At 63.7% G+C, this 225,720-nt stretch carries 213 protein-coding genes, 2 tRNA genes, 1 other RNA gene, 9 pseudogenes and 1 riboswitch (1 of these 226 cut by a window edge); of the genes and pseudogenes, 115 read left to right on the forward strand and 110 right to left on the reverse strand.

Going from position 1 to position 225,720, the window contains the following annotated elements; genetic code table 11:
* A protein-coding gene (locus tag KIO76_RS08885) for a lysylphosphatidylglycerol synthase domain-containing protein (protein ID WP_213322726.1) crosses the window boundary here: on the reverse strand, positions 1–861 show its 5' portion. It extends 219 nt beyond the left edge of the window; only the first 861 of its 1,080 coding nucleotides appear in the window; it begins with the start codon at positions 859–861; the stop codon falls past the left edge of the window.
* A gap of 276 nt (positions 862–1,137) precedes the next feature.
* On the opposite strand from KIO76_RS08885, the gene ilvD reads away from it, so the two are divergent.
* Together ilvD and KIO76_RS08895 are read left to right on the forward strand one after the other, a co-directional pair.
* Positions 1,138–2,994: a dihydroxy-acid dehydratase gene (gene ilvD, locus KIO76_RS08890; protein ID WP_213322728.1), complete on the forward strand. Its 1,857-nt coding sequence runs from the start codon at positions 1,138–1,140 to the stop codon at positions 2,992–2,994.
* 326 nt (positions 2,995–3,320) lie between these two features.
* Positions 3,321–4,394, forward strand: coding sequence for an acyltransferase family protein (locus KIO76_RS08895; RefSeq protein ID WP_249729544.1), 1,074 nt, complete (start codon positions 3,321–3,323; stop codon positions 4,392–4,394).
* A gap of 105 nt (positions 4,395–4,499) precedes the next feature.
* Here KIO76_RS08895 and KIO76_RS08900 read toward each other — a convergent pair whose 3' ends face one another.
* The 6 genes from KIO76_RS08900 to KIO76_RS08925 all read right to left on the reverse strand — a co-directional run bounded on the left by KIO76_RS08900 (position 4,500) and on the right by KIO76_RS08925 (position 13,479).
* On the reverse strand, positions 4,500–5,675 hold the full coding sequence (locus KIO76_RS08900; protein WP_213322729.1) for a M48 family metallopeptidase: 1,176 nt from the start codon (positions 5,673–5,675) through the stop codon (positions 4,500–4,502).
* Positions 5,676–5,711: 36 nt separating this feature from the next.
* A complete protein-coding gene (locus KIO76_RS08905; protein WP_213322731.1) occupies positions 5,712–6,269 on the reverse strand; it encodes a LemA family protein in 558 nt (185 codons plus the stop codon).
* Between the two features lie 108 nt (positions 6,270–6,377).
* Positions 6,378–7,559: an alginate O-acetyltransferase AlgX-related protein gene (locus KIO76_RS08910; protein ID WP_213322733.1), complete on the reverse strand. Its 1,182-nt coding sequence runs from the start codon at positions 7,557–7,559 to the stop codon at positions 6,378–6,380.
* 14 nt (positions 7,560–7,573) lie between these two features.
* The gene (locus KIO76_RS08915; protein ID WP_213322735.1) at positions 7,574–8,974 is read right to left on the reverse strand and encodes an MBOAT family O-acyltransferase; all 1,401 of its coding nucleotides are present in this window, start codon (positions 8,972–8,974) and stop codon (positions 7,574–7,576) included.
* Between the two features lie 59 nt (positions 8,975–9,033).
* The gene (polA, locus tag KIO76_RS08920; RefSeq protein WP_213322737.1) at positions 9,034–12,087 is read right to left on the reverse strand and encodes a DNA polymerase I; all 3,054 of its coding nucleotides are present in this window, start codon (positions 12,085–12,087) and stop codon (positions 9,034–9,036) included.
* Between the two features lie 168 nt (positions 12,088–12,255).
* A complete protein-coding gene (locus KIO76_RS08925; RefSeq protein ID WP_213322739.1) occupies positions 12,256–13,479 on the reverse strand; it encodes a peptide ABC transporter permease in 1,224 nt (407 codons plus the stop codon).
* A 204-nt stretch (positions 13,480–13,683) separates the two neighbouring features.
* Between KIO76_RS08925 and tal the strand changes: the two genes are divergently transcribed.
* Together tal and KIO76_RS08935 are read left to right on the forward strand one after the other, a co-directional pair.
* A complete protein-coding gene (gene tal, locus KIO76_RS08930; RefSeq protein WP_213322741.1) occupies positions 13,684–14,661 on the forward strand; it encodes a transaldolase in 978 nt (325 codons plus the stop codon).
* Between the two features lie 195 nt (positions 14,662–14,856).
* Positions 14,857–16,110 carry a multidrug effflux MFS transporter gene (locus tag KIO76_RS08935; protein WP_213322743.1) on the forward strand — a complete coding sequence of 418 codons (1,254 nt, stop codon included), beginning with the start codon at positions 14,857–14,859 and terminating at the stop codon, positions 16,108–16,110.
* Between the two features lie 21 nt (positions 16,111–16,131).
* Here the strand turns inward: KIO76_RS08935 and KIO76_RS08940 are convergent, their stop codons facing one another.
* From KIO76_RS08940 to amaB, 5 genes are all read right to left on the reverse strand, one after another.
* The gene (locus KIO76_RS08940) at positions 16,132–17,814 is read right to left on the reverse strand and encodes a thiamine pyrophosphate-binding protein (RefSeq protein ID WP_213322745.1); all 1,683 of its coding nucleotides are present in this window, start codon (positions 17,812–17,814) and stop codon (positions 16,132–16,134) included.
* A complete protein-coding gene (locus KIO76_RS08945; RefSeq protein WP_213322746.1) occupies positions 17,811–19,022 on the reverse strand; it encodes a CaiB/BaiF CoA transferase family protein in 1,212 nt (403 codons plus the stop codon). Before KIO76_RS08945 ends, KIO76_RS08940 begins: the two co-directional genes overlap by 4 nt.
* A gap of 101 nt (positions 19,023–19,123) precedes the next feature.
* Positions 19,124–19,891: an endonuclease domain-containing protein gene (locus tag KIO76_RS08950; RefSeq protein ID WP_349629371.1), complete on the reverse strand. Its 768-nt coding sequence runs from the start codon at positions 19,889–19,891 to the stop codon at positions 19,124–19,126.
* A complete protein-coding gene (locus KIO76_RS08955) occupies positions 19,821–21,011 on the reverse strand; it encodes an acyl-CoA dehydrogenase (RefSeq protein WP_213322750.1) in 1,191 nt (396 codons plus the stop codon). Before KIO76_RS08955 ends, KIO76_RS08950 begins: the two co-directional genes overlap by 71 nt.
* Before the next feature lie 51 nt (positions 21,012–21,062).
* Positions 21,063–22,592, reverse strand: a complete 1,530-nt coding sequence (amaB, locus tag KIO76_RS08960) for an L-piperidine-6-carboxylate dehydrogenase (protein WP_213322752.1) — start codon at positions 22,590–22,592, stop codon at positions 21,063–21,065.
* Positions 22,593–22,876: 284 nt separating this feature from the next.
* On the opposite strand from amaB, the gene KIO76_RS08965 reads away from it, so the two are divergent.
* Complete coding sequence (locus KIO76_RS08965; RefSeq protein ID WP_213322754.1) at positions 22,877–23,782, forward strand: LysR family transcriptional regulator; 906 nt, start codon at positions 22,877–22,879, stop codon at positions 23,780–23,782.
* A 224-nt stretch (positions 23,783–24,006) separates the two neighbouring features.
* Complete coding sequence (locus KIO76_RS08970) at positions 24,007–24,714, forward strand: hypothetical protein (protein WP_213322756.1); 708 nt, start codon at positions 24,007–24,009, stop codon at positions 24,712–24,714.
* 25 nt (positions 24,715–24,739) lie between these two features.
* Here KIO76_RS08970 and KIO76_RS08975 read toward each other — a convergent pair whose 3' ends face one another.
* Entirely contained in the window at positions 24,740–25,915 is a 1,176-nt protein-coding gene (locus tag KIO76_RS08975) for a fumarylacetoacetate hydrolase family protein (protein ID WP_213325173.1), read from the reverse strand.
* 401 nt (positions 25,916–26,316) lie between these two features.
* On the opposite strand from KIO76_RS08975, the gene KIO76_RS08980 reads away from it, so the two are divergent.
* A complete protein-coding gene (locus tag KIO76_RS08980) occupies positions 26,317–26,625 on the forward strand; it encodes a hypothetical protein (RefSeq protein ID WP_213322758.1) in 309 nt (102 codons plus the stop codon).
* A gap of 91 nt (positions 26,626–26,716) precedes the next feature.
* On the opposite strand, the gene KIO76_RS08985 is transcribed toward KIO76_RS08980, so the two are convergent.
* The 9 genes from KIO76_RS08985 to rnk form a co-directional block, all read right to left on the reverse strand.
* Positions 26,717–27,043 (reverse strand): hypothetical protein, encoded by a 327-nt coding sequence (locus KIO76_RS08985; RefSeq protein WP_213322760.1) that lies wholly within the window; start codon positions 27,041–27,043, stop codon positions 26,717–26,719.
* A 447-nt stretch (positions 27,044–27,490) separates the two neighbouring features.
* Positions 27,491–28,672, reverse strand: coding sequence for a Gfo/Idh/MocA family protein (locus tag KIO76_RS08990; protein ID WP_249729546.1), 1,182 nt, complete (start codon positions 28,670–28,672; stop codon positions 27,491–27,493).
* Positions 28,669–29,718, reverse strand: a complete 1,050-nt coding sequence (locus KIO76_RS08995) for a sugar phosphate isomerase/epimerase family protein (protein WP_213322762.1) — start codon at positions 29,716–29,718, stop codon at positions 28,669–28,671. Before KIO76_RS08995 ends, KIO76_RS08990 begins: the two co-directional genes overlap by 4 nt.
* Before the next feature lie 56 nt (positions 29,719–29,774).
* On the reverse strand, positions 29,775–30,857 hold the full coding sequence (locus KIO76_RS09000; protein ID WP_213322764.1) for a LacI family DNA-binding transcriptional regulator: 1,083 nt from the start codon (positions 30,855–30,857) through the stop codon (positions 29,775–29,777).
* Between the two features lie 6 nt (positions 30,858–30,863).
* Entirely contained in the window at positions 30,864–31,817 is a 954-nt protein-coding gene (locus KIO76_RS09005; RefSeq protein ID WP_213322765.1) for an ABC transporter permease, read from the reverse strand.
* Positions 31,814–32,755: an ABC transporter permease gene (locus KIO76_RS09010; RefSeq protein WP_213322767.1), complete on the reverse strand. Its 942-nt coding sequence runs from the start codon at positions 32,753–32,755 to the stop codon at positions 31,814–31,816. The genes KIO76_RS09005 and KIO76_RS09010 overlap by 4 nt, the downstream gene beginning before the upstream one ends.
* Positions 32,752–34,287 carry a sugar ABC transporter ATP-binding protein gene (locus tag KIO76_RS09015; RefSeq protein WP_213322769.1) on the reverse strand — a complete coding sequence of 512 codons (1,536 nt, stop codon included), beginning with the start codon at positions 34,285–34,287 and terminating at the stop codon, positions 32,752–32,754. The genes KIO76_RS09010 and KIO76_RS09015 overlap by 4 nt, the downstream gene beginning before the upstream one ends.
* 2 nt (positions 34,288–34,289) lie before the next feature.
* A complete protein-coding gene (locus tag KIO76_RS09020; protein WP_502761880.1) occupies positions 34,290–35,285 on the reverse strand; it encodes a substrate-binding domain-containing protein in 996 nt (331 codons plus the stop codon).
* Between the two features lie 202 nt (positions 35,286–35,487).
* Entirely contained in the window at positions 35,488–35,904 is a 417-nt protein-coding gene (rnk, locus tag KIO76_RS09025) for a nucleoside diphosphate kinase regulator (protein WP_213322773.1), read from the reverse strand.
* A 415-nt stretch (positions 35,905–36,319) separates the two neighbouring features.
* Here rnk and KIO76_RS09030 point away from each other — a divergent pair, with 415 nt between their 5' ends.
* The 3 genes from KIO76_RS09030 to KIO76_RS09040 are packed head-to-tail and all read left to right on the forward strand — an operon-like array spanning position 36,320 to position 38,804.
* Entirely contained in the window at positions 36,320–37,384 is a 1,065-nt protein-coding gene (locus KIO76_RS09030; protein WP_213322775.1) for a linear amide C-N hydrolase, read from the forward strand.
* A 29-nt stretch (positions 37,385–37,413) separates the two neighbouring features.
* The gene (locus KIO76_RS09035) at positions 37,414–37,911 is read left to right on the forward strand and encodes a WapI family immunity protein (RefSeq protein WP_213322777.1); all 498 of its coding nucleotides are present in this window, start codon (positions 37,414–37,416) and stop codon (positions 37,909–37,911) included.
* Positions 37,912–37,958: 47 nt separating this feature from the next.
* Positions 37,959–38,804, forward strand: coding sequence for an enhanced serine sensitivity protein SseB C-terminal domain-containing protein (locus KIO76_RS09040; protein ID WP_213322779.1), 846 nt, complete (start codon positions 37,959–37,961; stop codon positions 38,802–38,804).
* Between the two features lie 25 nt (positions 38,805–38,829).
* Here the strand turns inward: KIO76_RS09040 and KIO76_RS09045 are convergent, their stop codons facing one another.
* The gene (locus KIO76_RS09045) at positions 38,830–40,248 is read right to left on the reverse strand and encodes an FAD-dependent oxidoreductase (protein ID WP_213322781.1); all 1,419 of its coding nucleotides are present in this window, start codon (positions 40,246–40,248) and stop codon (positions 38,830–38,832) included.
* A 144-nt stretch (positions 40,249–40,392) separates the two neighbouring features.
* Here KIO76_RS09045 and leuC point away from each other — a divergent pair, with 144 nt between their 5' ends.
* The 20 genes from leuC (at position 40,393) to KIO76_RS09145 (ending at position 61,089) form a co-directional block, all read left to right on the forward strand.
* Positions 40,393–41,811, forward strand: a complete 1,419-nt coding sequence (gene leuC, locus KIO76_RS09050; protein ID WP_213322782.1) for a 3-isopropylmalate dehydratase large subunit — start codon at positions 40,393–40,395, stop codon at positions 41,809–41,811.
* Positions 41,811–42,428, forward strand: a complete 618-nt coding sequence (gene leuD, locus KIO76_RS09055; protein WP_213322783.1) for a 3-isopropylmalate dehydratase small subunit — start codon at positions 41,811–41,813, stop codon at positions 42,426–42,428. Before leuC ends, leuD begins: the two co-directional genes overlap by 1 nt.
* A gap of 1 nt (position 42,429) precedes the next feature.
* Positions 42,430–43,416 (forward strand): oxidoreductase, encoded by a 987-nt coding sequence (locus KIO76_RS09060; protein WP_213322785.1) that lies wholly within the window; start codon positions 42,430–42,432, stop codon positions 43,414–43,416.
* Between the two features lie 92 nt (positions 43,417–43,508).
* Complete coding sequence (locus KIO76_RS09065; RefSeq protein WP_213322787.1) at positions 43,509–44,369, forward strand: GntR family transcriptional regulator; 861 nt, start codon at positions 43,509–43,511, stop codon at positions 44,367–44,369.
* Positions 44,370–44,458: 89 nt separating this feature from the next.
* The gene (locus KIO76_RS09070) at positions 44,459–45,682 is read left to right on the forward strand and encodes an ABC transporter substrate-binding protein (protein WP_213322789.1); all 1,224 of its coding nucleotides are present in this window, start codon (positions 44,459–44,461) and stop codon (positions 45,680–45,682) included.
* 63 nt (positions 45,683–45,745) lie between these two features.
* Positions 45,746–46,618: a branched-chain amino acid ABC transporter permease gene (locus KIO76_RS09075; protein ID WP_213322790.1), complete on the forward strand. Its 873-nt coding sequence runs from the start codon at positions 45,746–45,748 to the stop codon at positions 46,616–46,618.
* Positions 46,615–47,598: a branched-chain amino acid ABC transporter permease gene (locus KIO76_RS09080; RefSeq protein ID WP_213322792.1), complete on the forward strand. Its 984-nt coding sequence runs from the start codon at positions 46,615–46,617 to the stop codon at positions 47,596–47,598. Before KIO76_RS09075 ends, KIO76_RS09080 begins: the two co-directional genes overlap by 4 nt.
* Positions 47,598–48,344, forward strand: a complete 747-nt coding sequence (locus KIO76_RS09085; RefSeq protein ID WP_213322794.1) for an ABC transporter ATP-binding protein — start codon at positions 47,598–47,600, stop codon at positions 48,342–48,344. The genes KIO76_RS09080 and KIO76_RS09085 overlap by 1 nt, the downstream gene beginning before the upstream one ends.
* On the forward strand, positions 48,337–49,038 hold the full coding sequence (locus tag KIO76_RS09090) for an ABC transporter ATP-binding protein (protein WP_213322796.1): 702 nt from the start codon (positions 48,337–48,339) through the stop codon (positions 49,036–49,038). Before KIO76_RS09085 ends, KIO76_RS09090 begins: the two co-directional genes overlap by 8 nt.
* 11 nt (positions 49,039–49,049) lie before the next feature.
* Positions 49,050–50,468, forward strand: a complete 1,419-nt coding sequence (locus tag KIO76_RS09095; protein ID WP_213322798.1) for an MmgE/PrpD family protein — start codon at positions 49,050–49,052, stop codon at positions 50,466–50,468.
* 1 nt (position 50,469) lies between these two features.
* Complete coding sequence (locus KIO76_RS09100) at positions 50,470–51,348, forward strand: isocitrate lyase/PEP mutase family protein (protein ID WP_213322799.1); 879 nt, start codon at positions 50,470–50,472, stop codon at positions 51,346–51,348.
* Positions 51,345–53,078 carry a hydantoinase B/oxoprolinase family protein gene (locus KIO76_RS09105; RefSeq protein ID WP_213322801.1) on the forward strand — a complete coding sequence of 578 codons (1,734 nt, stop codon included), beginning with the start codon at positions 51,345–51,347 and terminating at the stop codon, positions 53,076–53,078. Before KIO76_RS09100 ends, KIO76_RS09105 begins: the two co-directional genes overlap by 4 nt.
* Positions 53,075–55,150, forward strand: coding sequence for a hydantoinase/oxoprolinase family protein (locus KIO76_RS09110; protein ID WP_213322803.1), 2,076 nt, complete (start codon positions 53,075–53,077; stop codon positions 55,148–55,150). Before KIO76_RS09105 ends, KIO76_RS09110 begins: the two co-directional genes overlap by 4 nt.
* Complete coding sequence (locus KIO76_RS09115) at positions 55,147–55,761, forward strand: cysteine hydrolase family protein (RefSeq protein ID WP_213322805.1); 615 nt, start codon at positions 55,147–55,149, stop codon at positions 55,759–55,761. The genes KIO76_RS09110 and KIO76_RS09115 overlap by 4 nt, the downstream gene beginning before the upstream one ends.
* Positions 55,762–55,840: 79 nt before the next feature.
* Positions 55,841–56,332, forward strand: a complete 492-nt coding sequence (locus KIO76_RS09120) for a tautomerase family protein (RefSeq protein WP_213322807.1) — start codon at positions 55,841–55,843, stop codon at positions 56,330–56,332.
* Between the two features lie 4 nt (positions 56,333–56,336).
* Positions 56,337–57,731, forward strand: a complete 1,395-nt coding sequence (locus KIO76_RS09125) for an FAD-dependent oxidoreductase (RefSeq protein WP_213322809.1) — start codon at positions 56,337–56,339, stop codon at positions 57,729–57,731.
* A 21-nt stretch (positions 57,732–57,752) separates the two neighbouring features.
* Positions 57,753–58,511 (forward strand): aspartate/glutamate racemase family protein, encoded by a 759-nt coding sequence (locus KIO76_RS09130; protein ID WP_213322810.1) that lies wholly within the window; start codon positions 57,753–57,755, stop codon positions 58,509–58,511.
* Positions 58,512–58,521: 10 nt separating this feature from the next.
* The gene (locus KIO76_RS09135; RefSeq protein ID WP_213322812.1) at positions 58,522–59,202 is read left to right on the forward strand and encodes an aspartate/glutamate racemase family protein; all 681 of its coding nucleotides are present in this window, start codon (positions 58,522–58,524) and stop codon (positions 59,200–59,202) included.
* Entirely contained in the window at positions 59,199–60,557 is a 1,359-nt protein-coding gene (locus KIO76_RS31580; RefSeq protein ID WP_213322814.1) for an MmgE/PrpD family protein, read from the forward strand. Before KIO76_RS09135 ends, KIO76_RS31580 begins: the two co-directional genes overlap by 4 nt.
* 136 nt (positions 60,558–60,693) lie before the next feature.
* Positions 60,694–61,089: a (R)-mandelonitrile lyase gene (locus KIO76_RS09145; RefSeq protein WP_213322816.1), complete on the forward strand. Its 396-nt coding sequence runs from the start codon at positions 60,694–60,696 to the stop codon at positions 61,087–61,089.
* An 86-nt stretch (positions 61,090–61,175) separates the two neighbouring features.
* Here KIO76_RS09145 and KIO76_RS09150 read toward each other — a convergent pair whose 3' ends face one another.
* Positions 61,176–62,156: a LacI family DNA-binding transcriptional regulator gene (locus tag KIO76_RS09150; RefSeq protein WP_213322818.1), complete on the reverse strand. Its 981-nt coding sequence runs from the start codon at positions 62,154–62,156 to the stop codon at positions 61,176–61,178.
* 222 nt (positions 62,157–62,378) lie between these two features.
* Between KIO76_RS09150 and KIO76_RS09155 the strand changes: the two genes are divergently transcribed.
* The 6 genes from KIO76_RS09155 to KIO76_RS09180 all read left to right on the forward strand — a co-directional run bounded on the left by KIO76_RS09155 (position 62,379) and on the right by KIO76_RS09180 (position 70,018).
* Positions 62,379–63,659: an ABC transporter substrate-binding protein gene (locus KIO76_RS09155; RefSeq protein ID WP_213322820.1), complete on the forward strand. Its 1,281-nt coding sequence runs from the start codon at positions 62,379–62,381 to the stop codon at positions 63,657–63,659.
* A gap of 64 nt (positions 63,660–63,723) precedes the next feature.
* Positions 63,724–64,710 carry a carbohydrate ABC transporter permease gene (locus KIO76_RS09160; RefSeq protein ID WP_213325177.1) on the forward strand — a complete coding sequence of 329 codons (987 nt, stop codon included), beginning with the start codon at positions 63,724–63,726 and terminating at the stop codon, positions 64,708–64,710.
* 1 nt (position 64,711) lies between these two features.
* Entirely contained in the window at positions 64,712–65,776 is a 1,065-nt protein-coding gene (locus KIO76_RS09165; protein ID WP_213322822.1) for a carbohydrate ABC transporter permease, read from the forward strand.
* 18 nt (positions 65,777–65,794) lie between these two features.
* Positions 65,795–66,877, forward strand: a complete 1,083-nt coding sequence (locus KIO76_RS09170; RefSeq protein WP_213322824.1) for an ABC transporter ATP-binding protein — start codon at positions 65,795–65,797, stop codon at positions 66,875–66,877.
* Between the two features lie 19 nt (positions 66,878–66,896).
* A complete protein-coding gene (locus KIO76_RS09175) occupies positions 66,897–69,245 on the forward strand; it encodes a glycoside hydrolase family 31 protein (protein ID WP_213322826.1) in 2,349 nt (782 codons plus the stop codon).
* A 137-nt stretch (positions 69,246–69,382) separates the two neighbouring features.
* The gene (locus KIO76_RS09180; RefSeq protein ID WP_283771424.1) at positions 69,383–70,018 is read left to right on the forward strand and encodes a trimeric intracellular cation channel family protein; all 636 of its coding nucleotides are present in this window, start codon (positions 69,383–69,385) and stop codon (positions 70,016–70,018) included.
* Between the two features lie 93 nt (positions 70,019–70,111).
* On the opposite strand, the gene KIO76_RS09185 is transcribed toward KIO76_RS09180, so the two are convergent.
* From KIO76_RS09185 to KIO76_RS09195, 3 genes are all read right to left on the reverse strand, one after another.
* Entirely contained in the window at positions 70,112–71,320 is a 1,209-nt protein-coding gene (locus KIO76_RS09185) for an MFS transporter (RefSeq protein WP_213322830.1), read from the reverse strand.
* A 74-nt stretch (positions 71,321–71,394) separates the two neighbouring features.
* Positions 71,395–71,838, reverse strand: a complete 444-nt coding sequence (locus tag KIO76_RS09190) for a VOC family protein (RefSeq protein WP_213322832.1) — start codon at positions 71,836–71,838, stop codon at positions 71,395–71,397.
* 771 nt (positions 71,839–72,609) lie between these two features.
* Complete coding sequence (locus KIO76_RS09195) at positions 72,610–74,613, reverse strand: erythromycin esterase family protein (RefSeq protein ID WP_249729547.1); 2,004 nt, start codon at positions 74,611–74,613, stop codon at positions 72,610–72,612.
* Positions 74,614–75,143: 530 nt separating this feature from the next.
* Between KIO76_RS09195 and KIO76_RS09200 the strand changes: the two genes are divergently transcribed.
* A complete protein-coding gene (locus tag KIO76_RS09200) occupies positions 75,144–75,641 on the forward strand; it encodes a DUF305 domain-containing protein (RefSeq protein ID WP_213322836.1) in 498 nt (165 codons plus the stop codon).
* Positions 75,642–75,649: 8 nt separating this feature from the next.
* Here the strand turns inward: KIO76_RS09200 and KIO76_RS09205 are convergent, their stop codons facing one another.
* From KIO76_RS09205 to KIO76_RS09245, 10 genes and pseudogenes are all read right to left on the reverse strand, one after another.
* Positions 75,650–77,161: a PAS domain S-box protein gene (locus tag KIO76_RS09205; RefSeq protein WP_213322838.1), complete on the reverse strand. Its 1,512-nt coding sequence runs from the start codon at positions 77,159–77,161 to the stop codon at positions 75,650–75,652.
* Between the two features lie 281 nt (positions 77,162–77,442).
* Positions 77,443–77,834: pseudogene (locus KIO76_RS30910) on the reverse strand (transposase); the annotation flags it as partial.
* Positions 77,835–78,188: 354 nt separating this feature from the next.
* Positions 78,189–79,390 (reverse strand): annotated as a pseudogene (pcaF, locus tag KIO76_RS09210) (3-oxoadipyl-CoA thiolase).
* A 131-nt stretch (positions 79,391–79,521) separates the two neighbouring features.
* A complete protein-coding gene (locus KIO76_RS09215) occupies positions 79,522–80,565 on the reverse strand; it encodes an ABC transporter ATP-binding protein (protein WP_213322840.1) in 1,044 nt (347 codons plus the stop codon).
* A gap of 9 nt (positions 80,566–80,574) precedes the next feature.
* Positions 80,575–81,378, reverse strand: coding sequence for an ABC transporter permease (locus KIO76_RS09220; protein ID WP_213322842.1), 804 nt, complete (start codon positions 81,376–81,378; stop codon positions 80,575–80,577).
* Positions 81,371–82,204: an ABC transporter permease gene (locus KIO76_RS09225; protein ID WP_213322844.1), complete on the reverse strand. Its 834-nt coding sequence runs from the start codon at positions 82,202–82,204 to the stop codon at positions 81,371–81,373. Before KIO76_RS09225 ends, KIO76_RS09220 begins: the two co-directional genes overlap by 8 nt.
* A gap of 69 nt (positions 82,205–82,273) precedes the next feature.
* Entirely contained in the window at positions 82,274–83,326 is a 1,053-nt protein-coding gene (locus KIO76_RS09230) for an ABC transporter substrate-binding protein (protein WP_213322846.1), read from the reverse strand.
* Between the two features lie 142 nt (positions 83,327–83,468).
* Positions 83,469–84,275 carry an N-acyl homoserine lactonase family protein gene (locus KIO76_RS09235; RefSeq protein WP_213322848.1) on the reverse strand — a complete coding sequence of 269 codons (807 nt, stop codon included), beginning with the start codon at positions 84,273–84,275 and terminating at the stop codon, positions 83,469–83,471.
* A gap of 75 nt (positions 84,276–84,350) precedes the next feature.
* Complete coding sequence (locus KIO76_RS09240; protein ID WP_213322850.1) at positions 84,351–85,403, reverse strand: extracellular solute-binding protein; 1,053 nt, start codon at positions 85,401–85,403, stop codon at positions 84,351–84,353.
* A 125-nt stretch (positions 85,404–85,528) separates the two neighbouring features.
* The gene (locus KIO76_RS09245) at positions 85,529–86,311 is read right to left on the reverse strand and encodes a carboxymuconolactone decarboxylase family protein (RefSeq protein WP_213322852.1); all 783 of its coding nucleotides are present in this window, start codon (positions 86,309–86,311) and stop codon (positions 85,529–85,531) included.
* Between the two features lie 205 nt (positions 86,312–86,516).
* Here KIO76_RS09245 and KIO76_RS09250 point away from each other — a divergent pair, with 205 nt between their 5' ends.
* Both KIO76_RS09250 and KIO76_RS09255 read left to right on the forward strand, forming a co-directional pair.
* The gene (locus KIO76_RS09250; protein ID WP_213322854.1) at positions 86,517–87,317 is read left to right on the forward strand and encodes an SDR family NAD(P)-dependent oxidoreductase; all 801 of its coding nucleotides are present in this window, start codon (positions 86,517–86,519) and stop codon (positions 87,315–87,317) included.
* A 4-nt stretch (positions 87,318–87,321) separates the two neighbouring features.
* Positions 87,322–88,086 carry an SDR family NAD(P)-dependent oxidoreductase gene (locus KIO76_RS09255; protein WP_213322855.1) on the forward strand — a complete coding sequence of 255 codons (765 nt, stop codon included), beginning with the start codon at positions 87,322–87,324 and terminating at the stop codon, positions 88,084–88,086.
* Between the two features lie 136 nt (positions 88,087–88,222).
* On the opposite strand, the gene KIO76_RS09260 is transcribed toward KIO76_RS09255, so the two are convergent.
* Together KIO76_RS09260 and KIO76_RS09265 are read right to left on the reverse strand one after the other, a co-directional pair.
* A complete protein-coding gene (locus KIO76_RS09260; RefSeq protein WP_213322857.1) occupies positions 88,223–89,848 on the reverse strand; it encodes a GMC family oxidoreductase in 1,626 nt (541 codons plus the stop codon).
* Positions 89,849–89,915: 67 nt separating this feature from the next.
* Positions 89,916–91,232, reverse strand: coding sequence for an MFS transporter (locus tag KIO76_RS09265; protein WP_283771426.1), 1,317 nt, complete (start codon positions 91,230–91,232; stop codon positions 89,916–89,918).
* A gap of 375 nt (positions 91,233–91,607) precedes the next feature.
* Between KIO76_RS09265 and KIO76_RS09270 the strand changes: the two genes are divergently transcribed.
* Positions 91,608–93,053, forward strand: a complete 1,446-nt coding sequence (locus KIO76_RS09270) for an MmgE/PrpD family protein (protein WP_213322862.1) — start codon at positions 91,608–91,610, stop codon at positions 93,051–93,053.
* 77 nt (positions 93,054–93,130) lie between these two features.
* Positions 93,131–94,615, forward strand: coding sequence for an aldehyde dehydrogenase family protein (locus KIO76_RS09275; protein ID WP_213322863.1), 1,485 nt, complete (start codon positions 93,131–93,133; stop codon positions 94,613–94,615).
* Positions 94,616–94,787: 172 nt separating this feature from the next.
* Here KIO76_RS09275 and KIO76_RS09280 read toward each other — a convergent pair.
* Positions 94,788–95,531 (reverse strand): annotated as a pseudogene (locus tag KIO76_RS09280) (transposase); the annotation flags it as partial.
* A gap of 108 nt (positions 95,532–95,639) precedes the next feature.
* On the opposite strand from KIO76_RS09280, the gene istA (KIO76_RS09285) reads away from it, so the two are divergent.
* On the forward strand, positions 95,640–97,139 hold the full coding sequence (istA, locus tag KIO76_RS09285; protein ID WP_213322865.1) for an IS21 family transposase: 1,500 nt from the start codon (positions 95,640–95,642) through the stop codon (positions 97,137–97,139).
* On the forward strand, positions 97,139–97,867 hold the full coding sequence (istB, locus tag KIO76_RS09290; RefSeq protein ID WP_151612119.1) for an IS21-like element helper ATPase IstB: 729 nt from the start codon (positions 97,139–97,141) through the stop codon (positions 97,865–97,867). The genes istA (KIO76_RS09285) and istB (KIO76_RS09290) overlap by 1 nt, the downstream gene beginning before the upstream one ends.
* Before the next feature lie 142 nt (positions 97,868–98,009).
* Here istB (KIO76_RS09290) and KIO76_RS09295 read toward each other — a convergent pair.
* Positions 98,010–98,648 (reverse strand): annotated as a pseudogene (locus tag KIO76_RS09295) (transposase); the annotation flags it as partial.
* A gap of 54 nt (positions 98,649–98,702) precedes the next feature.
* Between KIO76_RS09295 and KIO76_RS30915 the strand changes: the two are divergent.
* The gene (locus tag KIO76_RS30915) at positions 98,703–99,209 is read left to right on the forward strand and encodes a reverse transcriptase domain-containing protein (protein ID WP_249729548.1); all 507 of its coding nucleotides are present in this window, start codon (positions 98,703–98,705) and stop codon (positions 99,207–99,209) included.
* Entirely contained in the window at positions 99,179–99,502 is a 324-nt protein-coding gene (locus KIO76_RS30920) for a group II intron maturase-specific domain-containing protein (protein ID WP_291977612.1), read from the forward strand. The genes KIO76_RS30915 and KIO76_RS30920 overlap by 31 nt, the downstream gene beginning before the upstream one ends.
* 397 nt (positions 99,503–99,899) lie before the next feature.
* Here the strand turns inward: KIO76_RS30920 and KIO76_RS09305 are convergent, their stop codons facing one another.
* The 10 genes from KIO76_RS09305 to KIO76_RS09350 form a co-directional block, all read right to left on the reverse strand.
* Positions 99,900–101,180, reverse strand: a complete 1,281-nt coding sequence (locus KIO76_RS09305; protein WP_213322867.1) for a TRAP transporter large permease — start codon at positions 101,178–101,180, stop codon at positions 99,900–99,902.
* An 86-nt stretch (positions 101,181–101,266) separates the two neighbouring features.
* Positions 101,267–101,869 carry a TRAP transporter small permease subunit gene (locus KIO76_RS09310; protein ID WP_213322868.1) on the reverse strand — a complete coding sequence of 201 codons (603 nt, stop codon included), beginning with the start codon at positions 101,867–101,869 and terminating at the stop codon, positions 101,267–101,269.
* A gap of 59 nt (positions 101,870–101,928) precedes the next feature.
* Positions 101,929–103,008 carry a type 2 periplasmic-binding domain-containing protein gene (locus tag KIO76_RS09315; protein ID WP_249729817.1) on the reverse strand — a complete coding sequence of 360 codons (1,080 nt, stop codon included), beginning with the start codon at positions 103,006–103,008 and terminating at the stop codon, positions 101,929–101,931.
* Between the two features lie 95 nt (positions 103,009–103,103).
* A complete protein-coding gene (locus KIO76_RS09320) occupies positions 103,104–103,646 on the reverse strand; it encodes a nuclear transport factor 2 family protein (protein ID WP_213322872.1) in 543 nt (180 codons plus the stop codon).
* A 157-nt stretch (positions 103,647–103,803) separates the two neighbouring features.
* Positions 103,804–104,727: a LysR family transcriptional regulator gene (locus KIO76_RS09325; RefSeq protein ID WP_213322874.1), complete on the reverse strand. Its 924-nt coding sequence runs from the start codon at positions 104,725–104,727 to the stop codon at positions 103,804–103,806.
* Positions 104,728–104,796: 69 nt separating this feature from the next.
* On the reverse strand, positions 104,797–105,207 hold the full coding sequence (locus KIO76_RS09330) for a VOC family protein (RefSeq protein ID WP_213322876.1): 411 nt from the start codon (positions 105,205–105,207) through the stop codon (positions 104,797–104,799).
* Entirely contained in the window at positions 105,204–106,421 is a 1,218-nt protein-coding gene (locus KIO76_RS09335; protein ID WP_213322878.1) for a CaiB/BaiF CoA transferase family protein, read from the reverse strand. The genes KIO76_RS09330 and KIO76_RS09335 overlap by 4 nt, the downstream gene beginning before the upstream one ends.
* Positions 106,418–107,161 carry a CoA-transferase subunit beta gene (locus KIO76_RS09340; protein WP_213322880.1) on the reverse strand — a complete coding sequence of 248 codons (744 nt, stop codon included), beginning with the start codon at positions 107,159–107,161 and terminating at the stop codon, positions 106,418–106,420. Before KIO76_RS09340 ends, KIO76_RS09335 begins: the two co-directional genes overlap by 4 nt.
* A complete protein-coding gene (locus KIO76_RS09345) occupies positions 107,151–108,020 on the reverse strand; it encodes a CoA transferase subunit A (protein WP_213322882.1) in 870 nt (289 codons plus the stop codon). The genes KIO76_RS09340 and KIO76_RS09345 overlap by 11 nt, the downstream gene beginning before the upstream one ends.
* A gap of 10 nt (positions 108,021–108,030) precedes the next feature.
* Positions 108,031–108,927 carry an enoyl-CoA hydratase-related protein gene (locus KIO76_RS09350; protein ID WP_213322884.1) on the reverse strand — a complete coding sequence of 299 codons (897 nt, stop codon included), beginning with the start codon at positions 108,925–108,927 and terminating at the stop codon, positions 108,031–108,033.
* Between the two features lie 210 nt (positions 108,928–109,137).
* On the opposite strand from KIO76_RS09350, the gene KIO76_RS09355 reads away from it, so the two are divergent.
* Positions 109,138–110,571: an amidohydrolase family protein gene (locus KIO76_RS09355; protein ID WP_213322886.1), complete on the forward strand. Its 1,434-nt coding sequence runs from the start codon at positions 109,138–109,140 to the stop codon at positions 110,569–110,571.
* Between the two features lie 173 nt (positions 110,572–110,744).
* On the opposite strand, the gene KIO76_RS09360 is transcribed toward KIO76_RS09355, so the two are convergent.
* A complete protein-coding gene (locus KIO76_RS09360) occupies positions 110,745–110,906 on the reverse strand; it encodes a hypothetical protein (RefSeq protein WP_213322888.1) in 162 nt (53 codons plus the stop codon).
* 138 nt (positions 110,907–111,044) lie between these two features.
* Between KIO76_RS09360 and KIO76_RS09365 the strand changes: the two are divergent.
* From KIO76_RS09365 to istB (KIO76_RS09375), 3 genes and pseudogenes are all read left to right on the forward strand, one after another.
* Positions 111,045–111,602 (forward strand): annotated as a pseudogene (locus KIO76_RS09365) (IS66 family transposase); the annotation flags it as partial.
* 617 nt (positions 111,603–112,219) lie between these two features.
* Positions 112,220–113,685 (forward strand): annotated as a pseudogene (gene istA / locus KIO76_RS09370) (IS21 family transposase).
* Positions 113,675–114,469 carry an IS21-like element helper ATPase IstB gene (gene istB / locus KIO76_RS09375; protein WP_213322890.1) on the forward strand — a complete coding sequence of 265 codons (795 nt, stop codon included), beginning with the start codon at positions 113,675–113,677 and terminating at the stop codon, positions 114,467–114,469. The pseudogene istA (KIO76_RS09370) and the gene istB (KIO76_RS09375) overlap by 11 nt, the downstream one beginning before the upstream one ends.
* Positions 114,470–114,589: 120 nt before the next feature.
* Here istB (KIO76_RS09375) and KIO76_RS09380 read toward each other — a convergent pair whose 3' ends face one another.
* The 3 genes from KIO76_RS09380 to KIO76_RS09390 form a co-directional block, all read right to left on the reverse strand.
* Entirely contained in the window at positions 114,590–115,354 is a 765-nt protein-coding gene (locus KIO76_RS09380) for an ETC complex I subunit (RefSeq protein WP_213322892.1), read from the reverse strand.
* A 75-nt stretch (positions 115,355–115,429) separates the two neighbouring features.
* Entirely contained in the window at positions 115,430–115,939 is a 510-nt protein-coding gene (locus tag KIO76_RS09385) for an Hsp20/alpha crystallin family protein (protein ID WP_213322893.1), read from the reverse strand.
* A gap of 96 nt (positions 115,940–116,035) precedes the next feature.
* Positions 116,036–116,512 carry an Hsp20 family protein gene (locus tag KIO76_RS09390; protein ID WP_192281448.1) on the reverse strand — a complete coding sequence of 159 codons (477 nt, stop codon included), beginning with the start codon at positions 116,510–116,512 and terminating at the stop codon, positions 116,036–116,038.
* 506 nt (positions 116,513–117,018) lie between these two features.
* Here KIO76_RS09390 and KIO76_RS09395 point away from each other — a divergent pair.
* The 3 genes from KIO76_RS09395 (at position 117,019) to KIO76_RS09405 (ending at position 118,570) form a co-directional block, all read left to right on the forward strand.
* Entirely contained in the window at positions 117,019–117,546 is a 528-nt protein-coding gene (locus KIO76_RS09395; RefSeq protein WP_213322894.1) for an antirestriction protein ArdA, read from the forward strand.
* Between the two features lie 240 nt (positions 117,547–117,786).
* On the forward strand, positions 117,787–118,002 hold the full coding sequence (locus KIO76_RS09400) for a transcriptional regulator domain-containing protein (RefSeq protein WP_213322895.1): 216 nt from the start codon (positions 117,787–117,789) through the stop codon (positions 118,000–118,002).
* Positions 118,003–118,093: 91 nt separating this feature from the next.
* Positions 118,094–118,570 (forward strand): DUF2285 domain-containing protein, encoded by a 477-nt coding sequence (locus KIO76_RS09405; protein ID WP_291977675.1) that lies wholly within the window; start codon positions 118,094–118,096, stop codon positions 118,568–118,570.
* Between the two features lie 14 nt (positions 118,571–118,584).
* Here KIO76_RS09405 and KIO76_RS09410 read toward each other — a convergent pair whose 3' ends face one another.
* Positions 118,585–118,872 carry a DNA -binding domain-containing protein gene (locus KIO76_RS09410; RefSeq protein ID WP_213322897.1) on the reverse strand — a complete coding sequence of 96 codons (288 nt, stop codon included), beginning with the start codon at positions 118,870–118,872 and terminating at the stop codon, positions 118,585–118,587.
* Between the two features lie 461 nt (positions 118,873–119,333).
* Between KIO76_RS09410 and KIO76_RS09415 the strand changes: the two genes are divergently transcribed.
* A complete protein-coding gene (locus KIO76_RS09415; protein ID WP_138143912.1) occupies positions 119,334–119,606 on the forward strand; it encodes a helix-turn-helix transcriptional regulator in 273 nt (90 codons plus the stop codon).
* A complete protein-coding gene (locus KIO76_RS09420; protein ID WP_213322899.1) occupies positions 119,607–120,647 on the forward strand; it encodes a replication initiator protein A in 1,041 nt (346 codons plus the stop codon).
* Between the two features lie 27 nt (positions 120,648–120,674).
* Here the strand turns inward: KIO76_RS09420 and KIO76_RS09425 are convergent, their stop codons facing one another.
* The 4 genes from KIO76_RS09425 to KIO76_RS09440 are packed head-to-tail and all read right to left on the reverse strand — an operon-like array spanning position 120,675 to position 125,380.
* Positions 120,675–122,222: a TniQ family protein gene (locus tag KIO76_RS09425; protein WP_213322900.1), complete on the reverse strand. Its 1,548-nt coding sequence runs from the start codon at positions 122,220–122,222 to the stop codon at positions 120,675–120,677.
* Entirely contained in the window at positions 122,209–123,105 is an 897-nt protein-coding gene (locus KIO76_RS09430) for a TniB family NTP-binding protein (RefSeq protein ID WP_249729550.1), read from the reverse strand. Before KIO76_RS09430 ends, KIO76_RS09425 begins: the two co-directional genes overlap by 14 nt.
* A complete protein-coding gene (locus tag KIO76_RS09435; protein ID WP_213322902.1) occupies positions 123,102–124,772 on the reverse strand; it encodes a TnsB C-terminal domain-containing protein in 1,671 nt (556 codons plus the stop codon). Before KIO76_RS09435 ends, KIO76_RS09430 begins: the two co-directional genes overlap by 4 nt.
* Entirely contained in the window at positions 124,769–125,380 is a 612-nt protein-coding gene (locus tag KIO76_RS09440) for a TnsA endonuclease N-terminal domain-containing protein (RefSeq protein WP_249729551.1), read from the reverse strand. The genes KIO76_RS09435 and KIO76_RS09440 overlap by 4 nt, the downstream gene beginning before the upstream one ends.
* A 178-nt stretch (positions 125,381–125,558) precedes the next feature.
* Between KIO76_RS09440 and KIO76_RS09445 the strand changes: the two genes are divergently transcribed.
* The 6 genes from KIO76_RS09445 (at position 125,559) to KIO76_RS09470 (ending at position 130,269) form a co-directional block, all read left to right on the forward strand.
* Positions 125,559–126,077 carry a DUF2840 domain-containing protein gene (locus tag KIO76_RS09445; RefSeq protein WP_213322904.1) on the forward strand — a complete coding sequence of 173 codons (519 nt, stop codon included), beginning with the start codon at positions 125,559–125,561 and terminating at the stop codon, positions 126,075–126,077.
* Positions 126,074–126,619, forward strand: coding sequence for a S26 family signal peptidase (locus tag KIO76_RS09450; RefSeq protein WP_213322906.1), 546 nt, complete (start codon positions 126,074–126,076; stop codon positions 126,617–126,619). The genes KIO76_RS09445 and KIO76_RS09450 overlap by 4 nt, the downstream gene beginning before the upstream one ends.
* Before the next feature lie 37 nt (positions 126,620–126,656).
* Positions 126,657–126,989 carry a DUF736 domain-containing protein gene (locus KIO76_RS09455; RefSeq protein ID WP_213322908.1) on the forward strand — a complete coding sequence of 111 codons (333 nt, stop codon included), beginning with the start codon at positions 126,657–126,659 and terminating at the stop codon, positions 126,987–126,989.
* Positions 126,990–127,013: 24 nt separating this feature from the next.
* Positions 127,014–127,895 carry a lytic transglycosylase domain-containing protein gene (locus KIO76_RS09460; RefSeq protein WP_213325179.1) on the forward strand — a complete coding sequence of 294 codons (882 nt, stop codon included), beginning with the start codon at positions 127,014–127,016 and terminating at the stop codon, positions 127,893–127,895.
* The gene (locus KIO76_RS09465; protein WP_213322910.1) at positions 127,892–128,212 is read left to right on the forward strand and encodes a hypothetical protein; all 321 of its coding nucleotides are present in this window, start codon (positions 127,892–127,894) and stop codon (positions 128,210–128,212) included. Before KIO76_RS09460 ends, KIO76_RS09465 begins: the two co-directional genes overlap by 4 nt.
* A gap of 578 nt (positions 128,213–128,790) precedes the next feature.
* Positions 128,791–130,269 carry a DUF3363 domain-containing protein gene (locus KIO76_RS09470; protein WP_502761881.1) on the forward strand — a complete coding sequence of 493 codons (1,479 nt, stop codon included), beginning with the start codon at positions 128,791–128,793 and terminating at the stop codon, positions 130,267–130,269.
* Between the two features lie 58 nt (positions 130,270–130,327).
* Here the strand turns inward: KIO76_RS09470 and KIO76_RS09475 are convergent, their stop codons facing one another.
* The 4 genes from KIO76_RS09475 to KIO76_RS09490 form a co-directional block, all read right to left on the reverse strand.
* Positions 130,328–131,089, reverse strand: coding sequence for a glucose 1-dehydrogenase (locus KIO76_RS09475; RefSeq protein ID WP_213322912.1), 762 nt, complete (start codon positions 131,087–131,089; stop codon positions 130,328–130,330).
* A gap of 153 nt (positions 131,090–131,242) precedes the next feature.
* Entirely contained in the window at positions 131,243–131,881 is a 639-nt protein-coding gene (locus KIO76_RS09480) for a glutathione S-transferase family protein (protein ID WP_213322914.1), read from the reverse strand.
* Positions 131,882–132,052: 171 nt separating this feature from the next.
* Positions 132,053–132,805 carry an SDR family NAD(P)-dependent oxidoreductase gene (locus tag KIO76_RS09485; RefSeq protein ID WP_213322916.1) on the reverse strand — a complete coding sequence of 251 codons (753 nt, stop codon included), beginning with the start codon at positions 132,803–132,805 and terminating at the stop codon, positions 132,053–132,055.
* Between the two features lie 159 nt (positions 132,806–132,964).
* Positions 132,965–133,888, reverse strand: a complete 924-nt coding sequence (locus tag KIO76_RS09490) for a LysR family transcriptional regulator (RefSeq protein ID WP_213322918.1) — start codon at positions 133,886–133,888, stop codon at positions 132,965–132,967.
* Positions 133,889–133,982: 94 nt separating this feature from the next.
* On the opposite strand from KIO76_RS09490, the gene KIO76_RS09495 reads away from it, so the two are divergent.
* The 23 genes and pseudogenes from KIO76_RS09495 to KIO76_RS31730 all read left to right on the forward strand — a co-directional run.
* A complete protein-coding gene (locus KIO76_RS09495; protein ID WP_213322920.1) occupies positions 133,983–134,357 on the forward strand; it encodes a DUF427 domain-containing protein in 375 nt (124 codons plus the stop codon).
* A 147-nt stretch (positions 134,358–134,504) separates the two neighbouring features.
* Positions 134,505–135,176 carry a glutathione S-transferase family protein gene (locus KIO76_RS09500; RefSeq protein WP_213322923.1) on the forward strand — a complete coding sequence of 224 codons (672 nt, stop codon included), beginning with the start codon at positions 134,505–134,507 and terminating at the stop codon, positions 135,174–135,176.
* A gap of 250 nt (positions 135,177–135,426) precedes the next feature.
* Positions 135,427–136,194: an SDR family NAD(P)-dependent oxidoreductase gene (locus KIO76_RS09505; protein WP_213322925.1), complete on the forward strand. Its 768-nt coding sequence runs from the start codon at positions 135,427–135,429 to the stop codon at positions 136,192–136,194.
* A gap of 37 nt (positions 136,195–136,231) precedes the next feature.
* The gene (locus KIO76_RS09510) at positions 136,232–136,921 is read left to right on the forward strand and encodes an NADPH-dependent F420 reductase (protein ID WP_213322927.1); all 690 of its coding nucleotides are present in this window, start codon (positions 136,232–136,234) and stop codon (positions 136,919–136,921) included.
* 89 nt (positions 136,922–137,010) lie between these two features.
* A pseudogene (locus KIO76_RS09515) lies at positions 137,011–137,109 on the forward strand (beta-ketoacyl-ACP reductase); the annotation flags it as partial.
* A gap of 123 nt (positions 137,110–137,232) precedes the next feature.
* A complete protein-coding gene (locus KIO76_RS09520) occupies positions 137,233–138,174 on the forward strand; it encodes a LysR family transcriptional regulator (protein WP_213322929.1) in 942 nt (313 codons plus the stop codon).
* Positions 138,175–138,303: 129 nt separating this feature from the next.
* A complete protein-coding gene (locus KIO76_RS09525; RefSeq protein ID WP_213322931.1) occupies positions 138,304–140,292 on the forward strand; it encodes a conjugal transfer protein TraG in 1,989 nt (662 codons plus the stop codon).
* Positions 140,293–140,302: 10 nt separating this feature from the next.
* A complete protein-coding gene (locus KIO76_RS09530; RefSeq protein ID WP_213322934.1) occupies positions 140,303–140,764 on the forward strand; it encodes a ribbon-helix-helix domain-containing protein in 462 nt (153 codons plus the stop codon).
* Between the two features lie 145 nt (positions 140,765–140,909).
* Positions 140,910–141,893 (forward strand): P-type conjugative transfer ATPase TrbB, encoded by a 984-nt coding sequence (gene trbB / locus KIO76_RS09535; protein ID WP_213322936.1) that lies wholly within the window; start codon positions 140,910–140,912, stop codon positions 141,891–141,893.
* A 101-nt stretch (positions 141,894–141,994) separates the two neighbouring features.
* Positions 141,995–142,273, forward strand: coding sequence for a TrbC/VirB2 family type IV secretion system protein (locus KIO76_RS09540; protein ID WP_249729824.1), 279 nt, complete (start codon positions 141,995–141,997; stop codon positions 142,271–142,273).
* Positions 142,273–142,554 (forward strand): VirB3 family type IV secretion system protein, encoded by a 282-nt coding sequence (locus tag KIO76_RS09545; protein ID WP_213322938.1) that lies wholly within the window; start codon positions 142,273–142,275, stop codon positions 142,552–142,554. Before KIO76_RS09540 ends, KIO76_RS09545 begins: the two co-directional genes overlap by 1 nt.
* 14 nt (positions 142,555–142,568) lie before the next feature.
* A pseudogene (gene trbE, locus KIO76_RS09550) lies at positions 142,569–145,024 on the forward strand (conjugal transfer protein TrbE).
* The gene (gene trbJ, locus KIO76_RS09555) at positions 145,021–145,785 is read left to right on the forward strand and encodes a P-type conjugative transfer protein TrbJ (protein ID WP_213322940.1); all 765 of its coding nucleotides are present in this window, start codon (positions 145,021–145,023) and stop codon (positions 145,783–145,785) included. Before trbE ends, trbJ begins: the two are co-directional and overlap by 4 nt.
* A 10-nt stretch (positions 145,786–145,795) precedes the next feature.
* On the forward strand, positions 145,796–146,086 hold the full coding sequence (trbK-alt, locus tag KIO76_RS09560) for a putative entry exclusion protein TrbK-alt (protein ID WP_213322942.1): 291 nt from the start codon (positions 145,796–145,798) through the stop codon (positions 146,084–146,086).
* 3 nt (positions 146,087–146,089) lie between these two features.
* Positions 146,090–147,403: a P-type conjugative transfer protein TrbL gene (gene trbL / locus KIO76_RS09565; protein ID WP_213322944.1), complete on the forward strand. Its 1,314-nt coding sequence runs from the start codon at positions 146,090–146,092 to the stop codon at positions 147,401–147,403.
* A complete protein-coding gene (gene trbF, locus KIO76_RS09570; RefSeq protein ID WP_213322946.1) occupies positions 147,400–148,089 on the forward strand; it encodes a conjugal transfer protein TrbF in 690 nt (229 codons plus the stop codon). The genes trbL and trbF overlap by 4 nt, the downstream gene beginning before the upstream one ends.
* Positions 148,086–149,039 (forward strand): P-type conjugative transfer protein TrbG, encoded by a 954-nt coding sequence (trbG, locus tag KIO76_RS09575; protein ID WP_213322948.1) that lies wholly within the window; start codon positions 148,086–148,088, stop codon positions 149,037–149,039. The genes trbF and trbG overlap by 4 nt, the downstream gene beginning before the upstream one ends.
* Positions 149,039–150,202, forward strand: a complete 1,164-nt coding sequence (locus KIO76_RS09580) for a TraB/TrbI/VirB10 family type IV secretion system protein (protein WP_213322950.1) — start codon at positions 149,039–149,041, stop codon at positions 150,200–150,202. Before trbG ends, KIO76_RS09580 begins: the two co-directional genes overlap by 1 nt.
* A 2-nt stretch (positions 150,203–150,204) precedes the next feature.
* Complete coding sequence (locus KIO76_RS09585) at positions 150,205–150,426, forward strand: DUF2274 domain-containing protein (RefSeq protein WP_213322952.1); 222 nt, start codon at positions 150,205–150,207, stop codon at positions 150,424–150,426.
* A gap of 146 nt (positions 150,427–150,572) precedes the next feature.
* Positions 150,573–150,890 carry a hypothetical protein gene (locus KIO76_RS09590; protein ID WP_213325374.1) on the forward strand — a complete coding sequence of 106 codons (318 nt, stop codon included), beginning with the start codon at positions 150,573–150,575 and terminating at the stop codon, positions 150,888–150,890.
* Positions 150,887–151,240, forward strand: a complete 354-nt coding sequence (locus KIO76_RS09595) for a toxin-antitoxin system TumE family protein (RefSeq protein WP_213322954.1) — start codon at positions 150,887–150,889, stop codon at positions 151,238–151,240. The genes KIO76_RS09590 and KIO76_RS09595 overlap by 4 nt, the downstream gene beginning before the upstream one ends.
* Positions 151,237–151,635: an HVO_A0114 family putative DNA-binding protein gene (locus KIO76_RS09600; protein ID WP_213322956.1), complete on the forward strand. Its 399-nt coding sequence runs from the start codon at positions 151,237–151,239 to the stop codon at positions 151,633–151,635. The genes KIO76_RS09595 and KIO76_RS09600 overlap by 4 nt, the downstream gene beginning before the upstream one ends.
* A pseudogene (locus KIO76_RS31730) lies at positions 151,632–153,290 on the forward strand (recombinase family protein); the annotation flags it as partial. The gene KIO76_RS09600 and the pseudogene KIO76_RS31730, both read left to right, overlap by 4 nt.
* On the opposite strand, the gene KIO76_RS09610 reads toward KIO76_RS31730, so the two are convergent.
* Positions 153,264–153,340: transfer RNA gene (locus KIO76_RS09610), tRNA-Arg, on the reverse strand. The pseudogene KIO76_RS31730 and the gene KIO76_RS09610 sit on opposite strands and share 27 nt — an antisense overlap.
* Positions 153,341–153,584: 244 nt before the next feature.
* On the opposite strand from KIO76_RS09610, the gene KIO76_RS09615 reads away from it, so the two are divergent.
* A complete protein-coding gene (locus tag KIO76_RS09615) occupies positions 153,585–154,028 on the forward strand; it encodes a PPC domain-containing DNA-binding protein (RefSeq protein ID WP_213322958.1) in 444 nt (147 codons plus the stop codon).
* A gap of 10 nt (positions 154,029–154,038) precedes the next feature.
* Here KIO76_RS09615 and KIO76_RS09620 read toward each other — a convergent pair whose 3' ends face one another.
* A complete protein-coding gene (locus KIO76_RS09620; protein WP_213322960.1) occupies positions 154,039–154,356 on the reverse strand; it encodes a plasmid stabilization protein in 318 nt (105 codons plus the stop codon).
* Positions 154,357–154,613: 257 nt separating this feature from the next.
* On the opposite strand from KIO76_RS09620, the gene dapE reads away from it, so the two are divergent.
* Positions 154,614–155,810 (forward strand): succinyl-diaminopimelate desuccinylase, encoded by a 1,197-nt coding sequence (gene dapE, locus KIO76_RS09625; RefSeq protein WP_213325182.1) that lies wholly within the window; start codon positions 154,614–154,616, stop codon positions 155,808–155,810.
* Between the two features lie 40 nt (positions 155,811–155,850).
* On the opposite strand, the gene truA is transcribed toward dapE, so the two are convergent.
* Together truA and fmt are read right to left on the reverse strand one after the other, a co-directional pair.
* Complete coding sequence (truA, locus tag KIO76_RS09630) at positions 155,851–156,591, reverse strand: tRNA pseudouridine(38-40) synthase TruA (RefSeq protein ID WP_213322962.1); 741 nt, start codon at positions 156,589–156,591, stop codon at positions 155,851–155,853.
* 1 nt (position 156,592) lies between these two features.
* On the reverse strand, positions 156,593–157,525 hold the full coding sequence (fmt, locus tag KIO76_RS09635) for a methionyl-tRNA formyltransferase (protein WP_213322964.1): 933 nt from the start codon (positions 157,523–157,525) through the stop codon (positions 156,593–156,595).
* A 415-nt stretch (positions 157,526–157,940) separates the two neighbouring features.
* Here fmt and KIO76_RS09640 point away from each other — a divergent pair, with 415 nt between their 5' ends.
* The 3 genes from KIO76_RS09640 to fghA all read left to right on the forward strand — a co-directional run bounded on the left by KIO76_RS09640 (position 157,941) and on the right by fghA (position 160,283).
* Positions 157,941–158,231, forward strand: coding sequence for a metal/formaldehyde-sensitive transcriptional repressor (locus tag KIO76_RS09640; protein ID WP_213322966.1), 291 nt, complete (start codon positions 157,941–157,943; stop codon positions 158,229–158,231).
* 81 nt (positions 158,232–158,312) lie between these two features.
* A complete protein-coding gene (locus KIO76_RS09645; RefSeq protein ID WP_213322967.1) occupies positions 158,313–159,425 on the forward strand; it encodes an S-(hydroxymethyl)glutathione dehydrogenase/class III alcohol dehydrogenase in 1,113 nt (370 codons plus the stop codon).
* A gap of 12 nt (positions 159,426–159,437) precedes the next feature.
* Positions 159,438–160,283: an S-formylglutathione hydrolase gene (fghA, locus tag KIO76_RS09650; protein WP_213322969.1), complete on the forward strand. Its 846-nt coding sequence runs from the start codon at positions 159,438–159,440 to the stop codon at positions 160,281–160,283.
* 271 nt (positions 160,284–160,554) lie between these two features.
* Here fghA and KIO76_RS09655 read toward each other — a convergent pair whose 3' ends face one another.
* Positions 160,555–161,076: a peptide deformylase gene (locus KIO76_RS09655; protein WP_213322971.1), complete on the reverse strand. Its 522-nt coding sequence runs from the start codon at positions 161,074–161,076 to the stop codon at positions 160,555–160,557.
* A gap of 155 nt (positions 161,077–161,231) precedes the next feature.
* Between KIO76_RS09655 and KIO76_RS09660 the strand changes: the two genes are divergently transcribed.
* Entirely contained in the window at positions 161,232–162,386 is a 1,155-nt protein-coding gene (locus KIO76_RS09660) for a DNA recombination protein RmuC (protein WP_213322972.1), read from the forward strand.
* 6 nt (positions 162,387–162,392) lie between these two features.
* Here KIO76_RS09660 and KIO76_RS09665 read toward each other — a convergent pair whose 3' ends face one another.
* The 3 genes from KIO76_RS09665 to KIO76_RS09675 are packed head-to-tail and all read right to left on the reverse strand — an operon-like array spanning position 162,393 to position 165,405.
* Entirely contained in the window at positions 162,393–163,349 is a 957-nt protein-coding gene (locus KIO76_RS09665) for a prephenate/arogenate dehydrogenase family protein (protein WP_213322974.1), read from the reverse strand.
* Positions 163,342–164,454, reverse strand: coding sequence for a histidinol-phosphate transaminase (hisC, locus tag KIO76_RS09670; RefSeq protein ID WP_213322976.1), 1,113 nt, complete (start codon positions 164,452–164,454; stop codon positions 163,342–163,344). The genes KIO76_RS09665 and hisC overlap by 8 nt, the downstream gene beginning before the upstream one ends.
* A gap of 48 nt (positions 164,455–164,502) precedes the next feature.
* Positions 164,503–165,405 (reverse strand): chorismate mutase, encoded by a 903-nt coding sequence (locus KIO76_RS09675; RefSeq protein ID WP_213322979.1) that lies wholly within the window; start codon positions 165,403–165,405, stop codon positions 164,503–164,505.
* Between the two features lie 277 nt (positions 165,406–165,682).
* Between KIO76_RS09675 and metX the strand changes: the two genes are divergently transcribed.
* Entirely contained in the window at positions 165,683–166,852 is a 1,170-nt protein-coding gene (metX, locus tag KIO76_RS09680; RefSeq protein ID WP_213322981.1) for a homoserine O-acetyltransferase MetX, read from the forward strand.
* Positions 166,853–166,903: 51 nt separating this feature from the next.
* The gene (gene metW / locus KIO76_RS09685) at positions 166,904–167,530 is read left to right on the forward strand and encodes a methionine biosynthesis protein MetW (RefSeq protein ID WP_249729553.1); all 627 of its coding nucleotides are present in this window, start codon (positions 166,904–166,906) and stop codon (positions 167,528–167,530) included.
* 245 nt (positions 167,531–167,775) lie between these two features.
* Here the strand turns inward: metW and KIO76_RS09690 are convergent, their stop codons facing one another.
* Together KIO76_RS09690 and KIO76_RS09695 are read right to left on the reverse strand one after the other, a co-directional pair.
* Positions 167,776–168,759, reverse strand: coding sequence for a site-specific tyrosine recombinase XerD (locus KIO76_RS09690; protein ID WP_213325183.1), 984 nt, complete (start codon positions 168,757–168,759; stop codon positions 167,776–167,778).
* A gap of 7 nt (positions 168,760–168,766) precedes the next feature.
* The gene (locus KIO76_RS09695; protein ID WP_213322985.1) at positions 168,767–168,910 is read right to left on the reverse strand and encodes a histidine kinase; all 144 of its coding nucleotides are present in this window, start codon (positions 168,908–168,910) and stop codon (positions 168,767–168,769) included.
* A 98-nt stretch (positions 168,911–169,008) separates the two neighbouring features.
* Here KIO76_RS09695 and KIO76_RS09700 point away from each other — a divergent pair, with 98 nt between their 5' ends.
* Complete coding sequence (locus KIO76_RS09700) at positions 169,009–169,611, forward strand: shikimate kinase (RefSeq protein WP_213322987.1); 603 nt, start codon at positions 169,009–169,011, stop codon at positions 169,609–169,611.
* On the forward strand, positions 169,608–170,744 hold the full coding sequence (gene aroB / locus KIO76_RS09705; RefSeq protein ID WP_213322989.1) for a 3-dehydroquinate synthase: 1,137 nt from the start codon (positions 169,608–169,610) through the stop codon (positions 170,742–170,744). Before KIO76_RS09700 ends, aroB begins: the two co-directional genes overlap by 4 nt.
* A 68-nt stretch (positions 170,745–170,812) precedes the next feature.
* On the opposite strand, the gene recR is transcribed toward aroB, so the two are convergent.
* From recR to ffs, 4 genes are all read right to left on the reverse strand, one after another.
* Positions 170,813–171,415 (reverse strand): recombination mediator RecR, encoded by a 603-nt coding sequence (gene recR, locus KIO76_RS09710; protein WP_213322991.1) that lies wholly within the window; start codon positions 171,413–171,415, stop codon positions 170,813–170,815.
* A gap of 280 nt (positions 171,416–171,695) precedes the next feature.
* On the reverse strand, positions 171,696–172,019 hold the full coding sequence (locus KIO76_RS09715; protein ID WP_213322993.1) for a YbaB/EbfC family nucleoid-associated protein: 324 nt from the start codon (positions 172,017–172,019) through the stop codon (positions 171,696–171,698).
* Positions 172,020–172,043: 24 nt separating this feature from the next.
* Positions 172,044–173,948 (reverse strand): DNA polymerase III subunit gamma/tau, encoded by a 1,905-nt coding sequence (locus KIO76_RS09720; protein ID WP_502761846.1) that lies wholly within the window; start codon positions 173,946–173,948, stop codon positions 172,044–172,046.
* A gap of 120 nt (positions 173,949–174,068) precedes the next feature.
* An RNA gene (gene ffs, locus KIO76_RS09725) (signal recognition particle sRNA small type) lies at positions 174,069–174,166 on the reverse strand.
* Between the two features lie 166 nt (positions 174,167–174,332).
* Here ffs and nudC point away from each other — a divergent pair.
* Positions 174,333–175,310, forward strand: a complete 978-nt coding sequence (gene nudC / locus KIO76_RS09730) for an NAD(+) diphosphatase (RefSeq protein WP_213322995.1) — start codon at positions 174,333–174,335, stop codon at positions 175,308–175,310.
* Between the two features lie 43 nt (positions 175,311–175,353).
* On the opposite strand, the gene KIO76_RS09735 is transcribed toward nudC, so the two are convergent.
* Both KIO76_RS09735 and KIO76_RS09740 read right to left on the reverse strand, forming a co-directional pair.
* The gene (locus KIO76_RS09735; protein WP_213322997.1) at positions 175,354–175,950 is read right to left on the reverse strand and encodes a GNAT family N-acetyltransferase; all 597 of its coding nucleotides are present in this window, start codon (positions 175,948–175,950) and stop codon (positions 175,354–175,356) included.
* A 149-nt stretch (positions 175,951–176,099) separates the two neighbouring features.
* On the reverse strand, positions 176,100–176,957 hold the full coding sequence (locus KIO76_RS09740; RefSeq protein WP_213322999.1) for a prephenate dehydratase: 858 nt from the start codon (positions 176,955–176,957) through the stop codon (positions 176,100–176,102).
* A 227-nt stretch (positions 176,958–177,184) separates the two neighbouring features.
* On the opposite strand from KIO76_RS09740, the gene KIO76_RS09745 reads away from it, so the two are divergent.
* A complete protein-coding gene (locus KIO76_RS09745; protein WP_213323001.1) occupies positions 177,185–177,742 on the forward strand; it encodes a c-type cytochrome in 558 nt (185 codons plus the stop codon).
* An 88-nt stretch (positions 177,743–177,830) separates the two neighbouring features.
* Here KIO76_RS09745 and KIO76_RS31335 read toward each other — a convergent pair whose 3' ends face one another.
* The gene (locus tag KIO76_RS31335; protein WP_283771427.1) at positions 177,831–178,742 is read right to left on the reverse strand and encodes an OmpA family protein; all 912 of its coding nucleotides are present in this window, start codon (positions 178,740–178,742) and stop codon (positions 177,831–177,833) included.
* Between the two features lie 612 nt (positions 178,743–179,354).
* Here KIO76_RS31335 and KIO76_RS09755 point away from each other — a divergent pair.
* Positions 179,355–179,675 carry a hypothetical protein gene (locus tag KIO76_RS09755; RefSeq protein WP_213323003.1) on the forward strand — a complete coding sequence of 107 codons (321 nt, stop codon included), beginning with the start codon at positions 179,355–179,357 and terminating at the stop codon, positions 179,673–179,675.
* A gap of 568 nt (positions 179,676–180,243) precedes the next feature.
* On the opposite strand, the gene thiC is transcribed toward KIO76_RS09755, so the two are convergent.
* Positions 180,244–182,139, reverse strand: coding sequence for a phosphomethylpyrimidine synthase ThiC (gene thiC / locus KIO76_RS09760; protein ID WP_213323005.1), 1,896 nt, complete (start codon positions 182,137–182,139; stop codon positions 180,244–180,246).
* Between the two features lie 227 nt (positions 182,140–182,366).
* A riboswitch (TPP riboswitch) is annotated at positions 182,367–182,486 on the reverse strand.
* Positions 182,487–182,724: 238 nt separating this feature from the next.
* On the opposite strand from thiC, the gene KIO76_RS09765 reads away from it, so the two are divergent.
* Positions 182,725–183,117: a PRC-barrel domain-containing protein gene (locus tag KIO76_RS09765; protein ID WP_213323007.1), complete on the forward strand. Its 393-nt coding sequence runs from the start codon at positions 182,725–182,727 to the stop codon at positions 183,115–183,117.
* A gap of 279 nt (positions 183,118–183,396) precedes the next feature.
* On the opposite strand, the gene KIO76_RS09770 is transcribed toward KIO76_RS09765, so the two are convergent.
* The gene (locus tag KIO76_RS09770; protein WP_249729828.1) at positions 183,397–184,086 is read right to left on the reverse strand and encodes a pyrimidine 5'-nucleotidase; all 690 of its coding nucleotides are present in this window, start codon (positions 184,084–184,086) and stop codon (positions 183,397–183,399) included.
* Between the two features lie 386 nt (positions 184,087–184,472).
* Between KIO76_RS09770 and KIO76_RS09775 the strand changes: the two genes are divergently transcribed.
* Positions 184,473–184,679 (forward strand): hypothetical protein, encoded by a 207-nt coding sequence (locus KIO76_RS09775; RefSeq protein WP_213323012.1) that lies wholly within the window; start codon positions 184,473–184,475, stop codon positions 184,677–184,679.
* A gap of 80 nt (positions 184,680–184,759) precedes the next feature.
* Here KIO76_RS09775 and argB read toward each other — a convergent pair whose 3' ends face one another.
* From argB to map, 3 genes are all read right to left on the reverse strand, one after another.
* The gene (gene argB / locus KIO76_RS09780) at positions 184,760–185,680 is read right to left on the reverse strand and encodes an acetylglutamate kinase (RefSeq protein ID WP_213323014.1); all 921 of its coding nucleotides are present in this window, start codon (positions 185,678–185,680) and stop codon (positions 184,760–184,762) included.
* A gap of 72 nt (positions 185,681–185,752) precedes the next feature.
* On the reverse strand, positions 185,753–186,130 hold the full coding sequence (locus tag KIO76_RS09785; protein WP_249729554.1) for a DUF423 domain-containing protein: 378 nt from the start codon (positions 186,128–186,130) through the stop codon (positions 185,753–185,755).
* A gap of 25 nt (positions 186,131–186,155) precedes the next feature.
* A complete protein-coding gene (map, locus tag KIO76_RS09790) occupies positions 186,156–186,980 on the reverse strand; it encodes a type I methionyl aminopeptidase (protein WP_291977226.1) in 825 nt (274 codons plus the stop codon).
* Between the two features lie 213 nt (positions 186,981–187,193).
* Here map and KIO76_RS09795 point away from each other — a divergent pair, with 213 nt between their 5' ends.
* The 11 genes from KIO76_RS09795 to KIO76_RS09845 all read left to right on the forward strand — a co-directional run bounded on the left by KIO76_RS09795 (position 187,194) and on the right by KIO76_RS09845 (position 197,354).
* Positions 187,194–188,222: a bile acid:sodium symporter family protein gene (locus KIO76_RS09795; protein WP_502761847.1), complete on the forward strand. Its 1,029-nt coding sequence runs from the start codon at positions 187,194–187,196 to the stop codon at positions 188,220–188,222.
* A gap of 217 nt (positions 188,223–188,439) precedes the next feature.
* Complete coding sequence (gene rpmH, locus KIO76_RS09800; RefSeq protein WP_099056420.1) at positions 188,440–188,574, forward strand: 50S ribosomal protein L34; 135 nt, start codon at positions 188,440–188,442, stop codon at positions 188,572–188,574.
* A gap of 16 nt (positions 188,575–188,590) precedes the next feature.
* Entirely contained in the window at positions 188,591–189,139 is a 549-nt protein-coding gene (gene rnpA, locus KIO76_RS09805; protein WP_213323016.1) for a ribonuclease P protein component, read from the forward strand.
* Positions 189,136–190,986, forward strand: a complete 1,851-nt coding sequence (yidC, locus tag KIO76_RS09810; protein ID WP_213323018.1) for a membrane protein insertase YidC — start codon at positions 189,136–189,138, stop codon at positions 190,984–190,986. Before rnpA ends, yidC begins: the two co-directional genes overlap by 4 nt.
* A 272-nt stretch (positions 190,987–191,258) precedes the next feature.
* Positions 191,259–191,819 (forward strand): YceI family protein, encoded by a 561-nt coding sequence (locus KIO76_RS09815; RefSeq protein WP_213323021.1) that lies wholly within the window; start codon positions 191,259–191,261, stop codon positions 191,817–191,819.
* The gene (locus tag KIO76_RS09820) at positions 191,816–192,367 is read left to right on the forward strand and encodes a cytochrome b (RefSeq protein WP_283771428.1); all 552 of its coding nucleotides are present in this window, start codon (positions 191,816–191,818) and stop codon (positions 192,365–192,367) included. The genes KIO76_RS09815 and KIO76_RS09820 overlap by 4 nt, the downstream gene beginning before the upstream one ends.
* A 97-nt stretch (positions 192,368–192,464) precedes the next feature.
* Entirely contained in the window at positions 192,465–193,133 is a 669-nt protein-coding gene (gene yihA / locus KIO76_RS09825; RefSeq protein WP_213323025.1) for a ribosome biogenesis GTP-binding protein YihA/YsxC, read from the forward strand.
* Complete coding sequence (locus tag KIO76_RS09830) at positions 193,126–194,559, forward strand: FAD-dependent oxidoreductase (RefSeq protein ID WP_213323028.1); 1,434 nt, start codon at positions 193,126–193,128, stop codon at positions 194,557–194,559. The genes yihA and KIO76_RS09830 overlap by 8 nt, the downstream gene beginning before the upstream one ends.
* 12 nt (positions 194,560–194,571) lie before the next feature.
* Positions 194,572–196,041 (forward strand): sensor histidine kinase, encoded by a 1,470-nt coding sequence (locus KIO76_RS09835; RefSeq protein WP_213323030.1) that lies wholly within the window; start codon positions 194,572–194,574, stop codon positions 196,039–196,041.
* 235 nt (positions 196,042–196,276) lie between these two features.
* Complete coding sequence (gene catB, locus KIO76_RS09840) at positions 196,277–196,912, forward strand: type B chloramphenicol O-acetyltransferase (protein WP_213323032.1); 636 nt, start codon at positions 196,277–196,279, stop codon at positions 196,910–196,912.
* Positions 196,913–197,277: 365 nt separating this feature from the next.
* Positions 197,278–197,354: transfer RNA gene (locus tag KIO76_RS09845), tRNA-Arg, on the forward strand.
* Between the two features lie 10 nt (positions 197,355–197,364).
* On the opposite strand, the gene KIO76_RS09850 is transcribed toward KIO76_RS09845, so the two are convergent.
* From KIO76_RS09850 to KIO76_RS09860, 3 genes are all read right to left on the reverse strand, one after another.
* On the reverse strand, positions 197,365–198,300 hold the full coding sequence (locus KIO76_RS09850; protein WP_249729555.1) for a tyrosine-type recombinase/integrase: 936 nt from the start codon (positions 198,298–198,300) through the stop codon (positions 197,365–197,367).
* A gap of 115 nt (positions 198,301–198,415) precedes the next feature.
* Positions 198,416–198,664: a helix-turn-helix transcriptional regulator gene (locus KIO76_RS09855; RefSeq protein WP_213323036.1), complete on the reverse strand. Its 249-nt coding sequence runs from the start codon at positions 198,662–198,664 to the stop codon at positions 198,416–198,418.
* A 216-nt stretch (positions 198,665–198,880) separates the two neighbouring features.
* Entirely contained in the window at positions 198,881–199,120 is a 240-nt protein-coding gene (locus KIO76_RS09860) for a hypothetical protein (protein WP_213323038.1), read from the reverse strand.
* A 648-nt stretch (positions 199,121–199,768) separates the two neighbouring features.
* Between KIO76_RS09860 and KIO76_RS09870 the strand changes: the two genes are divergently transcribed.
* Together KIO76_RS09870 and KIO76_RS09875 are read left to right on the forward strand one after the other, a co-directional pair.
* The gene (locus KIO76_RS09870) at positions 199,769–199,972 is read left to right on the forward strand and encodes a hypothetical protein (protein WP_213323042.1); all 204 of its coding nucleotides are present in this window, start codon (positions 199,769–199,771) and stop codon (positions 199,970–199,972) included.
* Positions 199,973–200,477: 505 nt separating this feature from the next.
* Positions 200,478–201,311 (forward strand): hypothetical protein, encoded by an 834-nt coding sequence (locus KIO76_RS09875; RefSeq protein ID WP_213323044.1) that lies wholly within the window; start codon positions 200,478–200,480, stop codon positions 201,309–201,311.
* 273 nt (positions 201,312–201,584) lie between these two features.
* On the opposite strand, the gene dcd is transcribed toward KIO76_RS09875, so the two are convergent.
* From dcd to KIO76_RS09905, 6 genes are all read right to left on the reverse strand, one after another.
* On the reverse strand, positions 201,585–202,232 hold the full coding sequence (gene dcd / locus KIO76_RS31735; RefSeq protein WP_213323046.1) for a dCTP deaminase: 648 nt from the start codon (positions 202,230–202,232) through the stop codon (positions 201,585–201,587).
* Entirely contained in the window at positions 202,232–203,458 is a 1,227-nt protein-coding gene (locus tag KIO76_RS09885) for a hypothetical protein (protein WP_213323048.1), read from the reverse strand. Before KIO76_RS09885 ends, dcd begins: the two co-directional genes overlap by 1 nt.
* Positions 203,455–203,874: a hypothetical protein gene (locus KIO76_RS09890; protein WP_213323050.1), complete on the reverse strand. Its 420-nt coding sequence runs from the start codon at positions 203,872–203,874 to the stop codon at positions 203,455–203,457. Before KIO76_RS09890 ends, KIO76_RS09885 begins: the two co-directional genes overlap by 4 nt.
* A gap of 261 nt (positions 203,875–204,135) precedes the next feature.
* Positions 204,136–204,372 carry a hypothetical protein gene (locus tag KIO76_RS09895; RefSeq protein ID WP_213321404.1) on the reverse strand — a complete coding sequence of 79 codons (237 nt, stop codon included), beginning with the start codon at positions 204,370–204,372 and terminating at the stop codon, positions 204,136–204,138.
* Positions 204,372–206,972 carry a phage tail tape measure protein gene (locus KIO76_RS09900; protein ID WP_213321405.1) on the reverse strand — a complete coding sequence of 867 codons (2,601 nt, stop codon included), beginning with the start codon at positions 206,970–206,972 and terminating at the stop codon, positions 204,372–204,374. Before KIO76_RS09900 ends, KIO76_RS09895 begins: the two co-directional genes overlap by 1 nt.
* Before the next feature lie 145 nt (positions 206,973–207,117).
* Positions 207,118–207,423: a hypothetical protein gene (locus KIO76_RS09905; RefSeq protein WP_213321406.1), complete on the reverse strand. Its 306-nt coding sequence runs from the start codon at positions 207,421–207,423 to the stop codon at positions 207,118–207,120.
* 60 nt (positions 207,424–207,483) lie between these two features.
* Between KIO76_RS09905 and KIO76_RS09910 the strand changes: the two genes are divergently transcribed.
* Entirely contained in the window at positions 207,484–207,996 is a 513-nt protein-coding gene (locus tag KIO76_RS09910; RefSeq protein WP_213321407.1) for a DUF6756 family protein, read from the forward strand.
* A 376-nt stretch (positions 207,997–208,372) separates the two neighbouring features.
* Here the strand turns inward: KIO76_RS09910 and KIO76_RS09915 are convergent, their stop codons facing one another.
* The 11 genes from KIO76_RS09915 to KIO76_RS09965 all read right to left on the reverse strand — a co-directional run bounded on the left by KIO76_RS09915 (position 208,373) and on the right by KIO76_RS09965 (position 218,805).
* Entirely contained in the window at positions 208,373–209,035 is a 663-nt protein-coding gene (locus KIO76_RS09915) for a hypothetical protein (RefSeq protein ID WP_213321408.1), read from the reverse strand.
* Positions 209,036–209,076: 41 nt separating this feature from the next.
* Positions 209,077–209,766, reverse strand: a complete 690-nt coding sequence (locus tag KIO76_RS09920) for a hypothetical protein (protein ID WP_213321409.1) — start codon at positions 209,764–209,766, stop codon at positions 209,077–209,079.
* Between the two features lie 8 nt (positions 209,767–209,774).
* Positions 209,775–210,260 carry a hypothetical protein gene (locus KIO76_RS09925; RefSeq protein WP_213321410.1) on the reverse strand — a complete coding sequence of 162 codons (486 nt, stop codon included), beginning with the start codon at positions 210,258–210,260 and terminating at the stop codon, positions 209,775–209,777.
* Between the two features lie 278 nt (positions 210,261–210,538).
* Positions 210,539–211,825 carry a hypothetical protein gene (locus KIO76_RS09930; protein WP_213323052.1) on the reverse strand — a complete coding sequence of 429 codons (1,287 nt, stop codon included), beginning with the start codon at positions 211,823–211,825 and terminating at the stop codon, positions 210,539–210,541.
* Positions 211,826–211,914: 89 nt separating this feature from the next.
* Positions 211,915–212,124, reverse strand: a complete 210-nt coding sequence (locus KIO76_RS09935) for a hypothetical protein (RefSeq protein ID WP_213323054.1) — start codon at positions 212,122–212,124, stop codon at positions 211,915–211,917.
* A 32-nt stretch (positions 212,125–212,156) separates the two neighbouring features.
* Entirely contained in the window at positions 212,157–212,690 is a 534-nt protein-coding gene (locus KIO76_RS09940; protein ID WP_213323056.1) for a hypothetical protein, read from the reverse strand.
* Between the two features lie 71 nt (positions 212,691–212,761).
* Positions 212,762–214,243, reverse strand: coding sequence for an AAA family ATPase (locus KIO76_RS09945; protein ID WP_213323058.1), 1,482 nt, complete (start codon positions 214,241–214,243; stop codon positions 212,762–212,764).
* Positions 214,240–214,608 (reverse strand): hypothetical protein, encoded by a 369-nt coding sequence (locus KIO76_RS09950; protein WP_213323059.1) that lies wholly within the window; start codon positions 214,606–214,608, stop codon positions 214,240–214,242. Before KIO76_RS09950 ends, KIO76_RS09945 begins: the two co-directional genes overlap by 4 nt.
* Positions 214,609–214,990: 382 nt before the next feature.
* Positions 214,991–215,692: a glutathione S-transferase family protein gene (locus tag KIO76_RS09955; protein WP_213323060.1), complete on the reverse strand. Its 702-nt coding sequence runs from the start codon at positions 215,690–215,692 to the stop codon at positions 214,991–214,993.
* A 43-nt stretch (positions 215,693–215,735) separates the two neighbouring features.
* Positions 215,736–217,292, reverse strand: a complete 1,557-nt coding sequence (locus KIO76_RS09960) for an FAD-dependent monooxygenase (RefSeq protein ID WP_213323061.1) — start codon at positions 217,290–217,292, stop codon at positions 215,736–215,738.
* Positions 217,293–217,518: 226 nt separating this feature from the next.
* Complete coding sequence (locus KIO76_RS09965; protein WP_213323062.1) at positions 217,519–218,805, reverse strand: porin; 1,287 nt, start codon at positions 218,803–218,805, stop codon at positions 217,519–217,521.
* 485 nt (positions 218,806–219,290) lie between these two features.
* On the opposite strand from KIO76_RS09965, the gene KIO76_RS09970 reads away from it, so the two are divergent.
* Positions 219,291–219,755: a MarR family winged helix-turn-helix transcriptional regulator gene (locus tag KIO76_RS09970; RefSeq protein ID WP_213323063.1), complete on the forward strand. Its 465-nt coding sequence runs from the start codon at positions 219,291–219,293 to the stop codon at positions 219,753–219,755.
* A gap of 244 nt (positions 219,756–219,999) precedes the next feature.
* On the opposite strand, the gene KIO76_RS09975 is transcribed toward KIO76_RS09970, so the two are convergent.
* Together KIO76_RS09975 and KIO76_RS09980 are read right to left on the reverse strand one after the other, a co-directional pair.
* A complete protein-coding gene (locus KIO76_RS09975; RefSeq protein ID WP_213323064.1) occupies positions 220,000–220,782 on the reverse strand; it encodes a CoA-transferase subunit beta in 783 nt (260 codons plus the stop codon).
* The gene (locus KIO76_RS09980) at positions 220,779–221,636 is read right to left on the reverse strand and encodes a CoA transferase subunit A (RefSeq protein WP_213323066.1); all 858 of its coding nucleotides are present in this window, start codon (positions 221,634–221,636) and stop codon (positions 220,779–220,781) included. Before KIO76_RS09980 ends, KIO76_RS09975 begins: the two co-directional genes overlap by 4 nt.
* A gap of 107 nt (positions 221,637–221,743) precedes the next feature.
* Between KIO76_RS09980 and KIO76_RS09985 the strand changes: the two genes are divergently transcribed.
* Entirely contained in the window at positions 221,744–222,523 is a 780-nt protein-coding gene (locus KIO76_RS09985; protein ID WP_213323068.1) for an IclR family transcriptional regulator domain-containing protein, read from the forward strand.
* Between the two features lie 47 nt (positions 222,524–222,570).
* On the opposite strand, the gene KIO76_RS09990 is transcribed toward KIO76_RS09985, so the two are convergent.
* Positions 222,571–223,689: a mandelate racemase/muconate lactonizing enzyme family protein gene (locus KIO76_RS09990; protein WP_213323070.1), complete on the reverse strand. Its 1,119-nt coding sequence runs from the start codon at positions 223,687–223,689 to the stop codon at positions 222,571–222,573.
* Between the two features lie 112 nt (positions 223,690–223,801).
* Complete coding sequence (locus KIO76_RS09995) at positions 223,802–224,575, reverse strand: amino acid ABC transporter ATP-binding protein (protein ID WP_213325191.1); 774 nt, start codon at positions 224,573–224,575, stop codon at positions 223,802–223,804.
* A 208-nt stretch (positions 224,576–224,783) separates the two neighbouring features.
* On the opposite strand from KIO76_RS09995, the gene KIO76_RS10000 reads away from it, so the two are divergent.
* On the forward strand, positions 224,784–225,467 hold the full coding sequence (locus KIO76_RS10000) for a GntR family transcriptional regulator (protein ID WP_213323072.1): 684 nt from the start codon (positions 224,784–224,786) through the stop codon (positions 225,465–225,467).
* The last annotated feature ends 253 nt before the right edge of the window (positions 225,468–225,720 follow it).

The raw sequence follows: 225,720 nt of genomic DNA on the forward strand, positions 1-225,720 counted from the left end.
GACGACATAAACGGCGAGAAAAGTCTCGTAGCTGAGGCCGTGTCCGCCCGGAAGCAGAACGAAGAGCACGCCCGCCGCGGCGCAGACATCGCCGGCGCCGATCAGCATCTGGATGAAGGAAAGCCTCGCGCGCGGCAATTCCAGCCGCCATCCGCGCACATTCACCACGGGATGCTTCAGGGTGACCCAGATGAAGTAGGCAGCAAGCGCCGCGAAGCCCGCCACGCCGGCAAGCTGGGTCAGGCTGAGACCGGTTTTCGCAAGAACGGAAACCTCCGCCGCGTGGCGCACGAGGCTCCAGGACAAGACGACGCTCATGCCGAGCCAGAACGTAATGCCAGCGATGACCGTGAGGCTTGCGATCTTTGCGGCCTTGATGCCGTGAGGCGAATAGACCCAGTAGCGGACGGTGCCCCCCGTCACCAGCGGAAAGCCGAGGGTGAACGAGATGGCGTAGCTCGTGAACGAGGCGAAGGCTGTGACGCGATAGGCGATGCGCTCGCCGAGCTGCTTCAGCGCCACGTAGTCATAGCCCGTCAGCAGGAGATAGCTCACGGCGGTCAGTGCTATCGCGATCGTGATCTGTCGCTCGCTCGCGGAGCGGAAGGCCGTCGACAACTCGTCGAGATCAATATCGCCGAGGATGCGCCACAGCACGACGAAGGAGCCCAGGAACAGCGCCGCGCTAAGAACCGTGCCAATGATGGAGAGCCGCCGCCGCCGCCGGTCCGCGGGCGTTTCCCGATCCCGAGACGCGGGAACCGCGGGCACGTTGCGATCGGCTGCGGACGCGTCTGCGGTGCGCTTCGCGGGCGATGCCTCGTCAAGGTCCGCCACAGATTCAGCGTCGTTATCTTGCATGCACCCTTGCCGCGTTCATATTACGGGTAGCCCATGGCCAGGCCGGGGTCCATGGTTCGCCCGCTCGTGCACGTTATGATGGTGGGTCGCGTGGATCGCAAGCCGGGCTGTGCATGGCTCGGTCCCGTTGGCGGCAGAGCCGCTATGCCGCTGTGGCACATCGGAAGGGATGCGCACCTTGCGGCAATGCGCTAAAGAGAAATGGAATTGCTCTATAATTTGCCCGTCACCCGGCAACTGGCTGTCGTGTGAAAGGGCGCCCAAGGACACTGCGTTATGCCAAGCTATCGTTCTCGCACTACGACCCACGGCCGCAACATGGCCGGCGCGCGTGGCCTGTGGCGCGCCACAGGCATGAAGGATTCCGATTTCGGCAAGCCGATCATTGCCGTCGTGAATTCGTTCACCCAGTTCGTGCCGGGCCATGTACACCTCAAGGATCTTGGCCAACTCGTCGCTCGCGAGATCGAGAAGGCGGGTGGTGTCGCCAAGGAGTTCAACACGATCGCCGTCGATGACGGCATCGCCATGGGTCATGACGGCATGCTTTACAGCCTGCCGTCGCGAGAAATCATCGCGGATTCCGTCGAATATATGGTCAATGCGCACTGTGCCGACGCGATGGTGTGCATTTCCAACTGTGACAAGATCACCCCCGGCATGCTGATGGCGGCCCTGCGCATTAATATCCCGGTGGTTTTCGTGTCCGGCGGGCCTATGGAGGCGGGCAAGGTTCTGCTCGGTGGCAAGAAGAAGGCGCTCGACTTGGTCGATGCCATGATCGCCGCCGCTGACGACAATGTGTCCGATGAGGATGTGAAGATCATCGAAAGGTCGGCTTGTCCGACCTGCGGCTCCTGCTCCGGCATGTTCACCGCCAATTCGATGAACTGTTTGACGGAAGCCCTCGGCCTTGCTCTGCCCGGCAACGGCTCGACGCTGGCCACCCATGCCGACCGCGAGCGTCTTTTTGTGGAAGCTGGGCATCTGATCGTCGATCTCGCCCGCCGCTACTACGAGCAGGACGACGCCGCGGTGCTGCCTCGTTCCATCGCGAGCTTCAAGGCTTTCGAGAATGCCATGACGCTCGACATCGCCATGGGCGGCTCGACGAACACGGTGCTTCACCTGCTCGCCGCAGCCCATGAGGGCGAGGTTGATTTCACGATGAACGACATCGACAGGCTGTCACGGCGCGTGCCCTGCCTGTGCAAGGTGGCCCCCGCCGTCGCCAATGTTCACATGGAAGACGTGCATCGCGCCGGCGGCATCATGGCGATCCTCGGCGAGCTCGACCGCGCGGGCCTCATTCACACCGATCTGCCGACCGTACATACGCCGACGCTGTCCGACGCGCTCGACCGTTGGGATGTGGCGCGTACTGAGAGCGAGACGGTGCGCGATTTCTACCGGGCTGCGCCAGGCGGCGTGCCGACGCAAGTCGCCTTCAGCCAGGCGAGCCGGTGGGAAGACCTTGATCTCGACCGAGAAAAAGGGGTCATTCGGAATGCCGAGCACGCCTATTCCAAGGATGGCGGCCTCGCGGTCCTCTATGGCAACCTCGCCGAGGACGGCTGCATCGTGAAGACGGCCGGTGTGGACGAGTCGATCCTGAAGTTCTCCGGCCCCGCGCGTATCTTCGAGAGCCAGGACGCTGCGGTTGAAGGCATTCTCGGCGGCAAGATCAAAGCCGGCGACATCGTTCTCATCCGCTATGAAGGCCCGCGCGGCGGTCCAGGCATGCAGGAGATGCTCTATCCGACGAGCTACCTGAAGTCGAAGGGCCTCGGCAAAGCCTGCGCTCTCGTCACCGATGGCCGCTTCTCGGGCGGCTCTTCCGGCCTGTCGATCGGCCACGTCTCGCCGGAGGCGGCGGAAGGGGGCACGATCGGCCTTGTCGAGGATGGCGACATCATCGAGATCGACATCCCCAACCGCCGCATCCATCTCGCCGTCTCGGACGAGGACTTGGCCCATCGGCGCCTTGCCATGGAGGCGAAGGGCGCTGCCGGCTGGCAGCCCGCGGCCCCGCGCAAGCGTAATGTCACCACGGCGCTCAAGGCCTATGCGGCCTTCGCCACCAGCGCCGCCCGCGGCGCCGTACGCGACGTGAATTCGTTCAAGCGCGGCTGACGCCACCCTTCACCTCTCCCTGAGGGAGAGGTCGCGCCGCAGGCGCGGGTGGGGGACTTTATCGTGCAGTTCCCCCTCATCCTGCCCTTCTCCCCGCCGGGGAGAAGGGACGCCAGCGATAGCCCACCCGCCGGGGCATTCCGATGGGGCACCCTAAGCTCTCCCACCGGGGGGAGGGCCGGTGTGAGGGGACGCGGCAGACGACGAAAAGCTTAGCCTTCCCAGCCGGCACGCCTCTTGCTCCCGTGAGTTTCAGCGGCACCATGCAGCGGTTCCCTTAACCGGCCTGTGCCAAGCTGGAACTGTCCTGTATCACGGAGGCTGCCTTGGCTGGCTTGAATGGACATAGTGGAACCGTGCCGGCGCCGGGCCGCGTTGCCTGGGTCGATATCGCCAAGGGCATCTGCATCATCCTCGTCGTGATGATGCATTCGACGCTCGGGCTCGAATATGCCGCTGGCCGCGAAGGCTTCATGAACACGATCGTCGTGTTCGCGCGACCTTTCCGCATGCCGGACTTCTTTCTGATTTCCGGCCTGTTCCTTGCGCGCGTCATCGACCGCGATTGGCGAAGCTACGGCGACAAGCGTGTGCTGCATTTCGTCTACTTCTACGTGCACTGGTACATTATCCAATTCGGCATGAAGGGCTGGGGCATGGCAGAGGGCAACCCGGTCGAATTCGCCCGGCTGTTCCTGCTCGGCTTCATCGAGCCGCTCGGGACGCTGTGGTTCGTCTACTTGCTCGCGGTTCTGTCCATCATCACGAAGCTCCTGAGGGGTGTGCCGGGCATCATCCTCGTGGCGGTCGCCGCGGCGCTCGAGATCGCACCCGTCGCGACAGGCTGGACCGTCATCGACGAATTCTGCGAGCGCTGGGTCTATTTCCTCGTCGGATATCTCTGTGCGCCGATGATCTTCCGTTTTGCGGCGCAAGTGCCGAAGCACCGTCTGGCAGCCATCGGCGGACTGGTCGTATGGGCGCTCGTGAACGGCTTTTTCGCCTTCAGCGCGAGCCCGATCGAAGGATTGCCGACTTTCGCCAGCTTGCCAGTCTTGAGCCTCGTCCTCGGCATCGCCGGCGCTGCCGCGATCATCACCGTCGCAGCACTGCTCGTCTCCGTCGGCAAGGGGGAAGCGCTGCGCTATTGCGGCGAGAATTCCATCGTCATCTATCTCGCGTTCTTCTTGCCGATGGCCGTGACGCGGGTCCTGCTGATGAAAACAGGCGCGCTCGACGTCATCGGCGTCGGCTGGGGCGCGTTCATTGTTACCACCGCTGCGGTCGTCACCCCGCTGATCTTCGCGCGCATCATCCGCGGAACTTGGCTGGACTTCCTCTTTGTGCGGCCGGCTGCCTTCCGGCTGGGGCCGAAGCCTGTGCTCTCGCCGGCCGAATAGCGGTCCTACCAGCATTCGCTCGGCAGGGGTGCGCTATCGGCTCCTGCCAGCGATTCGTGACAGGCCGATCTCTCCCCCTCAAGGGAGGGATCAAAGTCACCGCCCCTAGCGCCCGCCCGGTGGAAAGAGAGGCCCCCAGGGTCCGCGTGGGATAGAGTTCTGCGACTGGGAGGAGGCGGGCCCGGGTGAGGGCGGCTGAGAGGCATTGTCCGGCAAGGCGGTGCCCCAAGGGCCCGTAGACGGCCCTGTCTCCACTGCTGTATCGGGAGATGCGGGTGGCGCCAACTCCGGCATGCGGCCTCCTGCGAAGCGCACGAGTCGATCGACGCGCGAGGCGATCGAAGGATGCGTCGCAAAGAGATCCGTGAAACCGGAGCGCGGGTTGTCGATACACATCTCCATGACAGCCGAGGGCGCGCTTGGGAGTTCGCCCCGCCCGTCGATCTTGAGCAGGGCGGAGATCATTGCATCCGGATTCTTGGTGAGCTCGACGGCTCCGGCATCTGCGAGATACTCGCGCGAGCGTGACAACGCGAAGCGGATGACCTGGGAGAGCAGCCAGGACAGGGCGATCAGGGCAAGGGCGATGAGAATGGCGGCGAAGGCAGCGCCCCCGCCGCCCTTGCGGTCTCCATTCGAGGAACTGCGTGGCATGCGCGGGCGCGCTGAGCCGAAGGACATGCGGGTGAGGCCGCGAAACAGCAACTCACCGAAGAAGGAGATGACGCCGGCGATCACGACCGCGATCACCATCATCCGGACGTCTCCGTTGCGGATATGCGTGAGCTCGTGCGCCAGCACGGCTTCCATCTCCTGATCGTCAAGCGCTTCCATCAGGCCACGCGTCACGGTCACGGCATATTGCTTCTCGTTCATGCCCGAAGCGAAGGCATTAAGAACAGGGCTCTCCATGATATAGAGCCGCGGCATGGTGAGGCCGCGCGAGATGCAGAGGTTCTCCAGAAGCTGATAGAGCTTCGGCTCTTCCTGCCGTGTCACTGGATGCGCGCCGGTCGCAAGGGCTATGAGCCCCCGGTTGAATTGATAGGCGATGAACAGCCAGACGAGCGCCGCGATCGTCGCCCAGGGAAAGGCCGAGACGAGATCGTTGAAGGCGCGCGCCAGCATGACGTCGAGCGACGGCTCGTCATAGGCGAAGGCCTCGACGATAAGCGCCCCTGCGAAAACCATTACATAAACGAGCAGGAATAGACCGGCGAGCAGGAAGCCGGAGCGGATCCTGTTCGCGCGGATATGGGTGTAGAGGCCGAAGGCTTGCATAAGGCGCGGCCCTGGATGCGACCCGGCAGACGGGTGTCAGAACTTGACGCTGGGGGCGACATCCAGCGTCTGCCGCGCCTCCGGCCCGACATCGAAGAACTCGCGGGGCGTAAAGCCCATCTGCTGCGCGAAGAGAACGGCGGGGAAAGCCTGGATCGAGGCGTTGTATTCGCTGACGGCGTTGTTGAAGAAGCGCCGCGCCGAGGCCAGCTTGTTCTCGACGTCAGACAGATCGTTCTGGAGCTGCTGGAAGTTCGCGCTGGCCTTGAGGTCGGGATAAGCCTCGCCGAGCGCGATGAGCCGCCCGAGAGCGCCGGATAGCTGCTGCTCGGCGGCCGCCTGTTGCTGCGGGCCCTGCGCCGCGATGGCTTTGTTACGCGCCTCCACAACCGCCTCGAATGTCGCGCTTTCGTGCTGGGCGTACCCCTTTACCGTCTCGACGAGATTCGGGATGAGGTCGTGGCGTTGCTTCAGCTGAACGTCGATGTCGGCGAACGCCTGGTTGACGCGCTGCCGGAGCCCGACGAGGCCGTTGTAGGTCGTAATGCCATAGATCACCAAACCGGCGACAATGGCGAGGATCACCCAGCTCATAAGCCCGCTCCCTGTATCAAAGCTCAGCTATGTCTCGGATTCTTATGACATTTTCTAGGGCGATGCGAAAGCCGCGAAAGACACGCTCGCGCTGCGATGAAGTCTTCCTCAGGGATCCGGAAGGCGGCCGTTCGCGCCTTTACCGGTTACCGCCGCGAGCGCATTCTCGAAAGCCTCGATATGCGGGGAGCCAAGCGCTGTTTCATTGGCTTCGAGGATCACGGCGTCCGTTTTGGAGAAGCTGCCGGGCAGGTCGGGCGCCGCCTGAAACGGCACCTTGGACTCAAAGATGCCGCCATCGCGGAAATCGACGATGCGGCTGAAATAGAAGTAGAATTTGCTGTCGCCCAGGGCGCCGTTCATCGCCAGGATGCGCAGGAACTGCCACATGAAGCTCGATCCCACCACCACGAGCCGAGGCGGTGTCCCCTCCGCCGAAGTGGTAAAACGGCCGTGCGGCGAGGGATAGACCGGGAGCGTGACCGGCAGGTTGAGGAGGCGCGCGAGGTCATCCTCGTCGTCGAACGGCCAGCTGTCGACGTCCACATGGGTCAATGTGAGCTGGCGCAGCGGGTTGTCGAGCTGTTCTCCAAGCACTGCGAATGTGTCGCGGATGGCTGGATAGACGCTCAGGTCGTTCCAGTGGATGCCATCCCGGTTGAAAACAGGCAAGCTCTGCGAGGCTTTCGCTGCTTGCGCAAGTTGATGCCCATCGATCACGCCCACGTCATGGTGGGCAAGCGCGGCGCGCAGGCGATCATAGTCGCGGCTGGCCGCAGGCGTGCAGGGTTCTGGTAGCCCATCCGGATAAAGAGCCACCTTGCTCGGGCTGATGATGAAAACGAAAGCCTTGCCTGTCCGCCGGACGGCCGCCGCGATACGGGCGATGCGCGCGGCCTGCGCCTCCGCGTCGATGGGGGTGCCGCGCCCGCACCAGTCGTCGATATAGGTGGTCTCATAGAGCATCCGGTCGCGGCCGATGACGATGCTTGGCACGGTGCTGCGGCCGAGCGCATAGGCGATGCCATTGTTGATGCGGATGAATGTCTCGCGTGGCTGTCCCATGCGCTCCGTGAGGGCGGCCGCGATGCTGGCTTGCAGGGCGCCCGAGCGCAGCGTGGCGAGGCTCGGTTCGATCGGCGGCAGCTCGGGCGTGACGCCGGCCAGTTTGGCGATGGAGAAGCGCTGTGGCCCCTTCAGCGGGATCGCCCGCGCCACCATGGCCGCAGCCGGCGCCAACATGACGAGCGCGACCGCGATCAGGAACCAGTGGCGGGCAATTGACTTCAAGCGTCTCTCCGCTGTCAGAACCGAAAATAGATGAACGGCTTGAACGTCTCCGTAAAGACCCGGCCGAAAGCCCAGATGGCGAGAGAGAGCATCACGAGTTGTTGCGCGACTGGAAGAGCACGCGCCAGAACGTGTCGCCCCAGATGCCGCATGGCGCCGAGCGGCAGGAACGAGAGCACGAGGCCGGCCGCGAGACACAATGCAGTGTCCAGGTGCACGCGCGGGAGGGGCGCGGTCCCATCGGCCCAGGGGGTTGCCATCGCGGCCAGGAAGCCTCCCGCCTGCGCGAGGCTGACGGAGCGGAACAACACCCAACCGATCACGACGAGGAGGAATGTGATCGCGATGCCGGCCACACGTGGCAGCAAGGGCCATATGCGCTTCATGCCGAGATGGTCGGCCGAGACGAACAGTCCGTGGAAGGCACCCCAGAGTACGAAGGTCCAGCTCGCCCCGTGCCACAGGCCGGACGCGAGAAAGCAGATCCAAAGATTGAGATAGACGCGCCAGGGCGGCACGCGATTGCCGCCGAGCGGCACATAGAGATAGTCCCGGATGAAGGTGGACAGCGAGATGTGCCAGCGCCGCCAGAAGTCGCCGAAGCCTACAGCAAGATAGGGCTGGTTGAAATTCTCGCGCAGGCGGAAGCCGAGCATCCGGGCAAGGCCGATTGCCATGTCCGTGTAGCCGGAAAAATCGAAATAGATCTGCACCGTGAAGGCGAGCGCGCCAAGCCAGGCGGTCGCAAAGCCGAGTTCGTTGGTCGGCATGGCGAAGATATGATCGGCCAGGACCGCGACTTGATCGGCGATGAGGACTTTCTTGGCGAGACCTTGCAGGAAACGGTAGGCGCCTTCCTCCAGATCATTGAGCGTGACGCGGTGATGCTCGATCTGGCCCTTCATCTCGTGGAATTTGAGGATCGGGCCGGCCAGCAGCTTGGGAAACAGGAAGACGAACAGGAGGTAGTCGCGGATCGAGCGCGCCGTGCCGCAGACACCGCGATAGACATCCACGAGATAGGTGATCTTCTCGAACACGATGAACGAGATCCCAAGCGGCAGGATCACCTCCGGCCGGGGGAGGTCCATGGTCACCAGCAGAGCATGCAGGTTGTCGAAGAGGAACCCCGTGTATTTGCAGTAGATCAGGAGCCCGAGATTGGTCGCGACACCAAGGGTCAACCAGAGCTTACGCAGGCGCGCCGCGCGGCTGCGGACGATCGCCTCGGCGAAAACCATGTCGATGAGGCTGGAGGCGATCGCCACCAGCGCGAACACCGGCTCGCCCCAGGCGTAGAAGAAAATGCTGGCGACGACGAGGAAGCCATTTCGCCAGCCCGCCGGCAATGCGGCGTTGAGCGCAATTACCAGCGGGATGAAAAGAAAGAGGAAGACCGGTGAGTTGAAAGGCATGGTGCGCGCCGTCGACCGGCGCTGCTAGCGGTCAGGCTGAATGGGAGCGGGAAGCGCCATCAATGCGCCTCCTCCCAGTTCGCGGCCGCGCGCGCATCCACATGCAGCGGCACCTTGAGCGCGACCGCTGGCAGTGGGGCCTGTTCCATCACGCTTTGAATCAGCGGCAGCGTCGCATCGACTTCACCGTCCGGCACCTCGAATACCAGTTCGTCATGCACTTGCAGCAGCATCCGGGCGGACAGCCCCGCGTCCGAGAGCGCCTTTTCCATGCGGGCCATCGCACGGCGGATAATGTCCGAGGCTGAGCCTTGCAGCGGCGCGTTGATCGCCTGACGCTCCACGAAAGCGCGTTGCGACGGGTTCGAGGATTTGATGTCGGGGTAATGGCAGACCCGGCCGAAGATCGTCGTCACATAGCCGTTCTCGCGGCAAAATGCCTTGGTCTTGTCCATGTAGTCCCGAATGCCTGGGAAGCGCTCGAAATACTTGCGAATATAGGCGCCGGCTTCCTCGCGCGGGATGCTGAGCTGGTTTGCGAGGCCAAAGGCCGAGATGCCGTAGATGATGCCGAAATTAATGGCCTTGGCCCGGCGCCTGATCATCGGGTCCATCCCTTTGACCGGCACGCCGAACATCTCGGAGGCGGTCATCGCGTGAATGTCGATGCCATCCGAGAAGGCCTTCCGCAACTGCGGTATGTCGGCGATATGGGCGAGCAGGCGCAGCTCGATCTGGCTGTAGTCTGCCGAGATCAGCTTCATGCCCCGGGTCGCGACGAAGGCGGTGCGGATCTTGCGCCCTTCTTCCGTGCGCACGGGAATGTTCTGCAGGTTGGGCTCGGAGGACGAAAGCCGCCCCGTCGTGGTCGCCGCCAGCGAATAGGAGGTGTGCACCCGCTGCGTCTGGGGGTTCACGTAGCCGGGGAGGGCATCCGTATAGGTTGACTTCAGTTTGGCAAGTTGGCGCCATTCCAGAATTTTCACCGGCAGGGCGTGGCCCTCGGCGGCAAGATCCTCGAGGACGCTCGCGCCTGTGCTCCACTGCCCCGTCGCGGTTTTCTTGGCGCCCGGCAGGCCCATCTTGCCGAACAGAATATCGCCGAGCTGCTTCGGCGACCCAATCGTGAAACGCTCGCCAGCAAGCTCGTAGATTTCCTCTTCAAGCCGCGCGAGGGTCTGGGCGAAGCTGCCGGAGAGCCGCGACAGGATCTGTCGATCGATGGCGATGCCGCGCCCTTCCATCCGGGCGAGAACCGCGAGAAGTGGCCGCTCGAGCGTCTCGTAGACGGTCGTCTTGCCTTCCGCGACGAGACGTGCCTTGAAAACTTGCCAGAGCCTGAGCGCGACATCGGCATCCTCAGCCGCATAGGCCGTCGCCTTGTCTACCGCCACCCGGTCGAACGTAACGGCATTGCGGCCCTTGCCTGCGACGTCGCCGAAGGCGAGCGGGGTATGGCCGATGAATTTTTCGGAGAGCGCATCGAGCCCGTGGCCCGCTATGCCGGATCGTCCGGCGTCCAGCGCGTAGGACATCAGCATCGTGTCGTCATAGGCACTGATATCGATGCCGTGCCGGCTGAAGATCAGCCAGTCATACTTGAGGTTCTGCCCGATCTTGAGGACATCCCGGCTCTCGAGCAGCGGCTTCAGCCGGGCGATGGCTTCGGCGACCGCAATCTGTCCCGGCAGAGGGCCTCCGCCGAACAGCCCATCACCGCCCTCGGCCTTGTGCTGCAGGGGAATATAGCAGGCCTGCCCCGGCGCGACCGCGAGCGAGATGCCGACGAGATCCGCCTGCATGACGTCGAGCGAGGTCGTCTCCGTATCAATTGCCACGCGACCGGCTTCTCGCGCCATGGCGATCCACTGATCAAGGCGCTCGAGCGTCATGACCGTCTCGTAGGCGTCGCGATTGACGGGCGTGGCCAGCGCCTCGCCCGCCCGCTTGGCGGCAAGCTCAGCGGGCGTTCCTAGCCCGCCGTTGCCTTGGCCGGAAGCAGGAGCTGCGCCTGCCGGCGCGGGCACGGCCGCTGCCTGCGAGCCGTTCCCCGACGGTGCGGCCTCCGCGCCCGTCTCGCCGGTCGCTACTCCGGTGCTCGGTCCGCTCCAGATCGAGCCCGTTCCGACCGCGAGCCGAGGGTCCGGTTCGATCTCGGCCGCGTCGACGCCGTAAAGCTCCGAAACACGCTTCGTGATGGTGGTGAATTCGAGCGCTTTCAGGAACGAGACGAGGGGCGCGGCGTCCGGCTCCACAAGGCTGAGATCAGCGAGAGGCGTCTCGACTGCGACGTCGTCCACCAGGGACACGAGCTGTCGGGAGATGAGGATCTTCTCGACGATTTCCGGATTGGTTAGGGTCTCGCGCCGCTTCGGCTGCTTGATCTCGCCGGCGCGCGCCAGAAGCTCATCCAGCCCACCGTATTCCGCGATGAGCTGCGCGGCGGTCTTGATGCCAATGCCTGGCGCCCCGGGCACATTGTCGGTCGAGTCGCCGGCCAGCGACTGGACGTCGACGACCTTGTCCGGCGTCACACCGAAATAGTCCACCACCTCGTCGAGGCCGATGCGCCGCTCGGGACGGAAGCTGCCTTTGGATTGGGTGCCGGAGGCGGGATCATACATCGCGACGCGAGGGCCGATCAGCTGCATCAGATCCTTGTCGGCGGAAATGATCAGCACGTCGGCGCCAGCAGCGGTCGCTTGTTTGGCATAGGTCGCGATGAGGTCGTCCGCCTCATAGCGGTCCTGCTCCACCGGCTTGAGGCCGAAGGCTCGCACGGCTTCACGCATCAGCGGAAATTGCGGGACGAGGTCCTCGGGCGGCTCCGAGCGGTTCGCCTTGTAGAGCGGATAGAGCTCCTTCCTGAAGGATTGCTCCGACTTGTCGAAGATGATGGCGAGATGGGTAGGCTTTGTGCCGACGGCGCCCTCGCGCACGAACTGGAATAGCTTCGTGCAGAACAATCGCACGGCCCCGGTCGGCAAACCGTCGGAACGGTAATTGTATTTCCGGTCCTGATTCATGGACTGGAAATAGGCGCGGAACACGAAGGAGGAGCCGTCGACCAGGAAAACGTGGTCACCGGGCTTCAAAGGGGCTGCATCGCTCATGCCGAGAGGGATACCGCAATGCGGCGTTCCACACCATACGCTTCGGCGTTTTGAGCCAGAGCATCGGCCCGAAAAGGCGTACGCGGTTTTCGAGTCAATCCGGTGCTCAGACAAGGCGATGGAGCGGTGGACCTGATCCCATTGGAACGTCCGCAGCACCAGGCGCGCTCAGCGGTCGTTGGCTGCCATCCACAGCCGCGCCTTCGGCCGGCTCGTGCGGAACTGCCCCCGCTCAATGGCCACGAAGGCAATGGCGGTTATGCTCAAGGTCGTGACCCACCAGGCGATAGCGGTCCCCGCGCCGAGGCAGGCAAGCACGAAACCCGCGGTCAAGGCCGCTGTTATGCCGGGGACGAGAACCGCATGGGCGGCAGCCGCGCGTTGCGCCGCCCAGCCCAGCGCCAAAGCCAACGAAACAGCACCGACCAAACCGAGCTCGTACCAGATCTCGAAAGGCAAGCCTGTCGGCGCGTTGATGGGGATTTCTCCGGCGACGCGGCCGCGCAGGCTCGCATCGAACCCGTATCCGGTGATGAGACGCAGCGGATCAGCGCGCACGATGCTTGTCCAGGCTCGCATCGTCTCCGTCCAAGGGTGGGCTATGCCGAAGGCGAGCTTGACCAAGGGCTGCAGCACGAACGGCACGAAAGGCGCCGCCAGAACAATGCCGGCCATGCCCCACGAAACGACACGGATGCCGATTTTAGGGCGGATCGAGGTCAGCCCGAAGACGAAGGCGCTCAGCGCGAAGGCCAGGACGGCCATCGGCACCGCTCCGGCCACCATGGCGACGGCCGACACGGCGGAGAGCGCGAGGGCCAGCATGTTGCGCTGGCGCGAGACAAGCCAGGCCAGCGCCGGCCAGACCATAAGGGCAAGGCCGGCGAGGCCGCGTCCGAGGCTGGCCGCGGCATCGGGATCGTCATCGGGCTGGCCGACCAGGGTCAGGATGATAGCGAGCACCGCGGCCGTCGCGACGCCTATGCCCGTGAGATAGAGGTTCGACGCGCGCACGCGCTCAGGCAACGCTGCGGTGCCCGCGAGAGCCAGCACGATCGCGCCGAGAATATTGATAAGCTTGTTGCCGCCCGTACTCGGAAAGCGTGTCCAGATAAGCGAGAGCGCGGCCCATCCAACAAGCATCAGCATGGCCAAGCCGGCGCGTGAGGTCACGATGCGACGAACCGTCGCAAGCATGCGGGCCTGACCGTCGAGGAGCGCTGCCATGACGAGGAGGGCGACGCCGATCGGTTCCATGATCACGGCGGCACGGCGCGTCATCAGCGCAGCGACCGGCACCGCAACAACGAGCAAGGCGAAGCCTATGCGCCGCAGGAGGGCTGCCGCGTCTGCCGCTGGGTCGAGTGCCGTGGGTTGCGAACGCGTGACCATGAGTTGCCCGAGTAGAAAGGCGGACCCCCGTTGGCCGCGCCAGAAAGCACGCTAGCCTGCCCGTCGCGCAGAAGCTGTAGGTCGAATGCAACACTTCTGTATTGTTCTAACGGGGAAATTGGCGCGCCTTGAACCGGGACAAGGGCGCCGGATTGGACTATGAAGCACGGCAACACCATATCTTATGTTTGAGGGAGAAGCGTGATGGCTTCGGCGTTGGCAACATCGACGAAACTCGACGATCTGCGGAAGATGACCGTAGTGGTCGCCGATACCGGTGACATCGAGGCGGTGCGCCGGCTGAAGCCGCAGGATTGCACAACCAATCCCAGCCTCCTTCTCAAGGCCGTTGAGACGCCGGCCTATGCCGCGCTGGTCGACGAGGCGCTCGCCTGGGGTGCCAAGCAGAGTTCTCGCGGAGAGGCGCTCGCCGGTGCGGTATGCGACCGTTTGGCGGTGAATTTCGGTGCGGAGCTGGCCGGCATCGTACCGGGGCGTGTATCGACCGAGGTCGATGCGGATCTGTCCTTCGACAAGGAAGCGACGATCACCAAGGCGCATTCGCTCATCGCCGCCTATGAGGAGCGCGGCATCGGCCGTGAGCGCATCCTCATCAAGATCGCTGCCACCTGGGAGGGCATTCGCGCTGCCGAGCAGCTGCAGCGCGAGGGCATCGATTGCAATCTGACGTTGCTGTTCTCATTGACGCAAGCCGTTGCCTGCGCCGACGCCGGTGTGTTCCTGATCTCGCCCTTCGTCGGCCGGATTCTCGACTGGCATGTGAAAGCTGGCGGAGGCCCTTACACGGGCGACACGGATCCCGGCGTGGTCTCTGTCCGCAATATCTTCAATTACTACAAGGCCCACGACATCAAGACGGTGGTCATGGGTGCCTCTTTCCGCAACACGGGTGAGATCGAGGCGCTGGCGGGCTGTGATCGCCTGACAATCGGGCCAGCGCTTCTCGATCAGCTCGCCGCCGAGCCGGGACCGTTGCCCCGCAAGCTCGATCCCGCCCATGTCACGGAGAAGCCGGCGCGGATCGAACTCGACGAGAAGGCGTTCCGGTTCGGGTTCAACGAAGACGCGATGGCGACTGAGAAACTGGCCGAAGGCATTCGCGCCTTCGTCAAGGATCTGAGGACCCTGCGGGCGCTTGTGGCCAAGCGCCTCGACGCTTGAACTGACCGGTGGTGGCGCGGCAGGTGCGATTTTGCACCGCACAGTTGCGCTGGACATCATAATGTCTTGAAATTCGGGCTGTTAACGCCTGTCGGACTGTCGATCTCGCCGCCCGCACCAGCGGGCGGTATTTATTTGGGACCGGTGCGCCAGGCCAAGACCCATCAAGCCCTTCGCCTTTCCGGATTGCGTGTCATGCCTTCAACAGTGTCGCCCGCCGGCGGGCCGCGTCCGAAGTTTCTCGGTAACGCGATCATCCTCGGATTGTTGTCCGCGATCGGTCCCTTTGCGATCGATATGTATCTGCCGGCCTTGCCCGCCATCGGCGAGAACCTCCGTGCCGACAGCAACACGGTCCAGCTCAGCATCATGGCCTTCTTCGTGGCGCTGGGATTCGGGCAGCTGTTCTACGGGCCGGTGTCGGATATGGTAGGGCGCAAGCCGCCGCTCTACTTCGGTATCACTGTCTTCGCCGTCGGCAGCGTCGGCTGCGCGCTGGCGCCCGACATCGTCACGCTTATCGCCTTTCGTTTTCTGCAGGGAATCGGTGCTTGTGCCTGCTCGGCAATCCCGCGAGCGATTGTGCGCGATCTGCATCGTGGCCCCGATGCCGCCAAGCTGATGTCGCTCTTGATGCTCGTGTTCAGCGTGTCACCGATTCTGGCGCCGGTGATCGGCAGCGTCGTCATCAGCATCGCCGGCTGGCGGGCCGTATTCTGGATCGTCGCGGTCATCGCGGCCCTCGGGCTCGTCCTCATCGGCACGAGGCTCAAGGAAACGCGGCCTCCGGCTCACCGTGTCGAAAGCAGCATTGGCGGTGCCTTCCGGGCCTACGGAGCACTTCTCAAGGACCGGCATTTCCTTGGGCTCGTCTTCATCGGCGCCTTCGGCATGTCCGGCTTTTTCGTTTTTCTAGCGAATTCATCCTTTGTCCTCATCGAGCACTATGGACTTTCGCCGACGCTCTACAGCGTTGCTTTTTCGATCAATGCCGTGTCCTTCATCGGCGTCTCCCAGTTCACCAGCATGTTGGGCCGCCGCTATGGACTGCGTAACATCGTGCGGCCCGCCGTGGCGATTTACGCCGTGCTGATGGTATTGCTGTTTGTGCTATTCGCGTTGGGCTTCGACCATCTGGCGATCATGGTCGTGCTGCTGTTCGTTGCCAACGGCGCGCTCGGTCTTGTCATCCCGACCTCGGCCGTCTTGGCGCTGGAAGACCACGGTGCCTTGGCCGGCACGGCTTCCGCGCTCATGGGCACCTTGCAGTTTGCAACAGGTTCAGTGGTAATTGCCGTTGTCGGGCTTTTCGTGGACGGCTCCGCTCTTCCGATGATCGGGGGCATGGCGGCTTGCGCCATCGCCAGCTTCACCTTCGCCTTCGTCACGCTACGGCATGCCTCATCGAGCCGTGCGGCCAATGCCGCGATGAAAGCCCCCGCGGAATAGTCGCGGGGCGCCTTCACTGACTCAATGCCCTGATGCTTGCGCCTTCTCGCGGATCGCAGTCAGCGTGGTTGTCGGCGTGATGACTTCGGGATCGAGGATGAGATGCAGGATCGCCGGCTTGCCGGAGGCCATGGCCCGGGCGAGCGCCGGCGCGAACTGCTCCGTCGTCTCCACACGCTCGCCAAAGCCGCCATAAGCCACTGCAAGGGCGGCGAAATCGGGGCTCCTCATCGAGGTGGCGGAGACGCGGCCGGGATATTCTCGCTCCTGGTGCATGCGGATGGTGCCGTAGATCCCGTTATCGATCACGAGCACGATGATCGGCAAGTCGTATTGCACGGCGGTGGTGAACTCCTGGCCGTGCATCAGGAAGCAGCCGTCGCCGGCGAAGGAGACGACCGTGCGCTGCGGGTATAGCTTCTTCACCCCGACCGCCGCTGGCAGACCGTACCCCATGGAGCCGGAGGTCGGCGCTGCCTGGGTGCCGTAGCGGCGGAAGCGGTGGAAGCGGTGCAGCCAGGTGGCGTAGTTGCCTGCGCCGTTGGTCATGATGGCATCGTCCGGCAGGACCTCCGCCAGATGCTGCATGATGGCGCCCATCTGCAGGCGTCCGACCGTGGTCACCCGGCCGGGGTCGCTCCAGGCGAGATAATCCGCATGGGCTTGCGCCGTCCCGGCCGCCCACGGCGCCTCCTTAGGTAGCGCGATGCCGTCGAGCGCCGCCGCAAAAGCCGTCGGGGAGGCGTTAATGGCGAGCGCAGGCGCATAGACGCGGCCAAGCTCGCCCGCATCCGGATGGACGTGAATGAGTTCCGTTCCGGGGCCGGGGATGCCGAACAGGGTATAGCTCTGACTCGGAACCTCCGAGAGGCGACCACCGACCATCAGCACGAGATCGGCGTCCTTGATGCGGGCGAGAAGCTTCGGATTGACGCCGAGGCCGAGGTCGCCAGCGTATGAAGGATGGTCCGCCGGAAACAGCATCTGTCGCCGGAACGAGCAGGCCACCGGCAGGTTGAACCGCTCGGCAAAGCGGGCGAACCGCGCGACGGCTTCCTCCGACCAGCGGCTGCCGCCGACAATGGCGATCGGGTTCCGCGCCGCCGACAGGCGCTTTTCGAGATCGGCCATCTGCGCGGGCGCCGGATGCGTCTCCACCGCCTCCACATAGGGTGCGTCCGCGACCTCGGCGATGGTCGTCAGCATGTTCTCGGGCAGGGCGATGACCACCGGCCCCGGCCGGCCGGACATCGCCACGTGGAAGGCGCGCGAGATGATTTCCGGGATGCGGTCCGCATCGTCGATCTCGGTCGCCCATTTGGCGATGGGGCCGAAGGCCGCGCGGTAGTCGACCTCCTGGAAGGCCTCGCGCTCACGCATGCCGGTCTCGATCTGGCCGACGAACAGGATCATCGGCGTCGAATCCTGCCTGGCGATGTGGATGCCCGCCGAGGCGTTCGTGGCGCCCGGCCCGCGTGTCACGAAGCAGATGCCCGGACGGCCGGTGAGCTTGCCCTGCGCTTCCGCCATCATGGCGGCGCCGCCTTCCTGCCGGCAGACCGTGACAGGGATCGCGGCGTCATGCAGCGCGTCGAGCACTGCGAGATAGCTCTCGCCGGGCACGCAGAAGATATGCTCCACCCCCTGCGTCACGAGCTGGTCGACGAGGATCTGCCCGCCGGTGCGTGGCTTCAAAGCGGTCATGACTGGCCTCCCCAGTTCGGATCCCGCAGGATCTCTTCGGTCTGCTCTCCGACGGCGGGCGATGGCCGGCGCGCCACCTGCGGCACGCCGTCGATGACGATGGGGGAGCGTACCGAGGGAATGCTCCCACCCGCCGCCGCCGGGTTGGGCAAGTCGACCTTCATGCCCCGCGCCAGCACCTGCGGATCGGCGAAGACATCGGCCACCGTATTGATCGGCCCGGCCGGCACGCCTTGCGCTTCCAGCTGGCCGAGGAGATCGGCGCGGCTGTGCTGCGCCGTGAGCTGGGCGAGGAGCGGACAGAGCTGGTCGCGGTTGGCGACGCGCGCCTTGTTGGTCGCATAGGCTTCCGCATCAGCCAGCGCCGGCGCGCCGAGCACGGTGACGAACCGCCGGAACTGCCCGTCGTTGCCAACGGCGACGATGACGTGGCCATCCGAGACCGGGAAGACCTGATAAGGCACGATATTCGGATGGGCGTTGCCGAGCCGCTTCGGCGAGACGCCGGAGACGAGGAAATTCAGCGACTGGTTGGCGAGCACGCTGACCTGGGTGTCGAGCAGCGCCATGTCGACCATGCCGCCGAGGCCCGTCGCGTCGCGGCGCCGCAGCGCCGCCAGGATGCCGACGGTCGCATAGAGCCCGGTGAAGATATCGACATAGGCGACACCGATCTTCATCGGCTCGCCGTCCGGCTCGCCCGTGAGATCCATGCTGCCGCCCATGCCCTGGATCAAATAGTCATACCCGGCGCGGGCGGCATAGGGGCCATCCTGGCCGAAGCCGGTGACCGAGCAATAGATGAGCCGCGGGTTGACGGCCTTCAGGCTCTCGTAGTCGAGGCCATATTTCCTGAGGCCGCCGACCTTGAAATTCTCGATGAGCACATCGGCTTCCGCTGCCAGCCGGCGGATGAGCGCCTGGCCCTCGGGACTCTCGAAATCGGCCGTGATGGAACGCTTGCCGCGATTGGTGGCATGGAAATAGGCGGCCGAGAGGTCGCCGTCGCCATCCGCCTTGGCTACGAAAGGCGGGCCCCAGCTGCGCGTGTCGTCACCGGCGCCGGGCCGCTCGACCTTGACGACATCGGCGCCGAGATCGGCCAGGAGCTGGCCTGACCACGGCCCTGCCAGGATCCGCGCGAGTTCGAGCACCTTGAGGCCGTGGAGAGGCTGAATTCCGGCAGTCTTATCGTCAGTCGTACTCATTGTCTCTCTTTCGAGCCCTGCGATGTGGCCGGCGGGGCGGCCCCCACCCGACCCGTCGCTGCGCGCCGGGCCACCCTCCCCGGAGGAGAGGGATCGGCGCTCTACTGTCTAGCCTTGCGAATGGCATCCGTTTCATCACAAACGGTGCAGCCTGAGGATCCCTCCCCCTTGGGAGAGGGTGGCGGCGAAGCCGACGGGTGGGGTTCACCCGCAGTCAATGCCGCATAGATCGTGTCCATGACGGCCCGCTTGTCGCGCTCAACGTCGCCATTGGTGAAACGCAAGACGCGGAAACCAAGCGCCGCGAGCTTCGCGTCGCGTATCCGGTCGGCGATATGACCATCGAAACCATGCTGGATACCATCGATCTCGACGACAAGGCTATGCTTGAGACAGGCGAAATCGACGATGAAACGATGGATGGCCACCTGTCGACGAAAATGAAATCCCGCTGGCACGATCTCCTCGCGCAGCCAGTTCCAGACCTTGACCTCCTGCGGGATCATCTGTTGGCGCAACCTGCGCGGAAGAGCCGTGGGAAGATGCGAGCGACGTTGGCGGCGGTGGCCCCCACCCGACCCGGCGCTGTGCGCCGGGCCACCCTCCCTGCACAACGCGGGTGTTCCCGCGTTGTGCGATGAGTGCGCAAGTCGGGAACACCCGACTTGCGCAGGGGAGGGATCGGTGCCTCGCTCTACAGCTTCGCTCATGGCATTGCCCGCATCCAGGCTAGCTCGGATGATCCCTCCCCCTTGGGGGAGGGTGGCGGCGCAGCCGCCGGGTGGGGTCCGAAGGCGTTCAGAAGAACGCTTGGATACCCGTCTGGGCGCGGCCGAGGATGAGGGCATGCACGTCGTGCGTGCCCTCATAGGTGTTGACCGTCTCCAGGTTCTGGGCGTGACGCATCACGTGGAACTCTTCCTGGATGCCGTTGCCGCCATGCATGTCGCGGGCGACGCGGGCGATGTCGAGGGCCTTGCCGCAGTTGTTGCGCTTGACGATGGAGATCATCTCAGGGGCCATACGGCCCTCGTCGAACAGGCGACCGACGCGCAAGCTTCCCTGCAGGCCAAGCGAAATCTCGGTCTGCATGTCGGCGAGCTTCTTCTGGACGAGCTGGGTGGCGGCGAGGGGCCGGCCGAACTGCTTGCGATCCAGCGTGTACTGGCGGGCGCGGTGCCAGCAGTCCTCGGCGGCGCCGAGCACGCCCCAGGAGATGCCGTAGCGGGCGCGGTTGAGGCAGCCGAACGGGCCCTTCAGGCCGGAGACGTTCGGCAGGAGCGCGCTTTCCGGCACCTCGACGCCGTCCATGACGATCTCGCCGGTGATGGAGGCGCGCAGCGAAAGCTTGCCGCCGATCTTCGGTGCGGAAAGCCCCTTCAGGCCCTTCTCCAGCACGAAGCCGCGGATGGCCCCGTCGTGGGCGGCGGACTTCGCCCAGACCACGAAGACATCGGCGATCGGCGAGTTGGAGATCCACATCTTTGTGCCGATCAGGCGGTAGCCGCCGTCAATCTTTTCGGCGCGCGTGGTCATGCCGCCTGGATCGGAGCCGGCATCCGGCTCGGTCAGGCCGAAGCAGCCGACCCATTCGCCAGAGGCGAGCTTCGGCAGGTAGCGCTTGCGCTGCTCTTCGGAGCCGTAGGCATAGATCGGGTACATCACGAGCGAGGACTGCACGCTCATCATGGAGCGATAGCCGGAATCGACGCGCTCCACCTCGCGGGCGACGAGCCCGTAAGCTACGTAGGAAGCGGCCGCGCAGCCGTATTCCTCCGGCAGGGTCACGCCGAGGAGGCCGAGCTCGCCCATCTCGTTGAAGATCTCGCGGTCGGTCTTCTCATGGGCATAGGCCTCCAGCACGCGCGGCTGGAGCTTCTCTTGCGCATAGGCATGGGCCGTGTCGCGGATCATCCGCTCGTCGTCGGTCAGCTGGCTTTCGATCAGGAAAGGATCGGCCCAGTCGAAGGAGCCCTTCTTGTCGCTCATTGTTACGCCTCGTCAGATCACGATGGGTGGGGCGGTGCGGAGCTTGCCGGCTCACGCATCCACGTCGAAGGTCACGCCCTGCGCCAGCGGCAGGGTCGTGCCGTAGTTGATGGTGTTCGTCGCGCGGCGCATATATGCCTTCCAGGCATCGGAGCCTGCCTCGCGGCCGCCGCCCGTTTCCTTCTCGCCACCGAAGGCGCCGCCGATTTCCGCGCCCGAAGGTCCGATATTCACATTGGCGATGCCGCAGTCGGAGCCTGTGACGGAGACAAAGCGCTCGGCCTCGCGGATGTCGAGCGTGAAGATCGAGGACGACAACCCCGCGCCGACCGCGTTGTGCTGGGCGAGCGCGTCGTCGAAATCCGTGTAGCGCACGACATAGAGAATGGGCGCGAAGGTCTCGTGGAGCATGGGGCCTGTCTGGGCGGGCATCTCGACGAGCGCGGGCGCGGCATACCAGGCGTCAGCTCCGCCGATCTCACGGCGCCCCCCGCCATGCACGGTGGCGCCGAGCGCTTTCACCTCCGCCAGCGCCTTCTCCATGCCGTCGAAGGCAGCCTTGTCAATCAGCGGGCCGACGAGCGTGCCTGCGGTGCGCGGGTCGCCGATCGAAACGCTCGCGTAGACCTTGGCGAGGCGCGGCACGAGCGCGTCATAGACGCTGTCGTGAACGAACAGGCGGCGCAAGGTGGTGCAGCGCTGGCCGGCGGTGCCCATCGCGGCGAAGGCGATGCCGCGCAGCGCAAGGTCGAGATCGGCTGTCGGCGCGACGATGGCGGCGTTGTTGCCGCCGAGCTCGAGAATGGCGCGCGCGAAGCGCTCCGCGAGCTTCGGGCCGACCTTTCGGCCCATGGCGGTGGAGCCGGTGGCTGAGACCACGGGCACGCGCGTGTCCTCGACCAGCGCCTCGCCGGCCTCACGGCCGCCGATGACGACCTCAAGCAGGCCGGCCGGTGCGTCGCCAAAGCGCGCTTCCGCGCGCTTGAAGATGGCCTCGACGGCGAGCGCCGTCAGCGGGGTCTTTTCCGAGGGCTTCCACACCACGGAATCGCCACAGACGAAGGCAAGCGCCGCATTCCACGACCAAACCGCGACGGGGAAGTTGAACGCCGAGATGACGCCGCAGACGCCGAGCGGGTGCCACGTCTCCATCATCCGGTGATCGGGGCGCTCGGTCGCGATCGTCAATCCGTAGAGCTGGCGCGACAGGCCGACGGCGAAATCGCAGATGTCGATCATCTCCTGGACTTCGCCGAGCCCCTCGGAAGTGATCTTGCCGGCCTCGATCGTGACGAGACGGCCGAGATCGGCCTTGGCGGCACGCAGTTCCTCGCCGAGGAGGCGGACCAGTTCGCCGCGACGAGGGGCTGGTACGAGGCGCCAGGTCTTGAAGGCTTCGTCGGCGCGGCCGATGGCGGCTGCTGTGGCGGCCTTGTCGTCCTCGCGCAGCGTCGCGACCGTCTCACCGGTGATGGGCGAGCGCGCCGCGAGCCCCGCGGCGGCATAGACGCTGTCTGCAACCCCCAGCCGGCTCAGGAGGGCAAGCACTTCGTCTTTCACGGAGGGGATTGCTGAGGGCATCGTTGGTCCAATCCTGTTGGCTACACGCATAGCGGCGCCTTGGAACAAGGCGCCGTTGCGGAAGCATGGGTCACTCCGTCGCAGGCGGCCCGGAAGATCGCCCGCAGCTTGCGGATCGTGGGAGAACGACGCGCAATCTTCCAGCGAAGGGTCGGCCATACCGAGGCCACACCTCCCGCCATTCTTGCCTGGACAATGACGATCTGCGGCCGGGCTTTCAACCGATATGTTTTCACCAAGTCATGAACGCTTGGAATGATCTCTATCCGTTGTAAGGTCGTTCCATGCACAAGCATCGTCTCTCGATACCACCGCTTGCAGCCTTGACGGCGTTTGAGGCGGCGGCGCGCCATGGCAGCTTCACCAAGGCGGCCGAGGAGCTCAATCTCACCCAGGGTGCCGTCAGCCGTCAGGTCGCGCTGATCGAGGACCAACTCGGGCTGAAGCTGTTCGAGCGGATACGTCAGCGCGTGACACTGACCCCGGCCGGTGCCGCTTATGCCGCAGACATCCGCGATAGTCTTCGGCAGCTTTCGGCTGCGACCATCAACGCCATGGCCTTCCGTGGCACGGGGGGCGTGCTCAATCTCGCCATCCTGCCGACCTTCGGCACGCGCTGGCTCATTCCACGGCTACCGGGCTTCTTCCAGGCCTATCCCGGGGTCACGGTCAATTTTGCGACGCGTCTCGTGCCTTTCGACTTCAAGCCGGAGGGGCTCGACGCGGCTATCCATTTCGGTGATCCGGTCTGGCCGGGGGCGCGCCTCCACCGCCTGATGGGCGAGGTCATCGTGCCCGTCGCCAGCCCGGAGATGATCGCGCGCTTCCGCCTGCGCGAGCCGGCCGACCTCCTCACGGTGCCGCTGCTGCAGCAGGCGACGCGCCCGCATGCCTGGAAGAACTGGCTGCAGGCGCAAGGCTTGCCGACCGAAAGCGCGGTGATGGGGCCGCGCTTCGAACAGTTCGCCATGGTCGCGCAAGCTGCCTGCGCCGGCCTAGGCGCCGCCATCGTCCCGCATTTCCTGGTGGAGGACGAAATCCGCACGGGCGCGCTAGTCGTGCCCTTCGAGCGGCCGCTGATGAGCAGCGAGGCGTATTATCTGGTATATCCGGAAGAAAAGGCGGAGAGGCCGGCAGTTATAGCCTTTCGGGATTGGCTCCTGGCTCAATGCGAGCGAAATGAGTCTTAATGATATATCGTTCGAGGTGTTTTGATATTAAAGAAATACTATTGGTTTATTTTTTGAATTAAGCGAGATTCTGATTTATTTTTTTGCTAGTAGGGCCAATTATTGCGATTGGATTCGTTATGCCGAGTGGCGCTTCCCATATTCCGCTCTTATTCCAGCAAGGACGAGCCATTTCTTATGGAGCCATAGATGTCCGCCAGGGCGAGGCGGGGAGCGCACTGGCATTGCAACTGCGCCACGCGTTGGCGGAGGCCGTACCCCTCGCATTGTCCGCGGCAGCCGGCACGGCGGTGGTGGGAGGAGGTGGCAATATGGGCGCCCTGCTCGCCGGCCACGGCGGCGATGGGACGAGGTTTGTCGGTCGCGCACTGGGTAGCATGGCGATCCAGCCTCTTTGGGGCATGTCCCGAGCGGGAATCGTATCGCCGATAAGTGCCCGGATGACATCCATGATGATGCCGACAGATCGTCCCCTTCCTCGGCCCAATGTGGATGCCGACCACATCCTCTTCGGGGTCGCGCTTTTTACGGAGACTGCAAAGGCTGTCCTCGTTGCCGCATTCATTCCTGCAGGCGCGCCTATCGCAGTCTTTGTCACGATCGATCTGGGCGTGACCTTTGCCTCAACAGCGATCGCCCATTTCGCGATGGCCCGCTACGATCAAAGGGTGGAATGGCCGGAGCCGCCTCAGGGCGTCAGCGGCAGGACCATACTATGGGGCATGGCGGCCGGGGTCGTGGACGCGTTGGTCACAGCGCTGGGCGCCGGATTTACCTACCTTGTGCAATCCCCCGGAACGATGTCCCGCTGCATGGTGGCTGGAATTGTGGGCTGCGGTGCCACAGGTATCCGAGGCTATATGAAGGATGGCCTGATGCGCCTTCGCAACTGGGGGCCGAGCACGTCTACACCCGCCTACGCGGATCTTTGAAGGGGAATCCGGCTCGGCGCGGGCTCTACAGAAGACCGCGTCCTGCCAGATTGCGCATCAGATCGGCGAAGCCGAAGCTCCAGGGCTCGCAGCGATCCGTATGGCGAATGCGGTTGACGAGGCGGCCGAGCTGGGGCGTGGCGATGGTGACGATGTCGTCTTGCTTGTGCGTGAAGCCCTTGCCGGGTGCGTCGCGGTCCTCCACAGGCGCGAAAAGCGTGCCGAGGAAAAGCACCGCGCCGTCAGGGTAGTGGTGATGCTTGCCGAGCATCTGCCCGACGAGGTCGGCGGGGTCGCGGCTGATCTTCTCGATGGTCGAAAACCCATCGAGCCGGAAACCCTCCGGCCCCTCGACGGTCAGCGTCACCGCCATGCGGCGGACGTCGTCCAGCGTGAAGCTGGCATCGAAGAAGCGCAGGAATGGGCCAATTGCGCAGCTCGCGTTATTGTCCTTCGCCTTTGACAGGAGAAGCGCCGACCGGCCTTCCACGTCGCGCAGATTGACGTCGTTGCCGAGCGTCGCGCCGACGATGCGGCCGGTGGATGCGACCGCGAGCACCACCTCTGGCTCCGGGTTGTTCCAGGTGGACATAGGGTGAATGCCCGCGTCCATTCCGGTGCCGACGGCCGATAACGGTTGGGCCTTTGTGAAGATTTCCGCATCCGGACCGATGCCGACCTCCAAATACTGGCTCCAGGCGCCCTGGGCGAGCAGGACCTCCTTGAGACGCATGGCCTCGGGGGAGCCTGGCTTCAGCTTGGCAAAATCGTCGCCGACAAGGCTTACGATCTCGGAGCGGATCGCGGCGGCCGCATTGGCGTCCCCGCGGGCGCGCTCCTCAATGACACGCTCCAGCATCGACACGGCGAAGGTGACACCAGCCGCCTTGATGGCCTGCAGGTCGATGGGGGCGAGCAGCCAGGGTTCGGAGGGATCGCGCCCGTCAGGGATGGTATTCCTCAGCAGGGCGTCTAGCGGCCCGAGCGGCTCACCATCGGCCCCGCGCAGCGCGGCGGCAGGGTCGGGTGCCTCGCACAGGTCGCGCATGGTGGGGAATTCGGCCGTTATGTCGATGAGCTCACCATCTCTGATGGCGACAACAGACGGGCCGCCCACGTCCGGGCGGAAAACGCGCCCGGCAAGCGCCGCTTGACCCGCATCGTCCGGGAGGGTGGATGCAAGCGTGACACGGCTACGCATCGCCGCATCATGTGTCGAATGCCCGGGGGTCGCTGTCATCACTCATTCCATCCCATGCTGACCGGCCGGTGTGCCTGGTTGAGTTTCCGTTCCGGCTTTCGGCGCTGCTCACTGCCGCGATGCTCTGGGCATCCATGCGGGGATCGGCTGTCAGGGTCAAGCGGGAAGGATTTTGCGGTGCAGTAACGTTGGACGAAGTAGCGCGGGTTGCTCCTGCCATGCGTGAGGTGCAACCCTGCCCCCCAAAAGCCATATTCGGGCAGTTTTTGGGCCTTTTCTGCTGAATTTGAGCGCTTGGTGCTGCAACGCACTAGAAGTTTGTGCGTCGCAGCATTAAACATGAGTCGTTGTTTGCCGCATCGCTGATGAGGGCGGTGCATGAATGTTTCGGAGTAGGATCGTTGAAAGCGAGAACAGAGCAGCCCCCACGCATTTTGCGTCCTCGGCATGAGCCCCCGACCATTCGGGAAGCCTTCGAGGCTGCGATGGACCTGGCCGATCGCTTCGAAGATCGGGTCAGCATTGCCGCCGGCCTCATGGGGTGTAGCGAGGAAGAGGTTCGTGAGCAGGCCGTGGCCTTCAAGGCAACAGTGTCTCGTCCGCGGCTCTCCATCTCCGTTCCCCAGGCGCCGTCTGCGCGGTCTCGCACCATGGCACCTCGCAGGGAGGTGATCGTGGAGCGTGTCCGCCCACGTATGATCATGCGCTGAGCCGCGGATATCTGACGCCTCTGCATCCCTGTTTGCAGAGGCGTATGGTTCGGTGCTGCCCGCCCTACATCAATTGGCGGGAGGGCGGCGCCTACCAGAATTCATCCCGCCAGTCGCAGCGCCCGTCGGCGATCTTGAAGTCCGGCGGATCGCACGGGTTCGTGTCACGTGGACACCATGGACGGCATTGCTGCGGCACCGCTTGGCGGTTGCGGTAGACCTTCTTCTTCTTTTTCTTTTGTGCTTGGACCAGCATTGCCTCGCCGCCGCTCCCTTCGGCCAACGCCGGCCAGGACGGGCTCGCCGCGGCGTGCTTCCCCACGCCGAGCCCGGCTCCGATAAGCACAACGGCCGCCAGGATCATCGTGATTGCACTACCGCGCCTGACGCGGCCTCGGCCTTCGCTTGGCTTGGACATCCTGCCCCTCCTCCGGACAGCGTGTGTCACACACGAGGACCATCGTTAACCCTTAAGGCGGGGCGAACGTTCCGGCCAAGTTGGCGAGGCCGCGTTGTGAGCGGTCCTGGCGCCAGGGAGCAAGGCCGCGCAGATCCCTTCCCAAGCAGATCTGTTCCCAAGCAGAACCCTTCCCAAGAGGCGCCGCAGGCTTAGGGTGGGATCGGCTGGCGCAGACTTCGCCGGAAGAAGGCATGCCTGAATGGTCGGCGGAGCATCGCTCCGGGGTTCGTGACCCGCCCGACCGCGGTTGTGCGAGCCCACCCTTCCCCACACAACGCCGGTGTTCCCGGTTGCGCGATGAGTACGCAAGTCGCGAACACCCGACTTGCGTAAGGAGGGATCAGCGGCGGCCGGGAATGCTACACATCCGTCTGCCCGTCCTCGTTACGCTCAGAGGGGTCAGCCTCACGCCTCGATCGTGGTCCAGCCTCCGTCGTTGCGTGACGAGGCGACTGCGGCCTCGATGAAGGCCATGCCCGCAAATCCGTCCACGATAGTGGGAAACTCCACCTCGGTGGGTAGGGCGGCGCCGGCCTGCCGCGCACGGATGGCGCGCGCGACCTCTGTATAGATCGTCGCGAAAGCTTCCAGATAACCTTCCGGATGGCCAGACGGCACGCGTGTCACGCGCGCGGCCGACGCATTCGCCCCAGGCGCCCCGCGCGCGATGATGCGCGGTGGCTCGCCGAGCGGCGACCATCTGAGCTGATTGGGGTACTCTTGCGCCCATTCCAATCCGCCCTTTTCGCCGTAGATGCGGATGCGCAGGCCATTCTCGTTGCCGGGCGCGACCTGGCTTGCCCAGAGCGTGCCACGCGCGCCGCTGGCGTAGCGCAGGCTGACCTGGACATTGTCGTCGAGCCGCCGGCCGGCAACGAAACTGGTCAACTCGGCGCTCAAGGCGACGGGGGTGAGGCCGCTCATGAAATGAGCGAGCTGATAGGCGTGCGTGCCGATGTCGCCGATCGCCCCGCCTGCGCCGGACTGCGCCGGGTCCGTGCGCCAGGCGGCCTGCTTTTGGCCGCTTTGTTCGATCGGCTCGCTCAACCAATCCTGGGCATATTCCACCTGGATGACGCGAACGGCGCCAATCTCGCCGGCCGCGATCATGGCACGCGCCTGCCGCACCATGGGATAGCCGGAATAGTTGTAGGTGACGGCGAAGATCAGTCCGCTTTTTACGGCGGCGTCCCGCAGCGTCCGGGCCTCCGCGAGGCTCGTCGCCAGCGGCTTGTCGCAGATGACATGGATGCCTTGCTCGAGGAATGCCAGCGCGGCTGGCGCGTGCCGGTGATTCGGTGTGACGATGGAGACGGCGTCGATGCCATCCGGCCGCGCTGCTTCCGCTCGTGCCATCGTTGCGAAATCAGGGTACGTGCGGGCGGGGTCGAGCCCGAGCGCCGCGCCCGACCGCAGGGATCTCTCGGCCGTTGAGGAGAGGGCACCGGCCACGAAATCATAATCGCCATCGAGCCGGGCCGCTATGCGATGAACCGCGCCGATGAAGGCGCCCTCGCCGCCGCCGACCATGCCGAGACGGACGCGGCGAGGAGCGGCTGTGTGATTCGTTTGTGCCGCGTCGATCATGGCTTCAGCCCCAGGAGCTTACGGTTGGTAGCCTTGTCGCTCTGGCTCGCTGCGAAATCATCGAACATGCGCTCGGAGCGCTTGATCATGTGGCTGAGGATGAAGGGCGCGCCTTCGGATGCGCCCTGCTCGGGATCCTTCAGCGCGCATTCCCATTCGACAACGGCCCAGCCCTCGTAGTTGTACTGCGCGAGCTTCGAGAAGATCGAAGCGAAGTCCACTTGCCCGTCGCCTGGCGAGCGGAACCGGCCGGGCCGCTCCACCCAGCCCTGGTACCCGCCGTAGACACCGGAGCGGCCGGTGGGGTTGAACTCGGCGTCCTTCACATGAAAGGCGCGGATGCGGTCGTGGTAGATGTCGATGAAAGCGAGATAATCCAGCGCCTGCAGCACGAAATGCGAGGGATCGTAAAGGATCGAGGCGCGTGGGTGATTGCCGACGGCCTCCAGGAAGCGCTCGAAGGTGATGCCGTCGTGGAGATCCTCGCCCGGATGGATCTCATAGGCGAGGTCGACACCGGCATCCTCGAAGGCGTCGAGGATGGGCTTCCAGCGGCGCCCGAGCTCCGTGAAGGCTTCCTCCACGAGCCCGTTGGGGCGCTGCGGCCAAGGATACATATAGGGCCAGGCGAGCGCTCCGGAAAACGTGGCGTGGGCATTGAGCCCGAGATGCCGAGAGGCTTTGGCGGCCAGCTTGAGCTGCTCGACGGCCCACGCCTGGCGTGACTCCGGCTTGCCACGCACCTCCGGCGGGGAAAAGGCGTCGAACATCAGGTCGTAGGCCGGATGAACGGCGACGAGTTGCCCCTGCAGATGGGTCGACAGCTCGGTGACGACGAGGCCATGCTTGTCCAGCAGCGCGCGGATGTCGTCGCAGTAGGCTTGCGATTCCGCGGCCTTCTTCAGGTCGAAGATGGCGACATCCTTGGTAGGGATCTGTACGCCGGCATAGCCGTGGCCTGCCGCCCATCCGGCGAGCCCGTCGAGCGTGTTGAAGGGCGGACCGTCTCCGACAAACTGGGCAAGAAAGATGGCTGGGCCCTTCATGATGTCGTCCTCCTGCGTTGGAACGGGCGGTCAGCCCGATTATTGCCCGGCGTCCTTCACGCGGATGATATATGCCCGCGCAGGCGTTGTTGCCTCTGGGTGAGACGATTGGGGCCCGTCGAGCCCCGGATGACGAAACGCGTTTCCATCAGGATATCCGGCGTCGTCACCGGTGGCTCGTCCGACAGCATCGCGATCATCTGCGCCATGGCCTGACGACCGATCTCGAAACGCGGCTGATGAACGGTCGTGAGCGGCGGTTCGAAGGCATCCGCCAGCACGATATCATCGAAACCGACGACGGAAATATCGGCAGGTACGTGAAGGCCACGTGCTCTGAGTTCGCTGATCGCGCCGACGGCCATCTGGTCGCTGGCTGCGAAGACGGCGGTGAAGTCGGTGCCAGCCTCGAACAATCGCCGCACGGCGCGGCGTCCCGCAGCAAGGCTGAAATCGCCATTGATCACGAGCGCATCGTCGTGGGCGATGCCGTGTTCGGATAGCGCAGCCCGATAGCCCGCGAGCCTGTCGAGCGCCAGTCGCTCTGGCATTGGCCCGGTGATATGGGCGATACGCCCGTGGCCGAGGCTGATAAGATGGTTCACGGCTTCGCGGGAGGCGGCGATATTATCGATCTTGACGGTCGGCAGGGCGACGTCGGGAAAGGTCTCGAGCGCGATCACGATCGGCGGCAGGCGCGGGATTTCAGCCTTCAGCGCTTCCGGGAAGCGTCCGATCATCAGAATGAGGCCGTCGGCGTGGCGTGCGCGCACGGTGTCAACATAGTGCTGGATGCGCTGGTCGTCGTCGCGGGCGTCCCCCATCAGCACGCTGTAGCCGGCCTCGACAGCCGCTTCCTCCACGCCCTTGTAGATCTCCAGGTAGAACGGATTGGAGATGTCGCGCACCAGGAGGATGACGGTGCGGCTCGCCCGGCTGCGCAGGTTGCGCGCCTGCGAATTCGGCACGAACCCCGTTGCCGCGACGGCCTCCATGATGCGCTGGCGCGTGTCCGGCTGCACTTTGTCCGGCCGTTGCAAGGCGCGGGACACGGTCGCCGTCGAAACGCCCGCGAGCTTCGCGACGGTGGCGAGGGTCGGCGTAGCCTTTGCCGGTGTGCCCTTCGTTGATGCGGCCATGGCGGTCTATACTCTCAAGCGGCCCTGGCGTCCGTAGAGCAACATGAGCACGATGAGTGTCATGCCGAAAATGATCTGCCGGCCGTAGTTTTCGAGCTGCAAGGTGGTCAGGACGCTTTGCAGCAGGACGAGCGCCACCGCTCCGAGCACCGTGCCGATGTAGCCGCCAGCGCCGCCCGCCAGCGATGTGCCGCCGATGACCACGGCGATGATCGACGACAAGACATACTGATCGCCGACGCTGATGAAGGAATTGCCGGTGTAGCCGATAACGCAGACGCCCGTGAGGCCGGCAAAGAAGCCTGATAGTCCGTAGAGCAGGCAGCGGATGCGGTTCACCGGCAGGCCGACCAGCATTGCAGCGCGCTCGTTGGCGCCGATGGCATAGACGGCGAAGCCGAAGGCGGTGCGCCTCAACAGGAAGGTGAGGCCGATCGCGATAATCGCCCAGACGAAGAGAATGCCGGGCAGGCCCAGAACGAGCGGGCGATTGATGAAGGCCATCAGCGCCGGCGCGGCGTTGCCCGAGGGGATGCCTTGTGAATAGACGACTAGGCCGCCCTGGACGATCGCCGTCATCCCGAGCGTCATGACGAGCGGTGGAATACGCACCAGCGTGACGCCGAGGCCGTTGACTATGCCGATGAGGAAGGTCACGGCCGTTGCCGCGAGGACCGCGGGCAGGATCGCCGCGTTGGCTCCGGCCATGATGTTGCCCGCGATGACCGCGCCTAGCGAGATCATCGGCCCGACCGAAAGGTCGATGCCCTCGCGGCCGCCGAGAATGACGAGATTCTGCCCGGCCGCGACGATGCCGAGGATTGCGGCGACGGTGAGCAGCCGCACGATCTGATCGCCGCGCGCAAAGCCCGGCGACAACGTCTCGCCGATGGCGAGCAGCGCGAGGATGGCGATGGCCGCGAGCGTCAGTGGGTTGGTGAGGACGGATTTCAGTGTCATCGGCGTGTCACCAGGACGCCGCCGGCGAGCGCCGCGAGCACGATCAGCCCTTGCACCAGCGTCTGCCAAGCAAAGGGCAGGCCGGCGAAGAAGATGACATTGCCGATCATGCCCAGGACGAGCGCGCCGAGAATGGAACCCACCGGCCCGCCTGAGCCGCCGGAGAGAGCCGTGCCGCCGAGCACGACGGCTGAGATCGAGGACAGGGCCAGGCTCTGCCCAAGCAGCGGGTCGCCGCTCGCCGTCTCGCCGGTGAGGCACAATGCCGCGAAGCCCGCGAAAAGCGCGGACAGGACGAAGGCGCCAATGCGCACGCGCGACAGGCTGAGGCCGGTCTGGAAGGCGCCGACGCGGCTGCCGCCGACCGCCGTCAGATGGGCCACGAAGGGCCTGCGCCCGAGGACGAGGGCAAAGGCGAGGCCAGCAAGGAGGATCCACAGCACCACGGGCAGGCCGAGAAGCATTGCGCTGTAGCTGCGCCAGAACGCCTCGGGTACGGGCAGGCCGGCCTGCGGCATCACGAACAACGCCGTTCCCGCGAAGACGATGCCGGTCGCGAAGGTGGTGACGATGGCCTGCAGCCTGAGCACGGCAATGAGGACGCCGTTGATGACGCCGCAGACGACGGCCGTGACAAGGCCGGCGGCGAGGCCCGCGACAATGGGCGCGACCCCGTCGCCGCCAACTGCCGCGATGGTGCTGACCGTGACCACGTTCACGAGCGCCGCAATCGCGCCGACCGAGAGGTCGATATCCCCGCCGAGCACCACATAGGTCTGGCCGATGGCAACCAGCGCGAGCGGCAGGAAGGTGGTGAGGTTGGATTGCAGCACCGAGGGCTGCACGAAGCTCGGCTGCAGCGCCGTGTTGACGGCTACCAGTACGGCCAGCGCGATCAGAGTCAGGAGCCAGGGCCGAGAGCGGATCACGGCGCTCATGCCGCTTCTCCGTAGGCCGCTCGCGTAAGGTGGAAATGATCGAGCGTCGGACCGGCGAGTTCCGCGACGATGCGGCCGCTGTTGAACACGAGGACGCGGTCGCACCATTCGATGAGCTCGGCATCCTCGGAGGAATAGATGAGGATGCTGGCGCCCTCGTCCGCGAGCTTGCGCATGATGGCGAGGAGATCGCCCTTCGCGGCGAGGTCGATGCCCTTGGTCGGGTCGTCGAGCAGGAGCACACGCGGGCCGGTGGCGAGCCAGCGCGCGATGAAGATCTTCTGCTGGTTGCCCCCCGAAAGCGTGCCGATGGCGGCATCGAGCCCGGCGTATTTGGTGTTCAGGCTGTCGGCGTGCCGGGTCGCCAGCGGATCGAGCTCGGACGGCCGCACCAGCCGGCGTCGTTCGCGCACGAGAAGCGCCGCCACCAGATTCTCAAAGATGGAGCGGCCGGTGAGCGCCGCATCCCGCCCGCGATCGCCGGAGACATAGGCGAGGCCGCGCCCGATGGCGTCGGCGGTGCGGGTGATGACGACCGACTCGCCGGCGACGGTGACGCGGCCGGCCGTGAAGGGCAGGGCGCCGAAAAGGCCTTGCAGCAGGGCCGACTGGCCCTGCCCCTGCAAGCCGCCGAGACCTACGATTTCACCCGGCCGAAGCGAGAGGGACACATCATGGACGCGCGCGTTGCGCACGCCTTCCGCGGTGAGGCGCGGCGCTGCTGCCGCAGGCGGCACGCGCTGGCTGGCGGCGGGATGGATGCGCGCATCGCCAACCATGTGGCGCACCACGGCGTCGCGGTCGGTCTCGGCCGTGACGAGTTCCGCCACCGTGACGCCGCCGCGCATCACGGTGATGCGATCGCACACCGCGAAGACCTCGTCGAGGCGGTGGGAGATCATCAGCGTGGAGATGCCTTCCGCCTTACGTGCCTTCAGGATCTCGAACAGGCGCGCAGACTGACGCCCATCGAGAGCAGCAGTTGCCTCATCAAGGATGATCAGCTGGGGACGGCGGGCGAGGACCTTGAGGATCTCGACGATCTGGCGCAAATCCGGCGTCAGCTCGGCGACAACAGCCTCGGGCGTGAGCTCGGGCCCCACGACGCCGTCGAACAGCCGGATCAGTGTCTCCGCTTCGCCCTGTAGGCGACGGCGATCGACGAAGCCCAGGCCTGTGCGCGGCTCGCGGCCGAGGCCGATGTTGGCTGCGACGCTCAATTGGGGAATGAGGCTGAGTTCCTGGTAGAACAACGCGATGCCCGCCTCTTCGGCATCGCGCGGATTGCGGAACTGAACCGCCCGGCCACCGACGGCGATGGCCCCGGCATCGGGAGCGACAGTGCCAGCGACCACCTTGCAAAGCGTGGACTTGCCGCAGCCGTTGGCGCCGAGGAGGGCGTGAATCTCGCCCGCCTCGACCCGCAAACGCCCGTCCGCCAGCGCGACGACCGCGCCGAAGCGCTTGCCGACGCGCTCGGCGACAAGAAGCGCCGCGTCTCTCCCGCCTGTTGCGGCTTGGTCCGACGCCATGACTACTTGAAGTACTGCTGGGCTTCTTCGGGGGTGACGACGGCCGTCACGGACCAATATCCCGGCTTGCCTTCGGCTTGTTTCAGCGCCTCGGCGAGGTTGCTGTTGTCCACGAAGGGGATCGGGATATAGATGGCATTGCCATACTGGCCCTTGAAGACACCGTCCTTGAACTCCTTACCCATCAGGCGGTGCACAGCCACGTTGAGCGCGGAGGCCATGACGCCGGGCGGGTTGACGGAGGCGCCGGAGTTCAGCTTCTGCTCGGACCAGCGCGTGAGGAAGTCCTTGCGGATCTCTCCAGTCGCTGCAATCTGGTCCTTCTTGCCCGCGGCCTCAATGGCGCGCCAGGCGCCGTCGGCCATGCCGTCCTGCACCCAGACACCGTTGATATTGGGATAGGTGGCGAGAAGGTTCTGCATCACCTGCTGGCCCTTGGCCTGGTCCCAGTCCGCATTGGCCTGGTTCAGCACCTTGATGTCGGGGTGCTTGGCGAAGACCTCGCGATAGCCGGCGACGCGCATCTCATTGGCCGGGTGGCCGGCGATGCCGTTGATGGTGACCACGTTGCCCTTGTTGCCGAGCGTCTTCGCCAGCCATTCGGCTGACTTCACCGCCCAGTCCTTCTGGTCGATGCCGACATAGATCGCGTCCTTGGAAGACACCTCCGCATCCGTCGACACGACGAGGATGTTGCGCGCCTTGGCCTGCGCGAACACGGGGTCGAAGGCCGTTGGGCTGTTCGGGTTGATGATGATGGCGTTGACGCCTTGGTTGATGAAGTTGCGCACATGGCCGATCTGCCCCTGCACATCGACGGTCGCGCTCTGCACCACCACCTCGACATTGACGCCCTTGGCCTTCCACGCCGCCGCGGCCGCCTGCGCCTCCTCGATCATCTGGGTGCGCCACTCGCTGCCCACCCAGCCGTTGGACAGGCCGATCTTGAAAGACTGCTGAGCCTGGGCCGTGGCCCCGAGGGCCACCATGGTACCCATGGCAACGGCGCCGAGAATTGCCCGGCGCGTAGCAGAACTGCTGATCATCATCTCCTCCCGATATGTCCACTGCGGAACCTGAGAGAAGGATGTAATCGATTGCATCCGCCGTCAAGGCGGCTTGTCTACCGACTATTGGCGGAGAGCCGAGCTAGGCCCCTGAGCGCAGACGGAAAGGCCAGCACCACTCCGCGCTGGAAAATCAGGATGCCGTTGCCGGCTGCTCGACGGTGACGACCGTGAGTTCATGCTGGCGGCCATCGCGGGCGATCCAGGTGATCGACTGCCCGGGCGAAAGGCCGATGAGAGCCGTGCCGATCGGCGTCATGATCGAGATCTTGCCATCCGCGATATTGGCGTCACCGGGATAGACCAGCGTCACACGGCGCTTCTCGCCCTCGGCCGTCTGGTATTCCAGCGTTGAGCCCATGCGCACGGCGTTGCGCGGCACGGATTTGTCCGCGACGACCGAGGCGCGGTCCATTTCTGCGAGAAGTTCTTCCGCCACTTCGGGAATCCGGTCGAGCGCGGCTGTAGCCAGGCCGACGAGGCGTTCATATTCCGCCTCGCTTACGACAATCTTAGGCTTGCGCCGCTTCTTGGCTTGGGTGCTGGACATCGGTCTGAAGATCCTGTGGCTTGAGATTCTTAAGTTGAAATACGGCTCCATGCGCAACGCGCCTTGGATGACCCGTAACATCATGGACAATGAATGAGAGGGGGCCCAAATCCGGGCCGTCGCACCTGCGGTTCCGTCAAAGCGCCCCCCGGAGCTCGGGGCGCGCGGGGCCGAGCTCGGGGGCTAAAGGCCCGCGATCGGGCAAACCCGATGAACGTTGACGAAGAGAGTGGCGCCGGTGCTGATCATGGGCTTAACGTTGGCCCGTTCGCGCCGGAAGTCAAGGGAGCGCGCTCGCAGTGGCAGGGGCGACGGCAAAGGCCACGCCGGGCTGTTGGTAAGTCCGTCCGCATCCCGTGCCCTCGGCCACAATTTGCCCTATGCTTTCTCAGTGTGTGTGCCTTATGGGGTCGATATGCGACGCAGGACATTTTGTGGGCTTCTTGGCGGGGCCATCGCAAGCGTGGTGGCTCTGCGCCCCGACAGGGCCGCCGAGGCCTGCACGCGGGTACTGTGGAACGACAACGCGCAGCTGGTTGTTGTCGGCCGCACCATGGACTGGCCGGAATCCACCGAGCCCATTCTCACGGTCTTCCCGCGCGGAATGGCACGGGACGGCGGCCGGCTTGGTCCCGCGACCGTCGTGGAAGCAAACCCCGCGCGCTGGACCTCGAAATACGGCAGCCTGGTCACCACGGTCTATGGTATCGGCAGCGTCGACGGGCTCAACGAGCAGGGGCTTGCCGGGCATCTGCTGTATCTCAACGCGACCGACTTCGGTCCGCGCGATCCTGCCAAGCCAGGGCTTCAGGCGGGTTTATGGCTGCAGTTCGCACTCGACAACGCGGCGACCGTGACCGAGGCGCTGGCGCTGCTCGAAACCATCCAGCCCGTGATGGTGGAGGCCCGCGGTCGCAAGGCGACCGTGCATTTGGCGCTGGAGGACGCGACGGGCGACTCCGCGATCATTGAATATATCGATGGCAAGCCCGTCGTTCATCACGGCCGCGAATTCCGCGTGATGACCAACGACCCGACCTATGACCAGCAACTCGTGCTGCTCAAGACGATGTCGGAGAAGAGCGACTTCGCGAACCCAAGTTCCAACACGCCTCTGCCGGGCAATGTCTCGCCGACGGATCGCTTCCAGCGCGCGGCCTATTACCAGCGTGTATTGCCAGAGCCTAAGAGCGAGCGAGAGGCGGTTGCCTCGATGTTCGCGCTCATGGCCAATGTATCCGTGCCTTTCGGCGCGCCCTACAAGAATTTCGGCGTGTATAACACCGAGTATCGGACAGTCTGCAATCTCACCAACAAGGTCTATTTCTTTCAGCTGACGACAAGTCCCAGCGTCATCTGGGCAGGCCTGTCGCGCTTCGACCTGTCGCCCGGCGCGCCCGTCATGATGCTCAACCCCGACACCATCGAACTGAGCGGCAACGTGGCTGGCCAGTTCAAGCCGGAGAAGGCGCCGTTTTAGGGGCGCGGGCGGACAAGGTCGAGAGCCACATGGATGGCGATACGTGCGATGAAGAGCCTGACGTCCGGATCGGCGGGCTCTCCTTGTGGGTGCTATCCTACGAGCGGCCTGCCCTTGGCTATTATTTTGACGACAACTGGCTGAACGTGTTGATGAGGGTGGAAACGCCCCACGCTCTTGTCGAGAAGGCCGGCGCATTCCTGCGTACGGATGAATTGGCCGCATTCTACGACGAGCTGGAAGTTGTCGACCGCGAGCTTGCCGGATCCGCGGCATTGCAAACTGCGGAAGAGACGCTGGACGTTAAAATCGCGCTCTCTAACTTGGGAGATATCAAGGTTTCGGTTGAATGCGATTTTGAAAATCCCGTTCAGCGGCATCATTTTGTATTTGAGATCGACCAGAGTTATCTGCCGGGTATCCTTGCGGGATTGCGAGGTATTCTCGTGGATTTTCCTGTCATCGGGTCTCCTCCTGATGAGGCGGGCGACACGCAGCGAGACCCCGAACAGGATAAAGTAAAGTAGCGGAGGGCGGCGCCTGTTCAACGCTTTGGACTTGTGGGGAAGTATCTATGACGAATCCGTTCTCCGGCCTGCGCTTTACAAGCTTGCGCGGTGAAGCGAAGGCGACTTTCGCGGAACAGGAGGCCAATTCGGCGGCTCGTACGGAAGCACCGGCATCGACATTGCTGTTCGAACCTCGGAATGAGCTGGAGCGCTTGCTCGTCGAGGCGACGCGCGACCCGGCGCAGCGGCCGCTTTTTCTCCACGCGCTGATGCGATCGTATCTTTATGTCGAACTCCCGCCGGGGATGTCTCCTGACACGTCCACTTTGCAGCCTGGCGCCCGGTTGCAACTGCATATGGTTACAGGGCCTGATGGTAATGCCGTCCCGGCGATCTTCACGTCTGAAGAGCGCGTGGCCGACGCCAGAGGCGCGGTCACAAGTTATCTCGGCATCAAAGCGGAGGACCTGTTCAACCTGGTCGCGGCGACGGGCGCTTTCCTCAATCCAGGCACGCCTTACGGTCTCTATTGGACCGCATCGGAGTTGGCGAGGCTTCTCGGGCGCCCGGACATACGCATCGTCGAGACCGAGACGCGGGTCATGCTCGGCGCGCCTGAGGTGCGGCCGGAGCAACTGATAGCAAGTCTCACCCGGGCGTTCAAAAACGATGCGAGGATTCGTGAGGCGTGGCTGGCGCTTGCCTATTGGCCCGCGACCAATGAGCGATCATGGTTTCTCGATGTGCGGTCCGACATTTCGTGCAAGGCTTCGTATGAGGAACTGCGTCCGCTGATCGGGGAGGCAATTCAGCAAGCGGGGCCTCTCCAGTATCCGGTCGACACAGTCGTCGACCAGCCACCCGCACCTCATGGCCAGGGCATCAGGATCAAGCCGGCTCAAGTGCAGTGAAGGGCGAGCCGTGAAGGTAGCCCGCTCAACCTGCCACAGCCCCCGCCCCCGCGGCCCGGCCCGCGACGCGGCCGAGGGTGACGGCGGTGAGAAGGCCGTTGCCGGAGAGATAACCGGCGGCCTTGGAGCCCGAGACGCCGCAGGCGGCGCCGCCCACGGCAAAGAGGTTCGGCAGCGGCCGGCCCGCGCCGTCGAGCACACGCGCATCGTCGTCGACGACGAGGCCGCCCTGGGTGTGGAAGAGCGCGCCGGTCACCTTCACCGCGCAATAGGGTGCCGTGAGGGCGGGCACGCCGGTGAAGTCGCGGCCGAAGGCATCGCGGCCGGCTCCTGCCTGGGTAGCCGCCGCCTTGGCCTCCGCCGTCGCGGCCATGGTTGCGGCCAGCGCCTCGGCCGGCACGCCCATGAGCTCGGCGAGCGTGGGCCAGTCGTTGGCGGTGACGATGGCGCCCATGGCCTCGGCGCGCTTGTAGTCCTCGAACTGCCGGGTGATGTCGGCGATGCGGTGGTCGAACACCGTCCAGGCGAGGCCCTGCGGCTGCCGCAGCACCTCGGCCGCCTGTTCCGAATACCCACGGGATTCATCGCAGAAGCGCTCGCCGTTCAGATTCACCTGCACGCCGCCTTCGGTGATTGTCGCCCAACTGATGAGGATTCCGGCGGGATGCGCGACGGAGCCGTGGCCCTGGTGGCCGGAGAGATGGCGGGTGGCGGCGCCGAGCGCTTCGCCCCAGAGAAGCGCGTCGCCCTTGTTGCCCTCGTGGCCGAAGTAAAGCGCCTCCGCGAGGGAAGGGATGTGCTCCTTCACGAGATCTTTATTCCCGCCATAACCGTTGCAAGCGAGAATGAGCTGGTCGCAGCCGACTTCATCACGTGAGCCGTCAGGCCTGACGAAGGCGAGGCCCGTGACACGGTTGTTGGCGTCGGCGAAGAGCGTGGTCACGTGCGCTTCGCAGAGAATGTCGATGCCAGCACTCTCGGCGGCGCCACGCAGGGCATCGATCAGCTCCTCGCCGGAGCGGGTCGGCAGGCCGTGCATGCGCCGCGCGCTGTGGCCGGGGTAGCTGAAGTCGGCGATCACGGAGAAGGGCAGGCCATAGGTTGCGCCGAGCCATTCGACCGCAGGGCCTGCTTCCCGGGTCACCAGCGCGACGAGGCCGGGGTCCGGCTCGTTCTTGGCCTTGGCCATCACGTCGGTGGCGAAAGTCTCGGGGCTGTCGATGATGCCTGCTTCGTTCTGCCAGCGGGTGCCGGCGGCGGGAATGAGGCCCGCGGACAGTGCGGTCGAGCCACGCGGCAGGGCGTCGCGTTCGAGCACAAGCACATCGGCGCCAGCTTCCCGTGCCGCCAATGCGGCGATGAGGCCGGCGGCGCCGGCACCGATGACGACGACCGGTACCGCGAACTCGAAGGTCTTGTCGCCGTCACGGATCACATCACTCACGGAAGCCTCCCAGCATCAGCCTTGAACGGACAGGAACCTGTCACATATCTAGGATATTAATCTGTATTAGAATTAAAACAAGATTTGCCTTGGAGGGGCAATTGGGCGTAACCTTCCCGAGGAGAGGCAAGAAGGACAAGGCCGATGGCATTGGTCGCGACCCCGCGCGCACTGTTTGATAAAGTTTGGGACGCGCATGTCGTTGTTCATCGCGAGGATGGGCAGAGTCTTCTCTGGATTGACCGACATTTCCTGCATGAGGGGTCCTTTCACGCCTTCGACAAGCTGAAGGGGCGCGGTGCCGAGGTATCCCGGCCGGACCTGACCTTCGGCATCGAGGATCACTACGTTCCGACCCGTGTGCGCGATCTCGCGAAGATCGATCCGGCAATCCGCGACATGATCGAGCGGCTGCGCGGCAACGCATCCCGCCATCATCTCAAGTTGTTCGGGCTGGACGATCCCGGGCAGGGTATCGTCCATGTGGTCGGGCCGGAGCAGGGCTTGACCCTGCCGGGGCTCACCATTGTCTGCGGTGACAGCCACACCGCGACACACGGCGCGTTTGGCGCCATTGCTTTCGGCATCGGCGCCTCCGAGGTGGCGCATGTGCTCATGACGCAGACGCTCTGGCAGAAACGCCCAAAGCGCATGCGCATCAGCGTCGACGGAGAACTCGCGCCCGGCATCGTCGCCAAGGACATCGCGTTGTCGATCATCGCGGCCATCGGCGCGGACGGAGCGGCTGGGCACGCCATGGAATATGCGGGCTCATCGGTCCGCGGCCTGACGATGGAAGGGCGCCTCACGCTCTGCAACCTGTCCATCGAGGCCGGCGGGCGCTGTGGTATGGTGGCGCCTGACGAGACGACGATCTCCTATCTCAAGGGGCGCCCCTTTGCGCCTCAGGGCGCCGATTTCGACCGCGCAGCGGAGGATTGGCTCAAGCTCGCCAGCGACGCCGACGCGATCTTCGACAAGGAAGTGAGCCTCGACGGCTCGCAGATTGCGCCGATCGTCACCTGGGGTACGAGCCCCGAGGACGCGCTGCCGATCACCATGGCGGTGCCGGATCCTGACAAGGCTGGCGATCCCGGCCGCGCGGCGCATATCCGCGACGCCATCGACTATATGGGGCTGAAGCCCGGCCAGAAGCTCACAGACATCCGGGTGGATCGCATCTTCATCGGCTCCTGCACCAACAGCCGTATCGAAGACATCCGCGCCGCCGCAGCCGTATTGGCCGGCCGCAAGGCGCAGGTGCCGGGCCTCGTTTCGCCGGGTTCGGCCCAGGTGAAGCGTCAGGCGGAGGAGGAGGGCCTCGATCGCATCTTCATCGAGGCGGGTCTGGAGTGGGTCGATTCCGGCTGCTCGATGTGCGTCGGCATGAATGGCGACCTGGTGGCGCCGGGCGAGCGCTGCGCCTCGACCACCAATCGCAATTTTCGTGGCCGGCAGGGGCCAGGCTCCCGCACCCATCTCATGTCGCCCGCCATGGCCGCGGCCGCGGCTGTCACGGGCCATCTCACGGACATGCGTCCGCTTTTGAAGGGGCGCAACTGATGGAAGCCTTCACCAAGCTTAGCGGCATCGCCTGCCCGCTGCCGCTCTCGAGCGTCGACACGGACCAGCTCATCCCCGCCCGCTTCATGAAGCGGTCGCGCGCAGAGGGTTATGGCGGCTATCTCCTGCACGACCTGCGCTTCGACGAGGCTGGCGCGCCACGGCCGGACTTTCCCCTGAATGCGCTGGAGCGCCAGGGCGCGCAAGTCATCGTCGCGCGACGCAACTTCGGTAGCGGCTCCTCCCGCGAGGCGGCGGTCTATGCGCTCGTCGACTATGGCATCCGCTGCGTCATCGCGCCGAGCTTCGGTGACATCTTCGCTTCCAACTCGGTCAACAACGGGCTGCTGCCGGCCAAAGTCGCCGAGGCCGACGGCGAGAGCCTGATCGCGGCGCTGGAGGAGGGAGCGCGCGACATGCTGGTCGATCTCGAGGCCTGCCGCATCGTGGTCGGCAATCTCTCCGTGCCTTTCACCGTTGATCCTGTATGGCGCACGAAGTTGCTCAACGGCTGGGACGATATCGACCTCACGATGAGTCAATCCGACGCCATCAAGGCTTTTGTCGCGGCTGATGCGAAGAGCCGACCCTGGGCGATGCCCAGGCGGGGTGAGTGACATGGGGCAGGTCTCTCCGGGTTTGGCCTCCACACCTTTTTCCATCGGCGGGCTCACGCTCAAAAATCGCATCGTCCTGCCGCCGATGCAGCAGTACCAAGGTACGGCCGAGGCCTTCGCAACGGCTTACCATGTGCATCACTACGCGCGGCGCGCGCGGGGCGGCGTCGGGCTTGTCATCATCGAGTCGACGGCCGTCGCGCCGGAAGGGCGGCTGATGGCCGATGACATCGGCCTGTTCAGCGAGGCGCATGTGCCGCCGGTCGCCGCGATCGCGGCGGCCGTGAAGGCGGAAGGCGTGCCCATCCTCATGCAACTGAGCCATGGCGGCCGAAAGTCGCGTCCCCATCCGGGATCAAGGCTGATCGCGCCGAGCGCCATTCCCCATGACGACGACTATGGGATGCCGGAGGCCATGAGCCTCGACGATATCACTCGCGTTGTCACCGCTTTCGCCACGGCTGCCCGCCGGGCGCTTGCCGCCGGCTTCGACGGCGTGGAGCTGCACGCGGCCCACGGCTACCTCCTGCATCAGTTCCTCTCGCCGCTGTCGAACAGACGCGACGACGCCTACGGTGGAGACCTCGAGGGGCGGAGCCGCATCGTCGCCGATGTCATTCGCGCGGTGCGGGAGGCTATCGGGCGTGACGTGCCGGTCACGATACGCGTATCAGCGAGCGACTATAAGGAAGGCGGGTTGACCGCCGAGATGATCGCGGAGGCGCTCACAGTGCTCGTGCCGCTTGGCCTCGACGCCGTGCACGTGTCCTCCGGCGGGCTCTCCCCGGAACCGCCGCCGAGCACCGGGCCGGGCTATCAGGTTGGGTTTGCCAGTACCATCCGCGAACGGATCGCCGTGCCCGTCATCGCCGTGGGCAACATCAGGACGGCGGTCCAGATCGAGGATATCCTACGCCAAGGACATGCCGATCTCGTGGCGATTGGCCGGCCGTTGCTAGTGCACCCGGATCTCGGCCGCGTGTTGTGAAACGTCGACTCGGCCGCGCTTGACAGGTGGCGGAGATGTGTCATGTATAATACAGGTTTCTGTATCTATAATAGAACAGAAAGAAGAGCGGGATGGCCAGCGTCGAGCCTCTGAAAGCGCGCAGACTTTATTTGCTGCTGCGAGATCGCATCATCAGTGGCGAGGAGCGTCCGCAAACCCGCCTTCCGAGCGAGCCTGCCCTGGCCGAGCAGCATGGCGTTTCGCGCGTCACGGTGCGGCGGGCGCTCGACAAGCTGGCTGACGAAGGTCTCATCGAGAGGCGTCCGGGCTCCGGCACCTTTGTCAACGGCAGCAAGGCGAATTTCCCCGTCACGGCCGATTTCGCAAACCTCCTGTCCCATCTGGTGGAGATGGGGCGACGCACCGAGGTCAAGCTTCTGTCCTTCGGCTATGTCGCGCCTACGCCCGTGCTGGCGGAGGCCCTTCAGCTTGCCGCAGGGGAGCGCGTGCAGCGCTCCGTGCGGCTGCGTGTCATCGACGGGCAGCCGTTCTCCTATCTCGTGACGCATGTGCCCGAGCGCATCGGTGTCTCCTATTCGGAAGCTGACCTTGCTTCGAAGCCCCTCCTCGAATTGCTGGAGCGCTCCGGTCTTGAGGCTGAAAGGGCCAGTCAGATGATTGGCGCGACATTGGCTGGACCGGAGATCGCCGAGGCCCTTGGGCTTGAGATCGGAGCGGCTCTCCTCGCCCTCACCCGTGTGGTCTACGGGCCGTCCGGGGAGGGCATCGAGCATCTGCAGGCCTTCTATCGGCCGGATCGCTATTCCTTCCAGATGGATCTGGTGCGGACAGGGGCTGCCAACTCGCGCTCGTGGACGCCTGTCGAGCGCGCACGAAAAGGTGATGCCAAGACAAGGCCGGAAGCCTTGGCGCGGCAGGAAGCAAAGCCCCAGATGCGACGCGGGGAGGTACCACGCAGGACGAAGGCCTGAGTGTAGCCTGTCTGTGGTTGTGCGTTCGAAGCAACCAAAAAGCAAGGAGGCCGCCACCGAGGGGGGCGGTTGTCAGAGGAGAAATGGTGATGACATTGTTCAGCAAATCCATTAGCCGGCGCGGCGCTCTCAAGGGGGGTATCGCCGCTGCTGCCGCGATCGCTGCACCGTCTGTTCTGCGCGCGGCCGAGCCGCCGCCGGTGAAGGTCGGCATCCTGCAGCCGGTTACCGGCGCGCTAGCCATGGACGGCGAGTTCGGCCGCGCAGGTGCCGAGCTGGCGATCGCTGACATCAATGCGGCCGGCGGCATCAAGTCGCTTGGTGGCGCCAAGATCGAGATGGTGTTCGGCGACGCGCGCTCCAACCCGGAGGCGGGCGTGCAGGAAGTCGAGCGCATGCAGAGCGAAGGCGTTGCGGCCATCGTCGGTGGCTTCGCGAGCCCGATCTGTCTTGCGACGACCCAGGCGGCCGCGCGTTACGACTTGCCTTATATCGTCGACGTCGGCGTGTCGGATCAGATCATCCAGCGCGGCCTGAAGAACACGTTCCGCTTCGCACCAGGTTTCGGCATCTGCACGCAGGCTGCCATCCAGAACCTGGTGCGTATCAATGACGCGGCCGGCAAGCCCGCCAAGACCATCGCGCTCGTCCATGAAGACGGCCTGTTCGGTTCCGGCCTTGCCAAGCTCATGCAGACGGAGCTGCCGAAGCACGGCTTCGAGATCATCGAGACGATCGCCATCCCGACGCCTTCGCGCGACCTCTCCAACGTGGCATTGCGCCTGCGTTCGCTCAACCCGGACCTGATTATCCCGAGCACCTATTATGGTGAAACGGTGCTTCTCGCCCGCACCATGCAGCAGCAGCGCGTGCGTCCTAAGGCGGTGTACGCGGTGGTGAACGGCGCCGCCTCGAACATGCGCTTCGTCAAGGAGTTTCCGGAAGCCGCTGAGAACATCATGGACGTCAATCACTGGCACGATCCGCGCAACCCGAAGAATGCGGACCTGCAGAAGCGCGTACTCGATGCCGGGAAGCAGTGGAACTATAATACGCCGCTCAATTATTCCTGCGTGTTGCTGCTCGCCGATGCCATTGAGCGTGCGGCCTCCGCCGATCGCGCCAAGCTGATCGAGTCGATCACTGCTTCCACCTTCGACAAGCACCTGATGCCCTATGGCCCGACGAAGTTCGAGGGCGGTCAGAACCAGGGCGCTGCCCCGGTTTCGACGCAGGTGCAGAAGGCGACTATCCGCGTGGTCTATCCTGAGGCCTTCTCGGATGCCAAACCGGTCTTTCCCGTCCGGGGCTGACCTTCCTCCGGGCGACGTCTCTTTCGCGTCGCCCGCTCTCCCTTATTGTAGGCGGATCGCTCGATGTATTCCCTTCCCATCGTCGCGGAAGCCATGCTCAATGGCCTTCTGACCGGTGCGGTCTATGCGCTCATCGCGCTTGGTCTGACGCTGGTTTATGGCGTCTTGCACATCATCAACTTCGCGCATGGTGCATTCCTGACCTGTGCGATGTTTGCTGTTTGGCTGGCCCATAGCATTCTGGGGCTAGACCCTTATCTGGCGATCCTGCCGCTTACCTTGATCTTTTTCGCGATCGGCTATGCCGTTCAGCGCTTCGTCATCGGCCCGGCGAGCCACGGCGACGATGGCAATATCCTGCTCATCACGCTCGGCCTCTCGATCATCATCGAGAACGCGCTGCTCGCTGGCTTCCATTCGGATACGCGCTCGCTGAGCACCGATTATTCGTTCAATGTGTTCGAGGTCGGCCCGCTGCTCATATCGCAGGCGCGGCTTTTCGGTTTCATCGGCGCGGTCATCGTCACGGGGCTGCTCTGGCTGCTGCTGGCGCGCACCGATACCGGCAAGGCGATCCGGGCCGTCGCCAAGGAGAAGCTCGGCGCGCGGCTCGTCGGCATCAACGTTTCGCACGTCTTCGCGGTGACCTTCGGCATAGGCTGCGCCACGCTCGCCATTGCTGCCTGTCTGCTGATGCCCACCTTCTACGTCAATCCGCGTGTCGGCGGCGCCTTCGTGCTGGTTGCCTTCACGATTGTCGTTCTCGGAGGCATGGGCTCGATCACCGGCGCGCTCATCGGCGGTCTCTTCATCGGTGTCGTGGAAAGCCTCTGCGGCTTGTTCCTGGGCGAGAGCCTCGGCCAGATCGGCATCTTCCTCATCTTTATCCTGGTGCTGCTGTTCCGGCCCACCGGTCTGTTCGGAGCACGGGCATGACACGACGCGGCTATCTCCCCATCATCCTCATTGTCGCGATCCTCGCGCTGCTGCCCTTCGCGGTCACATCGAACGTCGTTCTCAACTTCGTCGTCTTCGTGCTGATCATCACGCTGGCGGCGCAGGGCTGGAACCTTCTCGGCGGCGTCGGCGGGCAATCCTCCTTCGGCCATGCGGCCTTCTTCGGCACCGGCGCCTATGTGTCGGCCATCCTGCAGGTGCGCTTCGGCATCAATGCCTGGGTGGCGACCGCGGTCGCTGTCGCCTGCGGCGCGGCGGTCGGCTGGATCATCGGCTTCCTGTCGTTCCGCGCCGGGCTGCGCGGGTCCTATTTCGCACTTGTCACGCTCGCCTTCGCCGAGGTGCTGCGCATCCTGGCCAATGCGGCGGGCTTCACGGGCGGCGCCGCCGGCATGCTGATGAAGCTCGACGTCGGCTTCTGGAACATGCAGTTCACGAGCCGGGCGGCGTTTCTGTGGCTGGCGCTCGGCTTCGTTGCCGTGGGGCTCATCGTTTGCCAGATGATCACCAATTCGCGCTTCGGCGCGCAGCTCGTCGCCGTGCGTGAGAATGAGGAAGCCGCGCGCGCGCTCGGCGTTGACGTGTTATCCGTCAAGCTCAAGGCGATCACCGTGTCCGCGGCGCTCACCGCGGTCGCCGGCTGCCTTTACCTGCAATACTTCCTCTATATAGACGCGAATATTGCCTATGGCCTGTGGATTTCCGTCGAGGCGCTGCTGGCGCCCATGGTCGGCGGCCGCGGCCTCGTGCTCGGCCCGATCATCGGGGCCTTCACACTCCATGGTCTCGGCGAGGCGAGCAAGCTTCTTGCCGGCCGGGTGGCGGGCATTGACCTTGCTGTCTACGGCGCGGTGCTGATCCTCGTGGTGGCCTTCGCGCCTGGCGGCGTGCTCGGTCTCCTGCGCAAGCTCCGCTTTCGGCCGCAGCCGGTGACAAAAACCGCCGAGGAGACCGCGTGATGCTGGAGGTCAGGGATATCACGATGCGCTTCGGGGGCCTCACGGCCGTCGGGGGCGCGTCACTCAAGGTCGACAAGGGCCGCATCGTCGGTCTCATCGGCCCGAACGGGGCCGGCAAAACGACCTTATTCGCCATCATCGCCGGCTTTCTCGATCCGACCGCCGGACGCGTCTTCTTCGAGACCAGCGATATCACGCCGCAGCCCGCCCACGAGCGGGCAAGGCTCGGCATCGCCCGCACTTTCCAGATCGTGCAGCCTTTCGCGGGCCTCGACGTGCGAGAGAACATCGCGGTCGGCGCCTATCTGCGTCATGCACGCTCAAACGAAGCGCACGAGAAGGCCGAGGCGGTCGCGCGGCGCGTCGGGCTTGGCGCTGATCTCGACAAGCCGGCGGCGAGCCTCACAGTCGCAGGTCGCAAGCGGCTCGAGCTGGCGCGGGCCTTGGCGACCGAACCGAAGCTTCTGCTGCTGGACGAGGTGCTGGCGGGGCTCAATCCCTCCGAAATCCGCGATATCGTGCCCGTCATCCGCGCCATCCGCGATGACGGCGTGACGATCCTCATGATCGAGCACGTCATGCAGGCGGTGATGAACCTGTGTGACGAGGTCTATGTGCTGGCGCAGGGCAAGATGATCGCCCAGGGCACGCCGCGCGAGGTTTGCGTCGATCCCCATGTTGTCGAGGCCTATCTCGGCAAGGGAGCCGCCGCGCGTCTGCGTGCCGAGGAGGCAAGCCATGCTTGAGATCTCTGGTCTGCGCGCCGGCTACGGCGAGGTCGAAGTGCTGCGCGGGATCGACATATCCGTGCAAAGCGGCGAGATCGTCGCGGTTCTTGGCTCCAATGGCGTGGGCAAGACGACCCTGAACAAGGTTCTGTCGGGGGTTCTTGCTCCCCGGGCCGGATCGATCACGTTTGAAGGCCAGCCGCTGACGGGCGCCAACTCTACCGCCATTGTCGAGGCTGGGCTCATCCATGTCCCCGAAGGCCGCAAGATCTTCCCGAACATGAATGTGCGGGAAAATCTGGAGCTTGGCAGCTACCGCCGCGCGAAGAACAACCGCGCCCGCAACCTGGAGCGCGTCTTCGAGACCTTCCCGCGTCTGCGCGAGCGTATGGCCCAGGCGGCCGGCACGCTCTCCGGGGGCGAGCAGCAAATGGTCGCCATCGGCCGCGGCATGATGGCGGAACCGCGTCTTCTCATCCTGGACGAGCCCTCGCTTGGCCTGTCGCCGCTCCTCGTCGAGGAGATGTTCACGCTGATCCGTAAGCTCAACGCGGACGGGATGCCGATCATGCTGGTCGAGCAGAATGTGGTGCAATCGCTCGAGATCGCGAAGCGCGCCTACATCATCGAGAACGGCGTGGTCACCATGGCCGGCACGGCCGAAAGCATCGCGAGCGATCCCGAGCTCAAGCGCGCCTATCTCGGATTGTAAGGAAAAGCCAAATGGGCATCGTTACCCCCAACGTTGTGCCGGCGTCGGTGCTGCTTGCCGAGCCGCAACCGGCCTGGCTCGTCTGTTTCGCGGAATTCGCGAAGGCGCTCGACTTCGACGACCTCGACGAGGCGCTCGTGGCGCAAGCCAAGCTCGTCGTGCTGGACTGCATCGGCGCGGTCGCGGCCGGCATGCAGGAGCCGGAAACACGCGCGCTGGTGGCGCGTCTCGCGCGCCGGGGCGGACATGAAGGCGCGGCCGCAATCGGCGCCGGACGTCGCCTGCGCGCCGATGATGCCGCCTTTGCCAACGGCGTCGCCGGCACCATGCTGGAACTCGACGAGGGCAATTCCTTCGCGCGCGGCCATCCCGGCATCCACGTTCTACCGGCGGCCCTCGCCACACGGCCGCTCGCCGAGGTCAACGGCCGTGACTTCCTGCTTGCCTTCATCCTCGGCTACGAGGTGGGCGCCCGCATCGGCGCGGCGTCGCGCCTGCGCACAACCGTGCATCCGCACGGTACCTGGGGCACCGTGGGCGCCGCCTTCGCGACGGCCTATCTGGAAGGGGCCGATACGGACGCGCTCGTCGCGGCCATCAATGTCTCCTCGACGCTCAGCGTCGGCGCGAGCCTCCGCGCGATGCTGGAAGGCGCCACCGTGCGCAACAGCTTCGCCGGCATTTCCGCCCGCAATGGCCTCACCGCCTGGGACTTGGTCGCAAGCGGCTTCTCGGGCGAGATCGACGGCGTGCGGACCGTCTACAGCGGCATCCTCGCGGAGGGCTTCAACCCCGACGTGATGGTGGAAGAGCTTGGCGCCCGCTGGGAGATCCAGCGCAACTACTTCAAGCGGCACGCTGCCTGTCGTTTCACCCATGGAGCGCTCGACGTGGTGGCGAAGCTTCTCGCCGAGCACGGCCCGATCGATCCCGCCGACATCGCCGGCATCGACGTGGTGACCTATGTCTGGGCAGCGCAGCTCGACGGGCCGGCGCCCGCCAATATGCTCGCTGCAAAATTCTCGCTCCCCTTTGCCGTGGCCACCACGATCGCCCATGGCAGCGCCTCGGTGCCCGCCTTCCGCGCGCCTGCGCTGGGCGATGCGCGCATCCTCGAGCTGGCCAAACGGGTGAAGGTCGACGAGGACCCGGCGATGAGCGCCATGCTGCCGGACAAGCGCCCGGCGCGGGTCACCATCCGCCTGGCCGACGGCCGGGTGCTCAGCGGCGAGACCTTCACCAACCGCGGCGATGCGGTGGACCCTTACCGCCCTGATGAAGTCATTGCCAAATTCATGGAGCTGGCCGTGCCGGTATGGGGCGAGGGCCACGCGACCCGCATCAGGCAGGCGATCGACGCGCTGGATGAGGCAACCGGCCTTGACGATTTGGATGCGCTGCTCGCGGAGCCGGCGCTCGAGGATCATTGATATGACTCTGAAGCAGAGACTGACGGAGAAGGCGCCGGTCGTTGCCCCCGGCATCTATGACGCGCTGACCGCATCGATCGCCGCCGCGGCCGGTTTCGAGGCGCTGTATCTATCGGGCGCGGCGATTGCCTACACGCGCCTGGGCCGCTCGGACATCGGGCTCGTCTCGATGAACGAGGTGGCCGACGTCATCACCCTCGTTCGGGATCGAGTGCCGACGGCGGTCATCGTCGACGCCGACAACGGCTATGGCAACGCCCTCAATGTGCAGCGCACCGTGCGCCTGTTCGAGCGGGCCGGCGCCACGGCCATTCAGCTCGAGGATCAGACGCTGCCGAAGCGCTGCGGCCATCTGCAGGACAAGAGCCTGATCAGTGCCGGCGAGATGGCCGGTAAGGTCAAGGCGGCCGTCGATGCCCGCGTCAGCGAGGAGACGCTGATCGTGGCGCGCACCGATGCGGTGGCGGTCGAAGGCCTCGAGAGCGCGATCGAACGCGCGCATCTCTACGCCGAGGCCGGTGCGGACGTGCTCTTCGTCGAAGCGCCGCGCTCGAAGGAGCAGCTGGCGGCGGTGACTGGCGCGCTCGGCGGCACGCTCCCGCTGCTCGCCAATATGGTGGAGGGCGGCGACACGCCGCTTGCCAGCGCCGACGAACTCGGCGACCTCGGCTTCAAGATCGTGATCTTCCCCGGCGGCATCGTGCGCGCGCTCGCCCGTACCGCGCAGGATTATTACAGCTCGCTGAAGGCCAATGGCACGAACGACCCGTTCAAGGAGCGGATGTTCGATTTCAACGCCCTGAACGCGCTGATCGGCACGCCCGAGCTGCTGGCGCTCGGGCGCACCTACGAGGATTTCAAGAAGGAACCCGCGGCATGACGAGTATCGATCCTGTCACCCTTGCCGTGCTCAAGGGGCGCCTGGAGCAGATCGCGGATGAGATGGACGCCACGCTCTATCGCTCGGCGTTCAACCCGATCATCGCCGAGGCGCGGGATGCCTGCCACGGCCTTTATCATGCCACGACCGGCGCGACGCTGGTTCAGGGCACCAACGGCCTTCCCATCTTCGTCGGCGCCATGGCTTTTGCGGTCAAGGCCGTGATCGACAAGGTGGAGCGCGAGGGCGGCCTCGCGGAAGGCGACACCTTCCTGTTCAACGATCCCTACGCTGGCGGCACCCATCTCAACGATTTCCGCCTCGTGCGGCCGATCTTCCGGAACGGGGAGCTGTTTTGCTGGCTCGCCTCCGCCGGCCATTGGCTCGATATCGGCGGCAATGTGCCGGGTGGCTACAACCCCAAGGCCACCGAGAGCTTCCAGGAAGGCGTCCGCTTCCCGCCGGTCAAGTTGTTCTCCGCCGGCAAGCTGAACCAGGATATCGTCGATCTGCTCGCCGCAAATTCCCGTGTGCCGACGTCCAACTGGGGCGATCTCAACGGCCAGCTCAATGCGTTGGATCTTGGCCAGCGCCGCTTCGAGTCGCTTCTTGACGAGTACAGCCCGGCAACTGTGTCGGCGGCCTTCGAGGCCTTCTCGGATCGCGCCGAGGCGCTGATGCGCAGCGCCATCCGCGCCCTGCCGGACGGCCGCTATTCCTTCGAGGACGTGCTCGACAACGACGGCATCACCGACGACGTGCTCACCGTCGCTCTCGATCTCACCATCGCCGGCGAGACGATGACGCTCGATTTCTCGCGCTCGTCACCGCCGGCGCAGGGGCCGATCAATATCTCCTACGCAACGACCGCCGCAGCCTGCTACGTGGCGCTGAAGCACATCTTCACGGATGTGCCGGCCAATGCCGGCTGTCTTCGACCGATCGACTTCGTCATTCCGCCGACCACCTTGCTCGGCGCGACCGCCCCGAAGCCCATGGCCGGCTACACCGAGACAATCCTGCGTCTCATCGGCGTGGTGCTCGGCGCGCTCGCCAAGGCTGATCCCGAGCGCGCGACCGCCGCGCCTTTCGGCACTATCAACGCGCTTTCCTTTGCCGGCCACCGCCCAAATGGCGAGCGCTGGGTGATGTTCTCCTTCTTCGGTGGAGGCATGGGCGGCAACCCGGAAACGGATGGCCTGAACCACGCCAACAACCCGATCTCGACGGCAACGATTCCGCCACTCGAAATTCTCGAGGCGAGCTACCCGGTGATGTTCCGGCAATGGGCGCTCCGGCCGGATTCGGCCGGCCCCGGCACCCATCGCGGCGGCTTCGGCGCGATCTACGAGGTGGAGGCGCTGTCGGACGCTGAAGTCTTCCTGCTCGGCGAACGCGGCAAGGTCGCGCCCTTCGGCGTGCTCGGCGGCGGCCCGGCCGGGCTCAACCGCTTCACCTGGGAGGCCGAGGACGGCGAGCATTCGCCGCCGCTGGTCTCGAAGGTGACAGGCGTGCCGGTGCCGGCCGGACGCGCCGTGAAGCTGCAGACACCGGGCGGCGGCGGCTGGGGCAGCCCGCTGGCGCGTGACGCCTCACTCGTCGCGCGGGACGTGCGCCTCGGCTACATCAGCGCCGAGAGCGCTCGTCGGGATTATGGGGTCGTCGTGAGCGGCGACGGTGAAGTCGATGAGGCGGCGACGGCCAGCCTCCGCAAGGGAGCCGCGGCATGAACGCGTCGGTCAAGAATCGCGAAGGACGCATTGTCGGCGTCGACGTGGGCGGGACCTTCACGGATCTGTTCTTCTATGATGAGCCGGCAAAGGTTTTTCGCACGGCGAAAGTGCCGTCCAACCGTGGTGACGAGGCCGTCGGCTTCCTCAACGGCCTGAAGGTGTTCGGCGCGATCGCCGATCTCACGTCCGTCGTGCACGGGACCACTGTCGGCACGAATGCGCTCCTGGAGCGCAAGGGGGCGCGCTGCGGCCTCATCACCACCCGAGGCTTCCGCGATGTGCTCGAGATGCGCCGGCGCGACCGGCGTCACACCTGGGGCCTGTGGGGGGATTTCGTCCCGGTGATCGACCGTGACCTCAGGCTTGAGGTCAACGAGCGCACGCTGGCCGACGGGACGATCCGCGAGGCTCTCGACGAGGACGCCGTGCGTAAGGCGGCGAAGGAGCTCGTCGCCGCTGGCTGCGAGGCGCTCGCCATCGTTTTCGTCAACGCCTATGCCAACCCCGAGAACGAGCAGAAGGCTTTGGCCGTTGCCGCCGAAGTCTGGCCGAACGGCAATATCGCCTGCTCAAGCCAGATCCTGCCGGAAATCCGCGAGTTCGAGCGTACCTCGACGACGGCGCTGAATGCCTATCTGCAGCCGGTGGTCGGCAGCTATCTCGGCAAGCTCGATGATGCATTGAAGTCCGAGGGCTTTGGCGGGCGCTTCCACATCGTGCAGTCGAACGGCGGCGTGATGTCGACCGAGACGGCGCGCCGCCTGCCGGTGCGCACCGCGCTCTCCGGTCCCGCGGCCGGCGTCATCGCGGCAGCGGCGATTTCGGAAGCTGCCGGCTTCCCCAACGTCATCACCGGCGATCTCGGCGGCACTTCCTTCGACGTCTCGCTGGTCGTCGGCGGCAAGACGGCGCTCGCGGCCCAGACCACCATCGATTTCGGCCTCGTCATCCGCACGCCGATGATCGAGATCACCACCATAGGCGCCGGCGGCGGCTCCATCGCCCATGTCGATGCAGGCGGCATGCTGCAGGTCGGCCCGGAAAGCGCCGGCTCGCGGCCCGGTCCCGTCTGCTACGGGCAGGGCAACACACGGCCGACGCTGACTGACGCCAATGTGGTGCTTGGGCGCATCAACTCAGACCGGCCCATCGGCGGCATGCTGAAGCGTCTCGACATCGAGGCGGCGCGCGCAGCGATCGACGAACATGTGGCGAAGCCGCTCGGGCTTGACGTGATGGTCGCGGCAGAGGCGATCGTGCGTATCGCCGATGCCAAGATGGCCGGTGCTATCCGCCTCGTGTCGATCGAGCGCGGTCATGATCCGGGCAAATTCGCCGCCGTGCCCTTCGGCGGCGGCGGGGCGCTGCATGTCGGCGCGCTGATCAAGGACGTCGGCCTCAAGGCCGCGCTCGTGCCGCGCTATCCGGGGGTGACCTCGGCACTCGGCTGCGTCATCGCCGATATCCGGCATGACCAGGTGCAGACCGTGAACCTGAGCCTCGAGGGCATCGACGCGGCGGCGCTCGACAAGCGCATGGTGGCGGAGGCGAGCGAGGCGCAGGCCGTCGTCGAAGCGGCTGGCCTGGCGGTCGACCGCATCGACGTGCTGTTCGAGCTCGACATGCATTATGTCGGTCAGACGCATACGGTTTCCGTGCCGCTGCCGGTGACGATCGCGAACGGCACGACGGGCGTCGGCGAGGCGGTGATCCGCACGGCCTTCGAGGAGGCCTACCGCAACTCGTTCAGCCGTCTGCTGGATGGAGTGCCGGCCCGCATCGTCAACCTGCGCACGGCCGCCATCGGCCGTCGTCCACGCTTCGACCTTGCGGCTCTTCGGCCGAGCGGTGACGCCAGCCTCGACAAGGCGCGGCTCGGCTCGCGCAACGTGTGGTTCGATGGCGCCTGGCATGAGGCGGCGATTTACGCCCGCCTCGACCTGCCGGTCGGCACCGTGGTGCGTGGCCCGGCCATTCTGGAACAGCCTGATGCGACGACGGTCGTCGATCCCGACCTCACGGCGCGCATCGACGACTACGGCAACGTCATCGTGGAGCGCGCATCATGAGCCATGCCGACATTCCGCTGTCGAAGACGGCGCTTTTGACGGTCGATCTGCAGAACGACTTCATCCATCCGGATGGTGCCTATGGCCGGGCGGGCCAGGGCGCGCCGGAGATCGCGGCGCTGCCGGCCCGCATCAAGCCCCTGGCCGACCTCCTTCGGCAAAAGGGCGGCTGGTTCGTCTCCACGCAGTTCACGCTGGTGCCAGCGAAGGGCGGCGAGCCCCTGATCTCGCCGCACCTGAAGGAGCTTCGCCCCTTCCTCAAAAAGGGTGATTTCCTGCCCGGCGCCTGGGGCCACAGCCTCGTGGACGAGCTGCAACCGGCAGATCTCACCGTCGAGAAGATCGCCTATTCGGCCTTCTACATGACGCGCATGGAGTGGGTGCTGCGCAAATGCGGCATCGAGAAGCTCATCATCGGCGGCATCGTCACGAATGGCGGCGTCGCCTCCACGGTGAGGGATTCGCATGTGCGCGACTTCTCAACGGTGGTGCTCTCGGATGGCAGCGCGGCCTTCAACACGGCAACGCATGAGACGGCCATCGCGGCGCTCAAGCCCGTGTGCCGCGTCGCGACCATTGCCGAGATGATCGAAGAGATCGCGGCGGCCTAGGGCCCAGGCCTTTTTTACGAATACCGCGCCGGCCGCGACCGTGGCCGGTTCCCCCTAGAATAATATCGGGAGGCCATGGATGCCCGTCGTCGAAACAACCGTCATCGAAGGCTATGATGCCGCCACCAAGTCGCGGCTGTTGAAGGGCATGACCCGCGTCGTCCGTTCCGTCATGGCCGCCCCGCCGGATGGCGTCGTCACCATCCTGCGCGAGGTCTCGCCGAGCGCCTATGCCCGTGGCGGCGTCTCGCGCGTGCCCGGACCGCCGCTGCCGCCGGCGACCGAGGTCGCCGCCCAGCTCGCGGAAGCGCTCGCAAAGGGCGACGCAACTGCGGCTTCGACGCTGGTGACCGAGGATTTCATCGCCGTGGACAGCGAGGGGCGCAGCACCGGACTCACCGATGCCCTAGCGGCCGCACAGCAGGCCGGCAAGCGCTACGAGAGCTTCGTTGAAGCGCTGACGGACGACGGCAGCCTCGTCTTCGCCCATGGGACGCTCGCCAGCGGAAAGCGCTTTATTGACCGCTTCCGGCTGGCCGGGCCAGTGATCGCCGAACAGGTGAGCTGGTAAGGCCATGGCGCAGGTTCGCCCCACCGGCGAGGCGGCCGTCCGAGAGAGCGCCGATGTGGTCATCATCGGCGCCGGTGCCGCCGGCCTGTGCGCGGCCCTCGCAGCTCGCGACGCAGGCGCCTCGGTGATCGTGCTGGAGCGCGACGCGGCGCCCTCCGGCAATACCGCGCTGACGCTCGGCATGCTGCCGGGCGCCGGCACCCGTTTCCAACGCGAGAAGGGCATCGAGGACAGTCCCGAACTCTTCCTCGCAGACATCATGAAGAAGGCCAAGGGCGAGACCGACGAGGCGCTGGCGCGGGCTGTCGCCGAGGCCTCCGGCCCGGCCGTGGAATGGCTGGTCGACGCTCACGGCGTCAGTTTCGAGCTGCTCGACGATATCCTCTATCCCGGCCATTCCCGCCATCGCTACCACGTCCCCAAAAGCCGGACAGGCACGGAAATGGAGGAGGGGTTGCTGGCGGCGGCGCGCAAGGCCGGCGCGGTCCTCATCACCTCCGCGACGGTCGAGACGCTCTATGCCGACAGCGATCGCCGTGTGACGGCCGTGGGCTACCGTGATGCCGAGGGCGCCGAGCAGATCATCGGCTGCCGGGCGCTGGTGCTGGCCACCGGCGGCTACGGCGCCGACCCCGCTGTCGTTGCCCGGCACATCCCCGAGATGGCCGAGGCCGTCTATTGCGGCCACGACGGCAGCCAGGGCGAAGCGCTCGACTGGGGCGAGGCTCTCGATGCCGCGACGGCGGATCTCGGCGGCTATCAGGGCCACTGCGTCGCCAACGGCCCGAAGCTGCCGCTGACATGGGCGCTCGTGATCCGCGGCGGCTTCCAGGTGAACCGCGATGGCGAACGCTTCTCGAACGAGATGAGCGGCTATTCCGAGCAGGCCTCCGCCGTGCTCGCCCAGCCCGAGGGCACGGCCTGGACGATCTACGACCGGCGCTGCGAGGAGCCGGCGCTCACATTCCAGGATTATCACCGCGTCCTGGAGAGAAACGCCGTCGTTACCGCCGAAACCGTGGACGAACTGGCTGACGCCATCGGCGTGCCGCGCGCAGCGCTCAAGGCGCGCTTCGCGGAGGTGGCTGCTTACGCCTCGGGCGAGGCGCCGGACCCCTTCGGCCGCGACTTCACGGGCAACCCGCCGCTCAAGGCGCCCTATCTCGCGGCGAAAGTGCGGGGCGCGCTCTTTCACACCCAGGGCGGGCTCGCCGTCGACACCGAGGCGCGCGTGCTCGGCCGCGATGGCGCGCGCCTGCCCAATCTCTTCGCCGCCGGCGGTGCCGCCCGTGGACTCTCAGGCCCCTCGTCCTGGGGCTATCTCGGGGGCAATGGCCTTCTGACCGCCGTCGTGCTCGGCCGCTTCGCGGGCGCGGGCGCGGCGCGGCTCTCGTCATAATTTCAGGGAGATCAATCCATCATGGCCAGGGTACTGGTGATCGTGCCGTTTCCGATGGATGCGGGCAATCTCGAAAAGCGCAAGGCGCAGCTCAGCGCCGTGAAGCTCGGTCCGGATATCGAATTTGACTTCAAGCCGGTGCGTATCGCGCCCGTCAACTACGTCAGCCAGCAGGATTCCGTTCTCGCCGACATCGGAATGCTTGAAGCTGGGCTTCAGGCCGAGGCCGACGGTTATGACGCAGTCTGCATCGACACCGTCAGCGATTCCGGCATGGCGCAACTACGCTCCGTGCTCAACATCCCTGTCATAGGCGCGGGCCGCCATGCCATGCTCACCGCCCTGATGCTAGGCGACCGCTTCTCCATCCTCGCGATGTGGGACCGCTGGCGCCATCTCTACGCCAAGACTTTGGCCGAGCTCGGCCTTGGCGCCAAATGCGCCTCGGTGCGCTCCGCCGGCTTGCAGCCCAACAACCAGAGCCTGCTCGCCGGCAAGGAGGATGAATTCTTCCCCGCGCTCTACGACGCAGCCATGCGCTGTGTGGAGGAGGACGGCGCTGATGTCATCATCCTCGGCTCCACTACCATGCATGAGGCGCATGCCTATCTCGCCGAGCGCTTGCCGGTTCCGATCATCAATCCGGGGCCGCTGACCTACCGTCTCGCCGAGACGGCGATCCGGCTGAAGCTCAGCCACAGTCGCATCACCTTTCCATCGCCGGCAGCCCCAGCGACCGCGCGCCTTGCCGCCATGGGCGATGCCGCAGCGAGTGTTTGAGGAGAGAGCGATGTCCCGCATCCTGATGATTGTCGCCGCCGACCGCGCCGCCCCGCTCAGCGGTGAGGCCGAGGTCGAGCTCCGCGTGGCGCCCGGTATCCCGGCCGCGCCGATCAGCGCGCATGACTGGGCGCTTGCCGATCTCGCGGTTCTCGCCGCCGGGCAGAACGCCGAGGCGGAAGGCTTCAGCGCAGTCTGTGTCGGCGAGCCCGGTGATTTCGGCGCCAACGCGCTGCGTTCCGTGCTCGACATTCCCGTTGTCGCCGCCGGCCGCAGCGCCATGCTCTATGCCCTGACGCTCGGCGCGCGCTTCGGCATCATCGCGCCGCCGTCCGGCTATACCCGCGCCAAGAAGCTGGCGCAGGAATATGGCCTCAGCCTCCAATGCACTGGCGTGCGCGCCTATGCGGAAACGGCGACCGAGGGCGCGATCCTCACGGCCGCCAAAATGGCGATCGACGAGGATGGCGCAGAGGTGCTCGTGCTCGGTGAGCCGGTATCTCCGGAAATGAGCGCGCGGCTAGCGTCGGCGCTTCCTGTGCCACTGGTGGAGCCGGCCTCATTGTCCGTGATGCTGGCGGAAAGCTTTCTTGGTCTCGGTCTTGGCCAAAGCCGCCGCACCTATCCCGTGCCGCAGGCGCGCAAGCCGGACCTGATCGCAAAGCTCATCGCCGCAGGAGAGGGCGCGTGACCGGGCTCACAGACCAGCTTCAACCTGTCGCGACCCAGCCGTCGGACAAGGCAAGGGCGCTCGCCGCGCTTGCCTTGTCGCTGAGACTCGCGGACGTGCCCGCCGGGGTCCTCCATCACGCCAAGCTTATCGTGCGCGACACGCTGGGTGTCATGCTCGGCGGCTCGCAGCTGCCGGAAATCCGCAATCTGGCGCGCCTCGCACCGATGCTCGCGCCTGGCAAGGCATCGCTCTTCGGGACAGACCTGACAGCCGCAAGCCACATCGCGGCGCTCGTCAATGGCGCGGGCGGCGTCTCCTTGGAGCTCGACGAGGGTAACCAGTTCGCCGTCAACCACCCCGGTGTGCACATCATTCCCGGCCTTTGGGCTTTAGCGGAAGAGGAGGGCGCTTCGGGTGCGGACTTTCTCGAGGCGGTCATCACCGGCTACGAGATTGCCGTGCGCATCGGCCGCGCCACGAAGCTGCGCGGCCCGGTGCACCCCTTCGGCACCCATGCCATCGTGGGCACAGCGGTCGGCGCCGCGCGGCTGATGGGCTTCGACGCGGCGATGACGGCGCGCACCATCGAGCTGGCGGCAGGGCTGCCGATCGCCTCCTCGCAGATGGCGGCGAATACCGGCGCCTCGGTGCGCAATCTGTTCACCGGCTTCACCAATCACAACGGCTTGCTCGCTCCGCGCTTCGTGCGAGCCGGCTTCTGCGGCGAACCGGGCGCGCTCGCGAGCGTCTTCGGCGCTATTCTGGGTGAGCGCTTCGAACTCGATGTCGAGCCGCGTTTCACCGAGTTCTTTCTGACGCGCAATTATTTCAAGATCTACGCCTGCAGTCGCTGGAACCATGCGCCCATCGAGGCAGCGCGTGACATGCGCGTTACTTACGACCTGAAGCCGTCCGATATCGCGTCCGTAACGGTCCACACCTACGATCCGGCGACCCGGCTTGGCGGTAACACGGTTGCGAACGCATATGCGGCGAAGCATTCGATTGCTTTCAACGTGGCCGTGCAGCTCATGCACGGCAGCAATGACGCGGGCGTTTACACCGACGCCATCGTTCATGATCCCGCGATGGTGGCGCTCATCGAAAAGGTCGGCGTCAAGGAAGACCCTGCTCTGACCGCGCTCCTGCCCGGCGTCCGGGCGGCACGCGTCGAGATCACGCTCAAGTCTGGCGAAACCTATTCGGCCCGGTCCGACGTACCGATCGGCGGGTTTGACAATCCGCTTCCCGAAGCGGAGCTTCGTGCCAAGTTCCGTCGCCTCGCTGGCCTCGCCCTTCCGGAGGAGGCGATCGACAGTCTGGAGCGAATGGTCGCCAGCCTGGAGACGGCCGAGCGGATCGAGGCGATCTGAGGCTTCCGCAAGATGCCCCGCTCGCTGCTGTCCTGCTCCGCTGCCGACGGCGCATCACGCGTGGCTACGCCACCAGGGTTGTGCGGCGCTGCATGGCGTCGCACCTATGGTGTGAAAGGCAACAGGGAGACGGACCATGGACATCAGAAGGAGCGGGTCTCAACCGTCCGGAAAAGGGCCGGACGAGTATTTCACCGGCGCGGTTCGCATCGATCCACTGCTCAGTCCGCCGGAGCCGGCCCGTGTCGCGGGGGCCCTCGTCACCTTCGAGCCCGGGGCGCGGACGGCTTGGCATACGCATCCGCTGGGACAGACGCTGATTGTCGTGTCCGGCTGTGGCTGGGCCCAACGCGAGGGCGGCCCGATCGAGGAAATTCGCCCGGGTGACGTGGTCTGGTTCCCGCCCGGCGAAAAGCATTGGCATGGCGCCACGCCAACGACGGCCATGAGCCATATCGCCATCCAGGAGAAGCTCAACGGCTCGCCTGTGGACTGGATGGAGCATGTCACGGACGCGCAATACCAGAAGTAGCGCCTGATGCTGGTTCCAGGGAAGCGCGGCAAATCAGAGCGAGAGCGAGCCCGCTCACGGCCAACGCCGGACGATGTGGTGTCCGCTCAGAAGCGGTAGGGAAGCAGGCGGTCTCTAGCCGGAACGTCCGACCAGATATCTTCGAGGCTCGCGAGAACCTCTTGGCCGTAGGCGGTGTAGGGGATTTCCACCGAGACTAGCCAAGGAGCGACCCATTTATTGAGGGGGCTTCCATCGATGCTGACGAGGGAACAGTCGCGGGGCACGTCGAGCCCGCGTTCGAGGGCACGTCGGCGCACGCCATAGGCGATCTGGTCGCTCACGCAGAGGATCGCGTCCGGCATTTCTTCCGCAGAGAAGATCTGCTCCGCGGCTTCATAACCGACCTGCAGGTGCGATAGTCCCGCCCCGTCGCCTTGGATCACTGAGGCGGCCGGGCGGCCTCGCTCTGCCAGCCGATCCAGAAAGCCTGCAACACGGTCCCGCGTCGCGGAGGAGCCATGCCGGGGAAAGGCGACGGCGGGCGCACGCCTTCCGTCGTCGATGAAGCGATCCGCGACGGCCGCGCCCGCCCCGCGATCGTCGATTCCGACGAAGGGGCTCAGGCCCGAGGGGGCCCGGCGGGTCACGAAAACCATCGGCGCGCCTGCCGCGGAGAGCTCCGCCAGCCCCTTACTCGGCACAGAGGCAACCATGACGAAACCGCGAACGAGCTGTGCGCGCAATGCTCGCAGGTAGTCGTCCTGAAGGTCGGCGCGGTCGTGGGTGTCACACAGCATCATGACATAGCCGGCGCTTCGCAGCGCCGCCTCCGTCGATGAAGCGATTGTGGCCATCGCCGGGTTGTCGAGATTGGCGACGAGCATCCCGACGACCTGGCTCTCACGCCGGCGCAGGGCACGGCCAACGGGGTTCGGCCGATAACCGACGGCTTCGATGGCATCGCGGACGCGGGCGACGGTCGCTGCCGATGCCCGGCGCGTTTCGCCGTTCACGATCCGCGAAACCGTGGAGACCGACACGCCCGCCCGCGCGGCGACCGTCGCGAGTGATACCTCTTCCGGCATTATCCTCCTCGAATCTCTGGAATCCGTTGTTTCATCCGAGCCGGTGCTTGTCGAGTGCGTAGACGAGGCATTGACAGTTTTGGCAAACGTTTGCCAAATGGCGATAAGGGGCCAAACACGGCCCGAAGCACTTGCTCATTCGGCCCGCATTCTGGCCGGCGTGCGTGAGCAGCTTCAACGGCGACGGTCGCCGCGCCGAACGGCACAGGGAGGAAAACGACCATGCGCTTCATCACATCGCTCACATTGGCATTATTGTCGGCCGCGGCTGTCGTTGGGCCGGCGCAGGCGCAGACCGCGACCATCCGCATGACTTGGTATTCGGATGGCAACGAAGGCGAGGTGATCTCCGATCTGCTCAAGCGCTTCGAAGAGCAGAACAAGGACATCAAGGTCGTTCTCGACCAGGTTCCGTTCAAGGCGATCAACGAGACGCTGCCGGTGCAGGTGGCTTCCGGGCAAGGGCCTGACATCGCTCGCGTCGTCGATATGGGCGGCCTGTCGCGCTACTATCTTGACATGCGCCCGTATCTGAAGGACGCCGCCTATTGGGACCAGAATTTCGGGCCCTTCCTGGAGTGGATGCGCCCCGCGGGCGATACGCAGTCCATCCCCGGTTTCATGACGCAGCTCACCGTCACCGGCCCGTTCGTCAACAAGACGCTGTTTGATCAAGCGCAGGTGCCCATGCCCGGCGACAAGGCAACCTGGGAGGATTGGGCCAAGGCGACGAAGGACGTGGCCGCGAAGGTGCAGGTGCCGTTCCCGATCGCGCTGGACCGGTCTGGCCACCGCTTCTACTCGCTGGCGATGTCGCAGGGCACCAAGGTCTTCGGCAGCAACGGCGAGCCCGAGGTGGTGGACGAGGGCTTCAAGCGTGCAGCCCAGCTCGTCTATGACTGGCACGCCTCCGGTGTGATGTCGAAGGAGCTGTGGGGCTCGGTCTCTGGCACGGCCTATCGCGGCGCCAACGACGAGTTCAAGAACGCCCAGGTCGTGATGTACCTGTCCGGCTCCTGGCAGACGAGCCAGTTCGACAAGACCGTCGGCGACGCCTTCGACTGGGTTGTGGTGCCAAATCCGTGCGGGCCGGGCGGATGCAGCAGCATGCCAGGCGGGGCCGGACTGGTGGCTTTCAAGACGACCCAGCACCCCAAGGAAGTCGCCCGGCTGATGGACTATCTGGCGAGCGAGCCGGTCCTGTCGGAGTTCTATTCGCGCACGCTGTTCGTCCCCGGCCATCTCGGGCTGGCGAAGAAGGGCGTCGCGTATCCCTCCGCGAGCCCGCAGGCCGCGGCGGCGTTGAAGACCTTCACCAAGAGCGCCAGCGAGATCTCGCCGCTTGCCTATCGGACGCAGGGCTATATCCATAGCCGCATCATCTTCAATGCGGTGATCAGCCGGCTGGGCCAGGCCATCGCCGGCGAAACGACGCTCGACGAGGCCTACAAGCGCATCACGGCCGATGTCGCGCAGCAGATCGCCGAACGGACGAAGAAGTAATAGCGGCGTGATGGCGGAGACTTCCACGCCCTCCGGGGAAAGGGACGGGCTGCGCGGCCGTGCCATGACGGCGCTCGGCGCGGTTGCGGGCGCCCTCGCCGCGTTGCCCCTGCGCCTCCTCGACGGGCCGATGAAGGCATGCCAGCGCCTCATCGGCGCGGGGCGCATGCCCTATGTCTTCCTCATCCCGAATTTCGTCTTCTTCGGCCTGTTCGTCTTCCTGCCGATCGCGATCAACGTGGTGTTCTCGGTCACCGGCGGCCCGGCGCTCTTTCCCTCCGAGCGGCCTTATGTCGGTGCCGGGCAATACGCTTATCTCTTCGACTGCGGCTCCTATCTCGACCCGAACACCTGTCGCGAGGATCACTTCTGGCGCGGCGTCGCCAATACGGCGAAATTCGTCGTGTTCCAGGTCTCGGCGATGGTGCTGTTTTCCCTGATCACCGCTCTCGTGCTCAACATGAAGATCAGGGGGCGCGGCTTTTTTCGCGCCGTGTATTTCTTTCCCGTCCTGCTGTCGCCGGTGGTCGTCGCGCTGATATGGAAATGGATCCTGCAGCGCGACGGGCTCCTCAATGCGGCGATCACCACGCTCGGCGGGGAGAAGATCCTGTTCTTCATCGACCCGAGCTGGGCGATGTTCTGGGCCGTCTTCGTGTCGGTCTGGGCCCATATGGGCTTCTATACACTGATATTGCTGGCCGGCCTCCAGGCGATACCGTCGGATCTCTATGAAGCGGCCGAGATGGATGCGACGCCCCGCTGGCGCGTCTTCCGCCGCATCACCCTGCCGCTGTTGTGGCCGAACATGATCGTCGTGATCGTGCTCGCGCTCATCAAGGGCGTGCAGACCTTCGACGAGGTTTTCGTCCTCACCGGCGGCGGGCCCGGTACGGCAACCCTCATGGTCGTGCAATACATCTACGAAACGGCCTTTTCCAACCAGGTCCAGAATTTCGGCCTCGCGGCGGCGGCCTCGGTCGTGCTCGGCCTCGTGCTGTTCCTGCTGACCCTGGCGCAACTCGTCCTGGCGCGGCGGAAGGAGAGCTGAGATGACGGCAGTTTCCCTCTCCGGGCTAGCAGGACGGCGCCGCGGCGGGCGCGGCGCCCCGCTCCACTGGACGGATATCGCGGCCTACGCCTATCTCGCGCTGGGCGTCCTCCTCATGTTCGGCCCCGTGGCGTGGCTGGTACTGTCATCCTTCAAGACGCAAAGCGCGCTTCTCGAATTTCCGCCCTCGCTCCTGCCGTTCACGCAGCAGGAGATCAGCGTGCCCGGCCAGCCGCAGCCGTTGCCGTTGTTCCGCGTCACCTTGCCGGATGGTTCCGTGCGGGAGCTCGTGCAGGTGCGACGCATCGGGATCATGGCGCAGATGGTGGATCCGAAGGATCCCTCGCAGCGGTTCAGCATTCCGATCGACAAGCGCGAACCCGTGCGCAAGGTCGCCTTTGCCGTGGAGAACTACACCGAGCCGCTGCAGCAGTTCGCCTTCCTGCGTTTTCTCGGCAATTCGGTCTTCGTGACGGTGGTGGCGACCCTGATCACGCTGCTCATCAACTCGATGGCGGCCTATGCGCTGGCGATCTACGAGTTCAAGGGCAAGGGCGCCGCGATGCTGGCGGTCATCGGGACGTTGATGATCCCGATCACCATCATCCTCGTGCCGGTCTATCTCGTCGTCACGGAGCTCGGGCTGGTCAATTCGCTCTGGGCGGTGATCCTGCCGGGCGCGGCGACGCCGACCGGCGTGTTCCTGCTGCGCCAGTACATGCTGACCCTGCCGCGCGACCTGATCGAGGCCGCGCGCATGGACAAGGCCTCGGAATGGCAGATCTACTGGCGCATCGTCATGCCGCTCACGCTGCCGGCCTTGTCGGTGCTCGCGATCTTTTCCGTGATGTGGCGCTGGAACGAATTCCTCTGGCCGCTGGCCGTCCTGACCAAGACGGAGGTCTATACCCTGCAGATCGGGCTCAACGCCTTCCAGGGCGAATTGCAGACCCAGTGGCACTATCTCCTCGCGATGACCGTGGTGACGCTGATCCCCGTCACCCTCGTCTTCGTCTTCCTCCAGCGCCTCATCACGACGGGCATCGGCTCGACGGGGATGAAATGATGAACCGGGGCGTCTTTCATGGCTGAACTCAGGCTCGCCGGCGCACGTAAGTCCTTCGGTCCGGTGGACGTCCTGCACGGCATCGACCTTGCGGTAAAGGACGGCGAATTCGTCGTGTTCGTCGGCCCCTCGGGCTGCGGAAAGTCGACGCTCCTGCGCGTCATCGCGGGGCTGGAGACCGTCACGGACGGCGAGGTCTATATCGACGGCGCGCGTGTGACGGATCTGCCTGCCTCCGAGCGGGGGCTCGCCATGGTGTTCCAGTCCTATGCGCTCTATCCGCATATGAGCGTCAGGAAGAACATGGCCTTCGCGCTCGAGAACATGGGCATGAAGCCGGCCGAGATCGAGGCGCGGGTCAGCCGCGCGGCGACCATGCTGCGCCTCACCGACTATCTGGAGCGCAGGCCCAAGGCGCTGTCCGGCGGGCAGCGCCAGCGCGTCGCCATCGGCCGCGCGATCGTCCGCGACCCCAAGATCTTCCTGTTCGACGAGCCCCTGTCGAACCTCGACGCCGAGCTGCGCGTCGCGACCCGTAAGGAGCTCGCGGCGCTCCATGCCGAGATCGGCGGCACGATGATCTATGTCACCCACGACCAGGTGGAGGCCATGACCCTCGCCGATCGGATCGTCGTGCTCCGCGCCGGGCGCATCGAGCAGGTCGGCACACCGCTGGAGCTCTACAACAGCCCCTGCAACATCTTCGTCGCCGGCTTCATCGGCTCGCCGCGCATGAATCTTTTGCCGGCTACAGTGACGGGAGGCAACGACGGATCCATGCGCGTCAAGCTCGGCGACGGCGACATCGCCCTGCAGCATCCGGCTGCCGGCCTTGCCCCCGGGACGCCCCTGACCCTCGGCATCCGCCCCGAGCATATCGCGATAGCGGACGGGGAGGGGGACCTCGCCCTGGTGGTCGATCTCGTCGAGCAGCTCGGCGGCGAGACCTTCCTTTACGCATCCGCGCCGGGCCTGCCGCAGATCACCCTGCGCCAGGACGGACAGGCGCGCCTTACGCGCGGTGATGCGATCGGCATTCGCTTCGACCCTGAGCATCTTCATTTCTTCGACGAGGCCGGCGCGACGCTGGCCCGGCCCTGACCGATCCGGAGACAGATCCATGAAAGCCCTGACGCATGGCCGCTATCGCGGCCTGGATGGCAATGCCGCAGTGTTTGACGTCGGCGCGTTCGATGTGGGAGCGTTTGATGTTGGGGCCGGAACCAAGCCGTTGGCAACGATCCGCGTGGCTATTCTCGAGCGCGACATCGGCCGCGTGACGCTGAGGCGCACGGAGGGTTATCGCCTCGACCGGGGCTGGGCGATCGCGCCCAATGGCCTGGAGCCGCCCTTCGAGGGCCGCGCCCGCGATGATGTATCGGGCTTCGCCAATCCCGCCGTGACGGCGCGGGAGGAGGGCGGCACGGTCACCCTCGTGGCGCCCGGCCTGTCCGCCACGGTGACGCTGCACCCCTTCGGCATCGCCTGGCGGCGCGACGGAGAGGCGGAGCCATTCCTGAGCGACCGCCCGACCCAGGCCTATTTCCTGTCCCGCAAGAGCGGCGCGCTTGCCCACAGCATGGCGCGACATGCCGACGAGCGTCACTACGGCCTCGGCGACAAGGCGGGGCCGCTCGATCGCACCGGGCGGCGTTTTGCCATCGACGCGGTGGACCCTTGCGGCTTCGACGCGGAATTATCCGATCCGCTCTACAAGATGCTGCCGTTCTTCATCGTGGATGGGCCGGTCGGTGCGCATGGTGTGTACTACGACAACCTTGCCACCGGTGCGGTTGATCTTGGCTGTACCATCGACAACTACCATGGCCTTTTCCGTTCCTATCAGGCCAATGACGGCGACCTCGACTATTACGTTCTCGCCGGCCCGAGCGTGCCCGAGGTCGTGCGCCGCTTCTCCTGGCTCGCCGGCGGGCAGGCCTTCGCGCCGCGCTGGTCGCTCGGTTTCGCGATGACCAGCATGTCGATTGCCGACGCGCCCGATGCCGATGCGCGGGTATCGGCCTTTGTGGCCGACTGCAAGACCAACGGCATCCGCTGCGACAGCTTCCATTTCGGCTCCGGCTATACGTCGATCGGGCCGCGCCGCTACGTTTTCAACTGGAACCATGATAAGTTCCCGGATCCCACCGCGACGATGGCACGGTTGAAGGCCGCGGGCATGCAGCCGGTGACCAATATCAAGCCGTGCCTTCTCGATGATCATCCCCGCCTCGAGGAAGCAAAGCGCGATGGGATTCTGGTGACTGACGGCAGCACGGGCGAGCCGGCGGTGGCGCAGTTCTGGGACGGGCTCGGCTTCCATGTCGATTTCACCAATCCCAAGGGCCGGGACTGGTGGGCGAACGGAATCCGTAGCCAGCTTCTCGACTATGGCGTCGTCTCCATCTGGAGCGACAACAACGAATTCGAGATCTGGGACGAGGATGCGGTCTGCGCCGGCGATGGACGCCCCTTCGCGCAGAGCCTCGCCCGCCCGGCTCAGGCGCTGCTGATGCACAAGCTCGCCTATGAGACGCAGGTGGCCCATGCGCCCGGCAAGCGCCCCTATGTCATCACGCGCGCCGGCGGCGCCGGCATTTCACGCTATGGCCAGACCTGGACGGGCGATAATGAAACCGCGTGGAAGACGCTGCGTTTCAACCTGACGCAGGGGCTCAACATGAGCCTGTCGGGTCTGTTCAACATCGGCCATGATGTCGGCGGGTTTCATGGCCCGGTGCCGGGGCCCGAACTCTTCTGTCGTTTTGTCGAATTCTGCGCGCTCTGGCCGCGGATGGTCATGAATTCATGGAAAGACAACGGCACGGTCAATACACCGTGGATGCATCCGGAGGTTCTGGCGGAGGTGCGCGCCGTCATCGCGCTGCGGCACAGCCTCATTCCCTATCTCTACACCCAGATGTGGCGCGCCTCCCGCGAGGACATGCCTGCTGTCAAGCCGCTGTTCTGGGATTTCCCGGCGGATGACGCGGCGCGGGGCGTCGAGGATGCCTTCATGCTGGGGCCGGACCTTCTCGTCGCGCCCGTGCTGGAGGAGGGAGCGACGGCGCGTGACGTCTATCTCCCCGCCCATCCCGGCGGCTGGTACGACTGGCACGACCTTACGCATTGGGAGGGAGGCCGGATCGTGAGGGTGGAGGCACCGCTCGGGCGGCTGCCGCTGTTCGCCCGTGCCGGGGCGATCATTCCCGTCGCGGAGGGCGACGAGACGGCAGCCGTCGTCTTCGGAACCTCGGCGGATGGCGCTTCAGGCCTCATCTACAGTGACGACGGCGAGACCGCAGACTGGCGGCGGGATGGCGAGGCGATCACCTTGAGCCTGCGGCCGGACGAGGATGGCTTCGTGCTGGAAGCGCAGGCGCCGGGCGCGCTCAAGGCTATCAGTGTCCGGGCTGTCGGCGTGCCGGGTCTGCGCGTCGCGACGGCCGGGCTTGTCGTGCGCCAGTGAGGTTTGCGTAAACCCCGTCATGAATGGCGCGCGGCCGCGGTTTCGCCGCGCCTTCGTGCGACGGGGCCTTGCCGGTTCGCTCCTTCCCGGACGATGGTACCGTTGACAATTCGGTCCAGCTATTCCGGGAGCGCGTCTTGAATGTTCAGCCAGAGCTTTTGTTGCATGGTCTCTACCTCGTGGCGATTGTCGCGGAGGCCATGACGGCGGCACTGTCGGCCGGACGGCGCAACATGGATTGGGTCGGCGTCTATCTTCTGGGATGCGTGACGGCTCTCGGCGGCGGCTCCGTGCGCGACGTGCTGCTCGGCCATCATCCGCTGTCCTGGGTGCAGCATCCCTCCTATCTGCTGATCACGGGCGGCGCGGCCCTGGCGACCATCGCCATTGCCCGCTACATGCATCGGCTGCGCCATGTCTTTCTTTTTCTCGATGCCGTCGGCCTGGTCTGCTTCACGGTCATCGGTTGCAATGTGGCCATCGGCCTCGACATGCCATTTACGATCGTGATCGCCTCCGGCCTGATTACCGGCTGCGTCGGCGGTGTACTGCGGGACATTCTTTGTGCGGATGTCCCATTACTTTTTCGCGCCGAACTCTACGCCGCGGTTTCCGTGGTGACGGGCATGATCTATGTCGCGGGCCGGACGACGGAGCTCAACCATGGTCTGGTCATGCTCGGCGCCATGTTGATCGGCCTCGCATTCAGGCTGCTTGCTCTTCGCTATAAGTGGAGCATGCCGAAGTTCGTGTATACGCATGATCTGCATTGAATAACAAGGCAATCCGAACAACTAAAGATGGGCGGCATGGGGCAGAGCAAGGTATTTGTTCAAGGCGCTACTCGCAACCGTTCCAGATAGACGTTACGCCGTCGCGACCTCGACCTGTCTTCGCGGAAACGGCCGGAACGCCATCAGGATCAGCATAGCGGTCAAGCCCATGCCCCAGGAGCCGACATACATCAGCACATAGCTGGAGAAGTGGTCGTAGATGAGGCCGCCGAGCAGGGGGCCTGTCGACATGCCGAGGCTGCCGGCCATCGCGGTGCCACCGATGATCGTGCCCATCATTTTAAGGGGAAAGTTCTCCCGGATGATCACGGCATAGAGGGGCATCGTGCCGGCATAGATGAAGCCGACTGCCACCGCCACGGCATAGAAGCCGCCGAGCTGGTCGACGAATGCATAAGCGAGCACGCCGAAGGCCTGCGCCATGAGCCCGATGACGAGGACACGCTGTGCGCCGAAGCGGTCTCCCGCGAGGCCGAAGCCGATGCGGCCGAACATGCCGGCCAGCCCTTCGACGCTGTAGATCGACACGGCCGCGATCATGGGGATGCCGCACGTCACCGCATAGCTCACCGTATGGAAGATGGGACCCGAGTGAGTGGCACAGCAGAAGAAGTTCGCCAGCATGAGGATAACGAACTGGGGGGAGCGGACAGCCTGTCGGACTGTCATGCCCGATTGCGGGCCATCTGCCGCCGCCTCTGCGTGCCCGCCTTCCAGCGCGGGAGGGCGACGCACGAGGAGGGCCGCGGGAATCATGACGCCCGCCGCGATGCCGGCGATGATCAGCATGGCGGTACGCCAGTCATGGATGGTGACCAGCCAGGCGGCCAGTGGGGCCATGGTCATGGGCGCCATGCCCATGCCAGCAGAAACCAGCGAGACCGCAAGGCTGCGCTGCGTGTCGAACCAGCCCGTCACTGTCGCCATCATCGGCGCGAAAACGGCGGCGGTCGCCGCCCCAACCAGAAGGCCGAACAGGAGCTGGAACTCGACCAGGGAATTCGCCCGGCTGGCAAGCGCCAGACTCGCGGCAAGCACTATCGATCCCGTCAACACGACCGGCCGCGGACCGAACCTGTCGGAGAGGCTGCCCCAAACCATGCTGGCCGCTGCCATGGCGAGGAACCCGATCGTCATGGCCGTCGACACGCCGGTGACGGACCAGCCGGTATCCTCCGACATCGGCCGCAGGAACACGGGCAGGGAGAACATGGCGCCGACCGCCATGCAGCCCAGAAGGCCCCCTGCGGCGACTATCACCCAGCGATAGGGATGGTTCATGGTCTCCTCCGGCCTCTCCGTATCGGCATTGGCGCACAATTCGCCCATTGCGTGGGCTGGTCACTGCCGGGAGATCAGCCCTGCGGCTTCCAATCCGCGGAAGGAATGGTGTTCACCATCCAGGGCACGCCGAACCGGTCGACCAAGGAGCCGAATCCGGGCGACCAGAAGGTTTCGCCAAACGGCATGACTGCTTGCCCGCCCTCGGACAACGCTTCGAACCAGCGCTGGCCCTCTGCCTTGTCGTTGGTATGCAGCGTGACATCGAAGCCGTTCTTGGGCTTGTCGATATTGCGCGCCCATTCCACATCCATGTCCGCGCCCATCAATGCCTGATCGCCGACCTCGAGCCAGCAATGCATGAGCCAGGCCTTATATTTCTCATCCGTGATCGGCATGCCTGGAGGCGCATCGCCATAGGGAATCGCTGCGGTGATTTTTCCACCCAGAACCTTGGCGTAGAACTCGAATGCCTCGCGGCATTGGCCCCGGAAGCTCAAGCTGGTCACGATCTTCATGGTCGTCTCCTGTTTGGTCGGGTTCCCGCAGTGCTCAGGCAAGGTTCGAAGGCACACTCAAACGTCGGCCAAGGATCCGAGGTCACCATCGACGCCTCTACCTAAGTTGATATCAACGTAATTTATGGCGGAATGTCAACCGGCTCACTCGGAACAGGCGCAATGAGCGATGCCAAGGCCGCACGTCGCCACCTTTTTCGGGAAATACCGGCGCCCAGCTTTCGATGTTACGGATCAGTTCAAAGCCCCGGCGACCGGCGTGAGACAAATCGTCTCCGATAAGCTCGAGCCGAAATGGTCAAGCGCAAAATCACCTTCTCATGCCGTCGAAGCGGCGGCCGCCAGCAGCCCGATAGGCGTGGTTCGTCCGACGGCGCGGAATTCTGCTGCGTGCCTAGTGTTTAGTCGGCACGGTATTGTGCGGCGTTCTGCTCGACGGGTGTGAACGGTCCGCCAGCCACCAGCGGGAATCCCTTCCCAAAAGCGGCATCGGCGTCACGGCCGCACAACCCGGGCATATGCAAAAACGCCCGAGCGGTTTGACGTCATTCTCGACGCAGACATGACCGCAGATGGTACAGCTAAAACTCAGCGAGTTCATGGTAGCCCTCCGCAGCTTATGGCGGCGGCCGCATAGGTCCGCCAGCCTTGATCCCATAGTAGCCGAAAGGCGTAGTTCCGCCACCACAATAAGCGGTGACTTGACTCACTGCGTATCCATGTCTGCTGCGCGAAAGGGTTGGACGCTGCCTAAACCCGGGAAGAGACGCTCTACACCCCGAAGGGATAGGTCTCGGCGAGCTCGCCGGCGTCCCATTCCGAGCTGCGCTCCAGCGCCTCGACCGCGTGGGTCTCGTCGAAATGCAGCAGCGCGTCGAACTGCGCGGCAAGATCCGCGTGGAAGTAATGGCTGACCCGTTCCGTCTCCGGACGATAAATTACGCCGATCGCGCGCTCCAGGAGCCTTCGCGGTAAGACTTCACTGGCAACGCGCAGATCAATGAGGAAACGCTCCGGAGAGACGGCGTGCAGCAAGGCCTCGTAGCTATCCGCCAATGCGGGACGGACATTCTTGCGCTCTGCGGGTGCGTCCCAGTCGGACGCAGCAGTCACCGTTCCATGATGTGTGGTGAAGCCGACAAGGAAGGCGTCACGCTCGTGCGTTTCGCGAATGAGCTGCCCAAGATTTATCTCTTCCCGCCGGTTGCGGTCTGTCGCTCTCGCGTCGCCGAGATGGGAATTATGCGCCCAAACGATGATCTTGGCGGGCTGCCCATCCTGGCCAAGATGGGTGACGAGGGCCTCGAACGTCTCGGCCATGTGCCGGTCGCGCAGGTTCCAGGTCGATTCCGGCGCCAGGAACAGGGCGCGGTAATAGCCCTCCGCATTCTTGACGAGGCGGGCGTTCTGTTGCGCCGCGAAAAGCTCGTCCGCGAGCGCACTCGTGCCAGGCTGGGTCGGCACGGGACGCCGCTTCAGCATCTCGACCAATTGCGCGACCACGGCGTCCTGGCATGACTTCTCAACCTCGTTACCTGCGATGAAGCCGTAGACTTCCGGGTCCGGCCCGAAATGATCGAAACAGGCGTAGCGATGGCGCGCCGCGTCGGCTGCGGCCGGGTCGATGTTTTCGAGATAGCGCAGCACGGCCTTCATTGCGCCATGCAGGGCATAAAGGTCGAGGCCGTAGAACCCAGCCCTTGATCCGCCCTCGCCGATCGCGTCATTGTGCCGGCGCAGCCATTCGACAAAGTCGACAACCACGCTGTTTCGCCACATCCAGGTTGGGAAGCGTCGGAAATCCGAAAGCGCTTCCTCAGCGTCGAGGTCTCCTCCCACGTTCTGGACGTAGCGGTTGACGCGGTAGGTGTCCGGCCAGTCCGCCTCCACGGCGACGGCTCTGAAACCCTTCTCCTCGATCAGCCGCCTCGTGATCCGCGCCCGTTCCTCATAGAATTCGTGCGTCCCATGTGAGGCTTCGCCGAGCAGCACGAAGCGTGCCTCGCCGATGGCCTCGAGAAGCCGGTCATAATCGCCAGCCTCGCCGGAGAGCCGAACAATGTGTCGGCGCAGCTCGCCGGCTGCCCCATGCTCCGAGAAGCCATTGGACCCGCTATCCGAGGAAGCGCGTCCGCGGGCGGAGCGGGCGAGGAGCGCGCGAACCTCGTCGTCGCTCGTCTGCGAGAAATCCTTGTACCACTGACCCACGCCGAGGAGCGGCTGCGGCGTCGTCGCGCAGACGACCTCGTCCGCTTCGGCCTTCATCGCTTCGCAGGTGTCGGGGCTGCCGACTGGAACCGCAGCCACGATGCGGGCGGGCGCGCTATCCCGGAGCGCTCTGATGGCTGCCAGCATGGTCGATCCGGTCGCGAGCCCGTCATCCACGAGGATGATGGTTCGTCCTTTCACGTGGAGCGGAGGCCGCCCGCCGCGATAGAGGCGCTCGCGGCGGGCGAGCTCCTTCTCCTCCTTTGCGGTGACCGCGTCGATGATGTGAGATGGAAGTGTGAGGCCATCGACGACATCGTCATTCAGGACACGCACACCCCCCGTTGCGATCGCGCCCATTGCCAGTTCCTCGTAGCCGGGAACACCCAGCTTGCGCACGACAAAGACGTCCAGTGGCGCATTCAACGCGCGTGCGACCTCAAAGCCAACCGGTACGCCCCCGCGCGGCAGCGCCAGGATGATGACATCGTCACGTCCGGCATGGTGAGAGAGCTTGCCGGCAAGGTGTCTTCCGGCTTTGCGACGGTCTGGAAAGACGATAGCCATCATCATGGTCCCAACGCGGCCGGTCGGCCCGGCCCTTTGTCAGACGGCCGGGTACCCGGCTTTTCTTCGGCACCGGCGCCGCGCGTGTCGCGCGTCATCGCCTCGCTCGCTTCGCAGCGCGGGTCGTATGCCCGAGGGAGAAGAGGGGCCGGGGGCCGCTCTCAGATAATCACTGTGGCGCTGATAACGGAGAAACAGTTTTAAACTTCAAGGGTTCCGCTGTTCGCGCGATTAGCACGGAACGATGGGAATGCGGATACGTTCGCCGAAAGGCGAGTTTATCCGGGGCGCGGGGCGAGACGTATCGCACCGCCTGGATCGGTCGGAACAAGCTCTCCGGGGCGTGGGTGCAAAAGCAGATAGGAGCGCCACGGCTGGACCCGCCGGTTGGCCGAAGGCTCGTCCTTCCGGGGCCCACTGCCTTGTCGCCGCATTGCCCCAGCGGGAGTGGCCGGAGGGCCTGCGGACCGGCCGGATGCCTCTTGGTGAGATTCCGAGGGAGAAGGCTGAACCATCACAGGAGATCACCGATGGCGGATCACCATCATACAGGTCAGCACGATCAGAGGGGTAAGCGAAGCTATGTCATGCTGGCGGTCAATTTCGTGCTCGGCCTGGTCGTCATGTACATCGCCATGTTCACGATGATCGATGGCTGGCAGGACTTCCACAATAACATCAACATGCTCTACATGGCGCTGACCATGGCCGCTCCGATGGGTATCATCATGCTCGCGACCATGAGCGAGATGTATCCACGCCGTGGTCTCAACATAGTCCTCTATGTCGCCTTCGCCGTTTTATGCGCGGCCTCCTTCGCCGCCACGCGCACTCAAGCTCTGGTCGGAGACCGGCAGTTCGTAGCGTCGATGATTCCGCATCATTCCGGCGCGATCCTCATGTGCCGGCAAAGCCGCTTCACCAACGAGGAACTCGCGCGCCTTTGCGAGGGAATCATCCGGTCGCAGAGGGAGGAAATCGACGAGATGAATCGGATCAGATCGCGGCTGGAAACAGGGGCGTCCTGACGACAGCTTCAATCGCCGAGTTTGTCGTGATCGATGATCAGGTCGATGACGACGCCATGTGGGTCCCAAGTGGTGGTGAGACGGCCAAGCTGTCTCGCCGAGGCGTTCACCAGCCGGCTTCCGAAGCCTTGATATTCCGGCTTTCTGACTTCGGGGCCGCCGAGCTCGCGCCAACGAATGCCCACGCCCTCCTCCTGCTTGGAGCAGAGGATTTGGACCGTGCCCTGTGCTGCCGCCAGGCTGCCGTGTTTAGTGGCATTGGTCGCAAACTCATGCAGGAGCAAGCAAAGAGGCGTCACCAATTCCGCTGGTATGGTCGGATCAAACCCGACGATCGAGAAACGCGGCCCCGCGCCGTCAGCGCTGCCATAGGGAGCTAGGATTGTCCCGATGAGGGCATGCAGGGCGGTCGGGCGATCATCTCGTGCCAGGTCGTGAGAGCCCGGCGACATCGTGAAGGCATGCGCGCGGGCCAAGGCTGCGAGGCGCTCTGTGACATTCGCCACAAGCTCGGCCGGAGTTGCCGCCGACTTTGCGCTCAGGCCAACCAAGCTGCCCGTCAAGGCGAATGCGTTCTTCACTCTGTGATCCATCTCGCGAAGCATGAGCTCTCGCTGCTCCTGGACGCGGCGGCGGTCCGAAATGTCGCGCGCTATCTTGGATGCACCGAGGATTTCGTCGGCGTGATCCCGAATGGGCGACACCGTCAGCGAGATGTCGACCAGCGTGCCATCCTTGCGTCGACGAAGTGTCTCATAATGCTCCACCCGCTCGCCAGAGCGAATGCGCGCTAGGATCGTTGGCTCTTCGTCCTGACGATCCGCCGGCACGAGAAGCATGACGGAGCGGCCGATGACCTCTTCGCTCCGGTAGCCGAACAGGCGTTCGGCACCACCATTCCAGTCCGTGATGATGCCGTTCACGTCCGTGCCGATGATGGCGTCATCGGAGGAGTCGACGAGCGCGGCCAGCCGTCTCGAGGTGTGTTCGGCTATGTTGCGTTCCACCGCGAAACCGAGCTGGCGTCCAATCGTCAGGGCAAGATCATGCTCGCGATCCGTAAACACGTGCGGCGTGTCGTAGTAGACCATGAATTTGCCGATGAGCGCGTGCGCGCTGGCGAGTGGAATAAAGGCGAGAGCCTCAATCCCTTCTTTGAGGATCGTCGCCTTTAGCTCGTCAGATTCATCGGCATCGCGGGCGTTCCCGACATAAATTGGCGCAGCATCACGATCTTCCCGACCCCATGGCGAGTGTCCATCGACCGCGACCCGGTAACCTTCCGACAACCCGCGTGACGCGACAAAGCGCATGACACCGGCCGTATCGAACAAGAGAATGGAAGCGCGCGAGCACCCCAGCGCTGCGCAGATCGCATCCAGGGCAGCATCGTAAATCTGCTGGAGCGACTGGGCGCGAAAAAGATGCTCTGTGAAACGATAGAGGATGGTCAGTTCGCGGGCGGTATGCACCATGTGGGCTTCGACGGCACCGCTCTTCGCTTCGGTGTTTGAGTTCATCACCGCCCCCGCACGCGCGCCAGATCCCAGGACCGGCAGATACGCGCTTGTGCTGATTCCGCACCCTATTCGGAAAGAGCGCTTTTGGACAGGCGAATGTCGCCTCGCGAGGGGACCGATTTCGGTCCGCATGGACCAAGCCGTGCGTTAGTCAGCCCCAACATCCGTCCCCTGGGCAGATGCGGATCGACTTCGACATGATCAGAGATCTGGCGCGCCGCACCGGGCGAAGATGATAACTACATCTACGCCATAGCCCTCCTTTAAGTCGGTTCGAATCCCACTGTACCAGCCAACATAGTCTCCCGCGCCACCATAAGCCGCAACGCATGACCTATCCGCCACGCGGTCGGTTGGCTCACCCCGACGATTTCCGCCAAATGTAGCGAGGACATGCCTTTGTCCGATTGCATCAACAGCCACATGGCCTTCAGCCAAGCACGCAGGGGAGCTTTGTCGAATGCAGAGGCGTGTGCGTTGTCAGGGTGAACTGAAACCGGCAATCGCCGTTTGAGCATTGATACAGCCCTGGCCGGGCGCGTCGCTTGCCCATGCCCCACCGGCAATCGCGATCGAACTCTTTAGCCGGTGGCGGACAGACCCGACCATCCGGACATACCATGCCTTTCAACAATCAGCGGCAATGTTCCGCGTCGCGGAAGGCTGCAACCATCTCGTCGACGGTGCGGACGCTGGGCAGCGTTCGATCATCGTAGCAGGCATCCGCGTCTCCTCGGCGACGCCGAAGAATCGCATGCAAGGCCAAATATTTCAACGATACTGCTATCTTTGGTTGATAAAGGCCACGTGTCGCCGCGAACAGTTGTTTTGTTCCCCCCGTGAACGAGGACACCCATGGCCATCCGTGTCATGCGCCGGATCGAGATCGGCGGCCCGAAGGCGCCGAACAACATGGGCTGTACCGCGTCCGCGCCGGCCGGCCATGGCCCATCTACTCGAAGTGATCCGGCTGTCGTGCATCCGGGTAGGCGGACAAGCCGGATAGAGCGAGCGATGGTCGAGACGATCAGACCCGCTCCAACGCGACCGCCACGCCCTGGCCGACGCCGACGCACATGGTCGAAAGCGCACGTCTGCCGCCGGTCAATGAAAGTTCCAGTGCCGCCGTTCCGGTGATACGCGCGCCGGACATGCCAAGAGGGTGGCCGAGCGCAATTGCACCGCCATTGCGATTGACGTGCTCCGCGTCCTCGGCGATGCCGAGTTCGCGGAGCACGGCGATGCCTTGGGAGGCAAAGGCTTCATTGAGCTCAACGATGTCAAAGGCGGCCGGGCTAAGGCCGAGTCGCGCGCAAAGCTTGTTCGTTGCTGGAACCGGACCGATCCCCATGATGCGAGGTTCGACGCCGGCGACAGCACCGCCCAGGACACGGGCGATCGGCTTCAGGCCATATCGCCTTGCAGTTGCCTCGGTCGCTAGGACAAGCGCTGCTGCACCGTCATTCACCCCGCTTGCATTGCCGGCGGTGACGCTGCCGCCCTGGCGAAATGGCGTCGGAAGCTTTGCCAGGGCATCCAAGGTCGTGGCGCGGGGATGCTCGTCGCGCTCGACAACGACAGGAGTGCCCTTGCGCTGCGGAATCGTCACGTGTGTGATTTCCCTTGCCAGCCGCCCATTAGCCTGCGCCTCTGCTGCCTTCGCCTGCGAGCTCAGTGCGAAGCGGTCCTGATCTTCGCGGCTGACCTCGAAATCCTCGGCAACGTTCTCGCCGGTCTCCGGCATCGAGTCGACGCCGTACTGGGCCTTCATCACAGGGTTGATGAAACGCCAACCAATTGTTGTGTCGTGAATCTCGGTATGACGCGAGAAGGCCGCATCGGCCTTGGGCATGACAAAAGGTGCACGCGACATGCTTTCGACACCACCTGCGATCATCAGTCTGCCTCGCCTGCCTTGATGGCGCGCGCCGCATACACAACGGCGTCCATGCCAGAACCGCAAAGACGGTTGATGGTCGCGCCAGGGACGCTCGCCGGTAGCCCGGCCAGCAGCGACGACATGCGGGCAACGTTACGGTTGTCTTCGCCGGCCTGATTGGCGCAGCCGAAGATCACGTCATCGACAGCCTCCCAGTCCACGCTGACATTGCGTGCCATCAAAGCCTTGAGTGGAATCGCGCCAAGGTCGTCAGCGCGTAGGGAGGACAGCGATCCGCCGAAGCGGCCGATAGGAGTGCGGATATAGTCGCAGATGAAGACGTTCGTCATTTGCAAACTCCGGCAGATCAAGATCAACGATAGTCAAGAAAATGTGCATCTCGGTGCCGGTCAGGCCCTGCAATTCGTCAAAGCTCATGCCGGAAAGCTTCTCTCGCAGCGCGAAGAACAAGGACACGACGTCAAACGACAACCTTTATGGGCATGGAAACGAAGATCTCCACTTCGTCTCCTGGAACAAAAGCTGAATCACCAGGCGCCAAGCACTTAAAGCGGTGTTCTCCGACTTTAACCACATAGCGGATGCGCGAGCCTAGGAACACGCGTGTCTCCACGCGACCGGGTAAGGCTTCGCTTCCGCCGCCCACGCCCCGAAGCTCGCATTCCTCCTGCCGCAACGCTATCGTGCCGCTGTCCGCCGAACCGTCGACATCGACCGGCAGCCTGCCAGCTCCCTCGATGTGTGCCCAAACGCGTCCAGCGTTGCGATGCAAGTCGACTGGGATCAGGTTGGCCGAGCCGAGGAAGGATGACGCAAACTTTGTTTGTGGCTGCCTATAAATTTCGTTAGGCGATCCAATCTGCTCGATCTGACCGTCGCGCATGAGCACGACATGGTTGGACAGGCTCAGCGCCTCTTCTTGATCGTGCGTTACGAATATAGTCGTCACGCCGATGCGCTGATGCAGCTGGATGAGTTCCACCTGCATGTCCTCGCGGAGGCGGGAGTCCAAATTTGACAGGGGCTCGTCGAGCAACAGCACGTCCGGATCGGAAACGATGGCGCGGGCGAGCGCCACCCGCTGCTGCTGGCCGCCGGAAAGCTGCGAAGGCCACCTTTCGGCCAGATGATCGAGCTGGACCAGCGACAACGCGTTCTTGACCTTTTTGTCCTGCTCGTCGCGGGTACCGCGCTTACGCACGCGCAAGGGGAAGCGAACGTTTTCCCTGACAGTCAGGTGCGGGAACAGTGCGTAGGACTGGAACATCATCGCCAGATTGCGCTGCTCGGGCGGAATGTTCGTAACAAACCGGCCGCCGATCGAGATCGAGCCCGCGCTCAGGGCCTCAAGGCCTGCGAGGATGCGGAGCAACGTCGTTTTGCCGCAACCGCTCGGTCCCAGCAGGCTGACGAATGAGCCCTGCTCAATCTTGAGCGAGACGTCGCGCAGGGCTTCAAAACTGCCGAACGACTTGCGGACGTTGTTGATTTCGACATAGGCCATAGGATGTCCTTACGTGCTCGCAAATCGCTGTAGCCCGACCAGCCGGTCCGTCAATGCGATAAGCGCGACCGTCACCAGGATCATGAGCGCGGAGGCGGCGGCAACTGTGGGGTCGGTGTTGTATTCGAGCTGGTTGTATATCTGGATGGGTAGCGTCGTCAGATCGGGAGTCCGCAGGAACAGGGAGAGGACCGCCTCGTCGAAAGAGATGTTGAAAGCGAAGAATGCGCCGGCGGCGATGCCTGGCATGATCTGCGGCACCACGACCAGCCACAGACGCTGCAGCGCCCCGGCCCCCATCGTGCGCGCGGCTTCCTCGAGATGCGGGTTCAGTTCCGAAAGGACCGCGAGCGTTGTACGAAGCACGTAGGGGATGGCAATCACCGAATGGGCAATCCACAGCGCCGCAAACGACGCCTGTCCGAACACCGCACTCCACGCCATGAGCATGCCGAGCGCGAAAACGATGGTGGGAAGTATCAGGGGTGAGAGGAACAACAGCCCGAAGAGCTGGCCACCCGGCAATTGCCGCCGATGAATGGCGATGGCGGCCGAGGCCCCGGCCAGGGTAGCCGTCAGTGTGACGGCGACCGCCAGTTGCAGGCTGATGATCGTGGCGTCGCGAAATGCCTCGGACGACAATACGGCCCCATACCAGCGCAGACCGAAGCCCTGCGGCGGGAAAATGACGAACTGTCCTGGATTGACCGACACCGCGATGACGATGATCAGTGGGGCGAAAAGTAGGATCAGCACCGCCACGACGAAGACGATTGCCGCCGCAGAAACGAAAGCCGGAGTCGACTTAACCACGCGCGTTTCTCCTGCCTAGGTACAGCGTAGGAACGAGAAGTAGCAGGACGCCCGCAAGCAAGATGACGGATTGCGCGGCAGCAAACTGCCATTCGAATGTCTTGGTCGCCGATTCAAAAATGGAGGTTGCAACCACAGGAAGCCGTACGCCCCCGAGCAGCGCAGGCGTGATGAAGGAACTAGCCGACAGGGCGAAGACCAACAGCGAACCGGCGATGACGCCCGGGATCGAAAGCGGCATTACCACCGTTGCAATGCATTTGAAAAATCCGGCTCCGAGCGTGCGCGCCGCTTCCTCCAGCTTCTTGTCGAGCTTGAGCATTACGCCGAGTATCGACAGCGTCATGAAGGGCAACAGCACCTGGACCATGCCGACGACGATGGCGGTTTCGGTGTGAATGATCGTGAAGTTGCGCCCAGTCAGTCCCGCCGACCAGAGCAGGTCTGGAATCACCCCTCCGCGCCCCAGCAGGATGATCCAGCCGTATGTGCGCACCACGACGCCGGTCATGAGCGGCAGCATCACCGAAATGGTTAGCCAGAAACGAATTCCCGCCGACGCTCGAGACATCAGGTAGGCGAGCGGAAATCCGATCAGCACGCAGCAGATGGTCGTCAGCGCTGACACGCGTATCGTGCGCCAGGCGATGCTTAGGTAGAACGGATCGGTCAAGAAGCGGACGAATTGTTCGCTCGACAGCTCACCCCCGGCGTTGCGAATGCTGAGCAGCAGCACCTGCGCTATGGGTAGGGCGAACCCGGCCACCAGCAACACCGTGGCGGGAACGATGAGTGCCAGATTTTCCAGTTGTGAACGCGGTTGCATCTGTCTGCCTCGAAGCCGAAGATGGTGCGAACCGGGCCCGCACCATCTTCCGACCTTTTTGATCGAACTCTATTTTCCGATGAGCTTCATCCAGCGTTCCTTCCAGCCCGGAAGATTAGAGGCGACGGTCAGAGGGTCGACGCGGATCAATTTCGCCACAGCGGCCTCGCCGTAGACGACTTCCTCTGCGGCCGGTCCTTCGAGTTTTGTGGTCCTGTTGCTGGGGGAGTAGCGCATCTCCTCGGCCCAGCCCTTCTGAACCTCAGCGGAAAGCTCCATATCGATGAACTTCTTGGCCAGATCCTGGTTCGGACGGTTGGCCACGACGCTCGCCGTGAAGTAGGAGGCCGGAATGCCTTCTTCGCCAAAGACGAAGGAAACGGGCAGGCCAGCCTTGCGCATCACATAAGCGTAGTCCTGGCCAAAGGCGGCCAGCCAGGTATTGCCCTGCGCGAAGTTCTGCATCAGTTCATTGGGCGAGAACAACACGGTGGCGCGGTCCAGCAGGTTCTTCACCGCCGTCATGCCCGGCGTGACATCGGTCAGGTCGCCGCCGAATATGCGATTGTACATTAGGAACGCCAGCAGGCCGTAGCCATTGGCCATGTCGACCACGATGATCCGGTCGCGGAAGCGGTCGTCCCACAGATCCTTCCATTTGTTCGGCGGCGGCGACACCTGCTCGCGATTATAGACCAGTCCCATCGCCGACACCGAGATCACCGGGCCTTCGCCGCGGTCGAGACCGGTTGTGGCGAACGGATATAGATCCTTCGCGTTCGAGAGTTCCTCCTGCCGAATCGGCGACAGCAGCCCTTCCTCGGCGGCGATCGCCTCTAGTCCAGCGGTCAGGTGTACGACATCGAATTGTGGCGAGGCTTTCTGCGCCCGCAACTGCGCCAGCGCGTCTGCCGCGAAGATGGTGACGACTTGCACATCGACGTCATACTTCTTCGAGAACGGCTCAATGACGAGTTTACGATGGATTTTCTCGTAGTCGCCACCGAAGGAGGTGACGACGAGCTTGTCTCTCGCGAATGCCGGAAATGCTGCAAGAACCGACAGCGTAACCGCACCCAGTCCGAGTAAGGCAGATGAAAGTTTTCGATGGCGCTTGATCATATATTCCTCCCATTATGGGATGATCAAATGATTGGGTGTGCGGGAAAAGTCCAATCGCGTTTGGCGCTGGCATCGATAACGGGGCGGCATTGTTTCCGGCACATTTTTGCCGGCGCACCCGGTCCGTCGCTGCGTGATCGTGCTACGCGGTATAGTGTGCGTCAGCATCCAGCCGGACAGCGACGCCGGTCAGTTCGCGTGACAGCGGCGGGTAGATGGCCATAACCTTGGCGTCGTGCCCGGGAACGATAAAGTCGATCGCAACAGCGCTTTGCAGCAACTGGTCATAGGCCGCAAGCGTGTCGGATAAGTCGTGCATGATGTAGAAGGGCCGGCGTGTCGTAATGTTCTCGTAGAACACCGCAGCATCGGAAGCGATGACCACCCATCCGCGTCGCGTGTGCACGCGCACGAACTGGAGGCCAATCGAATGGCCGCCGACAAGGTGTGTGGTGATGCCGGGCGCGATCTCGGCTTGGCCCTCATAGAGCATCAAGCGCTTTTGGAAATTGAGTTCCACCAGATGCTTGATGTCTTCTAACTCGAATCCGAGCGCGACCCTGTCTTCCCTGACCGAGGGTCCCGTGGCGTGCCGGAACTCAGAGAGCTGGACATGAAACGTGGCGTGGGGAAACTTGTCGAGATTGCCGCAATGGTCGTAGTGGAGGTGGGTGAGAACCACATGGTTCACATGCAGCGGATCGATCCCTGCGGCACGCATTCCGTCGACCGGGTTGCGCAGCAGGCGGCGTCCGCGCTTGGTGGCGGTATGGTGCGAATAGCCGGTGTCGATGACACAGATCAGATTGCCACGGCGCGCAACCCAGACGTAGTAGTCCATGTCGAACACTGTTTCGTCCGTTTCCCCGATGAAGACATCACAGCGCTTCACCCGGCGCGTGGCATAGCGGATCGCCAGCAGTTCATATTCAGGGAGTTTATTGAGCATGATCTCGCCTAGGGGACACGCCGATGGCGCGCGGGCTGTATTGCCTGCGCGTCATCAGCCGGATTGATGGACCGATCAGCTCTTCGTCACGCGCCTCTTCCAATCCTCGACCCAGCGGGGGAGATTCTCGGCGATACCCAGCGGCTCGAAGCGGACCAGCTTTGCAACCTCTTCGTCGCCGTAGACGAGAAGCTTCGCCAGGTTGGGATCGAGCTGGACCGTCTTGTTGCTGGGCGAGTAGCGCATCTCGCGCGCCCACATTTCCTGGACCTCCTTCGACAGTTCGAAGTCGATGAACTTGCGAGCGAGATCCTGGTTGGGCCGCCCAGCCACCAGGTTTGCGGTCAGGAACGAACCAGCGGTCCCTTCCTCAGGCTTGACGAAGTCGACCGGCAGGCCGGCCTTCGACATCACGTATATGTAGTCCTGGGAGAATGCAGAGAGCCAACAATTGCCCTGAGCGACACTGGCCTGGAGCTCGGGCGTGGTGGAGACCAGCGTCGCCTTGTCAAGGATCTGCTCGACAGTCTTCAGGCCCGGCTCGATGTTGTTCAGGTCGCCACCGCTCACCTTATTGATCATCAGGAACGACAGCAGGCCATATCCGTTCGTCGCAATGTCAACGAGCACGCGGTTGTCCGGCGCTTTGCCGCTCCACAAGTCCGACCATTTGGTCGGCCGCTCCATCTTGTCCTTGTTGTAGAGCAGGCCAACGGCAGCCACCAGCATCACCGGGCCTTCGCCACGCGCAAGGCCGGTCGCTCCGAAGGCATAGAGATTCTTTATGTTGGGCACTTCATCGGCCGTCATCGGAGTCAACAGACCTTCACGGGCGGCGATCGCCTCGTGCCCGGCCGAAAAGTGGACAACGTCGATCTGAGGGGCAGCCTTCTGCGCCCGCAAAGACGCCAGCGCGTCGGCGGAATAGCTGGTGACCACCTGGACCTGAACGTTGTACTTCTTCTCGAATGGCTCAATGACGTTCTTGCGATGGAGCTTTTCGAACTCGCCACCGAACGAAGTAACGACCAGTTTTTCCTGCGCCGCTGCGCTGCCACATGCGAGCACGATGGCAGCAAAGAGCGCGCCTGCGCGTAATCCTTTTTGTATATATTGATTGTCGATCATAACGTCTCTCCTCCTGTTTAGTATTCTTGTCTACCATGTCTATTATTTGGGGAACCAAGAGCGATTCGCGATTGTCTAGATGGTGCAATGATATCGACTGAAAGCTCAGGCATCCGACGCAGTCGTCAGGAGGAGGCCTCTTCGTTTCCTGCGCCGATTGCCTCTGCCCATGCCATCAGGCCGTGCTGGAAGCAGGAATGGCCGGCGGGCGAGATGAGAAGCTCGAGGCCCTCGAGGATTTCGCGTGGCTCGTAGCCGCCATCGATCGCTCTGCGCACCTCGTCCGAGATCTGGCTCGTGGGCGCCTTCAGGACCGTGAGGATGACGGCGCTCAGGAGCGCCTTCGTGCGCGCATCGAGCGCCCGCGGCGCGTCGTAGACCGAATGCCTCAAGGCATCCAGCGCGGCGCGCGTGTTGGGATCGATCAGATCGTCAAGATCGGGATATGCCATTGGGAAGTGCCCATTCTGAATCGCGGCTGACGGTATCGCCCGGCCCGAGAAGGCCGGCAGGACGTCCCCGTTTCTCGGCTGCACGCCGCGCAGCGCCGACATCGCCCGCAGGAACGCCGCCTGGCCCGCCTGCCACCCCACCACCAGCATGACGTCCACCATTTCTTCGAGGGTGACGCCGAGGCGGAAGGCTTTGGAGATGTGGGACTGGACCAGCGGCGTCTGCGCGTTGAGCGCGACGAAACCCGCAACGACCAGGATCTCCTTCGTACGTGCGGAAAGATTGCGCTGCTCGACATACATGGCCAGGCCCACCGCATCGATGAGCTTCAGGACGGGAAGGTCGTATTCGGCCAGGACGTGGTGGAACGGATGGACGTAACCACGCGATCGCGCGAAAGCAGACAGGAAGGCCTGCTTCTCGGCCTCTTGTGATTCGGTGTGGATCGTCGCCATTTATCGCCGCCGATGTAGGTCCGCAATGAATGCGCTGTTCAGGCCGGTGAAGGCCAATACCGATTTTCAATCGAGGCGATGCCGACGACGAAGACGTGGGCGCGCAATGCCTCGCGGCTATTGCAAGGATGCCGACACGGTCATACCAGCCGCGCCCGCAGGCGTGATAGCAATCCGCCCAGAATGATGGGGAAGCGAGGCAGTAATGGCAGGTAGCCAGCGCGGCGTGACGGGAGACGACACCCCGGCTCCGTTCGCGGTCGTCACCGGGGGCGCGCACGGCATCGGACGCGCCATCGCAGACCGTCTCGCCGACCATGGCTATCGCGTCATGGTGGCCGACAGGGACGGGCCGGGGGCGGTCCGTGCCGCGTCCGAGCTGGCGGGACCGCAATCGCATGCAGCCTTCGAACTCGACATCGGCCTGCCCGAAACCGCCGCGCGACTGGCGGCGGAAATCGAGGCGCTTGGCGCCGTTCCCCGCCTGCTGGTCAACAATGCCGGCCTCTCCATACCCGGCGCGCTCCTGGACTATCGCGACGAGGAGTGGGACCTGCTGATGCGGACCAATCTGACCGGGACGTTCCGGGTGACGCGCGCGATCGCGCCGATGATGCCGCCGGTCACCAACGGGCGGATCGTGAACATCGCGTCGGTACTCGGCATCACCGGCGTGGCGCGGCGCGGTCCCTATGCGGCAACCAAGGCTGGCGTGCTCGCAATCACGCGGACACTTGCGCTAGAACTCGCGTCGCGCGGCATCACGGTCAACGCGGTGTGCCCCGGGCTCGTCGACACGGCCGCGTCGCGAGCGATCCATACACCGACGTCGCGCGCGGCCTGGCTGGCGCACATTCCGATCGGCCGGTTCGTCACGATGGACGAAGTGGCCGATGCGGTTGCCTTCCTCGCATCGCCCGGTGCGGCGGCGATTACCGGCCAGGCTCTGGCGGTCGATGGCGGCATGAGTTGCGGCCACATGCTTCGTGAATTTGAGGAGGGTTGACGCTGTGGCGCAGACATTGGACGGACAGGTAGCGATCGTCAGCGGCGGCGCGAGCGGCATAGGGCGAGCCATCGCCACGCGGCTGGCGATAGACGGAGCCCATGTCGTTGCCTGCGACCGTAATGGCGCAGGCGCGGAGGCCACCGCGTCCGCCCTGCGCGGCACCGGGCTTTCGGCGATCGCGGTCGCGAGCGACATCTCCAAGCCGGACGAGGTGTCCGCGCTGTTTTCGGGCGTTCAAGAGAAATTCGGCAGGCTCGACATCATGGTTAACTGCGCCGGCTTTGCCATCATGAAGCCGGTCGTGGAAATGACCGTCGAGGAATGGACCAGCCTGGTTGCCACCAACACGTTCGGCTTCTTCCTGATGGCGCAGCGGGCGGCGAAGATGATGCTCCGGCGCCGGTCCGGCCGCATCGTCACCATCGCCACCGGCGCGTCCATGACGGGGATTCCCGGGCGTGGCGGCTACGGGGCCTCCAAGGCCGGGCAGAATGCCCTGACGCGCACCCTCGCGCTCGAACTCGGACCGTCAGGTATCACCGTCAATGCGATCGCACCTGGTCCGATCGATAGCGAACTGACGCGCCAGATCCACTCCGATGAGATCCGCGCCGCCTATTCGAAAAGCGTCGCCCTCAAGAGATATGGCCAGCCCGAGGAAATTGCCGCTGTCGTGGCGTTTCTGTCGTCGTCCGAGGCATCCTTCATCACGGGCGAAATCATTGCCGTCGACGGCGGCTTCCTGTCGGGTAGGGAACTGCTCTGAACTCGCTTGTCCTCGCATACGCCTGACGGCGGCGGCGACGAATCACGCATGAGTCATCCATAGCTTACCGACGGGCGTGAACCGAAGAGGCCGGGTTGCAGGACCTCAGGCGACGTTGCGAAGGTGCTGACCCTGCTCAACCAAGGTCGCCCTCGTAGGCGGGCAGCGGCTGGCGGCCGCGGATCATATCGGCCGCCTTTTCTGCAATCATGATCGTCGGCGCGTTGGTGTTTCCGGCCACGATCGTCGGCATGATCGAGGCATCAACCACCCGCAGGCCCTTGATGCCGCGCAGCCTCAGTTCGGCGTCGACGACCGAGGCCTCGTCCCGGCCCATTCGGCAGGTACCGACTGGATGGAACGCGGTCGCGCTACTGTTGCGAATGTAGGTCTCAAGCGACTCGTCATTGTCGACGCCCGTGCCCGGCTGCAGCTCCTCGCCGGCATAGTCGCGAAAGGCCGGCGCCTCGAATATGCGGCGCGCAAGGCGGAAGCCACGCATCAGCGCGTCGACGTCGGCGCGTTCCTTGAAGAATTGCGGATCGATCTGCGGATGGGCGGCGGGGTCTGCGGGCATCAGCGTGATCTCGCCCCGGCTCTTCGGCCGAAGCAGGATGATGGAGGCTCCAAAACCATGGCCCATGCCGACACGCCCGTTCGGGCTCTTGGAACCCGCCATGAACGTATACTGGATATCGGGACGGTCTAGGCCGGGCTGCGTCCTGATGAAGCCGGCCGCCTCCAGCGCGTTGCTGGCCAAAAGTCCACGGCGGAACAGGATGTAGTCGAGGCCGCTCCACACGAGGCGCGGCAGCACTTTCCACGAAATTCCGTAGGGACCGGTATGGTCCGTACGGTACTGGATCGAAATGGCCGCGTGTTCCTGGAGGTTTCGGCCGACGTCGGGCGAATGCCTTATCGTTTCGATGCCGTAGCCGCGAAGCCGTTCGCCGTCGCCGATGCCGGATCGCATCAGGATCGCGGGCGACCCGATCGCGCCGGCCGACACGATGACCTCGTTGCGCGCATTCAGGCGGCGTGTCTGGCCGTGCTGCTCGATCTCGACGCCTACAGCGCGACCATCCTCGATGATGACCCGCCGCGCGATCTGATTGAGAAGGAGATTCAGGTTGGGCCGGGAGGCCGCTCGGTTGTAAAAGGCACGCGCCACCGATTCCCGCCGGCCCCTGCGCTGGGTGACTTGACGATAGCCGAACCCTTCCGGGTCGGGGCCGGAAAAATCGTCACAGAACCTGAACTGAAGCGAAAGCGCCGCGGTCACGAACGTCCTGCTGACATCGTTGAACGATCGCAGGTCGCTGACCCGCAGTTCGCCGCCAGTGCCATGGAACGGCGACGATCGCCACACCTCGTTGTCTTCCGATCGGATAAAATAGGGAAGCACGTCGCGATAGGACCAGCCGCTGTTTCCGGCCTCTGCCCAGTCGTCGTAGTCGCGCGGGTGGCCGCGCATGTAGACCATGCCGTTGATCGAACTGGAGCCGCCGAGCACCCGGCCCGCCGGTATCGATATCCGGCGATTGCCGGCATGTTGCTGCGGCACCGTGCTGTAGAGCCAGTTCAGCCGCGGATGGCGGATGAGGCCAGCCACGCCGAGCGGGATGTGGATCAGCGGATTGCGGTCGCGCGGACCCGCCTCGACAATGCAGACCGTTGTCTGGGCATCCTCGGTCAAGCGGTTCGCCAGGACGCAACCGGCCGAGCCGGCGCCGATGACGATGTAGTCGAATGTCTCGCTCATGGATGCGTATCCCTGGTAAAATAGGATGCGGCCCGCTTGAAAGCGGGCCGCGCAAATGTGCCGGGCGCTATTCGGCCGGCGCCATGCCCACCTTCATGGCGGGCAGGCTGTCGTCCGCACCATCATCGGTCACCGCGCGAAGGAATGCCGTTTCCCGCATGCCGTAGACGGTGATCGCGCAGATGACGCAGGCGGTGATGATGAAGGCCACCGGCGCGAGCTGCGATCCGGTCGCCGACACCGCCGCTGTCACCGCCATGGGAGTGAAGCCGCCGAAGATCGCCAGCGCAAGTGCGTAGCTGCTGTTGATCCAGGTGATCCGGCGTGGCGGGAACAGTTCGACGATGGTCGTCGGACACGCCGCCGATATGAACAGCAGGGACATCGACATCGCGAACTGGCCGATCAGGTAGGAGCTGAACGTATGCGCGGTCGTCATGTTGAGGAAGACTGGGTAGCTCAGCACGATCAGGCTCACGCAGCCGATCATGATGGTTCGCCGCCTGCCAATGTAGTCCGACAGCAGACCGACAAGCGGGACGCACAGCGTGTATATGATAAAGATCGCGGTGCTCGCCATCAGCGCGCTGCGCTGGTCGATGCCGAGCACGCGCTGGGCATAGGTCGGCATATAGAACAAGATCAGGTAATACGGTGCGGCCCACGTGCCGGCGAGAAGGAACAGGCGCACAGCCTTGGCCCCCAGCGATTCCGGCGGCTGGCCGGACGTGTCGATGCGAACGGGGCGCAGGTGCTGCTCGGGTGCTTCGGGCGCATTGCGGCGAAGATACAAGCCGATGATCAGCAGGACGCCGCCGATCAGGAACGGAATGCGCCAGCCCCAGCTCATCATGTCTTCGGGCGTGAGCATCGCACTCAGACCGAAGCCGATGCCGGAACCTAGCAGCGCGCCGATGGCGCTGCCCATCTGATTGAAGCTGCCGAACAGGCCGCGTCGACCGGGGCCGGCCCACGACACCATGTAGGATGCCGACGGACCGAACTCGCCGCCGCCGGAGAAGCCCTGCGTCATGCGCAAGATCAGCACCAGGATTGGCGCGAGGATGCCGATCTGCGCGTAGCTCGGCACCAGGCCGAGACCGATCGTAGCCAACCCCATCAAGCCGAACGACAGAAGCAGCGCAGCCTTTCGGCCACGCACGTCGGCGAAGCGCCCCAGGACGACCGCACCAACCGGACGCGACAGGAAGCCCACCCCGAACGCCGCGAATGTGGCCAGGAGCGACGCCGTCGGGTCAGCCGAGGGAAAAATCTGAGCGGCTATGTTCGTTGCGACGAACGCGTAGACGCCGAAATCGTACCACTCCAGCATATGGCCTGCAGCGGCCGATAAAACCGCCTTCCGGCGTTCTTCAACATTCATTGTCAATCCTCCCGATAATAAGTATTGGCGTGCCCCCCCCTCGCGGCCTCATAGTCGCTACCGTCCTCCGCAATCTACAAGACGTCTTGATACCGAAGACCGGCGCGCCTCAACGGAGCCTGCCATCATTCGTCCCGCATTACGAAAGCGCCGGGAGCAAAACAGCGCTCCAGATTAGCCCGAGGTTCGGCCGCGTATTCCGTGGGAGCGATCGCTAACGGCGGTCGCGGGCTCAACGCGGGCAGCGTTGCCGTCGGCGGTTCGATGTATTGCGGACATGTGCGCTCCTCCCGCTGAACCTTTACCGGCTCCGTCGGATCGTCCCGGCAGCAACTCTAGGCTTATGCGCTTGCCGACATCAAAAACGGATGCGCGATGGAGCGTATCGCAAAAGAGTATTGTTATAAGGACCCGCCATGGAGGATTCTGGACAGGACAGAGGAAAAGACGATGAGTGTGACAGTCGAAGACAGAGTGGGCGGGCTTACGGAGGGCAGCACCGGCCGCCTCGCCCGCTTCGTCCTTGAAACCGACTGGGGCATGATTCCCGAGACGGTCCGGCACACCGGCGTACGGTGTCTCGTCAACATCGTCGGCAATGCCCTCGGCGGCGTGCAGGATCTCGCTATACAGCGGTTGATTTCCACATTGAGGCCGGTCAGCGGACCGCCGCAAGTGGCGATTATTGGTCGCCGTGAGTTCTTCGATCCGCCCAGCGCCGCTTTCATAAACGCCGCCAGTTCCAACGTGCTGGACTTCGACGACACGCACTTCCCGTCGGTGATCCATCCGAGCGCGCCGGTCTATGCGCCGCTGTTTGCCCTGCTGCAGCACGACGCCGTCTCGGGCCAGAAATTTCTGACCAGTTTCATTCTCGGCATGGAGATCGCCTGCCGACTCGGCTGCGCCGTCTCGCCCCAGCATTATCACCGCGGCGCTCATATTACCGCCACCTGCGGCGTCGTCGGCGCCGCAATCGCGTGCGGCAAGATGAGGGAGCTCAATATGGAGCGCCTGGTCTGGGCGATGGGCATCTCGGCGACTTGCGCGGGCGGACTGGTCGAAAACCTCGGCAGCACGGCCAAGAGCGTCGGCGTCGGCGGAGCGGCGCGCGATGGCCTGATGGCCGCGCTCTTCGCCGAGGCCGGCATCGATTCGTCGCCTATCGCGATCGAGGGACCGCGTGGCTTTTTGGCCGTGGGGGCTGACAAGCCGGACCCAGCCATGCTTACTCGCGATCTTGGCGAGGATTGGGAAATCGAGCGGAACGCACTGAAGGCCTATCCGAGCGGCGTTGTACTCGGGCCGGTTATCGATGCGGCGCTCGAGCTGGCGGGGAAAGTCGACCTCGCGCAGGTGGCAAAAATCGTCGTTACCGGGAATCCGCTTCTGCTCGAGCGCGCCGACCGCGCCCAGGTGGAGACGGGCAGGGAAGCCAAGCTCAGCATCCAGCATTCGGTGGCCTCCGCGCTGCTTGGCCGGGCGATCGGCATCGGCGACTACACGGATGAAGCTGTCGCCAGGCTGGATGTCAGGCGTCTGCGCAGCAAGGTCAGCGCCCGCCCGTCGGCCGATTTCGCCCTCGACGCCGCCCGGCTCGACGTGGAGATGCTGGACGGCACGACCGTCAGCGCAACGGTCGATCATGCGCGCGGCAGCCTGACCCGGCCGATCAGTGATGACGAACTCAGCGAAAAATTCCTGAGCCTGGCCCGATGGGGTTCGTCCCAGGTCAAGAACGACAGGCTTCTCCATACGCTCTGGTCCGTCGACAAACTTGCCGACATGCGTGCGATCACGCGGCTCTGCACGGCTGCCTGAGCCGCCCGCCGGCCTTTCAACATTTCCCAATCGAAAATGCGTCCTTCGCTTGGACGCGCGCAGCATAGGAACATCAGATGGAAAACAAAAACATCATGCAGGCAAAGGTTTCGCAATTCCTGAAACGCCGGCATCAGCTCTTCATCGACGGCCGTTGGCAGGACGCGGTGTCCGGCAAGACCTTCCCCGTCCACAATCCGGCCTCCGGCATGGAAATCGCCAACGTCGCCGAAGGCGGCCCCGAGGATATCGATCTGGCGGTAGCGGCCGCGCGGCGGGCTTTCGAGGGTTCATGGGCGGCGACCACGCCGTCGCAGCGCGCGCGCCTGATGTGGAAGCTGGGCGATCTCATCGACAAGAACGCCGAAGAGCTCGCCTACATCGAAAGCCTCGACAATGGCAAGACGGTCAGCTCGGCCATGAAGGTCGACGTTCCGGACGCGGCGGAGCGCTTCCGTTATTTCGCCGGATGGGCGACGAAGATCGCAGGCGAGAGCCTGAACTCAGTCGGCCCGGTGAACTGGCACGCCTACACGCTGCGGGAACCGGTCGGCGTCGCCGGCCTGATCGTGGCGTGGAACTTTCCGCTGTTTCAGGCGGCCAACAAGATCGCGCCGGCGCTGGCGGCCGGCTGCACGGTCGTGCTGAAGCCGGCCGAGCAGACGCCGCTGACCGCGTTGCGGCTGGCCGAGCTGGCGCAGGAAGCCGGCTTCCCGGAGGGCGTCATCAATGTCGTCACCGGCTACGGACGCGTGGCGGGAGCGGCTTTGACCGCCCATCCGGATGTCGACAAGATATCCTTTACCGGCTCGACTTCGGTCGGCAAGATGGTGCTCGACGCAGCCAAGGGAAACCTGAAGCGTGTCACACTCGAACTCGGCGGCAAATCTCCGGCGATCATCATGCCGGACGCCGATCTGGACCGCGCCATACCGGCTGTCGCCACGAGCATCTTCTTCAATTCCGGTCAGGTCTGCTCGGCCGGCTCCAATCTTTTCGTTCACAAGTCTGTGCATGACCAGGTGATCGAAGGAATCGTCAACCACGCGAAGAAGCTGAAGGTCGGCGCCGGCACTGAACCCGGGACGGAATTGGGGCCGGTCGTGTCGGAAGCCCAGTTGGAACGCATCCTCGACTATTGCGAAGGCGGCGTCAAAGCGGGGGCCGAAATCGTGATGGGCGGCGCACGGATCGCGCGCGATGGCTTCTTCGTCGAGCCCACGGTTCTGGCCCGCACGACGCGCGACATGGCGGTGCGCCAAGAAGAGATATTCGGGCCTGTTCTCGCAACATCCTCGTTCGACGAATTGGACCTCGACAAGATCGTCGACGAAGCCAACGCCACGATCTACGGGCTTGCCGCCTATGTGTGGTGCAAGGACATCGGCATCGCGCATCGCCTTGCCAGACGGCTGAAGTCCGGCCTTGTCAACATCAACGGAGGCATGCGCGACGCGTCTGTTCCGTCCGGTGGGTACAAGCAATCCGGCTGGGGCCGCGAGCACGGGAAGGTTGGCGTCGAGGCCTTCACGGAGATCAAGTCCATCGTCGTCGGCCTTTGAAGGCACGTCCTACCCGGTCGGATCCGCGATCCGGTTCGCGCCTTTGACGAACCCCGCCTTTGGCGGGGTCAGACTGCTGACAAACCCCGTCGATTTTCGGCGGGGTTTTTCTTTTTGGAGTGGCGGCGCTGGGATTTGGCCGTTCAGGATGAATTGGCAGGAGGTGTCGGCCTCAGGCGGGTCTGGGAAGCGACTTGGGGCTGAGGGCCAGGGCCATCTTCTTGATGTTCTGGGCTGTGGCGGCAAGCAGGCACTGGACGCGCACGCGCACCAGACTTCGGAAGCGGGCGTAGCGATGGCCGTGCAACTGCTTTGCATCGGCGAAGGAACGTTCGACCGTCTCCTTGCGACGGCGGTAGATGGCCTTGCCCCATGCGGTCAGCCGGTTGGCGTCGAGGTGCGCCGAAGCATCGGCCCAGACGTGACGGACAATGGTGCGCTGCGCCTTGGCGTTTGAGGTGCATGAAGCCAGCAGCGGGCAGGTGCGGCAGATCGCCGGGTCGGAGTGATAGTGGCGGTAGCAATTGCGATCGGTGGTGGCGTAGGCAAGCAGCTGACCCCGTGGGCAGCGATAACCGTCGGCCTCTTGCTCGAAGGCGAAGGCGGACGGCCCCATCATGCCAGGCTTGGGTGGGGTTGGCCGACGATAGCCGGTGACGCCGCGCACCCTGCGATCCTCCAGGCCCTTGGCGATACCGGCGGTCGCATAGCCGGCATCCAGCCCGACCGCCGCGACATTGAAGTCGAAGCGCTCCACCTGCCGGTCGAGCCGCGACAGGTAAACCACCGAATCGTGGACGACCGGCGTGGCAAAGGTGTCGGTGATGATGGCGTGTCTGGCGTCCACCGTTCGGTGGTCGAGATAGAAGAAGCCTTTCGGCTTGCCCTCGCGCACCATGTAGCCAGCCTGTGTTTCGGCGTGCAAGTTTGACCCCATGAGGCGGGGGATCGGCGTCCAACTTTGACCCCCTTGAGCCGGTTTCGGTGAGACTGCCCGTCCTGGTTTCGGATGGGCGGGCGGGGGATGAAGGGCGTGGATACGATTGCGCGGATCCGGCGCGAGTTTTCGATCCGTGGGAAGACGATCAAGGAGATCGCCCGCGAGCTGCATGTCTCCCGGAACACGGTGCGGAAGGTGCTACGCTCGGGTGCGACGTCGTTCGAGTATGAGCGGAAGGTTCAGCCGCAGCCGAAGATTGGACCCTGGCGCCCTGAGCTGGATCGGCTGCTGATGGCGAACGACGGCAAGCCGGCCCGCGAGCGCCTGACGCTGATCCGGCTCTTCGAAGAACTGCGGGATCTCGGCTACGAGGGCGGATACGATGCCGTGCGTCGCTATGCGCGAGGCTGGCGCCGCGAGCAATCCGCCGTCACGGCCGACGCCTATGTGCCTTTGAGCTTCGCGCCCGGCGAGGCCTATCAGTTCGACTGGAGCCACGAGATCGTCGTCATCAATGGCGCGACGACCCAGGTGAAGGTGGCGCATGTCCGGCTTTGTCACTCGCGCATGCTGTTCGTGCGGGCCTATCCGCGCGAGAGCCAGGAGATGGTCTTCGACGCCCATGACCGGGCCTTCGCCTTCTTCAAGGGCGCCTGCACGCGCGGCATCTACGACAACATGAAGACCGCGGTGGAGACGATCTTCGTCGGCAAGGAGCGGGCCTATAATCGCCGCTTCCAGCAGATGTGCAGCCATTACCTGGTCGATCCCGTCGCCTGTACGCCGGCCTCGGGCTGGGAGAAGGGGCAGGTCGAGAACCAGGTCGGGCTCGTGCGCGAGCGCTTCTTCGCCCCACGGCTGCGGGTCAAGAACTACGACGAGTTGAACGCCTGGCTGATGGATCAGGTGCTCCGCTACGCCAAGGCTCACCGCCATCCCGAACAGCGTGACCGCACGATCTGGGAGATGTTCGAAGCCGAGCGCCCGAGCCTGGTGCCTTACGCGGGGCGGTTCGATGGTTTCCACTCACTGCCAGCCTCGGTGTCGAAGACCTGCCTCGTGCGCTTCGACAACAACAAGTACTCGGTCATCGCGAGTGCGGTCGGGCGTCCCGTCGAGATCCGCGCCTATGCCGATCGGGTCGAGCTGCGCCAGGACGGGCGTATCGTCGGCGAGCATCCCCGCTGCTATGGCCGCGACCAGACCATCTACGATCCTTGGCACTATGTCCCGGTGCTGGCTCGCAAGCCGGGAGCCCTGCGTAACGGCGCCCCCTTCAAGGATTGGGTCCTGCCCGGCGCGATCGATCGGGTCCGGCGCAAGCTCGCGGCCGTTCAAGACGGCGATCGGCAGATGGTCGAGATCCTGACCGCGGTGCTGAGCGACGGGTTGCCCGCCGTCGAAGCTGCCTGCGCGGACGCCCTTCGGCAGGGCGTCCACTCCGCCGACGTGATCATCAACATCCTGGCCCGGCGCCGCGAGCCCGCGGCAGCGATCACGATCATGACGCCCGATGCGTTGCGCCTGCGCCATGAGCCCACCGCCGATTGTGCCCGCTACGACAGCCTCAGGAGAGCCGTGTGATGGAACGCTCGGAGATTCTCGCCACCATGGGCGAGCTCAAGCTCTATGGCATGAAGGCCGCCTTCGACGAGATCATCGCCTCGGCGGTGAAGCGCCAGCACGAGCCGCAGCGCGTCGTCGGCGACCTGCTCGCAGCCGAGATCGCCGAGAAGCAGGCTCGTTCGATCAAGTATCAGATCACCATCGCCAAGCTGCCGCTCGCCAAGGATGTCGCCGACTTCGCCTTCGACGGCACCCCGATCAACGAGACGCTCGTCCATGATCTCGCCGGCGGGAACTTCCTGGCTCATCAGCGCAATGTCGTCCTGGTCGGAGGCACCGGGACCGGCAAGACCCATCTCGCCATCGCGATCGCCCGGGCCTGCATCCGTGCCGGAGCTCGCGGCCGCTTCTTCAACGTCGTCGATCTCGTCAACAAGCTCGAGGCCGAAGCCCGCGCCGGCCGCCAGGGCCGCATGGCCGATTATCTCGCACGCATGGACTTTATCGTCCTCGACGAACTTGGCTATCTGCCCTTCGCCCAGTCCGGAGGACAACTGCTCTTCCACCTGGTCAGCAGGCTCTACGAGCAGAGCTCCGTCATCGTCACCACGAACCTCGCCTTTGGCGAATGGCCGTCCGTCTTCGGCGACGCCAAGATGACCACCGCGCTCCTCGACCGGCTCACCCATCACTGCGACATCGTCGAGACCGGCAACGAGAGCTGGCGCTTCAAGAACAGGCTCTGAGTTCCCCGCACACCACCGATCCGGAGCCGGCGCGGCTGCGCAATCCAGACCAGCTCCGCCGCGCCGCCTCCTCACCGCGCAGCATACTCAAGGGGTCAACATTGGACGCCGATCGGGGGGCAACTTTGCGGGCCGTTTGACAGCCAGCCTCAGGGTCGGTCCGCGAGACCTTCGTCTCCTTGACCGTCGGCTGCCGCTCCTTCTCCTTCAAGGGCTTCTGGCCATGCAGCGTCCGTTCGGCCTCGATCGCCCGGTCCAGATCGGCCCAGTAGTCGGCGCGTGATTTGGCGATCATCGCAAGGTCGTACTTGCCCTTGTTGGCGTTGGCCTTCAGATGCGTGGAGTCGGTGTAGAGCACCGTGCCGTCGACCAGGCCGGCCCGGATCGCCTGCTCGACAATGCGATCAAAGATGCCCTGCGCAATCGCCTCGTCCTGGTAGCGGCGGCGACGGTTCTGGCTCAGCGTCGATGCGTCGAACACCTTGTCCGTCAGCTTCAGCCGCAGGAACCAGCGGTAGGCGACGTTGACCTCGATCTCGCGCACCAGCTGTCGCTCCGAGCGCACCCCGAACAGGTAGCCGATGAACAGTGCCTTGAACATCAATGTCGGATCGAGGGGCGGACGGCCATTGTCGGCGCAATAGAGCGGCGCCGTCAGATCATGGATGAACGAGAAGTCGATTACACCATCGATCCTGCGCAGAAGGTGGTCGGCGGGAACCAGCTGATCAAGCGTCACTATCTCGAGCGCGGTCTGTTCGGGAGCGGGTCGCTTCAACATGACCCACTGAATCAAAAACCCCCAGCTTATGCCAGCGGCTTGTCAGCAGTCTGAATGGCCCGGCGTGAGGCCGGGTTTTTTGATGTGCGCCAGGCGGTTCTTGCCGCCCGGTCCCACGTGGCTGGTGGCCGCCGCTTCGTGGTCGATCTCGATCTGGAGAAGTTCTTCGACCGGGTGAACCACGATGTCTTGATGGCACGCGTGGCGCGCAAGGTCATGGACAAGCGAGTGCTGCGGCTGATCCGCCGCTACCTGCAGGCCGGGTTGATGACGGGCGGGATCGCGACAGCCCGCAGCGAAGGCACGCCGCAAGGCGGTCCGCTTTCGCCGCTCCTGTCGAACATCCTGCTCGACGATCTCGACAAGGAACTGGCGCGGCGCGGCCACGCCTTCTGCCGCTATGCCGACGACTGCAACGTCTATGTGCGGTCGCAGCATGCCGGCGAGCGTGTCATGGCCTCGCTCACCCGTTTCCTTGCCGAGCGGCTGAAGCTCAAGGTCAACGCTGCCAAGAGCGCCGTTGACCGACCGTGGAGGCGACCTTCCTCGGCTACACCATGAGTGCTCAGGAGACGCCGCGTCTGCGGATAGCGGCATCGAGCGTGGCACGACTGCGCGACAAGCTGAGAGCGGCCTACCGCGCCGGGCGCGGCCGTGCCCTTGGCGCCACCGTCAAGACCCTTGCCCCGATCCTGCGCGGCTGGATCGCCTACTTCCGGCTGACCGAAGTGAAAGGGGTTCTCAAGGAACTGGATGGCTGGCTGCGGCGCAAATTGCGCTGCATCCTGTGGCGGCAATGGAAGCGACCGCGGACCCGGTTCACGCGGCTGATGCAGCGGGGCCTAGTAGAGTAGCGCGCACGTGACTCGGCCAACAATGGCCGCGGTCCCGGGTGGAACGCCGGGGCCCGCCACATGAACGATGCCTTCCGCAAGGCCTTCTCCGACCAACTCGGGCTGATCTCGCTCCAACAGGAACTCAGACGCCTAAATCACGCTTCATGAACCGCCGTGTACGGAACCGTACGCACGGTGGTGTGGGAGGAGGGAGACCGCAAGGCTCCCTCCTACCCGATTGGGTGCGGTGCGGCAGGTCTCGGGGAGGATGCCTTTGTGATCGCCGCCACAGTCGCTCGTTCGCGGCCTGCCTCAGCGGATTGCCTCAGCATGACGCGCCAGAACAGCCCCGCGCATGGGCCGAGGGCTGCCGACGGACAGCGCCCGATGGTCCGGGACAGCCTTGCGTTTCCCGTCAGTAGAAGAGCGACGGCAGCCAGAGGGCCATGCCGGGGAAGACGATGAGCAGGAGGATGAAAAGCAGCATGATCACCACGAACGGCAGCGATCCCGTGATGACGTCCATGAACGGCCCCTTTCCGCGCAGATTCTGCACAACAAAGAGATTGAGGCCGATCGGCGGCGTTATCATGCCCAGTTCGATCAGGACAACCACCAGGATGCCGAACCACACTTGATCAAAGCCGGCAGCAAACATCAACGGCGCCACGATCGGAACAATCATCACCGTCAGCGACAAGGACTCCATGATGCAGCCGAGGAGCAGAAACAACACGACGACCGCAAACAGAAGCATCATCGGCGACAGGCTGAAGTCGCCGATCACCGTCTCGATGGCCGATATGACCCCGGCCGTGGACATGGCGAAGTTCAGGAAATAGGCCGCGATCACGATGAGCATGATCATGGACGACGTTTTGATCGAGGCATCTATCGCCTCGAAAAGCGTTCGAACGGTAAGGTTCCCGAAGGCCATGCCGAGCAGGATTGCACCGGCCACCCCCAGCGCGGCGGCCTCGGTCGGCGATGCGAACCCCGCGTAGATTGAACCGACCACCAGTCCAAACAGGAAGATTGGGGGCAGCAAGTCGGGTAGCCGTCTGACGCGCTCAGCCCATGAGATAGGCTGGCGCTCACCACCATAGGACGGCCGGAACAGGCAGACAACGGCGACGCATGTCATGAACAGAGTCGCCAGAGCCAGACCCGGCACAATTCCGGCGAGATAAAGCTGCGGGACCGAAGTATTGGTCAGGACGGCGTAAATGATCAGCGTCACCGAAGGCGGGATCAGAATCCCAAGCGTGCCTCCGGCAGCGATGGTCCCCAGGAAGAGTCGCTCATTGTACCGGTAGCGCCTAGCCTCAGGCAGCGCGACAGTGCCAACTGTGGCTGCCGTTGCGATGCTCGATCCTGCGGTGGCGGCAAACATGGCGCAGGCGGCTACGTTCGAATGCATGAGCCCTCCCGGCAACCAGGACACCCACGCAGCCAGTCCATGGTACATTCTGGTAGCCAGACCGGAACGCAGTACGATCTCCCCGAGCAGGATGAACAAGGGGATGGCAATCAAGAGAAATTCGCTGCTCGCCGACCAGGCCACATCCCCCAAGGCCGGCATCAACGACAGCGTTGATGACGAACCGATGATGAGGGCGCTCGCGCCCAGTACGGCGGCAATCGGCAATGACAGGGCAACCAGCACTACGATCGATAGCGGAAGAACGATCCCCATATTTATATCTCCAAGTGACGCCGCATTCCGCCGATCATATATTCTTACGAAACCCCAGCTCGATCGTTCTCTAATTCTTATGAAGACTAGAGTGCTTGGAGCGCTTCCTTCGACTCCACTTCGGCTTCTTCCTGGACCGATAGGATGCCGAACACCTGATGGGCTTCCTGATCCTTCCCTTGAAGAAGAAGAACAACGCACTTGAGGAAGATCAGAATGCAGACGACAAGGAAGAACGCGAAACCAACGACCCAGATGCCTTGTGGAAGCCACAGGGGCACGACAATGTTGGAGTTCGACGTCGCGCCGAAGCGCCACGACTCCATCACGGTCATGCCGCCCCAGCGAGTCAGCAGAAAAGCCAGCACAGCAAGAGAGAGGGAAGCGACGGCATCAAGAATGGCGCGAGCCTTCAAAGGCAGAAGGACGTAAAGGAAATCCACTCTTATATGAGACCGTCTTAGCAGGGCCAGCGACAACCCCCAACTGATGCTGACGGCAAAAGCATAGGAAGAAATCTCATCCGCCCCACCAAGCGTCACCGAAGAAAAACGCCGCAACACGACATCGACCACCACCATCAACGCAGCGAAGAAAAGCGCTATCCCACCAATTCGTACGGCGACGAGAGAAAGCGATTCCGATTTCGCCAAGGCGAAAGAAAGTGCGCGGTCAATCGAGTCAAGCATTTTCGTGTACACTCCAGTGCAAGCGGACGGGACGGAGCAGGGGCCTAGCCTCGAGGCATTCAATTGATCAGGCCGGCGGCCTTGCCGATGGTTTCGTTGAAGGAGGCGAGGCACTTTTCGCCGCAGCGGGAGGCCCATTCAGGGATGAATTTCTCCTTCGCCAAAGTCTGCAGCCGATCGCGGTCGGCATCGGATCCATCGATCACGATCATGTCACCTTTGACGCCCAGCACGCAGTTGTCTTTGCCGGCTGAGCAATCGACGCCCTGCTGTGTGTGTTCGGCGACGGCATCCCACATCACCCCGTGGATACCCTTCTCAAGCGACACCTTAATCATGCTGCGCTGGTTATCGGTCAGACCGTCCCACCATGGCTTGTTCGCTACGTAGACCATCTGCCCCCAGCCGATTGCGAGGTTGAGCATGTGTGTGGTGACATCGTCGATATGCGCCTTGTTGTTCGGCAGCGAGCCGCCCATGGTGCAGTCGATCATCTTGTTCTGGAGTCCGGGAATGACCTCCGCGAACGGCATGAAGACGGGGGTTCCGCCGAGCGCTTCGACCAGAGCGGCCGGCGACTTGCCATTCACCCGCACCTTCTTGCCGGCAATGCTTTCCAGGCCCGTCATCACGGCGTTGCAGAAGAACATCTGGCCCGGATTGGAGCCGATGGCGAGGAGCTCGACACCGAACTTCTCCGCGAAGATCGGCTTCAGGAACGCCAGCGAAGCCATACTGACTTTGCGCGCCGAGGCCACGTCCGGCGCCAGCCCTGCGATGTCGACGCCTTCCAGCGCCACCTCGTCGCCGGTGTTGTAGCCGAGCAGCACCGAACCCATCTGGACGACGCCGCGTCCAGTCAGCCGCAGCACCTCGGGACCCTTGAGGCCCATCTCGGTCAGGGACTTTAGATCGGCTTTGATCTCGCCGTTGGTGTCCTTGGGCATCTGCTCGAGGAATAGTTCGCGCTCGAACTGTTCGTAGATCGGCGTACCCTTGAGCGATCCGGCCATGTTGAACGTCAGGGGTTCGGCCGACGCCTTGCTCGCAAAGACCGACAACCCAAGAAAGGCGGCGAGGCCTGCGGCGCGTGCGACGGCGCCCCAACGGTGGCGCCTAACGGCGTTCGCGCGTATCATATTGCTCACGATCATAGTCCTCCCATGTTGGTCCGCTTAATGCGGATATGAATTCCTCAAATGTCGCGCGGCCCCCTCCTGACGCGCGTCGATTCTCAAATGTCCGCCTCCATGGCGAAAACGACGTCATCGTGCGACCGCAAGCCGACCGTGAATCCGTTGCCGATCGGCCCGGGCGCGTTCTCCTGCCGGAAGGCGCGCATGACCCCCTCATAGACGACGACGCGACGGGCGATCTTCCACCGGCCGTCGCGCTTCTCGAAGCGATCGACATATCGGCAGGCAATGGTGACGGTCTGGCCGGGCATCGGCTCATCTCCGGCAACCGGCTTCAGCCACTGGTAGAGGATGCAATAGGTTTCCGCCGACGCGGACGACCCGTTCACATTGACATTTGGAAAGCCAAGGAGGTGCATGGACGCCTCGAACTTCTCGTGATGGGGACGGGCCCATTCGATGAAGTCGTCGACCTTGCCCTTGAAGACGCCGTGATCGTCATATGCGTCGTTGTGATAGGCCGAGCGCATAAGGTCGAAATCTTTGCGGTCCGAGCCCCGGCCGCAAGTCTGGATGACTTGGCGTATTTCCCGCTCGTCCCTGAGAAGTTGCAAGAATTCCTGATCGGCCTCTGTCGTCACGCATGTCCTCCGATGGCCTGACGGTCCGGCGATTTCTGACCGTCGGAGCGAGGAAAAGGCTATTCAAGAAGCGCGTGGAATCCCAAGATTGATTAACGATACATGTGATGCTCAACAAGCATCGCATGTGCAGGGTCGATCGACCAGCAAAGATGGTTCAGCTTTCGTCCGCGGCCTGGAGCGAACCGTCCAGCCGCTGCGGCAGCTTGAGGAGCTGCTCGATCAGCAGTTCCTCGACGGTGTGTATGCTCATCGATGTAGGCCGCCTGACGTTTACGCCGGAGACGATCTGGCGCCGTATCGGCGGGTCGGTCAGGCGAACACCGACCAGCCTGCCTTCTGCAACCTCCTTGTGCACCATCGAATACGGAAACACTGTGCAATACAGGCCGCGAAGCACCATCTCCTTGAGGACTGGGATGCTGTCCATCTCGACCTCATAGTTGGGCGAAATGCGATACGCGGCGAACCACGGTTCCAGAACGCGGTGGAAGCCGTTGGTGATGGCAAGCGGATAGTGGACGATGTCCCTGAACGGCACGGCGGCGCCTGCGCCGGACATGAGCTTGGCCGTGCCAACCATCACCATGTCCTCTTCGATCAGCTTCCGGTACTCAACCGACTTGACGGGACCCGGATCGGTCAGCAGCGCGATGTCGATGCGTTCCAGTTCGAGCCATTCAGCCAGGAATATGCTAAACCCCTCGATGATCTTGAGGGTGAGACCCGGATATTTTGCGCGGGCCTCGGCGATCAGCGTCGGCGCAATCAGGTAGGACAGCGACGGCGGCAGTCCCACGACGACCGTCCCAAACGGGCCCGCGGACGTGTCGGACAGGCTTGGCTTGATCGCGCCGATGTAGCGCAGGATGTAGTCGGCCATCTCCTGCAGACGGCGGCCGGCATCGGTCAGCTCGACGCCGCGAACCGTTCTCAGCAGCAGCTTGACGCCTAGCTCATCCTCGAGCGCGATGATCTGCCGACTCAGCGCCGGCTGCGCGATATGGAGCTTCTCCGATGCCTTGGTGAAGCTCTGATGCTGCGCGATCGAGGCAAAGTAGCGAAGCTGTCTGAGCTCCATCGTTCACATCCGCCTGGCGATTGCCCCCTCAAGCTCCGTGCTCACCCGACCACGAGATCCGCGCCGGCCTCAGCCGGATTCCTCGACCTCGACCAGCACGCCCTGCATGGCAGACGGCTTGAGGAAAGCCATGCGCACGCCCATCACGTTTAACGAAGGTTGGCCGAGCAGTTCGGCGCCTCCAGAAGCCATGCCGGCAAGCGTATCATCAAGATTCGCCGTCGAGAATGCCAGGTGGTGCAATCCGCCGCGCGGGCTCTTCTGCAGATAGCCGGCCAGCGGACTGTCGGCCTGCAGCGGCTGCAGCAATTCGATGTAGACCGCGCCGAGGTCGATGCGACGTAGCCGCACCCCTTGCGTTTCGTTCTCGAAGACCGGACCCGCCGCAATGCCCAGCACGCGCTCCCAATGCGCAGCGGCGGCGTCGACGTCCGGCACCGCCAGGCCGACATGGGAGATGCCGGAGACGGTGCCGGTCATGCGGACACCTGTTCTTCGGCGCCTGCCGTCACCGCCGCACCGAGTTGGTAGAGCTTGCGCCGGGAATCGGCATCATAGCCGAGCTCGGCCAGAATCTCGTCCGTGTGCTCGCCCAGCAGAGGCGGCGCGGCGCGCAGCGTCTGCGGCGTCTCGGTCAGCTTGAACGGGAAGCCTAGAAGGTCGAGTGATCCGGCCGTCGGATGCTCGAGGCTCACCACCATGTCGCGGGCGATCGTGTGCGGATGCTTGAGGGCGTCGGCGACGCTGTTGACCTTGCCGCAGGGAATGCCCGACAGCTTGAGCTGCGCCATCCACCATTCGCTGGAATGGCCCTTCATGGCCTCTCCCACCGTGCTGTCGACCAATTCGCGGTTCCTGACTCGCGCCGCGTTGGTCTTCATGCGCGGGTCGGCCGCCCACTCCGGCTGCTCAGCGAGCACGGACAGGCGCTCAAACTGCGAATCGTTGCCTACCGCAAGCGCGATCTCGCCGTCATTTGTGCGGAACGTGCGGTAGGGGACGATGTTGGGATGACCGTTGCCGAAGCGGCTCGCTTGCTTGCCGGAGAGGAGGTGGTTGGACGCGACGTTGGCCAGGAGGGAAATGCCCGTCTCGTAGAGCGAGGCGGTAACGGCCTGCCCGTACCCCGTTATCTCCCGCGCCCGAAGCGCGCTCAAAATGGCGATGGTGGCATACAGTCCGGTGGTTATGTCGACGATGGCGACGCCATGCTTCATGGCCTCGCCGTCGACCGCGCCGGTGATCGCCATCAGTCCGGTCTCGGCCTGGAGGATGAAGTCGTATCCAGGGTCTGCCGCGCGCGGACCGGTCGGTCCATAACCGGTGATCGAGCAGCGGATCTGGCGCGGGACGCTGGCGCGCCTCCAATCTTCGCCGAAGCCCCAACGCTCCAGCGTGCCGACCTTGTAGTTCTCCACCAGTATGTCGGCGTTCCGCATCATCCGGTCGAGTATCTCGATGCCCTCGTCCGTCTTCAGGTCGAGCACGATGCTGCGCTTGTTGCGGTTGACGCCAAGATAGTAGGCGGCCTCGCCGCCGGCATGCGGCGGCCCCCATCCGCGCGTTTCGTCGCCCAGCGGCGATTCGACCTTGATCACCTCGGCTCCCATATCGCCCAGCATCATCGTGCAGAGCGGCCCTGCCAGGACGCGCGTCAGGTCGAGGACCTTGAGGCCGGTGAGAGGACCATTCATGCGGATGCTCCATCGTTGACGAAATCGAAGATCGAATGATTCTTGTCGGGGAGCGGCGGCAGCACATCGAGCCGATGCCTGCGCCTGACATCCCAGGAAATGCCGGCAACGGCCTCGCCGGCGGTGACGCCGTGGGCGGTCGCGGCAAGCGTCATCTCGCCATCGTCGAAGCGGAACAGCGCTCGCGGGGTGACCAGGGCAGCCGGTCCGGCACCGCTGCCCGGCCTCACCGCGCGTACGCCGGATGCGGGATGGCCGGGACTGGTGATGTAGCCGACCTTCTCGACGAAGCGCTTCGGCTCATGCGGCATCAGCAGCACAGTCCGGCGGGCTAGCATCGCGATGTCGTGCGCGCCGCCCGATCCGGGAAGCCGCACGGCCGGATTGTCATAAGCACCGATGGCCGTGCTGTTCAGGTTGCCGCGGCGGTCGATCTCGGCACCAGAGAGCATGCCCACGTCTATGCGGCCCTGCTGCAGCGTCGCGAACACGTCGAGCATCGTGCCGATCATGGCAGCTCCGCGCGCCACCGAAGGGCTGCCGGTGGACAAAGGCGGCTTGTCCGGGTCGGCGCCGATGACGCCCGATTCGAAGATCATAGTGATGTCGGGGGCATGGCTGCGCCGCGCTATCATCGCCGCAAGCCCAGGAGCGCCGATACCCACGAAGACGACCTCGCCGTCGTGGAGCTCCTGCGCGGCGTGCCAGGCCATCGTCAGCGTTTCGGCGTCATAGGACATGCGCCGGCACCCCTGCTCTGTCCATCAGTTCCGCGCGGCGCTCGGGGTCGGGCAGCCCGCCGCCGGCGCGGATCGCGGCCAGATAGGCGTGGACCTTGCTGGGGTCGCGCGATAGCCGGTCGAACGCCACGTAGTGCTCGTCGTCGCGGTCGTAGAGGCCCTTCACGTAGGACGGCCACGCCCCGAATGGCGCATGGACGACCGCGGAGACACGGTGGGCCGGGAGGATAGTGCGCTCGGGTTCGGACCTGATCACCGCGTCGTCGACGATCTCTTCGACGGTAACGACCACGGATTTCGCCGCCCGCGCTCCCGCCAATGTGTCGCCCATGATGCCGTCGGCTTGTACATTGCCGTGGCGGTCGGCGCGCAAGGCGTGGACCAGCGCGACATCGGGCGTCAGCGCCGGCACGGCGGAGAGCGTCCCACCCGTGAACGGGCAGACGACCGGCTTCCGGTCTGCGCGCTCGCCCAGGTCGCCTTCCGACAGAACATGCGCCGGCAGGAACGGAACGCCGAGAGCGGCGGCCTCAAGCTGGAGCAGGAGCCCGAAATTGCTGGTTTCGGTCAGCGCCAGCCGGCCCTCGCGTATCGCCTTGCGACAGATGTGCGAGATGCCGACGCCGGGATTGCCGAACCAGCCGACGACGATGCGGTCGGCCGCGCCCGCCGCCACCAGCAGGTCGAACAGGATGTCCGCGCCGGTGCGGCAGAGCGTCAGCCCAGTTATGCCCTGCCGGATGATCTCGCGGCCAGCGGCAAAGGGAACGCCCTGGCCGAAGCCGCCGACGAAGACGAGCGATCCCGCCGGCACGAAGCCACGGATCGCGTCGCCTATCGACAGGACCTTATCAGTCATCGAGGCCTACTCAGGCGCCTGCGCGCTGGTTGCGGTCGTTCGCGAAGTCCGACAGGTAGCGATCGAGCGCCTCCTTGTTCTGCTTCCGGAACTTCATGAAATCGGGCTTGCGCTTGTCGAGGAAGGCCTGCATGCCTTCGATGCTCTCATCGGTGCCCCAGATGTTCGCCAGCAACTCCATGCCCTGCTGCCAGGATGCGTAGAGCGTGTCGGACTCGTGGTTGAGCGACTTCTTGGTCGCACGCAGCGTCTGCGATGAATGGCCCTTGATCTTCTCGCACCAGGCCAGCGTCTCTGCCTTCAGCTTGTCCTGCGGCACAACTTTGTTGATCAGACCGATCTGAACGGCCTCCGCAGCGGTGAAGGTGCGGGCCAGGAAGATCATCTCGCGAGCCAAGCGCTCGCCAATGATGCGCGGGATGTACTGGGTAGCGCCGACGGTCGGGCAGGCGCCGACCTTGGCTCCGGTCTGACCGAAGACCGCGTTTTCAGACGCGATGACCAGATCGCACCACAGGGCAAGCTCGTGGCCGCCGCCCATGCAGTAGCCATTGACCATGGCAATAACCGGGATCGACAGGCCACGGATCGTCATCGCCAGCCCGAGCATGCGGTCGTTCCACATATGGGCGTTCTGGCGGTTGAGCTTCATCATGGCCGTGAAGTCGCCGCCGGCCGAAAAGGCCTCGGCGCCGGCTCCGGTGATGACGGCGCAGCAGATAGTCGGATCCTCGCGCGTCGTCGACAGGGCGTGGATCATCTCGTCCAAGCTCTGCTCGCGGAATGCGTTGCGGAAGCGCGGGCGGTTGATCGTGATCCAGGCAACGTTGTCCTTCACCTCAAAAAGGACATCGCGATAGGTGTCCGGGGTCGCTGCGGTGATGCTCGGCGCCATTGCTGTGCTCATTGACGCATCCTTCCAGTGTTCGATGGTAAAACTCTCCAGATCGATACAGATGTCTGAAAAGGCGCGGAAAGACTGAATTGCGATCAATCCAATGCCCCTGTGCGATAGGGGCGCGCGGTATTAGCAAAATACCGAAACGGCATTATTGTCCCGCACGGCGAACGTCCAACATGCGTCGCGGCAAACGGGGCGCGCTACCCGGTTGCCACAGTGCGTTTTCTTGCCGGGGAGGCCCAATCGTTGACAAGACCAATTCTCTTTCGCAATGCCACGGTGATCACGATGGACCCCGCGCTGGGGGACATGCGCAATTGCGACGTTCTGGTGGAGGACGGCAAGATCGCAGCCGTGCGTCCGAAAATCGACGCACCCGTCGCCAACGTCATCGACTGTACGGACCAAATCATCCTTCCGGGCTTTATCGACACGCACCGCCATACCTGGCAGTGCCTGCTGCGCAACACCGCCGTGGACTGGAGCCTGGGCCAGTATTTCGGCGGCGTCCGCGGTGTGATGGGATACCACTACACGGCCGACGACATGTATGTAGCCAACTATTGCGGCGCGGTCGAATGCCTGCATGCCGGCATCACCACGCTCTACGACTGGTCGCACAACAACAACAGCCCCGACCACTCCGACGCCTCCGTGATCGGTCTGATGGATTCGGGCATCCGCGCCGTCTACGGCTACGGCAACTCCAACGCCGAATGGATTCCGGTCAGCGAGAGGCGGACGGATTTCGAGGACGTGAAGCGGATCAGGCAGCGGTATTTCTCGTGCGACGATGGTCTGATGACAATGGCCTTTGCCGCGCGCGGCCCACAATACACGACGCTGGACGTGGCCGAATTCGATTTCCTCACGGCCCATGAGCTCGGTCTCCGGATCACCGTCCATGCCGGCAGCGGGCATTGGGGCAAGAGGCGGCCGGTCGACCAGTTACGCAGCCGCGACCTGCTCTATCCCGAGACCGTCTACGTGCATTGCTGCACGCTGGCCGACGAAGAACTCGACATGATCGCGGCCAGCGGCGGCTACGTATCCTCCTCGCCCGAGGTCGAATTGAACATGGGCCACGGCTGGCCCGTGACGATGCGGGCCCTGCGCGCCGGCTTGCGCCCGACGATTTCGATCGACGTGACGACATCCATCGGCGGCGACATGTTTAGCGCAATGCGGGCGATGATGGGCAATGCGCGGGCGCTGGTGAATGTGCAGGCGCTGGACAATGACGAGGTCCGCGACCGGCCCATCGTCACAAGCCGCCAGATTCTCGAATTCGCCACGATCGACGGCGCCCGCGCCTGCGGGCTGGAGAACAAAGTCGGCTCACTGACGCCCGGCAAGCAGGCCGACCTGATCGTCATCGAGACCGCGTCACCGAACATGTTCCCGTTGAACTATGCCGTCGGTGCAGTGGTCGAGGCCGCGAGTCCGGGCAATGTCGTAACCGTTATGGTTGCCGGCCGCTTCATGAAACAGCACGGACAGATGTCCGGTATCGACCTGACCGCCACCAAGCGGCGGATGGAGGCCGCAAGGGACGGACTGTTCGAGCGAGCTAAAATTCCGGCGGACGGCTCCTGGTTTCCAATTCCACATGTCGGCGGAACGGACGGCAAGGTGCACAGTGCGAAATAGCTTCGCCAGCACTGAGGCTTCTTCAAGACCGGTTGGGGGTTCGTTCTAAAGCGACAATGCAGTCCAAATGCCTCTTTCGACGGATCCATGATCCTCAGGATTTAGGCGAAGTTCACTTTGAGCGGTTTCTCGAGCACCGTTTCAAACACTGGAGCCCCGACTCGGGCGACCGATCAGCGCCCGGAACTCACGTATTCGTCGCCCAACGTCTTATCCTTCCTGCCGGCTGCATCGCCGCCGCAGCGTTGGCAGAACAGCCGCTCGCCGCCAGTATACTGGGCGGCGGCGCCGGCCGGCAGCAGCCCAATCGCCGACAGGAGCGTGACCGATGGCACGTACGCATGGTGGTAACGACGGCTTGTTTCAGGGGGTGAACTTCGACCCGGATCATGGGATTATTCGCAATCTGAAATGATAGATGATCAGCTCATGGCCGGAAGGGGCCACGATCCCCTGGAGACCAGCCAGTCGAGGCGGCGTGCTGGACGCACGCGCGGCGCTACTTCCACGACGAGTTGCTGGCCAATGGCAGCCCGCTGGCGCGCGAGGCGATCGAGCGCATGCAGCCGCTGTTCGCCATCGAGGCGGAGATCCACGGCCAGCCGCCGGCGGCGCGCCTCACCGCCCGCCAGGCCCGCTCGGCGCCGGTGATGGCTGACCTGCACGCCTGGCTGGAGGCGACGCTGCGGCGGATCTCCGGCAAGTCGGACCTCGCCAAGGCCATCCGCTACACGCTGGCACAGTGGGGCGCGCTGACGACGGTACTGCGCGACGGCCGTGCCTGCCTGCACAACAACGCCGCTGAGCGGCGCATGCGCCCGCTCGCCCTTGGACGGAAGAACTACCTGTTCGCCGGATCGCTCGAGGGCGGTAGGCGTGCCGCGATCATCTACACCCTGGTCGGCACCGCGGAGCTGAACGGCTGGGATCCGCAGGCGTATCTGCGCGTGCTGCTGGACCGCATCGCCGACTACCCGATCAACCGCATCGGCGAACTCACGCCCTGGAACCTACGGCCCAACCCGGCCTGACCACCGTCAAGCCGCCGACGCCGTAGCCGTCGATGCACGCTTACCATGAATCAGACAATCCGCGTCAGAGGAATCCCCCCCAAGCGACATGCGGCAATCCGTCCACACCACCTAATCCCTCGAAAGGAAAACATGCCGTCAACTCCGAAGAACGTGCGAGCCAACATTGAAACAGCGCAAGGTGGACAACCGTCCAACCTCCACTAGTAGTTTTGCGTTAAGCACAGCTTTGGCGGTTATCGCGTCACTAGAGGGCAATCGGCGTTATTTGGCGCATTTGGTGTGATGCGCACGCCGCACCCGAATGTCGCGACTGAACGCGCTGAGAGAGTGTGTTACTAATGTGACGCATCAGTCCCGAAGCAAGATAGACTTCCGACGTCTTGTTGACGAGCGTTTCGATCGCTAAAGTTCGCCGTTGTCCCGCGCGACGATCAAACTTGCGTTCGCGCTCACTAAACGAGCGGCTCTCATGGACTGATCAATCTTCCATGGAAGTGTATGTGTTAATTTCCACTGAGAACTGACCCAGTCCAGAGCGGATTTTCCATCGAGAAGTGACCCATGTTTTCACCACGTCTCACGCGGCCTACGCGGGGGACAGCGGAGTGATCGACATGGAGTTATTGAGCGTCATCCGACGCTGGCACTATCGGGATCACCTCTCGATCCGAGAGATATCCCGTCGTAGCGGCCTCTCACGGAACACCGTGCGCAAGTACCTGCGGGCGAACAGCATTGAGCCACAGTTTCAGGCTCCTGACCGGCCGAGCAAACTTGATCCCTATGCCGACAAGCTCGCAGCGATGCTGCGGGTCGAGGGCGGCAAGTCGCGCAAGCACAAGCGCACGGTTAAGCAGTTGCACGCCGATTTGGTGACGCTGGGCTATGGGGGGTCGTACAATCGGGTCGCGGCGTTTGCCCGGGACTGGAAGGCCGCGCGGTTGCGCGAACAGCAGACCAGCGGCCGTGGCACTTTCGTGCCTTTGGCTTTCGTCCCGGGTGAAGCGTTCCAGTTTGATTGGTCGGAGGACTGGGCAATCATCGCCGGCGAGCGCACCAAGCTCCAAGTCGCTCATTTGAAGTTGTCCTACAGCCGCGCCTTCACGCTGCGAGCCTACCTACTGCAGACCCACGAGATGCTGTTCGATGCCCACAACCACGCCTTCCGGGTGCTGGGCGGCGTGCCGCGGCGAGGCATCTACGACAACATGAAGACGGCGGTCGACAAGGTCGGCCGGGGCAAAGAGCGCCAGGTCAATATCCGCTTCTCAGCCATGGTGAGCCACTTCCTGTTCGAGGCGGAGTTCTGCAATCCAGCCTCCGGTTGGGAGAAGGGGCAGATCGAGAAGAACGTACAGGATGCCCGCCATCGGCTGTGGCAACCCATGCCGAACGTCCCCACGGCGCGCAACCCGGCTCGATCGCCGATGTGTGGGCTGAGGAGATCCGCCACCTGATGCCGATGCCGCGGCCGTTCGACGGCTTCGTCGAACACGCCAAGCGCGTTTCCCCGACCTGCCTCGTCCACCTCGAGCGCAATCGCTACAGCGTGCCGGCCTCCTTCGCCAACCGCCCGGTGAGCCTGCGGGTCTATCCCGACCGGATCGTCGTCGTCGCCGAGGGACAGGTGATCTGCGAGCATCAAAGGGTGTTCGCGCGCTCCCATGATCGCCAGAGCCGGACCGTCTATGACTGGCGCCATTATCTAGCCGTGGTCCAGCGCAAGCCCGGCGCCCTGCGCAACGGCGCCCCCTTCGCCGAGATGCCGCCGGCCTTCCGGTCCCTGCAGCAGCATCTGCTCAAGCGGCCAGGCGGTGACCGCGAGATGGTGGAGATCTTGTCCCTGGTCCTCCAGCATGACGAGCAGGTCGTGCTCGAGGCTGTCGAACTCGCTCTCAAGGCCGGCGTGCCGACCAAGACCCACATCCTCAACCTGCTGCACCGGCTGATCGACGGCACGCCGCTGAGCACGCCACCCATCCTGGCTCCTGCCTCTCTCACGCTGACCACCGAGCCTCAGGCCAATGTGGAACGCTATGACGCCCTGCGTCGAGCCAGGGAGGCACGCCATGCGTCATGATCCGGCCAGCGGAGCCATCGTCATCATGCTGAGAAGCCTCAAGATGCACGGCATGGCGCAAGCCGTCGCCGAACTCACCGAACAGGGGTCTCCCGCCTTCGAGGCTGCCATGCCGATCCTCTCGCAACTCCTGAAGGCCGAGACCGCCGAGCGGGAGGTGCGATCGACCGCCTACCAGCTCAAGGCCGCGCGCTTCCCGGCCTATCGCGACCTCGCCGGCTTCGACTTCACCAGCAGCGAGGTCAACGAGGCGCTCGTGCGCCAGCTCCATCGCTGCGAGTTCCTCGACGACGCGCACAACGTCGTCCTGATCGGAGGGCCGGGCACCGGCAAGACCCACATCGCCACGGCTCTTGGCGTCCACGCCGTCGAGCATCATCACAGGCGGGTCCGCTTCTTCTCCACCGTCGAGCTCGTCAACGCCCTCGAGCAGGAGAAGGCGCAGGGAAAGGCCGGCCAGATCGCCAGCCGACTCGTTCACGCCGATCTCGTCGTCCTTGACGAGCTCGGCTATCTGCCGTTCAGCAGCTCCGGCGGCGCCCTGCTCTTCCACCTGCTGAGCAAGCTCTATGAGCGCACCAGCGTGGTCATCACCACCAATCTCAGCTTCTCCGAATGGGCCAACGTCTTCGGTGACGCCAAGATGACAACCGCCCTGCTCGACCGGCTCACGCACCACTGCCATATCATCGAGACTGGCAACGACAGCTTCCGCTTCAAGACCAGCTCGGCAAAGCCACCGAAACCCTCAAAGGAGAAGTTCCGAAACTTGACCTCGACCTGACCTGAGACCACCACCACCCCGGGTCAATTCTCGGTGAAAATCCAGGGACAGTTCTACGCGGAAATCAACAGGCAGAACCTTCTGGCAATCGAAAACGACATGCGTATCCATCGCTGCACCTCATGCTGCCTTTCGTGTGCCTGAATCATCCCGATCATCAGCAACCTCGCGTTCAAGCGCGAGCAGCGCCTGCTCGACCTCGTCGAGGCGCGACGGCCGGTCGTTCTCGGGCATGCCTTCGTTGGTGGCCTGGTCGATCAGGTACTCGGTCCAGGCCCAGTTCATCAGGATCGCGCGCTTCGCCTCCAGCGTCAGCGTCGGATCGCTGACCACGTTCATGGGCGTCGTCCAGCTTTCAGGACCGGACGGGTCGTTGCGGTTCGCCACGCCGTCGAGCGCACGCCCGTAGGTCTCCCGAAGGGCGGCGAGCCCGAGCCGGTCGAGCGTCGCGTCCGAGAAAGCGTGCGTTGACTTTCCGACATACGCAGGCTTCTCATCAACGCGCTGGCTGCGGCCATTGCCAGTCGTCTGCCCGGTCGGTGGCTGGACCACATAGGTCAGACCCTGCCGCTCGGCGTAGCGGATGGCCGATTGCAATGTCGGGAAGCTGAGCTCGACCTGGGCCAGCGTATCGCCGCCGCCCGTATAGCCCATCAGCGGCTCGATGAAGGGCGCGGTGCGCCGCTCGAAGACCAGCCGCCAGCCCTTCGTGCGGGCCCTACCGGAGGTCGTCACCGCGCGGGACGGCTTGTAGATGCGCGCAACCGCGTCATCCGGGAAGACCGAGCGCCCCATCGAAAGGGCCTTGTGCCGGTTGTCGTTCGACGGCCACCCCTGCGGAATTGAATTTCCAGTTGATCTGTTGATCTGTCTCGTCATCTCCATTGTTCATCCCTCCCTCTCTGGCGAAGGATGCAGCCGACGGCGGCCAGATGGCCCGCCGCCGGTGCCTGCCATGCGTCAACTCTTGATGGCGATGCGCTTGACCTGCGACTGCGCCTTTTCGCTCTTGGGCAAGGTCACGGTCAGAACGCCGTTTTTGAACCGCGCGTCGACCTGGTCGTCCTTGACCTCGTAGCCGAGCGGGATGCGGCGCTCGAAGCGGCCATAGAAGCGCTCGGAGAACTGTCGGTCCTTGTCCTCCGTCTCGGAGCGCTTCTCGCCCTTCAAGGTCAGCACGCCGTCGTCGAGCAGGACTTCAATGTCCTTCTCTTCCAGGCCTGGCATTTCGGCGGTCACCTTGATCTCTTTCTCGCCGTCGGAGATCTCCACGTTCGGCCAGCCGCCGCTGAAGGCGGAAGCTCCCACGAGAGAGGGCAGGTTCGAGCCGAAGCCGCGGAAGACGTCGTCGAACAGCCGATTCACCTCGCGATGCAGCGAGAGGAACGGATCACGATCGCCATCGCGCAAGACACTGGGAACCTGATTGCCGTTGCTGCGGCCCCAGGGGATCAGATCACGGACACTCATTGTTCTTCTCCTTTCTGTTCGTTCGATTGACAATGCTTTCCCGACGGCGCCGGGGAGTGCCCGGCGCCGTGCGCGAATTGCGCTGAGGGAGCGGCCTCAGGCCGCCAGCTTCTCGGCCTCGATCTGCCTTGTCTCGACCTTGGGCAGCGCCTTGCCGGCTGTAATCTCGATCCGGCGCGGCTTCATCTCTTCGGGAATCTCGCGCTTGAGATCGATCGTCAGCAGACCATTGACGAGGCTCGCGCCTGCGACCTTGACATGGTCGGCTAGTTCGAAGCGGCGCTGGAAAGCGCGCCAGGCAATGCCGCGATGCAGATACTGGCTGTTATCCTCGCCCGGCTTCTGACCCGACACCATGAGCATGTTCTGCTCCTGGGTGATGGTCAGCTCGTCCTGCGAGAAGCCGGCCACCGCCATGGTGATGCGGTAGTCGTCCTCGCCAAGCTTGGCGATGTCATAAGGAGGCCAGTTGTCGATGCTCTCGACGCGGCTCGCAGCTTCGAGCGCGTTCAGCATTCGGTCGAAGCCGATGCTCGACCGGAACAGGGGAGTAAAGTCGAAAGTGGTTCTCATAGCCACATCCTCCATTGAGCAACATGGGTACAAGTTGTTCTGCCGCCGGATACTATTGCATCCGCTCGACACGCCGACCCCCAAATGGGCGGCCGGCATTCATGATTTAGTTCAGTTGAGTGGCTGTTCAAGAGGTTGACGTCTTACCGATACCACGCGGCGCAAATTGACCCGGCGCTAAAGCGCCGGGCTTTGTTCACTGGCGGCCCTCCGGCTCTCTACAGCGCAATGTCAAAGCGCGTTCGCCTCCGGGCCAGCGCGGCTGCCGCCGCGTCACATCTGATCGACACGGGAAGGATTGCTAAGGGCGCTGCCCTCGCGCGGCGCAAGAAAACTCTCCGACCTTTCGCGGCATAAACGGCCTGCTCCCCGCAAGCGGGTCCTCTCCATTTATTCCACGGTGCCAAAGAGTTGTCTGGCACCTTACTACCCCGGTCTCGCCGACGGGCAAGGGTTCAGGAGCGGCGCTTCGCTGCTCTGAACCCCAAACCCGAAGGAAGAGAGACATGACCAGCGCAGCCGACAGCAATCCCCGCATCTATGTCGCCTGCCTTGCAGCCTACAACAACGGCTATCTGCATGGTGTCTGGATCGACGCGGATCAGGACGCCGACGAGATCAGGAAAGAGATTTCCGCCATGCTCGCGCGTTCGCCGATCACGGGCGCGGAGGAATACGCCATCCACGACTATGAGGGCTTTGAAGGCGTCACCATCAGGGAATATGCCAGCATTGAGAGCGTCGCACGGATGGGCGCTTTCATCGCCGAGTACGGCGCGCTAGGCGCGGGCTTGCTGAAGCAGTTCGTCGGCGACATCGACCAAGCCGAAGCCGCCTTGCAGGACTGCTACCATGGACAGCACGCCAGCCTTGCCGACTACATGGAAGAACTGACTGCCGAGAGCGTCACGATTCCCGATGCCCTTCGCTACTATATTAATTGGGAGGCAATGGCGCGTGACGCCGAAATGAACGGCGAGTTCTTTACGGTGGAAACCGCACGCAACGAGGTGCATGTCTTTTCCAACTACTGAGGCTCGAATGGCTTTGCTCATATCGCGGGCAAATCTATTCGACAAAGAATGCCAGCAAGTGGAATCCTGATTCGTCTAAATAGACGAATCAGGACAGCATGTTTAATGGAAATATACCTATCAATGTTCGCTCGAAACGAACAACGTTCCATTTAATTCTATATACCTTTAGTAGAGACAGTTTCGCAAACTCTCTATCCGGGCGTTGCCCTGCGCCGCCCGGCATAGGGAGGTAACGCCATGTTGCGTATTGATTGGCGTGTGCCGGGGGCTTACGGCCACGCGAAAGCTATTCCCCCGTCCGGTTTCGCCTGGGAATATCTTCGCCGCCATGAGGAATATCATCGCGACTTCCAGAACATTTCGCGCGTGAAGGAGCTGCCGGCGGACGAACTGGAGACATTCTCCCAGCGATGGGGTTTGCGATTTCCCATGCGATCCCGAAACCCCGCCTGACCGGCAATCCCTGTTCTGGATTCCGAGCCTTCAGCCGCGAGCCATTCAACTGTCTCCGGTGCAGCATCGTGAAGGGGCGACGGAGCCGATCGTGACGCTGGCGCATCTGTCCGGCCTCGACCTCCGGCACGCGGCTGACGGATGGCATGGCATCTGGCATGTCGGGGGCGTCACGCATCAATTCTGGCTGCCCCAGGCCGTGCCCGACGCGCCCGCCTTCTACGGGTCGTTCCTGCCGATGGACGACTTTTATGACCTGCGAGTTCACGCCGCGCGGAGGCTTTGGCGTTCGATCAAGGGGCGCTCGCCCGGTCCAGATTTTCGCACAATGCCGGCGCAGCTTCGACAGTTTCATATCCTGTCCCTGCGCGCGCTCGACGCCCGGTTGCGGGGCGAGAGCTATCGCACCATCGCCGAAGTGCTGCTCGGCTTTCGCGGGACCAAGGAGGATTGGGAAGTCGATCCCCGCAAGAACCAGGCCCGGCGATTGGTCGCGCATGGCCTGAAAATGATGCGAGGCGGCTACCGCCTGTTGCTGCATTATCCGATCAAGCCGCCCGCCGAGTGAAGCGCCGGCAACGGTCAGCGCCCGGCCGCGACCTCTTGTTCCAAGATTCGCCGATAGCCTTCGCGGGAAAGCCATTGGGCGCGCGCAAGGTGACTTTCCCAACAACGTCGCGTCCGCGCCTCGTCGTCAACCGGATCACGATGCAGGACGATTCGCGCGACTTCCTGCCAATCCGCACCTTCCGCCTTCGCATCGAGAAGGCGCCAATAGGTGACGTGGTGCTGTTCATCGTAAGGCGTAATGTCGTTTCCCGTTGGTGCTTCGTCGTCCACATCGGGATCGAGTTCGACCCGCATCGTCATTCCCCTTCATCCTGGGAGAGCAATGGCTTGCGGTGCGCCCCCGCAAACAAGACTCTCTGACTCCTGGTGATCGAGGAGTTAGTAACCGTGTTGGACGGCCCCATGGCCTTTAGGCGAGAAGCCCTGAACATGCGCCAAGGGCTCCCCGACCATAGGGTCAAGGAGTGTGGTGTCGTCACGGTCGACACCAACCGCCAACAGGGGTTACTAAGCCCCGGAGCAGCGCGTCTGCTCCGCTTTCAGTCTTACCCGACCCGCGCGTGAATGTCTTCGCCAATTCGGTGCGGCAGGCAATGACGCGCTGAAATCCATCATCTTTTCAGCTTGCCGGCGCTCCCCAAGGGGTGCCGCCAGCGCATAGGCACAAATGCGGCACGCTACGTGCCGCCGATCACCCGCCAAGGTTCGCCACAGCCCGCCGAAGTTTTCGGCGACCACATCAACGAACCGAAGGTGATCTTATGGCCATCCGCCGCAATGCGGAGCTGCCACCGCGCCTGTTGCGCACACAGGAAGCCGCGCGCTTCCTTGGCATCTCCATCCGCACCCTAGAGAAACATCGGACCTACGGAACGGGGCCGGCTTATCGCAAGATCGGCGGCCGCGTCCTCTACACCGTCCGCGACCTTGAAGCCTGGAGCGCGGTCGGCACCCGCAAATCCACCCGCGACAAGAACGCCGGCACGGTCTTTCCCGCGCGCCCGCTGACCCCCGACGAGCGGGGCAAGCTCTGAATGCTGCACGACGATCATAGCCCCGCGCAGCCGACCGACAGCAGCGAACGCAGCCGCCTCGACCCTTTCATAGTCGCGACAGGCGACGCCGCGCCGCGCGATCAGCGCGATTTGATGGAACGGCCGTTTTTCTCCCTGGCGAAGCGGCCACGCACCATGCCGATCCTTTACCGGGCCGCCGATGTAGAGGTGCAGGTGTTCGCCATGCCCGAACACGGCATGGCGACGATTTGGGACGCCGATGTTCTGATATGGGCCGCCTCGCAGATCGTCGCGGCCGAGAACGACGGCTTCCGCACGTCGCGCTTTTTCCGCTTCATGCCCTATCAGCTCTTACGCGCCATCGGGCGGGCGACGGGCAACCGGGATTACCTGTTGCTCAAAGCCGCGCTGGCGCGGCTGCAATCGACCGTCATCGCCACCACCATCCGTAACGGCAAGCATTGGCGGCGGCGGCAATTCTCATGGATCAACGAGTGGGAGGAAATGACGACGCGCGCCGGCCGCGTCGAGGGCATGGAATTTGTCCTGCCCGAATGGTTCTACAACAGCGTCATCGACCGTTCGTTGGTGCTCACCATCGACCCGGCCTATTTCCGGCTGACTGGCGGCATCGAGCGCTGGCTGTATCGCGTCGCCCGCAAGCACGCCGGACGCCAGTCCGAAGGCTGGGCGTTCGAGGTGTCCCACCTTCACCAGAAATCCGGCAGCTTGGCGCGGCCGTCCGACTTCGCGCTCGACCTTCGCCGGATCGCAGCCCGGCAATCGCTGCCCGGCTACAGCCTCCAAATTGAATTGGAGGACGGGCGAGAATTGCTGCGCTTCCTCCCCGAAAAACAATTCACAGTGCCTGTTGATAACCATGTGAATCCTATCGGGACATTAGGCGCACGCAGTATCGGGACATTAGGCGCAAATCGCGCCCCGGACTCTATAGAAGAATCTAACAAAGAATCTAACTCTTCTTCTTTGACGCGCACGCAGGCGATGCGTGGTGCTGTCGGGGTGCCAGGTTTCGCGAACCGGGGCGAGGTTTCATGAACTCGCTCCAGGAAACGCGAACCGGATTCACGAACCGGGAGCCGGATCATGAGTAGATCCCGCTCCGCGCCTCGGGCCGTATCTGGGTGCCCACAAGCGGCAACGCTTTCCTCGCTTCGGCTTTCGGTGTCTCACCAGCAGCTTGGTAGCCGCATCGCCGTTGATGTCGATGCCAAGGGTTTCCCTGGCCCGCTTGAGTACGGCCTGCCGGTTCTGGTGCCTGTGATCGAGTGCGATCCATTTTCCCAGAGCTTCGGCCTGAGCACTGGTGAGCGCAGGCTTGCCGGTTGGACGTTCGAGCGCGGCTTCAAGACCGTTGGCCGCGCCGCGATGAAGCCAGCGATAGATGGTTTTTATATCGACCCCGACGAGCGCCGCTACGGCTTCGACCGACGCACCGTCTCTGAGTTCGGCCAGCGCCCGCAGTCTTTGCCGTCGATGCCTGTAGCGCTCCCGCCCGGCTTGTTCGCGCAGATCGGCGGCGACGAGCCCGTCAAGCCACGGCTTCCATGCACGCCGTCCCTGCGGCGATCTGGTCCGCGCGGCGGAGAGGATTACGCGCAAGCTGTCGCTGGTCAGTTCATCGAGGTCTGTGAAGGGAGCGAGAAGCCCTTCGAGGCGCGGCGTGCGGAGCGTGGCAATGGCCCTTGGCAGGCGGCGATCGAGATCGCCGAACAGCCAGGCCAACAGCAAAAGGCCGCCGTAATTCTCTTTCCACGGGATGCGTTCCCACGCGCCCACGGCCATTCCCATATCGCTGCCGATGGCGGCGAAGAGGCGATCGCGCTGCCGTGGCGCCCAATGGTCGCGTTTGTTCTTCGGGCGCCTGGTCCAGACCATGGCGAGCAGCACGTCGGCGAGCGCCATGGCCGTGGGCCAGTCGAGCGCGCCGATGCCGGGAAGGATCACCGTCCCGCCGTGCTTGCCGGCGATGAGCGCGGCCTGCAAGGCGAGCACGGCAGGATGTGCCGGGGTTCCCTCCGCATCGGACAGCGTCGCATTGCAGCGCCCGCAGCGCAGGTCGATCGGCTCCGAGCCATTCAGCCCGCGCAACCTCAGCCTTGTGCCGCAGGAGGGGCATCGGCTGGTCAGCATCGTTCCGTGACGAGGGCATGCGCCCGTCCAGCCGAGCGTCCAGTTCAGCCGAAGGTGCGGACGCCGCGCCTCGGCGAGGCAGAGCGCGCAGACATCCATGCGGGCCAGGCGTTTTTTGCCCTCAGCACCGGCAGTCCAGCGCTTCGCGGCGAACCGGTCAGGATCGTCGTCGCCAGGCGCAGCAGCCCAGCCATCCAGCGTCATTCCGGCCAGGTGATCGAGATCGAGGCCGGTCAGGCTGCCGATCCGCTCAAGGGTCACGGAGGCAGGCCGACGCCACCAGCCGGGGTTTTGCCGGACGTCGATGTGAAGCGCGTCGCGGCAGAAGACGCGCGGCGTCATGCCGAGAACGGCAGAGATCGCCGCCACCCAGGACAGCAGCGCCTCGCCTTCGACCGGGGCGACATGCCCCGGCAGGCCGATGCGGCCGGGAGCCGGCATCGGGGACGCCGACACCTCGAACAGATCAGACCACGACACGACGACGCTCGGAGGGACGAATGAAGCCTGTATCCTCGATCATGCGCGTGGAGATCGCTTCCGCGCCGGTCTCCACCGCCCGCACCGCCGCCCGGATGACGACGGCGATCATCTCGCCGAGCACGCCTTCGGACGCCGAGAGAATGCGTCCGGCAAGCGCGGAATCGGCAAGATGGGACGGCTTGCGCAGCGGCAGCACGGCTTCCAGCGTGCTCAGCAGACGGCGATACTCGTCGTCGTCGCCCCACAATGGCAGCGGATGCGGCTCGAAGCGGTTGACGAGTTGGTCGTCGCTGCGGATCGCGCGCAGCGCCTCTGCCGTGCCGACGCCGACCAGCGGAATCCGCAACTCGTTGCCGAGCCAGCGCAGCAGGTTGAGCAGCCGGCGCTGCTGCATCGCCGAGCCGGACAACACGTTGTGCAACTCGTCGATCACCAGCATGCGCGCGCCCATCGCCTGCATGACACGGACCGCCGTGTCCTGCTTGGTGGCGATCCGGTCGCGCGGGCTGAACGGCATTCCGAGCGCATGGAGGATGGCCCCGAAGAACCGGCCCTCGTCAGGACCGGGCGGCATCTGCACCTTCACGACGGGAAGGAGTGCCAGACCATCCTCGCTCTCGGCGGCGGCCGTTCCCGGATGCGCGCGCCGGAACTTCTCGACGATCATGGTCTTGCCGTTGTTCGTCGGTCCGACCAGCAGCAGGTTCGGCATCCGCGTCCGCGTCGGAAAGCTCAGCAGGTCCTCCAGCGCCGCCAGGACGGCTTCCGCCCGTGCGTAGCCGATCCAGCGATCCGTGCGGATGCGCCGTATCCGCGAACTGGCGTCCTCGTCGGCCAGGTGCCGGACAGACGGATGTAGATGCGCATAGCCACCGCTCATTCCCATTCCTCCACCGGGAACATGCGTTCATGCGGAGGAGTGTCAGCACCGATCTGCCGGAAGCGATCAGTCTCATCCGGCTCGACCGGGAGCAGATCGCCACGGGCTTCGGGAGCGACCCGCAGACGCCGTTCACGCTGGCGACGCGCTGCTTTGCTGGCACGGACCGCTCCATCCGCGATGGTGCGCATGGCCTCGATCGTGCGGAAGATCGCTTCCTCATCGACCAGCGACCGGCCTTCGTCCCGCAGCCGCTTCAACGCCAGGCGGTGCTCCCACAGGCTGATCGGCGGCCGCCGCAGGTCGCGGTAGCTGAGGTTGTAATAGGTGCCGTCGGGGCCGAGCAGATAAATCCGGCTGAGATCGCGCGGGTCATAGCGCACGATCATCTGCTCGGGATGGCCGATCCAGGTGCCCAGCACATCCGCCCAATAGGCGATGGAATGCAGCGCCACCCCGTCACGGCGAACCCGGCGACGCGCGATCGGCAGGAAGTCGATCAGGAAGCGGCGGGCATCGGTAACGGCAGTCGGCTCCCCGCGTCCCAGCGTCGTGCCGTCTCCGGCAATGCCGCGCTGCCACGCCGCCAACGGCGTGATGCCGAGGCCACGATGCAGATCGCGGTGATAAACGCCGGCGATCGCGTATCCCAGCCAGCGCTCAACCTCGTCGAGCGTCATCGCTGCCGTCTTCTCGGGGTTGAGATCGCCCTTAGCCCGCACGTCGGAGAAGGTGGTGCCGGGCAGCAGATGGACCTTGCCCATCATCGTGCCGATCAGCCGCTCGATATGGCCGCCGTAATGCGGCGTGCGCACCGGCCTGTAGTCGATGGCGATCCCATACTGCTCGCAGCCCCGCTTCAGCGCCTCGGACCGGAACTCCTTCGCGTTGTCGAGATGCAGGCGTTCGGGAATGCCACGCACAGGCCATTCCGCATCGATGCCGCGCTCGGCCAGCCAGCTTTCCTTGGAGAGAGCGGCGTGCGTCAGGCACAGTGCCACGGAGGTTGCGGACGGCGGTTCCAGCGACAGGTGGAAGCCGGCCACGCATCGCGAACACACGTCGATCGCCAGCGTGAGCCAGGGCCGCTGGATCGGCGCGCGCGTCTCGCTGTCGACCACGATCACGTCGACCAGCGTGTGGTCGATCTGGATCAGCGACAGCGGCCAGTGGGCTTCCAGAGAACCGACCACGGGCAGATACCGCTCGCGAACGGCCTTGCGGCCCTCACGCTTGGCGGCGACCTCACGGGCAGGACGCGCCTTCACGCGTGCGGTGATCGCCTTGCGGCTCGGAACCCGCAAGCCTTCCGCTTTGCAGCGCCGCCGCACTTCTTCAGCCAGATCGGCAATCCTTGGCCGCTGGCGCGTCAGATAGACAGTGTCGATGACATCGCGGATGACGGCGTCCACATGCTCGTCGAGCAGCGAGATGCCGCGCTCGGGGCCACGCCGACGCGGCAGCAGGCTCGTCAGACGCGCATCGGCGAGATAGCGACGCAGCAGCGCATAGGCGTGCGTCGGACCGCAACCAAGTTCGACCGCAGCCGCCACCACGTCGCCTCTGGTGCGCGCCGGGTTCTCCGCCAGACGGCGGATCACCGGCAGGCAGCGCCGCGCTTCGTCCCAGGCAGAGGCATCGACCATGGAGAGATCGGGCGCGCTCATCGCGACATCACCCGTGTCTGCGCCGTGATCGGTGCGGCCAGATCGACGACAAGCGCACCCCGCGCGATCAATCGCCACACTACGGCAAGTCCTGCTTCACGCGAGGCGGGCAGCATACCGACCAGATCGGCGAAGCTCACCGCATTGTCGCGCACATGGGCAAGCGCACGTTCCGCCAGCGCCGTGTCGATCGGCGCAGTCCTGAGCGGCAGCAATCGCTTCGCCGCATCGAGTTGCGGTCCGCGAACGCCGCGCTCGGTCGCGATGCGGAAACGTGCTCCGTTGCTGCCCGCCCATGATCGGGCGGCGGCGAAGGCAGGCCGAAAGCGCCTCCAGCCCGCGCGCAGATCAGCCCGGTACTTGATCTCGACGATCTCGCAACGGCCATCGCTCCAATCCACGCGAAAGTCCGGCGTGTACCGCCGCTGGCGACCCTCATGCTCGAATCGGATCGTTGCCGGCTGGGCCGTCACCACCGCGCTCGCATCCATGAAACTCGCGAGCGTCACGAAGTCCCGCTCCAGCGAACTCTCATGCTCCGCCACGCCCGTTTCCAAGGGCTGGAAGCCGATCACATGCGACCGATGGCTCAGCGGAATGCGCCGCAAATGCACCTCCATTTGCGAAACGAGTCGGTACGCAAACCTAGCACATTTTGGGGTCAGTTCACAAACATGGAACCACATCTATGCGCGCAAGCCATTGTTCGGACTCACGTCCGCTCTCACGCCGATTCACGAAACCTGGAAAAACGACAGGTGCCGGTTCTGCCCGGAGAGCCGAGCCATGACCCGCCGCGCCCATCGCAGCGCGCACGGCCGTCCGCTGCCGGACGGACCCGCGCCCTTCACCACGCTTGTCGAGCTGACTTTCGAGAAGCGCAAGATCGAGCACTGGATACGCTTCGGCCGCAAGAGCTACGAGCAGATCATCGACCGCCGCCGCAGCGTCGTCGGCTTCGCGCCGGAAAGCATCTTTGCCTTCGTCCGGTGGGCGAACGGCGAACATGGCACGATCATTTCCCGCATCGACATTGCACGCGCCATCGGGCGCGGCGAGCCATTCCAGACATTGCCGCTCGTCCGACCTGGCGGCGACATTCTATTGCGTCTCGACGGCTGGCCAAAGGTTCAGCGCGCGCTTGCCGCTATCGACGCCGTGGAAGCCTTGGGCCTCGATCCGGCAGACGTGTCGCCGGACTACTGGCGGCACGCACACAACCGTCTGACCGCCAATCTAGAGCCGGCCGCCTACACGCCGGAACGACATGCGGCATGGATCGGGCGTCGGAGGATCGAGCCATGACGCGCCGCCGCTATCTCGCGGTGACGATCCTAGCCGCAATGGGCGTTGCCGCCGCAAGCGCCGTCGAGACGCCGACGAAACTCATCTGGAACGCAACCGCCAGCGCGCCGGTCGGCTTCTACACCGTCGAGCCGGCCGACCGGATCGAGGTGCCCGATCTTGTCGCGGTCATGCCACCCGAACCGCTCGCCGCCTTCATGGTCGCGCGCGGCTATGTCGGGCGCGGCGTGCCGCTGTTGAAGCGCGTCGTCGGTCTGCCAGGGCAGCGGGTTTGCCGCGCCGGCCGCACGATCACGGTTGACGGGATCGAGATGGCCGAGGCGCTGGAGCGCGACCGGATCGGCCGCGAACTCCCCATCTGGCGGGGCTGCCGCGTCATCGCTCCCGGCGAAATCTTCCTCCTGAATTGGGAGGTCCGCGACAGCCTCGACGGGCGCTATTTCGGACCCATCCCCGCAAGCTCCGTCATCGGCCGGGCGGTCCCGCTCTGGACCGATGAGGATGGCGTCGGCCGCTACGAGTGGCGCGCGCCGACGCACTGACTTCGCGCTTCCCCCACCAACCGCAAGGAGACTGACAATGCCCGCTAACATCTTTGAACCCACCGCCAACGGCTATACTGGCCGTGTCCGGCTGTTCGGCATCGACGAGGCAATCACGCTTGTCGCCATCGAGCCGAGCGACGCTGAAAATGCGCCGGCCTATCGCGTCCACCTCGACGACGAGGGCGGTCCCGAAATCGGCGGCGCGTGGAAACGTGTCGGCGAACGTGCCGGCGACTACATCGCCCTGGAGATCGACAGCCCGCTTTTCCCTGCGTTGTTTCGCCCGGCGTTGTTCCAGGCCGACGACGAGGGGCGCACCTTCCGGCTCGCATGGAAGCGGCCGAAGGCGCGCGAGGACCGGAGCTGATCGGTGCGCGTTCCTCCCATCCCTTTGTTCGCGGTAAATCCGTCTCATCCCTTCGTCCCGCTCGACGACCGGACGGCCGGCGCGCGCAGCGAAGGTCAAGGGCGGCCCCCGGCCGGCGCATCGCGCGCACCCTTTACCGTAGCGAGCACGCTGGCAGGCCGGCGGCGAAGTGGAGACAGGGCGGCATGGCGTTGCGCCGTTCTGTTGCTCGCCGGGGCGCTTTCTCTTTGCTTCGGATCGGGCGTCGTGATCGCGCAATCAGCGCCGGTCGCGCGCCCGGTCGCCGCCCATCCCTATGCGGCCCATATCGCCGAGGCGTCGCAACGGTTCGGCATCCCGGCGGCGTGGATCGTCGCCGTGCTGCGCGCCGAGAGCGCGGGCGACAGGCGCGCGGTTTCGTCGGCCGGCGCGATGGGATTGATGCAGGTCATGCCCGACACCTGGGCGGGCTTGCGCGTCCGCTATCGGCTCGGCCGCGATCCCTATCAGCCGCGCGACAACATCCTCGCAGGTACGGCCTATCTGCGCGAGATGTGGGATCGCTACGGCAATATCGTAGCCATGCTTGCTGCTTACAATGCCGGACCTGCGCGCTACGACGAGCACCGTTCCACCGGCCGCCCGTTGCCGACCGAGACACGCGCCTATGTCGCCACGCTCGCGCCGATCCTTGGCGGCGCGGCTGCATCCGAAGCACCATCCCGGCAGTCCGCGCCGCCGCCTGACTGGCGCGACGCGCCGCTCTTTGCGCTGCGCCCGAGCGACAGCCGAGCAGCCGCCGCGCCATCATCTGGCACGCAAACCGGCGACGCTCGCGCGACCGTTCCGATGCGCGATCCCGCCGCTACGGAGCCGCAAGACGGCAGCATTTTTGTAGCCCGCGCGAGCGTCGGGGATACGCCATGAAAGCGGCGTTCCCGCGCTCGGTGGCGCTCGTTCCGGCGTGCAGGCAGGCAGGTTTGCGGCTGGCTGCATACCGGGCCGGAAGGGCAGAAAGGATCGAAGGAGCGGAGGGCAAGATAAAGGAAACCGGCACTAGGTCGGCCGGATTTCTGAAATTGTTGTTGTCTGCACACTGGTTAGATGGTCCGCGAGCGGCACCACGGTTTTCGATACCGCGTGCCGCGATCTTGTGCAAAGACTTGGCTTTCTTGGGTTTCGACCGGCACCATGGCCGCCGCACGCCCGATTTCCTTGAGTTCTGGCCGGAGGCGCATCCGTGAGCGCCGACGACGAAAACCGCTTCCGGCCGAAACCCGGTCGCATCCGATCCGACGCGCGGCCGGGGAAGACCAAGAGCTTTTTCAGCCAGGCCAAGAAGATCGCCCGGCAGCATAGCGCCAGCCCGTCCAGATCGTCGCCGCGTTCAGCGTCGCGCCCAGGCAAAAGCCCGACCGGCAAGAGCAGCAAAGCGTCGCGTTCGAGCAAGGGGCCGGGCCTGCAACGCGGGCGTGGTGCGGCCTTCGTTCGCGCCCGCACCTTGTCGGGTGGCTGGCGGCACAGCGCGCCCGGAATGCGCCGTGTCGTCGTCAAGGCCCGGTATGTCCAGAACGCCGGCCGGAACGGCAAGTCCGCCGCCCATCTGCGCTATATCCAGCGCGACGGCACATCGCGCGACGGTGAGCGCGGCCAGCTCTATTCGGCGACCGAGGACCGTGCCGATGGCGACGCCTTCGTTGAGCGCGGTAAGGAGGATCGGCATCAGTTCCGGTTCATCGTCTCGCCGGAGGAAGGCGCGGACCTGACCGACCTGACCGCGCACACGCGCGACCTGATGAAGCAGATCGAGGCCGACCTTGGCATGAAACTCGATTGGGTCGCGGTCAACCACTACAACACCGGCCATCCCCATGTGCATGTCATTGTCCGGGGCAAGGACGACCTGGGCGAGAATCTTGTCATCAACGGCGACTATCTCGCCAACGGAATCCGCGAGCGTGCCAGCGAGCTAACGACGCTGGAGCTTGGCCCCGTGACTGAGATCGAGCAGAGCCGCAAGCTATCGGCCGAGATCGACCAGGACCGTTTCACCCGTATCGACCGCGCGATGACCGAGGAAGCCGACGAACGGTTCCTCGACCTTCGCCATGAGCCGACCGAGCCGAGGCGGCAGTTCAATCGCACCCTGCGCCTGCGCCGTCTCGCCAAGCTGGAGAAGATGGGGCTGGCGACCGAGCACGCACCGGGCGTTTGGGAGTTAAGCGAGCGGATGGAGCCGACCTTGCGCGAGCTGGGCGAGCGCGGCGACATCATCCGCAATATGCACAAGGCGCTAAAGGCCGATGGCCTGGAGCGCGATCCCATGACCTTCCATATCCACGACGGGCCTCCTGAAACACCCATCGTCGGCCGTGTCGTCGATAAGTATCTGTCCGACGAGCTGGGCGAGAACCTGACCGTCGTGGTGGACGGGATCGACGGCCGGACGCACCACGTCGCCGGCATCGACCCCGCCCGCGTCGAGAACGCCCGCATTGACAGCATCGTCGAAATAGGCCCGGCCGATACGACGCAGCGACCGTCCGACCGGACCATTGCCGCCATCGCCGAGGATGGCGTCTATCGGCCGAGCCGCCATCTGGAGCGGGCGAAGTTCGAGGGCCGCGTTCCGGGCGGCGACTATGAGAGCTATGTCGATGCCCATGTGCGGCGCTTGGAGGCGCTACGCCGCGCCGGAATCGTCGAGCGGATCGACGCGGACCAATGGCGCATCCCCGACGATTTCGAGAGCCGTGCCACGGCCTACGATGCCGGCCGGAATCGGCAAGCCAGCGTTCGCGTGCTTTCGGTGCTCGACCTTGAGAAGCAGATCGGCGCGGACGGCGCGACCTGGCTCGACCGGCGCTTGGTATCGCCGGACGCATCCGACCTTGCATCGGCTGGCTTTGGCCAACAGGTGCGCGAGGCGATGGACCAGCGGCGCGAACATCATATCGACCAGGGCGACGCCACGCGCCGGCAGGACGGTCGAACCTTCTATCGGCGCAATCTTCTCGCGACATTGCGCGAGCGCGAGGTTGCCAGCGTCGGGGCGGAGATCGCCGCGAGCAAGGCGCTCCCGTTCCGCGCCGCCACGGACGGCGAAACCGTCAGCGGCAAGTTCACCGGCACCGTGCAGCTAACCAGCGGCAAGTTCGCCATCGTCGAGCAGAGCCACGAGTTCACCCTTGTCCCATGGCGGCCGGTCATCGACCGCCAGCTCGGCCGCGAGGTCATGGGCGTTGTGCAAGGCGGTTCGGTGTCGTGGCAGTTGGGACGGTCGCGAGGGATCGGGCTATAGCCCTAGTATCATCTTAAGACTGTCTAGCTCGTGAGCGATCCGAAGTCGCCGCGCGTGTTCATCCTTCGGGCGAGAGTTCGGCGTGGCCGCCATCGACTCGCAATTCGGTGCCGGTCGAGAAGCTGCTCTCGTCCGATGCTAGGAATAATGCCCCTGCGGCGACCTCTTCGGGCCGACCCATCCGTTTCATCGGCACCACGCCTGCGGCATATTCGCGAAACGCGGCGACAGCTTCTGGTGTCGGCGCCTGCGTGTCGATGATAGGCGTGTCCACCGGACCAGGGCTGAGCGTGTTGACCCGAATGCAACGCGGCAGAAGTTCGGTCGCGAAGGTCCTCACCAGTGAGCGCACCGCCGCCTTCGAAGCGTTGTAGACGCTTGCACCAGCGTCCCCGCGGACGTTGAGCGAAGACGATACCATGATGACGGAAGCGCCGTCGTTCAGGATCGGTAGGGACTTCTGCACGGTGAAGTACGCCGCGCGGACGTTCAGGTCGAATATCCTGTCGAAGTGGTCCGCATCCACATCGGGGAGCAAAACCCGCTCCACCCGGCCTGCATTGGCGACAAGGATGTCCAGCCTGCGGCCATCGGCGGCAATGCGGGCATAGATCGCATCAAGGTCGTCCATCCGGGTGACATCCGCTTGAATCGCGGCGGCGCGGGCGCCGATCTCCGCGATGGTTTCCGCCAACTCCGCTTCGCGGCGGGCAACGACATAGACGAATGCTCCCTCGTCCGCGAACCGCCGTGCAGTAGCACGACCAATCCCGCTGTTCCCGCCAGTGATAAGGGCTACCTTATTCTGTAATTTCTTCATCTTTCACTCCGAGAGTCGAATTTTCTGCTGATAATGAAGACCTGATCTCGGTCACGGACGAGCTTCAATCTCGGGGTTATCGCGAGGGCGGCCTTATTGGCCTGCCAGATTGGGCAACGGCGAGGTGAGGACTTCATCGAACCTGCGTGAAAATCAGGCGTCCTCGCGCAAACGTCGGTCGCCCTTGATGGCAATAGCGCGCTGCACCGAAGGACGGTCCGACAGACGCTCGAAATATGCCGCCGTCATTGGTAGCTGGTCAAAGCCGCCAAGTAACACCTTGATGTACTTGAGAGTGAAATACAGATGGCAATCTGCGATGGTAAAAGCATCTCCAGTCACATATCGCGAAGTACCCGCGACGCGTTCGATCCGCATTAGGAACCGTTCCAGTGTATTCCTGAAGAATGTCAATACCTCGGCCTGAGCCGCTTCGGAGGACGTAAGCTCTTTTCGACGAAACCCCATGCCGAGCGGCTTCTGCAAATCGGTGGCGCTGTAAGCAAGCCAACTCAGAACGTCATAGCGAGACCGATCACCTGGTGGCGGCAGCAGTTTTGAGGCGGGAGCCAGATCGGCGAGGTAGGTCAGGATTGCAAGGTTTTGTATAAGGACGCTGCCATCGTCCAGAACGAGAGTTCCGACTTGGGAAAGCGGGTTAAAGCTTTCAAGAAGATCAATATTCACGTTTCTGGATTTGCTCGTCTCAATAAGCTCGCAGTCGATCTGAGCTTCTTCCATGGCGATCAAGCCGGGAACGGAACTCGATTCAGTTGAATAAAAATACTTCATAGGATTTCCTTCCCGCAATGCCCGCTTGAACGCTGTTGCGACTGCCCAAGTGTGGTTAATCGTGACGTCCGTGACGAGAGTGACTTGCTGCAATCACGAGCGGTTGTCGCTTGGCACGGTCCGCGTATGAAACGTGGCCGCGTTCCGCGCGCTCGGCGCTTACATGTCGATCTAGAGAGCAGCCAACAGGCCACCATCGACTGGAATGTCGATGCCGGAGATGTAACTGCTTTCGTCGCTCGCTAGGAACAGCGCGGTCGCCGCGACTTCTTCCGGCCGACCGATCCGCTTCATCGGCACAAGCGCATCGAAATTCTTGCGCAACTCCTCCAGTGTATTCGGAGGAACAACCTGCTTTTCGAGGATCGGGGTATCGATCGGACCGGGACTGATCGAATTAACGCGGATGCCGCCCTCGACCAGCTCCGTCGACCAAGTGCGGGCAAGCGAATGAAGCGCCGCCTTGGAAGCCCCGTAGGTGCCGTAGCCGGCAAATGATACGTGGCCCAGCCCTGAAGAAGTCAGAATTATCGATCCACCTTGCGCAAGCAAGGGAAGCGCGTTGCTGACCGTGAAGTAGACGCCACGCAGATTCGTGTTCAGCGTTTCATCGAAATTTTGCTCGGTCGCATCGGAGATGGTTTGGGGACTCACAGTGCCAGCATTGGCCATCACTATGTCCAGCCGGCCATGGTCGGATTTGATACGGTCCATCAGGCGCCTGATGTCAGCAATTTCCTGAACATCGCCCTTGACCGGGGTGATTCCATCACCGATTTCGCCAACCGCAGCATCGAGTTCCGTCTGGCGGCGTGCGAAGATATACACGGACGCACCTTCGCTGACGAAGAGCTTCGCCGTCGCGCGTCCGATGCCGGTGCTGCCACCGGTGATTACCGCCACCTTTCCAGTAAGCCTGCCCACGATGATTTCCTTTCGAGGTGTCTCTAGCCAGGAAGTCATTTAGGTCGCCAACTGGGCCGTTGGCACAGTGAGAACGGAATAGCTTCTATTATTGACAGGAATACTTGCCTATTTTGCCGTCGTTGAAACCCTCCCTTCTACAAGCTTGATCCGGCCGTGCTACGGGCTGACTTTGCCGTCGCCGACCCTTAACTCCGGTTCCTCGGCGCAAATCGCAGCGAGGAAATCGACGAATTGCCGCACTCGGGAGGGCATGCGCCGTCCGGCAGCGGTAACCGCGTTGATTGGAAAGGGCGGCGGCGCATACTGATTCAGAATTCGTACTACCTCGCCAGAGGCCAGCACATCCGTGAACAACCAACTCGCGTGATGGGCGATGCCGAGACCCGCGAGAACCGCGCCGCGGACATGCTCGGCGTCGTTTGTGCGGAACGCTCCCGCACCATCGACCGTTACCTGCCGGCCGCCTACCTGGAAACCCCACCCAACGACATCGCCCTGATAGACATAGCTGATACGCTCGTGGGTGTGCAGCTCGTCCAGCGTTTGCGGCGTACCGTGTTGAGCAAGATAGCCGGCGGAGGCCAGGGTTATCATCCGCATGTCGCCGATGTGTCGGGCGACGAGTGCTGAATCCGATAGCCGACCAATACGGATCGCGACGTCTATCGCTTCCTCGATAAGGTCAACGTGCCGCCCGGAGACTTCCATCTCGATCGCAACGTCGGGAAAACGGTTCCTAAAATTCAATAGCCGCGGAATGACGAACATCCTCCCGAAGGCTGGCGAGAGGGTCACGCGGACCAGCCCTGAGGGGACCGACTGCCCCTCAAGGACTCTCTCTTCGACCAAGTCAAGGTCCTGAAGGATACGGACGGTGGCCTCGTAATAGTCCTGTCCTGCGGGCGTCACGGCAAGGGTACGGGAATTTCTCGCGAGGAGTTGCGTCCCCAGTCGCGCTTCAAGCGCAGCGAGCTGTTTGCTGACGGTTGGCTGGCTGACGTTCAAGTCTCGCGCTGCCTGCGAAAAGCTTCCGCTTTCGACGACGCGCACGAACATCCGCATCGCATCCAGTTTATCCACCGCTTTCATTCCGCGGAAGAATAGAAGGCATAACGGTTTCCGATCTTACCTGATTGCTCAACTGACGTAGATACGCGGTCGGAAGGAGATTTTCATGGTTGACCGCAGAATTCTGATTCCCGATGCAAATCATCCCATCACCATCAACAAATGTTCGTCGATGGTCATCGTCAAAAAAGGATCGCTTCATATCGCAAAAACAAGGGGCGCTCTGACGCTTGCAGAAGCGTCTTACCCGCCTGTTCAATATGTGCCACGTCGCGACATCGACATGTCGCTTCTGGAGCGCTCCCAATACACCACCTATTGCCCGTACAAGGGCGATGCAAACTACTACAGCATACCAGCCCTTGGAGAGTCCGGGCTGAACAGCGTGTGGACCTACGAGACACCCTTCGAAGCGGTTGGCGACATCGCCGGCTATCTCGCTTTTTATCCCGACCGGATGTCGATCGAGCTTGCTGACTAGGCCACAGCCTACAAAGCGCACAACACTCAGAAAATTCCATATTAGAATAGATGGTATTCAAAGTGTGTCAATATCATTCGATGGAGGAATATGAGAAACGTCGTTCGACCGTCCCGATCACGGGCCTCGAACTGAAAGGAATAAGTCATGGCAATCAAAATTTACGGCGATCCCGGCTCGGGGAGTTTGCGTCGCGTCACCACCGCCGCAAAAATCATGGGCATCGAGTTGGAGCGCGTAAAGGTCGATCTGTTTAAGGGCGAAAGCCAGACCGACGAGTTCAAGTCGCGCTTCAATCCGCACGGTCTGACGCCGGTTTTGGAAGATGGAGATTTCATCCTCTATGAGGCCGCCGCGATCAACCTGTATCTCGCCGACAAGGTGAACTCGCCGTTGGCCGGAACCACGAAGGAGGAGCGCTTCCAAGTCCTCAAATGGATGTTCTGGTCGGGTGAGCAGTGGCGAATCTTCGCTACCGCTATCTTCGACGAGCGCGTCGGGAAGACCGTCATGGGCCTGCCGCAAGACGAGGCCGTCGTGTTGTTCGCCGAGGGCAAGATGCGCGCTGCGGCGAAGGTGCTCGACGAGCACCTGAAGGACCGCGAGTTTATGGTTGGCGATGCGCTGACCCTGGCCGACATCGACGTCGCCGCGCCCTTCTCCCAGATCGACCGTTCGAAGCCGCCGCTTCGGGAGTTTCCGAACCTCATGGCCTGGCAGGACAATCTCCTCAAGACGGTCCCGGCCTGGGCTGAGACGAAGGCTGAAGTCGACAACCGCTTCGACACCTTCCTGGCGAGCGTCGGCGTGAAACTGTAATTCCTGGGCTCTTTGTTTGGTTGAGCGCGTCGGCCTTTGAGCGGCGCCCCGGTAGCTGGAGCAGGTCGGTGTTCGGCTGCTCCACGTGTCCGGCCATGAATATGGCGGCGACGCTGAGCCCGTCCGCCTGCCTCTCCCGGTCAACGAGGTAAATCCGGGCCTGATCGTGCGCGCGAAGTATCGCCGAAACCGCCGCGAAGCATATGCCCAAAGTCACAGAAATCGCATTCATGTAACGAAGGAGACTCTTATGTCGCAGGCTCTCAATGGGAAAACCGCCCTCGTGACCGGGGGATCGCGCGGTATCGGTCGGGCGATCGCTGAACGACTCGCGACCGACGGCGCGACCGTCGCGATCACATACAATGCTAGCAGCACGGGCGCTGAGGAAGCGGTCGCGGTCATCGAGAAGGCGGGCGGCACCGCGTTTGCGTTGCACGCAGACCTCCTCGACGCCGGGTCTATCCCGGCCTTGTTCGATGAACTCGACCGCGAGCTTGCAGAACGGACAGGCAGCAAGGCGTTTGACATTCTGGTCAACAATGCCGGCAACCCAGGTTGGGCGACTCTTTCCGATGCGACGCCGGACGCTTGGGACACCGTCTTCGCCGTGCATGCCAGAGCGCCTTTCTTCATGGTCCAGTCGGCGCTGAGCCGTCTCTCCGATGGAGGACGGATCATCAATATCTCGTCGGGCTTTTCCACCCGTCCGCAACCTACGGCGCCGATCTATTCCGCAGCCAAGGCGGCCATCAACACCCTGACCCACGTGCTCGCCATGGAGCTTGGATCGCGCGGGATCACGGTGAACGCCGTGGCGCCGGGTTGGACGCGGACAGACATCAACGCCGCCGTCCGTGAGAACGCTGATATGGTGAAGGCCATCGAAGCCGACACCGCGCTGGGACGCTTCGGAGAACCCACGGACATCGCCGCGGTCGTGGCCTTCCTGGCTTCGGAAGACGGTCGCTGGGTGACCGGCCAAATCATTGAAGCGAGCGGCGGCTACAGGCTTTGATTTCGCCCGAGCCACCTAACAGAAAGCGAGTCCTTTCATGGATATTGGAATCATCGGGACGGGGCTCATCGGCGGGACGCTGGCACGCCGGCTGTCGAAGTTGGGCCATAAGGTTTTCGTGGCGAACTCGCGCGGTCCGGCTTCGCTAGCGGACATTGCCGCCGAGACCGGCGCCACGGCGGTGACCGTGCATCAGGCGGCCCGCAGCGGCGAGATCGTATTCGTCACCATACCGGAGTGGAGAATTCCCGACTTGCCGAAGGACCTCTTCAAGGGCGTCAGTCCTGAGGTCGTCGTTGTAGACACCGGAAACTACTATCCTCGCGAGCGCGATGGCCGAATCGATGAGATCGAAGAGGGCATGGCTGAAAGCCGTTGGGTGGCAATTCAGCTTGGACGACCAGTGCTGAAGGCGATCAACACCTTGCACTGGCGCAGTCTCCTTGATGAGGGGAAGCCCACCGGCTCGCCGGACCGTATCGCGTTGCCGGTTGCCGGCGATGATGCGGCCCACAAAGCGAAGGTCATCCGCCTCTTCGACGAACTCGGGTTTGACGGCGTTGATGCTGGTCAGCTTGACGAATCGTGGCGCCAACAGCCTGCCACTCCGGTGTACGCCGCCAATCTCGATGCGGACGGCGTTCGTAGGGCGCTGACTGGGGCAAGTCCCGAACGCACGCCGGAATTCCGTGCAGCACCGAACAGCAGCCGCGGCAAGCCCGTTTGATCCGTGCGCAGCAACCGAGGTTTGACCGGAAGAACAGTCGTTAAGCATCAGAACAGGAGCCAGGACGGCACCGCGATCTTAGGGTTCGAATGAATACACAGCTTACGGGTCGGACGGCATTGATGACGGGAGCCAGTCAAGGGATCGGCGAGGCGATCGGGCGTGCACTGCATGCTCAAGACGCGCTGTGCTGACGGTTGCCCGCGACAAGCAGGCAACTACGCTGTGATGAGGTCTGTATGCGTCGTAAAAAACTGCCCACGCAACCTGGGACCTTAGCGACATCGTTGCTAGTAAGCGGCCGTATTCCGATGGCAGCTTTAATCCAGGCACGCGCAGTTGCGGAATATCTGAACTTCCGCCATGCCGCCAACGCTCTCGGTGTCAGCCTGTCCAGCGTCAGCGCCCGTGTGAAGACACTGGAGGAAGACCTTGGTGTCCTCCTGTTCGAGCGACATGCGCGAGGTGTTCGGCTGACCGAGGCAGGCCGTCACTTCGTTGGGCTTGTCGCAGCGGGCTTGGATCAACTCGACCATGCCGTGAAGGCGGCCGGCATGGCCGCGTCGGGAGAGTGCGGCCGTCTTCGCATTGGTGTCCACGCCCTCATCCCTGGCAGCTTCCTCGGAGAGTTGATCGAGCGATACCGCGAAGACCACTCTTGCATTGAGGTCGAGATCGTGGAAGGCACAGCCCGCGATGCCGTCATGCAGCTTCGCGCCGACCGATTGGACATCGCATTTGTGGCCGGAACGCCCGAATTGCCCGATTGCCATACGCGGCGAATCTGGACCGAACCACTTCTAGCCGCGCTGCCGGAACGGCATCCGCTTGCTGTGCAGTCGGCCGTCACCTGGGCCGATCTGGCGACCGAGACGTTCCTTGTCCGCCACGGTGGCACCGGGCCGCAGGTGCATGACCATATCGTGCTGCGCCTGGCCGGGCGCTGGTCCGCGCCGTCGATCCTTCGTTTCGATGTCGAGCGCGGCACACTGCTGTCGATGGTCGGTCAGGGCTTCGGCATCACCATCGTCGGCGCGGCAACGTCGCTGCTGCCAACATCCGGCGTCGTTTTCTTGCCCATCACGGATGAGCCCGAGCCAGTGGCATTTTCGGCCGTCTGGTCACCGTTCAACCAAGGCGCGGCACTTCGAAATCTGCTCACTCTTGCCGGCGAGATAGGCCGGGCCGGGCCGGTCGGACTAACCCGTCGCGACTCGACTCGGCCAGTCGCGGAGCAACAAGGCGAACATTAGCACAAGCGCTACCCGTCCTTTTTGCCGCCGATAGTATCCGGTAGCCCTCCGGCATTCTCTTTCCTGTTGCCTGTTTCATAATTGCCTACTCTCTGATCGGCTCCGTCTCTTTTTTCGACTGGAGCCTGTATGCGCGGAGGCCGAATCCTTTGGGGCCAGATTGCCGTCGTCTTCACCATCGTTGTGGTGACGACATGGGCGGCGACGCAATGGACAGCATGGCGGCTCGGCTTTCAGGCGCAGCTAGGCAATCCATGGTTCGAGCTGGCCGGGTGGCCGATCTACTACCCGCCCGCGCTGTTCTGGTGGTGGTATGCGTTCGACGCCTACGCGCCGACGATCTTCGTCGAGGGCGGCGTTATCGCGGCGTCGGGCGGTATCCTCGCCATCGTCGCCGCCATCACCATGTCCATCATGCGGGCGCGGGAAGCGCGCAACGTCGCCACCTACGGCTCGGCGCGATGGGCGGAAGACAAGGAAATCCACTCGGCCGGATTACTCGGCCCGGATGGCGTCGTGCTCGGCCGGCACGATGGCGACTATCTGCGCCATGACGGCCCGGAGCATGTTCTTTGCTTCGCGCCGACCCGCAGCGGCAAAGGCGTCGGCCTTGTCGTGCCGACATTGTTGACCTGGCCGGGAAGCTGCATCGTCCACGACATAAAAGGCGAGAACTGGACGCTGACGGCCGGCTTTCGCGCGAAGCACGGCCGCGTCCTGCTGTTCGATCCGACCAACGCCAGATCGTCGGCCTACAACCCGTTGCTGGAGGTCCGGCAAGGCGAATGGGAAGTCCGCGACGTGCAGAACATCGCGGATATTCTCGTCGATCCCGAAGGCTCGCTTGACCGCAGGAATCATTGGGAAAAGACCAGCCACAGCCTGCTAGTCGGCGCGATCCTGCATGTTCTCTATGCGGAGCAGGACAAAACCTTGGCGGGCGTCGCCAACTTCCTGTCCGATCCGAAGCGCCCCGTCGAGGCGACCTTGCGGGCGATGATGGACACGCCGCACCTGGGCGAAGCCGGCGTTCATCCCGTCATCGCGTCGTCGGCGCGTGAGCTGTTGAACAAGTCGGAGAACGAGCGCAGCGGCGTCCTTTCCACGGCAATGTCGTTTCTCGGCCTCTACCGCGATCCCGTCGTGGCGCGCGTCACGGCGCGGTGTGACTGGCGCATTGCCGATCTTGTCGGCAGCAAGAAGCCGGTCAGCCTCTACCTCGTGGTCCCGCCGTCCGACATCAACCGCACCAAGCCGCTTATTCGCCTGATCCTCAATCAGATCGGCAGGCGGTTGACCGAGGAATTGACCACCTCCGGCAAGCGCCATCGCCTGCTTTTGATGCTCGACGAGTTTCCGGCGCTCGGCCGACTGGATTTTTTCGAGAGCGCGTTAGCTTTCATGGCTGGCTATCGCCTCAAGAGCTTCTTGATCGCGCAGAGCCTCAACCAGATCGAGAAGGCTTACGGCGCGAACAACAGCGTTCTCGACAACTGCCATGTCCGCGTCGCCTTCGCAACGAACGACGAAAGGACGGCGAAACGGATCAGCGACGCGCTCGGCACCGCGACGGAGCGGCGCGACTCCACCAACTATGCCGGCCATCGTCTTGCGCCCTGGCTAGGGCATTTGATGGTTTCACGACAGGAGACGGCAAGGCCGCTGCTGACCCCCGGCGAAGTGATGCAGCTTCCGCCATCCGACGAAATCGTGATGGTCGCGGGTACGCCGCCCATCCGCGCGACCAAGGCCCGCTATTTTGAGGACGCGCGGTTCATGGAGCGCATCCTGACCCCGCCCGATCCGGCAGCCGGTCTCGCCACCGCAAACCTGTCATCCGACGATTGGTCGAGCCGCATCGTCGCCGCAGCGAGAGCGACAGTGCCGGCCATGACCAGCGGGACCGAAGGCGATTCGGCCAATGCCGGCATCCGCCGCGAGCCGGAATTGTCGGAGCATGAGGAAATCGTCGCGCCGCCGCGTCCGCCCGAACAGGAGTTCGAGATTCTGGACGACGAGCCGGACGTTGACGCCGCCAAGGCGCGCGCCCTGCGCCAGCGGATGCGGATGGTCGCGCGGCAAGCGTCGCTGGACCCCGGCGACGGCATCGAGCTTTGAGGAAACGCCCATGACCACCCGAACCCGCATGAACGTCTATTTCGACCCGGAATTGCTCGCCCAGGTCGAGGCGCTGGCGCTGCGCCGGCAAGTGTCGAAATCCGCCATCATCGAGGCGGCCGTCGCGTCCTTCCTGTCCGGTGACGCATCGGATCGACTGGAGGCGGCCATGTCGCGCCGCCTCGACAAGATCGGCCGCGAGATCCACGCGCTCGACGAGGATCTTGCCGTGCTCGGCGAAACCGTCTCGCTGTTCGTCAACATCTGGCTCGCTTCCACGCCGACGCTGCCGGAGAGTGCCCAGGCTGCCGCCCGCGCGAAAGGAGCGGAGAGGTTCGAGGGCTTCATGCAGATGCTCGGCAAGCGTCTGGCGACCGGCGACGGCTTCCTGAAAGAGCTTTCGCGCGACGTTGATTCGCTTCGCGACAATCCAGCGCAAGAACAGTTCGAGGCGGATGGCGGCGAAGCCTGAGTTTTCAAACCATCCTATTCGCCGCCGATGGCCGCCGATCACCGCACCCACTTCGATACTTGTTGAATCAGCCTGATTTCAGGCTCCTTTAATCGACCCCGTTGCGGGGACCGTCTGTCGCGCCCCGCCTGGAATCGGGGCGGATATGACCACCACACACCATAAGCCGGAAGCGATGCAGCGCGGCGCGCGCATGTTGCGCACCGCGCTCGGCCCGGCCATCGCCCGGTTTCTGGAAGACCCGGTCGTGGTCGAAGTGATGTTGAATCCAGACGGCCGTATCTGGATCGACCGGCTTTCCGAAGGGCTGGCCGACACGGGCGAAACCATGTCGCCGGCCGATGGCGAACGCATTGTTCGCCTTGTCGCCCATCATGTCGGCGCGGAGGTTCATGCCCGCAGCCCCCGCGTCTCGGCCGAACTGCCGGGAACAGGCGAGCGGTTCGAGGGGCTGTTACCGCCTGTCGTCGAAGCTCCGGCCTTCGCCATCCGCAAACCCGCCGTCGCAGTGTTCACGCTCGAGGACTATGTGGCGGCCGGCATTATGTCCGCCGACCAAGCGGAAACGCTGCGCGCCGCCGTCGCATCGCGCGCGAACATCCTTGTCGCGGGCGGCACATCCACCGGCAAGACGACGCTGACCAATGCGCTGCTCGCCGAAGTGGCGAAGGGCGCGGATCGCGTCGTCATCATTGAGGACACGCGCGAGCTGCAATGCCGCGCGGAAAATCTCGTTGCCATGCGGACGAAAGACGGCGTGGCGACGCTTTCCGATCTTGTGCGTTCGTCGCTGCGCCTGCGTCCCGACCGCATCCCCATTGGCGAGGTGCGCGGCGCAGAAGCCCTCGACCTTCTCAAAGCCTGGGGCACCGGCCATCCGGGCGGCATCGGCACTATCCACGCGGGCACGGGCATCGGCGCGCTGCGCCGCCTCGAACAGCTCATCCAAGAGGCTGTCGTCACCGTCCCGCGCGCCCTGATCGCGGAAACCATCGACCTTGTTGCCGTCCTTTCCGGTCGCGGTTCCGTGCGCCGGCTGGCCGAACTCGCCCGCGTCCAAGGGCTGCGGCCGGACGGCGATTACCGCATCACCCCCGCAATCCCCACCAGCACAGGAGAATCAGAATGAAGCCATCCGTCTTCAACACGAACATGGTCAATCAGGTCGAGCCGCCGGCCCGCTCCATCCTGCGCGATCACGTCAAGTATCTCGCCAGTTCGACCGCGATCATGACCATCATGGCGATGGCGGCGACGCCCGCCCATGCGTCCGGCTCGTCGATGCCGTGGGAACAGCCGCTTCAGCAAATCCTGCAATCCATCGAGGGACCGGTTTCCAAGGTGGTGGCCGTTATTATCATCATCGTGACCGGCCTCACGCTCGCCTTCGGCGACACCAGCGGCGGCTTCCGTCGTCTCATCCAGATCGTGTTCGGCCTCAGCATCGCGTTTGCGGCCAGCTCGTTCTTCCTCAGCTTCTTCAGCTTCGGCGGCGGGGCGCTCGTTTGATGGCGGGCGCGTTCGAGCAACTGGACACGGTGCCGGGCTTCACGGTCCCGGTCCATCGCGCGCTGACCGAGCATATTTTGCTCGGCGGCGCACCGCGTTCCATCGCCATCATGAACGGGACGCTGGCCGGGGCCGTGGGCCTTGGCCTGCGCCTCTGGCTGGTCGGCATCGCGATCTGGGCCATCGGCCATGTCGCAGCCGTGTGGGCCGCCAAGCGCGATCCCCAATTCGTCGAAGTCGGCCGGCGCCATCTGCGCCTCCCGGCTTTTCTCGCGGTCTGAGGGAGGCCACGCCCATGATGAACCTCGCCGAATATCGCCGCACCGCCGCCCGCCTTGCCGATTTCCTGCCCTGGGCCGCTCTGGTGGGCCCCGGCGTCGTCGTGAACAAGGACGGCTCTTTCCAGCGCACGGCGCGCTTCCGCGGCCCCGATCTCGATAGTGCCGTCGCGGCCGAGCTGGTTGCCGTCGCCGGCCGCATCAACAACGCCTTCCGCCGTCTCGGCTCCGGCTGGGCGATTTTCGTGGAAGCGCAGCGCAGCGCAGCCGCGACCTATCCCGACAGCACCTTTCCCGATCCGGCATCCGGGCTGCTTGATGCCGAACGCAAGGCCGCGTTCGAGGAAGCGGGCACGCATTTCGTGTCGGGCTATTTCCTGACCTTCCTCTACATGCCGCCGGCCGAGGAAGCCGCCCGCGCCGAGACATGGCTTTACGAGGGCCGCGAGCAATCGGGCGTCGATCCCCATGAAGTCATGCGCGGTTTCATCGACCGCACCGACCGCGTGTTGGCATTGCTCGACGGCTTCATGCCGGAATGTGCGTGGCTTGACGATAGCGAGACGCTGACCTTCCTTCATTCCTGCGTCTCGACGAAACGCCATCGCGTCCGCGTGCCGGAGACGCCGATTTATCTCGACGCGCTGCTCACGGACGTCCGCTGACCGGCGGGCTGGAGCCGCGCCTTGGCGACCAGAATCTCCGCGTCCTGACCGTCATCGGATTTCCGACCGCGACGACGCCCGGCCTGCTCGACGATTTGAACCGGCTGGCCTTCCCGTATCGCTGGAGCACGCGCGCGGTCCTGCTCGACAAGACCGACGCGACTAAGCTGCTCACGAAGATCAGGCGGCAATGGTTCGCCAAGCGCAAAAGCATCGCCGCGATCCTGAAAGAAGTCATGACGAACGAGGCGTCCGCCCTCGTCGATACGGATGCCGCCAACAAGGCCGCCGACGCCGACATGGCCTTGCAGGAGCTTGGGGCGGACGTGGCGGGCATGGCCTACGTAACCGCGACCATCACGGTTTGGGATGCCGATCCCCGGATAGCCGACGAGAAATTGCGGCTCGCCGAAAAGGTCATCCAGGGCCGCGACTTCACCGCCATGGTGGAGACGGTCAACGCCGTTGACGCATGGCTTGGCAGCTTGCCCGGCCACGCCTACGCGAACGTCCGGCAGCCGCCCATAAGCACCTTGAATCTCGCCCACATGATCCCGCTTTCAGCGGTGTGGGCGGGGCCGGAACGGGACGAGCATTTCGGTGCGCCGCCTCTGCTTTATGCAAAGACCGAAGGCTCCACCCCGTTCCGGTTTTCCCTCCATGTCGGCGACGTTGGCCACACCCTCGTCGTCGGTCCCACAGGCGCGGGCAAGAGCGTGCTGCTCGCTGTCATGGCCTTGCAGTTCCGCCGCTATGCTCGCAGTCAGGTCTTCGCCTTCGATTTCGGCGGCAGCATCCGCGCGGCGTCGCTCGCCATGGGCGGCGACTGGCACGACCTGGGCGGTGGGCTGACCGAAGGTTCGGAGGTTTCCGTATCGCTCCAGCCGCTCGCCCGGATCGACGACACCTATGAACGCGCCTGGGCCGCCGACTGGATCGTGGCGATCCTCATGCGCGAAGGCATCGCGATCACGCCGGAGGTGAAGGAATATATCTGGACGGCCCTGACTTCGCTCGCGTCCGCGCCGGTCGGGGAACGCACCATCACCGGCCTTGCGGTGCTCCTGCAATCCAACGACCTGAAACAAGCCCTTCGACCGTATTGCGTCGGCGGTCCCTATGGCCGGTTGCTCGACGCCGAGGCCGAGCACCTGGGCGCGGCGTACGTGCAGGCGTTCGAGATCGAGGGGCTTGTCGGCACCGGAGCCGCGCCCGCCGTGCTGGCCTACCTGTTTCATCGCATTGGCGACAGGCTCGACGGGCGGCCGACGCTTCTCATCATAGATGAAGGCTGGCTTGCGCTCGACGACGAGGGGTTCGCCGGCCAGCTCCGCGAATGGCTGAAGACGCTCAGGAAAAAGAATGCGTCCGTCATCTTCGCCACGCAAAGCCTGTCCGACATCGACAATTCGCCGATAGCGCCGGCCATCATCGAAAGCTGCCCGACGCGGCTGTTGCTCCCCAACGAACGCGCCATCGAGCCACAGATCACCGAGATTTACAGAAGGTTCGGCCTCAATGATCGGCAGATAGAAATCCTCGCGCGGGCGACGCCGAAGCGGGATTACTACTGCCAGTCGAGGCGCGGGAATCGCCTGTTCGAGCTGGGCCTGTCCGAAATCGGCCTCGCGCTCTGCGCCGCATCTTCCAAATCCGACCAGACGCTCATTGCGCAGATCGTCGCCGAGCACGGCCGCGACGGCTTCCTCGCGGCCTGGCTCGCGGCCCGCGATGTCGGCTGGGCCGTCGATCTTCTCCCCAGCTTCCCGACGCTCATCCCCGAAACCGAAAAGGAGTTCCAACCATGACCATTCGTCGTTTCCGCTCGCGTGCCGTTTTCATGGCGGCTTCCATGCTCGCCGCGCCGCTGGCGCTCGCGCCCGTGTTCGCCACGCCCGCGCATGCCATCATCGTGTTCGACCCGTCGAACTATGCGCAAAACGTGCTGACCGCTGCGCGCTCGCTGGAGCAGATCACCCACCAGATCACGTCGCTCCAGAACGAAGCACAGATGCTCATCAATCAGGCCCGCAATCTGGCGAGCCTGCCATATTCGGCGCTCCAGCAGATTCAGCAATCGGTTCAAAAAACGCAGCAGCTTTTGAACCAGGCGCAGAACATCGCCTTCAATGTCCAACAGATCGACCAGGTGTTTCAGCAGCAATACGGCAACGCATCCATATCGGCGAGCAACCAGCAACTCGTCGCCGACGCCCGCGCCCGCTGGAAAAACACGGTCGGCGGCTTGCAGGACGCCATGCGCGTTCAAGCCGGTGTCGTCGGAAACATCGACAGCAACCGCACGCAAATGTCGGAGCTTGTCGGCCGAAGCCAGTCGGCGACCGGCGCGCTCCAGGCGACGCAGGCCGGCAACCAGATTCTCGCACTCCAGTCGCAGCAGCTTTCCGACCTTGTGGCGCTTCTTGCCGCCAACGGCCGGGCGGGCGCGCTGACCGAAGCCGAACGGACGGCGGCGGCCGAACAGGGGCGCGAGCAGCGCCGCCGCTTCCTCACGCCCGGCAGCAGCTACACGCCCGGCAACGCCCAGATGTTCAACAGCGGCAATTAGGGGCGCAGCCATGGACGCTAAGATGCTGGCCCGGCTGGGTGCTATCGTGTTCGTCGCCATCGCCATCACGGCGACGGCCATCGAAATGGCCCGCAAGGAGGACGCGCCGGCATCGCCGCCGCGTCTTCTCCAGCCCGACCGCGACCCGCTGCGCGACGGGCAGCGCCGGTGCCAGCAGCTTGGCCAGCAGGCCGCCAGCGACGTGGAATGCCTGCGCGTATGGTCCGAAACCCGCGACCGTTTTCTCGGCCGGACACGCGCGCCGGCCGCACCCGCTTCCAACTCCGGCGAAGGGCGTTAACGTATGGGCGGCGCTGGCGTCATCGACAATTTTCTCGGCACCTTCACCCGCTACATCGACAGCGGGTTCGGCCTTCTCGGCGGCGAGGTCGCTTTCATTGCGACCACGCTCATCGTCATCGACGTGACGCTCGCCGCGCTGTTCTGGAGCTGGAGCGCGGACGACGACATCGTTGCGCGGCTCGTCAAGAAGACGCTGTTCGTCGGCGTCTTCGCCTATCTCATCGGCAACTGGAACAACCTTGCGAAGATTGTTTTCGACAGCTTCGTCGGGTTGGGGCTGAAAGCATCCGGCACGGGATTCACCGCGCAGGATTTGATGCGGCCCGGCAAGGTGGCGCAAACCGGCCTCGACGCTGCCCGCCCGCTGCTCGACTCCATATCCGACCTTATGGGCTGGGTCGCGTTCTTCGAGAACTTCATTCAGATCGCGTGCCTATTGTTCGCCTGGGCGCTCGTCATCCTGGCGTTCTTCATCCTCGCCATCCAGCTTTTCGTGACGCTGATCGAGTTCAAGCTGTCCACGCTGGCCGGCTTCGTCCTGATCCCGTTCGGCCTGTTCGGCAAGACCGCCTTCATGGCCGAGAAGGTCATGGGGAACGTCATTTCGTCCGGCATCAAGGTTCTGGTGCTCGCCGTCATCGTCGGCATCGGCTCGACCCTGTTCTCGCAGTTCACGCAGGGCTTCGGTGGCCAGACGCCGAGCATCGACGACGCCATGGCCGTCGTGCTCGCCGCGTTGTCGCTCGTCGGGCTGGGCATCTTCGGACCCGGCATCGCATCCGGCCTTGTCAGCGGAGGCCCGCAACTCGGCGCGGGCGCGGCGGTCGGCACCGGGCTTGCCGTTGGCGGCGCGGCACTGGCCACAGGCGGCGCGGCCGGATTTGCAGCGAAGGCAGGCGCAGCCGCCGTGCGCGGTGGTGCAACCGCAGCCGGCGCAGCATCCGCCGCCTATAGCCTTGGCTCGTTCGGAAATTCCGGTGCGGCAAGCGTCGCGTCCGGCCTGGGCGGCGTCGCGCGTGCCGCAGGCAGCGCGGCCACGTCACCGCTGCGCCGGGCAGCGGCAAGCGTCAAATCCAGCTTCTCCGAAGGCGTGAAGGCCGGGTTCGGCGCGACGGGCGGCACACCGCCCGCAGGTTCGGCCGACAGCTCGTCAGCATCCGCGCCTGCCGCTGGCGCATCGCCCGGCTGGGTGCAGCGGATGCGCCAGGGCGGCCACACGGCCCACGCGGTTCAGACAGCCGCGCATGCCGTCCGCTCCGGCGACAGCCACGCCTCCGGTTCTTCCGTCAACCTCTCTGAAAGCGACCGCACATGAGCATCTTCAAGCGACCCGCCGTGCATTACGGCAAGACCCCACAACCCGAAACGCCCTATCAGAAGACTGCACAGATTTGGGACGAGCGCATAGGCTCGGCCCGTATCCAGGCACACAACTGGCGCTATATGGCGTTCGGCTCCCTGATCCTGTCGGCCGGCTTCGCGTCCGCCCTTGTCTGGCAGACCGCGCGCGGGACCGTCGTGCCCTGGGTGGTGCAGGTTGACCGGCTCGGCCAGGCGCAGGCCATCGCGCCGGCCACCGCAGACTATCGCCCGACCGACCCGCAAGTGGCGTGGCACCTTGCCCGCTTCATCGAGCAGGTCAGGAGCATCCCGTCCGACCCCATCATTGTCCGCCAGAACTGGCTTCGCGCCTATGAGTGGACGACGGATCGCGGCGCGGCGGCGCTCAACGACTATGCCCGCGCGAACGACCCGTTCACGAAAGTCGGCAAGCAACAGGTTTCCATCGAGGTTTCGAGCGTCATTCGCGCTTCGCCGGATAGCTTCCGCGTGGCCTGGACCGAGCAGCACTATGAAGACGGCAAGCTCGCCAGGACCGAGCGATGGACCGCGATCCTGACCATCGTGATTCAGCCGCCGCGCGATGCCGACCGGCTCAAATCCAATCCGCTCGGAATCTACGTCAACGCAATTTCCTGGTCGCGGGAGATGAGCCAATGAGAGCAGCCATCCCCACGCTCGCCGTTGCGCCCGTCCTGCTATCGGCGACCATGCTTGCCGGTTGCGCGACCTACAAGCCGCCGCAGATCAGCTATGACGCTAACGTGCCGCCGTTGCCGGCGATCCCCGCGGCCGTCACCGACGACCGGCCGCGGCCGATCCATATCCCGCCCGCCTGGACCGTCGCGCGCGGCGGCCAGACCGCGAGCACAGCGGCGGGCCGCGTCGAGAACGCCAACGCCGCCGCTCGCGTGCAGCCGCGCCGCGAAGGCTATTACAACGCCATCCAGATTTATCCGTGGAGCGAAGGCGCGCTCTATCAGGTCTATGCCGCGCCCGGCCAGATCACCGACATTGCGCTAGAGCCGGGCGAGAGTCTGACCGGCGCGGGGTCGATTGCGGCCGGCGATACGGCCCGCTGGATTATTGGCGACACGGAATCCGGTTCGGGCATCACGCGCCGCGTCCATATCCTTGTGAAGCCGTCCCGGCCGGACATTACGACCAATCTTGTCGTGACCACCGACCGGCGCGTTTACATGCTGGAGCTGCGATCCGGCGAGAAGCCCTATATGCCTTCCGTCGCCTGGGCCTATCCGCAGCCACCAGCGAGCCAGCGCCAAGCCGTGCCTGCCACGCCGATTATTCCGGCCGTCGCCGCGCGCAACTATCGCTACGGCCTGACCGGCGATAATCCGGCGTGGAAGCCCGTCGCTGTCTATGATGACGGCAGGCGCGTCTATGTCGAGTTTCCGCGCGGCATCGTGCAGGGCGAAATGCCGCCGATCTTCGTGCTTGGCGCAGATGGCGAGGCACAGATCGTCAATAGCCGCATCCACCAAAACATCCTGATCGTGGACCGCCTGTTCGGCGCGGCCGAACTGCGCCTTGGCGGCGGCAAGCAGCAACAGACCGTCAGGATTGTCCGCACCGACGGGAGACCATCGTAATGACCGACGCTGAAACCAACGCCGCACCGATGCGGCTTCGTGCGGAAGCCCCGCGCGTCACTCGTCTGTCGCGCAAGGTGCTGGCCAGCGCCGCCGCCGTGGCGCTTGTCGGGATCGGCGGGACGCTGATCTATGCGCTCCAGACCCGCACGGGCGGCAATGGCGGCCAGGAGCTTTACTCGACTTCCAACCGCCAGCCCGCCGATGGGCTTGCCGGCCTGCCGCGCGACTATACCGGCCCAGTCCTGGGGCCTCCGCTCCCCGGCGACCTTGGCCGCCCGATCCTCGACGCGCAGAACAGGGGCCAGCCCGTCGCACCGCCGACGATCGCGACGCCGACCGTCGATCGCGCCGAGGAACGCCGGCTTGCCGAAGAAGAAGCCGCGCGCGTCAGTCGCGTCTTTTTCCAGACCGAGGCCCGCACCGGCAGCCCGGCAGCCGTTTTGCCGTCCGGTTCGACGACGCTGGGGATTCCCGGCCTCGACCTTGCCGGGCTTGCAGGGCAGCCCGGCCAACAGAGCGCACAGGACAAGCAGCTTGCTTTCCTCAATGCGCCCGTGGACCGCCGCACCACGTCGGCGGATCGTGTCATGGCTCCGGCATCGCCCTTCGTGCTCCAGGCCGGGGCCGTGATCGCGGCCGCGCTCATCACCGGCATCCGTTCCGATCTTCCGGGGCAGATCACGGCGCAAGTGACCGAGAACATCTATGACAGCCCGACCGGCCGCATCCTGCTCGTGCCGCAGGGCACGCGGATCATCGGCCAGTATGACAACGCCGTTCAGTTCGGCCAGCGCCGCGTGCTGCTCGTCTGGAATCGGCTCATCCTGCCGAACGGCCGCTCGCTCGTTCTGGAGCGCCAGCCCGGCGCGGATAGCCAGGGCTATGCCGGGCTTGAGGATGGCGTCGATTATCACTGGTGGGATTTGGCCAAGGCCGCCGGCCTTTCGACGCTGCTTTCGGTCGGAGCCGAGCTTGCCGTTGACGACGACGACAGGCTGTTGCGCGCCATCCGAAACGGCGGTCAGGACACCATCAACGACGCTGGCCAGCAGATCATCCGTCGTCAGCTCAATGTCGCGCCGACGCTCACCATCCGGCCGGGCTTCCCCGTCCGCGTCATCGTCACCCGAGACCTTGTGCTCGAACCCTACAGAGGTTGACCATGGCAAAGCTGAAACTCGGTGTGATCCCTGACGACAAGCCCGCGAAGATCACGCTGGAGTTGCCCGCGCCGCTCCATCGCGATCTTGTCGCATATGCCGAAATCCTGGCCCGCGAGACGGGCCAGCCCGCTACCGATCCCATGAAGTTGATTGTGCCGATGCTCGAAAGATTCATCGCCTCGGATCGCGGCTTCGCAAAAGCCCGGCGCTCGGCCGGCTAACGCACTGGCGGCGGTCGACAGCAGGGGTGCCGCCAGAACGACAGCGCGAATGCGGCACGCTACAGGCCGCCGACACCCCTCCATGCTTCGCCTAATTCCGGGGCTTTCAGCCGTCCGGAATCTCGCAGCGAACCACGGAGGATTTCATGCGCAAGAAACGTCATCGCGACGTTAGAGGCCGACCGCGTCGGGTCGCCCCGGAAACGCTTCCCAAAGACCTTTACGACTATGAGGACGATCCCTTGCCAACTGGCGGCAGGCGGCGAGGCAACACGCCGCTTCTCGGCCCAAACGGCAAGGAAATGCGCGTCACCGACGACTGGCCCGACTACGTTCCCGTCACCGAGGCCGAGATTGACGTGTTCGAGCGTTGGTTCGGCGATGTTTTCGACGAGCTGCTTAGCCCAGAAAGGGCACGAAACGGCTTGCATATCTTATCAGAAATTGATAAGAAAAAGCCATGAGCGAGGATCGCGATCCGAACCTCGACACGCTTCTGGACCTCGACGGCCAGGTACTCGTTGTCGATCCCAAAGGCGGCCATTGGGTGAAGTTCGTCGTCACCCGCGTTCCGGCGTCACGGGAGAAGCCGCACGGCCTTGATTACTCGCTCACGCTTCACGGGCCTTCGGGCGAACGGCTGGTCGGCTTCGATAACGCCCATCCGGTCGGCCGAGGCGGGCGCGGCGAGCCGATGGACCATCGGCATCGCCTCCAGACCGTGAAGCCTTACGCCTACGAGGATGCGGCCATGCTGCTGGCCGACTTCTGGCAGGCGGTGGACGCGGTGTTGAAGGAGCGAGGCGTAATATGACCACCTTGAAAGTCGGGATTGCCGACTATGAAGAAATGAAGGCCCGCACCATGCGGATTGCCAAGGGCGAGGAAAAGCCCGCGCCCGGCGACCCGAAGGTGTGGTTCCCGTCCACGGAGTCTTTCGCCAAGGTTCTGTCGGCCGGAAATCGCGAATTGCTTCGCGTCATCGCCGAGAAGGCCCCGGCCTCGCTGGAGGAACTGTCGGAGATCACTGGACGAGCCATATCCAACCTGTCGCGCACCATGAAGACGATGGAGAGCTATGGCCTTGTCCGTCTGGAAAAAGGTCAGGGCCGCCGCCTTGCACCGAAGGTCGTCCATGATCGTGTGGAACTGGCATTGCCTCTTATCGATCGCGCCGAATCCATGAAGGCTTTGGGAGGCCGCTCATGAACATTCACAGCCCCAATGTAGCTACCTTGCGCGCCGCGCTCTATCTTCGCGTCTCGACCGCCCGGCAGGCCGAGCATGACATTTCCATTCCCGATCAGAAGCGGCAGGGCGAAGCCTATTGCGAGGCGCGCGGCTATCAGCTTGTCGAAACATTCGTGGAACCGGGCAATAGCGCCACAAACGACCGCCGCCCGGAGTTCCAGCGGATGATAGAGGCTGCCACGGCCAAGCCTCCCGCATTCGATGTTGTCGTGGTCCACAGCTTCTCGCGCTTCTTCCGCGATGAATTTGAAATGGAGTTCTACTATCGGAAGCTGGCGAAGAACGGCGTCAAGCTCGTCTCCATCACCCAGGAGCTTGGCGACGATCCGATCCACGACATGATGCGGCGGATCATGTCCTTGTTCGATGAATATCAATCCAAGGAGAACGCCAAGCACGTCCTGCGCGCCATGAACGAGAACGCCCGGCAAGGCTTCTGGAACGGCGCACGGCCGCCTATCGGCTATCGCATCGTCGCGGCCGAGCAGCGGGGAGCGAAGATCAAGAAGAAGCTGGAGATCGACCCGCTGCACGCCGATACCGTGCGAATGATCTATCGCCTATTCCTTGAAGGCGACGGCACGGCCGGCGCGATGGGCGTCAAAGCCATCGCCACCTATCTCAACGAGCGCCGTATGTTCACCCGCGACGGTGGACGGTGGGGGCTGGCGCAAATCCATGCCATCCTGACCCGAACCACCTATATCGGCGAGCACAGGTTCAATACGCGCTCGCACAAGGACCGTGAGAAAAAGCCGGAGAACGAGGTCGCCATCATGGCGGTGCCGCCTTTGATCGAGCGCGAGACGTTCGATGCGGTGCAGGCCCGCTTGAAATCCCGCAACCCCATGGTGACGCCCTCGCGCGTCTCCAGCGGCCCCACGCTGCTGACCGGCATCTGCTTCTGCGCCAAGTGTGGGGGCGCAATGACGCTGCGCACCGGCCGAGGCAGCGCTGGCGGCACATATCGCTACTACACCTGCTCGACCAAGGCGCGGCAAGGCAAGACCGGCTGCAAGGGCCGCACGATCCCGATGGACAAGCTGGACCATCTTGTTGCCGATCATATCGGGGATCGCCTGCTCTTGCCCAAGCGGCTGGAAACCATCCTCGCCAGCGTCATTGACCGGCGGCAGGAGCGCACCGAGCGTCGTCGTGAGCACTTGGCCGAGCTTCAAAGGCGAATCACCGAAACCGATCAGCGACTCGGACGTCTCTTTGACGCCATCGAAGCCGGCATGGTGGACAAGGACGATGCAATGGCGAAAGAGCGCATGGCGAGCCTCAAGGCGCTGCGGGATCAAGCAGCCGCCGACGCCGAGCGCACGCAACTCGCGCTGGATAGTTCGGGCAATCAGGGCATCACCCCCGACATGCTCAAGGGGTTCGCCCTTAAGGCCCGTGAACGGATCAAGCTCAACGATGGCGGCTATCGGCGGGACCACCTGCGCGCGCTGGCACAGCGCGTCGAGGTCGCGGACGACGAGGTCCGCATCATGGGATCGAGGTCGGAATTGCTGCGAACGCTGGTCGCCGCTTCAAGCGTAGAAACGGCGGCGTTCGGCGTTCATAGTTCTGTTCTGAAATGGCGCGCCCGGCACGATTCGAACGTGCGACCTTTGCCTTCGGAGGGCAACGCTCTATCCAGCTGAGCTACGGGCGCCTTCAGGTTGCGGGGCATCACCCGCGACTTGGTAAGGTGGCCGCAACCTAGCTCAGCCATGGCATCTCTGTAAATGGGCTTTGTCGCAAATCGTCACCCGGTGGGAACAAGCGCCCTATGGCGCTGTTCCCCCTGTGGATTGCGGCACCAACGCGGCGAGCGGCCCGGAGAGTTCATGCGGAGGGTTGCGCGAAGACGGGGAGGAGCGTGGTGCTAGCGTGAGGCCGGCGCCTCAGGAGGAGCGATGAAGAGCCAATTGCTCAACAATGCGGACGGACAGAGAATATTTGTGGTCGTGCTCGAGCAAGGCGACGAGGCGATGGCGTGCATCGAGCGCTTTGCCGCCGAGAACAGCCTCTCTGCCGCCCAGGTCACCGCGATAGGTGCCTTTAGGAAGGCTAAGCTCCAGTACTTCGATTGGGACAGCAAGGCCTACCTGGATATTCCTGTGGACGAGCAGGCGGAGGTCGCGTCTCTCATAGGGGACATCGCTCTTTCTCCCGAGGGCAAGCCCGCGCTTCATCTCCACGCAGTCCTCGGCCTACGCGACGGGCGCGCGGTTGCCGGGCATTTCGCATCCGGCTCTGTCCGGCCGACGCTGGAGGTCATGATAAGCGAGGCTCCGCGCCATTTGCAGAAAGCCTTCGATCCGCAATCGGGCCTCGCTCTCATCAAACCGCAGCCTTAAGCCACTCTCGCTAGTGCGCTCGCTGTTCAGCCGCGTTACGTTTGCGTGTCGCTGCTGCCTTCTTGGCGGAGGCGGAACGCTCAGCCGGGCTGCGCGCGGCCGCGGCCTTGCCGCCGAGCTTCCCGCCTTTCTTGGCAGCCACGTGCGTGTCCGGCTTTCCGCGGCCGGAGCCGCTTTTATTGCCGCCTCCGCTTTCCGCGTTGACAGTAGCCCAGGCACGCCGCTCAGCCTCTTTCTCGCCGACGCCACGGCTTTCGTAGCTTTCCTCGATATGTTCGGCCTTGCGCTTCTGCTTGTCGGTATAGGCGGATTTATCGCCGCGTGGCATGGCATTCTCCCTAGATACCGTGATCTTCCCGAAGAACCGTCCTTGCGCTCCGCTGTTCCCTGTCTGCGCCTTATTTGTCGGGGATTGTTCCGTGAGATGTGACGCGGTGCACAGCAAGCAACGTTGGGGCGCGCCATCATGTCGGTCTATCATGGGATACCCGCGATCGGTTGAATCGCGCCTCCCTCAGCCCACGGGGCCAGTCGTCCATGTCGCCATTTGAGCTTCCCCGCACCAGCGAACAACTTCCCGAAGCGATGCATCCCGTTTCTGACCCGCCACCGGCGGAACTGTCCCCAGCGGTTGCTCTCGCGCTGGATCTGATCCGTTGCCGATCTGTGACGCCCGACGAGGGCGGGGCGCTAGCCCTGCTCGACCAGAAACTGTCCGAGGTCGGCTTTGCGACGCATCGGCTCACCTTCACGGCCCCTGACACGCCGGATGTGGAAAATCTCTACGCACGCTACGGCCGCGAAGCGCCGTTTCTCCTCTTCGCGGGTCATACGGATGTGGTGCCGCCCGGCGACGAGGCCCATTGGCGTCACGATCCCTTCGCCGGTGTGATCGAGGACGGGCGTATCTTCGGTCGCGGTGCCTCAGACATGAAGGGCGGCGTGGCCGCTATGGTCGCGGCATCGCTCGCCTTCATCAGGGCCAATCCGCGCTTTCCGGGATCCATCGGCTTTCTGTTGACGGGCGACGAGGAAGGACCCGCCATCAATGGCACTGTGAAGCTGTTGGAATGGGTGAAGAACGAGCTTGGCGACAAGTTCGACCACTGCATCCTGGCTGAGCCCACCAATCCGGAAGCACTGGGCGACATGATCAAGATCGGCCGGCGGGGCTCCCTCTCCGGCCGTATCGTACTGGCGGGCAAACAGGGCCATGTCGCCTATCCGCAACTGGCAGATAACCCGATCCAATATCTCGGTGCGCTGATCGCCGCTCTGAAGGATAAACCTCTGGATGGGGGAACCGAACATTTCGCCCCATCAAATCTGGAATTCACGACGATCGACGTTGCCAACCCTTCCGGAAATGTTATTCCGGCAGAGGTGCGGCTTGCCTTCAACATTCGTTTCAACGACCGCTGGACGCCGGAGACCCTGGCTGACGAAATCCGCGATCGCATTGCAGCCGCGGACCTCGGCGAACGTGCCAGCGTCACGTTCCTGCCGACCAATGCCACCGCCTTCGTGACGGAGCCCGGCCCGTTGGTTTCGGCCCTGTCACGGGCTATCGAGGCGGAAACGGGTTTGAAGCCGGTCTTGTCGACGACCGGCGGCACGTCGGACGCGCGCTTCATCAAGGACTATTGCTCCGTTGTGGAGTTCGGCCTTGTCGGGCAGACGATGCACCAGGTCGACGAAAACGTGGCGGTTGCCGATATCGACGCGTTGACGTCGATCTTCCGCCGCGTGCTTCAGGACTATTTCCCGCCGTCGTCCCGATAGTCCTGCGTGGTTGGTCCCAACTTGGTCGGAGCGCCGCGCCTCAGGGATAATCGACGCCGATGAGATAGAGCCCTGTCGCGGGTGCCATGGGGCCGCAGGCGGAGCGTTGCCGGGCGGCGAGGGCTTCCGCGACCTGGGTGACCGGCCATTGCCGGGCGCCGACGCGCTCCAGCGTGCCGACCATTGAGCGCACCTGGTGATGGAGGAAGGAGCGTGCCGCGGCGAAGACGCGGATCTCGTCGCCGATCCGCTCCACATCGAGCCGGTCGAGCGTGCGGATGGGGCTCTTGGCCTGGCAATCGGCCGCGCGGAAGGTCGTGAAATCGTGCCGGCCGAGCAGCGTCTGGGCCGCGGCGTGCATGGCCTCGGCATCGAGGGACCGCGGCACGTGCCAGACCCGGCCGATCTCGATGGCTGGCGGCGGGCGGCGGTTGAGGATGCGATAGAGGTAGTGGCGCTTGACCGCTGAATGACGGGCATCGAAGCCCGCGTCCACCGCCTCGGCGGAGAGGATGGCCACGGGCTCGGGCTTCAGATGGGCATTGGTGGCGTCGCGCACGGTGTCCACGCGCCATGTCTTGTCGAGATCGACATGGACGACCTGATGGGTGGCGTGCACGCCGGCGTCGGTGCGGCCGGCACATTGCACGCGCACCGCGTGGCCGGCGAAGCGCGCGATCGCCTCCTCGACGGCCTGCTGCACGGCGCGGCCGTTGTCCTGCCACTGCCAGCCGCAATAGGCGCGGCCGTCATATTCCACGACGAGCTTGTAGCGCGGCATCTCAGGCGAGCACCGCGCCGGGCGCAAGCCGCGCACCGCGCAGGAAAGCGTCGGCGTTCATCACGCCCTTGCCGGCGCGCTGCACCTGCAGCAGGCGCAGGGCGCCTTCGCCGCAGGCCACGGTGAACTCCCCGTCCAGCAGCGTGCCCGGCGCGCCCTGTCCCTCGGCAGGCGCGCTGCGCAGGGCGCGCACGCGCTCGGGGCTCTTACCGAGATCGACCTCGAAGAAGGCGCTGGGGAAGGGCGAGAGGCCACGGATCTGGTTGTGCAATTCGCCGGCCGGCCGCGCCCAGTCGATGCGGGCCTCATCGTTGGTGATCTTCCTGGCGTAGGTCACACCGTCTTCCGGCTGCGGCACAAAGCTCAGCGCGCCGCGGGAGAGCGCGGCGAGCGCCCGCGCCATCAGGTCGGCGCCAAGGCGCGACAGGCTGTCGTGCAGCTCGCCGGCGGTGGTTTGCGGACCAATGGCGACGCGCTCCACCATGGCGACGGGCCCGGTGTCGAGCCCTTCCTCCATCTTCATCACGGCGACACCCGTCTCCGCGTCGCCCGCCATGATCGCGCGCTGGATGGGGGCCGCGCCGCGCCAACGCGGCAGCAGCGACGCATGCAGGTTCAGGCAGCCGAGTTCCGGCGCCTCCAGGATCGCCTTGGGCAGGAGCATGCCATAAGCCACCACCACGGCGGCCTCGGCATCGAGGGAGGCGAAGGTCTCCGCCGCCTCGTCCGTGCGCAGGGTCTTCGGCGTGAAGACCGGGATGCCGAAGCGCTCCGCCATGGCATGGACGGGGGAGGGGCGCTCGGCGAGCCCCCGCCCGCTCTGCGCAGGCGCCCGGGTGTATACCGCGACGACCTCATGCCCCTGGCCGATGATCTCGGCGAGAACCGGCACGGCAAAATCAGGGGTGCCCATGAAGACGATGCGCAGCGACATTGGGTTCAACTCGATTGGGACGGACCTGATGGTCTTGCTTCAGGAACAAGGGCTCAGGCGCGTTGTAGCCGGAACAGCCCGGCTATGGAAAGGGGAGGCGGCGCGATGGTCTTTTCGCAGGCCGATGATTGGCGCGGCCGCCACCAACCTCACCGTTCGATCCCTCCCCTCCAGGGGAGGGGGCGCCGCAGGCGCCGGGTGGGGTTTCGGCTCACCGTGGCAGAGGGGCGGGCCCCACCCGACCTCGCTGACGCGAGGCCACCCTCCCCGGAGGGGAGGGATCAGGGCGCGCGCATGCAGGCCAGTGCTTCGTCCGGGATACGGCATCGGATGCCGGATCTTTCATCCGCTTGACATACTCCCATGGAGTATAATAGTGCCGTGCATAATACGCGTCTTCAGTATGTGGAATGCCATGCCTCATTCGCCGGAGGACAAGAAGCGCGCCATCAACCGCTTGCGCCGGATCAAGGGGCAGGCGGAGGCGCTGGAACTCGCTGTGGAGCAGGGGGCCGATTGCGGTGCGCTTCTCCAGCAGATCGCCGCGCTGCGGGGTGCGGCGACCGGCTTGATGGCCGAGGTGCTGGAAAGCCACCTGCGCGAGACCTTTCTCGAGGCCGGGCGCGGGCAGGGCACAGCCCGGCCCGTTGATGGCGAGGCCGAGATAGACGGGATCATGCGCATCGTGCGCTCTTATCTGAAATAATGGCTTCAAGCGATCAGGCCTAACGGGTCGGGAAGCCAGAACGATCTTTGCGGACTATCCTCAGGGAAGAAGGAACAGGACATGAAAAGCCGCGCAGCCGTTGCCTGGGAGGCCAACAAGCCGCTCACCATCGAGACCGTCGAGATCGGCGGCCCGAAAGCCGGTGAAGTGCTGATCGAGGTGATGGCGACCGGCGTCTGCCACACCGACGCCTACACGCTCTCCGGCCTTGATTCCGAGGGCAAGTTCCCGGCGATCCTCGGCCATGAGGGCGCGGGCATCGTGCGGGAGGTCGGCGCCGGCGTCACCTCGCTCAAGGTCGGCGACCACGTCATCCCGCTCTACACGCCGGAATGCCGCCAGTGCAAAACCTGCCTGTCGCAGCGCTCGAACCTCTGCACATCCATCCGCGCCACCCAGGGCCAGGGGCTGATGCCTGACGGCACCTCCCGCTTTGCCTGCGATGGGGGCGAGGTGTTCCATTACATGGGCTGCTCGACCTTCTCGAACTTCACGGTGCTGCCCGAGATCGCCGTGGCGAAGGTGCGTGAGGACGCACCCTTCGACAAGATCTGCTACATCGGCTGCGGCGTCACCACGGGCATCGGCGCGGTGATCTACACGGCCAAGGTCTGGCCGGGCGCCAATGTGGTGGTCTTCGGGCTCGGCGGCATCGGCCTCAACGTCATCCAGGGTGCGCGCATGGTCGGTGCGGACAAGATCATCGGCGTGGACATCAACCCCGCCAAGGCTGCCATGGCGAAGAAGTTCGGGATGACGGACTTCATCAACCCGACCGAGGTCGGCAACGACAAGGTGGTCCAGGCCATCGTCGACCTGACGGGCGGTGGCGCCGACTTCTCCTTCGACGCGACCGGCAACACCAATGTCATGCGCCAGGCGCTGGAATGCTGCCATCGCGGGTGGGGCGAATCGATCATCATCGGCGTCGCGGAGGCCGGCAAGGAGATCGCCACGCGGCCTTTCCAGCTCGTCACCGGGCGCGTCTGGAAGGGCACGGCTTTCGGCGGCGCGCGCGGCCGCACCGACGTGCCGAAGATCGTCGACTGGTACATGGAGGGCAAGATCAACATCGACGACCTGATCACCCACACCATGCCGCTCGATGAAATCAACACGGCCTTCGACCTGATGCATGAGGGCAAGTCCATCCGCTCCGTCGTCGTGTACTGACGGGAATTCGCGATGACGCTCGAACTCGTCTCCAGCGCGCGCTCCTTCGGGGGCGAGCAGCGCGTCTACAAGCATCGCTCCACCGAGACCGGCACGGACATGCGCTTTTCCGCCTTCGTGCCGCCGCAGGCGGCCGCGGGCAAGGTGCCGGTGGTGTGGTTCCTCTCGGGCCTCACCTGCACGGAGGAGAACTTCACCGTGAAGGCCGGCGCCCAGCGCGTGGCTGCGGAACTCGGGCTCATGGTGATCGCGCCCGACACCAGCCCGCGCGGCGAAGGCGTGCCGGATGATCCCGACGGCGCCTATGACTTCGGCCTCGGCGCGGGCTTCTATGTCGATGCCACCGTTGCGCCATATGCGCGCAACTACCGCATGGCGAGCTACATCGGCCGGGAACTGCCGGAGCTCGTCGGCGCGGAGCTGCCGGTCGATGGGACGCGGCAGGGCATCACTGGCCATTCCATGGGCGGGCACGGCGCCTTGACGCTCGCCCTGAAAAACCCAGGCCGGTTCAAGGCCGTCTCGGCCTTCGCGCCGATCGTCTCGCCGATGAACTGCCCGTGGGGCGAGAAGGCCTTGGGCGGCTATCTCGGCCCGGACAAGGCCGCGTGGCGCGCCTATGACGCTTGCGCCTTGATCGAGGACGGCGCCCGCGTCGCGGATCTCCTGGTCGATCAGGGTACCGCGGACGGGTTCCTTGCGAATCAGCTCAAGCCGGAGCTTCTTGAGGCGGCCTGCGCGAAGGCGGGCATTGCGCTGACGCTGCGCCGGCAGGAGGGCTACGACCACTCCTATTTCTTCATCGCGACCTTCATCGCGGATCACCTGAAGTGGCATGCGGAGCGGCTCAGGGCGTGAGGGTACAATGCGGCGTGGCAGTGCGCCGCCTCACCCGTCGGGATGGCCGGGACAAGCTCGGCCATGACAACGGTCCCTGACAAAGAGGCCAAGACAAACACAGGGGGGAAGCGTTCTCCGAAGGGGTGTCATCCCCGGCGCGCGCAGCGCCGGGAAGGGGATCCAGCACCACGGATGGCGTATTGTAGGGTCCCGACGTGTTCATGGATTCGGGGCTCAAGCCTCCGGCTTGCTCCGGAATGACCACGGCGGCGCCAACCGCCGGGTGGCCTTAACCCACGGCTTCGCGCTTCGCAGCCTTGGTGAATTTCTTCATCACCCGGTCGCGCTTCAGCTTAGACAGGTAGTCGATGAAGAGAACCCCGTCGAGATGGTCGATCTCGTGTTGCAGGCAGGTCGCGAGTATGCCCTCGGCCTCGATCTCCTGGGTCTTGCCGTCGAGGTCCATATAGCGCACGCGGATTTTTGCCGGGCGCTCCACTTCCTCGTAATAGTCGGGAATCGAAAGGCAGCCTTCCTCGTGAATGCTGAACTCTTCGTCGGATTCCCACGTGATCTCGGGATTGATCACCACCATCGGCGCGCGCGGCTCATCCTTTCCGGCAACGTCGATGACGAGCAGACGCTTCATGACCCCGATCTGCACGGCTGCCAGACCGATTCCTGGCGCGTCGTACATCGTTTCCAGCATGTCGGCGGCAAGCGTGCGGATCTCGTCGGTGATCTCCGTCACAGGCTCGGATGCGGTCTTGAGCCGCTGGTCTGGGATAAGGACGATAGGTTTTATAGCCATGGCGCAGACTTGCAGGGCCTTTTACAGGAAGCTGTGGGACGATGCTGTCGAGGCCTGAAAACGACAGTGTAACAGCCACATAATCACTTGCGCCGCAAGGGTCAATGTGTTCTTCTTTTGTTCGCATTGATGGTGAGGCGAGTCTCAGTTCTCCGATGAATCAGACCCTGTTGAACCTGGCAGGATATCCGCTCACCGCAGGCGAAATCATTGTCGGCGCGGCGGGCGCAGCGGTGGTTATTCTGCTTTTGCTCGCTGTTTTCATCGCGCGCACCAATCGTGAGCGCCGGATCGAAGCCGCTGAGGCGGCCGAGCGGGCGCGGGAGATGGACGACAAGGTCGCTGAGCTCAATCGCATCCAGGCGGAGATGACGGGCCGGCTGCAGACGATCGCCGAGATCTTCGGGTCGCGCCAGCAGGATTTTGCCCGCTTCGTTGCCGAACGGCTGGACGGCCTCCAGCATCGCGTTGGGCAGGGGCTCGAGGTTTCGTCGCGAACGACAGGTGAGCATATCGCACGCCTTAACGAGCGTCTCGCAGTGATCGACGCGGCCCAGAAGAACCTCACCAACCTGACCGGCGAAGTAGTCGGTCTCAAGGATATCCTAGCCAACAAGCAGGCACGTGGTGCCTATGGTCAGGGGCGCATGGAGACGATCGTCCGCGATGGTCTCCCGGCCGGGCACTATGCCTTTCAGGCGACGTTGCGCAACGGCCGCAGGCCGGACTGCCTGATCCGCCTGCCGGGTGATCATCCCCTCGTCATCGATGCCAAGTTTCCGCTGGAGAGCTTTCTCGCGTTTCGTGGGGCCACCAGCGACGAGATGCGCCGCACGGCGGCGGCGCGGGTCAAGACTGACGTGGCGACCCATGTGAAGGATATTGCCGAGAAATATCTCGTGCCTGGCGAGACGCAGGATCTGGCGCTGCTGTTCGTGCCGTCGGAGGCGATCTATGCAGACCTGCAGGAGCATTTCGAGGATGTCGTGGCGCGCGCCCATCGCGCCCGGGTGATCATCGTTTCGCCGTCGCTGCTGGCGCTCGCCATTCAGGTGATGCAGTCTCTCGTGCGGGATGCGCGCATGCGCGAGGAAGCCGAGACCATCCAGCTCGAAGTGCGCCGTATTCTGGAAGATGTCGTCAGGCTGCGCGACCGCGTGGAAAAATTGGACACGCATTTCCGTCAGGCGCAGGAGGACGTGGCGCAGATCCGCACGTCCACGGACAAGATCGTCAAGCGCGGCGAGCGCATCGAGGCGCTCGATTTCGAGGACCGGAGCGCCTCGCCGGAGATCCGCGCCGCTGAATGAGGGCTATCAGCCGTCCTTGCTCTCGCCCTGGCGCCGGCCGAAGTCGGGCGCGGCGGTTTCCTGCCCCATGTCGATGATGCTGCGGCGGATGGCGCGGGTGCGTGTGAACAGGTTGAACAGCGCCTCGCCATCGCCCCAGCGGATGGCACGCTGGAGGGCGGCCAGGTCTTCGTTGAACCGGCCGAGCATTTCGAGGACGGCGTCCTTGTTGGTCAGGAACACGTCGCGCCACATGGTCGGATCGGAGGCCGCTATGCGCGTGAAGTCGCGGAAGCCGCCGGCCGAGAATTTGATGACCTCGGATTGCGTCACGGTCTCCAGGTCGGCGGCCGTGCCGACGATATTATAGGCGATCAGATGTGGCACGTGGCTCGTGATGGCGAGGACCAGATCATGGTGCTGCGGCGTCATGATCTCGACCTGAGCGCCCATGGCCTCCCATAACCCGCGTGTCACCGCAACTGCTTCGGGATCGGCGCCTTCCGGCGGTGTCACGATCGACCAGCGATTATGAAAGAGCGTGGCGAAGCCCGCGTCCGGCCCGGAATGCTCGGTTCCAGCCACCGGATGCGCCGGCACGAGATGCACGCCAGGCGGGAGATGGGGGGCAACGGCGGCGACGACGGCTCCCTTGACCGATCCGACGTCGGACACGATCGCGCCGGGCTTCAGGGCCCCGGCGATCTCGGCCGCGACATCACCGCAGGCGCCGACCGGCACGCACAGGATCACCATATCCGCGCCGTCGGCTGCTTCGGCTGCAGTGTCGGCCACGGCATCCCCCAGGCGGAGCTCAACGAGCCGCTTGCGCACGTCGGGTGAGGCGTCACTGACGACGAGTGTGCCCGCGAGCTTGAGATGGGCGACGGCGCGGGCAATGGACGAGCCGATCAGACCAAGCCCGATGATGGCGAGCCGCCCGACGAGGGGGTCGGCGCGCGGTGGCCCCAGCCGGTCAGGCATGCGCGCCCCCGAGGAAGTCCTTTAGTGCAGCCACAACGCGGTGGTTGGCCTCCTCGTCGCCGACGGTCATGCGCAGGGCGTTGGGGAGTCCATAGGAAGCGACAGCCCGCAACACAAGCCCGCGCCTGGACAGGAAGCTGTCCGCCGCCTTTGCGTCACGGCCCGCCTCGGTTGGAAAATGGATCAGGACGAAGTTGCCGACGCTGGGCGTTACCTTGAGGCCAAGCCCGGAGATCTCTTTCGTGAGCCAGGGCAGCCATGTCTCGTTATGCATGATGGAAGCGGCTACATGGCTTTCATCGGCAATCGCCGCAATGCCGGCTTCGATGGCGGGCGCGTTGACATTGAAGGGGCCGCGGATGCGGTTGATCGCATCGATGACGTGGGCGGGCCCGTAAACCCAGCCGAGGCGCAGCGCCGCGAGACCGTAGATCTTGGAGAAGGTGCGCACCATGACGACATTCTCGCTCGTCGAGACCAGCTCGAGCCCGGAGGCATAATCGTTGCGCCTGACATATTCGGCATAGGCTGCATCGAGAACCAGCAGCACATGCGGGGGCAGGCCCGCATGCAGGCGTTTCACTTCGTCGAAGGGAAGATAGGTGCCGGTCGGATTGTTGGGATTGGCAAGAAAGACCACCTTCGTGCGCGGCGTCACGGCGGCGAGAAGCGCGTCGACGCTCGCGGCCAGGTCCGTTTCCTTGGCAACGACCGGGGTGCCGCCGGCGGCGGTGATCGCGATCTTGTAGACCAGGAACCCGTATTCGGAATAGACGCCCTCGTCGCCAGGCCCGATATAGGCGTGGGTCAGGAGATTGAGGATATCGTCAGAGCCCGCGCCGCAGACGATGCGGGCAGGGTCGAGGCCGAATCTGGCGCCGATTGCCTCCCGAAGGCGCGTGGCGGCGCCATCGGGGTAATGCTCGAGGGTCGCGGCCGCGTGCTTATAGGCCTCGATGGCTGCCTTGCTCGGCCCCAGCGGCGTCTCGTTGGACGACAGCTTGTAGACCTTATCGACGCCCGTGACGCTGCTCTTGCCTGGCACGTAGGCGTCGATCGACAGAATTCCGGCCCGCGGGACGGGGCGATCGGCCACAAGACCCATGATAAGACACTCCGGATGAAGAACGAACGGAAGCCGCGCGGTGGGAGATCAGCCCCCCATGCCCGGTTTGTCGAGCACGAAAACCTCGGCGTGGCTTCCGATTTCACTGAGGTCGATGCGCCCCAGACGCTCCGCCGTCAAGGCCTCTTCGAGAGTTTCCAGCGTCACGGCGCCGGGAACCGAGATAAGAAGCGACAATCCATCGCGGAGGCCGGCTGACCCGAGAACCTGGCCGCTGAGCCGGGCGATGGCGCCACGCGCTGTCTCCCGCCATCGCTCGACGGTCGCCGCGACGAGCCGCACCTCGTTCGACCCCCCGTCCGTCAGCGGCTGCGCGATGACGAAAACAGGCGTTGCCGCCGGATGCTGCGGCCGTTCGATGAAGGGCAGCCGCGCGATGATCTTCGGGCTGTCGGGGCCGGTGAGTCCAGTCCACCACGGGCCGGAGGCCGCAGCGCCGTCCGGCCGGAAAATGCCAAGATCGCCCTTGGATTCTGCAACGGCACGGATGACGGCCTCCGCGCTGGTATGGGCGATATAGGGGACGGTGAAGCCAAAATGGAAGCGCGCTGAATCCCGCATGGGTCCATCGCCCCCGGAGACGTCGGCATGCACGCTATAGGGCGCCTGGACATAGGTGAAGGTGCCGATGATGACACGCCAGATGCTCTCCGCGGTGTCGAGCGGCAGAATTCCGCGGTGGCGCTCCGCGAGCCTCCTCATCATGGCCGCCTCACGAGCCGGCCTGAAGGCCGAGCCCGGCCCCTGCGTCCGCTTGAAGGCAATCAGCCGGTCGATGATGTCGCCGCGCTCCATCAGGAGTTCATGCATCGCCGCGTCGATGCGATCGATTTCTTCACGCAGAACCGCGAGGTCGACCGGAGGGGAAACGGGAGCGGCGGGAGTGGGAGAGGAAGCGCTCTGTGCGGGTTTTGTCACCGGATTGACCATACTCGTGCGTTCCGTCCCAAAAATCGAGAAATCCAGGAGATGGTTGGGCCAACCCGCCCTAGCCCATTCAAGGTGATCACTTTTACGGTGTGGGGACACGAACGCAAGATAGCGAACGCGCCGACGGCGAGCCATCAGAGTAGGCGCCGCCCATGAAGGCGCCTCCAATCTTTTCCCTGTAACACCAGTTGCCGAGCGGGGCCTCTGTTCGATATAACGAACGCGGCCTGTTGATTGCGCTCAGGCCGTTTCAGGCGGAAAAGGGTTTATCGGTCTCATGTTGGTTAGTGCTGACACTGCCCCAGCTCCCGCTTCGCAGGTCGATGAACCGGACAGCCTTGTCGCGCGCTTCGGTCTCGACAAGCCATTGGTTCTCGACAGCGGGGCCACCCTGGCGCCCTGGCAGATCGCCTATCAATCTTACGGGACCCTGAACGCCGATCGTTCGAACGCCATTCTCATCTGCCACGCGTTGACCGGTGACCAGCACGTAGCGAACCGCAACCCCATCACCGGCAAGCCCGGTTGGTGGGAGACCATCGTCGGCCCTGGCCTTCCCATCGACACGAACCGGTTCTTCGTCCTGTGCTCAAATGTCGTAGGAAGCTGTCTCGGCACGACCGGACCGGCGTCCCTCAATGCGGCGACTGGGGAGCCCTGGGGGCTCGGTTTCCCGTTGGTGACAATTCGCGACATGGTGCGCGCGCAAGCCATGCTGCTGGACCATCTCGGCATCGCGCAGCTCTTTGCGGTGGTCGGGGGATCCATGGGGGGGATGCAGACACTGCAGTGGGCGGCGAGCTATCCGGAGCGGGTCTTCGCGGCCATGCCGATCGCCACCGGCCCCATTCACTCCGCGCAGAACATCGCGTTCCACGAGGTCGGGCGCCAAGCCATCATGGCGGACCCCGACTGGCGGGGCGGCCATTATCTTCAGGCGGGTGTCCGCCCGGCCAAAGGCCTCGCCGTGGCACGGATGGGCGCGCATATCACCTATCTCTCGGAGGCCGCGCTTCACCGCAAGTTCGGGCGCCGGCTGCAGGATCGCGACGCGCCGACCTTCTCCTTCGACGCTGATTTCCAGGTCGAGAGCTACCTGCGCTATCAGGGCGAGAGCTTCGTCGAGCGCTTCGACGCCAACAGCTATCTCTATATCACGCGCGCCATGGACTATTTCGATCTGGCCGCCGACCACGGTGGCGTGCTGGCGAACGCCTTCCGCGGCACGAAGACCCGCTTCTGCGTGGCCTCCTTCTCCTCGGACTGGCTGTTCCCCACCTCAAACTCGCGGGCGATCGTGCATGCGCTCAACGCGGCCGCCGCCTCCGTGAGTTTCGTCGAGATCGAGAGCGACAAGGGCCATGACGCCTTCCTGCTCGACGAGCCCGTGTTCTTCGCCACCATGCGTGGCTTCCTCGATTCCGCCGCGCGTGCCCGCGGCCTCTGACGGTCTCTCGAGCCGGATCTTCCACCCCGAATTCCCGAAAGGCATTCCACCTTGGCTCATGATGATCCCATCGCGACACAACGCGTCGATCTCGTCCTCATGGCCGAGATGGTCGAGCGCGGCGCGCGCGTGCTGGACGTCGGCTGCGGCGACGGCACGCTCCTGTCCCTGCTCGCCGAGCGGCGCGGGGTGGACGGCCGGGGCATCGAACTGTCACGCGAGGGTGTCAATCAATGCGTGGCGCGCGGTCTGTCGGTCATCCAGGGCGATGCCGACACAGATCTCTTCGCCTATCCGGACGATGCGTTCGATTACGTCATCCTGTCCCAGACGATCCAGGCGACGCGTCGTCCCCGCGAGGTGCTGGAGCACATGCTGCGGATCGGCCGCCGCGCGATCGTCTCCTTCCCGAATTTCGGACACTGGCGCGTGCGCGCCGATCTCGCTCTGTCCGGGCGGATGCCGGTGACCGACAACCTGCCCGAGACGTGGTACGACACGCCGAACATCCATTTCTGCACGATCCGGGATTTTGTGGCGCTCTGCAAAGAGCTCAACGCCCACACGGAACGCGCCTTGGCCCTGAACTCCAGCGGCCAGCCGGTGCGCTTCAACATGCCGTGGTGGGTATGGAACCTGTTCGGCGAGCAGGCCGTGTTCCTGCTGCGCCGGGGGTGAACAGGGACCGGGAATAAGCGATATTCAGCGCTTCTCCCTCTCCCCGGCGGGGAGAGGGCTGGGGTGAGGGGAGATTGATCGTTTCCCCAGTGGGCGTCCCCCTCACCCGCGCCTGTGGCGCGACCTCTCCCCGCCGGGGAGAGGTGAGCGGTGGCAATCGTCGCGTGTCATCCCCGGCCGTGTCATCCCCGCCCATGTGATCCCCGCCCATGGCGCCCTGTCCGCGCACCAGGTGCCGGCCGCGTTCAGTCCTGCGCCAAGGGGTGCAGGTCGCGTACCATCGCGGTGAGGCGGGCATCGAGGACGTGGGTGTAGATTTGCGTCGTCGCTATATCGGCATGGCCGAGCAGTTCCTGCACCACGCGCAGGTCCGCACCATTCTGCAGGAGATGGCTGGCGAAGGCGTGGCGTAACACATGCGGGCTCAGGCGGTCCGGCGCGATGCCGGCGGCCGCGCCGAGGTCCTTGAGATCGCGGGCGAAGGCTTGGCGCGTCAGATGTCCCTCGGCGCTGTCGGCGGGAAAAAGCCAGCGCTTCTGCCGGGCGACCTCCTTGTCCGTGGCGATGAGCTCCAGATGCGCGGCGGCCGCCTTCTGCGAGGCCTCGGTCAAGGGAACGAGGCGTTCCTTGTCGCCCTTGCCGCGCACGAGCAGGAAGCGCTCGCGGGTTTTCGCGGCGCTGCGTGGCAATGAGACGAGTTCAGAGACGCGCAGGCCGGTGGCATAGAGGAGCTCGAGCAGACATGTGAGGCGCGCGGCACGCCGGCGCTCGACCAGAGGCCTCTTGGGATCGTCAATCCCTTCACGCGCAGTGGCGAGAAGCCGGTCCACCTCGTCCACGCTAAGAACTTTGGGTAGAGGCCGGCCGATCTTGGGTCCCTCAATGGTGACGGTCGGATCGTCGGAGCGCAGGCCTTCCAGGTAGAGGAATTTATGGAACTGCCGGACGACGGAGAGGCGCCGCGCCGCCGAGGAGGCTTTGAGTCCGCGGGCGTGGATTTCGGCGAGGAAGGCACGGATGTCGGGCTGGGTGCAACCCGTCGGCGTCAGCTGTCGCCGCGCGAGAAAACCGAGATAATCGCTGAGGTCGCGTTCATAGGCCTGGAGCGTGTTGCGCGCGGCGCCTCGTTCGGCTGCGAGCATCTCAAGGAAGCGTTCTGCGAGGCCGCTCGCAAGTGGATCATGCCTGTCCGCGACACTGGTCGGCTCACTTTGCCCCTCGACCGCCATCGGCACATCACTTCTCGAACTTGGACGCGGGAACCGTTACGGTCACGGTGCGAGGCTTGGGCTCGACCATTGTGGCGAGCGCATACAGCCCCGCATAGGTGAGGCCGGCGAGGATCCCGATGATCATGAGGAAGCGAAAGACGGTCGGCACAGCTCTCTTAAACCCATCGCGAGATTTCAGCCGAAAGTGTGGCCCCAATCAAGTTACGGGAATGACGTAAACAAAAACTCCATGATAGTGAAAGCCGCATGGACGAGTCGCGCAACATTGGGGTAACCGACCCCGAGATCGAAGCCCTGCAACAGGCGCTCAACGGGCGGTCACTGGTCCTCATCGGCATGATGGGGGCGGGCAAGAGCACGGTAGGACGCCGGCTCGCCATGCGACTCAATCTCAATTTCGTGGACGCCGACCACGAGATCGAGCGCGCTGCGGGCATGTCAATTCCCGAAATTTTCGAGAGCCAGGGTGAAGCACAATTCCGTGATGGCGAGCGCCGCGTGGTCAGTCGCCTGCTGAGCGAGGGGCCGCTGGTTCTTGCTACGGGGGGTGGCGCCTACATGAATGCCGAGACGCGCGCCCATATCGCCGAAGCCGGCATTTCGATCTGGTTGAAGGCCGATTTTGATGTTCTGTTCCGGCGCGTGCGCAAGCGCCCGGGGCGGCCCCTGCTGCACACGCCCGATCCGGAGGGAACGCTGCGGCGGCTGATCGACGAGCGTTATCCGACCTACGCCGAGGCCGACATCACCGTGATTTCCCGCGACGCACCGCATGAGGCCATCGTCGAGGAGATCGTCGAGGCTTTGCGCCACTATCTTTCAGTCTCCAAGGTGGATCTCGACCGATGACCTCCGTGACACACGCCCCCGCCGGCTGCGAGACCGTGCACGTCCCGCTGGATACGCGCGCTTACGATATCCTCATTGGCCGCGGCGTCCTCGCCGAGGCTGCGCCGCGGATCGCCGGCCTGGCACCGGGCGGAGCGGCGGCCATTGTCACGGACGAGAGCGTCGGGGCGCTCTATGGCCAGCGTCTCAGCGAGATGCTTGCCGCCGCCGGTCTCCGGACGACGATCGTCACCGTGCCGGCTGGCGAAGGCAGCAAAAGCTATCCGCGCCTTGTCGAGATCTGCGAGGCGCTTCTGGCTGCCCGCATTGAGCGTGGCGATCTCGTCATCGCGCTCGGCGGCGGCGTCATCGGCGATCTTGCCGGTTTCGCGGCTTCCATCGTCCGCCGTGGGCTGCGCTTCGTCCAGGTGCCGACAAGCCTTCTCGCGCAGGTCGATTCCTCGGTTGGGGGCAAGACGGGTATCAACTCGGCGCACGGCAAAAACCTGATTGGTGCCTTTCATCAGCCGAGCCTCGTGGTGGCGGACACCGGCCTGCTCGACAGCCTGAGCCCGCGCGAGTTCCGCGCCGGCTATGCGGAGGTCGTGAAATACGGCCTCATCGACGACCCCGGCTTCTTCGCATGGTGCGAGAGCAATGCGGAAAACATATTCGGGCCGGGGCCCGCGCGTGACCACGCCGTGGCGACGAGCTGCCGGGCCAAGGCGGCCGTTGTCGTGCGCGACGAGCGGGAGGACGGTGACCGCGCCCTGCTCAATCTCGGCCACACCTTCGCCCATGCGCTGGAGCGCGCCACCGGCTACGACGGCAGCCGGCTCGTGCACGGGGAGGCCGTGGCGATCGGGCTTGCGCTCGCCTTCCGCTTCTCCGTCGAGCGCGGGCTGTGCCCGCCGGAGGACGCCGCGCGCGTTGCCGTTCATCTCGCCGGGATCGGGCTCCCCACCCGCCTGCAGGAGGTGCCGGGCGACATCGGCACCCCCGACAGCCTTGTGGAAGCGATGGCGCAGGATAAGAAAGTCAAGCGCGGTGCGCTCACCTTCATCCTGGCGCGCGGCATCGGCCAAAGCTTCATCGCGCGTGGGGTCGAGGCCGATAGCGTTCGCGCTTTCCTCGTCAAGGAACTGGCGGACTGAGCGCACCGCGAGCGGTGCCCAGCCGTCGCTCAGCCTCCCGCTTCCCCGCACTCTGACCGATTGGCCGTTCAGAACGTCGTGCGCTGGCGGATCGCCGCAGCGAGTGTGCCCTCGTCGAGATAATCGAGCTCACCGCCCACCGGCACGCCATGGGCGAGGCGGGTGATCTTCACGGCATAGGGGGACAGCAGGTCGGTGATGTAATGCGCCGTCGTCTGCCCATCGACGGTCGCGTTCAGCGCCAGCACGATCTCAGTCAGGCCCGGCTCGGCCGCCCGCGCAATGAGCCTGTCGAGATTGAGATCCTCCGGACGGATGCCGTCGAGGGCCGATATCACGCCGCCGAGTACATGGTAACGCGCATTGACAACGCCCGCTCGTTCGAGCGCCCAGAGATCGGCCACATCCTCCACCACGACGAGAAGCGTCGGGTCACGGCGCGCATCGCAGCAGATGGTGCAGGGATCGGTGGTATCGATGTTGCCGCAGGAGGTGCAGACAAGCACGCGCTCGGCCGTGATCCGCGTCGCATCGGCGAGCGGCACGAGCAATTGCTCTTTCTTCTTGATCAGCGTCAAGGCCGCCCGCCGCGCGGAGCGTGGCCCGAGGCCCGGCAGACGGGCCAGGAGCTGGATCAGTCGTTCGATCTCAGGGCCGATGGGGGAGGGCATCGCTTAAGCCGGTTCCTCAATGCTGCGCCGCGTGGGCTTTTCATCTCACCGGGAGAGATGGTTTGAACCTGCGGTCATCCCGCCGCAGCCGCGGGCTTTCCCTCCCGGCACCATAAGCTTGAGCCCAGCTTCAGAAATGGTGTGGTCTGCAACGAGCGATGATCCCGAACAGGGCGCCGCGTCATTGCCCGCACGTCCGTACGCAAGCTTGCCCATCTCCAAGATGAAACGGCGTGGGCGAGCGTTGCGACGAGCGAGCGCTCGCGTGACCAAGGCGGTTCTAGAACGGCAGCTTCATGCCGGGCGGGAGGGGAAGACCCTTGGTCACCTCGCCCATCTTGTCCTGCATCAGCCGCTCGGCCTTGGCCCTGGCGTCGTTGACGGCCGCGACGATAAGGTCTTCGAGGATTTCCTTTTCGCCGGGAACAATGAGGCTCTCGTCGAGGGCGATGCTCTTCATCTGGCCCTTGGCGGTGGTCACGACGGTGACGGCTCCGCCGCCAGCCGTGCCGGTGACTTCGAGCGCCTCGAACTCGGTCTGCATGTCAGCGAATTTCTGCTGCAGGCCTTGCGCCTGCTTCATCAGCCCCATCAGGTCACGCATCGGTCACTCCCGTCTCAACCCGGATCACATCTCGTCTAGATAGGACAGGTCGTCCTCGGATGCGAGCGCCCCTTCATCCTCGGTTGGCTCGCCGGTGTCGGCCATCGCCACCAGGGGCTCCTCGGCAGCTGCCGCGACGTCGCGGATATCGACGATAGCCGAACCCGGGAAACGCGACAGCACGGCCTGGACAAGCGGGTGCCCCTCGGCACCGCTGCGACGCTCGGCCTCACGCGCCTGGGCCATTTCATGGAGTGTCGGCGCACCCGGTTTGGACGAGAGCGCGACCATCCAACGTCGGCCGGTCCATTCCTGCAGGCGCTTGCCGAGGTCGCCGGCCAGCGTACGACTTCCCCCCTCCCGCAAAGCGAACTCGATATGCCCGTCCTCGAAATGGACAAGATGAACGTCCTGCTCCAGGGACCGCTTCAGCACGATGTCGCGCTGTTCCCCGGCAAGAGCAACCACGTCCTCGAAGCGCGCCAGCCGGATCTGCGGCTCGGCAGAGGCGCGGACCACCTCGCGGGCGGGATCCTGACGAGGCGTCGCATCGGCCAACAGGGCTGACCCCGTGGTGGCGGCGATAGCGAGGCGGGGCCCGCCGCCATTTCCGCTGCCGTTGCCACCACTGTTGCCCGGGCGAGCGCCGCCGCTACCGCCAGCGGAGGGAGTGCCATCGCGTAAAGCACGCAGCGCCTCGTCCGGCGTCGGCAGGTCCGCCGCATAGGCGAGACGCACCAGAAGCATCTCGGCGGCCGCGACGGGACGCGCTGCCTGCTGGACCTCCGGAAGGCCCTTGATGAGGATCTGCCAGCTACGCGCCAGAATGCGCAAGGAGAGCCGGGATGCGAGGTCCGCGCCCCGCAAACGCTCGGCCTCGGTGAGCGCCGCGTCCTTGCCCGCGTCAGGCACCAGCTTGAAGCGTGTGACGAGATGGATGAAGCCGGCGAGGTCGTTGAGAACGACGTAGGGGTCTGCGCCCGCGTCGTACTGCGCGGTTAATTCGGCGAGCGCCGCGGCGAGATCACCACGCATCACCGCCTCGAAGAGATCGATGACGCGAGCCCGGTCCGCGAGCCCGAGCATGGTGCGCACTTCGTCCGTGCTCACCGCCCCGCCACCATGGGCGATGGCCTGGTCGAGCAGCGACAGGCTGTCACGCGCCGAGCCTTCGGCAGCACGTGCGATGAGCGCCAGCGCCTCCGGGTCCGCATTCACACCTTCCGCTTCGGTGATGCGGGCAAGGTGGGCGACGAGCGCGCCGGCGTCGATGCGGCGCAGGTCGAAGCGCTGGCAGCGCGACAGGATCGTCACCGGCACCTTGCGGATCTCGGTGGTGGCGAACACGAATTTCGCGTGCGGCGGCGGTTCCTCCAACGTCTTCAGGAAGGCGTTGAACGCCTTCTCCGAAAGCATATGGACCTCGTCGATGATATAGACCTTGTAGCGCGCCGAGCTCGGCGAGTAGCGGATGCCGTCGATGATCTGGCGGACATCCTCGACGCCAGTGTGGGAAGCGGCGTCCATCTCCAGGACATCCACATGGCGCGATTCCATGATCGCGGCGCAATGGCGCCCGAGCGCCGGCATGTGGATTGTTGGTTGCGAGGATCCGCCATCGAGCGGCTCATAATTCAGAGCCCGGGCCAGAATACGCGCCGTCGTCGTCTTGCCGACGCCGCGCACACCCGTCAGCATCCACGCCTGTGGAATGCGACCAGTCGAGAACGCGTTGGATAACGTGCGGACCATCGCCTCCTGCCCGATGAGGTCATCGAAGCTCACGGGGCGATATTTGCGCGCCAGAACACGGTAAGCCGGGGCAGGCACCGAAGAGGATGTCGGCATATCAAAACCGGGCAGTGCCGGACCTGCGTCATCCTCGACAGAGGCGTTCGGCATGTCGGTGGCGCTCGGCTGATCGGTCATCGCACCCGTTCGGTCATTTCATGAGGCCGGTCCAGGGCGATGCCATCACACCGGCAGGGGCCCATGCCGGGCGCAGGATCCCATGCAGGGCGATTGTCGCCGGATATCCGACGAGGACAAGGTGGGAGGCTGGACGAAGACCCGCCCGATTCTCGTTAGGGCTGCTTCCTTCCGGACCTGACCCGGTTGGCGAGTGGAACGTCCAACGCCAACCTCCCAACGCCTATATCGTGGAAAGATGAGGCTGATGCAAGCCACCAGGCTTTTAATTCGCGCTCCGCTCACAACCCGCGATGGCCGGCGCGGCGCACGCGGCCGGATGAGCGAAACGGCTCTTCTGTCCAGCGCGGGGCTCGGATAGAAGAAAGGCCGAAAGGCTGTGCCATGACGCATGATGATTCCAAGACCGCGCCGATTGCTCCGCTCGCGGCCTCGCTAGACCGTTCGGGACGTGTGGGCTTCGCGGTCAACCGTCTGGAGCGTCATTCGGAGGGGAGGGAAAACGCCGAAACGGTCGGTGCGTTCCGCCGTAGACCCGATGCCGCGACCTTCGTGCTAGCCGGCGATGTGCCAATCCTCAAACGCCAGCCGGCTCTCGATCCGCGCTTCACGCTGGCGGAAGCGGCCGCGCTCGGCGCTGACGGTGAGAGCATCTTCCTCGGCACCATCGAAGGGGTACCCCTGTTTACGACGACGCTGGCCGGCGATGCCGCAAGCGTCATTGCCGAACGGCCGCATCTCGACGCCGTGGACTTGCGATCGCTCGCCTCCCAGGGGCTTCTGCGACCGGAAGTTCTCGGCCCCCTCGGCGAGGCCAAGGCGATCCTCCATTGGCATGCGCGTCACCGCTTCTGCGCCAACTGCGGGGCCCGAACACGCGTGGAAGCAGCTGGTTGGCGGCGCATCTGCGACGCCTGCGGGGCCCAGCACTTTCCCCGGACAGATCCCGTTGTCATCATGCTCGCGGTGCGAAACGGCCGTTGCCTCCTGGGCCGGCAGCCACGCTTCGCCGACAAGATGTACTCCTGTCTCGCCGGTTTCGTGGAGCCGGGAGAAACGATCGAGGACGCCGTGCGCCGCGAGACCAAGGAGGAAGCGGGGCTTGCCGTTGGGCGCGTCCGCTACCTTGCCTCGCAGCCCTGGCCGTTTCCGGCCTCGCTGATGATCGGCTGCATTGCCGAGGCCTTACACGACGAGATCACCATCGACCGGCTTGAGCTCGAGGACGCGCGTTGGTTCTCCCGCGGCGAGGCGGCCGCCCTCCTGGGCGGCACGCACCCCGATGGTTTGAGCTCGCCCAAGCCGTTCGCCATTGCCCATCACCTCCTCCATGCCTTCGTGCATGAGGGGGAGGAGTTCTGATTTTCCGGGAGCGCGGCTGGCTCGTAACCGGCCCGCTGCAACACTATTTGCAGGACGGCATGCAGGGCGCGAGAGGCATCATGCCAAGGCTTCGCCCTGCCGAGTGCTGCATGGGCCCGTGCTGGGCGTCATCGAACAAGGCAAGGTCGCTTGCTTTCGGCCAGATGAGCGCGAGCTCGGTGTTGCCCGCCCCCTGCTCATCGTCGCGCGAGCCTGTAACGACAGCGCCGAGCGACCGCGCGAAAACCACCGCGGTCACATTACGATGGAAGACCCAAAGCCCGACGTCCGCGACGTCACGCTCGGCAAATTCCCGAGCCATCCGCCCCATGAGGCCGCTTCCGATGCCGCGCGAACGAAATTGCCGCGCGACGTGGATTGCGTAAATCTCGCCGAAGGTGCCGAGCTCACCATCCCGCGCGGGACCGCAGGCACCGAAGCCGACCAGTTGGCCATCATGTTCCGCCACGACTACGGTGCCCTCGTCAGCGGGCAAGGCGCGCCAATCCCGACGTGCCCGCCAGCTGCTGAGCTCCCGGACATCCATGAGGCTGAGATAGGTCTCCTGCCAAACATGCTCGTAAAAGCGGGAGACATTGGCCATGTCGCAGCTGTCTGCGTGTCTGAACGTGGGCGTCATTGGCCTTCCCTCTCATCGTGCGGAGGTAAACTCGCGTGAGAGAAAGGCCATAAAAGGGCGACGAAGAGATGACGGCCGCCTTTTTTTCGCTCTCATGGAAAAGGAAGGCTGAACGGCAAAGATCGCGCTCGGCCATCCGCCTCCGGTACCTATTCCGCAGGTATCTGGGTGGCGCGGAAGGGATGCGCAGGATAGACCCCGAGAATCCGCAGCTCCTTCGAGAAAAAGCCGATCTCCTCGAGAGCGTTCTTCAGCGCGGGGTCATCCGGGTGACCATCGACCTCCGCATAGAACTGCGTCGCATGGAAATGCCCTTCCACCATGTAGCTTTCGAGCTTCGTCATATTGACGCCGTTGGTCGCGAAGCCGCCGAGCGCCTTGTAGAGCGCCGCCGGCACGTTGCGGACGCGGAACACGAAACTCGTCACGGTGGGGCCGTTTCCGGCCTTGGCCCATTGCGGCTCACGGGCCAGCACGACGAAACGCGTGGTGTTATGGGCTTCGTCCTCGACGTCCTCCATCAGGATGTCGAGCCCGTAAATCTGCGCCGCCAGGCGTGGCGCGAGTGCGGCCTGCGTCGGGTCGTTCCACTCGGCGACCAAGCGCGCTGAGCCCGCGGTGTCGGCGGCAACCACGGCATTGAGCCCGAGCTTGCGGATGATTCGCCGGCACTGGCCCAGCGCATGCACATGGCTGTGCACCGTCTTGATGGTGGCGAGCGTCGCGCCTTTCGGTGCCATCAACTGGAAATGGATGGGCAGGAAAAACTCGCCAATGATGTGCAGCCCTGATGTCGGCAGCAGATGATGCATGTCTGCGACGCGGCCGGCGATCGTGTTGTCGATCGGGATCATGCCGAGCGTGGCCGTACCGTCGGAAATCGCCGCAAGCGCGTCCTCAAACGTCGCGCAGGGCAGGGGTTGCCACGTCGGATAGACGTCATCGCAGGCAATATGTGAGTTGGCGCCCGGTTCGCCTTGATAGGAAATTACTTCGGGCAGGGACATCGGCTCGTCTCCTCGAAATCATCACACCCCGAGCGCCGATGCCGAAAAGCGGCAAAAGGTAGCAAAGGGGAAGCCGCTTATACGAGTTGCCAACCCGGCTTCAAAGCGGGTAATCAGACTTTGCTGCATGTCCTCGTGCTGTGCGGCCCTGTTTTCGCCGTCAACGTTCGCCTGAAGCTTACCAATCGGCCTAGCCCATTGGCCGCACCGGAGCCGCTGTTTTGTCGATGCAACAGCTAGATTCTTTCGAGCTCAACAAGATCTTCGGCGCCATTCTTGGCACCTGCGTTTTTGCGATGGGCCTTGGCATTGTGGCCAGCGCGATCTTCTCGCAAAATCCGCCGGCCGTTCCCGGCTACGATCTGCCCGCACCGGAAGAGGGCGCTTCCGCCGCCGCACCGGCCGCGGTTGAGGTCATACCGATCGCCGTTCGCATGCAGACCGCTGATGCCGCCCGTGGCCAGAAGGCTGCGGCGAAATGCGCCGCCTGCCATAATTTCGTGGAAGGGGCGGGGGCAAAGGTCGGTCCAGATCTCTATGGCATTGTCGATCGTCCGAAGGGTGAGGTTCAGGGCTTCGGTTATTCGGCGGCCATGAAGGAACATGCCGCCAAGGGCGAGAAGTGGGGCTATGAGGAGCTCGACCACTTCATCGCCAATCCGCGCAGCTACATGAAGGGCACGATCATGAGCTTCGCCGGCGTGGCGAAGCCTGAGGAGCGCGCAGACATCATCGCGTATCTGCGCAGCTTGTCCCATTCGCCGGCGCCGCTGCCCAACCCCTGATCGGCCCGGCATTCCCGCCAGTTCACGAATGATGGCCCCGGGATGGTTTCACCCCGGGGCCATTGTTTTTTGACCAGCGTGTTGCGGTTTACCGCGCGGATGGAGCGCTGCTCTGCGACATCAACGGCGTGATCCGCCGCAGCGTCACCCTTCTATTCTCGCGGGCAGGCCCGTCCGTTTGAACCTTCAGATATTGTTCTCCATAGCCCTGGGTCACAAGATTTTCGGGCGGCACGCCATAGCTGTCGGTCAGAACCTGCGCGACCGCCTCGGCACGTCGATCCGACAGCGCGAGGTTGTCGGTGTCCGAACCCACCGCGTCCGTGTGCCCTTCCACGAGGAACACCTCATTGGGGTTGCGTTTGATCACGGCGGTGAGCCCCCGGGCGATCGCATCCAGCCGGCCAACCTCCGAAGGTGCGACATCGGCCGAGCCGGTGGCAAAAGTGATGGTGTCCACGTCGACACGGCGCATCTTCTCGCGTAGGCGCTCGTTGTAGCGGATCTCGTCGAGGCTATAGGCCCGCTCCACCTCCTCGACCGGAGGGGCCAGGAAAGTCTCCTCAATGACCTCCGGACCCACATCTTCAGCCTCAACGATATAGCGGTCGCGCGGGATGCCTCCGAGCACGAGCGGTGGCAAGGCCACCAGCGGCGGCGCATAGAAGCCGGGACCGCGCGCCGGCCTGCGGCTGTTGTCGATGATGATGACGTCGCGGCCGTCAGGGCCCCGGCGAATCCTCCGCATGAGACGTCCGTCAGCATCTTCCATGGTGATGATGCGGCTGCCGTCGGGCCGCACGACGGTGATGGTGCGGTCCCCGCCACGTCCTCGAGCAACGTTCACGTCCCGTGCGCCGCGTCGCAGCCGCTCCACTTCGTCGTGCCGGATGACTTCCCGATCGCCCTCACGAATGATGACGCGGTTGTCGCTTTCGCGAATGATGGTGCGCCCGTCACGTTCCTCCACCCGCCGCCGCGCGCGCCATTCCTCGCTCAAGTCACGACCGGGAGGGCCGCCAAAGCCGGGCCTGTCGTCCGTTTGCTGCTGCGCGCCGGGGCGTGTGCCGGGCGGGGGCACAGGCTGGCCGGGAGCTGCCGGCTGGCCTGGCGCGACGGGCCGCTCGGTGGGTGGCTGCGATCCCCGTATGGGCCTGTCGCCTGGTTGCTGCGGTGCACCAGGGCGAGCGCCAGGGGGCGGCGCAGATTGCCCGGGGGCAACCGGCTGGTCTGGGGTGACTTGTCGCCCCGGGCGGGGCTGCTCGGACCGCGGTGCCCCTGGACCGGGCCGTTCTGGTCGCGGTTGCTGCTGTTGTGTGTCGGGTCGCGCGCCGGGGCCCCGCGTTGGTTCACCAGGACGATCCGGGCCCGGCTGGCCGGGCGCCTGACGTGGCGGACGTCCCTCCGCGTCCGGTCGGGGGGCTACCTCGCGGGGCGCTCTGGGTCGCGGCGTTTCGCCAGGCGACGCCTCGGGACGGCCGGGACGACCGGGTGCGCGCTCTCCGGCGGGCGAGGCGGGGCGACCCTCAGGCGGGACATCGGGGCGATCACGCTGGGAGCGCGGCGTGTCGGGCCGTGGTCCCTCTGGTCTTGGTGCTTCGGGTCTTGGTGCTTGGGGTCTTGCCCCCTCAGGCCGCGGCCTTTCGGGACGCTGCATCTGCGGTGGCGGCATCTCCTGCCGTTGTTGCATGTCTCGCCGCGGCATGTCCGGTCGAGCGCCTTCCGGCCCGCCCGGCCCTCCGGCCGGCGGCCGTTGGCCGCCTTCGGAGCCGCCGCGGCCCTCCGGTCGCCGCCGTTGCGGGCCGCCGTCCTGATCGTCCGGCGCGCCCTGCGCGAGCTGCAGCCGCGTCTCGTCCGGAAGGACGGGCGGCAAGTTATCCTGCCGGACAGGATCGACGATCGCGGGGTCGAGGGGCGCAGCCGCGACACGTAGTATCGGTAGCGCTATCACCGTGCCCGCGAGCAAAGCGAAACGGGTCATCCGCATCAGTCAGGTCCTCTCTCATTCGCACCGCCGCCCAGCCTCAACCCTGGAGTCGAATGATCGAGGTCAATCCGCGATTATGACAATATTAAGTTCTCGCAAGTGCATCAGGTAGATGAATGGTTATTCATAATGCTCAGAAGGCGACTTTATTTGAACCGCGCCGGAGATATTTGGAGTGCAACCTTGACTATTGAAGGCGCATTGGATTTGTAGCTTCGCTCTCGTTCCAGCAGCGAAGCCCAAGACGAGGGGTGCGGCACCCTGCAAGACATGCGCGGCGCGTTATTTAGCGCGGCGCGCCGAGTGACTTCTTCTTATCCGCCGCGTTGACGCGACGCCCCATCAGCTGCCGCTCATGGTTCGGAAGGGGAGAGCTCGGGCGATGGCCCGTCTGTCGTGGCCACAGCCGCACCGCCAACATCGCCTCGCTTCCAGCCATGAGGGTTCACCCGCCCCGCTCGCGCGAGGCCGCCCCCCCCCCCTTCTGGAGCGGAGGGAGCAGCCGGGTGCTCCGCTAGTTCGCCGGCACGTAAATGGCCGCGCCCTTGGCATTGAATTCCTTCGCTTTTTCGGCAAGGCCGGCGAGGCGGTCAGCTTCGCCCAAGGTTTCCGTTGCAAGAGGCTCCATGGCGAGCGCCTCGGCGCGCAGATCCTGCGTGATCTTCATCGAGCAGAATTTCGGCCCGCACATCGAGCAGAAATGCGCGACCTTGTGGGCCTCCTTCGGCAGCGTCTCGTCGTGGAAGGCGCGCGCGGTGTCCGGATCGAGGCCTAAGTTGAACTGGTCCTCCCAGCGGAACTCGAAGCGCGCCCGGGACAAGGCGTCGTCGCGCAGCTTGGCGGCGGGGTGGCCCTTGGCGAGGTCGGCGGCATGGGCGGCGATCTTGTAGGTGATGACGCCGGTCTTCACGTCGTCGCGGTTGGGTAGGCCGAGATGTTCCTTGGGCGTGACATAGCAGAGCATCGCCGTGCCGAACCAGCCGATCATCGCCGCGCCAATGGCGGAGGTGATGTGGTCATAGCCCGGCGCGATGTCGGTGGTCAGCGGCCCGAGCGTATAGAACGGGGCCTCGCCGCAGGTGGCGAGCTGCTTGTCCATATTCGCCTTGATCTTGTGCATGGGAACATGGCCCGGCCCCTCGATCATCACCTGGCAGCCCTTGCCCCAAGCCACCTTCGTCAGTTCGCCGAGCGTATCGAGCTCCGCGAATTGCGCGGCGTCGTTGGCATCGGCAATGGAGCCGGGCCGGAGGCCGTCGCCGAGCGAGAAGGTGACGTCATAGCGATGCATGATGTCGCAGATCTCGTCGAAGCGCTCATAGAGGAAGCTCTCCCGGTGGTGGGAGAGGCACCAGCGCGCCATGATCGAGCCGCCGCGCGAGACGATGCCGGTGACGCGCCGCGCGGTCAGCGGCACATAGGCCAGGCGCACGCCGGCGTGGATGGTGAAATAGTCCACGCCCTGCTCGGCCTGCTCGATGAGCGTGTCCTTGAACACCTCCCAGTCGAGCTTCGCCGGGTCGCCGTCCACCTTCTCCAGCGCCTGATAGATCGGGACGGTGCCGATCGGCACGGGCGCGTTGCGCATGATCCAGGAGCGGATGTTGTGGATATTGCGCCCGGTGGAGAGGTCCATCACCGTGTCGGCGCCCCAGCGGATCGCCCAGACCAGCTTCTCCACCTCGTCGGCGGCCGAGGAGGTGACGGCGGAATTGCCGATATTGGCGTTGATCTTCACCAGGAAGTTGCGGCCGATGATGGTGGGCTCTAGCTCGGGATGATTGATATTGGCGGGTATGACCGCGCGTCCCCGCGCCACCTCCTCGCGCACGAAGTCCGGAGTAATGAAGTTGGGGATGGCGGCGCCGAAATCCTCGCCGTCGGCGCGGCGTTCCTCGGCGCCCGCGAGCATCTCCGCGCGGCCGAGATTCTCGCGATGGGCGATATAGACCATCTCCTCGGTGACGATGCCGGCGCGGGCATAGTCGAGCTGCGTGACCGGCCGACCGGCGTTGCCGGACAGCACGGTGCGCGCGGCTGGACAGGGCGCGACGAGCTTGTCGGCGGAGATATTGCCGTTGTCCTCCGGTTTCACCGCGCGCGGCGCGATCGCGGTCAGGCCGCGCGCAGCGAGCCATGGCGCGCGAGGCTGGGCGATGCCGCTATTGAGGTCGATGACGGCCTCGGGGTCGGTGAACGGGCCAGAGGTGTCATAGACGCGGAAGGGCGCCTCGCAGGAGGCGGGATCAAGCGCGATTTCACGGAAGGGAACCCGGATCCCGGGATGACCCTGGGGGCTGGAATAGACCTTGGCCGATCCTGCGACGGCCCCTGTGGTGACAGCGGCCGGTGTGGCGGTGGTAGTCTGGCGCACCTTCGTGCGCGCCGGGGACTGCGGATGAATGTTCATGGATCTCCTTCTCCGGAGAACCTTCGCCGGAGCGAAGGCGCCCCGGCTCATCAATGAGGAGAGTGTCCGCCCACAGCATTCTCAAGCGACGCGTAAAGCGGTTCGCGCGAAGACGATGCGGTCGATCGAACCCGTTCCCGACCCGGCAGGATCGGAAAGGGTCTCGAGCGGATACACTCCTGGTTCGAGGAGATCCGGGTGACAGCGATCTGATGGAATCGTGAGGAGCCTTGCACCTTTTCCGTCCCTTCGCCGGCATGACCCGGATCAGGTCCTAAGGGTCACCGCGGTGCTCGTATGAGCCGGCGGAATCTCAGCCCCCTCACGGGGCCCCCCTCGGAACAGGTGACGAGAATGGGCGGTTATGACCGTGCTGTCAATGCATATGCAGAGCCGGCTATGGAGTTATCATGGCAGTCCATTGGCGAGTGCCACGGCGTGCAGCTTTTGTGCCCGAAGAGCTTACAAATTACCGAGAAAACAAAGAACAGTTTGCAAATAGAACCATGGAACAAAATCCTACTAATGCCATTCTCATAGCGGGAATACGGATAATCCATCCGCTTTGCATTTAGGAGATATAGTATGGTTCGGATCGCAGTTGTAATCGCGGCTATAGGGCTTTCGACAGCGGCGTTTGCACAGAATGCGCCGACGCCTGCTCAAGGACCAAGTTTTGTTACAGTTGAACAAGGAGCGCTGGCCAGTTCACTTAAAGGGCTGAACGTCAGGAATGCCGGTGACGAAAATGTCGGGGAGATCGAAGACGCGGTGATCGATGGTACGTCTATCCGCGCTTACATCCTCTCCGTCGGCGGCTTCCTCGGCATGGGCACGCATTATGTTGCCGTTGCACCGTCCGCGCTCATGCTGACGTGGAGCGATGCGGACAAGAAGTGGAATGCCCGTATCAACGCGACAAAGGACCAGTTGAAGGCGGCGCCGCAGTTTAAATATGAGGGCCGCTTTGCCCGGTAGACAAGCCGCCGGGTTGGGCAAGAGCTGACAAGGGCGCCGGCAGGCGCCCTTTTTCCAGCTTCCGGTTCCGCGCGAAGCCGCCGGCGGGCTCAGGAGCCGCGGTAATGGCTCCGGTCCAAGAAGCATTGTCCGACCATTTTGACGGGCTGGATTTCAGCCGTCATAGTCGGGCTGGTTTCCGCCATCCCGACCTCTGAGGCTCATGCCTTCCGAAGGCCTCGGCGCGAGGTGGGATCGCGCCGGACGAAGCCGGCGTTTCGGTGCGGTCGGTCAGCGGGTTTAATGGTCTCGCATGCGCCCCAGAAAATCGGCGAGATCGTCGGTCATAAAGTCGATATGCGGTGCGATCATCGGGGCCTGTTCCTCGGCTTCCCGGAAAGGGTCCGTGGTTTTCGGCAGGACCAGCACGGTTGCCATGCCAAGCGCATGAGGCACGACCAGATTTTTCTCGATGTCCTCGAACATGACCGCGCCGGCCGGATCGACATTGTGGCGATCGAGAAAACGCTCATAGGTGCTCTGCTCCGGTTTCGGCACGAAGCCGGAAGCGACGATGTCGAACACGTCCTCGAAATGCTCGCGGATGCCGAGCTTGAGCGCGACCGCTTCCGCATGCGCCCGTGAGCCGTTGGTGAGAATGAGCTTCCGCCCCGGCAGCGCGGCGATGGCCTCCCCTAAGAGGGGGTTCGGCAGAAGCGAGGAGTGGTCAATGCTATGGGCGAATTCGAGGAATTCTTCGGGATCGATTCCGTATTCTTCCATCAAGCCGCGCAATGTCGTTCCATAGCGATGATAGTAATACTTCTGGAGTGCGCGGGCCGAGATGCCGTCGAGCCCACAGAGCTCCACGAGAAACAGGGTGATCCGGAGATCCACCTGCGGCCATAGCTTGGCATCGTGGGGATAGAGGGTGTTGTCGAGATCAAAGATCCAGGTATCGACATGCGCCAGCGACGGCTTATGCGTCAGCGCATCGGGAAAGGGGGACGCCTGGCGTAAGGAAATGGGCAGGCTTTCCGGGAGTATGGGCAGATCGTCGATAGGCGGCTTACGGAAGGACACGTTCGTTAGGCTCCGTTCCCGGAACGTGGCGCCGACGGCTTGCCGTGGATCCGGCGCGGCGAGACAGCCGATTGCGACATCACGCTTCCACTGTTGGACCTCAACCACGTAGGCGTGGACGAGGGGGAACCTGCTTAGATGGTTGCATGGGCTGTAAGTTGCAAGGCCTGACGATCCGCCGCGTGAAAAGCATCTCATTCCACGCAAATGCTCGCGCCCCACGCAGGGCCCGGAACCCGGATTGTCATCAAGAATTGTCTGGCCAGTTGCTTAATTGATTTAAGGACCAGATCATGGTGGACACAGGCGATGCCAGCTGGCGGGAAAGAATGCCGCTTGCTGAACTCACGAGCGCAGCGAGCCTGGAGGCGCTCAATGCGACATTGGCCTCCCGGCAGATTGACGCTGTGCGGATCGTCTCGATCGTGCTGGAACCGGCGTTCTTCGATCCGGTAGGCCGGCTTGTGAAGCCCGCCTACCGCGTTCTGTATCGACCCTGATTCCAGTCCGGAAAGTCCCGGCACCCGCCGGGTTTATGCCCGCCGGGACTGGCCAAGGCTCGGGATGAACGTCGCTCGCCCTACCGCCGGATGAGGGTTCCGGCGCCGTGGTCGGTATAGAGTTCCAGCAGCACCGCGTGGGACACCTTGCCGTCCAGGATGACAACGCCTTCGACGCCCTGCTCGAGGGCATAGATGCAGGTCTCGACCTTCGGAATCATGCCGCCGGTGATGGTGCCATCAGCGATGAGGTGGCGGCACTGCTCCACGGTGAGCTCGGGCAACAGGTTTTTGTTCTTGTCGAGAACCCCCGGCACGTCGGTGAGCAGCAGCAGGCGCTTGGCGCGCATGGCACCGGCTATGGCGCCTGCGAAGGTGTCGGCATTGATGTTGTAGGTCTCACCGTCGGCGCCGACAGCCACGGGTGCCAGCACCGGGATGATCTCCTGGCCAAGGACCGCGTCGAGAACCGTGCGGTCCACCCGTTCCGGCTCGCCGACGAAGCCGAGGTCGACAACCTTCTCAATGTTGGAATCGGGATCGACCACAGAGCGGGTCACCTTCCGCGCGGTGACCATGTTGCCGTCTTTGCCGCAGAGACCTATGGCCTTTCCGCCCTCGGCGGCAATCGTGCCGACGATCTGCTTGTTGATGGAGCCCGCCAGGACCATTTCGACGATCTCGACGGTGGCCTTGTCTGTGATGCGAAGGCCGGCGGCGAACTCGGATTTGACGCCGAGGCGGTTGAGCATCTGGCCGATCTGCGGGCCGCCGCCATGCACGACGATCGGCTTCACACCGGATTGCTCAAGGAGGACGATGTCCTCAGCGAAATCCTCGGCGGCGGCGGGGTCGCCCATGGCGTGCCCGCCATATTTCACGACCACGATCTCCTGATCATAGCGCTGCATATGTGGCAGGGCCTGCACGAGAACCTCGGCGCGGGTATGCACGTCGGGCAGGTCGGCGAGAGGGGTGGGAGCGGCTTTGTTATCGGACATGACATGTCTCGCCGTTGGCAGGATGCGGATGGCGCAGTCTTTTAGCGAAGACACACGACTTTGTCGTGTCTTTCAAGAGCGTCGCGGAATGAGCGCGGACAGGCCGATGGCGACCCAGGCTATCATCAGTAGCGTGCCGCCGGTGGGGGCCGCCATCGCGAAGAGGGGCGTGCCTGTGAGGGCGCGCATGGCAAGATCGCCGCTGAAGCCGATGAGCCCAAGAATGACGAGCACGCCACCAAGGCGCAGCAATCCGGCGCGACCGAGACCCACATGATCGGCAATGGCAATGGCCAGGAGAACGGGGGCGTGAAAGAGCAGGAAATCCGCCGCTGTGCCGAGGCTCCCGCCCCCCGTGACGTGGGCTGCCGCGGCAGCCGCGGCAACGCCGGCCAAGCCGGCGACGGCGCCGAGGATCATGAACAACCGGTCGATCAAGGATATTGGCATTCCCGATAACTCATCGTTCCTGCGATCAGGTGGCGGGGTAGGGGGGCTCGGTGAAGCCCTTCGGCGACAGGGTGAAGATCTCGACCCCGGTGTCCGTCACGCCGACGGTGTGCTCGAACTGTGCCGACAGCGACCGGTCGCGCGTCACGGCCGTCCATCCATCCCCCAGCACCTTCACGCCGGCCTTGCCCGCGTTCAGCATGGGCTCGATGGTGAAGAGCATGCCGGGCTCCAGCACGACGCCCGTGCCGGGCTCGCCGTAGTGCACGACCTGCGGCGCGTCATGGAACACCTGGCCAAGGCCATGCCCGCAGAAGTCCTCGACCACGGAAAAGCGTTCGCGCAGCGCTATCGCCTCGATGGCATGGCCGACATCGCCGAGCGTGTTGCCGGGCTTCACCTGGGCGATGCCTGCCATCATCGACTCGTAGGTGGTGTGCACGAGGCGCGCGGCTTTCACCGAAACTTCGCCGACCAGATACATGCGGCTCGAATCGCCATACCAACCATCGAGGATGGGTGTAACGTCGATGTTGAGGATGTCGCCCTCCGCGAGTAGCTTGTCGGAGGGAATGCCATGGGTCACCACGTGGTTGACCGAGATGCAGCTCGCATGGCGATAGCCCTTGTAGCCGATCGTGGCCGGCACGGCGCCGGCTTTGCGCATGAACTCCTCGCAAAGGGCGTCGAGCTCTGCGGTCGACACGCCCGCCCGGACAGCCGGGGTTATGAAGTCGAGGGTCTCCGCCGCCAGCCGGCCGGCACGGCGCATGCCGGCAAACGCTTCCTCGCCATGAATCGGAACGGGACGACCTGTCACGTCGACCTGGGTGGAATACTGGAGCGTCACGTCGAGCCCTTCATGCTGGAATTCATCTTGCGCGGCACCTTCATTAGCCGCGATGTGGTCGCCGTCAACCGTTCTGGGAGCACCTCAGCCGTCACATGAAAGCATGCTTGACCGCGTGGAACGCATAGCGACGTTGTCGAGCAAGGGGTTCACAATCGCCGCCGGAGCGCTTTATCTGCGGAGCGCATCCCGACTGATCATTGATAGAGGCCCGTGATCGTGCGTTTTCGCTTCCGGCCTGACAAGTTCATCATCATCCTTCTGGCTGTCGTCCTTCTTGCCTCGCTCTTTCCGGCGCGAGGGGCGTTCGTCGATTATCTCGGCTACCTCACGGATTGCGCGGTCGCATTGCTGTTCTTCCTGCACGGCGCGCGGCTCTCGCGCGAGGCCGTGGTCGCCGGCATGCGCCACTGGCGCCTGCATCTCGTCATTATCGCGGTCACCTTCCTGCTGTTCCCGCTGATCGGGCTTGCGCTCGCCCCGTTATCGCCGGCCCTGCTGACGCCGACGCTTTATTCCGGAATTCTCTTCCTCTGCGTGCTGCCGTCGACCGTGCAATCGTCAATCGCCTTCACGTCGATGGCCCGCGGCAACGTGCCGGCAGCGATCTGCGCGGCCTCGGCTTCCAACATCCTCGGGATGGCTCTCACGCCGCTTCTGGTCGGCCTGCTGCTGCATACGCAAGGAGGAGGGGTCTCCGGAGACGCGGTGATCGCGATCCTCCTTCAGCTTTTGGCGCCATTCGTCGCAGGCCAGTTGCTACAGCCCTTGATCGGTGGCTTTGTTCGGCGCCACAATCGTGTGCTCGGCATGACGGACCGCAGTTCGATCCTCCTGGTCGTCTATGGTGCCTTCAGCAAGGCGGTGGTTGCCGGGCTGTGGCAGACCTTCGATCTCACGACCCTTCTTGTCATGGCGGCCGTCGACATCGTGCTTCTCGGCACGGTCATCCTCGCGACCACCTACGGCAGCCGCTTGCTCGGCTTCTCGAAGGAGGACGAGATCACCATCGTCTTCTGCGGGTCGAAAAAGAGCCTGGTGAGCGGCATTCCGATGGCTAACGTCATCTTTCCAGCCCAGGCCGTTGGTGCGATCGTGCTGCCGTTGATGCTCTACCACCAGATCCAGCTGATGGTCTGCGCTGCGATGGCGCAACACTATGCCGCGCGACGCCCGCCGGATGCTGACAAGCCGGGCGAGCGTGGTATCCGGGCCAACAAGGAGGCTGTGACCTCGGTCTGATACCGTTGACTTTCTGAGTGCCTTCCGCCATAAGCCGCTCATGTCGACGGCGCTCTCAACGGGCGCCGATCGTCGTCTTGGTCGTCGTCTCGGCGTTTATCGCTTTGGGGCGGCAATCGACAGCAAACAATCATCAAGGTCGTTACCGGCTTGCCGGGGCGATGTTGGGCGCGAGGCTGACAGCCGTCGCGCCCCCTGCGGGACCGGAGACTGGGTCGTGAAAAGGACGTATCAACCGAGCAAGCTCGTGCGCAAGCGCCGGCATGGCTTTCGTGCGCGGATCGCGACCAAGGGCGGGCGCAAGGTTATTGCTGCGCGTCGCGCAAGGGGCCGTAAGCGCCTGTCGGCCTGACACGGCGCAGGCTGGCATGTGCGACGTCCCGGCGGTTCAGCATGGGCGGCGCTCGGCCCGATTGCCGCGCCTTCGAAAGCGTTCCGAGTTTCTGGCTGCTGCGCGCGGCAAGCGATTTCACACTGAGCGCATGAGTGTTCAGTGGGTCGATCGAGCCCGTGGAAAGTCGCTGGCCCGGCCCATTCCCGACGCCGCTGCTCACGAGCACGATGTCGTGAATGCGCCGGGTTTTGGTTGCTTGTCGCAGGCGGATGTTGCCCTCTCGGGCGCCACGAGGCTGGAAAGCGGGCCGCGTTTCGGCCTTACCGTGACCAAGAAGACCGGCAACGCCGTTGAGCGCAATCGTATCAGGCGCCGGCTGCGCGAGGTGCTGCGCCAGCTGAGGCCAGAGTGGCCGGAAGCGGCGCTTGATGTTGTCGTTGTGGCCCGGCGCGGCGCTTTGTCCGCATCCTTCGACGCGCTTGCGGTTGATCTCAAGCGGGCCATCGCCACATTCTCGTCAACGCGGAAGCGAGCCGAACGGCCTTCCGCCCACCGTCCCGCCAACACAACGGATCGTCCATGATCGGCGACAACAAGAACCTGATCCTCGCCATAGTGCTCTCGATCGTGGTGCTGACGGGCTGGAACTATTTCTTCGGCATGCCGAAGGTGGATCAGCAGCGGCAGGCTGCCACCCAGACCCAACAGAGTGCCGCCCCGGGGCAGCCGTCGAGCACCGCGCCACAGCCGGGCGTGGCCGGTGAGGCCGGCTCCGCGCAGACAGTGCCGGGACAGACCGGCGCCGCAACTGCGCCGGTCAGCCGTGAGGCAGCCCTCGCGCGCAGCCCCCGTGTCGTCATCGATACCCCGAAGATCGCGGGCTCGATTGCCCTGAGGGGTGGCCGCATCGACGACGTCTCGCTGAGGGCTTATCACGAGACGGTCAATCCCAAGAGCCCGAACATCATTCTCCTGTCACCCTCAGGCAGCCCGCATCCCTATTACGCGGAGTTCGGCTGGGTCGGCAGTGGCGAGGGCGTGCCGGCATTGCCCAATTCGGAGACGCTCTGGACCGCGCCGGAGGGCGCACGGTTGACGCCACAGACACCCGTCACGCTGACCTATGACAATGGGCAAGGCGTCAGGTTCCTGCGCACCATCGCGGTCGATGACAACGCAATGTTCACCATCACGGATAGCGTGGAGAACACGGGCACGACGCCCATGACGCTTCACCCCTATGGCCTCATCTCGCGCCACGGCCTGCCGCAGACACAGAATTTCTACATTCTGCATGAAGGCCTTGTCGGTGTGCTTGGCGACAAGGGCTTGCAGGAAGTCAGCTATTCGAAGCTCGCCAAGGAGCCGGCCCTCCCGGGCGGCGGAACGGGCCTCCAGTTCCCGGATGTCACGGGCGGCTTTGCGGGCATTACCGACAAATACTGGGCGACTGCGCTCATTCCTAACCAGAAACAGGCCTATACCGGTCGTTTCTCCGAGCGCCAGTTCAACAATCAGCCGACCTATCAGGCCGACGTGCTCTCGGGGCCGCTGACCGTCGCGCCCGGCGCCTCGGTGCAGACGACAATGCATCTCTTCGCGGGCGCGAAGGAAGTCGCCGCGATCCAGGGATACGAGAACACCCTGGGCATCAAGGGCTTCGACCTGCTGATCGATTGGGGATGGTTCTATTTCATCACCAAGCCGATGTTCTGGCTGCTGGACTTCTTCTACAAGCTCTTCGGCAATTTCGGCATTGCCATCATCACCGTGACGGTGCTGGTGAAGCTCGCCTTCTTCCCGCTGGCCAACAAGTCCTATGCCTCCATGGCCAAGATGAAGGCCGTCCAACCGGAAATGACAGCCATCCGCGAGCGTTTCGCCGATGACAAGATGAAGCAGCAGCAAGCGCTGATGGAGCTGTACAAGAAGGAGAAGATCAATCCGATCGCCGGCTGCTGGCCGATGCTGATCCAGATCCCGGTCTTCTTCGCGCTCTACAAGGTGCTCTTCATCACCATCGAGATGCGGCATGCACCGTTCTTCGGCTGGATCCACGACCTTGCCGCGCCGGATCCGACGACGATCTTCAACCTGTTCGGGCTGATCCCGTGGGATCCCTCGACAGTGCCGGTGCTGGGTCACTTCCTGATGCTCGGCGCCTGGCCGATCATCATGGGCATCACGATGTTCATCCAGATGAAGATGAACCCGACGCCGCCCGACCCTGTCCAGCAGATGATGTTCTCCTGGATGCCGGTGATCTTCACCTTCATGTTGGCCTCGTTCCCGGCCGGTCTCGTCATCTACTGGTCGTGGAACAACCTGTTGTCCGTGCTCCAGCAGGGCTGGATCATGCGCAAGAACGGTGTGAAGATCGAGCTATGGGACAATCTACGTTCCATGTTCATGAAGAAGGCCAAGGCCTGAGGACCCCCTTAGGTCCGGCGTAAGAGCCGCGTCTTCTTCACAAAGCTTTGAAGCGCCCGCCCGCATGAAAAGTGCGGCGCGGGCGCTAACGCGTTTATGATGATTGTCTGCCCGTTGGGGTCTGACGGGAACAGGTATGTAAGGCCCCCAACGAGACGGCCTGACGCTGGTGTTTCCCTGGATGCCGCGCCATCCTTCGATGTCAGACGCCAGGCAGTTGTGGGCCGGGGTTAGTGCAAACCGGTGGCGCGGTCAGAACCGCGTTGTGCGTCATGCGCATCAAGCCGTTGCTGCTTCTCCTCATCATGCTGGCGCCCTCCGCCGCGCTGACGCAATCGGCGTTCCGGATCGACCCAGCGCGCACCACCATTTCCTTTGTGATCGATGCCGTTGGCTTTCCTCAGACACGAGGCGTTTTTCGCCAGTTCTCAGGCCGCCTCGTGCTGGATTTCAACCGGCCGTCCCGCAGCCGCGTATCCTTCAATGTGGTGGCAGCGTCCCTCGACACCGGATCGCGTGGTCTCGACGACTACATTCGCGCGCCCGGCTTCCTCGATGTCATGCGTCATCCCACGATCTCTTTCGCGTCCACGAATGTGGAGAAACGCGACGAACAAACGGCCGTGGTCACGGGCGATCTGACGATGCTCGGCGTGACAAGGCCGGTGGTATTCACCGTCGGAGTTGCAAGGGACGCCGGCCGTTCCCGCGCAGTGGTCGATTTTGTGGCGAAAGGCGTGGTGCAACGCTCTCAGTTCGGGATGATCAATGGCCAGCCGCTCGTTTCCGATGATGTGACGATTACCGTCTCGACCGAGGCGTCACAGGAATGAAGCACCGGTCGAGATCCGCCACTTCTCATTGGAGCCTGCAGGGCCGCATCTTGCATTGGGTCATGGCCGTGCTTCTCGTCGGCCTGGTGGTGCTTGGCTTGGCCATGAGCCGCCTTCATACCGATCTCGGCACCTCCTTCGCCCTCTATCAGGCCCACAAATCCTATGGGCTTCTCGCCCTTGTGCTGGTGTTATGGCGCATCGTTTGGCGGCTTAGCGCATCACCGCCGCCACCGCAGGTGATGCGGCCAGCCGAGTGGTGGATATCCCGGCTGGTCCACCTCATGTTCTACGGCCTTATGCTGGCCCTGCCGCTGACCGGTTGGCTCATGGCTTCGGCATCGCCGCTGCGATTGCCCACCCGTCCTTTCGGGTTCTTCACGATGCCTGACCTTGTGGCGACTGATGCCGCCCTCTTCATGGTGTTGCGTTTCATTCACGCGGTACTTGCCTACAGCCTCGTTGCCCTGCTCGTCCTACATGTCGCCGGCGCCTTGAAGCACCGCTTCATAGACCATGACGAGACCTTGGGGCGTATGGGGTTTTGAGCGCTGCTGCCGGCTCATTCCGCCAAAAATGTAAAGCTGCTTACTCTATGCGCCGGTGGCGCTTGCAGAATTCCGGCCAAAGCTCGATAAGATGCGCATGACCATTGCGACATCCAGCACCGACGCCATCTTGCTCGAGACAGGGCGGAAGCTCTTTGCGGGGCCGGCGGATTTCGTCTGGGCCGCCGCCGCGCGAGACAGCTTGCCTCCTCTCGGGGGGCTCGAGATCGCCTTCGCAGGGCGTTCCAACGTGGGCAAGTCCAGCCTCGTCAATGCATTGACGGGCCGCAAGACCTTGGCGCGCACCTCCCACACGCCGGGGCGCACGCAGCAGCTGAATTTCTTCGCCATCGGTGCGGGGCCGGCTTTTACCCTGGTCGATATGCCGGGCTACGGCTATGCGGCTGCCGGCAAGGAGAAGGTTGCGGCCTGGACGCGCATGATCCGCAGCTATCTCAAGGGGCGCTCCACGCTGGGGCGTGTCTATGTGCTGATCGACGCGCGACATGGCATCAAGGACATTGATGCTGAAGTTCTCGACATGCTCGATGTGGCGGCGGTCTCCTACCAGATCGTCCTGACGAAGGCCGATGAACTCACGGCAGCGGCGCTCGCTGCGCGCCTGGAGGCGACACAGGCGGCCATCGCAAAGCGCCCGGCCGCGTTCCCGGGCATAGCCCCGACCTCGAGCCGTAGCGGCAAGGGTATCCCGGAGCTGCGGCAAGCTATCGCCGATCTCGTCGCCGAGCGGAGCAACCATGGCTGAGATCCTGCGCCCCGACCTCTGCGTGGTCGGCGCCGGACCGGGGGGCTTCACGGCGGCCGCGACCGCCGCGCTATTCGGCGCGCCCGTGGTGCTCGTTGCCAATCAGACGTTGGATGGCCCCTGGCGCAGCGCAGGGGCGGCTGCGTCCGCCGCGCTGTCCTACGCGGGCGCGCATGTGCGGGCGGCGCGCGATTCTGCCTTCGTCGGCATGGGGCCTGGGGCGGGGCGGATCAACCATCCCCGTGTCCATGCCCATGTGCAGCGGGTTGTCGCCGCGTCCGTGGCCGAAGAGTCCCCCTACCGCCTTGCCGCGCTTGGCGTACGCATCCTGCAGGAGGAGGCCCGCTTCATCGACGGGCGGAGCCTGCGCGTGGGCGAGACCACGGTGATGCCGCGTCGTTTCCTGATCGCCACCGGCTCCGAACCCGTCATCCCGGACATTCCCGGGCTCGCCGATATCGATGTTCTCACCGATGACAGCATCCTCGACACAACCCACCATCCTGAGCGCCTCGTCATCATCGGCGCGGGCCGCACGGGTGTGACGCTGGCGCAGGCGCAACGGCGGCTGGGCGCCGAGGTGACGCTGATCGATCGTGGTCCGGCACTGCGCCGCGAGGATCCGGAGATCGCGGCCTTTGCTCTTGCCGCGCTGCGGCGCGAAGGTATCACGATCCACGAGCATGCCACGGTGAAGCGTGTGGAGGCGACCCGCGACGCCCTCAGTGTGGAGATCACCACCGAGGGGGATGGCGAAATCGTCATCGGGGCGAGCCATGTCTGCGCAGCCGTGGGGCGCAGACCGACGTTCGGGACACTGGATCTTCAATCCGCCGGCATCGCCACCACGGAGGCCGGGATCGCGCTGCGGCGCGGCCACGCGACGAGTAATCGCCGCGTTTATGCTCTGGGGCTGGCGTCGGGTGAAGGCACGGACAGTCATTTCGCGGCTCATCTCGCCAAGGACGAGGCGCGCCGAATCGTTCGCGGTATCCTCTTTCGCGCGGCACCTGCCGCCCCCGCCGTTCCTCGTCTTACCATGACAGACCCGGAGATCGCCTCGGTCGGCCTGAGCGAGGCCGAGGCGCGCATCCAGCATCGCGAAGTGCGCATCCTGCGCGCGCCTTTTGCCCAGAACGAGCGCGCCGAGGCGGATCGCGTGGCATCGGGTGAGATCAAGGTGGTGTTGAACAGGCGCGGCCGCATACTTGGATGCGCGATCGTTGGGCCTGCGGCCGGGGAACTCATCGTCCCCTGGGCACTTGCCTTAGCGGAAAGGTTGACGATCGCGCAGTTTTCTCGGCTGGAAATGCCCACATCGACCTATTCCGCTGTTTCGCGGGAAGCGGCCTTGAGCTTCTATGGACCGCAGACGCGGAGCCGATGGGTGAAGGGCATGGTACGTTTCCTGCGATCTTTTGGTTGATGGACCAAGCGGATGGAGGGCTCCCGATCCCAACTTCAGCCAATTCTCGGAGCTGAGGGCGCGGCGCGGCCTCTATCCGGTGGCGGTTCTGCGCCCTTGTTCGGGCTTTCGGCGCGCCTCCTGATCCTGACTGTGCTCTTCGTCATGATTGCCGAAGTGCTGATCTACGGGCCTTCGATCGCGAGTTTCCGCGTGTCGTGGCTCAACGACAGGCTGTCCACCGCCCAGGTTGCCGGTCTCGTTCTGGAGGCGACGCCAGAGGGCGGAATCAACCCTGCCTTCGAGCAGAAGCTTCTCGCGAGCGTGGGCGCGCAGGCCATTGCCGTGAAGGTGGGAGGTGCCCGCCATCTGGTCGCGCTTGCCGATACGCCGGCCGAAGTCGCCGAGACCATCGATTTGCGCGAGCCTGACTGGCCGACGCTGATCGTCGACGCGTTCCGCGCATTGCTGGAGACCAACGACCAGCCGGTGCGGGTTATCGGACCCGGCATGGGCGCCGCCGCCTTCGTTGAAATGATCATTGATCCGCGGCCACTCCGGTCAGCGATGCTCGATTTTTCGCGCCGCATTCTCCTCGTGTCTCTGATCATCTCGGCGATTACGGCCGGATTGGTCTACCTCGCCCTGCACTGGTTGATCGTTCGCCCCGTGCGGCGCCTCTCCGCGAATGTCGCGGCGTTCGCTGCCGCGCCGGAGGACGCAAGCCGGATCATCGTCCCCTCGGCGCGTGCCGACGAGATCGGCATTGCCGAGCGGGCGCTCGCGGAGATGGAGCACAGCCTGGCGGATGTCCTGCGCCAGAAGCGGCACCTCGCCGCGCTCGGCCTCGCCGTCAGCAAGATCAACCACGACCTGCGCAACATGCTGACCTCGGCGCAGCTTCTGTCAGATCGTCTTGTGCAGGTTGCGGATCCGGCAACGGCGCGGTTTGCGCCACGGCTCGTAACCACGCTGGGACGCGCCATCGATTTCTGCCAGGCGACGCTCGCCTATGGTGGCGCCGCGGAGCCCTTGCCCCAGCGCCGGCGAGCGCCAGCGGCGCAGCTTTTTTCGGATCTGCGGGATCTCCTCGATGTCGGCGACGATCTTGACTTCGTGCTGGATATCCAGCCGGATCTCGTCATCGACGCGGATGCCGAGCAGATGTCACGGGTGCTGCTCAACCTCTGCCGGAACGCGCTGCAGGCGATGGAGCAGCAACCGCCTGTCGGTGAACCGCGCCGCCTCGTCGTGACAGCCCGGCGCGACAGTGACAGTCCCAACGCGGTCACTATCGATATTATCGACAACGGGCCTGGCGTCGCCGAGAAGGCTCGAGGCAAGCTGTTCGAGGCCTTCCAGGGCACAACGCGGGTGGGCGGGTCGGGTCTTGGTCTCGCCATCGCAGCCGAACTTGTCCATCTTCACGGCGGAGACATAACGCTCGAACCTTCGGAGAAGGGCGCCCATTTCCGCATCGTCATACCGGATCGCTCTGCCTGACCTCGGAAACCTTGTGGCATCAGGTTGCCGCCGGTGTTGCCGGGGGCTTTCCGGAGCATTGGATCGCAGCCGCTTCTGGGCTACAAAGGCGACATGAAAGCAGCACCGAGTACCACCTGCATCGTGCTCCCGCGGAACTGACGCGAGGAGCTTGCGCGAGGCCTCACAGGCTCCTCGCGACCCTGCCGCTCGGGCGAATGCCAGCGGCTAGCGGACTCATGCAGAGAGACACTCGATGAATAACTTTTTCGAAAGCCCGTTCAAAGGCGTGACGCTGGATAAGCAAGTCACGAATCCGAATATTATTGTAGGCCGTTACAGCTATTACTCCGGCTATTATCACGGGCACAGCTTCAACGACTGCGCGCGGTATCTCCTCCCTGATGAAGGTGCCGATAAATTGGTGATCGGCAGCTTCTGCTCGATCGGGTCAGGCGCGGCCTTCATCATGGCCGGCAATCAGGGGCACCGGAACGAGTGGATCAGCACCTTTCCGTTCTTCTGGATGCCTGAAGTGACGGCATTTGCTGGCGCGCAGAACGGATACCAGCCCGCGGGCGACACCGTCGTCGGAAACGATGTCTGGATCGGCTCAGAAGCCATCATCATGGCCGGTGTCACGATCGGCCACGGTGCGGTCATTGGGACACGTGCACTGGTGACCCGTGACGTCGAACCTTATGCCATCGTGGGCGGCAATCCCGCCAAGCCGATCCGCAAGCGCTTCGATGACAGCGCGATCACGCTGCTGCTTGCCATGCAATGGTGGGATTGGACTGATGATCAATTGCAGGGTGCGATGCCGATCATGACGAGCGGAGACGTAGAGGCCCTGCATCGCCACTGGCGAGAGGCCATCAAGCAAGGCTGATCAAGCTAGACTGATTGTGCTCTGCGCTTTCGCGAACAAGAGCGAACCGGCAGAAGCAGCGCCGGACTGACCGCGTCCGCGGTGGGAAGGAACTGCTCCCCCTCCTGCGGGGCGTTTCCGCCGAGCTCCGGCTCGGCGGAAAAGATGCCGAGCCCGCCGACTTGCCGCCGGAGCGCCCAAGATAGCCGACACCGCTTTACCGCATGTCGCCGCGCGTCCTCTCGAACGTAGTTCGCGGGAGGTTATCCCCAGTTGGCCACTTTCTTTCAGTCTTGTGACTAAAGGGGCTTGCCAAGCGAGGCGGGAGGTTCTAATTCACCGACCTCACCTGATGACAGCAACACAGTGCTTCATCAGCGGGACGCGCGCCGGTAGCTCAGCTGGATAGAGCACCAGACTACGAATCTGGGGGTCGGGAGTTCGAATCTTCCCCGGCGCGCCAATGACTTAGGTCATTCTTTCCCCCCTCGTTTTGCACCGCGTTTTGCAGAACCTGTTTCCATAACGTTCTCCAGTTTAGCGATGGCCGTCACAGCGAGAGTGCCTGTGCGAGCCAGATATTTGTCCAAGATATCTTGAGCGCTCCGCAGCGTATGACCGGTGATCGACGCGATTTCCGGCACGCTACAGCCCGCCTCCGCAAGCATGGTGACCGTCGTCCCCCGCACGTCATGGAAGTGCAGGTCTTTGATTCCGGCAGCCTTCACAGTCTCATCCCACTGCGAAGAGAAATATCGTTTCTTCCAAGCTTGGTCGGTCTTGGTGGTCAGGATGACGGTCGCCGTTCGCCGGATGCCATCAAGCGTCGTCTTCAGAGCCGCTGTGCAAGGAACCCGGACCCATCGCCGAGTTTTGCCCTGCATGAGCCGGATAGATTCGCCGTCATACGCACTCCACGGCAGGCGAAGCAGGTCGGCTTGCCTCTGTCCGGTATGAAGTGCGAGCACCATGGCCAGTTGCATCTCCGGCGGGGCGACCCCCATGAATGCGTTCACGTGCTCGGGTAGCCAAATCATCTCCGATCGATCGCTTTGATAGGCGCGCTCGAATCCGTCGAGGACGTTGACCGCCAGCGGCCCCTCTTTAGCACCCCACGATAAGACGCGTGCGAGTACAGAGACGCGATTGTCGGCCTCGCGTGGCTTCTCATCAGAGAACTTGTCGTGCCATTTATTGATGTCGCGACGAAAGGCCTTGTCCTCGAGCGCTGGATAGGGACATGTGCCGTACTGCTCATCCCAAAAGGTGAGCACGCGCCTGTACTCTTTCTTCGTGCTCTCGGCCAGCCTACGCCATTGCTTGGTGTCTTCGAACTCTCGTATCAGGCCGGACAGAGTCCCCGCGTTGCGCGCACGAGTGCTAGCCTCCGCGCGCTCCAGGCTGGCCAAGAATGCGGGAGATCCTGGACAGCCTTCGAGACGCTTCCCGCTTGCACGGTGATAGTAGTAAGTCTCGACGACTCCCGTCGCGAGCTTCCGCCGAACCGTGTTGATACCTTTAAGGCTAACCCGCACGACTGGCCTTCCACTGTTCGAACGGTGAAACCGCCGCCGCTGCCGGCAGAGTGTGGAAAGCGCCGCCAGCAAGGGCGTGGTCCAGCGCAACGCGACTCCAGCGGCGCGTGCCGGGGAGGGGGCGCGGCACAACCCCGCGCCGTACCCAGGCATCAAATGTCGAGAGCGCGATTGAGCATCGCTCCGCCGCCTGTGCCCTAGTCAGCACCAGCGGCTCGTTATCATTCGCAACAGTCATCACCCGCCTCGCATAGACGGCCGAAAGGGTCCGACCAAACGGTCGGGGCTTGGCGACGCGCAAAGCGCATCGGCCGCAGAAGCGGCTTGGAATGTCAGAGAGGGTTGCGAGAGCCCGGCGTCCGAGACGCTGCAGGTTTGGCCGTCAAAGGACGGCGAGCGTGCGCAAAATACGCAGGCAAAGCGACGCTGTCAAGATTTAGTTGTGGTGCGATCGCTATACCGCGAGGGACAGAGCCGGCGGCGGCGCGCACTGCTGCTGCCACCACTCGGCCAATCTGTCATGCAGATCGAACGTCATCGCGACTTCTGCGTGCACGCGCGTGCCGTCGTGTCCGATGATCTGAAGCGCTTCGAGGAGGTCGGACAGAAGGTCGGCTGAAAGGGGGGCAGAGCCCCCCAGAACTCTTCTTCTGGAAGTGGCATCGGTCGAAGCGGCCATGGCGAGTGCGGTCATTCTCTTCTCCTCGTGCTTGGGGTGCCCCCGCCCGGCCATCGCAACAAGGAGACGGACAAAGCGGCCGCGCGGGGGTGTTGTCGCGGCTTGCGAAGCAACGACACTCTGAATATAAAATGATCCCTGAGGCGTCGTCAATACCTTTGGCATCATTTAATACGTGAGGGATCATTTTTGCAGACCAGCGAGCAACTTCGAGCGGCCCGTGCGGTGCTGCGATGGGAGCAAAGTCGCCTAGCCCAAGAGTCCGGGGTGTCGCTACCGACGATCAAGCGCATGGAATCGCAGAGCGGCCCCTTGACTGCTAATCGCCCGACAATCGCCGCCATCCGCCAAGCCCTCGAGGCGGCTGGGATCGAGTTCGTGGATGCTGGCCCATATTCTGGCGATAGCGGGCCAGGTGTACGCCTGCGAAAGGAAGCGCCATGACCCCACACCCGAGCCTCCACGTCCCCACGCGGCCGATCGCCATACCCAGATGACCTCGCATCCCTGCACGGGCGCATATGCGCGACCTATGCGCTCTTGGACTTCGTCCTCTCCGACGTCGTTGCTCGCACCGGCCCTGCGACACACAGTTATAAGATCACCCGACGCATAGCCGCCGCGCGCCGCGCAGAGCCGCGCCTGGCGCCTTTGCTGCCCCGCATGCGCACATTCACGCGGATCCGTCGGCTTGCCGCCCATGGCGTCCTGACAGCGACTGGCGAGGTGCTGGAGTATGCCTTCTACCGGCCGGGTAGCACGAAGCGTCTCGTCATGGAAACGGTCCGCATAGACAGGCAGGAGCTCGAGCGCCAGGCTGCGGAGTTCGAAGCCTATGTCGCGGAGGTGCAGGAGGTGGTGGGGTGAAATGCCGAGGCTTCGCGGTATTTGCCGTTGGCGACGGCAAATCGTCCGGCCTGAGGTTGCGCCCTAAATCTGGTTTAGCCATTACCCTGAGCGGAGCTGAGGGTAATTCCGCAACTGGAATTTCTGGTCAACTTGACCAGGAATTAAGTCGCCACTACGTAGTGGCAAATCGTCCGAAATTTCCCAACAAAATCAATGACCGTGCGTTAGGCCGTTTCGGTGGCGAATTGTTTTTGGTGTTGTGGGCCGAGCGTCTTTAGTTTTCCCACCATTCTGGTGTCTAGAATCTGGACACCAGAATCTCCAGCGCCCTCCCTCGCCTTCTTCCGCTTCCACGCCGAGAAGGCGGAGGCGGCCCATGCGGCTGCAGAGCGGATCAGGGGTAGGATGCAGCTTGCGGCCGAGAGCATAATTGCCATAGTCCGTGAGGACGGGATCCGCGACGGCATCCTAGGACTTTGCCCTCGCTCGAGAGCAAGCCGAACGGTAACAGACGGAGGTATCTTTGACCATCGTGGCCTTATGGTATGAACAAGCAGAAGGCTTGCTGTGGGCCGCTGCCGACACACGGATCAGTGCGAACAGTTCAACGGTCACCGACAGCGGCTCCAAGATTCTCGTGTTACCTGTGGTCTGCCGGCAGATGCTCGACTATGGGCTTGGCAAGAGCCCATACCGTCAGACATCAATTGGTTTCGCTTTCGCCGGAACCGTCTCACCTGCGCTTTACACGCACGCGATCGCCTCCACATTTCTACAAAGCCTCATCTCGCGCGGGCCGGATTGCAAGTTTCCAACACCGCAAGTTCCATTTGCCATTGACGACGCCGCCTCGCTGTGTGCGAGGATTGGAACTCAATTTTCTAAAGACTACCTCAGCACGACAAACGGGCGGCTCGGCTGGTTCGAGGCAGCGGTCTTTGGATGGTGCTGGCGTGAACAGGGATTCCGGGTATGCCATCTCACACAACCAGGGCGGCCCAGTGGCGATCCAACCATCTTGGTAGAATCCATTGACCCGATGAAGAAACGTACCCCTGTAATTCTAGGCCAAGCCGATGAATACAATCTCCATATGGAAAAATTTGCAACGAATGGCGACCGACATGGGCGCACTAGCCGCGTACCAATTCTCGTAATCGAGAGCGCGATCAGCCGCAATACGAGTTTGACCGTCGGAGGAAGCATCTCGTTGGCTACGGTAGCAAAAGAGGAGGGGGTCAACGTTCTCTGCAGGGTGAGCAATAGTTCGGTTCTTGAGTACAATGGAGTTTCACTTAATGGGGCCGACGGCATGGTCGGTCAGCATTTTTTTATTGGAATGAGGGGTATGGCCTGAGCAGGCCTAACCATCCTATCCCTTCCCGCACCGCGCGCGAAAAGGCTAGTTCAATATACTGTCGCTAATCGCAACAATTGCGACAAGCAGACCGCCCCCCCGCTTTTCCGAGGTAATGTCAAAAGCGACCGGCAAAAGCGAGAGGGCGGTGCAGGAGCGATTGGCCACGGAACTCAACACCTCTTTGACTAGGTATCGAGCGCGCAATGAGTGGCGCCCGACCCTACGGGACGGCCCTCAAACGAAACAACCGAGCATTTATTTTCTGAGTGCTTACTCCCTGAACAAGTCAGATTGGAGGGCCGTGGAATCTTTTCGCTCCATGGCCCGCCTCACAAACGAATCTAGAACATACGGCCCGAAAGTCGGCTTTCTTCGGCCTCCAACGGAGGTCTTATTATTTCCCGACGATCCGCGAACTTCATGGAAGAAAATCTGACATATGCGCATTCCAGGCACTAGCGCGATCGGCACTTCGCCACAATTTGATAATTCGAGAGTAATACAACCTGAGAAACCAGGATGGAGCCCGGCAGCCGTCTCAATCACAAGGCCACGCCTACCGGTCGTCGACTTGCCCGTAATATAGCCGCCTAAAGTTGGGGGAACACGTATCCACTCAAGCGTCGCCGCGAGCACGAACCGGCCGGGGTGAACTACAAAACGCTCGCCAAACGGTACGTAGTACATGCGCCCCTCTTCCGCTTCAAAATGATCAGCGTCGCGAGTTTGGCTCAAGTTTATTTGGCTTGTCCGGCTCTGCTGGATAGCTAAGAACCACCTCCCGAGGCGCAAATCGACGGACGCGGCACCATCTGGCATTGTGCCCATCTCTGCCGGACCGGGAATAATGTGAAGGCCAGCATCTGGTGCCTCCTTCGCACTGTTAAGCAGCTCATGTATTCTGGCGGAACCGAGCATCAGTCTCTCATTATTTTTCTGATTTCACAAAGCTCAATTGATTTTAAAGAAAGATCGGAAATATATTCAATAATAGAACGTCCCTGGAGAGAGTATTGTTTCTGATTATCGGAGCGAAACACTCTCCATCCGGCGTTTATAATGTCGCCAAGTGATGCCTCACCATCGAAGGGTATCCCTATGCGAAATCGCTCCTCCACTTCAACAGTCGTCGATATTTTTGGTGTGGCAATTGGCTGTGACGCAATAATACCATGCGCCGCTTCGTATAAATTATCAATAAATTTCGAAACTACAGCGTCGGCAATTTGTGTTACGAATTGCAAGCGCGGATCTCGGCTCGCATCGTCTGCCAAGAAGTGGGCTTTGCAATCTCCCACATCGACGGAAAATTTCGCGTTCGTATACTCGGCGATCATCTGAGCGCGCGCGAGCGTGTCAGGGTATGATAGAGAACGAATTCCTGACAACCGAGGAGCAACCAGATACTGGAAAGCGTAAAAATAACTCTCCCCGAAAAGAGAAAGCCCGATAAAATCGGAAAATATCTCCTCGAATTGTGCAATGCAAGATTGGTATATTTGTGACTTTATGTATTGAACGAACATATCCTGATCGAGATCGGCACCCTTGAGATCTGGAAAGGACACTTCAAAATCCGACCTCCTCTCGGTAAGAACGCCATCAATTCTGTGTTTTATGTCCTTTTCGTAGGAATCAGAAATACGCCGCTTCAACCAGATTGTGTGGCCCAACTCATGCCCAGCTGCCGGGAGAACCAAGACATTATCGGACTCTGAAGCAGGCAGGCCGATCAGGATGAAATCTGGAAGATCTTCCAGAGTCTGAGGATATGTAAATGGAACGTAGCTCCATTCAGATGAAAGAATTAGGTGGGCACTTTCACCAACGAGATTCTTTGATATTTCTAAAAAAGGCGCGTAGAATTCAAACGCGCTTCGAACGCTCGTCGATCGAGTTATTATCCCGACAATATCAGTTACGCGCGAGATAAGAAAATTTGCGTCGCGATAAATACTCGTTTGAATTGATAGGGAGAGCCCCTCAGCTTCTGCGACTCGGCTGCGAGTCCGTTTTATTTTATAAAGTAAAAGTCCGAGTGCATCTCTTCCATCTGGATAAGAATAGTCAGCTCGCCTGGCAATCTCTATCTGCCTCTCCAGCTTTGTAAGCTTCGAGTCGAATATCAGGCGAGCTATATTCATAGGTACTGCCTATGAAATCGTGTCGAATTACTTGCGATCCGGTCGATGCGAGAGTTCAATAGAGAGTCGTGTAGGGCAAGACAGAAATCCCTCAATAGTTCAAGATCTGCGGGCGAAGCGTCATCCTTTTCAACCATTTTTTCCGTAATTTCTTTCAATCGCGAAAAAAAATCGTTCTTGGTTGATGCGAAACCGCCACGAGAGCCGGAAAGAGCGCGATCATAGGCAGGCAACAGGGTCAAATTTGCCGATAGCTTACCTTCTCCTAGCCTCTGCGCGAGACTCTCCAAGGCATCGAAGACGGGGGCGCCCCCTTGAAGATGCCGATCAATTTCGATAGCAGATTCGAGGGCCAAATCCCCCAAATCTCTGGATAGAGTCGGCGGGCTGGACAGGCGATATGTGTCAGCGTGCATGGCGAACTCCTAGATCCAGACACAATTGCAGTTGTGTAACACGAGGGTTCATCTTGTTCCAAGGCATTAGCGCGCAGGGTATCCGATTCGATGCCCCCAGTGCTGCGGCGGTTTCAGTTTGATTTAGGGGCAGTGGGAGTCATTCCAGCCCCCACACGCTAGCCACGTCCAGGGAGGGCCTGCACCCGTAGATCTGGTCAAGGGGGAGGACCCGAGGGTGTGGCACATCCGCCACACCCTCGGTCGGCCATCGTCCCAAAATCAGGCCCGCTTCCAGGCGGCGAATGCCGCCTCCATGGCGTGCTGCCGCACCGTCACCGCGGTGACAGCGTCAAGCCGCCCCTCGAGCCCCGCGAGGGCCTCGTCTATGCCTTCCTCGAGGTCGACCATGTCGCCGACATTACGCGGTGAAAACGAGCCGTGGAGCGTAGCCCGTGCCGCCTCGGCCAGCACGAGCGCCTGGCCGAGCGAGCGAAACACATCGGATAGTTCGGACATCATTGATTCCCGTCATGAAGCGAGCCGTCTTGGCGGTTTTTGAAACTGGATCCGACTGCCCTGCCCATCTCGGCCTGCGCTTGCCGCGACGCAGGGCCGATCAGGGAGATCTTCCGCAACAGCCGATCGACGAAGCTTTCCGCATCCGCAAATGAGGACACGTCCACTTGCGGCCGCGCCACGACGTCAAGGGACGCCTTGATGTCATTGCCCGCTTCCTCCGCCTTGGCCTTGGCCTCGTCGAGGGCCGTCGTGTCGACGGTGGGGGCGGCGATCGGAATTGGCTGTGTTGCAGGTACATGCGGCCCGCCCTCCGGCACTGGCTTGCCGCCAAGGCTTTCCGGCCTTCTGGGGGGAAGCGGTGCCGGCGCGGTCTCAGGCGCGGGCATGCCGTGCCTACCAAAACCAAACGTGGTCAGTCCCGAACCAACCGGTTCGGCATTGTCCATGCTGCCCCCGCCCATGACGTCGCGCAGGCGCTCTTGGGAGCGAACAACGGCACGCAATGCCGCGAGTTCCTGCTGCATTTGGGCGTTGCGCTGCTCGGTACGCCTGACGACTTCCTCGAGGTGCGACAGCTCGGCTTCGGCGACGTCACGCGCCATATATCGGCCGGTCTTCTCATCGAAGACGACACGATTGCCGCCAGCGTCGGCATTGCGCTTCCGCAAGCGGTCGCGCTCGTTGACCATCTCACGCTGCTTGCGGAAATGCTCCTCGATGGCCGCCTCGCGGCCCTTCCGGGCCGCCTCGTCGCCGGTCTCCCCGAGCCAACTATCCAGCCCCTGGCGCCACACCCTGCCGCTTAGCCAGGGCGCGTTTCGGTCAAACCAATTATCGCCCCCAACGTCATCCAGGACGGGCGCGCCCATGTCGATCTTGCCATCCGGCCGAAGGCGCCCTTCAAGCTCGGCCGCTTTTTTCAATTGGGCGTCGTACCGTCCCAGCACGCGCTGAAACAGGCTGTCGCCCTTCTCGATGCTGTCGACGAGGCTGTTGACCTCTTGCGCCGCTCCACCGGCGATCACCTTGAACGCGTTGCCGGCACGGGCCGCGAGGACGTCGAGCGCCTGCGTCGCGCGGGCAATCTTGTTGACGTCCGTGTTGATGGCGGTATCGAAGTTCTTCTGGACCGAGCCGAGGTACTTGGTCCGATCGGCGACCATCCCGAGAATCCGGTGCAGGCCTTCCATATTGCCCGTGAGCCGGGCAATATCGTCGCCGTACTCTTTCCCATAGATGTCATTTAAGATGGATGCGCGCTTGAGCGGATCCTTGATCGCGGTGATCTTTTCGAGCAACTCCAAAGTCGTTTCCAGAGGTTTCTTGACGAAACTCTTCTGGAACTTCTTGATGTTGATGCCGAGCGCCTTGAAGCCCTCTTCGGCATGCTTCGTGAACTCTGCACCGAGCGTGAGAGAATTCACGAGCGCATTGAAGGCGGTGGCGGCCACGTCGGTACGCGTGCCGATTTCCTTGAATGCAGCCCCGAAGGAGATGACCTGCTCGGCGGTGAAGCCGGCTTGATCACCGACCGCTCCCGCCCTGCGAATGAACTCCAACAAGTCCGGTTCGCTCGCCGCAGCGCCATCGGCAACGGTGTTGACCGCGTCACCGATCTCTTCGATACGAGCCTGGTGGGCGCGGAAAATGTTTCCAAGCTCGGCCAACGCCTGGCCGGTATCCTCCGCCGTCGTGCCCCATGCGGTCGTTGCCTTTGACGCATATTCGGTGAAGCGGACGAGCTCATGCGCGGGCCGGCCGGCAAAGCCAGCCGAGGCGAGCATCGCGCCGATCTCCTCCTTTGTCTTGCCCGTCGCGCGCGCGATATCGAGCACCTTTTGCTCGTATGCCTTCAGCGCTGCGCCGCTGGCATCGGTCGCGCGTGCGACTTCCGTCATCGTCTTCTCGAGCGAGAGCGACGACTCAGTCACCTGCTTGATCGCGAAGCCCGCACCGGCCGCGCCGAGCAGCGGGCCGCCCATCCCCACGAGGACGCCACCCGCGGCACCATAGGCCGCAGAGGCCGCGCCGCCACGGACCAAGGGGGCGTGAGCCGAGGGCGCCATATGATGCGCCCTTGCCTCCACACGCTTCTGGAACGACAGTGACGTGTTGGTCTGGTCGATCGCCGACTTCAGGCGCCTTTCGGCCGCCGCAAGCTTGTCGATCGGCACACCTGCCGTCTCCATCGCCCGCTTGGCGGCGACGATGGCGGTCCTCTGGCGCTCAAACGCCTGAGCGGCACTCCGCACTTCCCGTTGAGCCCGTGCGAAGGCCGTCGCCATCTTTTGTGTCGGCTTGTCCACGGCCGCCATCTCGCGCGCGAGACGCTGCACTTCAGTCTGAGCCGATCGGAAGCGCGTCCGCGCCGCTGCGAAGTCAGCCTGGATGCCGCGGAAGGACTCGACCTTGCCGAGTTGGCCCTGCAGTTTACCAAGGTCCTGCGACAGGCGTTGCACTTCAGCGGAAGCGCCGCTTAGCTTCTTCAGCCCCTTGCCGGCGTCGCCCACTTTACCAAGGGCGCCGGCGGCTTTGCCCGCCGGTCCCGAGAGCTCGTCTTTGAGCTTCAGGACCAGATGACTGGTTTTCGTTGTCATTAATCAGCGCCTCTATGTTGGGCGGCGGCCTCCGCCCACCAGGCCACCAGTTCTTCCCATGGCCATGTGAGCATCTCGGACCGCTGCTGCCCGAACACGCGGGCCACGACCGTCATGATGGTTCGGGAAGTTCCGGGCCAGGCTCTCAGGCCACGGCGTCCCTGAACCGCCGGGGCAAAAAATCCAGCGCGACCTTGTTCACCGCTTCCGCGTCATCGTCGTCGAGGTGGTCAAGCACCACGTCGGGCACGTCGAACATCGGAAAGCGTGGCGCCGGCTGGTCAGCGTCGCGAGCCGCGGTCAGCGCCTCCGCATAAGCGGAGACCTCGGCCACCGTGAGCCGGCGGACGGTGACAGCGTCGTAACGAACGCCGTCAAGTTCGAGAGGATATTCGAGAGCGACGGTCCGCGAGCGGGGTTTCCCGCCCACGAAAGTGGGTGTAGCGGTCATGAGAGATCCTGAAATGGAAATGTCGTTGTGCCCGTCCGGCCAAGCGATCATGGTGACGGGATGACGCGAGCTGAATTCCAGCGAACAGCAAAGCCGCATCTCATCGCGGATGTGCGGCTGTACTCGACTGCGGAGGTGACGTTGTACGATCTAGTCGCTGATGTTCGTGCCTCTGTCGAACGTCATTCGATGGTCGAGATGCCGGTCGACCAAGCCGCTGATTTTGTTCACGCTGCCAAAACAACGTTCCTGAAAGAAGATGTGGGATGGGGTTGGTGGTGGGAAAGCCTGTCGCAGCCAACATTCCACGTTGTTTATCAGGCTAGCCTATACTCTTCAGTGTTGCTTCCGGCGCTACTCGGCCCCAAAGCACAAGTGGTCTTGATCGTTCCGACAGGGACCCCTCGGCAGGCCACGCCCGCGTTTACGGGTACGGCTGAGGAACTGGTCGAGGTCTTGAATGACCTTCCAATGTTCGAGTTCGTCATCGTCGATCCGCATCTCAAATGGATCATATGCGATATGCACGATGGCGTGCTCTGCTTCTGCGGTGCCGTAACCGTTGCAGAATAACTGATCCGTATTGATCCGGGCTGGAACCCAGTGCGCTGAATCAGCCTCTTCTCCCCCGTGTGCTCATTTGGCGGATGAACGGGCTGCGGACCCAGTGCGCACGGGTCCGCACGGTGCGCACCTTCGTGCGCATCCCGGAATCCTTGGTGCGCGCCATGTTTGGCCCAGAGGTGCGAACCTCGGAATCTAGGCTAGAGCTAGCGAAATTAGGGGCTGCCGCCGCCGCGCCCCCCGTCGGGGTGGTGGCCAAGGACCCGTGAAACAGGATGTTTCACGGTCGCCGTCGGGTCCTTCCCCGCGGGGGTGCGCACCGCGACGGCGAGGCATCCCGACGAACGACCGGCTGCAGAATTCTCCTGGGGGGTTCCGCTTCCGCCTAGACGCGCGGGAGCGCGACGCGGATGAGGTCCTCGCTGTAGCCCATCGAGGTCCACATTGGGGCGTGGCAGCCGCCGGGGAGTAGGTCAGGCGGGATAAGGCGGCGGATATCTTCGTCCTGCATGATCCGGTCTTTGTGTAGCTCGCGCGCGACCGTCTGGATCGTGCTGAATACATCGGGCCGCGTTACGAGATCGATCGCGCGCTTTTCAAAATGCCTGTAAAAGGCCAGCGCGGTTGCATCACTTGCTCCTGGTTCACCCTCGAAAATTGCCGCGAATGCGCGGCAGTTGTCACAGCTCCGGCGCTCTCCTGCGCGCGCGGCTTCGATGTGGAACCGAAGATAGTCCGATTCCGGCCGCCATATGTGCCGCCTCAGCCACCCCTCTGCGAGCGGACCGGCAAGAAGGATCACCACGTCCTCATGATTAAAGCTTGGCCCAGGCGGCCGGCCGTGGCCTGACGCGAAGCGCGACGAGATATCGACACCGCATGACGTAATCATCCACCCCAGCAACAAGGCGACGACTGCATGGCCGGCCTCGTGAGTAGCAATGGGCCAGAGGTGGGAGGTGCTGAAATGCGCGGACCGATCCGCCTGCCTGGCGAATGCACCTTCGCCCTGAATCTGCCCCATCTCATGCGGTGGCGCATCACCCAAAAACGGCTCTTTGCAGCGTGCGCAACAGAACTCCCCGCACATCATCGGCGATAGTACTCAGGTGCGTCTATCCTCGCCAATTCAGCGTCAGTCAGGCTGCGACCGATCACGTTCCCAGCAAACCAGCCGTCGCAAACTCCTTCGACCCGCCGCAAGGTGGACACCAGCACTGAGTGGCGGCTGCGTGGCGTCATCCCGTGAAAATCCTGTGGCAACGGTAGGGCGTCTCGGCGATGCTCGACCGCCTCAAGCTTCTCCGCCTCCCAACGACCGGCTTCCGCAAGCTTCTGGTTTACCGCAGCCACCGCCGCCTCCGCCTTTTGCAATCGCGCCAGCAGGGCGACAATTGTGTTGGCGGCCGGTGCGTATTCTTCGCGCAACGCGCGGGCAACGGCCTTCGCCTCCGCCTCAACAGCTTCTTTTTCGGCCGTCAAAGCTTGCTCGGCCTCTCGCTCGAGCGCTTCGCCGTGCCTGATCTCCAGTCGGCTGACCAGAGCACCGGCCCGGTCGAGCTCGACACGAGCATCAGCGAGCGCGTCGTGGGCGGCACGTGCTGCCTTCGGGCTATCCAGCAGGGCATCGCCATAGCCGGCCTCGGCCGTCGCGAGCGCGCTGGCCGCGGCGCTATATTCCGCGCGGGCCTTATCGAGGCTTTCGGCGATGATGGTGGAAGTCGCTTTATCATCGCGCGCGACCGAGATCAGCGCAGCGAGACTGTCGAGAATTTTCATAGGGATCCTCAATTGAGGGAAGCTGCGCGGGTCAACGCGGCGGAGACGATCGGATCGAGATGCAGAACCAGAGTGCCAGCGGGATTGGTCCGGTTGCAGGCCGCGGCGATGATGCGGGAGTGCGCGGTGCCTGGCGGGGCGCCAACGATCTGCGGGGGAGCGCCTGGCGCGGCGACTAGATAGGTGTCACGGCCGGCATAAAGCTCGCCTGGCTCCCGCCGAAGGAACGCACCATCCTCATCGAGGCCGTCGCGCTTGTCGCTGAAGTGGTATGCGAGGCGGACAGCCCGACCTGTCATAGCGCCCGCACGAGTCAGCGCGCCAACAATTGCAACTTGCGCAAGCCTGCGTTTGCCCAGGAGCGCGGCGTGCCCTTGCCCCGCTGGCGGGGTGTCGCCTTCCCCGAGCGCGAGGGCGCCGCGCTGCACCCATTGACAGAGCGCGCCCAAAGGCACGCCCGTCGCCTGAGCGACGACGGAGAGTGTCAGTTGCATGGTGAAATCCTGTTTTCGATGAATGACGTGATGGGGAAAACAAAACACCCGGCTTCCGCCGGGCGTGAGTTTGCCAATAGAGCGAGGGGGTGCGAACCGGCGGTGAGGCCGGACCGCCGGTTCGCTATCGGCCTGCTGTCTCCGGACGGCTGGCCGAATGAAAAAAGCCGTCCGGAGGCGGCTTGGAACTTGTGGGGAAATGGGGCCGGTCCCGTGGGAGCCGGCCCAGGCGTGCACCTATCCCTAATAATAAAGGGAGCAACTCGATGGTTCAGGTACTATGCCGCAGAGCGTAGGCACCCGCTCAACTCTTCGTTATCGTTCGCAGCGGCATGCTTGTTGTTCAGATTAGAGAATGCCCATTGCAGCAGTTCCAGTGCAATGCGCAACTTGGCTAAGCCTTCGGCCTCCGCGCGCTTGTAAGTTTTGCCGAACGCCTCGCCGATTTCCCGCATCGTCGCGCCCTCACAGGCCGCCATTCGCATCACGTCGAGCATATCTCGCCCCATAAGATGCCTGAGAAGGCGAAGGTCGTGCTTGGCCGCGAGCCTGTCGAATGGTTCCATGGCAAACTGTTTGGCGCCATCTTTGCGTGACGGGTGACACATGCGCGTCCAGCCCATAACGGCGGCGTCTCGCTGTTCTGCAGTTCGGCTATCTTTTGGCTTGCTATCCCGGAGGCGCCCATCCGTAGTTGGGCGCCAACGCCCGTCAGCACAGCGGATCTCAAGTCGTGCGATAGTCCGCCGCTGTGATGATCTTCCGGCCACCTTTTGACGAAGCGTGATGCAGTGATTGATGCGCACGCGCCCTTCCCGCGCCATCGCAACCAAGGCTTCTGGCGTTGGGCCTAGATCCAGGTAGCGGTCGAAGCCAAAACCCGAAGGAAGGGTTTTCCTGGTCGGCTGCTTTGGATCGTCATCCCATTCTATTTCGCCGCAGAGGTCGATAGCGGTCGGGTCAATACCAGTGACCTCGCCATCCTCGCCGCCATCTGTCGCCTCATCTTTACAATCGTCGGGCTCGATACTGGCGCAAGGTGAGTGGAGCGCCAGCGGATGGAGGGTGGCGGCGTCATATAGAAGAACGAAGCGCTCCAGCGCTTGGCGGGCCATTCGATTCTTATGCGGAGTATCGAACAACTCGTTATTGTTCGCGCGCTCCATCGCCGGCCACGAGCGAGCCTTGCGGCCGGAAAGCCCTGCTGGCGCGGCCACCTCTCTTGGCACATCAATGCTGACGGACCGGCCATTTGCTCCACGTTGTCGCGACAGGATGAAGTCAATACCGGGCTCATCGCGGAGAGGTATTTCGATCTCTTTGCCACGGCCGTCGCGAACGAGACGAGCGGGCTCGTCCGGTGCAGGCCCCCGATCGGGCTTTGCCGTCCATCGCTCGGCAATGAGCGGGCGGGAGAAAATTGTACGTGTTGATTTTGGAATAGCGTGAGCCTGCGGGGAGGCCGCGATAGATGTCAGGGAAATGTGCACTTGATGCTCCGGGTGGAGCTTCGGGAAGGGCTTCACGGTTCTTATTGATTTTAGGCCGGTCGTGATCTTTCGCACGGGGCCGAGCGCAAGGTAGCCGGAGACGGCGACGTGGTCAAGCGCAACTTGGCATATTGCACAGGAGCGGGGTGCGTGTCAAATCGGCCTCATCGCGCCATCCTGCGGGCGCCCTCGTTCCAGTTTGTCGGGTCGGTGCAATAGACGGACTGAACCCGGTGGATGGACCGCCCGCCCAAGAGGTCTTCTGCGATGACGAGCAGCATATCGGTGTCAGTGATCCCGACGACCCGAACCGGCCAATAGTCGGCATCGATCTTTGCGAACCCGTCGAAGGGCTCGGCGAGGGGCGTGTTCATGTGGTGCTCCAATCCATGGGGAGATGGGATGTCTACTCGACGCTTCCTGGCGGAACCTCGATCCACTGATTGTCTTGATTGATCCGATACATCTTGACGGTCACGTGAGGCAGGATGGCAGCATCGACAACAAGCGCATCGACGCTGTCACAGCCGTCCAGTATTCGGCGGGCAAGGCGGTGGTGGCCGTCCACCAGCCTCAGATGCTTTCCGTCCAAGAGCATCAGGACGGGTTCGTCTCGTCTCTGAATCGGCATCTTCTTCACGAAGTGACGATCGATGTCCGATGCGGCGATGTGAGACCGCATAGCGTCATCTATCGGGAAGGCATGGTAGATAGGGCTTTGGTTGGCGATCATTCTCATGACCTTCGAGACGTTGACCCATCCAACATCTGAGCCCGCAAAGACCTCATCATTAGCCCGCGAATTTCTCCACGCGACCCAACCCGTGGGGGACGTGTGACAGTAGCCATTTCCGTCTTCGTGAGCCTCGTAGTTGGGTAACACAGTCTCTGGAGACACATTCTTAAACGGACGCATCGCTCCCCCCTGGAACATGATCATGCGCGCGTCAGTGTTGCGTCGTGCCTATATAGGCACCGACGCACTGACGCAGACTGTTTCGCGTGGGTGCGTTAGTCGCCTGCGTCAGTCACTGACGCACTGACGCAAGGTCCTCCGATTGGTACGATGAACTCTCGGAGATGACGTGTCTTGTCGAACTTCTCAACGGCCTTCACCTTGACGTCCTTCCAAGCGTTAAGGATGCGGCTTGCACGTCGCCGAGCAGACTTATCCCTCGGATCAAGGCCAAGCTCCTCCATCACGACCATGCCGGCCCAATCGGGCGACCTACTGTTCTCTCGATACTCGCCGCCCGCCAGCCGCTCCATGATCGCGGCCTCGACCTCTGGATCGATGTCGGGCATCGCGGACTGCTCAGGCCACCGCCATTCGGTCACAACGCCGACCTCGTCGCCGCGGTCGAGCTGACCAACACCGTTGCCCAGCGCAACAGAAACCATTTTGCGCCACTGCCCCGGCCCGCCTTGGCGCGACATGTTGGACTTGCCCGTCCCGCCGCCTATGCGGAAGTAGTCGAAGCGGTCTTCCGGCGCGATGCCGGCCGACTCGGCCTCTGGCTTGGACATGGCGTTGATCACCCGGACGGAACGCGCCTTGTCCTTGAGCGACCCGGCCCCTCGACCGTCGTCAGCCGTGATCTCTCCACGTTCCTGCGCCTTCCGGACGTGATGGATCAACTCGACGGCGGCGTTGGTCGCGTCGGCGACGCGGACCCACTGCGAGGCCGCCTGCTGAATTTTTCCGTTGTCGTTCTCTCCAACGGTGTGGGTCGACACGAAGGGGTCGACGATAAGCGCGTCGATGCTTCTTTCGTGGATCTGCTCGATCAGCGACGACACCACGGGCTCGACGATGCGCGTCTGTCTCCCATCCTCGTGCAAGACCACAAAATCCTGATCACGGCCGGAATCAAGAAAGAGCCGCTCCTCGAGTGCGGCAGGATCAAGGTTGTAATGGATGGCAGCGGCAGCGACGCGCCTCTGCAGTTCCTCCAGGGGGTCCTCGCAGTTGACCAGCCACACGCGTAGCGGTGTATCGGGAGCGTCGCCGAGCAGGATACGGCCCGTCACCATCGAAAGCGCCTCGACGACGGCCTGGGCCGTCTTTCCCGACCCGCCGGCTCCGAAGGTCGTCGTCATGAACCGCCGTATATAATGTCGGCCATAGAGAAACTGCCGTTTCGGAATAGCGCTCGGATCGACCCATTTGAAGGGAGTCGCGCGCACCCCGTTGGCCATCGTCCGCACGCCGCCGGTCCGGGCGATCCAGTTATCGTTGGCGGCCTCGCGAATTGTATGGACTTTGACCGGCGCGTCCCGCAAGCGGCCCGCCGCAAAGCTTTCGAGGTGCAAGCGTGACTTCGGGCTCCCGGCGTCTGGATGGATGGCGAGGCCATCTGACACGAGCATGATGCTCGCCGCGCATCCGTCGATCTGGGCCCCGGTCAGAAAGTCGTCATGAAGCGTCCCGCCGAACTCCGCTTGCGCTGCAGCCAGCCAAGCGTGCGGTGTTTGCTGCGCAGGTTCCGTCACGCGGCCACCCGCAGATTTTCGAGATGGCCACGAACAAGCCCAACGATCGCCTCACGGGCGCTACGATCGAAATATGAGGTGGGCATTCGGTCCCGATTCGAACGGGGCGACCATACCCCGAAGTCGCCGCGGGCGAGTTCTACGAGGGCTAAGTTTCGGATCTGGATTCCATTGACAACGAGGTCAAAGCCGCAGATGACCCGAGCGCCCGAAGCGGTCGGTTGCGGATCGGGATTAAGTGAAATGGAGCGAATTTCCATAGCCATCTCCACCCGTTTTCGTTTTGAAAACGAGGTCATAAGCATTTGAAATGTATAGGCGAGAGGTGGGGGCGTTTTGCAGGGAACCTGAATAATTTCAGGCATCAGCCCCTATCTACGAATCTGGGGGTCGGGAGTTCGAATCTTCCCCGGCGCGCCATCGACTTAGGTCGGATCTGCTTCGCTTGTGTTACAGGCCTTTTTGCAGATTCGTTGCCGGTACCCTCTCCAATTTGCCAAATGCAGTCCCGGCAAGTGAGCCGGTGCGGATCAGATATTCCGTCAGCCCCGCGCACATTGGCATGTGTCTTGTGTCCTCGGGACGGTGTAGCCGGCTTCAGTCAGCAGGGGAACCGTATGCCGCGAATCTCGTGGAAATGGACATCTATGACCGTCGTCGCCTCAGCCGTCTTATCCCACTCATCCGTGAAATAGCCGTTTGATAGCCCTTCGGTGATGTGGGAGGGTCGGCTTGCCTCCACCGGGTTCAGGCCGGTTGGCAACCGATGTCCGCGTGAATGCGCCGACAATGGCCGACGAGATTGGCGTGACGCGTGACGAATTGCTTCAGCGGCGTTTCGATGGGGTAGAAATAGATGTTTGCGATGAATCCGTAGATGCCGGCATCGAAGCTCGTCGGCGTCGGTCCGAACAGATAGCCCTCGGCGGGAACGAGGTTGGCCAGTACGCGGAGGTCCGCAAGACCCCGCGCATAGGCAGCGGGCGGAGCGTAGCGGCCGATGCCCTGGAAGTGGTAGCGCTGGGCGTTGAAGTCTTTTGCGTTGCGCAAGTCCTCATCCGTGAGACCGGGGTGCTGATGCTGCAGGGCATCGCGGAAGAGGGGCCAGAACGCCTCGTCCTTCCAGCGGGAATATGAGATGACCCAATAGAGGTCATCGAGCATGCGGATTATCAGATGTCCGGTGTCGCGCTCGGAGGGCGTGAGGCCGGCGTCAAGGCTGAGCCCATATTTTGCGGTGACATGCGCGATGATCGCATCGCTGTCGCCTATCGGCTCGCCGTCGTCAACGATATAGGGCAGTTGCCCGCGCGGTGCGGCCGATGCGTCGAAGACGTGCTCGTGTACAAAGGGCACGCGCGCGAGCCTCAGGAAGGCAAAGACCTTAAGGCCGTAGCCGTTGTTGTCGGCGACGCCGAACAGTTCTGGATAGGAATACAGCGTTATCACGGCATCTCACCCCTGAGCGTCGTGCCGGCGTGGAGCATCCAGTTTACGCGACCGCGACAGACATCCCTTTGGTGACATCTGAATCCCGCGGCAAAAGGTAGGATGCCAAATGCGCATCGAGCGCGTCGATCGCGATGTCGTCAAGCGCGAGCGCCCGGAAGCCGATGAAGCCATCGGGGCGGACGAGGATGGCGCCCGTGTCGGAAACGCCGGCTTCTTGAGGCTCCAGGCCGATGCTGCGCCCATCGATGATCGAGACGGCGTGCTGCCAGCGTGCACCAAGACTCTCGCGGCTCGGCGCGTCGCCGAAAACGACGAGGTGATGACCCGTTCCGCTGAGGCGATGCCAGGCCGCAAGGCGCGTGCCTGTTGCATCATCGGTCGGCTGCGGTGCGATCAGCGTGCTTCCAGCATAGCATACATCGAGCATCGACCGCTTTCGCAGGGTCAGGAGCACCTCAGCCGGGCTCCCAGGTGGCAGCGACGGCGCGGGATCGGTGACGCACTGGGCGACGAGGCCCATGACGAAATTGTGGATCTCATCTGAGACTTCGAGGACGTGCTGGTCGGCCATTCCTCTCTCGACGGCATAGCTGTCGAGTATTGCCGGCTTGGCGGCGCCTTGGAGAACCAGGGCGAGCTTCCAGGCAATATCAGCCGCGTCCATGAAGGCCGCGTTGATCCCCTCGCCACCCAGCGGGCTCGACATATGCGCCGCGTCCCCGAGGAGGAACCGTCGGCCGTTACTCAGGCTGGGAACGGCGCGCTTGTGCATCCTGAAATAGGATGCCCAACGCAGATCCTGCATCCCTACGTCGGCACCGACGCGCGCGTTGAGCAGCGCGCTGAGTTCCGCCTCGTTAGGGAGCGCATCACGCACATCGTCGTCGTCGCGGTTGACGAAAATCAGCCAACGATCATCCGGAAGCGGCGATATCAGGACGAAGCCAGCACGCCCGACAATGACGCGGCCATGGCCTGGGGGTGTGGAAAGCCCGAGCGCCACATCCGCGACAATATAGCGTCCGTCGTAGGTTTCACCGACGAGATGCTGCCCCATTGCGTGTCGCGTGATGCTGTGCCCTCCGCCGGCTCCCAGCACATAGGCCGCGCTCAGGGTCTCCTTGCGGCCGTCGACCTCGATGGTCACGTGAACGCCCGCCTCATCCTCGTCGATCGACTTGACGTCAATGCCGTATTCGATCGCGATGCCTTCATTCGCCAGGTGCTCGCGCAGGATGGCCTCCGTGCGCCACTGCGGCAGGCTGCACTGAAACTCGTATTTGCTGCCGATGCCGGCGAGATCCGCCCGCGCGAGTTCACGCAGGCCCGGCCCGAGAATTTGAATATGCTCGATGCGCGTGCCGGCCGCGAGAAAAGGATCGATCAGACCGCCGCGATCCAGGATCTCCAGGACAGCCGGCTGGATAACGGTGCCGCGTGTTTCATGGTGCGGCGCGAGTCTCTTCTCGACGATACGAGGCCTGACGCCATGGCGCAGAAGTTCCGAGGCGGCAAATAACCCGGCCGGGCCGCTTCCCACGATCAGAACCGTGTCAGGGACCGCAGCTACGCCTTGCCCACCGGAACGCAGTGCCATCGCTTTTGCCCCCGCAACAGATCTGTTCTTGGATGGTCTGTTATGACTGGCGTGTATACCGCAGTTCAGCAGGGTTTGCGAGCCGGCCCAGCGCTCTGCAACGCCGCAGCACGCATGCGCATCGGGGATCGAGTCTGGACCAGACGAGGAAAAGGCCGGTACCACGGGGGTACCGACCTCGTGAGGCCCTGCGGCTGGCAATCGCCAGCCGGTAGCTATGGAGGGCTTAGAAATCGCGCTGGAAGCGGATGCGGCCCTGCCACTGATCCTCGGAGCCCTTCTGGTAGACACTGTCATTCCAGCGGCGGCTCGGATCGAACTTCGCGTACAGGACTTCGACGCCGATATCCATCGCCTTAACCGGCGACCAGATCAGGCCCGTGCCGGCCTGATAGATCTTGTAGTCGCGGAAGATGGTGTTGTTCGTGACCTTGCTGCTGTAGTCGACTTGCCAGAAGCTGCCGAACAGGGTGGAGCGCAGGCTGGGCGTCCAGTAATGGATGAGGTTGCCGAGAACGTTCCAGCCCTTGGTCTTCTCGATCTGGCCGTTGACGAGAACCGCGTCTGCGGTGGGGATGTAGGCGGACGTGTAGTTGCCCAACGTCGGTCCGGTGATGCCGAGATAGTTGAGGCCGCCATCAGCATAAGCCGCCTGCAACCACAGCGCGTCACCCGCCGCAAGCGCGGGCAGATTGATCTTCACGCCGGCCTGAATGGCATAGCCCCATTCGGTATCGACGCGGCTCGAATTGTTGTAGCCGTAGAGCGCGCCGGAATTGAGCTGACGCACGGCGCCTGACAACTGGGCCGAACCCCAGCCCTGATCGACGCGGAGCGCGGCGACAACGTCGGGCATGCGCTCGCCGGCGATGTCGTAGTACTCTCCACCGACGTTGCGCTGGTTGCGGTCTTCGATGGCGATTGTCGCCGAGAAGCCCTGGCCGAAGGTCGCGGTATAGGCAAGCAGCTGGGTGTTGCCATTGTCCGAGCCCATGGATGTGCCCGGCGCCGAGGCGAAGTTTGCTGCTGTGGCATAGAAGTCGAAGAACGACTGGGCGACACCGGCCGTGATGCCGGCGAACTGGATGAACGCCTTATCGAGGTTCGAGTTCGTCGAGCTGCCCTGCGGGCCTTCGTAGCTCGCGCGGAACGCACCCGAATCGCGAGTCAGCTGAAAGCGGAAATATGCGCGGACCGTGCCGAATTCCGAGGACGTGCGCGTATCGACGTCGAGCTGGCCACGACCACGAAAGCCTGTGGCATCACGGTAGCGGCCTTCACCGAAGCCATTGTTGAGCGGCTGCTGGTACATGAACTCGGCGCGGACACGGCCACCAATCTTAATGCAGGTGTCGCTGCCGGGAATGTAGAAGAATCCCGCGCCATGCACGGAGCACACGCGGACGTAGTCGACGGGTGCGGCCTTGGTCATGGGAAGATCGGCAGCTTGTGCTCCCGCAACGGCGGCAAAGCCAGCAGCGCTGCCGAGCAGAAGGCTCTTGATCAGCTTCATCGTAAATCTCCGGTGTCCAAACTTGCTGCAGAGCGCTTGCGTCGTGCAGTTCATCTTAGGTTCACCAGAACGCGAAGATTGGCAATTGCATTGCGGCAGATTAGCGGCAATCAAATCTATTAGAGCCACAGGTGTTGTCGACGAAACACAATTAGTTAGCATAATCAATTATATATCTACTCAATAGTGTCGATACTGTTATGCGCTTGACTTTCTGCCGAGATGTCCGCGAATTGGGAGATGATATTTGGACTGACCTCCAAATATTGACCCAACTATATAGGCGGCGCTTGCGCCGCCTTCTTTTTACTTCGCGTCCTTGTGGATTTGCTGCGCGGGCTGCGAGCCCGTGTGCGCTGGCGCACTTACAATGGAGATCGGCGCACGATTTAACCGGCTAGCGCAGATCGCCTCTGCATTCCCATCGCGTGAGATTCGGGAGGGTGGAGGTTTGCAGGTGCTGCGCTGGGCTGGCAGAGGATCGTATGACAAGCGTCCGGAAAGAAGAAGCTTCACTGAGACGGCAGGCTGTCCTTGGGAATGAAGTTCTTTCGGAGCTCCTCAAGGTCAGGCAGAAACTCATCAGCTCCTTCAAAGAGGAACTGCGTCATCAAGGGGTTACCTTGGCACGCGCACGCGCTCTGCTGGCCTTGTCCAAAGAGGGGGATCTCACGCAGACCTCGGTGGCCGCCTATCTCGAGATCGAAGGTCCAAGCGCGGTGCGGCTGATTGACGAGCTGGAGAAGTCTGGCCTTGTGCTTCGGCAGCAGGATGCAAATGACCGCAGGATCAAGAACCTTATCTTGACTGACGAAGGGAAGGAAATGTCGCGCCGGCTGCTGGAGAAATGGCAGGAGATCTGCGACAAGACCGTCTTCAATATAGAACTTGATGATCAGCGAAACTTGCTGTCCAACATGAAGGCGATGTTGGTCAATTTAAGTAAATAAGCATACAGATCTAGAATGACAGTTTCGTGAATTTCAGACGTAGTTCTTCGAGCATCAGCCAAAAATCGCATAGAGAGAAATTTCTTCTATTGAATGCCATGCGCCGCATGCGCGGCACTGAGACACGGCGCGGCGGGATCCGGAGGAGGCGCGGTCGCCACCGTATCTGCCCGGTACCATGGCGACACGCGCTTTCCTTTGTTGCGCAACGCGAGCGATAACTCTTCTGGGCTGTGCCAAACGCTCAGACTTTGTGGGCCTGGGCCTTATGCGCCGCATCCGTGCGCGCTTTCAGATCGCGCAATGTAGCCAGCTCGAGCTCCGTCGGAGGTTGCGTCACCGAAAGCTCGTCTGCGAATTCCGCCGGCCAGCCACATGTGTCTTGGACCTGTTCCCGTGTCACGCCGGGATGCAGCGACACTACCGTGAATTCTTTCGTGAGAGGATCGGGCTTCCAGATGGCGAGATCCGTGATCAGCAGGGTTGGTCCCTTGGTGTCGATGCCAAGGCGCTGTCGATGATCGCCGCCCTCGCCATGACCGAACGAGGTATAGAAGTCGATTGCCTCGACCATGCCCCGCTTTGACTGCGCCATGGTGATATAGACCTCCCGCGACGAAGTCGCGATTTCCGGCGCACCACCACCGCCCGGCAGCCGCGTTTTCGGGTGATGGTAGTCCCCGATCACGGTGGTGTTGATATTGCCGAACTTGTCGATCTGCGCCGCACCCAGAAAGCCGATGGAGATACGTCCGCCCTGCAGCCAATAGCGGAACATCTCGGGCACAGAAACCGTGGTCGTGGCCGTTTCGCACAGTTCGCCGTCGCCGATGGACAATGGCAGCACATCCGGAGCGGTGCCGATCGTGCCGCTTTCATAGATCAAAGTGATGTCGGGTGCATGCGTAAGGCGCGCGATGTTGCAGGCTGCCGAGGGGGCGCCAATGCCGACGAAGCAGACATCATCGTTCTTCAAGGCGCGCGAGGCGGCAATTGTCATCATCTCGTTGGGGGTGAACGTGCTCATGCTGCCTTCCTCAGATGCGCGACCCGGCCGGCAAAATCCTCGACGCCCGCTTCCATGACGTTTCTCTGCATCCAGTCCCGGAATCGGTGGCGGTCGGCGGCGATTTCGTCCCATTCGAGATAGGCGGCATTGTCGCGGGCATAGTAGCCTTGCGTGTAGGACGGATGTGAGCCGCCGGGTACTACCGAGATCGCCGTCACGGTCCATGCCGGCAGCACGGTCAGGTTCGGGTGAAGGCCCTCGAAGTCGTCCACCACCTCCTCGACGGTGACGACCGCGCGCTTGGCGGCGAGGACGGCTTCCTTCTGGATGCCGATGATACCCTCGATCAGGACATCGCCCCGTTTGTTCGCCTTCTGGGCGTGGATGAAGGTGACGTCCGGGCGCAGAGCCGGCACTGCGGCGAGAACCTCCCCTGTGAAGGGGCAGGTGACCTGCCTGATGTTGGGGTTGACCTCAGCGAGGCCGGCGCCGCGATAGCCGCGAAAGACGGCGCAGGGCAGTCCGGCGGCGCCGGCCTCGTAGGCGTTGGCCATCGCGGCGTGGCTATGCTCCTCGATGGCAAGGGGATGTGGAAAGCCGTTCTCAATCGCGTCCCGCATGCGTCGCAGCAACCCGACCCCCGGGTTGCCGGCATAGGAGAAGATCACCTTCCGGGCCATGCCCATGCCGATCATCTGGTCATAGACCAGGTCCGGCGTCATGCGGATGAGTGTCAGATCCTTGAAGTTCTGCCGAATCGCTTCATGCGCCGCCGCTGTCGGGATGAGATGGGTGAACCCCTCAAAAGCGACGACATCGCCATCATTGAGGTTCTCGGCCACTGCTTGGGCCAGTGGCAGAAACTGCGCCATCGGCAATCCTCTCCGAAGATGTTCGCAATACGAACAGATGTTCTTTATACGATACATTAGGGCTGCGACTGATAGCGAGTCAACGCCCCGCTTAATGCTGGTGGATTATGGACCTAACCGCTGAGAAGCCGTCCCGCGATCTCGTGGGCTCACTGGGGCGAGGGCTTGCCGTGCTCGAGATCTTGGCCGCGCACCCGTCCGGGATGACTCTCACGGAGATGGCCGCGAAGGCAGGGCTGACGCGCGCCGGGGCACGCCGCTTCCTGCTCACTTTGGTGGAGGCAGGTTACGCAACGCAGTCCGGCCGGCGCTTCTTGCTATCGCCCAAGCTGCTGTCGGTGGCTCGGCTGTGGCTGGGCGGAACCAGTCTATGGTCCTATGCGGAGCCTATCTTGCGATGGGTCGCTGAAGAACTCGGAGAATCCTGTTCGGCGTCGGCCCTTTCGGGCGATGATGTCGTTTATGTCGCGCGCGTGCCTGGTCCCTATATCGTCATGACGGACCTGCACATAGGGGCACGATTGCCGGCCTATTGTACGTCGATGGGGCGTGTGCTGCTTTCGGGCCTCGCCGCCGGGGAGCTCGAAGCGTTCCTCGCGCGAGCAAAGCTTGGAAAGCGGACGCCGAACACTGTCACGGATCCCCGCGAACTCGGCGAACTGATTCGCATGGCGGCAAGCCAAGGCTATGCCATCGTTGACGAGGAGCTGGAGCTCGGCTTGCGGTCAATCGCCGTGCCTGTCCATGATCGCTCCGGAGATATCGCGGCCGCGATCAACGTCTCCACGCAGAAAGACCGGTTCTCCGTCGCTGAGATGGAGAGGGTCTTTCTGCCCGTGCTGCTCAAGGCGAAGCGCCGCGTCGAGGACTTCTTCGTTCTCCAGTGACATCCCGTTGTGGAGGCTGAGCGCAGCGTTGCCGCGCGGGCGCCATGTTATGCGATGGGCTTGCTGAACCCAGCCAGGCTCGTGGCAAGGGGAGTGGTGCCGGCGCCGGGCTGCTCCGGCCTTACGTAGAGGCCATCCCTGACCGCGATCGGCTCTTCGAAATGATCCTTGATCCAAGGGATATACTCGAGAATGCTGGCGGCCGGATGCCAGAACGACAAATGCACGTGCACCTGGCTCATCTCGCCTGCGTGGGGGGCAATCGGTAAGCGATGGGCATGGGCGAGGTCCGCGACTTGGATGTATTCGGTAATGCCGCCCAGACGGGTCACGTCCGGCTGAACATAGTGCACGGCACCGGCCTCGATGAAGGCGCGGAAGGCATCGAGCGTGTAAAGCTGCTCGCCGAGCGCGACGGGGATGCTCGTCGCGCGGGCGAGCGACGCATGCGAGCCGACATCGTCGTACCACATCGGCTCCTCGAACCAGAAGATATCAAGATCCTTGGCGGCGGCGCAGAACCGCAGGCACGTCGGTAGGTCCCATTTGCCGTTGCCGTCGATCGCGATCCGGATCTCCGGACCGGCCGCCCGTCTGATGGCCGTTAGCCGCGCGATGTCGGTCATAGGATTGTCGTGGCCGACTTTGATCTTGATGCGCTGGAAGCCCTCCACCTCGACCGCGCGTTTGGTGCCGTCGAGAATCTGCTCAAGAGAAAAAGACAGCCAGCCGATGTCCGTGTTGTAGGCTTCCACGCTGGCGTGGTGGGCGCCGCCCAGATATCGCCACAGCGGCAGCTGGGCCTGCTTCGCCCTGAGATCCCACAGGGCGATATCGACCGCCGCGAGCGCAAGATGCGTGATGCCGGCACGTCCCACCCACTGCAACGCGGGATAACGCGCGAGCTTCGTCCAGAGCCTTGCATGCTCCGTCGCGTCTTCGCCAACCAGCAGTGGCGCATAGCAGTCGCGGATACAGGCGGTGATCAGCCGGTCGGAAGGGAGATGGGCATGGGTGCCCGTGAAACCGAAGCCTTCGAGGCCTGTATCTGTCGTGACCCGCGCGCCGACAACGCCCCAGTGTGTGATGTTATGGGTGGAATCCGAGATGGAGCTCGCAGTCAGCGGCAGATGAAGGATGAAAGGCTCTACGGCTGTAATCTTCATGGGGTCTATCCCGCTTGGCAAGAAAGGGGAGGGCGATTTGCCCGGCACACCCTGTTGACGCGCCTCGTCCAAGTACGTCGCGATCTGGAGTGTTGCGTCGGATGTGGAGTGTTCAGTGCAGAAGCTGCGCAAGGAAGGCGCGGGTGCGCACATGGCGCGGGGCTTCGAAGAATGCGGCGGGCGGCGCTTCCTCGAGGATGCGGCCGCGATCCATGAAAATCACACGGTCCGCAACCTGCCGCGCAAACCCCATCTCATGGGTCACCACCAGCATGGTCATTCCTTCCTCCGCAAGGGCAACCATGGTGTCGAGCACCTCCTTGACCATCTCCGGATCGAGCGCGGAGGTCGGCTCGTCGAACAACATGATCTTCGGCTGCATGCACAGCGCCCGCGCTATTGCGACCCGCTGTTGCTGTCCGCCGGACAGCTGTGTCGGATATTTCTCGGCCTGATCCTCTATGCGCACCTTGCGCAGAAAAGACAAAGCGACCTCGCGCGCCTCGCGTCGCGCCTGTCCCCGCACCTCCACCGGCGCCAGCATGCAGTTCTCCAGCACGGTAAGGTGAGGGAACAGGTTGAAATGCTGGAACACCATGCCGACGTCCCGCCGCAATGCGATCAGGGCCCGGCGCTCGCTGCTGAGAACAGCGCCATCGATGACGATCGATCCGCTGTGCACCTGCTCCAGACCGTTGATGCAGCGAATGAGCGTGGACTTGCCTGAGCCCGATGGCCCGCAGATGACGATGCGCTCGCCGCGGCGCACGTCGAGGTTCACGCGATCAAGCGCTTGGAACGACCCAAAGTACTTCGTGATGTCCTGGAGAGCTACGAAGGGCGCGGGGCCGGATGCGGAACCGGCCGACGGCGCGGGGCTAGTCATTGTCATGCGGTCTCCCAAGGGTGTGTTGGTTTGTGGCCGACGCGTCCCGGCCTCTTCTGTCGAGATTGTTCATAGGCTTGGACGCCACCGTCAGCGCGCCGCGCTCTCTTGATTGTCACGATCCTACCCGAACAATCTTTCATCTAAAATAGAAAATTTTTTATTCAGAATATTGCATCGGACGTCGAAACATGGAAATGATGCCGCTATGGCAAGCTTCGTCCGTGCTACATTGGCTGATCAGGCCTACCGCGAATTGCGGACCCGCATTCTCAACGGTCAGTTGGCCGGTGGGCGGCGGTTGTTGCCGGAAGAGCTGGCGGTCGAGTTATCGATTAGCCCCACGCCCATCAAGGAGGCGTTGCTGCGGCTGGAGGCTGACGGTCTCGTGGTTTCGCCGCTGCGCAAGGGCGCCGTCGTCAGGCGCTTCACCAGCGCGGAGGTGGAGGAGATCTACGAAGCGCGGATCATGATCGAGATGAATGCCGTGCATAAATTGTTCGACAGGCAACAGATGACGCCTGAATTCGTGGCATCTCTTGAGCAGACGCTGGATCGGCATGCCCATTTCGCGCAATTGGACACGCCCGATGATCTTGCGATGGCGCTTGTCTTTGATCGCGAGTTTCATCAGAAAATCATTCTGGCGGCAGGAAACTCTCTCGTCGCGGAGTGGCACATGCGTTTGCTCGAGCAGACGCATACGACCTTCATCTACAATGCGTGGGATCACATTCGTTCCGTCGGTGAGCACCGCAAGGTTATCGAGGCGATAGCCGGTGGATCGCTGGAGCAGACGTGCGAAGCCCTCGAATTCCATCTTCAGTGCAGTCGTAGGGATGCCCTGGCAAGCGTCGCGGCTGCTCTGGAAAGTGAAAGTGACGGAGCTTGAAGTCTTCTCCTTGTAGGAAGTAACAATTTCTGCGTGCCGCGGCCTTGCGGAGCGGGTACAGTATAAAACAGTATAAAGCGTTCCTGAAGACGTAGCGCCTCTTTGTAAGGTGTGCCCGTTGTCGCGTTTGAGTGGGGGGCTCAAATTGGCCGGTCTTGCCCGCGGCAGTGTTGTCTCGTGATGTGAACTGCAACAGGCCTGGAGAAAGAATGCCCCTGAGAGGCCTTCGCTGAACGGGCCGTGAGGAGCGGGC

This window comes from Chelatococcus sp. YT9, from assembly GCF_018398315.1.
Taxonomy (GTDB): Bacteria; Pseudomonadota; Alphaproteobacteria; order Rhizobiales; family Beijerinckiaceae; genus Chelatococcus.

Excerpts from the sequence above, each read along its gene's own strand:
- KIO76_RS09700 (WP_213322987.1), top strand. The coding sequence starts at position 169,009 with ATGGACGAGTCGCGCAACATTGGGGTAACCGACCCCGAGATCGAAGCC.
- KIO76_RS09580 (WP_213322950.1), top strand. The coding sequence starts at position 149,039 with ATGACCGACGCTGAAACCAACGCCGCACCGATGCGGCTTCGTGCGGAA.
- KIO76_RS09995 (WP_213325191.1), bottom strand. The coding sequence starts at position 224,575 with ATGACTAGCCCCGCGCCGTCGGCCGGTTCCGCATCCGGCCCCGCGCCC.
- KIO76_RS08900 (WP_213322729.1), bottom strand. The coding sequence starts at position 5,675 with ATGCAAGCCTTCGGCCTCTACACCCATATCCGCGCGAACAGGATCCGC.
- KIO76_RS09190 (WP_213322832.1), bottom strand. The coding sequence starts at position 71,838 with ATGAAGATCGTGACCAGCTTGAGCTTCCGGGGCCAATGCCGCGAGGCA.
- KIO76_RS09620 (WP_213322960.1), bottom strand. The coding sequence starts at position 154,356 with ATGCCACGCGGCGATAAATCCGCCTATACCGACAAGCAGAAGCGCAAG.
- fmt (WP_213322964.1), bottom strand. The coding sequence starts at position 157,525 with ATGTCGCTGCGCATCGTCTTCATGGGCACCCCTGATTTTGCCGTGCCG.
- KIO76_RS09960 (WP_213323061.1), bottom strand. The coding sequence starts at position 217,292 with ATGGCACTGCGTTCCGGTGGGCAAGGCGTAGCTGCGGTCCCTGACACG.
- KIO76_RS09985 (WP_213323068.1), top strand. The coding sequence starts at position 221,744 with ATGGACCTAACCGCTGAGAAGCCGTCCCGCGATCTCGTGGGCTCACTG.
- KIO76_RS09540 (WP_249729824.1), top strand. The coding sequence starts at position 141,995 with ATGACCATCATGGCGATGGCGGCGACGCCCGCCCATGCGTCCGGCTCG.
- KIO76_RS09395 (WP_213322894.1), top strand. The coding sequence starts at position 117,019 with ATGACCAGCGCAGCCGACAGCAATCCCCGCATCTATGTCGCCTGCCTT.
- KIO76_RS09205 (WP_213322838.1), bottom strand. The coding sequence starts at position 77,161 with ATGAACTCAAACACCGAAGCGAAGAGCGGTGCCGTCGAAGCCCACATG.
- KIO76_RS09940 (WP_213323056.1), bottom strand. The coding sequence starts at position 212,690 with ATGATCATGTTCCAGGGGGGAGCGATGCGTCCGTTTAAGAATGTGTCT.
- KIO76_RS09100 (WP_213322799.1), top strand. The coding sequence starts at position 50,470 with ATGACTCTGAAGCAGAGACTGACGGAGAAGGCGCCGGTCGTTGCCCCC.
- KIO76_RS08955 (WP_213322750.1), bottom strand. The coding sequence starts at position 21,011 with ATGAGCGACAAGAAGGGCTCCTTCGACTGGGCCGATCCTTTCCTGATC.
- KIO76_RS09175 (WP_213322826.1), top strand. The coding sequence starts at position 66,897 with ATGAAAGCCCTGACGCATGGCCGCTATCGCGGCCTGGATGGCAATGCC.
- KIO76_RS09165 (WP_213322822.1), top strand. The coding sequence starts at position 64,712 with ATGACGGCAGTTTCCCTCTCCGGGCTAGCAGGACGGCGCCGCGGCGGG.
- KIO76_RS09830 (WP_213323028.1), top strand. The coding sequence starts at position 193,126 with ATGGCTGAGATCCTGCGCCCCGACCTCTGCGTGGTCGGCGCCGGACCG.
- KIO76_RS09640 (WP_213322966.1), top strand. The coding sequence starts at position 157,941 with ATGCCTCATTCGCCGGAGGACAAGAAGCGCGCCATCAACCGCTTGCGC.
- KIO76_RS09735 (WP_213322997.1), bottom strand. The coding sequence starts at position 175,950 with ATGACGCCCACGTTCAGACACGCAGACAGCTGCGACATGGCCAATGTC.
- KIO76_RS09380 (WP_213322892.1), bottom strand. The coding sequence starts at position 115,354 with ATGGAGATGACGAGACAGATCAACAGATCAACTGGAAATTCAATTCCG.
- rnpA (WP_213323016.1), top strand. The coding sequence starts at position 188,591 with ATGTGCGACGTCCCGGCGGTTCAGCATGGGCGGCGCTCGGCCCGATTG.
- KIO76_RS09060 (WP_213322785.1), top strand. The coding sequence starts at position 42,430 with ATGGGGCAGGTCTCTCCGGGTTTGGCCTCCACACCTTTTTCCATCGGC.
- KIO76_RS09965 (WP_213323062.1), bottom strand. The coding sequence starts at position 218,805 with ATGAAGCTGATCAAGAGCCTTCTGCTCGGCAGCGCTGCTGGCTTTGCC.
- KIO76_RS09305 (WP_213322867.1), bottom strand. The coding sequence starts at position 101,180 with ATGGGGATCGTTCTTCCGCTATCGATCGTAGTGCTGGTTGCCCTGTCA.
- KIO76_RS09310 (WP_213322868.1), bottom strand. The coding sequence starts at position 101,869 with ATGCTTGACTCGATTGACCGCGCACTTTCTTTCGCCTTGGCGAAATCG.
- KIO76_RS09215 (WP_213322840.1), bottom strand. The coding sequence starts at position 80,565 with ATGGCCTATGTCGAAATCAACAACGTCCGCAAGTCGTTCGGCAGTTTT.
- dcd (WP_213323046.1), bottom strand. The coding sequence starts at position 202,232 with ATGCTCGGTTCCGCCAGAATACATGAGCTGCTTAACAGTGCGAAGGAG.
- KIO76_RS09950 (WP_213323059.1), bottom strand. The coding sequence starts at position 214,608 with ATGCCTGAAATTATTCAGGTTCCCTGCAAAACGCCCCCACCTCTCGCC.
- KIO76_RS09495 (WP_213322920.1), top strand. The coding sequence starts at position 133,983 with ATGGTTGACCGCAGAATTCTGATTCCCGATGCAAATCATCCCATCACC.
- KIO76_RS09445 (WP_213322904.1), top strand. The coding sequence starts at position 125,559 with ATGACCCGCCGCGCCCATCGCAGCGCGCACGGCCGTCCGCTGCCGGAC.
- KIO76_RS09775 (WP_213323012.1), top strand. The coding sequence starts at position 184,473 with ATGGTGGACACAGGCGATGCCAGCTGGCGGGAAAGAATGCCGCTTGCT.
- trbK-alt (WP_213322942.1), top strand. The coding sequence starts at position 145,796 with ATGGACGCTAAGATGCTGGCCCGGCTGGGTGCTATCGTGTTCGTCGCC.
- KIO76_RS09095 (WP_213322798.1), top strand. The coding sequence starts at position 49,050 with ATGGGCATCGTTACCCCCAACGTTGTGCCGGCGTCGGTGCTGCTTGCC.
- KIO76_RS08905 (WP_213322731.1), bottom strand. The coding sequence starts at position 6,269 with ATGAGCTGGGTGATCCTCGCCATTGTCGCCGGTTTGGTGATCTATGGC.
- KIO76_RS08935 (WP_213322743.1), top strand. The coding sequence starts at position 14,857 with ATGCCTTCAACAGTGTCGCCCGCCGGCGGGCCGCGTCCGAAGTTTCTC.
- KIO76_RS09475 (WP_213322912.1), bottom strand. The coding sequence starts at position 131,089 with ATGAAGAAATTACAGAATAAGGTAGCCCTTATCACTGGCGGGAACAGC.
- thiC (WP_213323005.1), bottom strand. The coding sequence starts at position 182,139 with ATGAACATTCATCCGCAGTCCCCGGCGCGCACGAAGGTGCGCCAGACT.
- KIO76_RS09510 (WP_213322927.1), top strand. The coding sequence starts at position 136,232 with ATGGATATTGGAATCATCGGGACGGGGCTCATCGGCGGGACGCTGGCA.
- KIO76_RS09545 (WP_213322938.1), top strand. The coding sequence starts at position 142,273 with ATGGCGGGCGCGTTCGAGCAACTGGACACGGTGCCGGGCTTCACGGTC.
- amaB (WP_213322752.1), bottom strand. The coding sequence starts at position 22,592 with ATGCCCTCAGCAATCCCCTCCGTGAAAGACGAAGTGCTTGCCCTCCTG.
- KIO76_RS09590 (WP_213325374.1), top strand. The coding sequence starts at position 150,573 with ATGCGCAAGAAACGTCATCGCGACGTTAGAGGCCGACCGCGTCGGGTC.
- KIO76_RS09155 (WP_213322820.1), top strand. The coding sequence starts at position 62,379 with ATGCGCTTCATCACATCGCTCACATTGGCATTATTGTCGGCCGCGGCT.
- KIO76_RS09130 (WP_213322810.1), top strand. The coding sequence starts at position 57,753 with ATGGCCAGGGTACTGGTGATCGTGCCGTTTCCGATGGATGCGGGCAAT.
- KIO76_RS09715 (WP_213322993.1), bottom strand. The coding sequence starts at position 172,019 with ATGCGTGACCTGATGGGGCTGATGAAGCAGGCGCAAGGCCTGCAGCAG.
- KIO76_RS09895 (WP_213321404.1), bottom strand. The coding sequence starts at position 204,372 with ATGTCCGAACTATCCGATGTGTTTCGCTCGCTCGGCCAGGCGCTCGTG.
- KIO76_RS09075 (WP_213322790.1), top strand. The coding sequence starts at position 45,746 with ATGTATTCCCTTCCCATCGTCGCGGAAGCCATGCTCAATGGCCTTCTG.
- KIO76_RS08975 (WP_213325173.1), bottom strand. The coding sequence starts at position 25,915 with ATGCGTAGCCGTGTCACGCTTGCATCCACCCTCCCGGACGATGCGGGT.
- KIO76_RS09690 (WP_213325183.1), bottom strand. The coding sequence starts at position 168,759 with ATGGCGGTCGAGGGGCAAAGTGAGCCGACCAGTGTCGCGGACAGGCAT.
- KIO76_RS09415 (WP_138143912.1), top strand. The coding sequence starts at position 119,334 with ATGGCCATCCGCCGCAATGCGGAGCTGCCACCGCGCCTGTTGCGCACA.
- KIO76_RS08990 (WP_249729546.1), bottom strand. The coding sequence starts at position 28,672 with ATGATCGACGCGGCACAAACGAATCACACAGCCGCTCCTCGCCGCGTC.
- KIO76_RS08945 (WP_213322746.1), bottom strand. The coding sequence starts at position 19,022 with ATGAGTACGACTGACGATAAGACTGCCGGAATTCAGCCTCTCCACGGC.
- KIO76_RS09720 (WP_502761846.1), bottom strand. The coding sequence starts at position 173,948 with ATGACCGATCAGCCGAGCGCCACCGACATGCCGAACGCCTCTGTCGAG.
- KIO76_RS09920 (WP_213321409.1), bottom strand. The coding sequence starts at position 209,766 with ATGAAAATTCTCGACAGTCTCGCTGCGCTGATCTCGGTCGCGCGCGAT.
- KIO76_RS09135 (WP_213322812.1), top strand. The coding sequence starts at position 58,522 with ATGTCCCGCATCCTGATGATTGTCGCCGCCGACCGCGCCGCCCCGCTC.
- KIO76_RS09005 (WP_213322765.1), bottom strand. The coding sequence starts at position 31,817 with ATGACACTGAAATCCGTCCTCACCAACCCACTGACGCTCGCGGCCATC.
- KIO76_RS09150 (WP_213322818.1), bottom strand. The coding sequence starts at position 62,156 with ATGCCGGAAGAGGTATCACTCGCGACGGTCGCCGCGCGGGCGGGCGTG.
- KIO76_RS09350 (WP_213322884.1), bottom strand. The coding sequence starts at position 108,927 with ATGAGCACAGCAATGGCGCCGAGCATCACCGCAGCGACCCCGGACACC.
- trbG (WP_213322948.1), top strand. The coding sequence starts at position 148,086 with ATGAGAGCAGCCATCCCCACGCTCGCCGTTGCGCCCGTCCTGCTATCG.
- KIO76_RS09745 (WP_213323001.1), top strand. The coding sequence starts at position 177,185 with ATGCAACAGCTAGATTCTTTCGAGCTCAACAAGATCTTCGGCGCCATT.
- KIO76_RS09855 (WP_213323036.1), bottom strand. The coding sequence starts at position 198,664 with ATGACTGTTGCGAATGATAACGAGCCGCTGGTGCTGACTAGGGCACAG.
- KIO76_RS09200 (WP_213322836.1), top strand. The coding sequence starts at position 75,144 with ATGGCGGATCACCATCATACAGGTCAGCACGATCAGAGGGGTAAGCGA.
- KIO76_RS09905 (WP_213321406.1), bottom strand. The coding sequence starts at position 207,423 with ATGACCGCTACACCCACTTTCGTGGGCGGGAAACCCCGCTCGCGGACC.
- KIO76_RS09245 (WP_213322852.1), bottom strand. The coding sequence starts at position 86,311 with ATGGCGACGATCCACACCGAATCACAAGAGGCCGAGAAGCAGGCCTTC.
- KIO76_RS09465 (WP_213322910.1), top strand. The coding sequence starts at position 127,892 with ATGAAAGCGGCGTTCCCGCGCTCGGTGGCGCTCGTTCCGGCGTGCAGG.
- KIO76_RS08985 (WP_213322760.1), bottom strand. The coding sequence starts at position 27,043 with ATGTCCAAGCCAAGCGAAGGCCGAGGCCGCGTCAGGCGCGGTAGTGCA.
- KIO76_RS09065 (WP_213322787.1), top strand. The coding sequence starts at position 43,509 with ATGGCCAGCGTCGAGCCTCTGAAAGCGCGCAGACTTTATTTGCTGCTG.
- KIO76_RS09890 (WP_213323050.1), bottom strand. The coding sequence starts at position 203,874 with ATGCACGCTGACACATATCGCCTGTCCAGCCCGCCGACTCTATCCAGA.
- KIO76_RS09420 (WP_213322899.1), top strand. The coding sequence starts at position 119,607 with ATGCTGCACGACGATCATAGCCCCGCGCAGCCGACCGACAGCAGCGAA.
- KIO76_RS09145 (WP_213322816.1), top strand. The coding sequence starts at position 60,694 with ATGGACATCAGAAGGAGCGGGTCTCAACCGTCCGGAAAAGGGCCGGAC.
- KIO76_RS09390 (WP_192281448.1), bottom strand. The coding sequence starts at position 116,512 with ATGAGAACCACTTTCGACTTTACTCCCCTGTTCCGGTCGAGCATCGGC.
- KIO76_RS09595 (WP_213322954.1), top strand. The coding sequence starts at position 150,887 with ATGAGCGAGGATCGCGATCCGAACCTCGACACGCTTCTGGACCTCGAC.
- KIO76_RS09270 (WP_213322862.1), top strand. The coding sequence starts at position 91,608 with ATGGAGCGTATCGCAAAAGAGTATTGTTATAAGGACCCGCCATGGAGG.
- KIO76_RS09185 (WP_213322830.1), bottom strand. The coding sequence starts at position 71,320 with ATGAACCATCCCTATCGCTGGGTGATAGTCGCCGCAGGGGGCCTTCTG.
- KIO76_RS09900 (WP_213321405.1), bottom strand. The coding sequence starts at position 206,972 with ATGACAACGAAAACCAGTCATCTGGTCCTGAAGCTCAAAGACGAGCTC.
- KIO76_RS09740 (WP_213322999.1), bottom strand. The coding sequence starts at position 176,957 with ATGTCCCTGCCCGAAGTAATTTCCTATCAAGGCGAACCGGGCGCCAAC.
- KIO76_RS09455 (WP_213322908.1), top strand. The coding sequence starts at position 126,657 with ATGCCCGCTAACATCTTTGAACCCACCGCCAACGGCTATACTGGCCGT.
- KIO76_RS09275 (WP_213322863.1), top strand. The coding sequence starts at position 93,131 with ATGGAAAACAAAAACATCATGCAGGCAAAGGTTTCGCAATTCCTGAAA.
- KIO76_RS09315 (WP_249729817.1), bottom strand. The coding sequence starts at position 103,008 with ATGATACGCGCGAACGCCGTTAGGCGCCACCGTTGGGGCGCCGTCGCA.
- KIO76_RS09330 (WP_213322876.1), bottom strand. The coding sequence starts at position 105,207 with ATGACCGGCACCGTCTCCGGCATCTCCCATGTCGGCCTGGCGGTGCCG.
- istA (WP_213322865.1), top strand. The coding sequence starts at position 95,640 with ATGAAGGGCGTGGATACGATTGCGCGGATCCGGCGCGAGTTTTCGATC.
- KIO76_RS09195 (WP_249729547.1), bottom strand. The coding sequence starts at position 74,613 with ATGGCTATCGTCTTTCCAGACCGTCGCAAAGCCGGAAGACACCTTGCC.
- polA (WP_213322737.1), bottom strand. The coding sequence starts at position 12,087 with ATGAGCGATGCAGCCCCTTTGAAGCCCGGTGACCACGTTTTCCTGGTC.
- KIO76_RS09240 (WP_213322850.1), bottom strand. The coding sequence starts at position 85,403 with ATGATCGACAATCAATATATACAAAAAGGATTACGCGCAGGCGCGCTC.
- trbJ (WP_213322940.1), top strand. The coding sequence starts at position 145,021 with ATGACCATTCGTCGTTTCCGCTCGCGTGCCGTTTTCATGGCGGCTTCC.
- KIO76_RS09225 (WP_213322844.1), bottom strand. The coding sequence starts at position 82,204 with ATGCAACCGCGTTCACAACTGGAAAATCTGGCACTCATCGTTCCCGCC.
- KIO76_RS09410 (WP_213322897.1), bottom strand. The coding sequence starts at position 118,872 with ATGACGATGCGGGTCGAACTCGATCCCGATGTGGACGACGAAGCACCA.
- KIO76_RS09430 (WP_249729550.1), bottom strand. The coding sequence starts at position 123,105 with ATGAGCGGTGGCTATGCGCATCTACATCCGTCTGTCCGGCACCTGGCC.
- KIO76_RS09235 (WP_213322848.1), bottom strand. The coding sequence starts at position 84,275 with ATGCTCAATAAACTCCCTGAATATGAACTGCTGGCGATCCGCTATGCC.
- ilvD (WP_213322728.1), top strand. The coding sequence starts at position 1,138 with ATGCCAAGCTATCGTTCTCGCACTACGACCCACGGCCGCAACATGGCC.
- istB (WP_151612119.1), top strand. The coding sequence starts at position 97,139 with ATGGAACGCTCGGAGATTCTCGCCACCATGGGCGAGCTCAAGCTCTAT.
- leuD (WP_213322783.1), top strand. The coding sequence starts at position 41,811 with ATGGAAGCCTTCACCAAGCTTAGCGGCATCGCCTGCCCGCTGCCGCTC.
- trbL (WP_213322944.1), top strand. The coding sequence starts at position 146,090 with ATGGGCGGCGCTGGCGTCATCGACAATTTTCTCGGCACCTTCACCCGC.
- KIO76_RS09815 (WP_213323021.1), top strand. The coding sequence starts at position 191,259 with ATGCGCATCAAGCCGTTGCTGCTTCTCCTCATCATGCTGGCGCCCTCC.
- KIO76_RS09925 (WP_213321410.1), bottom strand. The coding sequence starts at position 210,260 with ATGCAACTGACACTCTCCGTCGTCGCTCAGGCGACGGGCGTGCCTTTG.
- KIO76_RS09660 (WP_213322972.1), top strand. The coding sequence starts at position 161,232 with ATGAATCAGACCCTGTTGAACCTGGCAGGATATCCGCTCACCGCAGGC.
- KIO76_RS08950 (WP_349629371.1), bottom strand. The coding sequence starts at position 19,891 with ATGAGGGCACGCACGACGTGCATGCCCTCATCCTCGGCCGCGCCCAGA.
- KIO76_RS09980 (WP_213323066.1), bottom strand. The coding sequence starts at position 221,636 with ATGGCGCAGTTTCTGCCACTGGCCCAAGCAGTGGCCGAGAACCTCAAT.
- KIO76_RS09250 (WP_213322854.1), top strand. The coding sequence starts at position 86,517 with ATGGCAGGTAGCCAGCGCGGCGTGACGGGAGACGACACCCCGGCTCCG.
- tal (WP_213322741.1), top strand. The coding sequence starts at position 13,684 with ATGGCTTCGGCGTTGGCAACATCGACGAAACTCGACGATCTGCGGAAG.
- KIO76_RS09010 (WP_213322767.1), bottom strand. The coding sequence starts at position 32,755 with ATGAGCGCCGTGATCCGCTCTCGGCCCTGGCTCCTGACTCTGATCGCG.
- KIO76_RS09040 (WP_213322779.1), top strand. The coding sequence starts at position 37,959 with ATGACGAATCCGTTCTCCGGCCTGCGCTTTACAAGCTTGCGCGGTGAA.
- KIO76_RS09345 (WP_213322882.1), bottom strand. The coding sequence starts at position 108,020 with ATGACTGATAAGGTCCTGTCGATAGGCGACGCGATCCGTGGCTTCGTG.
- KIO76_RS09030 (WP_213322775.1), top strand. The coding sequence starts at position 36,320 with ATGCGACGCAGGACATTTTGTGGGCTTCTTGGCGGGGCCATCGCAAGC.
- KIO76_RS08995 (WP_213322762.1), bottom strand. The coding sequence starts at position 29,718 with ATGAAGGGCCCAGCCATCTTTCTTGCCCAGTTTGTCGGAGACGGTCCG.
- aroB (WP_213322989.1), top strand. The coding sequence starts at position 169,608 with ATGACCTCCGTGACACACGCCCCCGCCGGCTGCGAGACCGTGCACGTC.
- KIO76_RS09530 (WP_213322934.1), top strand. The coding sequence starts at position 140,303 with ATGACCACCCGAACCCGCATGAACGTCTATTTCGACCCGGAATTGCTC.
- KIO76_RS09675 (WP_213322979.1), bottom strand. The coding sequence starts at position 165,405 with ATGGTCAATCCGGTGACAAAACCCGCACAGAGCGCTTCCTCTCCCACT.
- KIO76_RS08940 (WP_213322745.1), bottom strand. The coding sequence starts at position 17,814 with ATGACCGCTTTGAAGCCACGCACCGGCGGGCAGATCCTCGTCGACCAG.
- KIO76_RS09970 (WP_213323063.1), top strand. The coding sequence starts at position 219,291 with ATGACAAGCGTCCGGAAAGAAGAAGCTTCACTGAGACGGCAGGCTGTC.
- truA (WP_213322962.1), bottom strand. The coding sequence starts at position 156,591 with ATGCCGCGCTACAAGCTCGTCGTGGAATATGACGGCCGCGCCTATTGC.
- nudC (WP_213322995.1), top strand. The coding sequence starts at position 174,333 with ATGACGCATGATGATTCCAAGACCGCGCCGATTGCTCCGCTCGCGGCC.
- KIO76_RS09450 (WP_213322906.1), top strand. The coding sequence starts at position 126,074 with ATGACGCGCCGCCGCTATCTCGCGGTGACGATCCTAGCCGCAATGGGC.
- yihA (WP_213323025.1), top strand. The coding sequence starts at position 192,465 with ATGACCATTGCGACATCCAGCACCGACGCCATCTTGCTCGAGACAGGG.
- KIO76_RS09645 (WP_213322967.1), top strand. The coding sequence starts at position 158,313 with ATGAAAAGCCGCGCAGCCGTTGCCTGGGAGGCCAACAAGCCGCTCACC.
- catB (WP_213323032.1), top strand. The coding sequence starts at position 196,277 with ATGAATAACTTTTTCGAAAGCCCGTTCAAAGGCGTGACGCTGGATAAG.
- KIO76_RS09160 (WP_213325177.1), top strand. The coding sequence starts at position 63,724 with ATGACGGCGCTCGGCGCGGTTGCGGGCGCCCTCGCCGCGTTGCCCCTG.
- KIO76_RS09435 (WP_213322902.1), bottom strand. The coding sequence starts at position 124,772 with ATGAGCGCGCCCGATCTCTCCATGGTCGATGCCTCTGCCTGGGACGAA.
- KIO76_RS09015 (WP_213322769.1), bottom strand. The coding sequence starts at position 34,287 with ATGGCGTCGGACCAAGCCGCAACAGGCGGGAGAGACGCGGCGCTTCTT.
- yidC (WP_213323018.1), top strand. The coding sequence starts at position 189,136 with ATGATCGGCGACAACAAGAACCTGATCCTCGCCATAGTGCTCTCGATC.
- KIO76_RS09910 (WP_213321407.1), top strand. The coding sequence starts at position 207,484 with ATGACGCGAGCTGAATTCCAGCGAACAGCAAAGCCGCATCTCATCGCG.
- rnk (WP_213322773.1), bottom strand. The coding sequence starts at position 35,904 with ATGTCCAGCACCCAAGCCAAGAAGCGGCGCAAGCCTAAGATTGTCGTA.
- KIO76_RS10000 (WP_213323072.1), top strand. The coding sequence starts at position 224,784 with ATGGCAAGCTTCGTCCGTGCTACATTGGCTGATCAGGCCTACCGCGAA.
- KIO76_RS09080 (WP_213322792.1), top strand. The coding sequence starts at position 46,615 with ATGACACGACGCGGCTATCTCCCCATCATCCTCATTGTCGCGATCCTC.
- trbF (WP_213322946.1), top strand. The coding sequence starts at position 147,400 with ATGAGCATCTTCAAGCGACCCGCCGTGCATTACGGCAAGACCCCACAA.
- KIO76_RS09170 (WP_213322824.1), top strand. The coding sequence starts at position 65,795 with ATGGCTGAACTCAGGCTCGCCGGCGCACGTAAGTCCTTCGGTCCGGTG.
- KIO76_RS09070 (WP_213322789.1), top strand. The coding sequence starts at position 44,459 with ATGACATTGTTCAGCAAATCCATTAGCCGGCGCGGCGCTCTCAAGGGG.
- KIO76_RS09335 (WP_213322878.1), bottom strand. The coding sequence starts at position 106,421 with ATGAATGGTCCTCTCACCGGCCTCAAGGTCCTCGACCTGACGCGCGTC.
- KIO76_RS09325 (WP_213322874.1), bottom strand. The coding sequence starts at position 104,727 with ATGGAGCTCAGACAGCTTCGCTACTTTGCCTCGATCGCGCAGCATCAG.
- KIO76_RS09505 (WP_213322925.1), top strand. The coding sequence starts at position 135,427 with ATGTCGCAGGCTCTCAATGGGAAAACCGCCCTCGTGACCGGGGGATCG.
- KIO76_RS09400 (WP_213322895.1), top strand. The coding sequence starts at position 117,787 with ATGTTGCGTATTGATTGGCGTGTGCCGGGGGCTTACGGCCACGCGAAA.
- trbB (WP_213322936.1), top strand. The coding sequence starts at position 140,910 with ATGACCACCACACACCATAAGCCGGAAGCGATGCAGCGCGGCGCGCGC.
- argB (WP_213323014.1), bottom strand. The coding sequence starts at position 185,680 with ATGTCCGATAACAAAGCCGCTCCCACCCCTCTCGCCGACCTGCCCGAC.
- istB (WP_213322890.1), top strand. The coding sequence starts at position 113,675 with ATGCGTCATGATCCGGCCAGCGGAGCCATCGTCATCATGCTGAGAAGC.
- KIO76_RS09105 (WP_213322801.1), top strand. The coding sequence starts at position 51,345 with ATGACGAGTATCGATCCTGTCACCCTTGCCGTGCTCAAGGGGCGCCTG.
- KIO76_RS30915 (WP_249729548.1), top strand. The coding sequence starts at position 98,703 with ATGGCCCGGCGTGAGGCCGGGTTTTTTGATGTGCGCCAGGCGGTTCTT.
- KIO76_RS09265 (WP_283771426.1), bottom strand. The coding sequence starts at position 91,232 with ATGAATGTTGAAGAACGCCGGAAGGCGGTTTTATCGGCCGCTGCAGGC.
- KIO76_RS09085 (WP_213322794.1), top strand. The coding sequence starts at position 47,598 with ATGCTGGAGGTCAGGGATATCACGATGCGCTTCGGGGGCCTCACGGCC.
- KIO76_RS09665 (WP_213322974.1), bottom strand. The coding sequence starts at position 163,349 with ATGCCTGACCGGCTGGGGCCACCGCGCGCCGACCCCCTCGTCGGGCGG.
- KIO76_RS09585 (WP_213322952.1), top strand. The coding sequence starts at position 150,205 with ATGGCAAAGCTGAAACTCGGTGTGATCCCTGACGACAAGCCCGCGAAG.
- KIO76_RS09500 (WP_213322923.1), top strand. The coding sequence starts at position 134,505 with ATGGCAATCAAAATTTACGGCGATCCCGGCTCGGGGAGTTTGCGTCGC.
- leuC (WP_213322782.1), top strand. The coding sequence starts at position 40,393 with ATGGCATTGGTCGCGACCCCGCGCGCACTGTTTGATAAAGTTTGGGAC.
- hisC (WP_213322976.1), bottom strand. The coding sequence starts at position 164,454 with ATGGGTCTTGTGGCCGATCGCCCCGTCCCGCGGGCCGGAATTCTGTCG.
- KIO76_RS09765 (WP_213323007.1), top strand. The coding sequence starts at position 182,725 with ATGGTTCGGATCGCAGTTGTAATCGCGGCTATAGGGCTTTCGACAGCG.
- KIO76_RS09990 (WP_213323070.1), bottom strand. The coding sequence starts at position 223,689 with ATGAAGATTACAGCCGTAGAGCCTTTCATCCTTCATCTGCCGCTGACT.
- KIO76_RS09860 (WP_213323038.1), bottom strand. The coding sequence starts at position 199,120 with ATGACCGCACTCGCCATGGCCGCTTCGACCGATGCCACTTCCAGAAGA.
- KIO76_RS09885 (WP_213323048.1), bottom strand. The coding sequence starts at position 203,458 with ATGAATATAGCTCGCCTGATATTCGACTCGAAGCTTACAAAGCTGGAG.
- KIO76_RS09000 (WP_213322764.1), bottom strand. The coding sequence starts at position 30,857 with ATGGCCGCATCAACGAAGGGCACACCGGCAAAGGCTACGCCGACCCTC.
- KIO76_RS09110 (WP_213322803.1), top strand. The coding sequence starts at position 53,075 with ATGAACGCGTCGGTCAAGAATCGCGAAGGACGCATTGTCGGCGTCGAC.
- KIO76_RS09035 (WP_213322777.1), top strand. The coding sequence starts at position 37,414 with ATGGATGGCGATACGTGCGATGAAGAGCCTGACGTCCGGATCGGCGGG.
- KIO76_RS09115 (WP_213322805.1), top strand. The coding sequence starts at position 55,147 with ATGAGCCATGCCGACATTCCGCTGTCGAAGACGGCGCTTTTGACGGTC.
- KIO76_RS09260 (WP_213322857.1), bottom strand. The coding sequence starts at position 89,848 with ATGAGCGAGACATTCGACTACATCGTCATCGGCGCCGGCTCGGCCGGT.
- KIO76_RS09975 (WP_213323064.1), bottom strand. The coding sequence starts at position 220,782 with ATGAGCACGTTCACCCCCAACGAGATGATGACAATTGCCGCCTCGCGC.
- KIO76_RS09785 (WP_249729554.1), bottom strand. The coding sequence starts at position 186,130 with ATGCCAATATCCTTGATCGACCGGTTGTTCATGATCCTCGGCGCCGTC.
- KIO76_RS08925 (WP_213322739.1), bottom strand. The coding sequence starts at position 13,479 with ATGGTCACGCGTTCGCAACCCACGGCACTCGACCCAGCGGCAGACGCG.
- metX (WP_213322981.1), top strand. The coding sequence starts at position 165,683 with ATGTTGGTTAGTGCTGACACTGCCCCAGCTCCCGCTTCGCAGGTCGAT.
- KIO76_RS09935 (WP_213323054.1), bottom strand. The coding sequence starts at position 212,124 with ATGAACACGCCCCTCGCCGAGCCCTTCGACGGGTTCGCAAAGATCGAT.
- KIO76_RS09870 (WP_213323042.1), top strand. The coding sequence starts at position 199,769 with ATGCGCACATTCACGCGGATCCGTCGGCTTGCCGCCCATGGCGTCCTG.
- KIO76_RS09020 (WP_502761880.1), bottom strand. The coding sequence starts at position 35,285 with ATGGGTACCATGGTGGCCCTCGGGGCCACGGCCCAGGCTCAGCAGTCT.
- KIO76_RS09525 (WP_213322931.1), top strand. The coding sequence starts at position 138,304 with ATGCGCGGAGGCCGAATCCTTTGGGGCCAGATTGCCGTCGTCTTCACC.
- KIO76_RS09385 (WP_213322893.1), bottom strand. The coding sequence starts at position 115,939 with ATGAGTGTCCGTGATCTGATCCCCTGGGGCCGCAGCAACGGCAATCAG.
- KIO76_RS09835 (WP_213323030.1), top strand. The coding sequence starts at position 194,572 with ATGGAGGGCTCCCGATCCCAACTTCAGCCAATTCTCGGAGCTGAGGGC.
- KIO76_RS09090 (WP_213322796.1), top strand. The coding sequence starts at position 48,337 with ATGCTTGAGATCTCTGGTCTGCGCGCCGGCTACGGCGAGGTCGAAGTG.
- KIO76_RS08915 (WP_213322735.1), bottom strand. The coding sequence starts at position 8,974 with ATGCCTTTCAACTCACCGGTCTTCCTCTTTCTTTTCATCCCGCTGGTA.
- recR (WP_213322991.1), bottom strand. The coding sequence starts at position 171,415 with ATGCCCTCCCCCATCGGCCCTGAGATCGAACGACTGATCCAGCTCCTG.
- KIO76_RS09230 (WP_213322846.1), bottom strand. The coding sequence starts at position 83,326 with ATGATCAAGCGCCATCGAAAACTTTCATCTGCCTTACTCGGACTGGGT.
- KIO76_RS09470 (WP_502761881.1), top strand. The coding sequence starts at position 128,791 with ATGAAACTCGATTGGGTCGCGGTCAACCACTACAACACCGGCCATCCC.
- KIO76_RS09520 (WP_213322929.1), top strand. The coding sequence starts at position 137,233 with ATGGCAGCTTTAATCCAGGCACGCGCAGTTGCGGAATATCTGAACTTC.
- KIO76_RS09820 (WP_283771428.1), top strand. The coding sequence starts at position 191,816 with ATGAAGCACCGGTCGAGATCCGCCACTTCTCATTGGAGCCTGCAGGGC.
- KIO76_RS09340 (WP_213322880.1), bottom strand. The coding sequence starts at position 107,161 with ATGTCCTATGACGCCGAAACGCTGACGATGGCCTGGCACGCCGCGCAG.
- KIO76_RS09615 (WP_213322958.1), top strand. The coding sequence starts at position 153,585 with ATGAAGAGCCAATTGCTCAACAATGCGGACGGACAGAGAATATTTGTG.
- KIO76_RS09600 (WP_213322956.1), top strand. The coding sequence starts at position 151,237 with ATGACCACCTTGAAAGTCGGGATTGCCGACTATGAAGAAATGAAGGCC.
- KIO76_RS09125 (WP_213322809.1), top strand. The coding sequence starts at position 56,337 with ATGGCGCAGGTTCGCCCCACCGGCGAGGCGGCCGTCCGAGAGAGCGCC.
- KIO76_RS09120 (WP_213322807.1), top strand. The coding sequence starts at position 55,841 with ATGCCCGTCGTCGAAACAACCGTCATCGAAGGCTATGATGCCGCCACC.
- fghA (WP_213322969.1), top strand. The coding sequence starts at position 159,438 with ATGACGCTCGAACTCGTCTCCAGCGCGCGCTCCTTCGGGGGCGAGCAG.
- KIO76_RS09655 (WP_213322971.1), bottom strand. The coding sequence starts at position 161,076 with ATGGCTATAAAACCTATCGTCCTTATCCCAGACCAGCGGCTCAAGACC.
- dapE (WP_213325182.1), top strand. The coding sequence starts at position 154,614 with ATGCATCCCGTTTCTGACCCGCCACCGGCGGAACTGTCCCCAGCGGTT.
- KIO76_RS09480 (WP_213322914.1), bottom strand. The coding sequence starts at position 131,881 with ATGAAGTATTTTTATTCAACTGAATCGAGTTCCGTTCCCGGCTTGATC.
- KIO76_RS08965 (WP_213322754.1), top strand. The coding sequence starts at position 22,877 with ATGCACAAGCATCGTCTCTCGATACCACCGCTTGCAGCCTTGACGGCG.